The organism is Streptomyces sp. NPDC088116 (genome assembly GCF_044741745.1).
Classification (GTDB): domain Bacteria; phylum Actinomycetota; class Actinomycetes; order Streptomycetales; family Streptomycetaceae; genus Streptomyces.
Window position 1 is genome coordinate 1 of the sequence record NZ_JBIUTF010000005.1, and the last position, 207747, is coordinate 207747.

The 207747-nt window shown below is 69.8% G+C and carries 165 protein-coding genes, 2 tRNA genes, 1 other RNA gene and 6 pseudogenes; 81 read left to right on the forward strand and 93 right to left on the reverse strand.

Going from position 1 to position 207747, the window contains the following annotated elements:
- Nucleotides 1–426: 426 nt before the first annotated feature.
- Nucleotides 427–876, forward strand: a complete 450-nt coding sequence (locus tag ACIOJD_RS20600) for a PTS glucose transporter subunit IIA (protein WP_401915595.1) — start codon at nucleotides 427–429, stop codon at nucleotides 874–876.
- Nucleotides 877–966: 90 nt separating this feature from the next.
- Nucleotides 967–2637, forward strand: coding sequence for a phosphoenolpyruvate--protein phosphotransferase (gene ptsP, locus ACIOJD_RS20605; protein ID WP_401915597.1), 1671 nt, complete (start codon nucleotides 967–969; stop codon nucleotides 2635–2637).
- 106 nt (nucleotides 2638–2743) lie between these two features.
- Here the strand turns inward: ptsP and ACIOJD_RS20610 are convergent, their stop codons facing one another.
- Together ACIOJD_RS20610 and ACIOJD_RS20615 are read right to left on the reverse strand one after the other, a co-directional pair.
- On the reverse strand, nucleotides 2744–3640 hold the full coding sequence (locus tag ACIOJD_RS20610) for a hypothetical protein (protein WP_401915600.1): 897 nt from the start codon (nucleotides 3638–3640) through the stop codon (nucleotides 2744–2746).
- Nucleotides 3641–3737: 97 nt separating this feature from the next.
- The gene (locus ACIOJD_RS20615) at nucleotides 3738–5714 is read right to left on the reverse strand and encodes an acetoacetate--CoA ligase (protein ID WP_401915602.1); all 1977 of its coding nucleotides are present in this window, start codon (nucleotides 5712–5714) and stop codon (nucleotides 3738–3740) included.
- A gap of 295 nt (nucleotides 5715–6009) precedes the next feature.
- Here ACIOJD_RS20615 and ACIOJD_RS20620 point away from each other — a divergent pair, with 295 nt between their 5' ends.
- Nucleotides 6010–8382: a TIM-barrel domain-containing protein gene (locus ACIOJD_RS20620; protein WP_401915605.1), complete on the forward strand. Its 2373-nt coding sequence runs from the start codon at nucleotides 6010–6012 to the stop codon at nucleotides 8380–8382.
- A 166-nt stretch (nucleotides 8383–8548) separates the two neighbouring features.
- On the opposite strand, the gene ACIOJD_RS20625 is transcribed toward ACIOJD_RS20620, so the two are convergent.
- Complete coding sequence (locus ACIOJD_RS20625; RefSeq protein ID WP_401915607.1) at nucleotides 8549–9082, reverse strand: NUDIX domain-containing protein; 534 nt, start codon at nucleotides 9080–9082, stop codon at nucleotides 8549–8551.
- A 61-nt stretch (nucleotides 9083–9143) separates the two neighbouring features.
- Between ACIOJD_RS20625 and ACIOJD_RS20630 the strand changes: the two genes are divergently transcribed.
- On the forward strand, nucleotides 9144–9950 hold the full coding sequence (locus ACIOJD_RS20630) for a M15 family metallopeptidase (RefSeq protein WP_401915609.1): 807 nt from the start codon (nucleotides 9144–9146) through the stop codon (nucleotides 9948–9950).
- 104 nt (nucleotides 9951–10054) lie between these two features.
- Here ACIOJD_RS20630 and ACIOJD_RS20635 read toward each other — a convergent pair whose 3' ends face one another.
- Genes ACIOJD_RS20635 through ACIOJD_RS20650 form a run of 4 tightly spaced genes read right to left on the reverse strand, consistent with a single transcriptional unit; the run spans nucleotide 10055 to nucleotide 14450 of the window.
- Nucleotides 10055–10666 (reverse strand): GTP-binding protein, encoded by a 612-nt coding sequence (locus ACIOJD_RS20635; protein ID WP_401915611.1) that lies wholly within the window; start codon nucleotides 10664–10666, stop codon nucleotides 10055–10057.
- Nucleotides 10647–11039, reverse strand: a complete 393-nt coding sequence (locus tag ACIOJD_RS20640) for a DUF742 domain-containing protein (protein ID WP_401915613.1) — start codon at nucleotides 11037–11039, stop codon at nucleotides 10647–10649. Before ACIOJD_RS20640 ends, ACIOJD_RS20635 begins: the two co-directional genes overlap by 20 nt.
- Nucleotides 11040–11049: 10 nt before the next feature.
- Nucleotides 11050–11493, reverse strand: a complete 444-nt coding sequence (locus tag ACIOJD_RS20645; RefSeq protein WP_401915616.1) for a roadblock/LC7 domain-containing protein — start codon at nucleotides 11491–11493, stop codon at nucleotides 11050–11052.
- Nucleotides 11490–14450 carry a nitrate- and nitrite sensing domain-containing protein gene (locus ACIOJD_RS20650; RefSeq protein WP_401915618.1) on the reverse strand — a complete coding sequence of 987 codons (2961 nt, stop codon included), beginning with the start codon at nucleotides 14448–14450 and terminating at the stop codon, nucleotides 11490–11492. The genes ACIOJD_RS20645 and ACIOJD_RS20650 overlap by 4 nt, the downstream gene beginning before the upstream one ends.
- Nucleotides 14451–15045: 595 nt before the next feature.
- On the opposite strand from ACIOJD_RS20650, the gene ACIOJD_RS20655 reads away from it, so the two are divergent.
- Nucleotides 15046–15363, forward strand: a complete 318-nt coding sequence (locus tag ACIOJD_RS20655) for a hypothetical protein (RefSeq protein WP_401915620.1) — start codon at nucleotides 15046–15048, stop codon at nucleotides 15361–15363.
- 61 nt (nucleotides 15364–15424) lie between these two features.
- Here ACIOJD_RS20655 and ACIOJD_RS20660 read toward each other — a convergent pair whose 3' ends face one another.
- From ACIOJD_RS20660 to ACIOJD_RS20675, 4 genes are all read right to left on the reverse strand, one after another.
- On the reverse strand, nucleotides 15425–20158 hold the full coding sequence (locus tag ACIOJD_RS20660) for a hypothetical protein (protein ID WP_401915623.1): 4734 nt from the start codon (nucleotides 20156–20158) through the stop codon (nucleotides 15425–15427).
- 180 nt (nucleotides 20159–20338) lie between these two features.
- Nucleotides 20339–21250: a hypothetical protein gene (locus ACIOJD_RS20665; protein WP_401915625.1), complete on the reverse strand. Its 912-nt coding sequence runs from the start codon at nucleotides 21248–21250 to the stop codon at nucleotides 20339–20341.
- 515 nt (nucleotides 21251–21765) lie between these two features.
- Entirely contained in the window at nucleotides 21766–23310 is a 1545-nt protein-coding gene (locus ACIOJD_RS20670) for a hypothetical protein (protein WP_401915628.1), read from the reverse strand.
- 90 nt (nucleotides 23311–23400) lie between these two features.
- Entirely contained in the window at nucleotides 23401–24129 is a 729-nt protein-coding gene (locus ACIOJD_RS20675; RefSeq protein WP_401915630.1) for a GntR family transcriptional regulator, read from the reverse strand.
- Between the two features lie 93 nt (nucleotides 24130–24222).
- Between ACIOJD_RS20675 and ACIOJD_RS20680 the strand changes: the two are divergent.
- From ACIOJD_RS20680 to ACIOJD_RS20705, 6 genes and pseudogenes are all read left to right on the forward strand, one after another.
- Nucleotides 24223–24474 (forward strand): annotated as a pseudogene (locus ACIOJD_RS20680) (MFS transporter); the annotation flags it as partial.
- 22 nt (nucleotides 24475–24496) lie between these two features.
- Nucleotides 24497–25261 (forward strand): LamB/YcsF family protein, encoded by a 765-nt coding sequence (locus ACIOJD_RS20685; protein WP_401915633.1) that lies wholly within the window; start codon nucleotides 24497–24499, stop codon nucleotides 25259–25261.
- Nucleotides 25258–25902 (forward strand): allophanate hydrolase subunit 1, encoded by a 645-nt coding sequence (locus ACIOJD_RS20690; protein WP_401915635.1) that lies wholly within the window; start codon nucleotides 25258–25260, stop codon nucleotides 25900–25902. The genes ACIOJD_RS20685 and ACIOJD_RS20690 overlap by 4 nt, the downstream gene beginning before the upstream one ends.
- Nucleotides 25899–26777, forward strand: a complete 879-nt coding sequence (locus ACIOJD_RS20695; RefSeq protein WP_401915638.1) for a biotin-dependent carboxyltransferase family protein — start codon at nucleotides 25899–25901, stop codon at nucleotides 26775–26777. Before ACIOJD_RS20690 ends, ACIOJD_RS20695 begins: the two co-directional genes overlap by 4 nt.
- Nucleotides 26778–27022: 245 nt before the next feature.
- Nucleotides 27023–29005: a hypothetical protein gene (locus ACIOJD_RS20700; RefSeq protein WP_401915641.1), complete on the forward strand. Its 1983-nt coding sequence runs from the start codon at nucleotides 27023–27025 to the stop codon at nucleotides 29003–29005.
- 7 nt (nucleotides 29006–29012) lie between these two features.
- Nucleotides 29013–30491: a branched-chain amino acid ABC transporter substrate-binding protein gene (locus ACIOJD_RS20705; protein WP_401915643.1), complete on the forward strand. Its 1479-nt coding sequence runs from the start codon at nucleotides 29013–29015 to the stop codon at nucleotides 30489–30491.
- A gap of 40 nt (nucleotides 30492–30531) precedes the next feature.
- Here ACIOJD_RS20705 and ACIOJD_RS20710 read toward each other — a convergent pair whose 3' ends face one another.
- The 6 genes from ACIOJD_RS20710 to ACIOJD_RS20735 form a co-directional block, all read right to left on the reverse strand.
- Nucleotides 30532–34155: a hydantoinase B/oxoprolinase family protein gene (locus ACIOJD_RS20710; RefSeq protein ID WP_401915645.1), complete on the reverse strand. Its 3624-nt coding sequence runs from the start codon at nucleotides 34153–34155 to the stop codon at nucleotides 30532–30534.
- Nucleotides 34152–35201 carry an SGNH/GDSL hydrolase family protein gene (locus tag ACIOJD_RS20715; protein ID WP_401917070.1) on the reverse strand — a complete coding sequence of 350 codons (1050 nt, stop codon included), beginning with the start codon at nucleotides 35199–35201 and terminating at the stop codon, nucleotides 34152–34154. Before ACIOJD_RS20715 ends, ACIOJD_RS20710 begins: the two co-directional genes overlap by 4 nt.
- A gap of 269 nt (nucleotides 35202–35470) precedes the next feature.
- Nucleotides 35471–36715, reverse strand: a complete 1245-nt coding sequence (locus ACIOJD_RS20720) for a glycosyltransferase (protein ID WP_401915648.1) — start codon at nucleotides 36713–36715, stop codon at nucleotides 35471–35473.
- Nucleotides 36712–37830, reverse strand: a complete 1119-nt coding sequence (locus tag ACIOJD_RS20725; protein ID WP_401915650.1) for a glycosyltransferase family 4 protein — start codon at nucleotides 37828–37830, stop codon at nucleotides 36712–36714. The genes ACIOJD_RS20720 and ACIOJD_RS20725 overlap by 4 nt, the downstream gene beginning before the upstream one ends.
- 196 nt (nucleotides 37831–38026) lie before the next feature.
- The gene (locus tag ACIOJD_RS20730; protein WP_401915652.1) at nucleotides 38027–39445 is read right to left on the reverse strand and encodes a HEAT repeat domain-containing protein; all 1419 of its coding nucleotides are present in this window, start codon (nucleotides 39443–39445) and stop codon (nucleotides 38027–38029) included.
- A gap of 291 nt (nucleotides 39446–39736) precedes the next feature.
- On the reverse strand, nucleotides 39737–40129 hold the full coding sequence (locus ACIOJD_RS20735; protein ID WP_401915655.1) for an ankyrin repeat domain-containing protein: 393 nt from the start codon (nucleotides 40127–40129) through the stop codon (nucleotides 39737–39739).
- Nucleotides 40130–40378: 249 nt separating this feature from the next.
- On the opposite strand from ACIOJD_RS20735, the gene ACIOJD_RS20740 reads away from it, so the two are divergent.
- Together ACIOJD_RS20740 and ACIOJD_RS20745 are read left to right on the forward strand one after the other, a co-directional pair.
- Entirely contained in the window at nucleotides 40379–40573 is a 195-nt protein-coding gene (locus ACIOJD_RS20740; protein WP_401882998.1) for a hypothetical protein, read from the forward strand.
- A 37-nt stretch (nucleotides 40574–40610) separates the two neighbouring features.
- Entirely contained in the window at nucleotides 40611–42224 is a 1614-nt protein-coding gene (locus ACIOJD_RS20745; RefSeq protein WP_401915657.1) for a hypothetical protein, read from the forward strand.
- A gap of 55 nt (nucleotides 42225–42279) precedes the next feature.
- Here the strand turns inward: ACIOJD_RS20745 and ACIOJD_RS20750 are convergent, their stop codons facing one another.
- Nucleotides 42280–43779: a PLP-dependent aminotransferase family protein gene (locus tag ACIOJD_RS20750; protein ID WP_401915660.1), complete on the reverse strand. Its 1500-nt coding sequence runs from the start codon at nucleotides 43777–43779 to the stop codon at nucleotides 42280–42282.
- On the opposite strand from ACIOJD_RS20750, the gene ACIOJD_RS20755 reads away from it, so the two are divergent.
- The 4 genes from ACIOJD_RS20755 to ACIOJD_RS20770 all read left to right on the forward strand — a co-directional run bounded on the left by ACIOJD_RS20755 (nucleotide 43778) and on the right by ACIOJD_RS20770 (nucleotide 47340).
- On the forward strand, nucleotides 43778–44566 hold the full coding sequence (locus ACIOJD_RS20755) for a YitT family protein (protein ID WP_401915663.1): 789 nt from the start codon (nucleotides 43778–43780) through the stop codon (nucleotides 44564–44566). The two genes, ACIOJD_RS20750 and ACIOJD_RS20755, sit on opposite strands and share 2 nt — an antisense overlap.
- Entirely contained in the window at nucleotides 44563–45327 is a 765-nt protein-coding gene (locus ACIOJD_RS20760) for a glycerophosphodiester phosphodiesterase (RefSeq protein WP_401915665.1), read from the forward strand. The genes ACIOJD_RS20755 and ACIOJD_RS20760 overlap by 4 nt, the downstream gene beginning before the upstream one ends.
- A gap of 37 nt (nucleotides 45328–45364) precedes the next feature.
- Nucleotides 45365–46711 (forward strand): MFS transporter, encoded by a 1347-nt coding sequence (locus ACIOJD_RS20765; RefSeq protein ID WP_401915668.1) that lies wholly within the window; start codon nucleotides 45365–45367, stop codon nucleotides 46709–46711.
- A gap of 254 nt (nucleotides 46712–46965) precedes the next feature.
- Nucleotides 46966–47340 (forward strand): RNA polymerase-binding protein RbpA, encoded by a 375-nt coding sequence (locus ACIOJD_RS20770; protein WP_007262928.1) that lies wholly within the window; start codon nucleotides 46966–46968, stop codon nucleotides 47338–47340.
- Between the two features lie 413 nt (nucleotides 47341–47753).
- Here the strand turns inward: ACIOJD_RS20770 and ACIOJD_RS20775 are convergent, their stop codons facing one another.
- From ACIOJD_RS20775 to ffs, 4 genes are all read right to left on the reverse strand, one after another.
- Nucleotides 47754–49550, reverse strand: coding sequence for a hypothetical protein (locus tag ACIOJD_RS20775; RefSeq protein WP_401915670.1), 1797 nt, complete (start codon nucleotides 49548–49550; stop codon nucleotides 47754–47756).
- 572 nt (nucleotides 49551–50122) lie between these two features.
- Nucleotides 50123–51373, reverse strand: coding sequence for a phosphoribosylamine--glycine ligase (gene purD / locus ACIOJD_RS20780; RefSeq protein WP_401915672.1), 1251 nt, complete (start codon nucleotides 51371–51373; stop codon nucleotides 50123–50125).
- Nucleotides 51374–51445: 72 nt separating this feature from the next.
- Complete coding sequence (locus ACIOJD_RS20785; RefSeq protein ID WP_401915675.1) at nucleotides 51446–53878, reverse strand: DNA polymerase III subunit gamma and tau; 2433 nt, start codon at nucleotides 53876–53878, stop codon at nucleotides 51446–51448.
- Between the two features lie 52 nt (nucleotides 53879–53930).
- Nucleotides 53931–54029: signal recognition particle sRNA small type (gene ffs / locus ACIOJD_RS20790), an RNA gene on the reverse strand.
- Between the two features lie 97 nt (nucleotides 54030–54126).
- On the opposite strand from ffs, the gene ACIOJD_RS20795 reads away from it, so the two are divergent.
- From ACIOJD_RS20795 to ACIOJD_RS20815, 5 genes are all read left to right on the forward strand, one after another.
- Nucleotides 54127–54214, forward strand: a tRNA-Ser gene (locus ACIOJD_RS20795).
- Between the two features lie 383 nt (nucleotides 54215–54597).
- Nucleotides 54598–57774, forward strand: a complete 3177-nt coding sequence (locus ACIOJD_RS20800; RefSeq protein WP_401915678.1) for a helicase-related protein — start codon at nucleotides 54598–54600, stop codon at nucleotides 57772–57774.
- Nucleotides 57771–58541 carry a DUF4391 domain-containing protein gene (locus tag ACIOJD_RS20805; RefSeq protein WP_401915680.1) on the forward strand — a complete coding sequence of 257 codons (771 nt, stop codon included), beginning with the start codon at nucleotides 57771–57773 and terminating at the stop codon, nucleotides 58539–58541. The genes ACIOJD_RS20800 and ACIOJD_RS20805 overlap by 4 nt, the downstream gene beginning before the upstream one ends.
- Before the next feature lie 50 nt (nucleotides 58542–58591).
- On the forward strand, nucleotides 58592–60580 hold the full coding sequence (locus ACIOJD_RS20810) for a site-specific DNA-methyltransferase (protein WP_401915682.1): 1989 nt from the start codon (nucleotides 58592–58594) through the stop codon (nucleotides 60578–60580).
- Entirely contained in the window at nucleotides 60581–63673 is a 3093-nt protein-coding gene (locus ACIOJD_RS20815; RefSeq protein WP_401915684.1) for a DEAD/DEAH box helicase family protein, read from the forward strand.
- Nucleotides 63674–63756: 83 nt separating this feature from the next.
- Here ACIOJD_RS20815 and ACIOJD_RS20820 read toward each other — a convergent pair whose 3' ends face one another.
- From ACIOJD_RS20820 to ACIOJD_RS20830, 3 genes are all read right to left on the reverse strand, one after another.
- The gene (locus tag ACIOJD_RS20820; protein ID WP_401915687.1) at nucleotides 63757–65514 is read right to left on the reverse strand and encodes a tyrosine-type recombinase/integrase; all 1758 of its coding nucleotides are present in this window, start codon (nucleotides 65512–65514) and stop codon (nucleotides 63757–63759) included.
- A gap of 10 nt (nucleotides 65515–65524) precedes the next feature.
- On the reverse strand, nucleotides 65525–65824 hold the full coding sequence (locus tag ACIOJD_RS20825; RefSeq protein WP_401915689.1) for a helix-turn-helix domain-containing protein: 300 nt from the start codon (nucleotides 65822–65824) through the stop codon (nucleotides 65525–65527).
- 127 nt (nucleotides 65825–65951) lie between these two features.
- Nucleotides 65952–66464 (reverse strand): helix-turn-helix domain-containing protein, encoded by a 513-nt coding sequence (locus ACIOJD_RS20830; protein ID WP_401915692.1) that lies wholly within the window; start codon nucleotides 66462–66464, stop codon nucleotides 65952–65954.
- A 328-nt stretch (nucleotides 66465–66792) separates the two neighbouring features.
- Between ACIOJD_RS20830 and ACIOJD_RS20835 the strand changes: the two genes are divergently transcribed.
- The 6 genes from ACIOJD_RS20835 to ACIOJD_RS20860 all read left to right on the forward strand — a co-directional run bounded on the left by ACIOJD_RS20835 (nucleotide 66793) and on the right by ACIOJD_RS20860 (nucleotide 73148).
- Nucleotides 66793–68322 (forward strand): DnaB-like helicase N-terminal domain-containing protein, encoded by a 1530-nt coding sequence (locus ACIOJD_RS20835; RefSeq protein ID WP_401915695.1) that lies wholly within the window; start codon nucleotides 66793–66795, stop codon nucleotides 68320–68322.
- 473 nt (nucleotides 68323–68795) lie between these two features.
- Nucleotides 68796–69770 (forward strand): DUF2637 domain-containing protein, encoded by a 975-nt coding sequence (locus tag ACIOJD_RS20840; protein WP_401915697.1) that lies wholly within the window; start codon nucleotides 68796–68798, stop codon nucleotides 69768–69770.
- Nucleotides 69771–69867: 97 nt separating this feature from the next.
- Nucleotides 69868–70302, forward strand: coding sequence for a hypothetical protein (locus ACIOJD_RS20845; protein WP_401915699.1), 435 nt, complete (start codon nucleotides 69868–69870; stop codon nucleotides 70300–70302).
- Between the two features lie 47 nt (nucleotides 70303–70349).
- Nucleotides 70350–70958, forward strand: coding sequence for a plasmid mobilization relaxosome protein MobC (gene mobC / locus ACIOJD_RS20850; RefSeq protein WP_401915702.1), 609 nt, complete (start codon nucleotides 70350–70352; stop codon nucleotides 70956–70958).
- 4 nt (nucleotides 70959–70962) lie between these two features.
- On the forward strand, nucleotides 70963–72657 hold the full coding sequence (locus ACIOJD_RS20855) for a relaxase/mobilization nuclease domain-containing protein (protein ID WP_401915705.1): 1695 nt from the start codon (nucleotides 70963–70965) through the stop codon (nucleotides 72655–72657).
- A gap of 101 nt (nucleotides 72658–72758) precedes the next feature.
- Complete coding sequence (locus ACIOJD_RS20860; RefSeq protein WP_401915708.1) at nucleotides 72759–73148, forward strand: hypothetical protein; 390 nt, start codon at nucleotides 72759–72761, stop codon at nucleotides 73146–73148.
- 268 nt (nucleotides 73149–73416) lie between these two features.
- Here the strand turns inward: ACIOJD_RS20860 and ACIOJD_RS20865 are convergent, their stop codons facing one another.
- From ACIOJD_RS20865 to ACIOJD_RS20910, 10 genes are all read right to left on the reverse strand, one after another.
- Nucleotides 73417–74235 (reverse strand): DUF317 domain-containing protein, encoded by an 819-nt coding sequence (locus tag ACIOJD_RS20865; RefSeq protein WP_401915710.1) that lies wholly within the window; start codon nucleotides 74233–74235, stop codon nucleotides 73417–73419.
- Between the two features lie 444 nt (nucleotides 74236–74679).
- Entirely contained in the window at nucleotides 74680–76086 is a 1407-nt protein-coding gene (gene tyrS / locus ACIOJD_RS20870; RefSeq protein WP_401915713.1) for a tyrosine--tRNA ligase, read from the reverse strand.
- A 75-nt stretch (nucleotides 76087–76161) separates the two neighbouring features.
- Nucleotides 76162–77103, reverse strand: coding sequence for a glycosyltransferase family 2 protein (locus ACIOJD_RS20875; protein WP_215101902.1), 942 nt, complete (start codon nucleotides 77101–77103; stop codon nucleotides 76162–76164).
- Nucleotides 77100–78194 (reverse strand): hypothetical protein, encoded by a 1095-nt coding sequence (locus tag ACIOJD_RS20880; RefSeq protein WP_401915716.1) that lies wholly within the window; start codon nucleotides 78192–78194, stop codon nucleotides 77100–77102. The genes ACIOJD_RS20875 and ACIOJD_RS20880 overlap by 4 nt, the downstream gene beginning before the upstream one ends.
- Nucleotides 78191–78892 (reverse strand): class I SAM-dependent methyltransferase, encoded by a 702-nt coding sequence (locus ACIOJD_RS20885; protein WP_401915719.1) that lies wholly within the window; start codon nucleotides 78890–78892, stop codon nucleotides 78191–78193. Before ACIOJD_RS20885 ends, ACIOJD_RS20880 begins: the two co-directional genes overlap by 4 nt.
- A 16-nt stretch (nucleotides 78893–78908) precedes the next feature.
- The gene (locus ACIOJD_RS20890) at nucleotides 78909–79925 is read right to left on the reverse strand and encodes a hypothetical protein (RefSeq protein ID WP_401915721.1); all 1017 of its coding nucleotides are present in this window, start codon (nucleotides 79923–79925) and stop codon (nucleotides 78909–78911) included.
- Nucleotides 79922–80842: a radical SAM protein gene (locus tag ACIOJD_RS20895; RefSeq protein WP_401915724.1), complete on the reverse strand. Its 921-nt coding sequence runs from the start codon at nucleotides 80840–80842 to the stop codon at nucleotides 79922–79924. The genes ACIOJD_RS20890 and ACIOJD_RS20895 overlap by 4 nt, the downstream gene beginning before the upstream one ends.
- The gene (locus ACIOJD_RS20900; RefSeq protein WP_401915727.1) at nucleotides 80836–81987 is read right to left on the reverse strand and encodes a hypothetical protein; all 1152 of its coding nucleotides are present in this window, start codon (nucleotides 81985–81987) and stop codon (nucleotides 80836–80838) included. Before ACIOJD_RS20900 ends, ACIOJD_RS20895 begins: the two co-directional genes overlap by 7 nt.
- 28 nt (nucleotides 81988–82015) lie before the next feature.
- On the reverse strand, nucleotides 82016–83017 hold the full coding sequence (locus ACIOJD_RS20905) for a zinc-binding dehydrogenase (RefSeq protein ID WP_401915730.1): 1002 nt from the start codon (nucleotides 83015–83017) through the stop codon (nucleotides 82016–82018).
- The gene (locus ACIOJD_RS20910; protein ID WP_401915733.1) at nucleotides 83014–83730 is read right to left on the reverse strand and encodes an HAD family hydrolase; all 717 of its coding nucleotides are present in this window, start codon (nucleotides 83728–83730) and stop codon (nucleotides 83014–83016) included. The genes ACIOJD_RS20905 and ACIOJD_RS20910 overlap by 4 nt, the downstream gene beginning before the upstream one ends.
- Nucleotides 83731–83914: 184 nt before the next feature.
- Between ACIOJD_RS20910 and ACIOJD_RS20915 the strand changes: the two genes are divergently transcribed.
- Nucleotides 83915–85144 carry a helix-turn-helix domain-containing protein gene (locus tag ACIOJD_RS20915; protein WP_401915736.1) on the forward strand — a complete coding sequence of 410 codons (1230 nt, stop codon included), beginning with the start codon at nucleotides 83915–83917 and terminating at the stop codon, nucleotides 85142–85144.
- Between the two features lie 44 nt (nucleotides 85145–85188).
- Entirely contained in the window at nucleotides 85189–85677 is a 489-nt protein-coding gene (locus ACIOJD_RS20920; protein WP_215101922.1) for an NUDIX hydrolase, read from the forward strand.
- A 338-nt stretch (nucleotides 85678–86015) separates the two neighbouring features.
- Here ACIOJD_RS20920 and ACIOJD_RS20925 read toward each other — a convergent pair whose 3' ends face one another.
- The 5 genes from ACIOJD_RS20925 to ACIOJD_RS20945 all read right to left on the reverse strand — a co-directional run bounded on the left by ACIOJD_RS20925 (nucleotide 86016) and on the right by ACIOJD_RS20945 (nucleotide 96695).
- Complete coding sequence (locus tag ACIOJD_RS20925; RefSeq protein ID WP_401915738.1) at nucleotides 86016–88865, reverse strand: RNaseH domain-containing protein; 2850 nt, start codon at nucleotides 88863–88865, stop codon at nucleotides 86016–86018.
- 24 nt (nucleotides 88866–88889) lie between these two features.
- Complete coding sequence (locus ACIOJD_RS20930; protein WP_401915740.1) at nucleotides 88890–92219, reverse strand: hypothetical protein; 3330 nt, start codon at nucleotides 92217–92219, stop codon at nucleotides 88890–88892.
- A complete protein-coding gene (locus ACIOJD_RS20935) occupies nucleotides 92216–93466 on the reverse strand; it encodes a hypothetical protein (protein WP_401915742.1) in 1251 nt (416 codons plus the stop codon). Before ACIOJD_RS20935 ends, ACIOJD_RS20930 begins: the two co-directional genes overlap by 4 nt.
- 54 nt (nucleotides 93467–93520) lie before the next feature.
- Nucleotides 93521–94789, reverse strand: a complete 1269-nt coding sequence (locus ACIOJD_RS20940) for a helix-turn-helix domain-containing protein (RefSeq protein ID WP_401915744.1) — start codon at nucleotides 94787–94789, stop codon at nucleotides 93521–93523.
- A gap of 646 nt (nucleotides 94790–95435) precedes the next feature.
- Nucleotides 95436–96695 carry a hypothetical protein gene (locus tag ACIOJD_RS20945; protein WP_401915746.1) on the reverse strand — a complete coding sequence of 420 codons (1260 nt, stop codon included), beginning with the start codon at nucleotides 96693–96695 and terminating at the stop codon, nucleotides 95436–95438.
- Between the two features lie 405 nt (nucleotides 96696–97100).
- Here ACIOJD_RS20945 and ACIOJD_RS20950 point away from each other — a divergent pair, with 405 nt between their 5' ends.
- Nucleotides 97101–97475: a hypothetical protein gene (locus ACIOJD_RS20950; protein WP_401915749.1), complete on the forward strand. Its 375-nt coding sequence runs from the start codon at nucleotides 97101–97103 to the stop codon at nucleotides 97473–97475.
- Between the two features lie 149 nt (nucleotides 97476–97624).
- Nucleotides 97625–98089 carry a hypothetical protein gene (locus ACIOJD_RS20955; protein ID WP_401915752.1) on the forward strand — a complete coding sequence of 155 codons (465 nt, stop codon included), beginning with the start codon at nucleotides 97625–97627 and terminating at the stop codon, nucleotides 98087–98089.
- A 298-nt stretch (nucleotides 98090–98387) separates the two neighbouring features.
- On the opposite strand, the gene ACIOJD_RS20960 is transcribed toward ACIOJD_RS20955, so the two are convergent.
- Nucleotides 98388–98540, reverse strand: coding sequence for a hypothetical protein (locus tag ACIOJD_RS20960; protein WP_401915754.1), 153 nt, complete (start codon nucleotides 98538–98540; stop codon nucleotides 98388–98390).
- Between the two features lie 48 nt (nucleotides 98541–98588).
- Nucleotides 98589–100442, reverse strand: a complete 1854-nt coding sequence (locus tag ACIOJD_RS20965) for a TIR domain-containing protein (protein WP_401915758.1) — start codon at nucleotides 100440–100442, stop codon at nucleotides 98589–98591.
- 38 nt (nucleotides 100443–100480) lie between these two features.
- Here ACIOJD_RS20965 and ACIOJD_RS20970 point away from each other — a divergent pair, with 38 nt between their 5' ends.
- Nucleotides 100481–101134 (forward strand): hypothetical protein, encoded by a 654-nt coding sequence (locus ACIOJD_RS20970; RefSeq protein ID WP_401915760.1) that lies wholly within the window; start codon nucleotides 100481–100483, stop codon nucleotides 101132–101134.
- 776 nt (nucleotides 101135–101910) lie between these two features.
- Entirely contained in the window at nucleotides 101911–102597 is a 687-nt protein-coding gene (locus ACIOJD_RS20975; RefSeq protein ID WP_401915762.1) for a Crp/Fnr family transcriptional regulator, read from the forward strand.
- A gap of 165 nt (nucleotides 102598–102762) precedes the next feature.
- Here ACIOJD_RS20975 and ACIOJD_RS20980 read toward each other — a convergent pair whose 3' ends face one another.
- Nucleotides 102763–103314 carry a hypothetical protein gene (locus tag ACIOJD_RS20980; protein ID WP_401915764.1) on the reverse strand — a complete coding sequence of 184 codons (552 nt, stop codon included), beginning with the start codon at nucleotides 103312–103314 and terminating at the stop codon, nucleotides 102763–102765.
- A gap of 64 nt (nucleotides 103315–103378) precedes the next feature.
- On the opposite strand from ACIOJD_RS20980, the gene ACIOJD_RS20985 reads away from it, so the two are divergent.
- The 6 genes from ACIOJD_RS20985 to ACIOJD_RS21010 all read left to right on the forward strand — a co-directional run bounded on the left by ACIOJD_RS20985 (nucleotide 103379) and on the right by ACIOJD_RS21010 (nucleotide 106968).
- The gene (locus tag ACIOJD_RS20985) at nucleotides 103379–103654 is read left to right on the forward strand and encodes a hypothetical protein (RefSeq protein ID WP_401915767.1); all 276 of its coding nucleotides are present in this window, start codon (nucleotides 103379–103381) and stop codon (nucleotides 103652–103654) included.
- A complete protein-coding gene (locus tag ACIOJD_RS20990) occupies nucleotides 103651–104559 on the forward strand; it encodes a hypothetical protein (protein WP_401915768.1) in 909 nt (302 codons plus the stop codon). The genes ACIOJD_RS20985 and ACIOJD_RS20990 overlap by 4 nt, the downstream gene beginning before the upstream one ends.
- Before the next feature lie 544 nt (nucleotides 104560–105103).
- Nucleotides 105104–105478: a putative T7SS-secreted protein gene (locus tag ACIOJD_RS20995; RefSeq protein WP_401915771.1), complete on the forward strand. Its 375-nt coding sequence runs from the start codon at nucleotides 105104–105106 to the stop codon at nucleotides 105476–105478.
- A complete protein-coding gene (locus tag ACIOJD_RS21000; RefSeq protein WP_401917073.1) occupies nucleotides 105393–105962 on the forward strand; it encodes a putative T7SS-secreted protein in 570 nt (189 codons plus the stop codon). Before ACIOJD_RS20995 ends, ACIOJD_RS21000 begins: the two co-directional genes overlap by 86 nt.
- Before the next feature lie 35 nt (nucleotides 105963–105997).
- The gene (locus ACIOJD_RS21005; protein ID WP_401915773.1) at nucleotides 105998–106735 is read left to right on the forward strand and encodes a hypothetical protein; all 738 of its coding nucleotides are present in this window, start codon (nucleotides 105998–106000) and stop codon (nucleotides 106733–106735) included.
- Nucleotides 106735–106968, forward strand: a complete 234-nt coding sequence (locus ACIOJD_RS21010) for a hypothetical protein (protein WP_401915775.1) — start codon at nucleotides 106735–106737, stop codon at nucleotides 106966–106968. The genes ACIOJD_RS21005 and ACIOJD_RS21010 overlap by 1 nt, the downstream gene beginning before the upstream one ends.
- A 246-nt stretch (nucleotides 106969–107214) precedes the next feature.
- On the opposite strand, the gene ACIOJD_RS21015 is transcribed toward ACIOJD_RS21010, so the two are convergent.
- Entirely contained in the window at nucleotides 107215–107550 is a 336-nt protein-coding gene (locus ACIOJD_RS21015; RefSeq protein ID WP_401915777.1) for a hypothetical protein, read from the reverse strand.
- A 285-nt stretch (nucleotides 107551–107835) separates the two neighbouring features.
- On the opposite strand from ACIOJD_RS21015, the pseudogene ACIOJD_RS21020 reads away from it, so the two are divergent.
- A pseudogene (locus ACIOJD_RS21020) lies at nucleotides 107836–108849 on the forward strand (LLM class flavin-dependent oxidoreductase).
- A gap of 103 nt (nucleotides 108850–108952) precedes the next feature.
- Here the strand turns inward: ACIOJD_RS21020 and ACIOJD_RS21025 are convergent.
- On the reverse strand, nucleotides 108953–110128 hold the full coding sequence (locus ACIOJD_RS21025) for a LysR family transcriptional regulator (RefSeq protein WP_401915780.1): 1176 nt from the start codon (nucleotides 110126–110128) through the stop codon (nucleotides 108953–108955).
- Nucleotides 110129–110580: 452 nt separating this feature from the next.
- On the opposite strand from ACIOJD_RS21025, the gene ACIOJD_RS21030 reads away from it, so the two are divergent.
- The 6 genes from ACIOJD_RS21030 (at nucleotide 110581) to ACIOJD_RS21055 (ending at nucleotide 118403) form a co-directional block, all read left to right on the forward strand.
- On the forward strand, nucleotides 110581–111573 hold the full coding sequence (locus ACIOJD_RS21030; protein ID WP_401915783.1) for an aminotransferase class I/II-fold pyridoxal phosphate-dependent enzyme: 993 nt from the start codon (nucleotides 110581–110583) through the stop codon (nucleotides 111571–111573).
- A 314-nt stretch (nucleotides 111574–111887) separates the two neighbouring features.
- Complete coding sequence (locus ACIOJD_RS21035; protein ID WP_401915785.1) at nucleotides 111888–112910, forward strand: polyprenyl synthetase family protein; 1023 nt, start codon at nucleotides 111888–111890, stop codon at nucleotides 112908–112910.
- A 2-nt stretch (nucleotides 112911–112912) separates the two neighbouring features.
- Entirely contained in the window at nucleotides 112913–114394 is a 1482-nt protein-coding gene (locus ACIOJD_RS21040) for a UbiA family prenyltransferase (RefSeq protein WP_401915788.1), read from the forward strand.
- Nucleotides 114388–116157, forward strand: coding sequence for a prenyltransferase/squalene oxidase repeat-containing protein (locus ACIOJD_RS21045; protein WP_401915790.1), 1770 nt, complete (start codon nucleotides 114388–114390; stop codon nucleotides 116155–116157). The genes ACIOJD_RS21040 and ACIOJD_RS21045 overlap by 7 nt, the downstream gene beginning before the upstream one ends.
- Nucleotides 116154–117461: an FAD-dependent oxidoreductase gene (locus ACIOJD_RS21050; RefSeq protein ID WP_401915793.1), complete on the forward strand. Its 1308-nt coding sequence runs from the start codon at nucleotides 116154–116156 to the stop codon at nucleotides 117459–117461. The genes ACIOJD_RS21045 and ACIOJD_RS21050 overlap by 4 nt, the downstream gene beginning before the upstream one ends.
- Before the next feature lie 81 nt (nucleotides 117462–117542).
- Entirely contained in the window at nucleotides 117543–118403 is an 861-nt protein-coding gene (locus tag ACIOJD_RS21055; RefSeq protein ID WP_401915795.1) for a TauD/TfdA dioxygenase family protein, read from the forward strand.
- 301 nt (nucleotides 118404–118704) lie between these two features.
- Here the strand turns inward: ACIOJD_RS21055 and ACIOJD_RS21060 are convergent, their stop codons facing one another.
- Nucleotides 118705–119724, reverse strand: coding sequence for a sulfotransferase family protein (locus ACIOJD_RS21060; RefSeq protein WP_401915798.1), 1020 nt, complete (start codon nucleotides 119722–119724; stop codon nucleotides 118705–118707).
- A 516-nt stretch (nucleotides 119725–120240) separates the two neighbouring features.
- On the reverse strand, nucleotides 120241–121140 hold the full coding sequence (locus tag ACIOJD_RS21065) for a radical SAM protein (RefSeq protein ID WP_401915800.1): 900 nt from the start codon (nucleotides 121138–121140) through the stop codon (nucleotides 120241–120243).
- A 126-nt stretch (nucleotides 121141–121266) separates the two neighbouring features.
- Between ACIOJD_RS21065 and ACIOJD_RS21070 the strand changes: the two genes are divergently transcribed.
- Together ACIOJD_RS21070 and ACIOJD_RS21075 are read left to right on the forward strand one after the other, a co-directional pair.
- Nucleotides 121267–122487, forward strand: coding sequence for a helix-turn-helix transcriptional regulator (locus tag ACIOJD_RS21070; protein ID WP_401915803.1), 1221 nt, complete (start codon nucleotides 121267–121269; stop codon nucleotides 122485–122487).
- Between the two features lie 210 nt (nucleotides 122488–122697).
- Complete coding sequence (locus tag ACIOJD_RS21075; RefSeq protein WP_401915806.1) at nucleotides 122698–126027, forward strand: glycoside hydrolase family 2 TIM barrel-domain containing protein; 3330 nt, start codon at nucleotides 122698–122700, stop codon at nucleotides 126025–126027.
- Nucleotides 126028–126082: 55 nt separating this feature from the next.
- Here the strand turns inward: ACIOJD_RS21075 and ACIOJD_RS21080 are convergent, their stop codons facing one another.
- The 3 genes from ACIOJD_RS21080 to ACIOJD_RS21090 form a co-directional block, all read right to left on the reverse strand.
- Nucleotides 126083–126436: an SCO5918 family protein gene (locus tag ACIOJD_RS21080; RefSeq protein ID WP_401915808.1), complete on the reverse strand. Its 354-nt coding sequence runs from the start codon at nucleotides 126434–126436 to the stop codon at nucleotides 126083–126085.
- 256 nt (nucleotides 126437–126692) lie between these two features.
- Nucleotides 126693–126896: a cold-shock protein gene (locus tag ACIOJD_RS21085; RefSeq protein ID WP_006604711.1), complete on the reverse strand. Its 204-nt coding sequence runs from the start codon at nucleotides 126894–126896 to the stop codon at nucleotides 126693–126695.
- Between the two features lie 315 nt (nucleotides 126897–127211).
- Nucleotides 127212–127559, reverse strand: coding sequence for a MerR family transcriptional regulator (locus ACIOJD_RS21090; RefSeq protein WP_401915811.1), 348 nt, complete (start codon nucleotides 127557–127559; stop codon nucleotides 127212–127214).
- A 257-nt stretch (nucleotides 127560–127816) separates the two neighbouring features.
- Here ACIOJD_RS21090 and cutA point away from each other — a divergent pair.
- Nucleotides 127817–128185, forward strand: a pseudogene (gene cutA, locus ACIOJD_RS21095) (divalent-cation tolerance protein CutA).
- Here cutA and ACIOJD_RS21100 read toward each other — a convergent pair.
- Nucleotides 128170–129102, reverse strand: coding sequence for a cupin domain-containing protein (locus ACIOJD_RS21100; protein ID WP_401915814.1), 933 nt, complete (start codon nucleotides 129100–129102; stop codon nucleotides 128170–128172). The pseudogene cutA and the gene ACIOJD_RS21100 overlap by 16 nt on opposite strands.
- Before the next feature lie 193 nt (nucleotides 129103–129295).
- On the opposite strand from ACIOJD_RS21100, the gene ACIOJD_RS21105 reads away from it, so the two are divergent.
- Entirely contained in the window at nucleotides 129296–129682 is a 387-nt protein-coding gene (locus ACIOJD_RS21105; RefSeq protein ID WP_401915817.1) for a nuclear transport factor 2 family protein, read from the forward strand.
- Between the two features lie 87 nt (nucleotides 129683–129769).
- Here the strand turns inward: ACIOJD_RS21105 and ACIOJD_RS21110 are convergent, their stop codons facing one another.
- The 9 genes from ACIOJD_RS21110 to ACIOJD_RS21150 form a co-directional block, all read right to left on the reverse strand.
- On the reverse strand, nucleotides 129770–130093 hold the full coding sequence (locus tag ACIOJD_RS21110; protein WP_401915820.1) for a hypothetical protein: 324 nt from the start codon (nucleotides 130091–130093) through the stop codon (nucleotides 129770–129772).
- Between the two features lie 106 nt (nucleotides 130094–130199).
- Nucleotides 130200–131573, reverse strand: coding sequence for a metallophosphoesterase (locus tag ACIOJD_RS21115; RefSeq protein WP_401915822.1), 1374 nt, complete (start codon nucleotides 131571–131573; stop codon nucleotides 130200–130202).
- Between the two features lie 51 nt (nucleotides 131574–131624).
- On the reverse strand, nucleotides 131625–133853 hold the full coding sequence (locus ACIOJD_RS21120; RefSeq protein ID WP_401915825.1) for an MMPL family transporter: 2229 nt from the start codon (nucleotides 133851–133853) through the stop codon (nucleotides 131625–131627).
- 223 nt (nucleotides 133854–134076) lie between these two features.
- Nucleotides 134077–135381 (reverse strand): alpha/beta hydrolase, encoded by a 1305-nt coding sequence (locus tag ACIOJD_RS21125; protein ID WP_401915827.1) that lies wholly within the window; start codon nucleotides 135379–135381, stop codon nucleotides 134077–134079.
- Nucleotides 135378–136517 carry an NAD-dependent epimerase/dehydratase family protein gene (locus tag ACIOJD_RS21130; RefSeq protein WP_401915830.1) on the reverse strand — a complete coding sequence of 380 codons (1140 nt, stop codon included), beginning with the start codon at nucleotides 136515–136517 and terminating at the stop codon, nucleotides 135378–135380. The genes ACIOJD_RS21125 and ACIOJD_RS21130 overlap by 4 nt, the downstream gene beginning before the upstream one ends.
- Nucleotides 136492–138852: an MMPL family transporter gene (locus ACIOJD_RS21135; RefSeq protein ID WP_401915831.1), complete on the reverse strand. Its 2361-nt coding sequence runs from the start codon at nucleotides 138850–138852 to the stop codon at nucleotides 136492–136494. The genes ACIOJD_RS21130 and ACIOJD_RS21135 overlap by 26 nt, the downstream gene beginning before the upstream one ends.
- Nucleotides 138852–140624 carry an FAD-dependent monooxygenase gene (locus ACIOJD_RS21140; RefSeq protein ID WP_401915834.1) on the reverse strand — a complete coding sequence of 591 codons (1773 nt, stop codon included), beginning with the start codon at nucleotides 140622–140624 and terminating at the stop codon, nucleotides 138852–138854. Before ACIOJD_RS21140 ends, ACIOJD_RS21135 begins: the two co-directional genes overlap by 1 nt.
- The gene (locus tag ACIOJD_RS21145; RefSeq protein ID WP_401915835.1) at nucleotides 140621–141379 is read right to left on the reverse strand and encodes an HAD family hydrolase; all 759 of its coding nucleotides are present in this window, start codon (nucleotides 141377–141379) and stop codon (nucleotides 140621–140623) included. The genes ACIOJD_RS21140 and ACIOJD_RS21145 overlap by 4 nt, the downstream gene beginning before the upstream one ends.
- On the reverse strand, nucleotides 141376–142359 hold the full coding sequence (locus tag ACIOJD_RS21150; RefSeq protein WP_401915838.1) for a ScbA/BarX family gamma-butyrolactone biosynthesis protein: 984 nt from the start codon (nucleotides 142357–142359) through the stop codon (nucleotides 141376–141378). Before ACIOJD_RS21150 ends, ACIOJD_RS21145 begins: the two co-directional genes overlap by 4 nt.
- Nucleotides 142360–142601: 242 nt before the next feature.
- Between ACIOJD_RS21150 and ACIOJD_RS21155 the strand changes: the two genes are divergently transcribed.
- The 6 genes from ACIOJD_RS21155 (at nucleotide 142602) to ACIOJD_RS21180 (ending at nucleotide 148404) form a co-directional block, all read left to right on the forward strand.
- Nucleotides 142602–143486: a BTAD domain-containing putative transcriptional regulator gene (locus tag ACIOJD_RS21155; protein ID WP_401915839.1), complete on the forward strand. Its 885-nt coding sequence runs from the start codon at nucleotides 142602–142604 to the stop codon at nucleotides 143484–143486.
- A gap of 339 nt (nucleotides 143487–143825) precedes the next feature.
- On the forward strand, nucleotides 143826–144689 hold the full coding sequence (locus ACIOJD_RS21160) for an oxaloacetate decarboxylase (RefSeq protein WP_401915842.1): 864 nt from the start codon (nucleotides 143826–143828) through the stop codon (nucleotides 144687–144689).
- A 318-nt stretch (nucleotides 144690–145007) separates the two neighbouring features.
- Complete coding sequence (locus tag ACIOJD_RS21165; RefSeq protein WP_401915844.1) at nucleotides 145008–145403, forward strand: hypothetical protein; 396 nt, start codon at nucleotides 145008–145010, stop codon at nucleotides 145401–145403.
- Between the two features lie 12 nt (nucleotides 145404–145415).
- Complete coding sequence (locus ACIOJD_RS21170; protein ID WP_401915846.1) at nucleotides 145416–146477, forward strand: bile acid:sodium symporter family protein; 1062 nt, start codon at nucleotides 145416–145418, stop codon at nucleotides 146475–146477.
- A gap of 113 nt (nucleotides 146478–146590) precedes the next feature.
- A complete protein-coding gene (locus ACIOJD_RS21175) occupies nucleotides 146591–147382 on the forward strand; it encodes a hypothetical protein (protein WP_401915849.1) in 792 nt (263 codons plus the stop codon).
- Between the two features lie 83 nt (nucleotides 147383–147465).
- Nucleotides 147466–148404 (forward strand): triphosphoribosyl-dephospho-CoA synthase, encoded by a 939-nt coding sequence (locus ACIOJD_RS21180; RefSeq protein ID WP_401915852.1) that lies wholly within the window; start codon nucleotides 147466–147468, stop codon nucleotides 148402–148404.
- 21 nt (nucleotides 148405–148425) lie between these two features.
- On the opposite strand, the gene ACIOJD_RS21185 is transcribed toward ACIOJD_RS21180, so the two are convergent.
- From ACIOJD_RS21185 to ACIOJD_RS21220, 8 genes are all read right to left on the reverse strand, one after another.
- The gene (locus tag ACIOJD_RS21185) at nucleotides 148426–150015 is read right to left on the reverse strand and encodes an aldehyde dehydrogenase (NADP(+)) (protein WP_401915854.1); all 1590 of its coding nucleotides are present in this window, start codon (nucleotides 150013–150015) and stop codon (nucleotides 148426–148428) included.
- Between the two features lie 55 nt (nucleotides 150016–150070).
- Nucleotides 150071–151045, reverse strand: coding sequence for an MASE1 domain-containing protein (locus ACIOJD_RS21190; RefSeq protein WP_401917075.1), 975 nt, complete (start codon nucleotides 151043–151045; stop codon nucleotides 150071–150073).
- Nucleotides 151046–151199: 154 nt separating this feature from the next.
- The gene (locus ACIOJD_RS21195) at nucleotides 151200–152054 is read right to left on the reverse strand and encodes a PP2C family protein-serine/threonine phosphatase (protein WP_401915857.1); all 855 of its coding nucleotides are present in this window, start codon (nucleotides 152052–152054) and stop codon (nucleotides 151200–151202) included.
- Nucleotides 152055–152340: 286 nt separating this feature from the next.
- The gene (locus ACIOJD_RS21200; protein ID WP_401915859.1) at nucleotides 152341–153519 is read right to left on the reverse strand and encodes an LLM class flavin-dependent oxidoreductase; all 1179 of its coding nucleotides are present in this window, start codon (nucleotides 153517–153519) and stop codon (nucleotides 152341–152343) included.
- A 49-nt stretch (nucleotides 153520–153568) separates the two neighbouring features.
- Nucleotides 153569–154822, reverse strand: coding sequence for an SfnB family sulfur acquisition oxidoreductase (locus ACIOJD_RS21205; RefSeq protein WP_401915861.1), 1254 nt, complete (start codon nucleotides 154820–154822; stop codon nucleotides 153569–153571).
- A 1-nt stretch (nucleotide 154823) separates the two neighbouring features.
- Nucleotides 154824–155387 (reverse strand): NADPH-dependent FMN reductase, encoded by a 564-nt coding sequence (gene ssuE, locus ACIOJD_RS21210; protein ID WP_401915864.1) that lies wholly within the window; start codon nucleotides 155385–155387, stop codon nucleotides 154824–154826.
- A 98-nt stretch (nucleotides 155388–155485) separates the two neighbouring features.
- Nucleotides 155486–156688, reverse strand: coding sequence for a dimethylsulfone monooxygenase SfnG (sfnG, locus tag ACIOJD_RS21215; protein WP_401917078.1), 1203 nt, complete (start codon nucleotides 156686–156688; stop codon nucleotides 155486–155488).
- Between the two features lie 322 nt (nucleotides 156689–157010).
- Nucleotides 157011–157103: a putative leader peptide gene (locus ACIOJD_RS21220; RefSeq protein ID WP_401915866.1), complete on the reverse strand. Its 93-nt coding sequence runs from the start codon at nucleotides 157101–157103 to the stop codon at nucleotides 157011–157013.
- A gap of 179 nt (nucleotides 157104–157282) precedes the next feature.
- Here ACIOJD_RS21220 and ACIOJD_RS21225 point away from each other — a divergent pair, with 179 nt between their 5' ends.
- Both ACIOJD_RS21225 and ACIOJD_RS21230 read left to right on the forward strand, forming a co-directional pair.
- Nucleotides 157283–158281 (forward strand): LysR family transcriptional regulator, encoded by a 999-nt coding sequence (locus ACIOJD_RS21225; RefSeq protein ID WP_401915867.1) that lies wholly within the window; start codon nucleotides 157283–157285, stop codon nucleotides 158279–158281.
- A gap of 229 nt (nucleotides 158282–158510) precedes the next feature.
- Entirely contained in the window at nucleotides 158511–158864 is a 354-nt protein-coding gene (locus ACIOJD_RS21230; protein WP_401915869.1) for a hypothetical protein, read from the forward strand.
- Between the two features lie 16 nt (nucleotides 158865–158880).
- Here ACIOJD_RS21230 and ACIOJD_RS21235 read toward each other — a convergent pair whose 3' ends face one another.
- The 7 genes and pseudogenes from ACIOJD_RS21235 to ACIOJD_RS21265 all read right to left on the reverse strand — a co-directional run bounded on the left by ACIOJD_RS21235 (nucleotide 158881) and on the right by ACIOJD_RS21265 (nucleotide 169062).
- Nucleotides 158881–159789, reverse strand: a complete 909-nt coding sequence (locus ACIOJD_RS21235; protein ID WP_401915872.1) for an SDR family oxidoreductase — start codon at nucleotides 159787–159789, stop codon at nucleotides 158881–158883.
- Between the two features lie 179 nt (nucleotides 159790–159968).
- Nucleotides 159969–161198 carry a beta-ketoacyl-[acyl-carrier-protein] synthase family protein gene (locus tag ACIOJD_RS21240; RefSeq protein WP_401915874.1) on the reverse strand — a complete coding sequence of 410 codons (1230 nt, stop codon included), beginning with the start codon at nucleotides 161196–161198 and terminating at the stop codon, nucleotides 159969–159971.
- 152 nt (nucleotides 161199–161350) lie between these two features.
- Nucleotides 161351–161575: pseudogene (locus ACIOJD_RS21245) on the reverse strand (acyl carrier protein); the annotation flags it as partial.
- An 86-nt stretch (nucleotides 161576–161661) separates the two neighbouring features.
- Nucleotides 161662–163962 carry an acyl-CoA dehydrogenase gene (locus tag ACIOJD_RS21250; RefSeq protein ID WP_401917080.1) on the reverse strand — a complete coding sequence of 767 codons (2301 nt, stop codon included), beginning with the start codon at nucleotides 163960–163962 and terminating at the stop codon, nucleotides 161662–161664.
- Nucleotides 163963–164087: 125 nt separating this feature from the next.
- Nucleotides 164088–165443: a beta-ketoacyl-[acyl-carrier-protein] synthase family protein gene (locus ACIOJD_RS21255; RefSeq protein ID WP_401915877.1), complete on the reverse strand. Its 1356-nt coding sequence runs from the start codon at nucleotides 165441–165443 to the stop codon at nucleotides 164088–164090.
- The gene (locus ACIOJD_RS21260; RefSeq protein ID WP_401915880.1) at nucleotides 165440–166561 is read right to left on the reverse strand and encodes a beta-ketoacyl-ACP synthase 3; all 1122 of its coding nucleotides are present in this window, start codon (nucleotides 166559–166561) and stop codon (nucleotides 165440–165442) included. The genes ACIOJD_RS21255 and ACIOJD_RS21260 overlap by 4 nt, the downstream gene beginning before the upstream one ends.
- 206 nt (nucleotides 166562–166767) lie before the next feature.
- Nucleotides 166768–169062: a family 2 encapsulin nanocompartment cargo protein terpene cyclase gene (locus tag ACIOJD_RS21265; protein WP_401915883.1), complete on the reverse strand. Its 2295-nt coding sequence runs from the start codon at nucleotides 169060–169062 to the stop codon at nucleotides 166768–166770.
- A gap of 157 nt (nucleotides 169063–169219) precedes the next feature.
- On the opposite strand from ACIOJD_RS21265, the gene ACIOJD_RS21270 reads away from it, so the two are divergent.
- The 5 genes from ACIOJD_RS21270 to ACIOJD_RS21290 all read left to right on the forward strand — a co-directional run bounded on the left by ACIOJD_RS21270 (nucleotide 169220) and on the right by ACIOJD_RS21290 (nucleotide 173115).
- The gene (locus ACIOJD_RS21270; RefSeq protein WP_401915885.1) at nucleotides 169220–169843 is read left to right on the forward strand and encodes an HhH-GPD-type base excision DNA repair protein; all 624 of its coding nucleotides are present in this window, start codon (nucleotides 169220–169222) and stop codon (nucleotides 169841–169843) included.
- Nucleotides 169840–171369, forward strand: coding sequence for a M28 family metallopeptidase (locus ACIOJD_RS21275; protein WP_401915887.1), 1530 nt, complete (start codon nucleotides 169840–169842; stop codon nucleotides 171367–171369). The genes ACIOJD_RS21270 and ACIOJD_RS21275 overlap by 4 nt, the downstream gene beginning before the upstream one ends.
- Before the next feature lie 179 nt (nucleotides 171370–171548).
- Nucleotides 171549–171866 carry a hypothetical protein gene (locus ACIOJD_RS21280; RefSeq protein ID WP_401915888.1) on the forward strand — a complete coding sequence of 106 codons (318 nt, stop codon included), beginning with the start codon at nucleotides 171549–171551 and terminating at the stop codon, nucleotides 171864–171866.
- Nucleotides 171867–172080: 214 nt separating this feature from the next.
- On the forward strand, nucleotides 172081–172383 hold the full coding sequence (locus tag ACIOJD_RS21285; protein ID WP_401881870.1) for a type II toxin-antitoxin system VapB family antitoxin: 303 nt from the start codon (nucleotides 172081–172083) through the stop codon (nucleotides 172381–172383).
- A gap of 111 nt (nucleotides 172384–172494) precedes the next feature.
- Nucleotides 172495–173115, forward strand: coding sequence for a LytR C-terminal domain-containing protein (locus ACIOJD_RS21290; RefSeq protein WP_401915890.1), 621 nt, complete (start codon nucleotides 172495–172497; stop codon nucleotides 173113–173115).
- A 63-nt stretch (nucleotides 173116–173178) separates the two neighbouring features.
- Here the strand turns inward: ACIOJD_RS21290 and upp are convergent, their stop codons facing one another.
- The gene (upp, locus tag ACIOJD_RS21295; protein ID WP_401915892.1) at nucleotides 173179–173814 is read right to left on the reverse strand and encodes a uracil phosphoribosyltransferase; all 636 of its coding nucleotides are present in this window, start codon (nucleotides 173812–173814) and stop codon (nucleotides 173179–173181) included.
- 131 nt (nucleotides 173815–173945) lie between these two features.
- On the opposite strand from upp, the gene ACIOJD_RS21300 reads away from it, so the two are divergent.
- From ACIOJD_RS21300 to ACIOJD_RS21315, 4 genes are all read left to right on the forward strand, one after another.
- Entirely contained in the window at nucleotides 173946–174263 is a 318-nt protein-coding gene (locus ACIOJD_RS21300; protein ID WP_401915893.1) for a hypothetical protein, read from the forward strand.
- 256 nt (nucleotides 174264–174519) lie between these two features.
- Nucleotides 174520–175071, forward strand: coding sequence for a hypothetical protein (locus ACIOJD_RS21305; protein ID WP_401915896.1), 552 nt, complete (start codon nucleotides 174520–174522; stop codon nucleotides 175069–175071).
- Nucleotides 175072–175124: 53 nt separating this feature from the next.
- Nucleotides 175125–175553 (forward strand): tRNA adenosine(34) deaminase TadA, encoded by a 429-nt coding sequence (gene tadA / locus ACIOJD_RS21310; RefSeq protein WP_401917084.1) that lies wholly within the window; start codon nucleotides 175125–175127, stop codon nucleotides 175551–175553.
- A 90-nt stretch (nucleotides 175554–175643) separates the two neighbouring features.
- Nucleotides 175644–175728 (forward strand) — tRNA-Ser (locus tag ACIOJD_RS21315).
- Nucleotides 175729–175955: 227 nt separating this feature from the next.
- Here ACIOJD_RS21315 and ACIOJD_RS21320 read toward each other — a convergent pair.
- The 5 genes from ACIOJD_RS21320 to ACIOJD_RS21340 all read right to left on the reverse strand — a co-directional run bounded on the left by ACIOJD_RS21320 (nucleotide 175956) and on the right by ACIOJD_RS21340 (nucleotide 180393).
- A complete protein-coding gene (locus ACIOJD_RS21320) occupies nucleotides 175956–176483 on the reverse strand; it encodes a DinB family protein (RefSeq protein ID WP_401915897.1) in 528 nt (175 codons plus the stop codon).
- A 93-nt stretch (nucleotides 176484–176576) separates the two neighbouring features.
- The gene (locus ACIOJD_RS21325; RefSeq protein WP_401915900.1) at nucleotides 176577–177308 is read right to left on the reverse strand and encodes an SDR family oxidoreductase; all 732 of its coding nucleotides are present in this window, start codon (nucleotides 177306–177308) and stop codon (nucleotides 176577–176579) included.
- A gap of 266 nt (nucleotides 177309–177574) precedes the next feature.
- Nucleotides 177575–178333: an SDR family oxidoreductase gene (locus ACIOJD_RS21330; RefSeq protein WP_401915903.1), complete on the reverse strand. Its 759-nt coding sequence runs from the start codon at nucleotides 178331–178333 to the stop codon at nucleotides 177575–177577.
- Between the two features lie 136 nt (nucleotides 178334–178469).
- Complete coding sequence (locus tag ACIOJD_RS21335; protein WP_401915906.1) at nucleotides 178470–179423, reverse strand: SDR family NAD(P)-dependent oxidoreductase; 954 nt, start codon at nucleotides 179421–179423, stop codon at nucleotides 178470–178472.
- A gap of 151 nt (nucleotides 179424–179574) precedes the next feature.
- A complete protein-coding gene (locus ACIOJD_RS21340; RefSeq protein ID WP_401915909.1) occupies nucleotides 179575–180393 on the reverse strand; it encodes an SDR family oxidoreductase in 819 nt (272 codons plus the stop codon).
- Between the two features lie 157 nt (nucleotides 180394–180550).
- Here ACIOJD_RS21340 and ACIOJD_RS21345 point away from each other — a divergent pair, with 157 nt between their 5' ends.
- Nucleotides 180551–181123: a TetR/AcrR family transcriptional regulator gene (locus ACIOJD_RS21345; RefSeq protein WP_401915912.1), complete on the forward strand. Its 573-nt coding sequence runs from the start codon at nucleotides 180551–180553 to the stop codon at nucleotides 181121–181123.
- 258 nt (nucleotides 181124–181381) lie between these two features.
- Here the strand turns inward: ACIOJD_RS21345 and ACIOJD_RS21350 are convergent, their stop codons facing one another.
- Complete coding sequence (locus tag ACIOJD_RS21350; protein WP_401915914.1) at nucleotides 181382–182383, reverse strand: D-alanyl-D-alanine carboxypeptidase family protein; 1002 nt, start codon at nucleotides 182381–182383, stop codon at nucleotides 181382–181384.
- 631 nt (nucleotides 182384–183014) lie between these two features.
- Here ACIOJD_RS21350 and ACIOJD_RS21355 point away from each other — a divergent pair.
- The 4 genes from ACIOJD_RS21355 to ACIOJD_RS21370 all read left to right on the forward strand — a co-directional run bounded on the left by ACIOJD_RS21355 (nucleotide 183015) and on the right by ACIOJD_RS21370 (nucleotide 186032).
- Entirely contained in the window at nucleotides 183015–183179 is a 165-nt protein-coding gene (locus ACIOJD_RS21355) for a hypothetical protein (RefSeq protein WP_401915916.1), read from the forward strand.
- Between the two features lie 441 nt (nucleotides 183180–183620).
- The gene (locus ACIOJD_RS21360; RefSeq protein WP_401915919.1) at nucleotides 183621–183914 is read left to right on the forward strand and encodes a Dabb family protein; all 294 of its coding nucleotides are present in this window, start codon (nucleotides 183621–183623) and stop codon (nucleotides 183912–183914) included.
- Between the two features lie 174 nt (nucleotides 183915–184088).
- On the forward strand, nucleotides 184089–184922 hold the full coding sequence (locus tag ACIOJD_RS21365; RefSeq protein WP_401915921.1) for an RNA polymerase sigma factor SigF: 834 nt from the start codon (nucleotides 184089–184091) through the stop codon (nucleotides 184920–184922).
- A gap of 234 nt (nucleotides 184923–185156) precedes the next feature.
- Nucleotides 185157–186032, forward strand: a complete 876-nt coding sequence (locus ACIOJD_RS21370; RefSeq protein ID WP_401915924.1) for an RNA polymerase sigma factor SigF — start codon at nucleotides 185157–185159, stop codon at nucleotides 186030–186032.
- Nucleotides 186033–186184: 152 nt separating this feature from the next.
- Here the strand turns inward: ACIOJD_RS21370 and ACIOJD_RS21375 are convergent, their stop codons facing one another.
- Nucleotides 186185–186391 (reverse strand): hypothetical protein, encoded by a 207-nt coding sequence (locus ACIOJD_RS21375; RefSeq protein ID WP_401915927.1) that lies wholly within the window; start codon nucleotides 186389–186391, stop codon nucleotides 186185–186187.
- A 471-nt stretch (nucleotides 186392–186862) separates the two neighbouring features.
- Between ACIOJD_RS21375 and ACIOJD_RS21380 the strand changes: the two genes are divergently transcribed.
- The 4 genes from ACIOJD_RS21380 to ACIOJD_RS21395 all read left to right on the forward strand — a co-directional run bounded on the left by ACIOJD_RS21380 (nucleotide 186863) and on the right by ACIOJD_RS21395 (nucleotide 191485).
- Nucleotides 186863–187336: a MarR family winged helix-turn-helix transcriptional regulator gene (locus ACIOJD_RS21380; RefSeq protein WP_401915928.1), complete on the forward strand. Its 474-nt coding sequence runs from the start codon at nucleotides 186863–186865 to the stop codon at nucleotides 187334–187336.
- Between the two features lie 44 nt (nucleotides 187337–187380).
- A complete protein-coding gene (locus ACIOJD_RS21385; protein ID WP_401915930.1) occupies nucleotides 187381–189885 on the forward strand; it encodes an MFS transporter in 2505 nt (834 codons plus the stop codon).
- 223 nt (nucleotides 189886–190108) lie between these two features.
- Nucleotides 190109–190945 carry a YceI family protein gene (locus tag ACIOJD_RS21390; protein WP_401915932.1) on the forward strand — a complete coding sequence of 279 codons (837 nt, stop codon included), beginning with the start codon at nucleotides 190109–190111 and terminating at the stop codon, nucleotides 190943–190945.
- Nucleotides 190946–191014: 69 nt separating this feature from the next.
- The gene (locus ACIOJD_RS21395; protein WP_401881975.1) at nucleotides 191015–191485 is read left to right on the forward strand and encodes a PPOX class F420-dependent oxidoreductase; all 471 of its coding nucleotides are present in this window, start codon (nucleotides 191015–191017) and stop codon (nucleotides 191483–191485) included.
- 53 nt (nucleotides 191486–191538) lie between these two features.
- Here ACIOJD_RS21395 and ACIOJD_RS21400 read toward each other — a convergent pair whose 3' ends face one another.
- The 8 genes from ACIOJD_RS21400 to ACIOJD_RS21435 form a co-directional block, all read right to left on the reverse strand.
- Nucleotides 191539–192411: a TetR/AcrR family transcriptional regulator gene (locus ACIOJD_RS21400; RefSeq protein ID WP_401915935.1), complete on the reverse strand. Its 873-nt coding sequence runs from the start codon at nucleotides 192409–192411 to the stop codon at nucleotides 191539–191541.
- Nucleotides 192412–192619: 208 nt separating this feature from the next.
- A complete protein-coding gene (locus ACIOJD_RS21405) occupies nucleotides 192620–194302 on the reverse strand; it encodes an MFS transporter (protein ID WP_401915937.1) in 1683 nt (560 codons plus the stop codon).
- 153 nt (nucleotides 194303–194455) lie between these two features.
- Nucleotides 194456–196657, reverse strand: coding sequence for an ArnT family glycosyltransferase (locus ACIOJD_RS21410; RefSeq protein WP_401915940.1), 2202 nt, complete (start codon nucleotides 196655–196657; stop codon nucleotides 194456–194458).
- Nucleotides 196654–198057: a glycosyltransferase gene (locus tag ACIOJD_RS21415; RefSeq protein ID WP_401915942.1), complete on the reverse strand. Its 1404-nt coding sequence runs from the start codon at nucleotides 198055–198057 to the stop codon at nucleotides 196654–196656. The genes ACIOJD_RS21410 and ACIOJD_RS21415 overlap by 4 nt, the downstream gene beginning before the upstream one ends.
- 25 nt (nucleotides 198058–198082) lie before the next feature.
- Entirely contained in the window at nucleotides 198083–199948 is a 1866-nt protein-coding gene (locus ACIOJD_RS21420; RefSeq protein WP_401915945.1) for a sensor histidine kinase, read from the reverse strand.
- Entirely contained in the window at nucleotides 199945–200700 is a 756-nt protein-coding gene (locus ACIOJD_RS21425; RefSeq protein ID WP_401915948.1) for a response regulator transcription factor, read from the reverse strand. The genes ACIOJD_RS21420 and ACIOJD_RS21425 overlap by 4 nt, the downstream gene beginning before the upstream one ends.
- Nucleotides 200701–200705: 5 nt before the next feature.
- Nucleotides 200706–201773: an amidohydrolase family protein gene (locus tag ACIOJD_RS21430; RefSeq protein ID WP_401915949.1), complete on the reverse strand. Its 1068-nt coding sequence runs from the start codon at nucleotides 201771–201773 to the stop codon at nucleotides 200706–200708.
- 23 nt (nucleotides 201774–201796) lie between these two features.
- Entirely contained in the window at nucleotides 201797–202744 is a 948-nt protein-coding gene (locus ACIOJD_RS21435) for a DUF2797 domain-containing protein (RefSeq protein WP_401915951.1), read from the reverse strand.
- Nucleotides 202745–202937: 193 nt separating this feature from the next.
- Here ACIOJD_RS21435 and ACIOJD_RS21440 point away from each other — a divergent pair, with 193 nt between their 5' ends.
- From ACIOJD_RS21440 to ACIOJD_RS21450, 3 genes are all read left to right on the forward strand, one after another.
- Complete coding sequence (locus tag ACIOJD_RS21440) at nucleotides 202938–203357, forward strand: hypothetical protein (protein WP_401915953.1); 420 nt, start codon at nucleotides 202938–202940, stop codon at nucleotides 203355–203357.
- 149 nt (nucleotides 203358–203506) lie between these two features.
- A complete protein-coding gene (locus ACIOJD_RS21445) occupies nucleotides 203507–203908 on the forward strand; it encodes a hypothetical protein (protein WP_401915955.1) in 402 nt (133 codons plus the stop codon).
- Nucleotides 203909–204179: 271 nt separating this feature from the next.
- On the forward strand, nucleotides 204180–204542 hold the full coding sequence (locus tag ACIOJD_RS21450) for a DUF952 domain-containing protein (RefSeq protein WP_401915958.1): 363 nt from the start codon (nucleotides 204180–204182) through the stop codon (nucleotides 204540–204542).
- Between the two features lie 330 nt (nucleotides 204543–204872).
- On the opposite strand, the pseudogene ACIOJD_RS21455 reads toward ACIOJD_RS21450, so the two are convergent.
- Together ACIOJD_RS21455 and ACIOJD_RS21460 are read right to left on the reverse strand one after the other, a co-directional pair.
- Nucleotides 204873–205031, reverse strand: a pseudogene (locus tag ACIOJD_RS21455) (NUDIX domain-containing protein); the annotation flags it as partial.
- Between the two features lie 7 nt (nucleotides 205032–205038).
- Nucleotides 205039–205756: pseudogene (locus ACIOJD_RS21460) on the reverse strand (XRE family transcriptional regulator).
- A gap of 442 nt (nucleotides 205757–206198) precedes the next feature.
- Here ACIOJD_RS21460 and ACIOJD_RS21465 point away from each other — a divergent pair.
- A complete protein-coding gene (locus ACIOJD_RS21465) occupies nucleotides 206199–207602 on the forward strand; it encodes an ice-binding family protein (protein ID WP_401915960.1) in 1404 nt (467 codons plus the stop codon).
- The last annotated feature ends 145 nt before the right edge of the window (nucleotides 207603–207747 follow it).

The window sequence follows — 207747 nt, forward strand, 5'->3', positions numbered from 1 at the left end:
TGGCGTTGACTTTTGGCACGCTGTTGAGTTCTCAAGGAACGGACGCTTCCTTTGTACTCACCCTCTCGGGCTTTCCTCCGGGCGCTTCCCTTCGGCATTTCGTGTTTCAAACTCTATCAGGCTTTTTCGTTCCCCCTGACCACCGTTTCGCGGACATGCGAAAGGTAATCCGGGTTAAGGATCAAGGTTTTGATAGGTGCCGCCGACCCCCGACTCGAAGTCGCGTTGGGGTCAGGCAGGAGTACGACAGTACATGCCCCCGGCCGACACAGGCAAATCGCTTTGGCGCGGTCCTACGCCCGCCAACTGGCAGCTCTTATGCGGAACCGTCACTTCCTATGACTTACCCTTCTGAACAGCTCGTCGTCCCCTCACAGGCGGTGACGGCGGCCCTGATCTTCATTCCGCCCCCTTGGGAGGCTCCCCATGACCATCGTGACCGCCCCATTGCCCGGACGAGCCATCGGACTTGCCGCTGTTCCCGATCCGGTGTTCTCCGGCTCGATGGTGGGGCCCGGCACCGCCATCGATCCCGCACGGGAGCCTGGTGAGGTCGTCTCTCCGGTCGACGGTGTCGTGGTCTCACTGCATCCGCACGCCTTTGTCGTGGTGGACGCCGCTGGACATGGCGTACTGACGCACCTGGGCATCGACACCGTGCAGCTCAACGGCGAAGGCTTCGAGTTGCTCGTCAACAAGGGCGACACGGTCACGCGAGGACAGGCGGTCGTGCGTTGGAACCCCGCGGCCGTCGAAGAGGCCGGAAAGTCGCCGATCTGCCCGGTCGTCGCGTTGGAGGCCACGGCCGACGCTCTCTCCGGCCTTCGTGAGGACGGCGATGTGAAGAGCGGCGACCCTCTCTTCGACTGGCAGTGACACCAGCGTTGTATGTCAGGGACGGGCGCGGGGCGCTCGTCGTACATCCATCGCGGCGACCGGGTCGCCGTACAACCGGGGACGGGTGACATGGAGACAACTCTGCGAGGCGTCGGGGTCAGCCACGGAGTGGCGATCGGCGAGGTCCGGCACATGGGGACCGCGGTGCTGGAGCCGCCGGCCAAGCAGATTCAGCCGGAGGACGCCGAGCGCGAGCAGGGACGTGCGCGGCAGGCCGTCGAGGCGGTGTCGGCCGATCTGATCGCTCGCGGCAATCTGGCGGGCGGCGAAGCGCAGGCCGTGCTCGAGGCTCAGGCGATGATGGCGCAGGACCCCGAGCTGATGGCTGATGTGGACCGTCGCATCGCCGTGGGAAGCACGGCCGAGCGTGGGGTGTACGACGCGTTCGCCTCGTACCGCGCGCTGCTCGCCGGGGCCGGGGAGTATCTGGCCGGGCGGGTCGCGGACCTGGACGACGTGCGGAATCGTATCGTCGCCCGGCTGCTGGGCGTTCCGATGCCGGGAGTGCCCGACAGCGACGAGCCGTATGTACTGATCGCGCGTGATCTCGCCCCGGCGGACACGGCGTTGCTCGACCCGGCTCTGGTGCTCGGATTCGTGACCGAGGAGGGCGGGCCGACCAGCCACAGTGCGATTCTGGCGCGTGCGCTCGGAGTGCCGGCCGTGGTCGCGCTGCCGGGGGCCGGGGAGCTGGCCGAGGGCACCGTGATCGCGGTCGACGGCAGCACCGGTGAGATCTTTGTCGAGCCAACTGCCGAGAAGCGCGCGGGACTTGAGCAGGCTGCGGCCGCGCGGAAGGCCGCGCTCTCCGCCTCCAGCGGGCCCGGTGCGACCTCCGACGGTCACAAGGTGCCGCTGCTCGCCAATATCGGCGGACCCTCGGATGTGCCGGCCGCCGTGGACGCGGGCGCCGAGGGTGTCGGACTGTTCCGTACCGAATTCCTGTTCCTGGACGACAGCAAGCAGGCGCCGTCGGAGGAGAAGCAGGTCGAGGCGTACCGCGCTGTGCTCGAGGCGTTCCCCGAGGGGCGGGTGGTCGTACGGGTGCTGGACGCGGGCGCGGACAAGCCGCTGGACTTCCTGACCCCGGCCGACGAGCCGAACCCGGCGCTCGGTGTGCGTGGTCTGCGGAGTCTGCTGGACCACCCGGATGTGCTCCGCACCCAGCTGACCGCGCTGTCCAAGGCTGCCGAGGGGCTGCCCGTGTATCTCGAGGTCATGGCGCCGATGGTGGCCGACCGTACGGATGCCAGGGCGTTCGCGGACGCGTGCCGGGAGGCGGGGCTGAACGCGAAGTTCGGTGCGATGGTGGAGATTCCGTCCGCCGCGCTGCGGGCGCGCTCGATTCTCCAGGAGGTCGAGTTCCTTTCGCTGGGGACCAACGACCTGGCGCAGTACACGTTCGCGGCCGACCGGCAGGTGGGTGCGGTGTCGCGGCTCCAGGATCCGTGGCAGCCCGCGCTGCTGGATCTGGTGGCGCTGTCGGCCGAGGGTGCCAAGGCCGAGGGCAAGAGCTGTGGGGTGTGCGGTGAGGCGGCCTCCGATCCGCTGCTCGCGTGTGTGCTCACCGGGCTCGGTGTGACGTCGTTGTCGATGGGCGCTGCGTCCATTCCGTATGTGCGGTCGGCTCTGGCGAAGCACACACTGGCGCAGTGTGAGCGTGCCGCCTCCGCCGCTCGGGCGGCGGACAGCGCCGACGAGGCCAGGAAGGCCGCGCAGGCTGTGCTGTCCGGCGAGTGAGCGGGACGGCCGAGTGAACCGAAGGACCGGAATCCGTTTCTGACGCGGGTTCTTGAGGGGCTTCCCGCCGTACCGTGGCGGGAAGCCCCTCTGTCGTGGTGGCCGGTCAGTGGTGGGGGCCGGTGTCGTCCGGTCCGAGATCGAAGCCGGCGCAGTATTCGACGCCCGACTCCGGGGAGAGTGGCTCCCCGGTGTCCGCGTCGGTGCAATAGGCGCTGAAGACCTCGGCCACGGTGAGCGGGACGAGGCTGCCCCGGCGCAGCCGCCAGCCGTGCAGCCGGTCGGGGGCGTCGGGCCTGGTCGTACGGAGCACTACTCCCCCGGGGCTCTCCAGGGCGATGCCGACGGCCAGTACGCTGACGAATTCGGCGCCTTCGGAGGAGCCGAGCTGGGCGGGCTCCTCCCCGTCGGGGCGGTCGGTGTGGAGGACCGCGAGGAGTTGTTCGTCGGCCACGGGGATGCTGCAGACGAGGTGGTGGATGCCGGGGCCGGCCTCTTCGATCAGCCGCACCAGGATGCGGGAGGCCTGGTCGAAGGCAGCGCGTCCGATGTCCTGTCCGCAGTCCGCGCATTCGCCGAGATCCGCGAGCCGCGTCGTCGCGTACTCCCAGGTGGCCTTGCGGACCGCGGTGCTGATGAGCTGTGGGACAAGGTCGTCGATGGGCTGGCCGGTGTAGGCGACCGCGGCGCCGCTCCCGGGGATCCGGGCGGTGAAGCGGCCGCGGCTGGCCGCGGCGTCGGGGTCGAGCCCGGTGTCTTCGCAGTACTCCGCGAACTCCTCGGGGTCGAAGAGGGCGACGGTGGTGGGGATGCCCTGGGAGGCCAGGGTTTTCAGCAGGGCGTCGATCTGCCGGAGATAGGCGGTGTGGTCGTCGAAGGTGAAGGTGCGGTAGCGCCGCATCGCGGTGAAGTCCCGCTCGTCGGCCAACAGGCCGACGGTGCTGGGGACTTCGCGACGCAGTCTGCGCCGCGAAGTCTGCTTGGTCCGGTCGGTGTGTGCCATGACTCCCCCTGAGCACTGTCGATCATTGCTCACTCACAGTAATCGGAGGGTCTGACAACGCGGGTGCCGAAGCGGCGGCGGTCGGGTACTCGGACGGTCAGTGGCGCTCGCGGGCGAGGTTCTCGTAGAAGCGGAGCACGTCGAGGTTGTCGACGGAGCCCGCGTTGACGGCCTTGTCGAGTGCCGTGCCCTGGAGCAGGCGCTTGACCGGGACTTCGATGCGTTTGCCGGTCAAGGTGTGCGGGACGCCGGGTACTTCGATGATCTCGTCCGGGACGTGGCGCGGGGAGAGCTGCTCCCGGATCGTCCGCTTGACGCGCGAGCGCAGTGCGTCATCGAGGACTGCGCCCTCCGTGAGGTGGACGAAGAGGGGCATCCAGTAGCCGCCGTCCGGTTCCTCCAGGCCGATGACCAGCGATTCGCGGATCTCGGGGAGGCGTTCGACGGCTTCGTAGATGTCGGCGGATCCCATGCGGACGCCCTGGCGGTTCAGGGTGGAGTCGGAGCGTCCGTGGATGACGACGGAGCCGCGGCCGGTGATGGTGATCCAGTCGCCGTGGCGCCAGACTCCGGGGAACATCTCGAAGTAACTGTCGCGGTAGCGGCTGCCGTCGGGGTCGTTCCAGAAGCGGATCGGCATGGACGGCATGGGGTTGGTGACGACGAGTTCGCCGACCTCGTCGATGACGGGTCTGCCCTGGGGGTCCCAGGCCTGGAGGTCCGTGCCCAGGCAGGCCGCCTGGAGTTCTCCGACGTGGACGGGGAGTGTGGGTACGGCTCCGGCGAAGCAGCTGCACACGTCGGTGCCACCGCTGACGGAGGCGATCCAGAGGTCCTCGGCCACTTCGTCGTGGAGCCAGCGGAAGCCGCCCGGCGGGAGCGGTGAGCCGGTGGTGGCGACGCATTTCACGGCGGAGAGGTCGTGGTCGCGGCCGGGGTGCGCGCCGGCCTTGCGGCAGGCCATGACGTACGCGGCGGAGGTGCCGAAGAGTGTGGTGCGGGTCAGTTCTGCGACCGCCCACTGGGCGTCGACGGCGGGGAAGCCGGGGCTGCCGTCGTAGAGCACGATCGTGGTGCCGGTGAGCAGGCCGGAGACGAGGAAGTTCCACATCATCCAGCCGGTGGAGGTGTACCAGAAGAACCGGTCCTGGGGGCCGAGGTCGCAGTGCAGGCCGATCTGTTTGTAGTGCTCCAGGAGGATGCCGCCCTGGGACTGGACGATCGCCTTGGGCAGGCCGGTGGTGCCGGAGGAGTACAGGACCCACAGGGGGTGGTCGAACGGGACCTGTTCGAAGACGGGCACGGCGTCGCCGGCCGTGACGTCCGCCCAGTCGAGGGCGCCTTCGGGGGCCGGTGTGCCCAGGAGCGGGACATGGACGACGGCCCGGAGCGTGGGGAGTTCACGGCGGAGTTCGGCGACGGTCTCGGTGCGGTCGTGTTCCTTGCCGCCGTAGCGGTAGCCGTCGACGGTGAACAGTACGACGGGTTCGACCTGCTGGAAGCGGTCCAGGACACTGCGGGCGCCGAAGTCGGGGGCGCACGAGGTCCAGATGCCGCCGACGGCCGCGGTGGCGAGCAGCGCGGTGACGGCCTGCGGGATGTTGGGAAGATAGCCGCTGACCCGGTCTCCGGGGCGTACGCCGAGGGCGCGCAGTTGAGCGGCGAGCGCGGCGACCTGGCGGCGCAGCTCGGACCAGCTGACCGGGGTCGGTTCTTGTGTCTCGTCCACATGGAGGAGGGCCGGTTCCTGGGCGCGAGCCGGGTCCTCGGCGGTGCGCAGGGCGTGTTCCGCGTAGTTGAGGGTGGCGCCGGGGAACCACCGGGCACCGGGCATGGCGCGATCGCCCAGGACTCGTTCGTACGGGGTGGAGAACCGGACGTCGAACCAGTCGGCGACAGCGGTCCAGAAGGTCTCCAGTTCATCGACGGACCAGCGGTGCAGCGCGGCGTAGCCGCCCTCGGCCGGGGCTCCGTACCGCTCGGCCGCCCAGGCCTGGAAGCGGGTGATACGGGCGGCGGCGATCCGGTCGGCAGTCGGCTGCCAGAGGGGTGTGGGGCTTGCTGCTGCGGTCATGGGGCGGCTCCCGGGCTGACTCGGCGCTGGTGTGGGGAGCCGGCGCGTGGTGTGTGCGTCGACTCGTGTTGTGGGGTGTCGACGCGGGTGTGGAGCGTCGACACGTGGTGTGCGTCGGTCGCGTACACGCGCGTGGGTGGGCGCGGGACGCGGCTGCCACGGACGATGCCATGTGATCGTCCGTGGCACCAGGCTTCGTCCCCGCCGCCGACCTGGCCGAGATATGCCCTCGTCACGGGTGAACGGGAGTTGAACAGAGCCCCCGGAGGCCCGGCCGGATGGCAGGCTGAGCAGCATGAACGGTCGTGAACTGGTGCGCTCGGTGAAAGAGGTCGGCTCGGCACAGGGGCTCCGCGCGGTGCGGTCCGCCTGGCGCCAACGGCGTACGGATGCCAGAGCGCTGGCGGCGCGCGGCCCGGAGCGGGCCCGGGTGCCCGGCCAGGTCAGCGGCGCCGAACCGCTGCCGGGAGGCGGCACCGTACGGTTCGCGCGCGCGGAGCTGCATGTGTACGTGATGGTGGGCGGCGCCGTCTTCTGGGGCTGGGACGGCGCGGAGCCGCTCCCGTCGTACGCGATCGCCGACGGGCCTCCGGAGCCGGACCCCCGGGCCAGTCTCGAACCCGACAAGGACGGCGGCTGGCGGGTGGTGTCGGAGCGGGTGACGGTGGCGGTTTCACGCCACGGTGGTGTGGAGGTCCGGACGCCGGGCGGCGTCGTACTGCGCCGGGAGTTGCCGCCGCGCTGGTGGGAGCCGGTGGCGGGGGGTCCCGCGCGCTGGGTGCAGCGCTCGGAGGTGCCGGCGGACGCGCGGTTCTTCGGTCTGGGCGGGCGGGCTTCGGGGCCCCGGCTGCGGGACGGTACGTACCGGCTGTGGAACACCGATCCGGGCGGTCGCTTCGGGCCTGACGACGATCCGCTGTATGTGACGATGCCGGTGCAGTTGGTGGTGGCCGACGCGGGTACGCATCTGGCGTTCCACGACAGTTCCTGGGACGGCCGGGTCACGCTCCGGGAGGGCGAGGAGGGCGCGGGCTCGGGGCACGACCGGCCGGGCACCAGCGAGCTGCGGATGGACGGCGGGCCGCTGCGCTGCTGGGTGATGACCGGTACGCCGGCGCGGGTGCTGCACAGTTGGACCGCGCTGAGCGGGGCGCCGGTGCCGCCGCCATCGTGGGCGCTCGGACCGCAGCACGCGCGCTGGGGGTTCGGCAGTGAGCGGGAGGTGCGGCGGATCGTCGCCGGGTACCGGGAGCGGAATCTGCCGCTGTCCGCGATCCATCTCGACATCGACCATTACGACGCGCATCAGGTTTTCACGGTCGACCAGGAGCGTTTCCCTGATCTGCCGACGCTCGCCAAGGAGTTGCGCGCGGACGGTGTGCGGCTGGTTTCGATCGTCGATCCGGCGGTGAAGGCGGAGCGCGGGAACGCGGTGTACGAGAGCGGTCGCGTGGCGGGCACGGCCGGCGGCGGCGCGTTCGTGCGGGACTCGCGGGGACGGGAAGCGCGGGGTGTGGTCTGGCCGGGCGAGTGTGTATATCCGGACTTCACGGATCCGGCGGTGCGTGACTGGTGGGGCGGGCTGTACGAGGAGCGGCTCGCGCGGGGCTTCGCCGGGGTGTGGCACGACATGAACGAGCCGGTGTCCTTCGCGCCGTTCGGTGACGCGACGCTGCCGCGTTCGGCGCGGCACCAGCTGGAGGGGAGGGGCGGGGACCACCGTGAGGCCCACAACGTGTACGCGCTGACCATGGCGCGGGCCGGTTTCGAGGGGTTGCGGCGACTGCGGCCGGACGAACGACCTTTCCTTTTCTCCCGTTCCGGCTGGGCGGGGATGCAGCGGTACGGCGGCACCTGGTCCGGCGATGTGTCGACCGGCTGGCCGGGGCTGCGGGCGTCGCTCTCGCTGGTGCTGGGGCTGGGCCTGTGCGGTGTGCCGTATTCGGGCCCCGATGTGGGTGGCTTCGACGGGCATCCGTCGCCCGAGCTGTATCTGCGCTGGTTCCAGCTGGGGGCGTATCTGCCGCTGTTCCGTACGCACGCGGCGATCGACGCGGGCCGCAGGGAGCCGTGGGAGTTCGGACCCGATGTGCTGGAACACGCGCGGGCCGCGCTCGCGGGGCGGGAGCGGCTGCGGCCGTACTTCGTGACACTGGCTCAGCTGGCGCGGCTCACGGGGGCGCCGTATGTCCGGCCGACCTGGTGGGGAGCCACGGAGGACCGGGCGCTGCGTGACTGTGAGGACGCGTTCCTGCTCGGTGACGCGCTGCTGGTCGCGCCGGTGCTGGAGCCCGGCACGGACCGGCGGGCGGTGCGGCTGCCGCGCGGCCGGTGGTACGACACGGCCACGGAGGAGGCGTACGAGGGTCCCGGGCAGGTGCTGCTGGACGCGCCGTGGTCCCGTATCCCGGTGCTGGCGCGGGCGGGCGCGGCGTTGCCCGTACGGGGCGAGGACGGGCGGACGGAACTGGAGGTGTGGGCGCCCAGGGCCGGACAGACGGGCGGCGGTCTGGTGGTCCGCGACCCGGGCGACGGCTGGGGGGCGGCGGAGGTGGAGCGGTACATCACGCGGCTGGTGGACGGTGAGGTCCGGGTGGAGCGGGTGACGAACGGAGGGCCGGTCGAGCCGGAGTGGGCGGTACGGGTACGGGGTGCGGCGGAGGGATGAGCCCGGAGGCGGGGCTGGGGCGGCGCGCGGGGGTGTGGTCAGGCGCTGGGGCGTTTGTCGGGCGCCCTCCCGGGGCTGGGGAACTCGCTCGCCCGTCCCGGGGCTGGGGCACCCGTTCGGCCCTGCCCCCGGCCGAAGCCCGGACGGAGCGCGCGTGCCGTGCCCGTCAGACGCCGTCCCGGGTGTCGTAGCGGCCGGCGAACCAGGACCGTACCGCCTCCGTGTGCAGAGGGAACGTCAGTTCCGCCGGGGCGCGCAGCAGATGCCAGCCCTCCGTCTCGTCCGTGGGGACCGAGGGCGGCAGGTCGGCGACCGGGCGCCGCGGGAGCAGGCCGAAGAGCAGCAGGTGGCCGTCCGGCGAGCTGAGCACGTCGGCCGGCCATACGTCCTCGGCCGCCGCCCGGATGCCTGTCTCCTCCCGGAGTTCCCGTACGACCGCGTGGCGCCAGTCCTCGGTGTGGTCGACGAAACCGCCGGGCAGGGCGATGCCTCCGTACTGAGGTGCGATGGTGCGGGTGATGACGACCAGGGCGCTGCCCTCGTGGTCCGTCACCGGCAGCAGGGCGACGGCGACGGGCAGTGGGTTGCGGTAGGCGGTGGCGCCACAGGCCGTGCACGTACGGGGCCAGCCGGCCGTCTCGGGGTACGGCGTACCGCAGCTGCCGCAGTGTGAGTTGGGTACGGGCTTCTTCCTGGACACGCGCGGACTGTATCCGATCGCTATTCCCTTCGGCCCCCGGAGCTGATAAATCAAAGTGCCCATGACAAGACTCCGGACCGTGCTCCGTGTCCTGGCCGCCTCGGCCGCCGCGCTGCTCGCCCTCAGCACCACCGCGCCCGCCGCTCAGGCACGGCCCGAGCCGACGCCGCCCAGGGAATTCGTGGCCCTGCGCACGGTAGCGCCGACGATCATCCAGGAGATGCGCTACGTCACGCCGCACACTTTCATGGGCGTGGCGGTGACCGGCTACCGGCAGCCGGTCTGCATCGTCACCCGGCCCACCGCCGAGGCGCTGCGCACGGCGCAGGCGAAGCTGCTGCGGCAGGGCTACTCCCTCAAGGTGTACGACTGTTACCGCCCGCAGCGGGCCGTCGACCACTTCGTGCGGTGGGCGGAGGATCTCCAGGACGAGCGGATGAAGGCGGAGTTCTATCCGCGCGTCGACAAGTCACGGCTGTTCGCGGACGGTTACATCGCCGAGAAATCCGGACACAGCAGGGGCAGCACGGTGGATCTGACCGTGGTGAAGCTGCCGGCCTTGCCGACACGGCCGTACGTACCGGGCGAACGGCTCGCTCCCTGCTACGGCCCGAAGGCCGAACGGTTCCCCGACAACTCCGTGGACATGGGTACCGGATTCGACTGTTTCGACACGCTCGCGCACACGGACGATCCCCGTGTTCAGGGCGAGCAGCGCGCGAACCGGCAGCTCCTGAAGAGGACGCTGGCCTCGGTGGGGTTCACCAACCTGCCCGAGGAATGGTGGCACTTCACGTACAAGCCGGAGACTTTCCCGGACAGCTACTTCGACTTCCCGGTGGCCTGGCCCCGGGGCGCACGGAACTGACCTCGGTCCAGGGCATGTCCGCAAAGCAGCGCCGTCCGCCCAAAGGGCGGGGGCGACGGCGTGCCGGACCTCGCCGGCCGGGGCCGACGGGGTCCGGTGGTGCCCTACGTCCCGTTGACCGCGTGCTCGCGTGACCGCGCCGCGCGGGTCATGGCGTGTTCGACTACCGCCACCAGCACTTCCTTGACGGATTCACGCTCGCGCGCGTCGCACATCACCAGCGGGACCTCGGGGTCGAGGTCGAGCGCCGTGCGTACGGTCTCGGCCGGGAACCGGTCGGCTCCTTCGAAGCAGTTGACGGCGACGGTGAACGGGATACCTCGCCGCTCGAAGTAGTCGACGGCCGCGAAGGAGTCGGCGAGGCGCCGGGTGTCGGCCAGCACGACCGCGCCCAGGGCCCCCTGGGCCAGTTCGTCCCACAGGAACCAGAAGCGGTCCTGACCCGGGGTGCCGAAGACGTACAGGACCAGGTCCTCGCGGAGCGTGATCCGGCCGAAGTCCATGGCGACCGTGGTGGTCGTCTTTCCCTCGACGCCCTCGACATCGTCGAGGGGACGGCCGGCCTCGCTGAGCACCTCTTCGGTACGGAGCGGTTTGATCTCGCTGACCGCGCCCACCAGGGTGGTCTTGCCCACCCCGAAGCCACCGGCGACCAGAATCTTCAGCGTTACCGGATCGACCGGACGCGGCCTGCGGCTAGAGCGCCCGAAGACCATTGATCACCTCGCGGAGAATGTTCACGTCCGGCAGTTCGGCCGGCGGAACGGGACGGGTTACACGCACGATTTCGTCCTCGACGAGGTCACCGACGAGCACCCTGACCACCCCGACGGGGAGGTCGAGGCCCGAGGAGAGCTCGGCGATGGACTGGGGACTCGTATAGCAGCGATCGACGATCTCCACATGCTCGGGGGAGAGCGTCTGGTCCCGGTCCGGATCATCGGCCTCGGGTTCGCAGACGACGAGCGCGATCAGGTCGAGCCGGTGACGCGCCGCGCTGCTGGTACGGCCGCGCGTCATCGCGTACGGACGTACTACCGGTCCGGCTTCGCCGTCGAACCAGTGCTGACCCTGATCTGCGTCACTCATCTCCGCCTGCTCACCCTCTGGTGGACAGGCCGGTCCGTGGGGCGGTGCCGAGATGGACACCGACCCGCTTGACCATGAGCGTCATCTCGTAGGCGACCTGGCCGACGTCGGAGTCCGCGTCGGAGAGGACGGCCAGGCAGCTGCCGTCGCCGGCCGCCGTGACGAAGAGGAAGGCGTCGTCCAGTTCCACGACGGTCTGCCGGACCTTGCCCGCCTCGAAGTGCCGGCCCACGCCCTTGGCGAGGCTGTGGAATCCGGAGGCGACGGCCGCGAGGTGCTCGCCGTCCTCACGCGTGAGGTCCTTGGAGGTGCCGGTGGCGAGGCCGTCTCCGGAGAGGACCACCGCCTTGCGGATGCTGGCGACCCGCTCGACGAGTTCGTCGAGCAGCCAGTTGAGCTCTCCCGCGGCATTGGGATCGGTCGACGTGCGTGCTGCGGCATTCGGTGCGGTCATCGACCGTCCCCCTCCGATGTGGTTCCTTGATTCTCGCCGGGGCCGGCGGTGTCCTCGGCCTCGTTCTGCCGACGACCCCGCTGCCAGCCGCGTTGGAGCGAGGCCATGCGATCGCGTACTTTCTCCGCGTCCCGCTCGGTGTCGTGGTTCGCGGTGGGCGCCCGTTCACCGGCGGGATCCGGAACCGCGTCCTTCAACTGAGGGGCGAGGCTGGCCTGCCGGACCCGGCGGGGGAGCCCGTCGAGCAGCGGCGGAGCCTCGTCGGAAGGAGCGGACGGTGCCCGCCCCGGTATCTGACTCTGTGTTCGGCCCGATGTGCGGCCCGGTGCCGGATGCTGCGCGCGGCCTGGTTGACCCGGTATCCGGCCGGGTGTCTGGGGCGGCGCCTGATCCGATGGCTGGGCCTGCTCTGCGGACCGGCCGCGCCCCGGTCCGCCGGGCGACGGGTGGGCACCGCTCGGCTCGTCCACCCGGCGGCCGCGGTCCGCGACCAGGGTCGGGGGCTTGCGACGGGGCAACTTGGCCGGGTCGCCGGGGCGTTCGTGACCGGCGTCCGGTCCCTGGTGGTGCAGAGCGCGTACCTCCGGAACGGCACGGCCGTCGCGCCGGTCACGGAAGTCGTCCCGTACATCCCTCAGGTCACGCACATCTTGTGTGTCCCGCGCGTCTCTTGAGTCCCGTGCGTCTCGTGAGTCCCGTGGGGCCCGCGGTTCCCGTGCGTCACGGCCGTCACGACTGGTCTCACCACTGTCACGGCTGTCACGGCTGTCACGGGTGGAGTCGCGGAGGTGTTCACGGGCGCGGAACAGCCCCCCGCGTTCGCTCTCCGAGTCCTCGAGACCGGCGATACCGCCACCTGCGCCGAGCGCGGGCCCGCTCTCCCCTCCGAGGGAGCCGACCGGGGCTTCGAGCTCGACCGGCCCGTCGAGAACGGACGGGCCGCCGCTGCCGAGTCCGGTGGGGACCTGCGCCAGTGCCGTGCGCCGCCCGCCACCGCTCTCGGCTCGGCCGCGCTCGCGCTCCACCGTGCTCTTCCGGTCTAGGCGGAACCCGGTGCCCTCGGTGTCGGGGGCGTCGGTGAGCAGTGCGACGGGCAGGAAGACGATCGCGGTCGTGCCGCCGTACGGGGACGTCTGGAGCGAGACGCGGACGTTCTGCCGCTGGGCGAGCCGGCTGACGACGAACAGGCCGAGCCGGTCCGTGTCGGACAGTTCGAACTCGGGAGTCTCCGCGAGCCGCAGATTCGCGTCGAGCAGCACATCGGGAGCCATACCGAGGCCGCGGTCGTGGATCTCCAGGGTGAAGCCGTTGGCGACCCGCTCGCCGTGCACCTGCACCCCGGTGTGCGGGGGCGAGAACACCGTGGCGTTCTCCAGGAGTTCGGCGATGAGGTGGGTGAGGTCGGCTACGGCCGGGCCGCCCACTCCGATGCGCGGCAGCCTGCGGACCTCGATGCGTTCGTAGTCCTCGACCTCGGCGACGGCGGCACGCACCACGTCCATCAGCTGGACGGGCTTGCGCCACTGGCGGGAGGGCGCGGCTCCGGAGAGGATCACCAGGCCTTCGGCGTGCCGTCGCATACGGGTGGTGAGGTGGTCGAGACGGAAGAGGTCCGCGAGTTCCTCGGTGTCCTCCGTACGACGCTCCATGGTGTCGAGGAGGGTGAGCTGACGGTGGAGGAGGACCTGGTTGCGGCGGGCGAGGTTGACGAATACGTCGGAGACCCCGCGCCTCAGGTCCGCCTGTTGCACGGCCGCTTCGACGGCGGCCCGCTGAAGCGTGTTGAGCGCCTGGCCGACCTGGCCGACCTCGTCCCTCTCGTAGTCGAGCCGCGGCGCCTCGGTCTCCACGTCGACCTGCTCGCCGGCGGCCAGCCGTCGCATGACGCTGGGCAGGCGTACGCCGGAGACCTCGTGGGCCTCCTTGCGGAGCCGGGACAGGTCACGGATCAGCTCGCGGCCGACGCGTACGGAGATGATCACGGAGACGAGGAGGGCGGTGAAGCCGACCGCGGCCGCGATGGCGAGCCGGATGAACACGTCACGGCGGACCGGGTCCACATGGTCCCGGTAGAGGGCGTCGGCCTCCCTGCTCTCGCGGGTCAGGTCGGCCAGGACCGGAGCGGTCGCCTGCTGCCAGACCTTGGTGCCGAACTGCGGCTTCTCCGTGGCGCCGGCCGCGATGAGGCTGTCCTCGGTTTCGCGCAGCGCGAGCGTGGCCGGGGTGCGCCAGTACTGTTCGAGAGTGACGCGGTCCGTGAGCGGCAGGTCGGACAGGTTGGTCTCGTAGAGCATGGTGCGGTTGGCGACCAGGTCGGAGATGGCGCGGATGTCCTCCGCGGTGAACCTGCGGGCGGCCAGCGCGGAGGAGACCAGCGCGTCCTCGCGGGAGAGCATCTCCTTGGCGCGGTCCAGTCCGACCAGCGCACGGCCCCAGTTGTCCCCGTCCACGTCCTCGTGTCCGTACAGGGACGCCAGGAAGGTGTGGCTGGGGTTGACGACCTGGTTGTAGAAGTTCAGCGCCTTCTCACGGGTGACCGTGCTCTCCTCCACGGAGCGGCGCATCAAGTCCATGCCGTTCAGGACCTCGATGAGCGATTCGTAGCGCCCGGACGTAATGGAGTCCATGCGCTCACGTACGTCGGCGGTGGCGTTCTTCTTGACCTCCGCCACGGCGTCGTCGGTGTCGGCGCGCCGGCTGCGGAGTTCGGCCAGGGCGTCCGAGGCCCGGGGGTCGGACAGATATATGAGCGACTGTCGGCGCTCGCTCTGGAGGACACGGATCGTCTTCTCGACAGGGTGACCGACCTGGTTGATCACATGTCTGACATCGACGAGTTGGTCGGCCTCGCCACCGGTGATCATGGTGACGAACGCCCACAGACCGGTGAGTGCGACGAGCGGCACGAGCAGCAGCGCCACGATCTTCCGGCGGATGGATTTCCCGCGAAAGCGCATGGCCTCCCCCAGCTCGATCCCCAGCCTTGTGCGGGAGATACTTCGTCAGCAAACGGCGCGAGCCTACTACTGTCACACCGGCAACTCGAAGACACGTCCGGATGTTTTTCAGCCGTACCCTGACGCCTTGTTCACGAGTTGTCCTGGTATTCGGGGAGATGACCGCTGGCATCTCAACGTTCGAGACCAGGAAGGACGACGTGTAACCGTTCACGTCAGATGGCTGGAATCATTCGATTGTCGATCACGTCGGGAATCTTCCCGTGCGGTCATTCGTCCTTGTGTACGGGGATGAGAGAGACATGTAGGGACACGTTGGGGACACCTCGGGTGATGCGCCCCTCACGTTCGGTTCCATGGCCGGCGTGACGCGCGCGAAGCCGGGCAGTTGTCCTTATGTCGGACGGTGAGTGGGGAATGTCGGACGGTGGGTGGGGAGTGACAGTCCATGGAAACGGTTGAGCGCCGTGGCACGGCATCGACGGACGGGTTCACGGGGGTCTCGCGGAGTCTTTGGGTCGAGGAGCCGGCCACGCGCTTGCGTATGCCGGATCCGGTCCGGACGGCCGCTGTTCGAGCCGTGATCATCACGGCTGTGACGCTGATTCAGGCGATGGTCGCGTTTCTGAGCACGCTCGCGGGCTCCTGGCTCGCCTTTCCCATGGTGCTGAGCAGTGTGGCCTCCACGGTCGTGGCGACCTGGGGAGTGCTGGACGTATGGGTGACGCGCCAGGTGTGGAACCAACGCCACGGGGTGGTGTCCATGCCCAGCAGCACGGCTCGGCAGTTGCGCCGTGAGCGACGCAGGGCCCGGCGTGCGGCGAGGAGCGAGGAGCGCGACGGGGTGCGGATACGGGGCCGTGACCAGGCGATGAAGGAGACCCAGGGGTCGGGCAGGCTCAGCGAGGCCTGACGCCCCGGGGCACGCCTGGCCACGGGCTTCACCACCGATTCCCGCCCGGTACCGCCGCCTGCTACTCCGTACCGCTGCCCGCCGCTCCGTCTGCTCCGACGGGCTCCGGGGTCCTTTTGAACATCCGCGTCGCGGTGATCTCGCCGTGCACGGTCTCGCCGTCCGGGTCCTGCTGGGGCAGACCGGGGCGCAGATGCTCCTCGACGCTGATGTACTTCAGTCCGGCACGCAGGTCGGCGTCATTGCGCAGCCGGATGACCAGCGGGAATTCGGCGAGCGCGGTCGTGTCGAAGAGGCCGGTGGTGTAGAGGAGTTGCACCCCCAGGGCGTCGGAGACCGCGCGCTGGAGCTCCAGCAGGTAGGTGGCGTTGGCCCGGCCGATCGGGTTGTCGAGGAAGAGCGTGCCCGCGTGGCGGTGCTTGTCACGTCCTCGGTCGTTGCTGCGCAGGGCCGCCATGGTGCAGTAGAGCGCGATCGCGGCGGTGAGCAGCTGACCGCCGGAGAAGACGTCGCCCATCTGCCCGACCGGGACCCGCTCCGCGCGCAGTACGGCGTCGGGCTTGAGGATCTCCACGGCGATGCCCCTGGGCTGGAGCGCCGCCTCGACCCCGCGCAGCAGCAGGGACATGCCGTCCCGGCGGAGATCGGAGTTCTTCTTCAGGGCCGCGCGGGTCGCCTCGTCGACGACCTCGCCGAGCCGCTCGGTGAGCGTCGACCGGTCCGGATCCTCGAAGCGGATCCGCAGGAACTCCTGCCCGGACCACTCCCCCAGGCCCTCGGGCAGCCGGGAGAGCCGCTGCGCCGAACGGAGCGTCGTCAGCGCGGATTCCACCAGCCCGCGCAGCCGGTCGACGATGGAGTCGCGGTTGCGCTCCAACTGCGCCAACTCGTCCGTCAGCACCCGCAGCCGGGGCGCGAAGGCCTGCTCCCATGACGCCGCGTGCTCGGGCAGCGCGGACGCGGGCAGTTCACGGATCTGCTGGCGGGCGGGGGTGCGCACCTGCTCGTAGCGGGTGGAGTTGGCGTGCCGTACGAGAACGTCACCGGCTTCCCGTACGGCGGCTTCCGCCGCGGACAGTTCGGAGGAACAGGCGCGCAGCGAACGGCGGGCCTCGGCCGTGGACTGCCGTGCCTCTTCCAGGGAGCCGGGGTACGGCTCCGGGGCCTGCGGTGCCTCGTCGTCCCCGCTGTCCTCCGCGGCGGCGCCGCGCAACAGGTCGCGCAGGAGGGCGGCCGTCTCGTCGAAGCCGCCCGCCCCGTCCTCGGAGGCGCGGTGCGCGTGGAGCAGCTCGCCGTGCGCGCCCCGCGCGGTCTCCAACGCGTCGGTCCGGACGGCCAGTTCGGTGGTGGCGGTACGGAGCAGGGTCTGCGCCTGCTCCGCGTCGGCGGGGACCAGTTCCTCGGGGAGTTCGGTGTGCGCGCCGCCGTCCTCGGGGGCCAGCCGCTCGGCCTCGCCGCGGTACCTGCCGAGTTGCTCGCTGGCGGCCGAGGCGCGGGACTCCAGCATCTGGACGAGCGACTCGGCGCGGGCCGCCGCCGCCTGCCTCGACGGGCCGTCGGCGCCGTCCGTCGATTCGAGGAGCTGGGCGGCGCGCGTGCGGACCTTGTTGGTGAGCCGGTCCAGCTCGGCGAGGGCCGCGCTCTCGTCGCTCTCCGCGCGGGCCTGCTCGGCCCGCAGGTCGGCGCCGACGCCCACCTTCTCGTACAGCTGGGAGGCGGCGCGGTAGGCCTCGCGCAGTGCGGGCAGCGCGGCGCGCGGAGCGTCCGGGTCGAGCGTAGGGATGTTCTCCGGCGCACCGGCGATCTCAGCGCGCTCGGCCCGCAGCGCGCGGGCGGTGCGGCGGGCGTCGTCGGCGGCGCGCTGGGCTGCCCTTCGATCCTCGTCGGCGGCGCGGGCCCGCTCCAGGCAGGCGGTCGCCCGCGCCTCGGACTCGGCCGCGTCGTCGGCCAGTTCGCGGAGTGTGGCCTGCCAGCCGGAGCGCTCACGGAGCCGGAACGCGAGACCGGCCAGGGCGTCGGCGACCCGGCGGGCACGCTGGGCCGCTTCCTGCCGTTCGTCGCGGACACGGGCGGTGTCGGCTGCGGCCTCGTCCGCCTCGGCCCGTGCTGTACGGGCCTCGGTGAGCGTCGCCTCGGCCGCCTCGGCGCTCTCCCTGGCCGTCGTGGCCGCCACGGCCAGTTCCGTGAGCATGCCGGGCGGGCAGTCGGCGCGCCAGGAGCCGAGCCGGGCGGCGAGCGAACGGTCCCCGGCGAGCCGCGCCGCGAGTACCCGGATCTCCTCGTCGCGGGCGGCCGCGCGGGTGCGCAGCGCCTGCCGCTCCTCGTCGGCGGCGTGTTCGTCGTGCATGGCCGGGTTCGGCGGTACGAGGAACACCCCGCTGTCGTCCGCGCCGTTCGCGCCGGCGCTCGGGACGGGCGCCAGCAGAGCGGCGGACGTGCCCACGGCCACCGTGGAGCGCGGCAACAGGGCGGCGCCGGCGAGGACTTCGCGGGCACGGGCGTGCGATGCGGGGTCGGTGATCACGACGCCGTCGACCAGTTCGGGCCGGGCGGCCAGCACCGCGGCATGGTCGGCGGGGTCGACGGCCTGCGCCAGATAGCGCCAGCCGGGGAGGGCGGGGATACCGTGCTCGCCGAGATACTCGACGGTGGCCAGGACATCGGGGCCCGGCGGCAGCAGCCCGCCGTCGCCGAGCGCGCCGAGGATGCGGGAGTCGTCCGCCGCGGCGGTACGCAGGTCGAACAGCTGCCGTTCCGCGGAGGAGATGCCCTGGTCGAGCAGCTCGCGCAGTTCGTCGGCGCACCGGTCGAGCTCCTCGGGGCTCAGCGGCCCCGCCGGCGCCGACTGGTCCGGGCGCCGGTCCCCCGGCCCGTTCTCACGCACGGCGTCGCCCGCGTTCTCGCCCGAGCCGTCGCGGGGTGCGGGGACCACGGCCAGAGCGGCCACCGCGGTGGGCAGGCTCAGCAGTTCGGCGAGCCGCTCGTCCCCGGCGATCGATTCAGCGGCGCGGCGCTCCGCGTCGTACGCGTGCTCGGCCGCCTGCGCCGCGTCGGCGGCGCGCGCGGCGGCGAGTTCGGCGCGCGACTCCGCCGAGGCCGTCTCCCTGGCCCGCTCGGCCGCCGTGGTCGCCGCCTCGCGCGCCGTGTCCCAGCCCGCGACGGCGGACTTCTCCGCGTCGCTCGCGGCAAGCGCGGCACGGGCCGGGTCCGCGTCGGGCGCGGTGTCGTCGAGCCAGCCGGCCCGGACCGCCTCGGCCGTCTCCTGCTCGACCTCGGCCAGGCGCTGGCGCAGATGCCCGGCCTCACTGCGGGCGCGCTGGGTCTCGGTGGCGGCGGACGTCGCGTCGCGGTGTGCCGCCTCGCCGGTCTCCTGGAGGACCGCGGAGCGCTCCTCCTCCTCGTTCGCCACGCGCTCCCCGTCCTCCGCGGCGGCGTGCAGCGCCCGTACGAGGTCGGCGGCTGCGGTGGCCCGCGCGGCCAGGGCGGGCGCGGCGTCACGCTCGGCCTCCCGGATCGCGACGGCCACCCGCGCGGAGCGGTCGGCGGCGGCGCGGTGGCGCAGAACGGCTTCGGCGGCCTGCCAGGCGGAGTGGAGCGTACGGGCGTCGGTCAGCTCACGGCGCTGGGCGGCGGCGCGCTTCTCCGCCGCGGACAGGGCCAGAGAGGCGTGCCGGTAGGCCAGTTCGGAGGCGATCAGCGAGCTGTGGCCGCGTGCCTGCTCGGCCGAGGTCACGGTGTGCGCGGCCGCGGTGACCTGCTGGGCGAGGTCCGCGGCCCGCTCCCGCTCGTCGGCCGCGCGGGCCGTGAGCCGGCGTACGAGCGTACGGGCCCGGCGCTCGGCGCCCGCGTGGACATCGCGGGCACGGGCGCGGGTGTCGGCGGCTTCGACGATCCGGCCGAGCAGTTCGACGGAACCGGCCGTGAAGTCGCGCTCGGCGGTGAGTTCGGCACGACGGCCCAGCTTGTTGCCGAAACCTCCGACGAGGTCCGCGAGGCCGTCCGTGTCCCGCGTGTCGGTGACTGCGCGCAGCAGGAGATCGGTGAAGTCGGAGTCCTTCTTGACCGCGAAGAGGCCGGCCGCCTCACCCTCGTCGGCGTTCATCTCCCGCTGGTAGCGGAAGAGTTCGGGGTCCAGGCCCAGGTCGCCGAGGTGTTCGTTCCAGCGGTCGTGGATCTCCTCCCAGTGGATGTCGAGATGCGGATAGACCTTGCCCGCCTCGGTGATGGCGTCCCGGAAGCCCTTCATCGTGCGACGTCGGCCCCGCGCGCCCGACGCCCCCTCGACGGGTGCCCGTACCGCGGTCGACTCGGCGACCGGCAGGGAGTCGAGGCTGAGCCCGGGGCCCGGCCGGAAGGAGTACCAGGCCTCGGCGAACTTCCTCGGGTCGTTGGACACCTGGCGGCCGCGCCACTCGCTCGCCTTGCCGACCACGACGAGTTCACCGGTCTGCGTGTGCTGCCACTCCAGGGCCACATGGCCGCAGTCGTCGGCGAGCAGGAACTTGCGCAGCACTCCGGAGCTGGCGCCGCCGAGCGTATTGCGGTGTCCGGGCAGCATCACCGAGAAGATCAGCTTGAGCAGGACGGACTTGCCGCCGCCGTTCTCCAGGAAGAGCACGCCGGCGGGGGCCGGGCGGCGCGGCGGGCCCACCGGCTCCTCCTCGAAGAACTCCGCCTGGGTGGGCGCGGGGTGGGGCACGGGTGCGCCTACCCCGCGCAGGTCGAGCACGGTGTCGGCGTAGCGCGCACCGGCGGGGCCGATGGAGTAGAGGCGGACCCGGGACAGCTCGTACATGGCGGCGGACTCTCGTTGTGGTGCGGACCGGTGGGGCCGGTGGGGCCGGTGGAGCCGGTTGGATCAGTCGGGTTGGGGTTGAGGGGTGGGGTGGGGTGGGGGTGAGGGTTCGTTTCGGAACCGGTTTCGGTCGGGCCCGGTTTGAGTTCGGTTCGGGATCCGGATGCGGTACGTCCGCGATCAGGCGTGGAAAGGCAGGCCCGCGTCGGCCGCCAGCTCCAGGTCGTCACCGTCCGGTGGTGGCAGCAGGGTGGCCGAGCCGTCGCTCACCGGCACAACGCCCAGCTCCAGCAGCTCGGCCATGGCCGCGTGGCCCGCCATGTCGCGGACCTGGAGTTGGTAGCGGGCGGTGGTGCGATAGGCCCCTCCGGCATCGTCGCCGGTGCGCTGGAGGAAGCCGGAGTCGGTGAGGAACACGACGGCCTTGCCGACGATGCCGGTGGTGGAACCGGCCAGCCTGCGGGCGTCCTTGGTGGCTCCGGTGGCACTGCGCCGAGCGTAGATCCGCCAAGCTGCTTCGAGGCCGGGCGCTTCGGTCGACGGGTCGGTGTTGTCGCCCTGCTCCTCGGCGCGCTCCTCCAGCCTCCGGCAGGCCTGCCGTACGAACGCGTCGACGCCGTTGACCGTGATCCGGCCGATGTATCCGTCGTCCGCGAGGTCGGCCGGCCGGGGGAACGCCATCGCCGCGACGGCCAGGTGGGCCAGTCCGTGCAGGAAGCGGTCGGCCGACTCGGGGGCGGCGCGACGGGCGTAGTCGCCCATCCGGACCGCGAACAGCGAGTCCTCGTCCGCCGTCACGGCCATGCCGGCGCGGGGGGAGACCTCCAGGACGATCAGGCCGAAGCCGGTGGCGACGGCGTCGGCGATACGCGCGAAGGCGGGGTCTTCGCGGTAGCGCCGGAGCAGCTCGGTGTACTCGGAGTCCCGCGCGGGGAGCAGCTTCGGCTGGAGCCCGAAGGAGACGAGCCGGGCGGCGTCGGCGGCGTCGGCGGGGCTGACACCGCCGCCGCTCGCCGGGGCGGCGGTGTCGGCCGCGTCCGCGCTGCCGGTCTCGGCCCACGCGGCGGTGTGCTCGGCGTGGTGGTCACTCACGGGTGTGGCTCCTTGCTGCGGTGTCGCCGTGCGGCGGGCGGGGCGGTGCGGGTTGGGGTGCGGGGCGGTGCGGGTGCCGTAGGCGGTGCGGGTGTGGTGGGCGGTGCGGGTGTGGTGGGTGCCGCGGGGGGTGCGGGGGCCGGGGCCTCCGGAGGCGCATGTCCGGACTGCATGATCTACGCCGCGTGCGGGTTGGTTTTCGGGTGCGGGTTGTCGTGCGGCACACATCACGCTTCACGTCCGGACACGTCACCTCCCGCGACCCCGACCCCCTCCCGTCCGTTCTCGTCTGCGGGCCGCCTTCTGCTTCTGCCTGCGCCTCTGGGGTCGGGGTGCCCCGACGCTCTGGTCGGGTTGTTGTCCGGCGGGGCGCGCCGCTGTCGTGAGGGAGAGCGCGCGCAGGTTTGTGAGGTACGAGCGAACCGAGCACGGTCGGCCGTCGGCAGTGCCCGCGGCCGGAGGCCGCTGATTGACACAGCAAGCGCCCCGGAGGCGAACCGAGCCCGGAAACCTCTTCACGCCGCCTCCTTGCGATCCGCCGTCATGCCCGCCGCGTCCAGGAGCGCAGTGCCCACGATGAGGTCCGCGCCGCCGAACTCCGGGTCTTCCAGCGGGGTGCCGTCGTCGACGGCGAACAGCAGTCGTTCCTCGCCCTGGCGGTAGGCCGTGCCCACTGGGGGGCTGGCCGCGTGGATGGCCAGGAGGGCGACCAGATACGGGAGTTCCGGGTCGCGGTCGCGGGCCTCGGCCAGGAGGCCGGACAGACGTCGCGGGGCGTCGTGTTCCAGGTCGAGCAGTTCCTTCGCGCTCGCCAGCTGTTCTTCGCTGAAGCGGCTGTCGTCCGGGGTCGCGATCAGGTCCGGCTCGGGCATTTCCGCGCCCAGATGCTCACGCTCGACCGGTGGCGTCAGCAGCAGGTCGATCAGGTCGCCGACGCGGACGGAGGTGGGTGTGCGCAGGCCGGTGCCGCGGGTGAAGAACGCGTCGGTCACGCGCGTCGCCTGCTCGACGGGCAGCGGCAGCAGTGGGGCGACCAGTTGTCCGTACAGGTCGAGTCCCGTGTGGACGGTGGGCCGGGCGAAGGCCTGGCGGTCCTGTTCCGCGCGGAACAGCGGGCCCGCTTCGAGCAGCCGGGACTGGAGCTGGGTGTGCCGGCGGATGCAGTCCTTGACGATGTCGACCAACTCGGCGGCACGCCGCTTGTGCTCGGCCGCCCTGGGGTCGGTACCGGTCTCCATTTCGTCGCGCGCCTTGCGGATGTTGGTCAGGATCGCGTTCTCGTGGCGGTACCGGTCGGCGACGTGGTCGAGCGCCTCGTCGATCATGTCCGGCACGGAGTTGAGCCAGTCGACCGCGCGCACATTGCGGCGCGTCGCCTCCAGCGTCCTGCGGAGCGTCTCCGCGTACTGCACGGTCCGGTAGCGAGCCTGCTCGGCTGCGAGTTGGGCGTCGGCGAGCCTGCCTCGGCTGATCAGCACCTCCAGCTTGACCTCGGCGGCGATCTGCGCGCTGGTGACGTCGGTGTCGAGCGCTCCGACCAGCACGTTGACCGCTTCGTCGGTGGTGCGGAGATAGACGCTTCCGCCGTGCCCCGGCACCTCTTCGATGAGCTTGAAGTCGTAGTCCCTGCGGGTGTAGACGCCGTCGGTGCCGAAGGTGCCGTACACCGCGCGGAATCCGCGGTCCACGCTGCCGACGTTGATCAGGTTCTCCAGCACCCAGCGGGCGACGCGCTCGTGTTCCGTGACCGGACGGCCGGGGGCCTGGGCGGCGACGCGTGGCAGCAGCCGGGCCACGATCTGCTCGTGGTCGGCGCCGGTGTCGAAGTCCATGTTGAGTGTGACCAGGTCGATGGCGGAGAGCGCGACCTCGGCCATCGCGTAGACGGAGTACTCCCCCGCGAGATTGGCCTTGCGGGTGTCCAGGTCATGCAGTGGCGCCGTGCAGGCGAGCGCGCGCAGCCGCCGCGCGAGCCCTTCGTCGGCGGCCGGGCCCTGGGCAGGCCGCGGCCCCGCGCTGAGCTGGGGCGGAACGAAGTCCGTCGAGGCAGGCGAAGTCACGCTGCACAGATTATGTCCTCGCACTGACAACGGTCGAAACGGCGCAGAGCGACCGGGGAAACGCCGGTGCGTCCGACGCCGGAAGCGGCCTCAGTCCGGGCTGTCCGCGTGCTGCTCGCCGTCCTCCGCGACCAGGCTCGCGTACACCTCCACGAGTTGTCGGCGCGAGTCGTCCAGATACTTGGCGAGCATGCGTTCCGTCCCGTCCCGGTCCCCCGATCTGAGCGATTCGAGGAGCTGCCGGTTGCGTACGAGATACGGCTCGTGGAGTCGGCGCGGGTCGTCCACGATGTGGAAGGCGAGGCGCAGTTCGGCCAGTACCCCGCGCATCAGTTCGTCCGTGCGCGCGCTGCCCGCCAGCGCGACCAGTTCGCGGTGGAAGTGGATGTTCGCCGTCGAGACGCCCTTCCAGATCCGTTCCTTCGCCGCCCGCTCGCCCCTGGAAACCGCCTGCTCCAGGCCTTCGATCCGGAAAGGCGGTCCGTCGAGCCCGCGCACGACCGCGCATTCGATCAGCCGGCGCGTGCGGTAGATGTCCTCGACGTCCTCGACCGCGAGCACCCTCACGAAGACGCCGCGGTTGAGCTGGTGTACGAGCAGTCGCTCGTGCGTGAGCAGCCGGAACGCCTCGCGCAGCGTGTTGCGCGAGACGCCGAGCGCCTTGCCGATGATGTCCTCGGAAAGCCGTTCCCCCGGCTGGAAGTAGCCCTCCGCGATCCGGGTCCGCAGTATGTCGGCGACCCGTTCCGCCGTGCTCGTACGGCCCAGCAGCGGGCGGTCGTCCGCCAGTTCACCCGGTCCGGCCCCGCTCGTCGTCACAGCGCCCTCTCCCTTGTCCGCCCTGCCCTGGCGCCGACGCGCTCCCCCGGCCTGGGCGACCCATCGTAGAAGCAAGAACGAACCAACGTACCTCTTGTCGGATTGTTGAACGATCCTCTAGGTTGTGCTCAGCTCACGATCCCGCACGTCCTCGAATGTGCATTCGGCTTCTGTATGTCGGCCATTTTCGGCGGTTTCGGTTCGTTCTTGAGTGAGTCGCATGCGACCGCCGTACGTGGAACAGGGCGGGGCGTCGGCCGCGCCCCGGCCTTCGGGACTGTCGGCTACGGTCTCGCGGTACTCGCGCTGACCGGACTCCCCGAGACGCGTGACCGCGAACTGGTCCGATCCGATCGGAAGGTGACCCATGACCTGGGCGTCCATCGACCTCAACGCCGATCTCGGCGAGGGCTTCGGCCGCTGGCGGCTGACCGAGGACGAGCAACTGCTCTCCGTCGTCACCAGCGCCAATGTGGCCTGCGGCTTCCACGCCGGGGACGCGGCCACGATGCGGCGGGTCTGCGCGCGGGCCGCCGAGCGCGGGGTGCGCATCGGCGCCCAGGTCTCGTACCGCGATCTGGCGGGCTTCGGCCGGCGCGCGATGGATGTGCCGTCGGACGAACTGGCCGCCGAGGTCGCGTACCAGATCGGGGCGTTGGAGGTGTTCGCGAAGGCGGCGGGTTCCCGGGTCTCGTACGTCAAACCGCACGGCGCCCTCTACAACAGAGTTGTTCATGACGCGGAGCAGGCCGAGGCCGTGGTCGACGGTGTCATGCTCACCGGAGAGCGGCTCCCCCTGCTCGGGCTGCCGGGCTCACGGCTCCACGACATGGCGGAGAAGGCCGGACTGCCCGTCGTCACCGAGGCGTTCGCCGACCGGGCGTACACCCCGGAGGCCACCCTGGTGCCGCGCGGGCGGGAAGGGGCCGTGATCACGGACCCCGGGCTCGTCGTGGAACGGTCCGTCTCCATGGCCCGGTTCGGCGTGGTGACCTCCCTGTGCGGGCAGTCCGTCGGTGTCCGCGCCCGTTCGCTCTGCCTGCACGGGGACACCCCGGGCGCCGTCGGTCTGGCCCGCCGGGTCCGCGGTCAGCTCGAAGCGTCGGGAGTACGGGTGGAGGCCTTCGTATGAGAACGCTGCCTGTCGGGGACCGGGCGCTGCTCGTCGAACTGGCCGACGGGGAGCGGACCGCGGCGTTCCACGCGGAGCTGCTGCGCCGCCGGGCCGCCGGCACCCTGCCGCCGGTACGGGAGATCGTGCCCGCGGCCCGTACCGTACTGCTCGACGGGCTGGACGATCCGGACGGCTTCGCCGCGCGGCTCGACGGCTGGGAGACTCCCGGGCCGCACGCGCGCGTGCCGGACACCGTCGAGCTGCCGGTCCGTTACGACGGTCCCGATCTGGCGGAGGTCGCGGCGCTGTGGGGGGTGCCGGCCGAGGAGGTGGCACGGATCCACTCGGCGGCCGAATTCCGTGTCGCCTTCTGCGGTTTCGCGCCCGGCTTCGGCTATCTCACCGGGCTGCCCGAGGCCTACGACGTACCCCGCAGGCCCACGCCACGTACCGCGGTCCCGGCGGGCTCCGTCGCCCTCGCGGGCCCCTACACCGGGGTGTATCCGCGCTCCTCCCCCGGCGGCTGGCAGCTGATCGGGACGACGGACGCGCTCCTGTGGGACCCGGCGCGCGAGCCCGCCGCGCTGCTCGCGCCGGGGACGCGTGTGCGGTTCACGCCGCAACCGACAGGAGCAGCGGCGAAGGCGGCGAGCCGATGACGGACCGGGCCTTCGCGGTCATCAGGGCCGGGGCGCTGACGACGGTCCAGGATCTGGGCCGGTACGGGCACGCCCATCTCGGCGTGCCGCGCTCCGGGGCCCTCGATCCGCCCGCGCTGCGGCTGGCCAACCGGCTGGTCGGCAACGCGGAGGGCGCGGCGGCCCTGGAGACGACGCTCAACGGATGTGCGGTACGGCCGCGTTGCGCGGTCACCGTGGCGGTCACGGGTGCGCCGTGCCCGGTCGCCGTCGACGGCCGCCCGGTGGCCTGGGGCGCTGCGGTACGGGTCCCGGCGGGCGCGTTGCTCGATGTCGGGGCGGCGGTCGCGGGGGTCCGCGGTTATGTGGCGTTCGGTGGCGGGATCACGGTGGAGCCGGTGCTGGGCAGCCGGTCCACGGATCTGCTCTCCGGCCTCGGCCCGGGGCCGCTGCGCGACGGGACGGTGCTGCCCCTGGGCCCCGCGACGGGCCGGGCGGCGCCGCTCGACGGGGTGCCGTCGGGGGCTCCGCCGGCCGAACTGGTGCTGCGGATACGGCTCGGGCCCCGCGACGACTGGTTCACCGCCGCGGCGCTGCGCACGCTCGCCACCCGCTCCTACCGGGTGTCGTCCGCGAGCAATCGCATAGGGCTGCGCACGGAGGGGCCGCCGCTGGAGCGCGCCGTACCGGACGAACTGCCCAGCGAGGGCATGGTGACGGGGGCCGTACAGGTGCCGCCGGACGGCCGCCCCGTGGTCTTCCTCGCCGACCATCCGACGACCGGCGGCTATCCGGTGATCGCGGTCGTCCGGCAGCGCGACCTGCCCGCGGCGGCCCAGGCGACGCCCGGGACGCCGGTGCGTTTCCTACCGGTACGGCGCCGAATCCCGTCGTAGGCCTCGCGCCCGAGGGCCCGGCAAACCTCCCACGCCCGTACGACCTGGCCTTTGTCTCCCTCGAGCCGAGCGGGCCCACGCGGCCCGGAACCATGCGCTCGGAGCACCCGCCACCGGGCAGGTCGACCGTGTGCCTCAACAATCCCCGTAAAAACAGCAGTAGTTGTCAGGCCCACTCGCTAGACTTGACATCGCCGCCCCACCGCGCCCGGTCGGGTGGCTGAAGCTCGGGGGGGCTGAGGCGCATGACGGAGTCCGGAGTGCGCATGGGGCTCAGAGGCCGCAGCGGCATCCTTTCCCTCGTCGACGAGTGCCTCAGGCAGCCTCCCGACGCGGAACGTCCCGTGACCATCCTGCTCGGCCCGCCCGGCAGCGGCGCCAGTGAGGCGCACAGCGCGCTCATGGAGCAGTTCGGGCCGGAGAACCCGTTCGCCTACGTCAACCTGGCCGGCGAGCACGCCCTGCTGCCGCGCTACGGCCTGGCCCTGCTCGCCGGCCAGCTGGAACGCAAGCTGCCGAGATACCGGCGCTCACACTTCCCCCGGCTCACCCTCGGGCTGCTCGCCTCCGACCACGAGCTGCGGATGACGAGCCTGGCCGAGGGCCGGCGCAACATCCGGCGGGAGCTGGACGCGTTCCAGGAGCGGGCCGAGGCACGTTATGGCGACTACCTCGCGGCCTTCTTCGAGGTGGCCGGAGGCGCCGTGGGCGCTCCGGACGGCGCCTCGACCGCGGCGGCCGCGCTGCTGATGGACGCCCTGCGGCACGGCCGGCGCCGGCTGCCCGGCCGTAAGTTCACCGGCGGTGCCGCGTGGTACGGCGGTCACCCTCTGATCCGGAGCCAGGATCCGTGGGAGGCGCTGGTCGAGCTCAACCTCTGGCGGCACGACGGCGACGAGGACGGCCAGGAGCGACTGGACCGGGTGCTGTTCTCGGCCTTTCTGGAGGACCTCCGCCGCAATGTGGCCCACTCGTTCATGCCCCGCTCCTACCTGCTCCTGCTCGACAACTCCCATTCGGAGTACGGCCGTCGCTTCCTGGATCTGCTGATCCGCGCCCGGCACGACGACACGGTGGTGGCGGGCGCCCCCTGCGATCCGCTGACCATCGTCGCGAGTTCCAACCGCTGGCTGCCCCGCTGGGGCCCGGCCACCGGCGATCAGTGGCCCTGGCAGCTGCGCGGCCCCGATCGGGCGTCCCTCGGGGACTGGAGCGAACACCGGCCGACGCGTGACAGCGACGACACCTGGTGGTATCCGCTGCGGCTGCGCGATCTGAACCTCGACGAGGTGCGCATCCGTATCGAGCTGGAGCTGCGCCGCCACGCCGATCTCGCGCCCTTCACCCGCCTCGCCCCCTTCGTACACCGGCTGACCTGCGGGCTGCCGAGGGCGGTGCACCAAGTGCTCGACGCCCTGCGGCACTCCGACGTACCCCCGGAGGGCGGGCTGGAGCAGGACCGGTGGCTGCGCACCCTGCCCGAGAGGACGCTGCGGGACGGCGAGGACACGCCTACGCTCGCCGAGGCCGCCCTCGACCATCTGCTCCAGGGGTTCGACGACACCCGGCGCGACACCCTCGCCGAGTGCGCCGCCGCACGTGACTTGTCCATCGGCGCGCGCGTACTGAGCCCCGGGGACTCGCTGTTCGGCGAGATACGCGCGCGCTGGCTGCTGCTCAGTCCGGGGGCCGTGATGCCGACGCTCCACCCCTGGCTGCGGCGGATGCTGCTGTGGCGCCTCGCGCGGCGCCCGGACGACTGGGACACGGTGCACGAACTGCTCGCCGAGCACTTCAGATCCGGTCAGCGCACGGTCCAGGAGATGTACCACCGGCTGGCCTGGGGACAGATCGAAGAAGTGACCGATTATCTGGTCGGACGCTTCCCGACGGTGCCCGCGGCGCAGTGGATCAACGAGTTCAACGCGATCACGGCGGCGCCCAACCGGTTCCCGGCCATCGGTGGACCGCTCGAACTGCTCGCCGGGCTCGGCCCGGCCGAGCCCGGCGAGGCGGTCACCACCGGATCGGTGATACGGGAACTGATCACCACCCGATGGGTGTGGAGCGACCCGCTCGCCGATCCCGGAATGCGGCTGAACAACCTGCTCGCCGACGGGTTCAACCAGCTGTCGCGGCTGCGGAGGAACGACGTCGTGGCCCTGTTCAACGAGGCCGAGCGCTACCGCCACTGGCGCCATCCACTGATATCCACGAGCGAGGGGTGAGAGCCGGATGCGTCCGAGACTCGAATGGCCGCTGCACATCGTGCGCCGGGTCGTGATCGCGGTGGTCGTCGTCGCCGCCCTCGCCGTGGCCGTCCCGCTCACCATGAACTGGATCGGTGAGACACGGGCGCGCTGCGACGACGGCGTCGTCAAGAAGGGCGAGAACAACGAGTGTGTCGGTGTCACCGACGGCTCCTGGGCCTTCGCCGACCACCTCGAACGGGTCGAGGGAATGATCAAGGCGGAGAACGACCGGGTACTCAAGGACGCCAAGACCAAGAAGGAGCCGTACGTCAGCGTCGCGTACATGACGTCCTTCACGCTCGGCGACGACGACAGCAACTCCGAGGATTCGGTACGCCACGAGCTGGAGGGCGCCTATCTCGCGCAGCACCGGCACAACCGGGGCGACCTCTCCTCCTCCCCCAAGATCCGGCTGCTGGTCGCCAACACGGGCAGCCGTTCCGCGCAATGGGAACACACCGTCGGCGAGCTGATCGACCGCAAGACCTCCGCCGACAGGCTCGTCGCCGTCGCCGGACTCGGCCCCAGCACCAACCCCAACCTGGCCGCGCTGAAGCGACTCTCGAAGAACGGTATCGCCACGGTCGCCAGCACCATGAGCGCCACCAACATCCAGAACATCCCCGGCTTCGTACGGGTCGGTCCCGACAATGTGGCCGAGGCGCAGGCCGCGGCGAACTACCTGAAGAAGACGGACGCCCGTACGGCGGTCGTCGTCCAGGACATCTCCGACAGCAACTACGCGAAGACCCTGAACGACGCGTTCAGCGAGGCGTTTCCCGACAAGGACCACAGACTGGTCGGGGAGACCATGACCTTCGACTCCGCGGGAGCCCCCGGCGTCTGGAAGGCCGAGCTGCGCAATATCCCGGTGAACATCTGCGACAAGAAGCCGGAGATCATCTTCTTCGCGGGGCGCGGCCGCCAGCTCACCCATTTCCTCGACGCGCTCGCCAACCGCAGCTGCACCCGGCAGAAGTTCACCGTCTTCGCCGGCGACGACACCTCGAACCTCAACCGGCGGCAGATCGAACTCGCCGCGCAGCGGGCCGTGCGGGTGCTCTACACGGGGCTGGCCCACCGCGACACACTGAGCAACTCACCGGAGAGCGTGTCCGAACGCTCGGCTGAGTACTTCCAGGTGAACGGTCAGATGGACCGCTGGTTCCCCGGAGACGACCGCTACGACGGCCAGGACATCATGGCCCACGACGCCGTCCTCACCGCCGCCCACGGCATCGAACTGGCGCCCGGCGGTTCCGAGATGACCGGTGAGGCGGTGGGCCGGATGTTCCACCAGATGGACGGCCAGCCGGTGGCGGGGGCGAGCGGCTTCATCTCCTTCCAGAACAACGGCAATCCGCGCAACAAGGCGGTGCCGATCCTCAGCCTCAACTCGAAGGGCCGCGCGGACCTCGTCGAGGTGTCGGCGGCCCAGGGCAGGCCGCCCGTGGGCCGCTGAGGGGCGTGCCCGGTCCGGCCGGTCTCGCGGACTTCCCGCGTCAGCGCGCCGTTCCGTAACCGCCGCCGCCCGGCGTCCTGATGATCAGGACGTCGTCCGGCTCCATCTCCACCAGGTCGACGCCCCGCAGCGGCGTGAGCGTACCGTCCGCGCGCTCCACCGCGTTGCCGCCGAGCGCGCCGGCCGCGCCGCCCGCCATACCGTACGGCGGGATCCTGCGGTGTCCGCACAGGAGCGTCACCGTCATCGGCTCCAGGAAGCGCAGGCGCCGTACGACCCCGTCGCCGCCCCGCCACCGCCCCGCGCCGCCACTGCCCTCCCGTACGGCGAAGCTGTCGACCCGTACCGGGTAACGCCACTCCAGGACTTCGGGGTCGGTGAGCCGGGAGTTGGTCATATGGGTCTGTACGGCATCGGCGCCGTCGAAGCCGTCGCCCGCTCCTGAGCCGTTCGCGATCGTCTCGTAGTACTGCACCCGGTCATTGCCGAAGGCCACGTTGTTCATGGTGCCCGAGCCCTCGGCCTGGACGCCGAGCGCCGCGTACAGCGCGCCCGTGACGGCCTGGGAGGTCTCCACATTGCCCGCGACGGTCGCCGCCGGGAAGGCGGGTGCCAGCATCGAGCCGTCCGGTACGCGCACCTCCAGCGGTTCCAGACAGCCGCTGTTGAGCGGGATGTCGTCGGCGACCAGCGTCCGGAAGACGTACAGCACCGCGGCCATCACCACGGACGTGGGCGCGTTGAAGTTGCCCGGCAGCTGCGGCGAACTGCCGGTGAAGTCCAGGACCGCGCCGCGCGCCTCCCGGTCGACGCTCAGCGCGACCTCGATCACCGCGCCGCCGTCGGTCTCGTAGCGGTAGGAGCCGTCGTGCAGATCGGCGACGATCCGGCGGACGGACTCCTCGGCGTTGCTCCGTACGTGCCCCATATAGGCCTGGACGACGTCGGTCCCGAACTCAACGGTCATCCGGCGCAGTTCGCCGATGCCCTTCTCGTTCGCCGCGATCTGGGCCCGCAGGTCGGCGAGGTTGGAGTCCGGGTCGCGGGAGGGGTAGGGCGCGGTGGTGAGCAGTTCCCGGGTCTCGGCCTCACGGAGACGGCCGTCCCTGACCAGCAGCCAGTTGTCGAAGAGCACGCCTTCTTCGTGGACGGTCCTGCTGAAGGCGGGCATGGAGCCCGGGGAGATGCCGCCGATCTCGGCGTGGTGGCCGCGCGAGGCCACCAGGAACTCCAGCCGGTCACCTCCGTCGCCGGGTGTCTCACCGAACACGGGGGTCACGACGGTCACATCGGGCAGGTGGGTGCCACCGTGGTACGGGTCGTTGATGGCGTACACGTCCCCGGCCCGCAGCGTGCCCTCGTTGCGCCGCAGGACCTCCTTGATGGAGTCGCCCATCGACCCGAGGTGGACAGGCATGTGCGGCGCGTTGGCGATCAGATTGCCGTCGGCGTCGAACAGCGCGCAGGAGAAGTCGAGCCGCTCCTTGATATTGACGGAGTGGGCGGTGTTCTCCAGGCGTACGCCCATCTGCTCGGCGATCGCCATGAAGAGGTTGTTGAAGACCTCCAGCAGTACGGGGTCGACGTCCGTCCCGACCGCGGCCCGCGCGGGGCGCGGCCGTACGCGCGTGAGCAGCAGATGTCCGCGCTCGCTCACGGCCGCCCGCCAGCCCGGTTCGACCACGGTGGTGGCGTCGGCCTCGGCGATCACGGCGGGCCCCGTCACGGTGTCGGCCGGCCTCAGATCCTCGCGGCGGTACAGCGGGGTGTCCCGGAGGCGTCCGTCCGTGAACATCCTTACGGAGGCGTACGGTTCGCTCCCGCCCGGACGAGCGGCGCGGTCCACCCGGTGCGGGGTGTGCGGCGCCTCGTGCGGACCGGATGTCCCCACCGCCTCGACCGAGACGGCCTCCACGATCAGCGGCTTGTCCATGGTGAAGCCGTACCGCGCGCGGTGTTCACGCTCGAACGCCCCGGTCATGGCGGCGGCGTCGGCCAGCTCGACCGGCAGGCTCGCGTCCGTACCGGCGTACCGCAGCAGCACGCGCGCGTGCGTGGTGACGGCGCTGTCGGGGACGGCGTCGGCGCGCAGTTCCGCGCGGGTGCGCCCGGCGAGTGCGTCGCACAGCTCACGCACCCGGAGCAGTGTCCCGTCGTCCAGCTCGGCCTCGACGGACTGTTCCCGCATGGCGGTGGCATCGGCGAGCCCGATGCCGTACGCGGACAGGACCCCGGCCAGCGGCGGCACGATCACGGTGCCGATGCCCAGGGCGTCGGCGACCGCGCAGGCGTGCTGGCCGCCGGCCCCGCCGAAACTGGTGAGCGCGTAGCGGGTGATGTCGTGTCCGCGCTGTACGGAGATCTTCTTGACGGCGTTCGCCATGTTGAGGACGGCGATCTCCAGATAGCCGGCCGCGACCTCCTCCGGGGCGCGCCGCACGCCGGTGGCCTTCCGTACCTCTTCGGCGCGGGCCGCGAAGAGTTCCCGTACCGCCTCGGTGTCCAGGGGCTGGTCCCCGCGCGGGCCGAACACCGTGGGGAAGTGCGCCGGCTGGACGCGGCCGAGCATCACATTGGCGTCGGTCACGGTGAGCGGGCCGCCGCGCCGGTAGCAGGCGGGTCCCGGTACGGCGCCCGCCGAGTCGGGCCCGACGCGGTAGCGCTGTCCGTCGAAGTGCAGCACGGAGCCGCCGCCCGCCGCGACGGTGTGGATGCTCATCATGGGCGCGCGCATCCGCACCCCGGCGACCTGGGTGCCGAGTTCGCGTTCGAAAGCGCCCGCGTAGTGCGACACATCGGTGGAGGTGCCGCCCATGTCGAAGCCGATGACCCGGCCGAAGCCCGCCTGCCCGGACGTACGGGCCATGCCGACCACACCGCCGGCCGGACCCGACAGCACGGCGTCCTTGCCCCGGAAGTGGGCGGCTTCCCTGAGCCCTCCGTTGGACTGCATGAACATCAGCCGGATGCCGGGCAGTTGCGCGGCGATCTCGTCGACGTAGCGGCGCAGGATCGGTGAGAGATAGGCGTCCACGACGGTGGTGTCACCGCGTGGTACGAGCTTGATCAGCGGGCTGACCTCGTGTGAACAGCTGACCTGGGTGAAACCGGCCGCACGCGCGGCGTCGGCGACGGCGCTCTCGTGCGCGGGGTGGCGGTAGCCGTGCATCAGGACGACGGCGGCGCTGCGGAAGCCGTCTTCGTAGGCGGTACGCAGAGCGGCGGCGACGGTCTCCGTGTCGAGCGGCCGTACCGTGACGCCGTGCGCGTCGACGCGCTCCGGGACCTCGATGACGCGTTCGTACACCGCCTCGGGCAGCACGATATGGCGGTCGAACAGCCGGGGCCGGTTCTGGTAGGCGATACGGAGGGCGTCCCGGAAGCCCTCCGTGATCAGGAGGACGGTCGGCTCGCCGCGCCGCTCCAGGAGCGCGTTCGTGGCGACGGTCGTCCCCATCTTGACGACGTCGACGCGGTCGGCGGGAACCGGGTCGTGCGGTCCGAGCCCGAGCAGCAGCCGGATACCGGCGACCGCCGCGTCCTCGTAGCGCTCCGGATGGTGCGAGAGGAGCTTGCGTGTGACGAGCTCTCCGTCGGGACGCCTGCCCACCACATCGGTGAAGGTGCCACCCCGGTCGATCCAGAATTCCCAGCGCCCGGTCATTCCCCCATTCTGGCAACGGATGCGCGCGGGGAGAGCGTAGCGAGGGCGCGGGAGAGGGTCTCGTCCGCCTGTAGATCGAGGCGCGCCCCGGTGCCGCGCGCCCAGTGCTGTACCTCGTCGCCCGCCAGTCGCAGCAGCTCGGGCAGGAGGTCCTGGCACCGGCGCACCACCCATCCGGTGCCCGAGACGGCGAGCCAGCGCAGTGCCTCCGTACGGGTGGGTGACGGCTGGTCGGCCTCCAGCGAGGGAGGCGGGCCGAGCGCCAGTCCACGCGCGGCGAGCAGTTCGTGGAAGCGCGCGGCGATCATCCGGTGGCCACGTTCGCACGGATGCAGCCGGTCGGCGCTCCACAGTGACCGGTCGGCGACCCAGGACTCGTCCGCCATGTGCAGATGGACGGTGTCGTAGCGCGTCGACAGGGCGTGTACGACGGCGTTCACGGCGCGCTGTCGGCGCGCGAGCGGGCGGGCAAGGGGCGCGGGCAGGCCGAGCACGGCGCCCGGATCGGGCAGGCAGGCGGTCATCAGGACGGCGCCGCTCTCGGCGAGGGCCGCGCAGATCCGGTCGAGCCGCGGGGCGAGGTCCTGGATGTCGAAGGCGCGGCGGAGGGTGTCGTTGACGCCGACGAGGACGGAGGCGAGGTCGGGCGCGAAGTCGAGGGCGGCCGGGACCTGCCGCTCCTCGACGTCGCGGGTGAGCGCGCCGCTGACGGAGACGTTGCGAAACCGGACACCCTCGATGGTGCCGGGGCCGTCAGGATCGCCCGAACTGCCTTGGTCTTGAAGCCTGTTGGAGACGTTGTTCCTCCTCCGGGTGCCGCGGTCGCCGGGCAGCTGCGCCGGGTCCGGTCCGGTCTCGGGCCGGGGCAGCGGGTCGTGTCGCCGCTCGGTCCCGGGTCCGGCGAGGGGCGGCCGGGCAGGGCCCGGCGCCCCGCCGAGCAGCGCGGCCCACCCGCGCCACTCGCCGCCCTCCACGGGGTCGCCGATCCCGGCGGTCAGCGAGTCCCCGAGCGCGACATACCGCAAGGGGCGCGGTGGTACGGACACGACACGGCGTGGCGGTACGGCGACGTCCCGGCGCGAGGGCTCGCAGACGGCGCGGCCGCGCGACGCGGCCGGCTTGCGCCCAGCGGACTGTCCCCGGGGACGGAGCACCACGTCGGCCCCGGCCGTCCCGGCCTTACCGGCCCCGCCTGCCGTACCCGCCTCGGCCACGGCGGCGGCGAGGTCCGTCCCACTCGCCTCGACCGCCCCGGTCACCGCGTGGGCCCGGCCGACCGGACAATCACCGTCCGGGGCACCCCCGATCCGCGTCATCACGGCGCTCCGCCCGGAGCACGCGGCGACGGGATCTTCAGCAGCGGGGCCTCGTGGGCCGCCAGGAACGCGGCCACCGCGCTGTCCCAGCCGAAGAGTTCCGCGCGGGCACGGGCCGCGGCCCGGCGTGCCTCTTCCGGGCGCGCCAGCAGTTCCTGGACCGCGTCGGCGAAGGCCGGGGCGTTGTCCGCGGCGGCCACACCCGCGTCCCCGATCACCTCGGGCAGCGCCGACGACGCGCTCGCGACGACCGGGGTGCCGCAGGCGAGCGACTCCAGGGCCGAGAGCCCGAACGTCTCCGCCGGTCCCGGCGCCAGACAGATGTCGGCGGCGGCCTGGAGATCGGCCATGTCCTCGCGGTCGCCGACATGCCCGAGGAACTGCGTGGGCAGCCCCTCCGACAGGGCCCGGCGCACCAGGCTGTTCCTCATCGGTCCGTCGCCCGCCACGATCAGCCTGGCCCGTACGCCCCGGGCCCTCAGCTCGGCGAGCGCGTCCAGCGCGGTGCCGGGACGCTTCTCCACCGACAGCCGGGATCCCAGCATCAGCAGCACGTCCCCCTCGCGCGCGTACCGGTCCCGTACCGCGCTCGCGCCCCGCCCCGCCGTCGTACCGCGTCCGGGCCGGCAGCGGGCCAGATCGACCCCCAGCGGCGCACGCACCACATTGGCGGCGCCGATGCGGAGGAACTCCCGTTCCGCCCACTCGGTGGTGCACACGATCCGCGAATACGCCCACGCGCTGCGCAGGTTGAGCCGGTCGGCGGCCCGCTCCGCCGCCGTCCCGGGCACGCCCCAGGTGCGCAGCACCCCGTCCGCCGTCTCGTGGGAGACCATCACGGAGGGGATCCGGTGGCGCCGTGCCCACTCCCCCGTCCAGCGCAGGGTGGTCCGGTCGGAGACTTCGAGCCGGTCGGTCCCGATCTCTTCGAGCACCTCCCGCAGCCTCCGGCGCGCGGTCAGCACCCGGTAGCCGCCGGTACCGGGCAGGACCGGCCCCGGCAGGGTGATCACGCGTCCCTGCGCGGTGTCTTCGTCGGTCTCCCGCTCCCCGGGCACGATCAGCACGGGCCGGTGCCCGGCGGCCCGGTAGCCGATGCCCAGTTCGCGCAGCGCGGTGCGCAGTCCGCCGGAGGAGGGGGTGACGAAGTTGGCCAGCCGTACGATGTTCAGCCCGCCGCGGTCGGCGCTCCCGCCGCCGGCAGCGCCGCTCCTGACGCCCGTGCCGATACCGATGCCGCTCATGCGACCACCGCCGTGCGCGCGCCGAGCACCTCGTCGTAGTGGTCGATCAGCTGGTCCCCGACGACGGCCCAGGTCCGTCCCTCGACCGTGGCGCGTCCCGCGTGTCCGTAGGCCGCGCGGAGCGCGGGGGCGCAGGCGAGGTCCCGTACCGCCTCGGTGACGGCTTCGGTGTCGTGCGGCGCGACCAGCACCCCCGTACGCCCGTGGTCGACGAGGTCGAGCGGTCCGCCCGCGGCCGGCGCGATCACCGGCACCCCGCTCGCCATGGCCTCCTGCACGGTCTGGCAGAAGGTCTCGTACGGTCCGGTGTGCGCGAACACGTCGAACGAGGCGAAGGTCCGCGCCAGTTCGTCGCCGGTCGTACGGCCGAGGAAGACCGCGCCGGGCAGTGCGGCGCGCAGCGAGGCGTCGCTGGGGCCGTCGCCGACGATCACGACCCGGACGCCGGGCAGTTCGCAGGCTCCGGCGAGGAGTTCGACATGCTTCTCGGGCGCCAGCCGGCCGACGTACCCGACGATCAGCTCCCCGTTGGGCGCGAGGCGCCGACGCAGCGCCTCGTCGCGCAGGCTTGGCCGGAACCGCAGGGTGTCCACGCCGCGCGGCCAGAGCCGTACGCGCGGGATGTCGTGCTGGGCGAGGTCGCGGACGGCCGCGCTGGACGGCGCGAGGGTGCGGTCGGCCGCGGTGTGCACGGCGCGTATCCGGCGCCAGGCCGCTGCCTCGCCCGCGCCCACATACGTACGGGCATAGCCCGCGAGGTCGGTCTGGTAGACGGCGACGGCGGGGACCTGGAGGCGGGCGGCGGCCGTCATGCCGCGTACGCCGAGCACGAAGGGCCCGGCCAGATGGACGAGGTCGGCGCGGTGCGCGGCGATGGTCGCCGCGACCCGTCGGCTGGGCAGCGCCACCCGTACCTGCGGGTAGCCGGGGAGCGGGAGGGAGGGCACGCGCACGACGGGGCACGGTGCGTCGATCTCGGCATCGCCGGCGACCGCCGGGGCGATGACGAGCGGATCATGGCCGCGGGCGGCGAGATGCCGGGCGGTCTGGAGGGCGCAGTGGGCTACCCCGTTGACGTCGGGCGGAAAGGACTCGGTGACGATGACGACACGCATATTCGTGTTCTCGTCCCACGGAGCGTGTGGCCGCCAACGTGGATCTTTCCGCGATGGAAACGTCCCGTGAGCATTGGAAGCGGGACGGCTCCCCATGGGTGACGGGACCACCCAGATCGTGCGAGACCGTCACCAAGAGGTGATTTCCGCCCACGTACACCACGCACCGGCCGCATGTCCCATACCGGCACAAAACTCACAGAGCGGCGGCGTCCGGGCCGAACCGGCTCCGTACGGCGGTCTGCACCTCGGCCTCCTCGGCCGGGTCGGCGGCCAGCCGCCGCAGCCGCTCCGCCACCCGTACGTCGGCGGTCTCGGCGTGCCGCGCGGCGACCTCTCTGGTGGTCTCCTCGCAGTCCCACAGGCATTCGACGGCGAACCCGGTGGCGTAGGAGGGATCGGTGGCCGCGAGCGCCTTCGCCGTGCGGACGCGCAGCTGGGAGGAGGAGGTCTCGCGGTAGACGTGGCGCAGCACGGGGGCGGCGCAGACGATGCCGAGGCGGCCGGCGCCGTCGACCAGTGTCCACAGCCGCTGGGTGTCGGGCCCCTCGGCCCGTACGGTCTCGCGCAGCGCGCCGAGTACCAGCGGGGCGTCCTGCGCGCCGCCGCGACAGGCGAGGACACCCGCCGCGGACGCGCCGAGGGCGTCGGGCCGGTGCACCCAGCCACGGGCCCGGTCGACGGCCTCCTCGCCGCACATCCGCTCGAAGGCGGCGACCGCGGCTTCGGCGAGCGTACGGTCCGTACTGAGCGCGGCGGCCTCGATCAGGTCGAGCACGGCCGGGTCGCGGGCCTCGGCGAGATAGTGGAGCGCCGTACTGCGGGCCCCGTCGGGTCCGCAGCGAGCAGCCTCGACGATCGCGGGACGGTCGCCGGGACCGGCGACGGCGGTGAGACAGCGGGCCGCGGGAAGATGCAGCGGGTTTCCGCGCTCCAGACCCTGTTGGGCCCAGTCGAGGACGGCCTGCACGCTCCAGCCGGGGCGCGGGCCGCTCGGCCGCATCTGTCGCCGCCAGCGGTCGAAGGAACCCCGTTCGCCCGCCGCCCTGATCCGGGCGCCGATCTCGGCGCGCGGGTCCTCCGCCCAGAGCCGCCAGGGGTGGGGCTCGAAAGCGTCCCGTACGGCGGATGCCAGCTCGGCGTCGCCCTCGGGGGTGTGCGGGAATCTGGCGAGGACCGGTGCGGCCAGGGAGCGCAGACCCGTGTCGTCGTCGCGCAGCGCCAGTTCGTCCAGGGCCCAGGCCCAGTTGCTGCCGGTCGCGGCGTAGAGCCGGAGCAGTTCCAGGGCGTCGTGCCTGCCGTAGGAGGCGAGATGGCCGAGGACGGCGAGCGCGAGCCCGGTCCGGGACTCCTCGGTGTCGAATTGATCCTCGGCCCGGAAGAGATGGTGGTCGATGGCGTCGAGACCGCCGTGGATGTCCAGGTAGAGGCGTGCGTAGTAGAGCGAGCGATTCTCGACCTGCCAGTCGTGGCGGGGGTCGTTCAGCACGCAGTGGTTGAGGGCGGCGAGCGCTTCCGCCCGGGGCGCCGCGAGCGCGTGCAGCGTGCCGTCGCCGCGGCCCCTCTGCAACAGGCCGAGCAGCGTGCCGCTCGGCGCTATGACTGGATCGAACATCGGAAAAGCCTCACATCAAGCTGTCGAAGCAACCGGGGTGTGTACCGAGACCCCGGGAGGGGCCAGGGCCTCCAGGGCTTGTCTCCCGGATCACCACGGGAGACAAGACCTAGACCGTGCGGCAACATATTCGGCCGACCGTCGTCCCCCGCTTAATGCAGACCATCGTCCCTGCCTCTCGCCGGTGGCCCCTCGTGGGCCCCGACGTCATGATGACCCAGCCATTTCGCCACCGCGACCACATTTACGGCGTCTCTCCCCACCCGGCCCCAGGGGGCTCCGAACCTGGCCTCACCGGGCTCCGAACAGCTCCAACAGGTCCGTCTTCCCGAACATCCGCGCGGTATCCACGGCGGACGGGGTCCCGCCGGCCGGATCCGCCCCGCCCGCCAGAAGCGCCCGGATCACCGCGTCCTCGCCCTTGAAGACGGCGCCGGCGAGGGGGGTCTGCCCCCGGTCGTTGATCCGGCCCGCGTCGGCGCCGCGCGCGATCAGCGCCTCCACCGCGGACGCGTGGCCGTGATAGGCGGCGAGCATGAGGAGGGAGTCACCCTTGTCGTTGGTGAGGTTCGCGGGCACTCCCGCGTCGACATAGGCGGCGAGCGCCTCCGTCTCGCCCTGCCGGGCCAGGTCGAAGATCTTCGTGGCCAGCTCGACCACCTCGGGGTCCGGAGCCTCACTCATCGGTGGACCGCCTCTCTCACGTCGTTGACCTGGTGCGTACGAGCAGAACTCTGTACGAGCGAACCGACACATTACTGCCCCCGCACGCGGCGGGAATTCCAGGCTGCCCGGAACGCGGACAGCGCCCCGACATGGGCCAAGCCAGTGAAATAGCTAAATTTTCACTCATTTACACCTTTTGTCACATAGATACTTTCGGTGATCCTGGAACACCTCATGGTGACTGCCCCCTCTACCAGGAGATTCCTCATGATTCTGTCCATGTCAGGCGTCGTTCTGCTCGGAATCATCGTCTACCTCTTCTTCCGGAAAGACGGACTCAAGGCGTCGCACGCGATGGTGTGCGCGCTCTTCGGCTTCTATCTCGCGGGTACCGCCATCGCTCCGAGCATCACGGCAGGCGGCGCGAGCCTGGCCGGCCTCCTGGGCGGGATCAAGTTCTGACGCCCGCCCATCCCTTCCGCACCTTCAGGAGACAGACGTGGCCCGGCGACCTCTCCCCCGCATTCTGACCAGCGGCAGCGACCGGATCGCCCGCGGTCGCGAGATGGCCCGTACGGCCGCCGACAGCGCCACCGATGTGCTCCATCCGCTGATCACGATCACGCGTGGTCTGCGGATGCTGGCCTCGACGGGTCGGCAGAAATGGGCCGCCACCCCGAAGGACCGGCGCGGACCGGCGCTGTTCCTGGTGGCGGTCTGCGGCATGATCGTCGCGCTCACGCCGTACGGGCCGTTGCTGGCCCTGATCTCGGTGATGGCCGTCGCCGGCTGGAAGGGACGGGACCGTACGCCCGTGCCGACCGGTCCCGACGAGGCGGAGGCGAAGCGGCTCCAGTCCCTCTACGAGGCGCTGGTGCCGTACTTCTCCGTACCGGAAGACCCCAATCCGCTCTTCGCCCACGGCGGCGAGTGGAGTACGGCGTTCGACTCCTACGCGTTCGACCCGGACGGACGTCTCATCCGGCTGCGGATGACGTACCCGCCGTACTTCGCCGACAGCGATCCCAGGGCGCGCGACCGGGTCGAGAAGCTGCTGCACGCCAAATCCGGGCGCGGCCGTGAATACCTCTTCGACTGGGCCGAGGAGGCCAACGAACTGCTGATGAGCGTGCTGCCCGCCCTGTCCACCTCCATCGCCGCCCAGCGTTTCGTCACGATCCCGGGCGAGACGGTGCTGGGCTTCACCGACGACGGCTCGGTACGGCGCACGCTGCCGGTGGTGGCGGGCGACGGGAGCCATGACGCGCCGCCGGTGATCTGGCGGACCGGATCGCGCTCCACCGAGCCGCATCTGCTGGTCACGGGGCTGCCGGGCAGTGGCGCCACCAGCCTGCTGCGGTCCATCGCACTCCAGGCCCTCCAGCACGGCGAGGTACTGATCGTGGAGGGCAGCGGAGCCGGCGAATTCACCTGCCTGACCGGGCGCAACGGCGTACTCGCCGTGGAGTGCGGACTCGCCGGCGCGCTGGCCGGCCTCGAATGGGCGGCGAACGAGACGGAACGGCGCCTGATCGCCGCCGACCGGGCCCGGCAGTCGGGTCATCCGGCGCCGGACGACACCCGGCGCCCGCTGTGGATCCTGCTGGACCGGCCGAGCGCGTTCGGACACCTGGCGGCCGCCGACGGACGGCTCGACCCGCAGCAACTGCTCCAGGTGCCGCTGCGCCACGGCAGAGCCGCGCACGTCACGGTGGTGGTGGCCGATCAGCTCGACAGCCTGGACGCGCTCAGCGAGACCGTACTGACGTACACCCGCGCCCGGGTCGTCCTCGGGGCCGCCGCACCCGCGCAGGTGGAAGCGGTACTCGGGACGCTGCCGCGCACCACGCCCACGGCGGACGTCCCGCCCGGCAGGGGCTACGCGCGGCTCGGCGCGGGACCGGTGCTGAGGCTCCAGGTCCCGGCGACCCCCGACCCGTACGACGACGCGACGAGCGAGGCGCACCGCCGGGCCGTCCTGGAACTGCTGCCGGACCGGCACCCTTCCTTCGACTCCTTCGCCGAGCCTCCCGCCGGCCCGACGACCCGGGAGCGGGTCCCGGGTCAGGAGCAGGAACCGGACCGGACCGCCGGGTCCGCGCCGGTCGGTTAGGGCCTTTCCGGCGCTCAGGGGCCTGAGTCGGGGCCTGAGCGCCGGAAACGTCCCCTCAGGCGACGAACGTGCGGGGCGCGTCCGTCCCTGTGCTCGCTCCCGTCTCCACCAGACGCGCGGCCGCCGCCAGCCGCGCCGCCGCCTCGACGGCGACCGGCCCGCTGACGGTGAACGGCAGCCGTACGTACCCCTCGAACGCCCCGTCGACCCCGAAGCGGGGCCCCGAGGGCACCCGTACGCCGACCCGTTCGCCCACCTCGGCCAGGCGGGAGCCGGACAGTCCGCCGGTGCGCACCCACAGCGTGAGTCCGCCGCGTGGCACCTCGAACTCCCAGCCGGGCAGCCGCTCGCGCACCGCCGCCACCAGCGCGTCCCTGTTCTCCCGCGCCTGGGCCCGCCGCAGCCCGACCGCCTCCTCCCAACCACCGGTGCGCATCAGCCAGTTGACGGCGAGCTGTTCGAGCACGGGGGTGCCGAGATCGGCGTAGGCGCGCGCCGCGACCAGGGACCTGATCACGTCCGGCGCCGCCCGCACCCAGCCGATCCGCATCCCCGCCCAGAAGGCCTTGCTGGCCGAGCCGACCGTGATCACCGTGCTGCCCGCCGGGTCGAAGGCGCAGACCCGCCTCGGCATCTCGATGTCCGGGTCCAGATGCAGCTCGGACATGGTTTCGTCGACGACCAGCACCGTGCCCGCCGAGCGCGCCGCGTCGACCAGCTGCCGTCGCTGGTCCTCGTCGGCCAGCGCGCCCGTCGGGTTGTGGAAGTCGGCGACGACATAGGCGAGCCGGGGAGCGGCGTCCCGCAGCACCTGGCGCCAGCGCACCGGGTCCCAGCCGGTCAGCCCCTCCGCCATGGCCACCGGCACGAGCCGGGCGCCCGCTTCCCGCATCAGCTGGAGGATGTTCGCGTACGAGGGCGATTCCACCGCGATCCGCTCGCCCCGGCCCGCGAAGAGGTGGCAGATCGCGTCGATCGCGCCCATCGCGCCGGTGGTGACCATGATCTGTTCGGGCATGGTCGGGATGCCGCGCCGGGTGTAACGGTCGGCGAGCATCTGCCGCAGGGCGGGCACCCCGGCCGGGTAGTCGCCGTGGGTGTGCGCGTACGGCGGCAGCTCGTCCAGCGCTCCCTGGACGCCCCGGGTCAGCCAGGGCTCGGGGGCGGGCAGGGCCGCGGTGCCGAGATCGATCATCGAGCCGAGCGACTCCGGCGGCAGGGGTTCGAGCCCGCGCGCGGGCAGCGGATTGCCCGCCGGCACGGCCGTCCAGCTGCCCGCGCCCCTGCGGGACTCCAGGAACCCCTCGGCGCGCAGCGCTTCGTACGCGGCCGCCACCGTCGTGCGGCTCACGGACAGGGCGACGGCCAGTTCGCGCTCGGCGGGGAGCCGGGCGGCGACGGGGACCCGGCCTTCGAGTACGAGCAGCCGGATACCGTCGGCGAGGGCACGGTAGGCGGGCGGTTTGCGGCTGCCGGGTCCGGCGGGCCGGGGCTGCTGCGTGAGGAGTTGCCGGGCCAGCTGAGCCGCACCGACAGCCGAGGTCCACTGAGCCATGGAAGTCAGTCCACCTTCCCCGAATTGGCCATGGTTGGCGTCTGTCTGCCAGCCACAGAGTGATGTGTACCAGTCCACCATCCCACCAGGGAGCAGCATCGTGTCCACCACCTCCGGCGCCTCGGGCGCTTCCGGCCTCCGGGGAAAGCACCTCACGCGCCGCCTCTTCCAGCTGTACATCGGTCTCGTGCTGTTCGGGGCGAGCGCCGCGTTGCTGGTACGCGGGGACCTCGGCCTCGAACCGTGGGGCGTCCTGCACCAGGGGCTGGCGGAGCTCACCGGGCTGAGCATGGGGATCGTCTCGATCATCGTGGGCGCGGTCGTGCTGCTGCTCTGGATCCCGATCCGGCAGCGCCCGGGGCTCGGCACGGTCTCCAATGTCCTCGTGGTCGGGATCGCGATGGACGCCACCCTCGCCCTGGTCCCCGACGGCCACGGCCTGGCCGCCCGTGTCCCGCTGCTGATCGCCGGTATCGGGATCAACGGCGCGGCCACCGGGCTCTACATAGCGGCCCGCTTCGGACCGGGACCGCGCGACGGCCTGATGACCGGACTGCACCGGCTGACCGGCCGCTCGGTCCGGCTGGTCCGTACCGCGATCGAGGTCGCTGTCGTCGCCACCGGCTTCGCGCTCGGCGGCTCGGTGGGAATCGGCACGGTGGCCTACGCCCTCGCCATCGGGCCGCTCGCCCAGCTGTTCCTGCGCGTCTTCGCCATCCCCACGGCGGACGCCGGAAGCACGGTCGTCAACGGCGGGTCATCCGAGCAGGTCATACTGCGCCGGTGACTCGCGCATCCCACCCCTATCTGGACCGGGCGACCCCGATTCCGTTCGCCCATCGCGGCGGCACCGCGGACGGCCTGGAGAACACCGCCGCCGCGTTCCGCCGCGCGGCCGGACTCGGGTACCGCTACTTCGAGACCGACGTGCACGCCACCGCCGACGGCCGGCTGGTCGCCTTCCACGACCCGACCCTGGACCGGGTGACCGACACCCGCGGCCGGATCGCGGACCTGACCTGGGCCGAGGTGGGCCGGGCCCGGGTCGCGGGGAGCGAGCCGCTGCCGCTCTTCGAGGAGCTGCTGGAAGAGTTCCCCGAGGCGCGCTGGAACGTGGACATCAAGGCCGCGCCCGCCCTCGCCCCGCTGATCGACCTGATCCGCAGGACCGACAGCTGGGACCGGGTGTGCGTCGGCTCCTTCTCCGAGGCCCGGGTGGCCGCCGCGGAACGCCTCGCGGGCCCCCGCCTCGCCACCTCGTACGGGGTACGCGGCGTGCTGGGCCTGCGACTTCGCTCGTACGGGATCCCCGCCCCGGTCCGCCGGGGCGCCGTCTGCGCGCAGGTCCCCGAGACGCAGAACGGCATCCGGGTCGTGGACGAACGATTCGTACGAATGGCACACGCGCGCGGCCTTCAGGTACATGTCTGGACGGTCAATGATCCACAGCGCATGGAAGCGCTGCTGGATCTCGGAGTGGATGGCATCATGACCGATCAACTGGAAACGCTGCGCGCGGTGTTCACCGCGCGCGGAGCCTGGCGATGACCGGGCGGGCCAGGCACACGGGGAGAGGGAAACGCGGGTGAGTGTCGAGACCGAGGACCGGGCCGACGAGGCGGCGGACCGCAGACGCCAACAACGCGGGTGGTACTTCTACGACTTCGCGTGCTCCGTCTACTCGACGAGCGTGCTCACGGTCTTCCTCGGCCCGTACCTGACCTCGGTGGCGAAGGCGGCGGCCGACGCCGACGGCTTCGTCCATCCACTGGGCGTTCCCGTACGCGCGGGCTCGGTCTTCGCGTACGCGGTCTCCGTCTCGGTCGTGATCGCGGTGCTGGTGATGCCGCTGGTGGGCGCGGTCGCGGACCGTACGGGACGCAAGAAGCCACTGCTGGCCGCCGCCGCGTATCTGGGGGCGACCGCCACGACCTGCATGTTCTTCCTGGACGGCGACCGCTATCTGCTGGGCGCGCTGCTGCTGATCGTGGCGAACGCCTCGGTGTCGGTCTCGATGGTGCTCTACAACGCGTACCTGCCGCAGATCGCCGGGCCCGAGGAGCGCGACGACGTCTCCTCGCGCGGCTGGGCCTTCGGCTACACGTCGGGGGCGCTGGTCCTCGTCCTCAATCTGGTGCTCTACACCGGCCATGACTCGTTCGGTGTCTCCGAGTCCACGGCGGTACGGATCTGTCTGGCCTCGGCCGGAGTCTGGTGGGGCGCCTTCACGGTCGTCCCGCTGCGCCGGCTGCGCGACCGCCGGACACCGAAGGGCGGCGAGGGGTCGGTGGGCACCGGCTGGCGGCAACTGGTCAACACCCTGCGGGACATGCGCCGCCATCCGCTGACGCTGTCCTTCCTGCTCGCCTACCTCGTATACAACGACGGGGTGCAGACGGTCATCTCACAGGCCTCGATCTACGGCTCCGAGGAGCTGGGACTGGACCAGACGACGCTGATCGTCGCCGTGCTGCTGGTGCAGATACTGGCGGTGGCGGGCGCGCTGGGCATGGGCCGAATGGCCAGAACGTACGGCGCCAAGCACACCATTCAGGCCTCGCTGGCCGTCTGGACGCTGATCCTCGCGGCCGGATACTTCCTGCCCGCCGGGGCGCCGGTCGCGTTCTTCGTCCTGGCCGCGGCGATCGGCCTGGTGCTGGGCGGCAGCCAGGCACTGTCCCGTTCGCTCTTCTCCCACCTGGTGCCGCAGGGCAAGGAGGCCGAGTACTTCTCCGCGTACGAGATGAGCGACCGTGGGCTGAGCTGGCTGGGGCCACTGGTGTTCGGACTCGCGTATCAGCTCACGGGAAGCTACCGGGATGCCATCATCTCCCTGGTGGTCTTCTTCGTCCTGGGGTTCGGCCTGCTGGCAAGGGTGCCGATCAGACAGGCGATCGTGGCCGCCGGAAACCCTGTACCGGACCGAATTTAGACGTCGAAGTCAAAGGGCGGTAGTGTACGCGTTTGGCCTGCCAGGCGGACCGTTACTGCGAAGTGCAGAAATGAAAACACTGGGTGACATCTCCTGTTAGATGTGACAAACCGGGCGCTGGTGGGTACAACAAGGGCGGCACGACGGGCGACGCATGACCCGGAACGGGAATCTTTACCGCCGACCGGACGTTGACCGGATGACGACGACAGCGACACCTGTCCTGTGGGCGACAAGCCCGGGAGGCACGATTCATGAGTGAGCGAGCTCTCCGCGGCACGCGACTCGTGGTTACCAGCTACGAGACGGACCGCGGCATCGATCTGGCCCCGCGCCAGGCGGTGGAGTACGCATGCCAGAACGGACATCGATTTGAGATGCCGTTCTCGGTAGAGGCGGAAATTCCGCCGGAGTGGGAGTGCAAGGCGTGTGGCGCCATGGCACTCCTGGTGGACGGGGATGGCCCCGAAGAGAAGAAGGGCAAGCCTGCGCGTACGCACTGGGACATGCTCATGGAGCGACGCACCCGCGAGGAGTTGGAGGAGGTGCTGGCCGAGAGGCTGGCCGTCCTGCGCTCCGGCGCCATGAACATCGCCGTGCATCCGCGGGACAGCCGGAAGTCCGCCTGACCGCGTAACCACCGCACAAGACAAGCGACAACCGAACAAAGAGCCGTGGGGGGGGGGGGGCCCCGCGGGGGGGGGGGGGGGGGGGGGGGGGGGGGGGGGGGGGGGGGGGGGGGGGGGGGGGGGGGGGGGGGGGGGGGGGGGGGGGGGTGGTGCGAACGTACGCAGTGGTGGGGTTGTACGGGGCCCGAGGAAAGCTCGTCGGAGGCTTGACGGCTCGGCTCGGCTCGGCTCGGCTCGACAGGGCTTGGCGCTCGGCGTGCCCGGCAGGGCTCACGGGCGGGACTGCCGGCCCGGGGCGGGTCGTGGGCGGGGCCTCATGGGCCGGGGCGCACGAGCGGGGCCTCACTGGCGGGGACGCGCAACCACAGTGGGACTCACTGCGGGAGCTGACAGTCGTACGCGGGTCCTGCCGCTCAGACGAGCCGTACGGGCTTCTCGGGCCGCACGCCCAGCGCCGCCAGCCAGGAACGGAGCGGCCTCGCGTCGCCGCCCTCGACCAGGCTGAGGACGCGTCCGGCGAGGTCCGCGCGGCGCTCGCCGTCGACCAGGAGGGTCGGCCCGTCCAGCCAGTCCAGGCCGGGGGCGGCGCCCGCCGTGTCGACAGCGGAGCAGCAGACCATCGCGGTGACATGGTCGGCGAGCAGCTCACGGCCGGTGCGGGGCGGCTGGAGCGGGAAGAGGGGCAGCGGGTCGGTGCCCCAGAGCGCGAGGGCGTCGCCCGCGGCCTCGGCCGGGGTGGGCGGGGCCGAGGCTTCCTCCCGGGCCAGCTCCGCGCTGATCCCGGCGGCCAGCGCCTCGCCGACCGCGCTGCCTGCGATGATGCCGTCCTCGCCGCCGGCACCGCTCTCACAGCCGATGTCGTCCCCGTACGCCCCGCCGCTGCCGCCGTGCCCGTTCCCGGCGTCCGGTACGGAAAGGTGGTCCATCACCCGGGCCAGGGTGGGCCCCGGAGTCAGGGTGGAGCCCGCGGCGTCGGCGGAACGCCGTACCCCCAGACCGTCCAGGACGCGGTGCAGCCTGGCCGCTTCCGTACGCCACTTACGGTCGACGACCTCTTCCGGATACTGCTGCCAGTCCACCGGGGACCAGTCGGGGCCCGCGTCGGCCGGGCCACCGTGGAACAGGCGGGCGGCGAGCAGCGAGGTCGCCTCGTCGATCGCGCCCGGCTCTTCGAGCAGATCGCAGGCGGGGCGCTCGCCGAGCCGGGAGGTGAAGCCTTCGGCGAGGCGGTCGCGGCGGGACAGCTCCGTAAGCGCCGACACCACCCCGGCGTCCAGGCGGGAGGGCCAGCGGCCCATGCGCCAGGCGGGCAGCGCGACCCGGGTCAGCAGCCGGTCCCAGCCGGCGTAGGCGAGGCCCACCTGTTCCTGCGCGACGATCCGCAGGCCGTAATCCACAGCCTGTGCACGCTCGGACGCGGCCGCGGCGACGCCCCGCTCCATCAGGGCGGCATGCTCGCCGCAGCCGCGCAGCAGCAGGCGGGCGACGCCGCCGACGAAGACGAGCGGCACCCCACGCACCGGCCCCCGGCCATGGCGCGCCGCGACGGCCACCGCCGCGTCGAGCCCCCGGACGAAACGGCGGGCGGCGGCTATGTCCGGGTGCGCGGAGGGCCCCGTACCGGCGACGACCGGCGCGAGCACAGCGCGCAGCTCGGCCACCCGCATCCACCACAGGAAGGGCGAGCCGATCACGAGGACGGGCGCGGCGGGAACCCGGCGGCGGTTTCCGCCGCCGACGGCGAGCGCGTGCGCCGGATGCGTACGGTCCTCCAGCCAGCTGTCGCAGTCCGGGGTGAGGGCTATGGCGGAGGGCGCGGGCACATCGAGCCGCTCGGCGAGGTCGCGCACCAGCCGGTAGAGATCGGGGGCGGCCTGCTCGTCGATCCCGACGGTGGGGCTGAGGGCGGGCCTGGCGCGGGCGATCACGGTGGAGACGGCGGCGGCGAGGAGGAGCACGACCACCGCGAGGCCCGTCACGGCCCAGCGGACGGTGTCCCAATTCTCGCCACGGACACGGCCGGTGGCCCCACCGACGAGCAGCACGACGGCGAGGGCCGCGGGCAGCAGCGCGACGGCGAGCGCCCGGCTGCGAATACGAAGCACGGCGAGAGCCCGGACGCGGGCGCCCTGAGCACCCACCTCGTCACCAATACCGGAACCGGAATCGGAGCCGCTGCTGGATCTGGAACTGGAGCCTGAACTGGACATCGTCGGATCTCACCCCCTCTGCCGTGCCGCTGCCGGTGCTCACTCCCCCACTGTGGCACCAGCCACTGACATCGCAATGCCGGTGGGCCAAGTGCCGGAACGCTTGCGCCGCACCCTAGTTGGACCCCAGGAGCCCGTCATCCGGATGGCCTATTCGTCACCCGATGGAATGGCTCTGGTCAAAGCTGCTGACGCGACGGGATTCGCAGGTCGTCCTGGGGGAGGGCGGCTTCGGAGGCCGGGGTCGCGAGGCCGGATATCGGAGGCCAGATTTCACGCGGGGCCCTGGGCCGCGGGCCCTGGGGCGGTGCGCGGGAGGTGAGGGACGCGTGACGAGGGACGAAGGGCGTGGCGAGCGGCGTGGGCAGCGGGCTGCGGGCTGCGGGCTGCGGGCTGCGGGCTGCGGGCTGCGGGCTGCGGGCTGCGGGCTGCGGCGAGCCGTACCGGCCCGGACAGTTGTGAACCCCGGCCGTCCGACCGGGGTCCACCATCACGTACGCGTCCGCAATGGGTCTACGCGGTGCGCCTGTCCGTGAGCGCGCCTTCCGTGAGGCGCGTCACGTACGGCGCGATCAGGCCTCCGCGGCCTCGCGCGCGATGTCCGTACGGTGCTGGGAGCCTGCCAGGCTGATCCGGTTCAGCGCCGTGTACGCCCGCTCGCGGGCCTGCTTCAGGTCCTTGCCCGCGGCCGTGACCGACAGCACGCGGCCACCGGCGCTGACGACCGTATCGCCGTCCAGCCTGGTCCCGGCGTGCAGAACGTACGCGTCGGGGGCATCCTGTGCCGCGATCTCGTCCAGGCCCTCGATCGGGTCGCCGGTGCGCGGCGTGTCCGGGTAGTTGTGCGAGGCGACGACCACCGTGACCGCGGCGTCGGCGCGCCAGGTCAGCGGGGGGAGATCTCCGAGCGTCCCGTTGGCGGCGCCGAGCAGGACACCGGCCAGCGGGGTCTTGAGCCTGGCCAGGACCACCTGGGTCTCCGGGTCGCCGAAGCGGGCGTTGAACTCGATGACCCGTACGCCCCGGCGCGTGATCGCGAGACCCGCGTACAGCAGCCCGGAGAAGGGCGTACCGCGGCGGCGCAGTTCGTCGACCGTGGGCTGGAGGACCGTCTCCAGGACTTCGTCCACCAGCTTGGGGTCGGCCCACGGGAGCGGGGAGTACGCGCCCATGCCGCCCGTGTTGGGGCCTTCGTCGTTGTCGAGGGCGCGCTTGAAGTCCTGCGCGGGCTGGAGCGGGAGGACCGTCTCGCCGTCGGTGATGGCGAAGAGCGAGACCTCGGGACCGTCGAGGAACTCCTCGATGACGACCCGGCCGCAGGCGAGCGCGTGCGCGCGGGCCGCGGCGAGGTCGCCGGTCACGACGACACCCTTCCCCGCGGCGAGCCCGTCGTCCTTGACGACGTACGGGGGGCCGAACGCGTCGAGGGCGTCGTCGACCTGCTCCGGGGTGGTGCAGACGTAGCTGCGGGCCGTCGGAACGTTCGCCGCGGCCATCACGTCCTTGGCGAAGGCCTTGGAGCCCTCCAGCTCCGCCGCCTCACGGGACGGGCCGAAGCACGGGATGCCCGCGCCCCGTACGGCGTCGGCCACCCCCGCCACCAGCGGCGCCTCGGGCCCGACGACGACGAGCCCGGCCTCCAGCTCGGTGGCGAGGCGGGCCACGGCCGCGCCGTCCATCGCGTCCACCGGGTGCAGCTCGGCCACCTCGGCGATCCCGGCATTGCCGGGGGCGCAGTACAGAGCGCTGACGTCGGGGTCGAGGGAGAGAGAACGGCACAGGGCGTGTTCGCGGGCGCCGCCGCCAATGACAAGGACCTTCACGGAAAGCAGCCTAACCGGGACACCGTGCCGTTCCGTCTGCGGGCCTTGGAGGGGACACCGAACCCAGACCCGCTAGTCGTTCGTGTATTCCTCTACGACGGTCGCCCCGAGTTCGCGCATGATCAGGTCGTGGCCGGAGAGCGCGGAGTCGACCAGGTCCGGATCGTCCTCCTCCGGAATGTCGTCCTCCAGGGACACCGGGGGGCGCTGGGCGGGTCTGTTGTCGTCCCTGGGCGGCTCGGACCGCGCGGGGGCGGAGCCTCCGGAGCCCGTGGACCCCTGGGACGCGGACGCCGACGAGGAAGGAGCGGCGGATCCGTCGGGGCGCTGCCCCTGGGAGGGACCCGGGCGCGGCTCCGTCGGGCGAGGCGCGGAGCCGCCAAGGGAGCCGTATCCACCGCTCGCAGCTGAGGCGCTCGCGCCAGGGCCATTCCCGCCCGGACCGTTCCCGCCCGGACCGTTCGTGCCTGGACCGTTCGCGCCTGGACCGTTCGCGCCTGGACCGTTCGCGCCGGGGGCGCCACCGCCGTACCCGCCGGAGCCGACCGCTCCGCTACCGCCTCCGCCGAAGCCACCGCCACCGAAGCCACCGCCGGTGCCTCCGCCGCCCGTGGACGGCGGGGCCGTCCCGCCCGACGGGTCGATGATCGCTTCGATCTTCCACTGCACATGGAACTGCTCGGCGAGCGCCTGCTTGAGAACGTCCTCGCTCCCGCTGCTCGTGAAGTTGTCACGGGCGCCCGCGTTGATGAAGCCGACCTGGAGGGTCGTGCCGTCGAACCCCGCCACCTGCGCGTTCTGGCTGAGCAGGATCCAGGTGAAGCGGCGGCGGTTCTTCACGGCCTCCAGGATGTCCGGCCACATGTTCCGTACCTGCCCGGCGCCCTGCGTCATGCCCTGGCTGGGCGCGGCGGCAGCGGGGCCCGGCCCGGTGGGGGCGGCCTGAGCGGGCGGCACGGCCGGCCTCGACGCGGCACCCTGTCCTTGTCCTGGTGCCGACGCGGTGGGCCAGCCGCCGGGACGGCGACCGCCCTCGGGAGCGGAAGAGCCCGGCGCGGCGGCACCCGGCCATGCCCCGGGCCGGGGCGGCTCGGCGGCGGGTTCGGAGCCAGGAGCGGGTTCGCGAGCGGCGGGCGCGGCCGACTCGGGTACGGCTGGAGCCGGCGGGGCGGCAGGGGCTCCTGGGGCGGCCTGTGGCGCCCCTCCCTGGGCTGCCGCCGCATGCGGTACGGGGGCGTGGGCCTCGGGTCCGGGGACGTACCCCATCGGGGGGCCCGGCACGTATCCCGCCGCGGGGCCGGGACCTCCGGCCGAGAACGCCGCCCCCGCGGTCGACGCGGCGGCCGCCACGCCTCGCTCCAGCCGGTCGAGCCGCGCCTGCACCGAGCGCTCGTCGTCAAAGGCCGCGGGCAGCAGCACGCGCGCGCAGATCAGCTCCAACTGGAGCCGGGGCGAGGTCGCCCCACGCATTTCCGTCAGTCCCGTATTGACCAGATCGGCCGCCCGGCTCAGCTCGGCAGCGCCGAAGACCGACGCCTGAGCCTGCATCCGCTCGACCACATCGGCGGGCGAGTCGATCAGCCCCTTCTCCCCGGCATCCGGCACGGCGGCCAGGATGACCAGGTCCCGCAGCCGCTCCAGCAGGTCGGCGACGAAGCGCCGCGGATCGTTACCGCCCTCGATGACCTGGTCCACGACCTCGAACGCCGCGGCCCCGTCACCCGACGCGAAGGCGTCGACGACGGAATCCAGCAGCGACCCGTCCGTATAACCGAGCAGAGCCGTGGCCATGGCATACGTCACACCGTCGTCGGCCGCGCCGGCGAGAAGCTGGTCCATGACGGACATCGAGTCACGCACGGACCCGCCCCCGGCCCGTACGACCAGCGGCAGCACCCCGTCCGCGATGGGGGTCTGCTCCTTCCCGCAGACCTCGCCGAGATATTCGCGCAGGGTCCCCGGCGGCACGAGCCGGAACGGATAGTGGTGCGTACGCGACCGGATCGTCCCGATGACCTTCTCGGGCTCGGTCGTCGCGAAGATGAACTTGAGATGCTCCGGCGGCTCCTCGACCACCTTCAGGAGGGCGTTGAAGCCCGCCGAGGTGACCATGTGCGCCTCGTCGATGATGTAGATCTTGTAGCGGCTGCCCGCGGGCCCGAAGAACGCCTTCTCGCGAAGATCACGGGCATCGTCCACACCACCGTGCGAAGCGGCGTCGATCTCGATGACATCGATCGACCCCGGCCCGTTCCTGGCAAGGTCCCGGCAGGACTGGCACTCACCGCACGGCGTCGGCGTAGGCCCCTGCTCGCAGTTCAGACAGCGCGCGAGGATGCGCGCGCTGGTCGTCTTCCCGCAGCCACGCGGCCCACTGAACAGGTAGGCATGGTTGACCCGGTTGTTCCGCAGCGCCTGCTGCAGCGGATCAGTGACATGCTCCTGCCCGATGACCTCGGCGAATGACTCGGGGCGATAACGGCGGTACAGCGCAAGGGACGACACACCTACGACGATATCGGCCCCCTACGACAACGCGCCCGGACCACCACCCGTCAACGCAAGCGCCCCTCACGCACCCGCCAGAGCCAACCTACCCTTGCTGCCTTCCGGCCCTGGGGGAGTTCAGTCAGATAGCGCCACGTGAGGGGCTCCGCACACAGTACCCGATCCCAGCGGCCCAGATCGAGCCGGTGACCGGCCCCCCTGAACGTGTTCGCGAGCACTCCCCAACGTCTTGTATTGTTTGCGGCGGAGGATTCGCCTAGTGGCCTAGGGCGCACGCTTGGAAAGCGTGTTGGGGGCAACCCCTCACGAGTTCGAATCTCGTATCCTCCGCCATTGCTCTCACCGGGCAATACGTCGAAGGCCCCCACCGCTTGCGGTGGGGGCCTTCGACGTTCCGTGGTTGCAGTTTTGGTTGCAGTGCCTGGCAGGGCACTCTGCAACCCGGACGACGGGGCGGCGGGGCGGCGGAGCGAGTGCACGGGCAGCTTGCGCCCCGGGGTGCCGAACCCAGGTCTCGTTGCTCCGCTCGGTGCATCAGCCCGGATGACTAGGCTGCGTGCCTCCGCGGCCGACTTGGACGCAACCTCGCAAGGACGTAGGGGTACCTCAGTCAATGACCGCATGGGCCCCCATCCAGCCGTAACAGCGTCATAGCATCAGTACGGCTCACTCCCCGTGCAGCGATGGGTCGACATCCACCCCGGAGGTTCAGCTTCATGATCCCCAGCGACGCAGGCAATGCGATCGATCGGTTGCGTAAGCACCTGACCGGCGCCACGCGCCTGGACTCGCTGTCGGAGTCGTTTTCCCTCTTTGTCTACGAGACGCTCCAAGACGAGTTGGCCGAGGTCGAACTGCGTCTACTCCTGCACGGCCACAGTCTCGACGAGTTCCCTCTCAACGGGCTCGGGGAGGAGAACCTCAAGCGCGCACGGCTGGACCAGCACCGCATAGCCCATGCGTTCGTGGCCTGGGCCGAAGAACACCTCCGGGCAAGAACGCTCAAGCGGCGCACTCGGGGCACCTGGACGAGCATCGATGGTCCGTTCCCCTACGTAGTCGACGGCGTAGGTCTCGAGGCCGAGAGCCTTGGCCTGGTGGCATCCCAAGACCTGTACTTCCCCCTGGAGAGCACGGACGCAGACAAGGTGGCGCAGACCGTCGTCAACTTCGAGCGACTGTGGTGCGACGATGCGACCACCGGCTCCATCCAGGAAGAGTTTCTCGCCGCAGCCCGGGCCCTCTTCGAGGACAGGGCCCCTGAGTCCGTCTACTTGCGCGTCCTGACCTCCCTTTTCAAGGACTTCGTCGAGGAGGCCGGTGAGGAGACTGCCGAGCGCGGCAAGACCGGCTTCTACGACTCCGTCGTGTGGAACAAGCTCTACAAGTTCCAGCGCGACGGTGTGCTCGGCGCGATCGAGAAGCTTGAGCGCCACAACGGCTGCATCATCGCCGACAGTGTGGGCCTGGGAAAGACATTCGAGGCCCTTGCGGTGATCAAGTACTACGAGCTGCGCAACGACCGTGTCCTTGTCCTGGCACCCAAGCGGCTGCGGGAGAACTGGACCATCTACCGCGGCAATGACAACCGCAACCCACTGGCCGAGGATCGGTTCCATTACGACGTCCTCAACCACACTGACCTCAGCCGCACCAGCGGGTTGTCTGGGGACATCGATCTGGCCAACACTAACTGGGGCAACTACGACCTCGTCGTGATTGATGAGTCTCACAACTTCCGCAACAACCCGCAGGTCAAGGGCAGGATGACCCGCTACGAACGCCTCATGAACGAGGTCTTCAGGAGCGGCGTCAAGACCAAGGTCCTGATGCTCAGCGCCACGCCCGTGAACACCCGCCTGGCCGACCTCAAGAACCAGGTCCTGTTTGCCACGGAGGGTGACGATCAGGCCCTGGCCGCAGACGGGATCAAGAGCATCGCGGGGACCCTGGCTAAGGCCCAGAAGCACTTCAAAGAATGGCAGCACACGCCTAAGGCCACCCAGAGCACGAAGTCTCTAGTCAGCACGCTTGGTATGGACTACATCCGGCTGTTGGACCTGGTCACGATCGCTCGCTCGCGCAAGCACATCCAGAAGTACTACGGCACCAAGGACGTAGGAAAGTTCCCCGACCGACTGGTCCCGATCAACCTCACCCCGCCCATCGACATGGCCAACACCATGATCCCGTTGGAGCAGATCAACCAGTCGATCCTGCGCTTGAACCTGGCAGCCTACAAACCCACCTCCTACGTCAGCGCGAAGTATGAGAACAAGTACGCCGCCTTGTATGACCAGAAGGTCCGCACTGGCGGTCAGCGCGTGTGGAAGCAAACCGACCGCGAGAACAACGTGGTTCACCTGCTGCGGGTGGGGCTTCTCAAGCGCCTGGAGTCTTCAGTCAACTCCCTGGGCAAGACTCTCGGCAAGATTCTCGCCACCATGGACAGTGCGATCGCCAGCATCAACGCCTACGAGGCAACGGGGGATGAAGGGAACTCCATCGACGGCTTCGCCAACCTGGAGAACATCGACCTGGACGACCCCCAGTTCGAGGACACCGTAGGTGGCAGCGTCAAAGTGTTCCTCGCCGACATCGACCGAGTCAGGTGGAGGCAGGAACTCCAGCAGGACCGAGACACCGTGGCCGCTCTACTGTCCGAGGTGAAGGCGGTCGACGTCCCCCGCGACGCCAAGCTAGCCCGGCTCAAGCAGTTCCTGCGCGACAAGGTCGAGCACCCCACCAACGCCGGCAACCGCAAGGCCCTCGTTTTCACCGCGTTTAGCGACACAGCCGACTACCTATACGAGCATGTGGGCCGCTGGGCCATCGAGGAGCTGGGTGTGCATGTGGCCCTGATCACCGGGCAGACCACCCGAACCACCCTCCCGATGAAGCGCACCCACATGATCGATGTGCTCACCGCGTTCTCGCCTCGCTCCAAGGGCGGCGATCTGACTTCGCCGCAGATCGACATCGTGATCGCCACCGACACCATCTCCGAAGGCCAGAATCTTCAGGACTGCGACACAGTGATCAACTACGACATCCACTGGAACCCTGTGCGCATTGTCCAGCGATTTGGGCGCGTAGACCGCCTGGGCACCACCAACGCCAGCGTCCAGCTAGTCAACTTCTGGCCCAACTTGGATCTGGACGCCTACATCAATCTTGAGAAGCGCGTGTCCAGCCGCATGACCCTCCTGGATGTCTCCGCGACTGGCGAGGAGAACGTCCTGGACCTCACGTCCGGTGACATGAACGACCTCGACTACCGGCGCAGACAGCTGCAGCAAATGCAGGACACCGCCCCCACCATGGAAGACCTCGCCGGTGGCCTCAGCATCACCGACCTGACCCTCTCCGACTTCCGCATGGACGCCGCCGCACGCCCGCGCAAGGAGATCCAGGAAATCACCGGATGGCCCTTGGCCCTGTTCGGCGTCACCCGCTTCGACAAGACTCTGGCCGAGGATGGGCTCGCTTCCGGAGCGGTGTTCCTCCTGCGCGTGCGAGACGACGCGTTCACCTTCTCCAAGGCATACCCGCTGGCCCCGTACGTGCTCGCCTATGTGACCGATGACGGAAAGCTCGCCCATGCGATCGAGGAACCCAAACTGGCCCTCGACGTCCTGCGCCACCACTGCCTGGGCGATTCCGAACCTGACACCGCCGTCCTCAAGGAATTCGAGAGAACAACCAGGTCGGGCAAGTCCATGACGCACTACCGCGGCCTACTGGACGTAGCGGTCCGCGCGGCTTCCGGCAGGGCCGAGGAGAGCATGGTGGCCTCCCTGTTCTCCGCAGGCCCATCCCAGCTGGGCACGGACACCGTCGCGCCCGGCCTGGAAGCCGTGGACGTGGTCGCCTGGGTGGCGGTCATCCCGTGACTGACAAGCCCCACAAACATGAAGGCGTCAGCCTGCTCGGCTTGCCCGAGGCAGCGCGCCAGCAGCACCGCATCACCAAGAAGATGCTCGCTGCGCAGTTCGAGGACCAGGCACCTGCCGACGCACGCCTGATCACCAAAGCCGTGACCTTGGCTCAACTGGTTGGGATTCTGCGACCGGAGACCATCCAGGTGCCGAAACATCAGGGCAGCGAGCGCACCGTCGTCGACATCCCAGTCTTGGAAGTCGTCCTGGCAGACAAGATGACAGCGGCCGACCGCACCCGTGTGACCGAGCTCGTCCACCGCAGCATGGCCAAGCCTGTGGTGCTCTTCGCATACATGCCTGACGGCGCCACGTCTCTCTCCTTGGCGCTCAGCCATGTCAGCCGCACGGACCCCACCCGGTCGACGTCCGTGATCGACGCACACGTCATGGTGCCGACCGAGCAGATCGAACCAGGAGCCCTGCACCTGGACCGGCTCGACCGCACAGACATGTGGGCGCTGTACCGCGACCTCGTACGCACCGCCGCAGCCGACGGGCGCCCCGTCGGCACGGCCCTGCAGGCAACCGACGCCATTGCACTGCGCCGACGGCTGACCGACCTGGAGGTCGAACTGACCACCGTCGTACGCGACGCTAGACAGGCGAAGAATCAGCAACGACGTATCGAACTCAACACGCAAGCACGGACGCTGCGCGCACAGGTCGAACGTGTCAGAGGCACCCTCTACCGTCCCGACCAGGACCTCAGTGCCACCTGACGAAACGACGCCCCGCCCCTTCCAACTCTCCGCAGAAGAAAGACATCCCTGTGACCCTGGACTTCGAACCCGTCAGCGATCTGACCGGCTCCGGCGAGGCCAAGTCGAACATCGCTCTCCTGGCCCGTCTCTTTCCTGACGCCGTCGTCGACGGCACCGTTGACGTCGACGCGCTCCGTGACTTGTTGGGTGACGACGTCGCCACCGACACCGCCGACGCATTCGGCCTGCGTTGGCCCGGCATGGCCGAGGCCCGGCGACTGTCCACCCTCCCTCCGACGGACACGTTCCTGCCCAAGCCCGATGAATCCGTGGACTGGGACACCACCCGCAACATCGTGATCGAGGGCGACAACCTCGAAGTCCTACGCCTGCTGCGCCGCGGATACACCAACGCGGTCGACGTGATCTACATCGACCCGCCCTACAACACCGGCAACGACTTCGTCTACGACGACAAGCGCACGACCTCACAGGCAGAGCACGAGACAACTGCCGGCCAGCGCGACGATGAAGGGGTGCTCCAGGTCGGCGAGGGGTCCGACCGCGCCCAGGACCGCAAGGCCGGCGCCTCGTTGCATACGAAGTGGCTGTCCATGATGTACCCGCGTCTTCTCGTTGCTCACCACTTGCTCAAGGAGACGGGTGTCATTATCGCCTCCATTGACGACACTGAGCACGCGCGCCTCAAACTCCTGATGGACCGAGTATTCGGCGCGGAGAACTTTATCGCGAATATCATCTGGCAGGGCGGGCGGAAGAACGATTCCCGATACGTTTCGGTGGGCCACGATTACATGCTGATCTACGCGAAGAATGAAGGCTCACTTCGCGATAGCGGTGTACGTTGGAGGGAAGAGCGACCAGCGGATGAGGCGACACGGGAGGCAGCACGGATCGCTTGGGCCAAGTCTGACCATAACCCCGAAAAGGCGACTAAACTAATGAAATCCTGGATCTCTTCACTACCGGAGGGGAATCCAGCAAAAGAAAACAACAGGTTCTACGAATTCGATCCGGATGGCAGGGTATTCCGCAAACGCGATATCTCTTGGCCCGGAGGAGGCGGACCCAAGTACGACGTAATTCACCCCAGCACTGGCCTTCCGGTGCGAAGCCCTGAACGCGGGTGGCGATATTCAAACCCGGAGCGAATGCAACAGGATATCGATGCCGGCCTCATCGCATGGGGAAAAGATCACACCGAATACATCAACCGAAAGACGTATCTAGATTCCGGAGATGGGATGGTTCCCACCTCGGTTTTCGAAAAAAAGAGGACAAGCTCCTCGAATGCGCTCGATGCACTCCTTGGTGATGGAGTATTTGGCCACCCCAAGGACGTCAGCGTCCTATCCCGCTGGATCTCTCTCGCGTCCGATAACTCGAAGAGCGCACTGATCCTCGACTTCTTCGCAGGCTCTGGCTCCACTGGCCATGCTGTTATGGAGCTCAACGCAGCGGACGGCGGCGACCGCCGGTACATTCTGGTCCAGCTTGATGAGCCCGTCGGAAAGAACGACTACGACACCATTGCAGACATCACACGTGAGCGACTGCGTCGTGCCAGCAAGCAGTTGGCATCGAAGCTGACCATTGACGCTGCCAACATCGACACCGGCTTCAGGTCGTACCGCCTTGCCTCCAGCAACGTGAGGGCTTGGGACGGCAAGCCCGACCAGCTTGACCTGCTCGGGGCCGTCGACAACCTCGCTGCCGGGCGTACCACAGACGACCTGCTGGTTGAGACGATGCTGCGATTGGGCGTGGACCTGATCACGCCGTTGGAGACGCGTGAGATCGCTGGCAGCACGCTGTACAACCTGGCCGGTACTCTATTCGCCTACTTCGGCACCGACATTACGGTCGAGCGCGCGAACGAGGTCGCCAAGGCCCTGGTGGCCTGCCGTGACGAAAACCCGGGCGACGCTGACACCACGGTCGTCGTACGCGACACGGGCTTCGTCGACTCTGCCGCCAAGCTCAACTTCGCCGCTGCTCTCGAGCAGTCCGGCTTCACGACGCTGCGGAGTATCTGAATGAAGTTCTCCTTCGACGCGGACCTCGACTACCAGCGTGATGCCATCGACGCGGTCACGGGTCTATTCAGGGGCCAGGAGGTTATGGCCTCCCAGTTCACCGTGCACGCTCACCCGGCCGCCCACGCCGGCTTCGAAGGGTTCTCCGACCGGGGTTACGGCAACATGCTGCGCCTGGACCCGGAGACGATCCTGGCCAATCTGCACGAGGTGCAGAACCGAACCGGTCTGGCTCCGGAGCCGTCACTGGACTCGATGAACTTCACCATCGAGATGGAGACCGGCACCGGCAAGACGTACGTCTACCTGCGCACCATCTACGAGCTCCACCAGTTCTACGGGTTCACCAAGTTCATGGTCGTGGTGCCGTCCGTAGCCATCAAGGAGGGCGTCGAAACGTCCATCCGGATGCTGCGCGAGCACTTCGGAGCCTTGCACGGTAACCCGCCGATGAGCTTCTTCCAATTCGACGGCGGCAACCTGTCTCGCGTGCGTTCTTTCGCCACCTCGTCGAGCATCCAAATCATGATCGTCACCGTCGCGTCGATCAACAAGAAGACCAACAAGATCTACCAGCCGGCCGAAGACCTCGACTTCGAGGTACCCGCTGACCTTATCCGGGCCACCAACCCGATCATCATCGTCGACGAGCCGCAGAGCGTGTACGGCGATACCGGTATCGGCAGCAAGAAGGGTGCAGGTCGCAGCGCGCTGGAGGACCTCAACGCCCTGGCCACCCTGCGCTACTCGGCCACCCACTCCAAGGGCGACAAGGCCAACCTCATCTACCGCTTGGATGCCATCGCCGCCTACGAAAAGCAGCTGGTCAAGCAGATCGAGGTCGACTCCCTGGTCACCTCCGCCAGCGGGACGACTCCGTACGTCAAACTGCTCGGAGCGACACGAGGCAAGGGTGCAGCGTTCACGGCACGGGTCGAAGCGGACGTCGAACAGGGCAATGAGATCAAGCGCAAGGCTGTCACCGTGGACACCACGTCACGCAGCAACCTCGCGGACGTGACCGGCCGTGACCTGTACAAGGACCTCACCGTGGTTGCCATCAACGCTGCCCAGGGGCAACAGAGCATCTCCTTCGACACCGTCGCGCAGCCGCTGAAAGTCGGCGACAGCATCGGCGACGAGGTCAGCGTCCATGAGCGAGCCCGTCAGATGATCGCTCAGACCATCAGGCAACACCTTGCCAAGGAGCAGGAGTTCGCGATCCACGGACGCGACATAAAGGTGCTTAGCCTGTTCTTCGTTGATTCCGTGGCCAAGTACCGCGAGTACAGCCCTGAGGGTGAGTCGCTTCCCGGGGAGTATGTGCGGATCTTCGAGGAGGAGTACGCGCGTATCGCCTCCGAGCCACAGTTCAACACCCTGCTGGGCGGCTGCGCTGCCGACAAGGTCGCGAAGGAGGCTCACCAGGGGTACTTCTCCGTCGATCGTCGCAAGGGAGGTACCGAGGTGCTGGTGGAAACCAAAGAGACGACAGACAAGGGACGCCAGCAGGCGGGTCTGGCCTACGAGCAGATCATGCGGGACAAGGTCGGGCTGACCACTCCGGGCACCCCCCTCCGGTTCATCTTCAGTCACTCCGCGCTACAAGAAGGCTGGGACAACCCCAACGTCTTCCAGATCTGCGTCCTGAGGAACATGGGCACCGAGCGATGGCGGCGCCAGTCTATCGGTCGTGGCCTGCGCCTGTGCGTGGATGGTTCCGGCAACCGTGTGCACGGCTTCGACATCAACCGCCTGACCGTGATCGCGAACGAGTCCTACGAGGAATTCGCCGACCGCCTCCAGCGCGAAATGGCCGAAGACCTGGGCATCCAGTTCGGCGTCATCACCGTGGACGGCTTCGCGCGCCTGTCCTTCAAGACGGAGGAAGGGGAAGTCGTCCCTGTGGGCTCGGCCGCGGCGCAGTTGCTGTACCAAGCCCTGTTCTACGAGGGGTACATCGACGCCAAGGGAAAGGTGCAGGACGGGCTGCGCCAGGCCGTGCAGAGCGGCGACGCGAAACTCGTGAAGATCATCAGCGATTCCGTGGACTCCGAGTCCGCGGCCAAGGCAGTGCTCGGACTGATCAAGCGCCTGGCCAAACCAATGGACGTCAAGAAGGCCGGCGAACGCATCGCGGTTCCCCTCATCCAGGAACGCCTACAGAGCCCTGAGTTCCAGGAACTGTGGGATCGCATCCGGCACCGCACGGAGTACCGCGTCGAGATCGATGAAGCCAGCCTGCGTGCCGCGATGGTTAAGGCGTTGCGCAACATGCTTCCCGTACCCAAACGTCGGGGCGAGTGGCTCACGCACCTTGTGAAGCGCATCGACCAGAGTGGCCTGACCGCGGAAGCCGCCGCAGCGCGCCGTGCGGACGTCACCTACGCCGACAGCGAGGACCTGCCTGACATTCTGTCCGTCCTTGCGGACCGCACCCAGCTGACCCGTGCCACGCTCGCTCATGTCCTCACTGACTCCGGCACGCTCGGACAGTTCCGAGACAACCCGCAGGCATACATCGACCAGGCAAGCCGCCAACTCAATATCACTAAGGCTGGTTTCCTGGTCAAGGGACTGCGCTATGAGCTGGTGGACTCCTCGCGCCCCGAGGCAGACCGCCGGTACGCGCTCGACCTGTTCCGCGAAGCCGACCTCGCCGGGTACATCGGCCCCGGAGGAAACATCGTCACCGATGCAGACGGCAACGCGGTCTCGTTCGAGAAGAAGTCCGTCTACCGGCACCTGGTGGTCGACTCGAAGCCGGAGAAGAACTTCGCGCTCGCCCTACTGCAGCGCTCTGAGGTCAAGACCTTCGTGAAGCTACCATCCTCGTTCAAGATCCCGACCCCACTGGGAAGCTACAACCCCGACTGGGCCCTGACCATTGAACGTACCGATGGCAGCCGCTACATCGTCTTCGAAACCAAGGGCGTCAACGAGCTCGAACTGATCCGTCCCATGGAGCAAGACAAAATCGCCTCCGCCCGCATTCACTTCGACACGGTTAAGGACAGAGTCGGGATCAACGACCTCGAGTATGAGGTCGTTAATGGCATTGAGGCTGCGACTGCCGTAATGGAACGACCGTAGCCCCACCCAGCTCATACCTGCGCAGGGCTTCGGACAGATCGGGCGAGCCCTGCGCAGGTGCTGGAGTCAAAACACCCCGATCGTCAAACCTCCGTGTCGCCGTACTCGCTGGGGTTTTTAGCACGGTTCATGGCTTGTGCGCATGCCTCAGCGAAGGCGGTCGCGACGACGCCTTTGTCCGTGCCGCGGACCTGAGCCTCGACCTCCTGACCGGGCCGACGCGTGGTGTGCCAGCGCACCAGCAAGTCTGTGTAGAGGTCAGCGTCGAACTCCCAGGCCACTACCGACCAATGCTCATCGTGGCCGATGTGGAGCCGGTCGCCGCCGGGCAGGTACACGGCGTAGGCGTGGTGGACGATGCGACGGTCCGGCATCCGCTCGCGGATGGCCAGTGCGCCGCCAGGGCCCTCGTGCTCCCATTTCTCCCGGTCCCATTCCTCGACCTCCGCAGGATGGCCGGGATGGTCGGCTCCCCACTGTGAGGCCACCTTGTCCGCGTGCTCGCGGTACAGGAAAGGGACGCGGCGATCGCCGAGGAGAGCCACGTACAACGTCGACTCCACCGGAACGGGGGGCCGGCTCGGGCCGGGCGCGGCACCTCCCGTGGCTGATTCGAGCGCATGCGGCCTTGGGCCCCACAGCAAATCGCCGACCTTCGCAGCCGTCTGCTGGAGCACCTGGCCGGTGACGTGCTGGTAGCGGCGACGCATCCGGGCGGACTTGCCGGGCTCCCAGCCCATGATGCGATCGACGATGGCTTCGGGGACGCCGAGGATCAACAGAACCGTCGCTGCCGTGTGACGGGCGTCGTGGAGGCGGCCGTCGCGGACCTTCGCCGACTTCAGCAGGTCTTTCCACCTGTGAAAATCGGTGTTGGGGTTCAGCGCCTCGCCGGTGGGTGAGGTGAAGACGTACCCCTTCTCCACCCACAAGTCGCGGGCAAGCACTCGTTCGCGTTCCTGTTCCGCCTTGTGCTGGCGCATAAGAGCAACGAGCTGCTCGGGCACGCCGATGGAGCGCTTGCCCGCACGGGTCTTGGTGTCCTTCGTCTCGCGCCGGACGTTGATCTTCTGTGGGCAGTAGCCGGCCTTACGTCCGCACTTATTGCCGCAGCCGTGCTCGTACCGGGGCCGCAGGCGACCACGGCGGACGAGGATCACGCCGTTCTCGAAGTCCACGTCCTCCCACTTGAGGCCGAGTACCTCGCCCTGCCGCAGGCCGAGCGCAAGCGCGATGACCCAGCGGGCGGCGTTGCGCACCTTGATGGCCTCGGCGAGGAGGCGCTGGACTTCTTCGAGCGTGTACGGCTCGACTTCCTCCTCATCCACCTTGGGCGCCTTGGCAATCAAGGCAGGGTTGATGGTCAGGTGGCGTCGGCGTACGGCCTCGTTGAGCGCCGTCTTGACCGTCCGGTGCGCCTGATGGGCGGTGCCGGCAGAACTTCCGGTCGCCTGCATCTTCTGGTAGAGGCGCTCCAGGTGCTCGGGTTCCAGCTTCGCGAGGCGATGGGCACCCAGGCCGGGGATGAGGTGGTGGTAGACCGCTACGCGGTAACCGTCGATGGTGTTCTCACCGACGTTGGGCGCGGCAATGTTCTCCACCCAGTGGGTCAGCCAGGATTTGACCGTCCAGGTCTGGCCTGCCTTGCGAACGCCGGTGGAGTCGCGCTGCTTCTCCAGGTCGCGTACAGCCTTGGTGACCTCGGGGCGAGTCTTGCGACTGATGTGGCGGCGGTCGGGGGTGCCGTCGTCTTTGACGCCAACGGTGACGTAGCCGTGCCAACGGCCGTCCTTGCCGTGGAAGATCGAGGAAGCCCCGTTGGGCTGGCGAGAAGTTGCCATGGTCGCCTCCTCAGGCCGCGGTCGTGTAGTCCGCTGCCTTGGGGCGCCTGGCTAGGAAGTCGGTCACCGCCTCGGCGGGTATACGGCGGAGCCGGCCGATCTTGACGGAGGGCATCTCGCCGGAGGTGACGTACTCGTACAGCTTGGTGCGGCCGATGCCGATCCGGCGGGCGGCTTCGGCAACCGTGAGGCCGACGAGGGTGGAATCACCGTGGTTGGTGTCGCGCTGGCTGACCAGGGCACGCAAGGCGGTCTCGGAAACGCCGAGAAGCTGGGCGATCTGGGCGACGGGCAGGTCGTTTTCAGGCAAGGGGAAGTCCTTCTCCTGGCCAGGTACGGGGCGGCAACCCCGGCCTGGCCGGTTGATCTGGGGATGAGTGCGGTGCGTTTCCCGTGTCCTGGGGGCTTGCGGTCCCAGGCCGGGGCGGTGAGACGAGCTATTCGTCAGAGGGGGCGTCGGCGTGATCCGCATCGGGCAGGGGTCCGGAGATCTCCGCGTTCATCTTCATGACGCTCTCTGCAATGGCGTTGGAGACCATCAGCTCTGCCTCTTCGCGGATATCGGGGTGCTCTGCGATGTAGGCATCGAAGCTTTCGCGAGCCTGGGCGAAGGCGTGCTGGGCACGCTGAGTCGCTTGCTGGGCTGCTACGACGTTGTCGATGAGTTCCATGGCCCGGCCCTTCGCGGCGAGCTGCGGGGGGCCGGCGAAGTTCCGGAGGCCGACGCCGAAGACCTCGGCGAACCCGATGGCTTCGTCGAGGTTGATGCGGCGCTTGCGGTTCTCGATGCGCCACACTGCGGACGGGTTCATATCGAAGCCGGCCTCATTCAAGCGTTCCGACAGCGTGGTCGTGCTCCAGCCGCGCTTGTCGCGTTCCAGCTTGATGCGTACAGCGGCGTTTTCCTCGCCGCTGAGCAGGATTCCCTCCGGAGTCCCGTCGTCCGCCATCCGCCTCTCCTTCCTGTCGCAGGGCACGTCTGCGGGTTGCAGCCGAGCTACAACCATAACATGGAATCTGCATATCGCAGAGACCTACTGCGTCTTGCACAGTACGCAATCGCCGCCTCACTCTCTGCGCATCGCAGAGAAGTGTTGCCATTCGCAGATCATGTGGCATACTTGTAGTCCACCCCGACCGCCGACCAGAGCCCCCGGACACAAAAAACCCCTCGGTGTGCACCGAGGGGTTCAAAGCGCAAACCTCACAACCGCCATCCCTAGCGATCGACCTGCCTGGCCGGGATTGCCGTCCCAAATGGCCCGCAGGAGGAGCTTCGTGAATCAGGGTACGCCCCTGCCCTCGTACTCGCCATCCCCCATCGCAACCGGCGCCGAGCCACCTGATGCCCCGCACGCACCGTTCAACAACGACGCCGAATGCGCGGTGCTGGGTGCCTGCATGCACGACAGGACCGTCATCGACACGGTCCGGCCCGTACTGGGCGACGATGCCTTCTACCGACCCGCGCACGAGACGATTTGGCGCGCTCTGCTGGCCCAGCGCCGCGAGGACAAGCCGACCGACCCCATCGTCCTCACCGAACTGCTCCAGCGCCAGGGCGACCTGCAGCGCGTCGGCGGCCCCGTCTACCTGCACCAGCTCGCAAACGTGCTCTACGGCGCCAGCAGCGCGGAATACCACGCGGAGATCATCCGCCAGAAGGCCGACCTCCGCCGCCTGCATGCCTCCGCCGTCCGCACCCTCCAGCGAGCCGAGGAGCCGGGTGCCGATCCCGAGGCAATACGCAGCGAGATAGAAGCGGAGGTGCGCGCCGAGCGAGAGCGGACACTGGCCTCGGGGCAAGGCCGCCTGAACCGCTTCGCCACCGACGGGTCGACCTTCGTCCAGGAGACCGGCGCGGACACAGAACCCCTGTGGGGAACCCGTGAGAAGACGGTCTGGGCCTCCGGCGAGAGCCTGATGATCGTCGGCGCTCCAGGCGTCGGCAAGACCACCCTGGCCCACCAAGTAATCTTCGCCCGTCTCGGCCTGCAGGAGACGGTTCTGGAGATGCCTGTGGCCCCCAGCAGGCGGGTGCTCTACCTCGCCATGGACCGGCCCAAGCAGATCGCCAAAGCCATGAAGCGCCGCGTCTTCGACACCGACGAAAAGATCCTGCGCGAAGGGCTCGTCGTCTGGGAGGGGCCCTTGCCCGCCACCCTGGACAAGGAGCCCGACCTCCTCGCCGAACTCGCCGCCGCCCACCAGGCCGACACCATCGTGATCGACAGCCTCAAGGACGCGGTCAGCACCATGGTCGACGACAGTCTCGCCGTCGCCTTCCACAACGCCCGCAACCGTGCTCTGCGAGGCGGCGTGGAAATCCTGGAGCTGCACCACCAGCGCAAGGCCACCGCCGACGCCCCGCGAGGCCAGCGCCCCGCCCTCGACCAGGTCTACGGCTCCACCTGGTACGTCTCCGGCGCGGGCAGCGTCCTGTTCGTCACCGGCAAGGCCGGCGATCCCGCCGTCACCCTGCACCACCTCAAGACCCCCACCGGCGAGATCGGCCCGCTGGACGTCACCCACGACCACGTGCGCGGCACCACCACAGTCGACCCGACCAAGGACCCCGCCGTCCTCCTGCGCACTGCCCCGAACGGGCTCACCGCGCGTGACCTGGCGACCGTACTGATCGGCGGAGGCGAGCCCGAACGCGCCGACGTCGAAAAAGCCCGACGTCACCTGAGCCGCCTCGTCGACAGCGGCCTGGCGACCAGGGCTGACGGTATCGCCGGAGGAGCCGGAGGCGGTCAGCAGACCCGTTTCTACGCCTCCGCCCGCCACCTCGCCTCCGTCGGCTGAACGCCCACGACGCCTGCGCGGAGCGTTCACGCGACCGTTCACGCGGCCTTCGCCGGCGCACACCATCGCAGACCGCTCACAGCGTGCACGCTCACCGCGAAACCCCAGGTCAATCGATCACGGCAGCGTCCACGCCGTACACGCGCCCAAGCGATCACGCGCGGGCCCCCCTTTAGAAGGGGGCCCGCGTGAACGCCCCCTCCGTGAACGCCCTTCCGTCCCACCCTGCAAACTCCGCTTCCCCACCTTGGAGACCGCCCGTTGCACTCCCCTGCCCCGAGCCCCCTGGCAGCTCTACGCAGCAGCCCCAGCATCCGCGCTGGCATCGCCCAGCTCCCCACCCGCCTCGGCCGCCGAGGACGAGGTCCTCGCCAGCATGACGACCCTGGCGATGCTCGCCGAACGCCCGCCCCTGTGCCCGCTGGGGGCGTCGCGTTAACCGCACGGGACGCTTCACCCTCGTCGTCGGTCTGATGGCCGTCGTCCTCATGGCCTTCCGTGTTTCGTGGAACGCGCTGTCCGACGTGGCCCGCGCCATCGGTGCTGACTCCACCGCCGCCCTGCTCTACCCGATCGTGGTCGACGGACTGATGGCCCTCGCGCTGGTCGCTACGCTCGCGCTGACCGGTCCCGACCGGAAGTTCGCGCTGCGAGTCCTGGCGGCCTACACGGTCGCGAGCCTGCTGCTGAACTACGTGCACGGTCTCATTCCGGCCCTGCACACCACGTCGATCCAGTGGGGCCGACTGACCGACTGGGACCCCGCGAACCTGGCCCTCGTGCTGCTGGCGACGTCGCTCCCGGTCGGGTCGATCTACTTCGGGTCGGAGCTCGTGGCGAAGGTGCTGCACCACAGCCCCGAGTCTGCCGACTCCGCCGAAGCGGCCCCGGCCCAGTCGGTCAGCCCGCAAGCTGACGAGTCAGCCGGCGAGCAAGCCAGCAACCAGACCGCACGGTCGACGTCTGACCAGGCCGAACTGGCCCCAACACAGCTGACTGAGTCGACCCCCGAGAAGGTCGCCGAGGCTCCCGCGGCGGGGCCGACCGAAGCTGCCGCATCAGCCCCCTCACCCGCTGCCCGACCGACCCGGTCGCCCACCGTGAGGGAGTCGACCGGAGCCGCCCCTCGTCGGCCGACCGGTCGGGTCCCCGCCGCCGCCAAGTCGACCACCGACCGCGTCCGCACCGACACCGAAGTCCTCAACGAGGCACGACTCCTGACCGCCGACTGGAGCGACGACCGGCTGACCGCCGCGCGGTTGCGCAGCGAGCTACGGATCGGCCAGAGCCGCGCCCGCGCCCTACGCGACCAGCTTCAGACTGAACGCACCGGTCAGGTCGAGCCCGATTCGTACGACGACTACGAGATAGAGCCGCTTGCCGGACTCGACAGAGCCGTCTCCCAGCAGCATGGCGAATCCGGCGCAACCACCGTCGGCATGTCCTGATCCTCCCAAACGCACCGATCGCTCCCCCTCCCGGCTCCCCGCCCCCGTGCAGACAGCACGGGGCGGGTACCACTCACATCTGAAAGGCCCCTCTTCCATGCCCCGTTCGACCACACCCGTCTGGCACTGCGACGACAATGCCTGTCCGATCTGCACCGCGCCGGAACGCGACGAGAGGGCCCCACTGCGCTGCGCGATCCTCACGCTGCTGGAACACGGCCGGTGGATGGCCTGCGACGAGATCCCTCTGCCCGACATCCTCTCCGCCGGCGGCGACTACCTGCGCCGTCTGAGGGACACGGTCGGTGACGGCACCCCGGTGCCCGCCGTCGAGCAATGGGCCTGGCTCGACGCCGAACTGCGCTTGGCCGTAGCCCGCGCAGCCGGACTGGATGCCGTCAGCACCCTCGACCCTCGCATCGACAAGGTTCTGACCACCGCTGCCCGCCGCACATCCCGGCGCCAGGTGGATCTGCTCGATCTCGCGGCCGAGCAGCTCGCCGAGCTTTGCGCGCGATCACGAACCACCTGAATTCACCAGGAACCCGCACCGTACCCCCGACACAAGGACATCCCGTCATGCGCGACCAGTACCCCAAACCCTCCATCAGCTACGAGGAGATGAGGAAGGCATCCACCACCACGACGGGAGCAAGTTGTCGGGTAAGGAGTCCTTACCCGGCCTCCGCCCCAGGGGAGGCGGAGGCTTCCGGCGCTGAGGCGGCACCGGAGTCGGTCGGCCCGGGGGTGCCGACCGAGGGAGGGACCAACACTCCTTCGCCGCTCGACCCGCACAAGCCCGTGCCACGCCGCCGACTGCGTGACCGCCAGCTGCGCGAGCGCCGCGTCCACCCCCGCTACAACGACCACGAGTTCGACCTCGTCCAGCACGCTGCCGCCGTGAGCCAGATGGCACCCGGCGGCTACGTCGCTGAGAGCTCGCTGGCCGCCGCACGCGCCGACGACCCCACCGCCGCCGTGGCCGACTACCGCGCCACCGTAAAGGCGCTGCTCGCCGCGAACGGGCAGCTCGGCCGGGTCGGCAACAACCTCAACCAGCTCACCGGACACCTGAACAAGGACGGCGACATGCCCGCAGCCGACACCGTCCTGCGGATCCTCCACCGCGTCGAGGCATCTGTGGATGCGCTGGACGGTGCCGTCGCCCGGGTGATGGAGGGGCGGTGAGTCGGTGATACCCAAGATCATCCTTGGCCAGGGCGGCACCCGCGGACTGATCCGCTACCTCTTCGGCAAGGGGCAGGCGAACGAGCACGTGGATCCACACCTGGTGGCATCCTGGAACGACTTCGCACCCGACCCCGGCCGCAGCCCGCACCGCGACCCCAAAGCCGTGGAGAAGCAGCTCGCCGCACAGCTCGACCAGCCCGTGCGAATGCTGGGCAACCGCGCACCACAAACCACCTTCTGGCACTGCCCCGTCCGCGCCGCCCCCGAGGACCCGATCCTCACCGACGCCCAGTGGGCGGACATCGCGCGCAGGATCGTGGCCGCCGCCGGCATCGCCTCCGATGGCGACGAGAAGGCGTGTCGGTGGGTGGCCGTGCGCCACGCGGACGACCACATCCACATCGCCGCCACCCTGGTTCGCCAGGACGGACGCCGCCCCCAGCGCAACCACGACAAGCGGGCCGTGCAGAAGGAAGCCCGTCAGATCGAAATCGACCACGGGCTACGTCAGTTGAAAGCGGGCGATGGGACCGCTGCCAAGCACCCGACCAGCAAAGAACACTTCAAGGCCAAGCGCCTGGGCCAGGACACCACGGCCCGCGAAGTTCTCCGGACACGTGTGCGAAGGGCGGTCGCCGCCGCAGACAGCGAGACAGAGTTCTTCTCGCTGCTGGAGGCTACCGGCGTAACCGTGCGCCTCAAGTGTGGGCCGTCCGGCGACGCACTCGGATGCAACTTCGCGCTGCCCGGCAACACCAACGAGAACGGCGATCCCGTCTGGTTTGCAGGATCCACGCTGTCCCCCGATCTCTCCTTGCCGAAGATCCGCGAACGCCTCGCCACCAGCGTTCCCGAACCGGTTACCGCCCGGCCGAGCAATCCGTGGCACGAAGCCACCGCCGCCACCGAACGCATCCCCCACCACCTCTCCGCCGCCGACGACCCCGCCGCCCAAGGACAGCTGGTCGCTCTCGGCGCAACACTCGACCTGCTGCCCATCACCGCGCCGGCCGCAGCCAGGGCCGAACTGCAACAGGCCGCCATCGTGTTCGAGCGCGCTACCCGCTCCCGCATTACCGCCGACCTCGACAGCACCCGCGTACTGCGCCGCAGCGTCCAGGCAATCTGGCGTGACCGCCCCCAGGACAAGGACGGTGCCGGATTCGCCATGCTCCTGGACGCTGCATTCACAGCGGTTGCTTTCGCGGCCCACTGGCACCGCACCCGCCAGAACGCCCAGCAGGAGGAGGCCGCCGGGCGGGCTCTCCTCCACCTGCGGGCAGCCTACGGACAGGTCGCCGAGCCGGTCCTGGCCGGCCTCGCGCGTCGCGCCCCCGCCCAGCAGACGAAGCGCCGCCTCGCCCACCACATCCAGCAAGCAGTACCGGAGTACGCCGAGCGCATTCTCAATGGCCCCGCCTGGGACGCGCTCGCCACCGTCCTGGCCGAGGCAGAAGCAGCAGGGCACAACGCGGCCACCATCCTCAGCCAGGCACTGGGCCAGCGCACCCTGGAAGACGCCCACAACCCCGCCCGAGCGCTGACCTGGCGCATCCGCCGCCTCAGTCAGCGCCACGCACCCGGCCCGCGGGCCCAGGCCGCCAGGGCCCCAAGCACCACACAACGGACCGGTGTCCCAGCCCATTCGACGACCGCGGCTCCTCCCCCGCAGCGGTCATCGGCTCGGCGGCGCTGACCAACAAACGAGCGCAACATAGACGACGATCGCCGGTTAGCCAAACCGGCGATCGTCCGGAGAGTTGATGCCTCGACCCCCACTCCGGAAGGACTCCCTGTATGGCCATCACCGACACCCCGACCCCGTGCCATCGTTCTCCTCACCGACATAGACGCCTCCCGCAGCGACGAACCCGATCACCTTTCCACCACGACGGGCGCCCGTTCACCACTGCCGAATACGAGCTGCTCTCCACCTGCACGCCGACGGAGATAGACATCGCAGTCGCGCACATGCAGCCGGTTGGCGACTGGATGAGTGAACGCCAGACGGTGCAGAAGGCCCTCATCGGCCTGTACATGAAGTACGCATACCAAATGCCCGATGCCTTTCCGGATAGCGTCTACGACCTCATGACCGAAGAGGACTACTCGGAGTTCGAGCGCCTGGCCGACATCGTTAGCGCCGACGATGCCTTCGAAGAGCACACCGGACACGAACAGGACTGATCGGCTGAAACCAACGGGCCGCGCTTCAGGGCTCCGTCTGTCGCACAGCCTCCGCAGGGTCGCGTACCCATCCACGTGAGCCCCGGCCCCGCACATGCCGCAGGCCCGACCGGAATCACCGGCCGGGCCTGCGGCATACCCACGAGTTCAAGTGGTCACACGAGCTTTCGCCACCGCCTTCTCCACGAGGTCGACGACCAGCGCGACGGACCCGAGACTACGCAGGGGCGAGCCGTGCCCAACCGCCCAGGCAGTGAGGTGAGGGCGATCAGCTGGACGGGGCCCATAGAAGCTGATCCCGCGTGCTCTCCGGAAGCACTCGGCGCAGCACCGGTGTGGTGGAGCTGAGCGAGGTCGCGAACGCGGCGACCAGGCTGTGCGGCACGCTGGCGCTGAACGACGCAGCCCACAGATACGGGGCCCCCATGGCCGGCTCGGCCCACGCCTGCCAGCCCATCGGCCCGTGCTCCTCCGCATCGGCTGTCAGAGCGCGGGGATCGGAGTCCTGGATGAAGGGCGGCACCTCACCAAGGCTGACACGAGCAGTGAACGTGGGGTGCACAGCTGCCGCGTGGGGCTGTTCTGCGTCGCGGAACCAGCCGTGCGCGGTGACCCCATCGATGACCGCCTCGGGACCGGCGGACGCAGCAGCGGGCCGGCCACATCCGTCGAGTGCGAGGAGGAAATCGGCGATGACCTCACCCGGGACGTCACGAGTGAAGTAGGCAGACCAGTCCGCGAGCAGACTGCTCACGTCCGAGCGGGCAGAGACCTGCCACGCGACCGGCAGCCCACCGAGGTAGAACGGCTCGTCCGGCAGCACCCACTGCGCCCACCGAAGAGCATCAGGACTGATGTGCAGGACCGTGCTGCGCATCACCTGAAGGTCCTCCAGGGGCTCATCGAGCAGACGCTGCCCTCGAATGACTGTCAGGCTCGTCCAACCGCAGTTGGCGAGGTTGTCCGCGACGGCATCGTAGAGACGACCGTCGTCGCCGGCCAGGTGTCGGGGGCCGACCCAGTACGTGGGAGGGGGGCCGCTCGCGAGGGGATCGAATGGGAAATGCGGGTTCAGGAGCGCCTCCAAGGGCATGAGGTTGGATTTTCTGGCGCCGCGGCGAAGTGGGCGGAACGACGAGGGCCGACACAGTAGAGCGAGCCATCGGCGGTGGGATGCGGGGTTACAAGATCCCTATCCTTGCTCCGAACCACGTGACCTGACGGTCTCCGGGAAGGTCATTTACGTTGGCATGCCTTCCCCCTCGTTTCCAGTCTTTCTGCGGGCTTTGCTGTCTGCCCCCGGCGAACTGGCTCGAATTCGGGAAATAATCATCCCTTTCCACGACACTCGCCGAAGTCGAATCGATATCTGAGCGCATGACCTGCCCGGTTACGGCACCGAGGTGGGCTGAGATTGGCGGGCTCCATGGGCGTGGCCAAGGCAGCCCGCTCCCATGGGCTGCTGCCATATGGGAGGGAGGAAATGGCAACGGCGGCGCCCACTACGAGTGGGCGCCGCCGTTCTCTGACCTCAGCTGTCGACCCGGGCGACCTTCCGGCCCACCTTGAGGTACAGGTCAGCGCCCTCGCTGCTGTCGACCTCGGCGAGCACGGCAGCGAGGGTCTGTTGTACCGCGGCTTCAGTGAGCGTCGTGGTGCGCTGGTCGCCACTGCTGGTCTCGCTGATCAGGCGAAGGCCGTTCTGCTTGGCGATGCGGCGGACGGCAGAAGAGCTGGGTGCGAAGTCCAGCACCTGACTGATCAGCTGGCCCAGCGTGGTCTCGGCGTGCTCCTTGAGAGAGACACCCGGGAGGTTCTGCGTGTCACCGAACGAGCGCTTGGAGAAGCGGGCGGTGAACTCCGCACGGGCTGCCTCAGCGGCCTCCAGACCGTGGAGGGCCGCCACGACCTCGCTGGCGAGGATGCGCTTGACGGCCATGGGGTGCGCGGTGCCGTCCACCAGCCGCTTGGAGACCAGCTGGATCTCGTCGTCCGTCCACTCCGTGAGCAACTTGAGGTAGGACTCGGTGACGTGGTCCGGGATGGACATCAGACGACCGTAGACCTCGTCCGGGGCGGCGGAGAGGCCCACGTAGTTGCCCTTGGACTTGCTCATCTTGGAACCGGTGCCGTCGGTGCCCTCGATGAGGGGCGTGGTGATGACGACCTCAGGGGTTTGCTCCCTGATCTCCATGACCTTGCGGCACATCTGAAGGTTGAGGAGCTGGTCGACGCCGCCGAGTTCAACGTCGGCGGTGATGGCGACCGAATCCAGTGCCATGACCACGGAGTAGACGAACTCCGCGACCGAAAGGCCGTCGCCGGCGGCGAGCCGACTGCGGAAGTCCTCCCGCTGGAGGGACATGGAGACTGGCACGCGGGCGAGGATCTCGACCAGCTCGGGGAGGCTGACCTTGTTGAGCCACTCGCCGTTGAAGCGCAGGTCGGCTCGTTCGAAGTCGATGAACGGGGTGACCTGAGCCTGGTAGCCGGAGAGGTTTGCCGCGATGTCGGAGTCGGTGAGCGGCGGACGATCGGAGGAGCGTCCGGACGGGTCGCCGATCTTCGCGGTGACGTCGCCGATGATGAACACGACGTGATGCCCCATGCGCTGGAACCGGCTCGCGATGATGATGGGCACCGAGTGGCCGAGGTGCACATCCGGCGAGGTCGGGTCGATGCCGTACTTCACGATGAACGGCCGGCCTGCGGACTGCGCAGCCGTGATCTTGTCGGCGAGGGTGGAAGCCGACGGGATCACGTTGATGGCGCGGCCTTCGACGAGAGCGGCCTGCTCCTGGGGGGAGAGGTCCGACAGGTCCAGGGAGCGCCGCGTATATGTCTCTTCCAGGAGCCGGGCGACCGTATAGTCCGCGGCCAGGTCCGATCCAGAGAGGATCTGCATGGCGCGGGTAACGGACTCGCTGAGGCGGCTCATGATGCCTGTTCGCTCCTGGATTGGATCACTGGCGGGGCCAGTAAGAAGGGGAAGCGGCAATTTTATCACCGCTGGTCATGTCCTCGTATTTGAATGATCACTTTCGGTGTCTCCGGCTCCGCTGTTATCGAGTTCTCGGAGTGGCGCTTGCGGATGGCCGGTCACCGCGCTGGCGATCGCCCTCAGCCAGGGGCGTGGCGGTGCGCAAGATCGGATGGTGCCGGCCAGCATGGCGGCGAGCGGGCGCCAGCAGGCGTGACGCTGCCCGGTCTGTACGTACGCCTCGACGCGGTGTCCGGCAGCTTGGGCATGGAAGTGGTGGGCCATCCGGCGCAGGACGCTGGCGGTGGTCCAGGCCGGGGGCTCCGCGGCCATAGTGCGCAGTCGGATGGCGAGTGCGGTACAAACGTCGGCCCGATAGCGCTGGGAGACCCCGGGGGTATGGCGGTCGGTCATGTTGTGCGCGTGGACGCGGTAGTGGACCAGGGGCACGGGGAGGACGCAGCCGTGACCCGCGTGACGCAGGGCGTGGAAGAAGATCTCGTTGACGACGGGCAGCAGCGTAAGAGCAGCCTCCCGATGCACGAGCAGGGTGCTGGTGTTTCCGCCGGGATGGGGATCGGTGACGAGGGGGCGGCCGGCCGCGTCGACGACGTACTCCCAGTGCTCGATGAAGAGCCGTTCGCCGGTGATCGCTTCAGCGCAAGCACGGAGCTTGGCGGGGTGGAACCAGTCATCGGCGTCGAGCGGGGCTACCCAGTCGCCTTCGGCGAGGAGGAAGGCGTCAGTCAGGGTGGGGCCGAACCCTCGGGAGTCGCGGCGGACGACCCGGACGGAATCTCGGTAGCGACGGCACACTTCCGCTGTCTCGTCGGTGGAACCGTCGTCGATGACGATGATCTCCTGCAGGAGATAGTCGCCAGGTTCCTGGTCGAGGCAACTGGTGATGGCACGGGCGAGGTAGCGGCCGTAGTCGTGGCACAGGATGACGCACGAGATCCGGGGTGGGGTGGTCATCGGGCACCTCCGTAGACCCCGGCGTAGGCGGCAAGGATCGCCTTGTGTTCCTGATCGCGGTGCTCCAGGAAGGTGCGGTCGAGGCGCCGGGCATCAGAGCCCGTGCGGGAACGGGCGTTCTCGACCGCCGCGAGGAAGCGTTCGCCGAAGAGGTTCGGGTGGCCGGTCGTCCAGTCGACCCATTCCGGTTCGGTGACCAGTTGCCCGTGCTGCCGGTACTGCTCGGGCAGATGGCCGGTGCGCGAGCACACAGGGAGCAGGTTCAGGTCGAAGGCAAGCTCCAGCTGTCCGGAGTGGCTCCCCCAGAGGTAGGGGAGCAGGAGTACGTCCGAGGCGAGGCCCGCGTCGGTGACTTCGTCGTCCGTGGGGTAGGGGCGCATGGACAGCCGGATGCGTGGATCGTGGCGAGCCGTCTCCAGGAGGAGGGGCACGGGGCTGCCCGGGATGAAGTCGGCGGGGCTGAAGGCGCGCAGGAGCAACCGGAGGGTGCTGCCGGGGTCGGTGACTCCGAGACTCCAGTTGACGACGGGCGAGAGTTGGTCGCGGCTCGGGCGCGAGGCGCCGAACATGAGGAAGCGAGCAGACGTGACGACCTGCTCGCGCTCCCGGCCACGGAGCGCCTCCGGAGGTACGACGTAGCCGTGAGGAATGACGGTCGCCGGCGAGGTAGTGCCGAGGAGGCCGGCCATCTCTCTGCGGGAACTCTCCGTGAGGAAGACCCAGTCGACATCCGCGCTGAGGAGGAGCCGGAGCCGTTCGGTGAATGCGGATTCGTCGCCGTGCATGGACTGAGTGTCGTGGGCGGTGAAGACGACGCGGACTCCGGATTCCGCGCAGGCGTCGAGGAGACGTTCCAGAACAGCCGTCTCCTCGATGTCGATGTGGTGGAGGTGGAGCACGTCGAGCCAGGTGAGCGGAGCGTGGGCGAGGAGCCACGTAGCGGTCACAGCTGTGGGAACGACGGCGCCGGAGCTGATCGCGGTGCCGTTGAGAATGTGGAAATCGAGTCCGTGCAGCTTGCGCGCGTACGGGGTGCGGGCCGGGACATGGACGACGCGCAGCCCTCGGCTGGGCGAGACGGTCGTGGTCACAAGTCCCCCCTCCCGAGGCCGACGACGACCAGCTGCGTGGAAAGCCCGTTGGACACGTCGTCACTGCGGGTCAGCCCCACGTAGTGGATCTCGAACCCGGAGGCGCGGAGCAGCGCCTGGAACTCGTCGCCGGCCCACTCGCGGACATGGCTGGGGTTCCGGGGAGGGCCGGGCGTTTCGTATCCGCTGCGGAACTCGCGCGCCGGGGTGGAGAAGACCGCAGCGGAGCTTCCGGCGGCGAGCAGTCCGCGTACCAGGGCCAGGAGTGGGCGAGGGTCGAGTACGTGTTCCACCACATCGGAGCAGACCACGAGGGAACGCTTGATGACTGCGGGGGCGAGGGGGAGCGCTCGGGTAGTCTCCAAATCCGCCTCGATCCACTCGCCGAAGGGATGGTTGGCGCGGCACCAGCGGAGGTTGTCGCCGACGTCGACCCCGACGAAGGACCAGTCGGGGTGCGTGGAGGCAAGGGCCGCGAGCTTGCCGGCACGGCCGCATCCGATGTCGATCAGAGCGTCGCAGCCGAGCTGCGCGGCGCGGGCGGCAGCGTAGGGGTAGACGTCGGGCTGCCAGACCGTGGCCTCGTCGGTCTTGTCGGTGAAGTACTCCACGCTGTCGCGGCTGCGGTACCCGGCCCGTATGAAGTACGAGGCGGCGTCGCCGAGCGGGAGAGTGGAGAGCACAGGTGCGGTAGGCATGTCAGGGCTCCGTCCGTCACTTCGGCCAGTGGGCGAAGAGGGTGATCAGGCGTTCGACGAGTTCCTCGCGCAGTACCCGCCACTCGCGGGAGCCGGTCCTGCGGACCGCGGTGGCGCGGTCGTAAGAGGCGCCGTCCACCTCGGGCAGGCAGGCGTACATCTGGAGCAGAGCCGAGCCCTCGTCCTCTCCGGATGTGTCGCGGTCGCCAGAGACCAGGGCCCGGATGTCGTCGGCGGGCATCGATGCGTCGAGGCCGGATCCGGGGATGCTCTTGCTCATCTTCGGCAGTCCCCCGAGGCCGGGGATCATCTTGGTGTAGATGCCGGACAGCTGGTCTGCGGGCAGGCCCCAACGTGCGGCCCCGCGTCGTGCGAGCGCCACGTACTTGTGCTCGTCGACGCCGAGCGAGACCAGGACGTGCCGGCCCTCGGTCAACAGCTGGACGAAGTCGGCGGCCATGAGGAGCGTGGCCTGCTTCATGCCGTAGGTGAGGCCGTCGAAGACACCGTGATTGCGGTAGAGACCGGAGAGGTCCTCCTCGGCCCATTGGAAGTCCTCGTCGTCCAGGTGGCGGGAGAGGAGGAAGGCTGTGGCCAGGACATTAGTGTGGCCCTCCTGGCGACGCAGCACGCCGCGCTGTTCGTCGAAGCCGAGACGGCGGATGAACTCCTCGTACTGGTCGGCGGTGCGGCGCACCTTGTCCAGCGGTGTACGTCGGGCGTTGTACGAGTCCAGGTCGCCGAGCACGATCTGCACATCGAGGCCCTGCTGCTGGAGTTTGACGGCGCGCAGGAGCTGGAAGAGGGTGCCAGCGTGCGGCGGCCCGCCGAGGCCGACGCCCGTGGTGACGATGGCGGGCTTGCCAGCCGCCACGGCCTCGGCAAAGTCGAGGGCGCCGGTGTGACACATCCACTTGGTGCGGAGGTCGTCCGGGCTCATCCCCGCCAGAGCGAAGTCGATGGTTCCCAGGCCGAGGCGCTCGTACCGGTGCTGGTCGATGACGTTGTCGTAATAGGCCGTGTCGAACTTCATGCGGACGTCTCCTCGGGTGTGATTGGCGCCGTGCGGAAGGGATCGCCCTCGCGAAGGGCGAAGGCATGGCGGACGAGGGACTCGAAGCCGTCGTCCAGGAGGTTGCCGAGCTCGGTGTTGCGGGGCGCGGCCACGCTGCCGAGGTCGGCGGTGACCGTGCCGTCGCCCAGGACCCAGACGCGGAAGGGATAGGCGTCGTCCGGCTCGCGGGTGGGCTGCGCATAGACCGGCAGATCCGGAACGACATCGCGTACGCCGTTCACCGCCTGGACGAATTCCTCGCGACTGAATCCGTAGATCCCGGCCTTGCGGGAATTCGCCCGCCCGATCGGCCTGTATTGGGAGATCAACCAGTACTCGACCGGGGTGGCCTGGGCGCAGTCGACGATTTTCTCGGCGAGTCGCGGGAGTTCGGCGAGAGAGGCAGCTGTGGTGAAGGTGTTGAAGGCCAAACGCCGATGGTCGGCGATGAGCATGGCCGTGTTGGCCTGGAAGCGGTCGAAGTAGCCCTGACCGCGGAACCAGTCGGCGCTCTCCGCGTCAGGGCCGTCGATGGCCAGGGAGTACACCGTGACGTTCTCGCGCAGGCCGGGGTAGCGGTCCTTGAGGAGAAGGCCGTTGGTGTGCAGGTTCGTGTCGAAGCCGCTGCCGTGCGCGTGCTGGAGGGCGGGCTCAAGGTGGTTGTCGTACGGCATGACCGGGTCTCCGCCGGTGAAGACGATGCGGTGCGCAGAGGACTCGGCTCGGATGCGGTCGATCACCTGGGCGATGACCGCAGGGGTGGTGGTGACCCGGTTCCGCTCGCGGTAGCAGAAGCGGCACACGCCAGGGGACGCGGTGGCCGGGGCCAGGTCCCACGCATTGCAGTCGGTGTTGAGCACCAGGTGGACGATGCCCAGCTCGTCGCGGGTCAGCACGGGATCTCCTCCTTGCGTGACGTCCGGGCGGAGGCGGCTCCGTATGCGGCCGTCGGTAGAAGTCCCTCAAGCACGTCCGGGGAGCCGCCGGTGAGCCTGATGAAGCACCGCAGGGTGCCGAAGGCCGCGTCCGTGCGCAGGATGGCTTGCGCTGTGGCGAGTCCAGCTCGGAGGGTGGGGGCGGCTTGACCGGCCACCATGAGCAGAGCCGCGTTGAGGGCTACGGCGTTGCGGGCCGACGAGCTGCCATGGCCCGCCAGAACACTGACGGCGGCGGCCACGTTCGCCTGCGGATCGGGCCGCTGGGCGATGGAGCGCAGGTCCCTGGGCATGGCCGCTGCGGCGAGGCGCACCTCCCGGGGCAGGGACGAATCGCCGAGCCCGTCTCGGATGCGGCTGGTGCGCACCGTGGCGCCGGGCAGCAGCTCGTCCACCTGCAGGGCACCGTCGACGGACGAGTTGACGACGGTCACGTCCGCCAGCCCGATACGGGTGAGGAGCTGAGCGGAGACGTCGACTGCGGGGTGCGAGAGCCCGTAGACGTAGGAAGAGCAGACGGCTGGGCTGAGCAGAGCGGGAAAGGCCAGACTGAGCGCGTGCACGGCTTGGAACCGGCCGCCGTATCGACGGTCGAACTCGGGCACCCGGTGCTCGATGGAGAAGAAGCCGAACCCGCACTCGGTGGCGATGCCGACCATTTCATCGTGCGGCACCGCGTCACAGCTTGCGCCCACCAGGTCGATGAAGTCCCGCGAGCCTGTCTTCGACGAAGCACTGCGCGAGCCGAGCTTGGCGATGTGAGCGCCGCCGGTAGCGGCGACGAAAGCCGCGGCGGAGCTGAGATTGAGGGTCTTGAAGGTCTTCTTTCCACTACCGGTGTAGCCCACGAATCGCACACCTGCGGCCGGCCGGCAGTAGTCCCAGCCGTCCCGGTCCAGGCAGGTGGCGGCCTGGACGGCGGCTTCGACTTCGGCGATTCTCGGGCCCCGTAAGAGAAGACCGGTCAGGACGCTTCCCAGCATCACGTCCCGCGTGTGGCCGTCGGGAAGGCCGAGGATGCCGAGGATGCCGCCATGGACGTCGTGGGGGTCGATGTCGGCAGGGGAATTGATCTTGTGGACCAGTGGTGGGATCTGCAAAGCCACGGTGAGCGCTCCATTCAGGTCTGACCGGTCAGGAGTCGACGGTGAGCAGGGCCTTCAGCGGCCGGTGTCTGTCCGTGCCGCGGAGATCGGCGAGTGCCTGCGGCAGATCGAGAAGCGGGTAGCGATCCTTGGTGAGTAAGTCGGCCCAACTACCGCCGTAAGTAAGGAGGGTCAGGGCGTCGCGGAAGTCGTCGCGGCCCTTCGCACGGCAGTAGGAGTACGAGCCGCGGACAGTAATCGAGCGGCGGAAAACGTCACGAAGCGGCAGGGACAGCGTGACCTGCGGTGCGTAGGCGCTTTGGACGACGACGGTGCCGCCGTCCCGAACGCAGGACACGGCCTGACGCAGCGGGGCGTCATCCTGCCCGGATGCCGCGTCCACCACGGCCTCGCATGGCGGCAACATGCCCTGGTGCACGGCAACGGGTACGTCACCGAGAGCCTGGTGCAGTCGGTCGCGACGCTCGGCGGACCGAGCGGCAAGGTGGACCTCCCACCCGGCCTGAACGGCACAGACAGCGGTGCACACGGCTATGGCGCCGGTCCCGATGACGCCGAGGCGGCCCGGTCGCATGGGGAGGCCACAGCGCACCCCGTGCAGGGCCACCGCCATGGCATCGGCCAAAACCCCGTGCGCCGGGTCGGCCAAGGCGGGGAGCCGCACGATGCTGGAGGACGGCACGCGGACCGCTTCGGCGAACCCGCCCGGCAGATCCCAGCCGACACGCTGCAGACCGTGACAGAGATGCACGTGTCCGTCCGTGCATGCGGGACACGATCGGCATCCGATCAGCGGGTCCACACAGACCCAGTCGACTGTGCGGGCAACGGTGCCGACGATCTCGTGTCCCGGGAACCACGGCCTCGGCACCGGGCCGCGCCATGACGGGCACAGCTTGGCGATGTCGCTTCCGCAGATCCCTGAGTAACGGACGTGGATCAACGTGGTGTCTTCGGTGTCGGTGGGACTCGGAGCAGCCGTGAGACGCAACGAGCCGCCGCGCACGGCCCAGGCGTGTGCCGGGGTCATCGGCCCCGCCTCGCGGTCAACACGGCGGGCACGGCCTCCACTGAAGCCACAGATTCTCCGTGCCAGGGCCTCTCACCGAAGGCGAGCCCGGCCGGGCCGCCCCGCCGCTCAACGCGCAGCGCACGAATTCCGGCCTTCCGCGCGCCCGTCAGCTCGTCGCCGCCTCCGTCCCCGCAGTAGAGGCTGCGGTGAGCCGGGACGCCGAGCTGTTCCAGCGCTCGTGCGAAGAGTCCGGGATCCGGCTTGATCGCGCCTTCCTCGCAAGAGAACACCGCGGTGGGGAAGTAGGACGCCAGAGGCGTCCTACCCCAGCATTCGGCGATCTCGGGAGAGGCGTCGCTGAGGAGTGCCAACCGGACTCCGGCACGCCGCAACGTGTCCAGAACCAGAAATACGGAGCGGTCAGCCCGTAATCGGGCCAAGGCCAAGCGCCGCAGCGTCGTCTCCACGTCGTTCACGTGGCTCTCGGCCGCACCACACCGCGATACCAGGTACGCGGCGACTTTTTCGACCGATGAGAGTCGGCCGTCGTGGCGTACACGCCAACTGGCTCCCAGGGCCGAGGCGACGATGCTGGCGCCGACCTCCATCGCTGCGGCGAACTCGCGCACCGCCGAGCTGCGTTCGGCATCGCTGGGAGCCGGCACGAGCGTGCCGAACAGATCGAAGATCACAGCCTCGCACTCGTACTCCACGGCAAGGGTGCGTTCCACTCGGTCGTTCCTTGTGCGGGGTGCGGTGGGCACGTTGCCTCCCGGTCATCGCGTCGGCCGGTCCGTCGTTTCCGCCGAATCGACGACGGGTTGGCCTGGGTGGTGTGACCGTAGAAGCGTTCTGGGCGCGCACCCTGGAAAATTCTTCCGGGGTCGTCCGGGCAAGGACGGAGAGGATCTGGCCATGCGCGGAATCAGCGACACCTTGACCATCGGCGAGCGCGTCGCGTGGTACCGACGGCGCCGCGGGCTGTCCCAGGACGTACTGGCCGGGCTCGTGGGCAGGACCACGGACTGGCTGAGCAAGGCGGAGAACAACCGCATCGAACTCGACCGGCTCTCCGTGATCCAGACCCTGGCCGGCGCCCTCGGAGTGACGGTCGGCGACTTACTGGGCGAGCCGACGCTCGTGAACTGGGGTACCGACACCGGTCGGCACGCCCTGCCCGACCTGCGTGCGGTCCTCATGGACTACCGCACGCTCACCTCTCTGTTCACTGCTGGCCGACAGGAGGGCGAGCCGATCGGACTCGTGGAACTTCGCCGGGACATATCCGCCGCAATGGACGGCTACCAGGCGGCGCGGTACGCGTGGGTCGCCGACCGGCTCCCCGAGCTGCTCGCGTCCGCGCTTGCCGCCACCCGCGCCCACCATGGCGCAAAACGCGACGAGGCCCAGCGGCTCTTGGCGCTCGCGTACCAGGCCACCGCCCAAGTACTGGGGAAGGTGGGCGAAGCAGAACTCGCCTGGATGGCCGCGGACCGAGGACTCGCCGCCGCCCAGCAGAGCGGTGACCTCGCAGTGACCGGGTCGCTGCTGAGGTCCGTAATGCACTGCCTCACCTCGACCGGCCGGTTCGACGCCGCTCTGAACCTACTGGAGGACGCCGAGACACTGCTGCGGCCGACGGATTCGGAGTCTTCCGGAGAGCAGGTGGCCGTATACGGCGCGCTGCATCTGGCTGGCGCGATGGCAGCAGCCCGCGCCGGAGACCGGAACGCCGTACGTGACATCCTCGGCCGGGCCGATCAGGCCGCTCAGCGCCTCGGGGCGGACAGCAATGCGCTCTGGACCGCGTTCGGCCCCACCAATGTCGCTATTCACACGGTGGCCACTGCCGGCGAGCTCGGTGACCACCAGATCGCAGCCGACCTCGGACAGCGCGTGGACACCAGCGGCCTCCCCGTCGAGCGGCAGGTGCGCCACCATCTCGAAATCGCCCGAGCCCTCGCGGCCCGCAACCGGGGCGACGAAGCCCTGGAGGTTCTGCTCCAGGCGGAGTCTCTCGCACCCGAGCAGATCCGTCACCACACCATGAGCCGGGAACTGGTCCTCCGCTGGATACGCAACTCTCGAGGTCGGCCTCACGGCAATCTCACCGCGCTCGCCCGACGGCTCCACGTCGTGGCCTGAAGGCATCGGCTGCGGTCGACTGCGTCACGGATAGGGTGCCCCGCATGGACCGCAGCGAATTCCTGGCCGGCAAGGCCACACCCCTCTTGGCGGCCGGCGCCCTGTTCTTCGACGAGGCCGGACACGTGCTGCTGGTCGAGCCGACCTACAAGGACTACCGCGATATCCCTGGCGGATACGTCGAGCAGGGAGAGTCACCGCTCCAGACGTGCGTCCGCGAAGTGCGGGAAGAACTCGACATCGCCCCGCCGATCGGGCGGCTCCTCGCGATGGACTGGGCTCCCTCGGAAGCGGAGGGCGACAAGATCCTTTACCTGTTCGACGGTGGAGTCCTGGACCAGGCCACCTTGAACCGTGTCGTGTTCAAGGACGGCGAGATCCGGGCGGTCGCCTTCCACCCGGTCTCCGAGATCGCGAAGCTGACCATCCCGCGCCTGGCCCGCCGGATCGGGCAGGCCGTCCAGGCGCGGCAGCGCGGCGAGACGGTGTATCTGGAGCACGGGGCGTTCCCGGGAGTTGACAGCACCCAGTAGAGACGCGAACGCCCTCCAATACGACCGGCTTGTGGAGCACAGTGGACCGTGCCCGCTCCCCCTGCTCCATGGCTTGGGCGACTCGACGGAGTCCGAGCTGATCGGTACCCGCCATACGGCCCGGCGGAGGCCGGGTCGCCGATTTGAGCGGCCAGCATGGTCTGCAGCGTCTGGTGATGGACCACGCAATTGTGCAGATCATGCTGGTCCGAGGCTGCGGATCCAGATCACGGGCAGCACATAGGTGAAGGCCGGAGAAGTAGTACAGGTACGCCGGGACGGTTCCGCAGGAGGGCGGTATTGCGGAACTCGGTAAAGTCGCCCCCCTGCAAGCCCTATTACTTCTGCTCCTCGGTTCCCTCAGCAGTAACGTCCTCGATACCGAGTTCCAGGCTCAGCTTCTCCTCAGGCGCGGCCGTGCGTCGATACTGCGGGTGGTCAAGGTCCATCTGCTTCGCGGCGTGCAGAGGGACAGGGAAACGGGAGCGGCCGTCCCAGAACTGACTCTGGTGGCAGAGCTTCGCCGTGGTGATGGCGAGGGCTTCCTCGGACACCCCAGCAGCGCAGGCGAGCGGATAAATTTCGCTGGCCGTCATGGAGTACCAGTTCTGCGGCATCTCTCCCTTACGGCGCTCCTCCTTCTTGTCGGAGAAGACGGATGCCTTGGCATCCCAACGCGTGTACTTCGAGCCCAGCCGGCCCGCCCCGTCCCCGTCGAAGGCTCGCGGAACGTTGCAGAGGATCCATGCAGGTGCGCCGAAGTCCGTGGTGACCTGGTAGAGCGTGGTCGCCGTGTCCTGCTCCACCGGCTCGCTGTCCTTGGCCTTGACAAAACGGGTGGTGCTCACCGGCTGCGGTACTTCTTCGCTTTCGATGTTGATGCGGATGACGGCCTGCGGCCTGTCATCGCGGTCCAGCGTGGTGCCGGGGAGCCAGTAGCGGCTGTTGCCGTCACCTGGCGAGCCTCCCTGTCGCATGTTCTGCAGCCCGTCCCACATCCGTCGGGAGGCCAACTCGTCCACGGTGACCACGTACGGAGTGCCGTCGAGTTCGTCGGCAAGGTCAGCGAGGGCGCGTTCGACGGTCTCGGCCGCGTCGTCCCAGCGCTGCCGGTACGTCTTCTTGTCGCCCGTTCCCTCCGGGTAGGCGCTGGCGTGGAAGGCCGGCTGGGCGAAGTGGTAAGGCTGCCACTCGGGCCGGGTAGAGCTCCACCCGAGCATGGTCCAGGTGCCACCGGTGGCTTGCGGAGGCACGAGAGCGGACGCAGTGATGACGACCTTGGGCTGGCCGAACTCCCCCTTGCGCCGGTTCTGCTGCCGTATGTGGATGCCGACGTGTGCGATGCGGTCGACCGGGTAACCCGCCTTCTCCGGCCGTAGGGCATCCGCAATGCGGTCGTCGACGATGCCGAGTGACCGGTAGAGGTCGAGAAGGGCCATCTCTGCTGGGTGATCCTTGGCCTTGGGCTTGAAGACGACACCCTTCTCGTCTTGGCCGCGGAGGTACTGGCTGGGGACGCCGAGGTCTCCGAAGATGTTCCTGGTCTGCGGCTTGGCGTCGAGATCGTCCAAACTGATCCCCGCATACTCCTCAGCCACGGCCGACGTGGGAATCTCGGTCTCACACCATGCCGCGACAAGCACCCCGTTCTGGGAGCGGATCGGTGCACCGGTGGCTGCCAGTGCGTCCCTGCGTCCGCCGGAGGGGCCAGGCTTGAGGAAGTCGGGGGCGCGGTGGAACTCCGCGACGATCTGGTCGCCGTGCAGCCGGAGTTCCTGACCGTTCCCCCGATCGAGCCCTTCGGGGTTGAGGTCGAAGCTCTTGCAGAAGGTGTCAAGCATCCGGAGCCGGGTGTCGTCCTGGTACCAGAGGCAGACGATGCGCAGTTTCTTGAAGCCTGCGGCCTCGACTGAGGCGAAGATGGCTTCCGGCGTGGGGAAAAGGGTGCCGCGCTTGCGGATCGGACCCAGTGTCTTCGGCTCCGGATGTGCCTCGCGCTCAGCCTTGCGGCGGAGGTATTCCGTCTTCGAGATGTTCTCGGGGTCCGTCGGCCGGTGCGGCAGGCTCATCCGTACCTCACGTGCCTCCAGCGGCACGGCATCGGTGTCGAAGACCGTGGTGAAGTGCTGGTGCAGGAGCCGCAGGTGCTGCATGCCGGGACCGGTGCCGACGGGGAAGGAGAAATTCTTCGGCAGGATGGGCCACACCTGGCCGGGGTGCTCGCTGGGGAAGCGGGGCGGCTCCTTTCCCTCCGCTTTTGCCTTTGCCGCCTCGGCGAGCAGCTTCTGCTCCGCCTGCGACCGCTCATCGATAGCGCGCAGGACTGAATAGTCCATCTCCAGGCGGCCAAGGGCCTGCAGCGCAAGGCGGTTGATCGTGCGAGCACCGCCGCGGCCGTTGAGGGTGACCTCAAGGAGCGGGTGGTTCTCGCCGGGCTGCTCAGCGAGGGCGGTGTTGGAGAAGACCAGGGAGGAGGAGATCCGGGTTACCCGTGATGTCAGCAGCAGTACGGGGTTCGCGACGTTGGGCAGCGTCTTCAGGTTGAGGGCCGTTCGGGAGAGGGCGTAGCGACCGCCCTGCTCGTTCGTCCAGGGGTCGTCGAAGGCGACCAGGCCGCCGGTGGTGTCGGGCCGCAGCTTGACGGTCCGGCTGTCGGAGATGGCCCAGGGCTCGGTGGCGAGCTGTTGGGAGAGCTGCCAGGCAACTGTGCGGTAAAGCCAGTTGGGGGCCGTGGGCTGAGTGTTCTTCGTGGTCTGGAGGTACGCGGCTAGCGAGTACGTGTGTTCGGGGGTGCCAGCGAACCGCTTGGCGAGCTCGGGAGGAGCGGTGAGGTCGATGGTGCTGACGTCCTGGCCCAGGGCGAGGTGATAGGCGAGGGTGAACACACGGCGGAGCAGCTTGTCGTCGAGGGGTTGGAGGGAGGCGAGGAACGGGGCGCGGCGGTCGGGTTCGAAGTAGACGTAGCCGCCACTGGTCATGTTGAGGACGGTGGTGGCGATGGAGTAGGGGGCCTGGGCCGCGTCGTTCCTGAACTTCTTCTTGCAGAGCCTGTCGAAGTCGTCCCAGAGCTTCCAGGTCGCCTCGTCGAAGTGGCGCACGTGGACTGCGGCGTCGCCGACCAGTTCCGGGGTGCAGCGGAAGGCGAGGGTGTTCAGGTACTTGCCGGGTTCACGGTCCTGCTGGGTCACGTGTCCTCTTCCGTCTCTGCTCGCTCAGTTGCCCTGGAGGCCGGTGTCGTGGGGTTCGATGCCGGCGTAGGAGAGGAAGGCGTTGAGTGCCTCCCCGTACAGGTCGTTCATGCGCTGCCGTACCTGCGGTGTCCATTGGGAGTGGATGCGCTTGAGGACGGTTTCCAGGTCGGCACTCCAGGTGTCCTCGTGGAAGGCGTAGTCGACCATGTGCAGAACGGCTTCGGTGCCGCCGCGGCGGGCGCGGCCAGCAAGCTGGATGAGGTCGACAATCATGCCAGCGACGATTTCCTCCTGGAGGGATTTGTGCATTGCCGTGAACTGGGGAGCGGTACGTAGTAGAAGCGCGAGACGGTCCCAGGCGGCGTCCCTGGCCTCAGCCAGGGCCTGTGAGGGTAGCGGGCTGCCGCCCGTCGGCAGGGCTCGCAGTCCAGCGGCGTTGATGCTGCCGTACATCTCGGCGGGGTCGTTGAGCAGGGCGAGGGGGCGCACGCACAGGTAGACGGAGCGGACCGCTGAGCGGGTGCCCTTGACGATGTTGAGTCCTCGGGCGATCAGCGACAACGGCACGACCAGGATCTTCCCGTGCCGGGGGAAGTCCTCGAACTCCTCGGCGGTCAGCCGTACGGCCACGTTCTCCCGCGGTAGCTCGGGGTTGGGGCTGTGGAGGTCTTCGGCCCTGACCGCCAGGCAGAGCCCTCCGTCGTAGCGCCCGGCCCGGGCGATGCCGCGGGCGAGCCAGGCGCACTGCTCGTAGGAGTTGGCGACAACCAGGACGTGTGCCCGGTCCGGGTCCTTGACGGCGGTGCGTTCGAGCTCGCGGTGGATGTACTGGTCGTAGAGGTTGCTGCCCAGCTCGATGAGTGCGTCCTTCTTACGGCTGGGGTGGGTGCCCGAGACCTTGATGGGGTCACCGAAGAGAGGGTGGCCCTCGCCGTAGTCGATCCGGTGCTTACGGGCCCGGATGGACTTGGCCTGGGCGTCGGTCATCCACCAGCGCACCGGGGCGTGCAGGTGTTCACGTACCGCTTGGGGGAAGTATGCGGTCGCAGACAGCCCGATCACCGGCCGCTCGACGCCGGCCAGGATGAGCGAGACGATGCCGCCCAGTTCGGCGGTGAAGGTGTGCGGGTCGCCGGCGATGGTCTGGGCGACCAGGGCGGCGTTCTTCTCTTTATCGTCCAGACCGGTGACGCGGTAGCCAGTGATCGCTCGGCCCAGCATGCCGAGTGGCAGAACGGAGGCGACGGCGCCGGACTGCAGGTCATTCGAGATCCTCTGGGCCGAGCGCAGACCGGAGGAGCGGTAGTCGTGGGCCTTCTCCTGGAGAGCCGAGAGCGCCTCGTCCAGCTCGATCATTGCGGTTCTGGTGACCAGCAGGTTGATCGCCTGTGTCCGCTGGTGAGGGTCCTTGACGGCGTCCGCGAGGAGTCGGTGGAGTTCGAGCTTGACTGCATCCAGCAGGTGTTCGCCACGGGGCGCCACCAACGCGCTGAGCTCGCTCCTGACCTCGTGCCAGTCGGGTTCAAGCAGGCTCGGCTGCCCGCTGAGCGGGTCGAGGCGCTGGTAGCGGGCGGGCATGAGCGCGTTGAGCCGCTGGAAGTACTCGACGGGGATGTCTGCCCTGTCCTCCGCTGCGGTTTCCGGCCACAGCAGCCGCAGGAGAGTGCGGTCCCGTCCGCGGGCTAGGTGCCAGCGAGTGCTGGTCTGGTCGGGGATGCGTGCCTGGGCGCGGTCGTCCTCGGTGGCGTGCAGGCTGAGAGCGTTCTTGCAGATGCTCAGCAGCAGGAACTCGGCCATGAGCCGGACATGGCTGACGGCAGGTAGCAAGCTGTGCTCGTCGTCGATACGCAGCCGCTTGGCGTCGGTGTCCATCTCCTGGGGCGCTGCCGACCAGTGTCGGCGTGAGTGCAAGACGATCTCACTGGCACACTTGTCCACGGCTCGGGACTGGAACTGGTCGACCTCGTCGATCGCCACCGCGTGGCAGGTCCGCAAGGCGAACTCGGCTGCGGTCATGCTGCGAACGGGTCGGCCGTCCAGGTTGATGCCGATCTTCAGGTGGCCTTGCATGAAGACGTAGTGGTTCATGATGACGACGTTGGCGGTGGCCGCCTCGTAGACGGGGGTGAACTTCCCGCAGGTGGGGATCCAGGGGCAGGCTGCCGACCCGACGCCCTGTCGGTGCAGCGACAGGCACGGTTCGCGTCCGGGCGGGTAGTCGCCGGTGGATTCGAGGAACGTCCTCTGGGCACATCCGTATGCCAGGGGATCGACGTCACGTTCGGCTCGTTCGCCCCACTCGCCCGGCGCGTCCACAGACTCGTTGATCAGCGAGGCGAGCTTGAGAGCGCGGTCGTGCATCCCGGAGGACGACATCAGGTGCGCGCACGTACGCTTCTGCTCGATGATCCCGGAACGGTGCAGGTGATCCAGGTCTTCGCGCACATTCCAGGTCATGGCCAGACATGCCTTGATATCCGGCAGGACGATGGCGATGCGCAGGGCGTTGGCAGCGAACCACGCAGCCATCACGCGGACCAGGACACTCTTGCCGGTACCGGTGGGTGCGTTGAAGATCTCCATGCCGCCGGCAGTCAGCGACAGAGCCTCCTCGGGGGACACCGTGTCCGAGGTCTTCAGGACCTTGAACAGCTGCCTGAGAGTGCTGTGCAGGTAGCGTTTGCCCTCCGGGAAGCGTAGGTCGATCTCTTCTGCCAAGCGCAGCAGTTCCGGCGTGGGGATACGCAAGTCGGCCTGGTACGGCACGGTCGAGACGCTGGGCAGACTGTCGTGGCCGAGCGCCTCGGTGAACTGGGGGTAGGTGGGGATCTGCAGCCGCCCGTGGACCTGGCCCACATTCTTGACGAAGATCTCCCGGGTAAGCCACGTCCCCGGTCCAGCGAACTCCGGAGGCTTGGGGCGGGCACTGGGGCGTCGGAACCGGCTGGTCATGCGGTCGACGTAGCCCAAAGGATCACCGCCGAGCCTGGGGAACGCGGAATCCGCCGTGAAGGGGTCAGTGCCCACGAGCTCGAAGGGGCCCATCACCGGGACGCTGCTGGTTCCGTCCACGGTGAGCGGCGACAACAGGGTGCGCGCCGCTACCGAGAATGTGCGGACGTCGGCGAGTTCGCCGGGGGCGATGGAGCAGACCATGGCGATGCGCTGCCTCTCGTCGTGAGGCAGTTCCTTCCACCGGTCCCAAGCCCGGTATTTCCCCGAGACCAGGGATGCCGCCTCGGCGAACGGGGCCGCAGTGCGGGAGTCTCCGTCGACAGACTTGGGAAAGTAGTGGGCCGCGAGGGCCAGCGCCGTGTAGACAGCGGTCTCTGCGATCGGCACATCACTCATGTCCAGCTCACTCCAGCCTTCTCGCAGACCATCTCGCCGAATTCGGAGGCCGCCGCCACCCGCATGCTGTACTTTTCGCACACCCCCGACAGCAGCGGGACCTGGCGGGCCCGGTAGTCGGGCACCACCAGCCACTCGGCACCGCCGCGGTCGCCGTCCTGGGCATGGATCAGCTTGGCCAGCGTCGCCGCTGAGGTGTAGTCCTTCACGTCAACCTTGAACGGCACCTTCTTGGCCCGCTTGGGCCCGGCCTCGACCAGCAGATCGTAGGCATCAAGTCCTGGCCACAGCTTCACTTTGAGGCCGCGATCGACCAGCCGGTCGTACAGCCAAAGTTCAGGGAGTCCGGGAACGGTCGTGTACCGCCAAATCCCCCGGCTGACGGCCTTGTGCCCGGCGACGGGCACAGCCAGCGGGATGTCCCCAAGGTCCGGATACAGGACTGCCTCACGGCCACTCGGCCGCGCCGGCGACGGTTCAGGAAGCAACTCGGGGGCACTGGTATTCGTGGTCGGCCGAAACAGGTAGGAGGCCCCCATGTCCGCGTGCGGAGCGTGCCAGCAACGGACTGCTCCTACCAGGGCGCCGCTGTTCTTGCGTAGGACGATCCGCATCGGCCACCGGCATACCGGGCACGGGAACCACCAACCCTCGAACTGTGAGTTGTAGGGAATCTCCCGGTAGAAGTCCGCGACCAACGGGGGCAGCCGTAGTTCGCAGAGGTCGTCCACGGCACCGGAAGGAGAACGAATCAGGTCCGACCGCCCGGCTTCATAGACGGCCTGGTCACCCTGCTTGTACAGCAGCGTGAACGCGGTCTCCTGGTCGATCTCCGACTGAAGCTCCCTGTCGCTCACCACTCCCGCGGTCGTGTCGAGCTTCCGCAGCGTGTGCAGCAGCATCTGCTGCTCAAGATCGAGATCGAAGGCGTCCTCCGTCACCTGTCCATCCCGGTCGACGACCAGCATCCCTTCCAAGTCCAGCGGATCCACACCGTCGGGCAGCAGGGCAGCCAAATTCCCCGCGAGCGCGTGGCGGAACTCCCCGAACGACAGAGGAATCCCCGGGCCGCGCGCCGCATGCAGCGTTCCGTGGCACTCCATCAGGGTTGCTAGCCGCTGTTGCGGCTCAAGTCCGGGCTCAGTCACAGCCTTTGCCGCGCGCAGGGCGGCCCGGGTTACCAGGTAGCGAACCCGGACATCGCCAAGTTCGCGCGTGCTGTTCTCCGTTGAACTCGTCACAGTCATGGAGCGTAAGTGGCGCCTCTGACAATCGGGCCACCCAATGAGAAAAGACGCGAACTACGGCGCGTTACCCGTGATTGCTTCGAGTTCTGTGGTATTGACTCTGGGATAGAGGTCTCGGTAGACGTGCAGGTACTCCGCTACATGGCGTAGGCCGAGCTGGGTCAGCCGCCAGCGGTACTCCGAGACATGTGTCCCTCCCGGTGCCATGACCGGGACGGAGTCCACGAAGCCACGACTCGGCTGTGCTCCGGACCTGCCCCGGTAGCCCACTCCAATGAAGAACAGTGAGCGGCCAGCTAGTTGGTCGTCCGCCAGGCCAGCAGGCTCTGCGGAAGCAACACGGGCAACGACGCCCCATAGCCACTCCGAAAGCAGGTGGGGCGCAGGATCCGGCTCGCGCGGTTCACCAAGCCCAGCACGGGCGGCAGCCCGGCCGCGCCTGGTGATCTCCACCAGCACGCGTCCAACCTCCCCAACAGCCGGGTGGTCAACGGAATCCTCACTGACCACCAACAGCCCCCGCCGCTCTAGAGCGTGCACCGTCGAACCCACACCGGGATCGTGAACGCCACGCTGGCGAAGCCGCTCCTGCAACCGGGTGTATCCGGCAACGGACGGTGCGGCCCTCAGGGCCAGGGGCAATCGGCGCCACTCGGCGGCCTTGGGCACGGGCAGCCGCTGAAGCCGCCGCATCCACATCTCGGTCGCGGTCATCCGGTCGTCCCGCATGACCTCTCCTAGGTAGACCTGCTGACGCTCGTTCAACGCATCCCATGTTGCCAGCGCCGCCCTCGAAGGTGCCTGCTTGGCTTTGTCCGACAACACAGGAGCAGGATCTTCCGGCCTGGTTCGCAGCCATGCGTCAAGGACCATGCGCACCGGAACGCCGTACGCCCTAGCCAGGGGGCCGATTAGGCGCCCCGTCGCCTCGGGGTCCTGCCAGAGTCGCCCAGTGACCTGCCCCCCGCTCTCCAGCGCGGAGACCTTCGGCGCGGACACGCTCAGCTCCCTCCCCGCTGGCGTGGTCTTGAGCAGTTCGGCGACGCGCTCCAAGGTCAGCCCTGCGGCGTACCTGAGATCGACCAGCGTCTCCTGACCGCGCGGGGCACCGGTGAGCTCCTCTACTTTGCATCTGAGCGCGGTCGCCAACTGCTCCAGGCGCCGTGAGGTGGGGGTGTGACGACCCTCCTCGTAGAAGAAGATCATTCGAGTTGAAACGCCAGCTTGGGCGGCTAGGGCGGCGCGGGAGAGTCCCAGCTCGACGCGTCGAGCCACCAGACGTACCGGATCGACTGTGCGCAACGGCGATGGCATGCCTTCCATGGAAGTCGCATGAAGACTTCATTGCAATGGCACCGTTCCAACCAGAAGGATGACGTCCACCAGCGGCTTCGGAAATGTGTATCGCACTACCTACGCAACCGGCAGACAGACGACTGCCATATTCACGACTACTACCGACCTCGACCGCCGTTCCAAGCAGCCGTAGGCGTCGCCCGTTGTTCATCGCCCTGCACCCCGGCTCGCCCGTGACCGCAGCAGCCGTGGCCATGGCCTCGGTCGGCTTTGAGCGCGAGCCTCGTCCAGCAAGAGCGCTTGGCGTCCCTTAGTCCGCACGGCCCCACCGGCTACGTCCTCGGCCTGCAGTTCTCCGGCACAATGACGTTGCAGGGCGTGAGCGCGGTCATCCTGACCGTCGGATCCGCCTCGTCCACGGCCCGAACTCGATACGATCTGCCCGCCGGAGCATCATCGCCTGAACAGCACTTCCCGATCCGATCGGGCCGAGTGCGCTCGGCAAGTCCGGCAGGGCGGCCAGAGGGCCTCCTACCGTCGCCGGGTACCGCGCTGCTGGATCGGCCGGGAGGCCAACGCCGGGAGGGTTCAACCAGGGTGCGGGAGGGCTGCAGTTTGGTTTTGCTTGCGGCTCTGTTTGGGTTGCAGTTCCCGCGCTACGCCCCCTTGGGATCTACGGGCAGGCTTCGGTCCGGCAAGCATTACACGCCATCGCTGCGTTGCGACCGTAGCGGCGCATCAGCTGGGAGCACTGGAGACACGGACCAACCTCCCACGGCGGGCAACCGAGGGCCGCCGCTGCCGCGGTCCGCTCCACCGCAGTGATCCAGGTGCTGCGGCGCTGGCGCTGAGCGGGCATGCGGGCGAGGGTGAACCCGCCCGTGGGCTGTCCCAAATCCCTGACTGGTCGGACGTCGCTCTTGAACCAGCCTTCTTCTCCTGCACGGCAGGTCCAGTCGACCTCCTGCTCGGAGAAGGTAATCTCGCCATCTGCCTCAGGCTCCTGTGCCTTGGGTAAGGGATCCCACTGGCCGGTCAGCTCCCGCCAGGTCCCGCAGTCGGCGCGGGGAACCCACATGTGGCGACCCACCCGGCCGCCACCCCTGCTCGGCACGAAGACCGGCACGCTGTCCCCGGTCGCACTGGTGAGAATGAGGTCCTCGATCCGGACGGAAGGCTTGGGCGGATCGCAGAGCGCGGGAAGAAACCACTCGGCGTGAATCGCGCCGCAATGGCCTGCCCCCTCGGTGTCGGGGCAGTGCAACGCGCTACTCGACAGGCAGCGCCAGACCTGAAGGTGCCGGTAGCCACCACGGATGATCATCTCGCTACCGGCGGCGATCATTTTCCAGGACATGTCGTCGACCCTGGCCCAAGGCGCCCGGTCGATGAGGGCCGCCCGGTCGTCCTTCGCGACCCACAGCGGCGTGATGTCGTGCTCCATCGCGATGACCGATCGCCGGTGGACGCTGCTGGGACTGAGTGGGGAGTACTGGATCTCCCAACCGATCCGGACGCCGGCGGGCCCCGTGACCATCACGTCAGTGACGCCACGCCGACTGGGTAACCCCACCTCGGCGTCGGCGGACAGTCCGAACTGAACGGCAGCTTGGACGATCCGCTCCTTGGTGGCCTTGTGCTGGTCACTTTCCGCCGGTGTCGGCTTGTGTGTGATCGGCAGGTGGGCGGCGACCAAGGGGTAACGCCCCCCGACACGAGCGCGCCGGATGAACATCCACGGCGATTTGCCACCGGTCTCGGATGCACACGGCTTCCCTGCTCTGTGCGCGAGGCACTCCAGCAGTTGCGGGTTCCGCTCGGAGACGCTCGTCATGATCTCTTCGAGCAATCCGGGGTAGCCGTCGGCCCCTAGATCGGGCCGCGTCAGGTTGATCTCAATGTCGTACTGGGTGTGCCACACGCCATTGGCCATCAACACACGATAGGAGCGACCGCTCACACGCAACAGAGTGCGCCTGGGCCCGAACTACCTTTGCCGACGCTGGGTTGAGCGAGGCCAGCCAGCAGAATCCGGCCGGGCAGTTGCCAGCCGAGGGTGCCACAAATCGCACTGCCGTGTGGCGCCCTTGGGCCCATGTCTCTCGAACGAGTGGAGATACCTGGCCCCGTTTCTCGGCGGGCCGCTAGGAAGACAGGACAGCCAGCGTCGGCCTGGAGCCGGCGCTGGGATTGCCGCCGCTGACCGAGGAGAAGAACGATCAAGCCCTTCATAGCCCCGGAAGAATCCACAACGGTGCCACGAGGAACGCGCATATCTCGCGCCGATATCGACCTCGACGCGCTCCCTCCACATACCCTCGTCGTCAAGGACGGCCAGGTGACTCCGATAGGGAAAGTGGTCATCGCGAAGGTGGCCAGCGACCTGACAGCCGTCTGCCAGGGGGCTGACAACCCGCAGGCCGCGATCCAGCTGGTCCTACAGCTCATCCCCAAGCACATGGCAGAGATCGTCCGCGAACGCAGCCACGTCGAACCCAGCCCGCTGCGCGCCGCCCTCACCAGCGTCGTCGGGTCCGAATGCCTGGAACGACGCCCGAGCCGCGACGCCCTCACCGGTGATCGAACGGACGGCCAGCCGGATGCCGACGAGACCTGGCACGACCGTCTGCCGTGCACCCAACAGCATGGCCACAGCGACCACCACCGTGACGCTCTCGGGCGGAACTGGCAACGAGCGGACGTATCGGTATGACGCTTCTGACGCGTAGGCGCCTCTCTGGCGTTTCACTCCGCGTGCACCGAGGAGATTCGGCACAATCAACGGCTATCACGCTGCGCCGTGAGGGACAAAGCTGTATAGCCGCCTATGATCCCGAACGAATCTCCCTCGACGCAGCAACCATGCTCATCCGTGTGCTCTCCTCCAGCGAGGGCGAGATCATCTCCGAAGTGGTCCTCGAAGATCACGACCCGACTCTGGCGGCCTTGTACCACGCAGCCTCGAAGCTACTCCTGGACGTAGAGATCATCGATGGGCCGCGGATCACGTGTCCCACGGTGAGAGCACGCGGCCAGGACCCGGCGCGAGCGACCTACTTCATTCCTCAGGGCTGGGACCTGACCGACGCCCTCGACGAATTACCTGCTGCCTTCACCGACGCCAGGCCGGAGGCAGCCCGCAATCTGCGGTTGATCGATCGGGCCAAGAAGGACTCCGAAGGCAAAATCGACCATGCCCTCGACGTGGTAGCGATGCTGATCCTGGACACCGATGACCCGGAAGGCGTCTACGACGAAGTGCTGGGATTGTTCGGCGAGGACCGCGCCTACGGGGTGACTGTCGACGCCCCAGCCGCAGCCGCCTGACCCGGTCGGAGAGCGCGAGCCACAGCGGTCAGTAGACGCGCCGCAAGACTCCGTTCCGTGGTTGCAGTTTCGGTTGCGTTCACCGTCGTACGGCACCGTTCAGCGTTGCCACCTGACAGTGCTGCCCCGCAGGTCAGAACGTTCCCGCACACCACCGGACCCCCAGACGAACATTTGGAAAGCGTGTTGGGGGCAACCCCTCACGAGTTCGAATCTCGTATCCTCCGCCAGTGTCTCACCGGGCACTAACGTTGAAGGGCCCCACCGTTCGCGGTGGGGCCCTTCAACGTTAGTGGTCTCAGTCGTACCGCTTGGGCTGCTCCGGTTTACGGATGGAGTCCTCGCCCAAGTCACTTCCGTCGAAAAGCCCTTTGCTCGGAGCGGCCGAGAACAGCGGAGCGGGTGCGGCGGCGTCCTTGCCCTGCTGACGAGCGGAGTTGGAAGCAATCACCCAGGCAGGGATCCGGGCCGTCGTTGCGCAACCGGCCCTGGGGACCGCTCAGACCTCGGCCGAGATCCCGAACTCCGCCCCGGAGATCGCCGCCAGCGAAGCCGTCGCCACCCGGAGCGGCTCCTGCAAGGCGTTCAGGTCCATGCGGAACGTATCAACGTGATCCCAGGCGCCCTCGTGGTCCAGCGGGCTGGTGTGAGGCGGGCGGTGGGCCTCCCAAGCATTGAGGAGGGGGTGCCAGCGGGTCATGAAGGGGCGGAGGACCTCGTTCAGGAGGTGGTCCGCCACCGACTGGACGGAGGGGGCCGTGCTCGGTTCCAGGCCGATGCTGTAGCGGTGCAGCGTGTCGCGGGTGAACGGGAACAGGCTGTTCAGGGAGGTGAGCGCCTCACGCAGGCTGCCGCTGCCGTCCGGGAGCTGCTGTACGCCGATGCGGCTCACCAGCTCGACCTGCAGGTCGAAGGCGGCCATCCGCTCGGCCTCGCTGACCGTCATCGGCATGCTCTCCTTCCGTACGCCGGGAACCGGGAGTCCGGGAGCATCCAGCGTAGCGGCCGTGGCTCCGAGGCTGGAGAGAACCGCACGGCGCAGTTTCTCAGCGCGGGCCGAGTCGTCTTCGTGGTGGAGCCAGGAATGGGCCGTGACCGGGTGCAGGCAATGCGGGACAGGGGTGAGCAGTCCGCGGGCGGTCAGCTCGGCCAGACCGGCACTCGCGCGGCGCAGGGCTACGGCGCGCGGCAGCCGATCGGTCACGGCGAGAACGGTGGCCGCGGTCTCGGCAGTGACCGGCAGGGGGGACAGGGCGAGTGCGCAGCGCAGCACGTCCTGGGCCTCGGCGGGTGCGGTCAGGGCGTCGCGCACGTGGTCGACCGTGAGCTCCTCGCCGGCGAGGACGTCGAGCAGGGAACGGCCCGGTTCGTACAGCCGACTGGCCAGGGCCGCGGGATCCTGGCCGGCGCCCACCGCACGGCCGAGCAGTCCGAGTGCCCCAGGGTGCCCGGCGGCGGCATCGGCGATCTCGGGGGCGCCCGCGAGGACGGCGGCGGCCAATTCGGGGAGCGGTTCCAGGTCGAGGTGTTCGCCGTATCCCCCGTAGGCGCGACTGCGGGTGATCAGCAGGGTGCGGACCAGGGGGTGGGGGGCGGTGAGCGCCGTGACGGCGCGGGGTGGCAGGCCGTGGGGCACGTCGTCCACGACGTACAGACAGGGGCCGTCGAGTGTCTGCGGCGGCTGCGGCGCGTCGGCGCGTGCCCAGTGCACGCCGCCGGGGAACGCGGCGCCGAACCGCAGCGCGTACTCCCGTGCGAGCCGGGTTTTGCCGATGCCCGGCATGCCGCGCAGCTGCACAGGCCGGGCCGAGGTGCGGCCCGTGACGAGGGGTGCCTCCTGGACGTGCAGGGCGCTGTGCAGGCGCCATAGTTCGGGCAGCCTGCCGGTGAACTCTCCTACGGTGGCGGGCAGTTCGCCGTGCACACGCGGGGGCACGGAGCCCAGCCGCATGGGGCCGGGTACCTGCCGAAGATGGGCGAGGATGTCCGGGACGAGAGTCTCCGGTTCGCCGTGCCGGGTGTCGCGCAGCTCCACAGGGTGGATGTGCGCGGTGTCCGGCTCGGGGTTGACCACCAGGACTCGGCGGCGCGGATCGCCCTCGCCGAGTCCCGCGAGGAACGCGGCGGTCAGCTCCCATTGGCAGGCCGGGCGCTCGGGGTAGCCGGTGGAGTAGTACGCCAGCAGGACACGGGACCCGGCGAGCGCTCGGCGGATGGTCTCGCTGATGCCGGCGAACCCGGCGACCGCGGACTCGTCCGTGAACACCTTCAGCCCGGCCGCGACGAGCTCCTCGTGGAGCCGACGGACGTGCCCGGCGTCTTGACGGCTGTAGCTGAGGAAGACGTCCCACACGGTGTCATACCCTACTGTGGGGAACCGGGGAGGCGATCATGACGCAGTCCGGCGAGAGGCCAAGGCGGGGGCGTACGGGACCTTCACAGGTCTCGGCGAAACTGACGATCCCGTTCGTCGGCGAGGTGGCGGGCCTGTGGGAGCCGGCGGACGCCGAGCGCACGGCTGCCTGGGAGTTGTACTTCCAACTGGCCAGCCGGGTCGCGGTGGTTCCACTGGAGCGAGACGAGGGTGTGCTGCGCGAGGCGCTTACCTCGCTGTACTCCCTCTATGACGTCACCCGCGGCATCCTGCACGAACACGGCCCGGCCGTCGCACCACCGGTGCCGCCGGGCCGGCTCACCTTCGGGGTACTGGCGATGGTGACCCTCAACCGCGTGCTGCGGCCTCTGCTGACGGTGTGGCATCCACGGCTCGCGGCGTACGAGGCGCTGCGGCCGGAGGGCACGGATCCAGTGACTTACGAGCGGGCCTGGCCCGAGGCCGACGAGCTGCGGAGCGCGCTGGACGCCACCCGTCAGGCACTGCGTTCACTGGCACGGACGCTGCAGCAGGTGGCCGAGGTGGGTGACCTGATCGACCTGCCGGTTCCCAGGCCACCGCTGCCACCACCGGCTCGTGCACCGCAGCCGCCCGACCACCCGGGCCCGCGTCATGGCGATGGTCCCACTGGGGACACCCCCCCCCGCTGACCAGGGGTAGTACTGCGTTTTGCGGGGTTCCACGCGGTTCCGGCCTGCGGTTCCGCCCGGCAGCGACGACGAGAACGTCTCCGATCCGACGATCCTCATCCGGAACCCATGGGCCCGGGGTCGGACCCACGATCGAGTCCCTCGCAGCCGAAGGCTTCCCGGCTATCGGCCGTCGAGCCCGGGGCCGTTGAGCTCGGCGCGGCACACCGCGCGGAACATGGCGGCAAGGCGTCCGTGCCGGCGCATCAGCTGACCGCAGCCCCAGGCCAGGGGGGGCACCCCAGCACGGCCGAGGCAGCAGCCCGCTCCACGGACTTGAGCAGCGTCGGCTTCACGGACCGCTGTAACGGCATCCGCGGGGCGCGATGGAAGGGGCGCCTTCTCCCGACCAGCTCTCGCCACAACTCGCGGGCGTCCGCGGGTATCCACCTGTGCCGGCCCGGCCACTGCCGCGATTGGGCATGTAGACGGGGACACTCTCCCCTGGCGCGCTGGAAACGTGTACCCCAGGCTTGGCGCATGCCCATCAGCTCACTGCTCGTACACTCACCCCATACGGAATGTGACGCAGTACCAGTTGTGTCGGCCGAGATTCTCTGGGCTGATCTGTTCGACACTCGCCTGCGCATGTGCCCGCGTGGTGGCATACGAGCGGCGGCCGTTCTCAGGCCGGGACCCCCTGCTGAACGCGGTCGGGCGGTCCGAACATAAGGGTGGGGCAAGGCTGAAGAGGCCGCGACGGGGCGGGGCGAGGTCGCGTACGGGGAAGGCGACGAGTGCTGCCGGACGAGACATGGCGCGAGCTACGAGGCCAGGGGACGCCCCGCACCTTCGGCGAACGCAGCGTGATGCTGAGACAGGGGTCCGCGGGAACACACCTGCTCGCCCTCACCGACGGCCTCGCCAAGGTCGTGTGCCGGGAACCGGACGGAGTCCTGACCTGGCTGGCCTTCCGAGGGCCGGGCGACCTGCTGGGCGAGGTATCCGTATTCCAGGGCACCCCGCGCACGGCGGAAGTAATCGCGCTCACCCCCTGTACGGCTGTCGTGCTGGACGCGGAACGGTTCCGGCGGTTCATCGAACAGCGTGGGCTCGTCATGGACTTGATGCGCCAAGCCCTCTCCCGGCTGCGGGAGTCCGACGCACACCGCACCGAGCTTCTGACGCTTCCGTTGGTCGTCCGGCTGGCACGGGCACTCCTGCGACTGGCCGAACTCACCGCGCCCGGAACCGAATCGGATGTCGTACGGCTCACCGGCCTGAGCCAGGAGGAGATCGCCCAGGCAACTGGAGTGACTCGCAACGCGGTCATCACCGGACTGCGACGGCTACGAGAGTCCGGCGCGGTGGAAACGGCCCGCAGAGTGATCATCATCAAGGATATGAAGACGCTGCGCGGCTGGGCGATGCCCACCACGAACGCCACTCCGGCGCCGTCCCGCTCACCGTCCCCGGCGGAATAAGCGCACCCGCGCCGGGGACGGGAACCGTCACCTGAGCGCAGCCACGCTGTGACATGGGCCACCGGCGAAGTGCCCTGCACTGTGCAGTCGGACGGACGGAGCCGACGGAACCTCGAATCAGCCGACCACCGGCTTGGTCAACCGTCGCACCCGTTCACGAGGAGCTCACGCATGTCCACGCACGTTCCCTCCCCTTACGCCGAGAGCCGACCGCTGCCTCCCTACCGGGCCCTGTTCGCCGTCGACGCGAAGGACTTCACGGGCCTTCCCGCCGTACAGCACGGTCCGGTGAGCCAGTTGATCCCCGAACTCGTCGACCAGGCCCTGGAGCGAGCCGGGCTTCACGAGCTGCGTGACTCCAAGCGGTTTCCGGCCAACACCGGGGACGGCGTGGTGTTCGGCTTCGATCCGGCGTTGCTGCCCTTCGTCCTCTGGCCTTTCCTGGGCGTGCTGGACGACATCCTCGGCACGTACAACAAGCAGTGCGTGGGCCCCCGCATCCGGCTCAGGGCCAGCGTCCACGTAGGACCGCTGCCGGACGCGGACGGTCCGGGCGACGGCAACGGCACCGCCCGCAACGACACGCACCGGCTGCTGGACTCCCGTCCGGTCAAGGCCATCCTGGCGGCGGCGAGCGAGCAGGTCACCCCACTGGCGGCGGTCATCTCCCAGCGGGTCTACGAGGACGTCGTGCTCGGCGCCTACACCGGACTGCACCCCGACCGCTGCGTGGAGGTTCCGGCCACGGTGGAGGGGAAGAACTTCTCAAGGCGCCCCGGGCGTGCGACGCGTGCGTCTCGCCGACCTGCTCGTGGACCACCGCGAGCGAGCCTTCGATCTCGTGGTCACGGCTCTCGACGACCCCGCAACCCACGAAGCGACGGCGACGGGCCTGTCCCTGATCGAGAGCGACGCGGCCCAACTGGACCGGACCGCCTTCCCGCACTTTCTCGCCGCGCTCTCCCATACGGCCCGGAGACACCGGGGCGTCCTGCGCTTCGTCCTGCGCCGCCATCGAGTCCGTACGGTCTCCTCAGCAGAAGGGTTCGCCTCATGACCGGTCCGCTCATCACTCCTCTGAACTCCTCACCGGCCTGGGAGTTGTTCCGCCTGCGTCTCGCTTCCCCGGTCGACCGGGCCCTGGTGTTTCTCGCGGCCGACGGGGCCGACGGAATGGTGCCGCCCCGCGGTGGCGACCACTGGGGCTATCCGCGGCCGACCACGCACGCGGTACGTCAAGGGGACTTCTTCGACATCGTGTGGGTCTCGCTCGCGGAACGACGGATCTCTGTCGACATCCCGCGAAGGCCGCCGAAGCCCCCTGCCCGTTACGGGGTCGCCTGGAGGGTCAGCAATCCGGTCGTCGCGGCGAGAAACCAGATCACCGAGGAACGGGCCCGGCAGCTGGTGCGCGGCCACATCAGCGAGAACGCCACCCTGCCCAACGCTGCCGACCCACTACGGACGCCGCCGCCCCACTTCGGTACGGCCGAGGTCCAACCGCCGGGCCAACCACAGGTGATCGACGGATTCGGCCTCACGTACTGGTTCCTGGACCCACCTGCCGCGTTTCTGCCCACTCCGGGCGCCGGTGCGGAACCCGCCCTCCCCTCAGGCTTCGGCGAAGTCCACCGTGAGGCGTACCGCTTCTACCGGGAGGTTGTCGCCGGCGGGCCTGTCGGTCTGGCCGCCCTCTGGCTCCTGCACCGTCCGGAAGAGGCGAAAGACGTGCTCGACTGGACCGTGACCCACCGCAACCTCCTGTCCGACAAGGAGAATTGGGAACACACCCTGGCGGCGACACTGCAGTCGCTGACACCGGAGGACCGTGGCTTCGTCGGAGTCAACCTGGCGCGTGTCCTCAGCGACATCGGGGTTCCACAGGGCGACGAGGTTCTGCGCCGGATCGGCCACGCGGACGGGACGGGGGACTGGAACGGATCGTACGAGGATCCCCGCTGAACCCCGGCCCGCGTTTCGCCGGCCGTCTGCCGGACGGGGGGCGGTCCGGAGGACGGGATGGCACTGTCCCGGGAGTTGATCGCCCGGATTCAGAGCGAGATCGGCCGGGCAGACGGTAAGGCCGCTGTCCCTCGCGCCATCGCGTGGTCGCCGCTCCGAGCGGGTGGTTTTCACATCACGCGTGACGCATGGTACGCAAGCGGGGCCCTCACCGCTGCCTGCCGCCGGAACGGGGTCCGCCGGTCATTTTGGGGCGAGTTGAGTCGAGTCGAGCTACGACGTGCCTCGACCAAGGCGTTCCTCCAGGACCGGCCAGGCGGCAACCTCACGTCGATCCTCGTTGCCTGCGGGAAGACGCCCATGACACCATTCGACTGATGACTCCCGGCGGAAAATAAATTTCGAAGAGATACAGCCGCCGAGAATCGCCAAGATTGTCAACTCGCTGACACGCAAGAAACTCTTAATTCTTCCAGGGCGACGCTCGTACAGGCTGGCGACGATCGCGCAGGCTGAGGATCCTAGGTGAGGGGGAAAATCCCTGATGGTGGACTGGGGAGGCCTGGCCGACAAGGTCGTCGATGGTGTTGACAAAGGAATAGACAAGGGCAAGGAGGTTGTCGGCGAAGGAGTCGACTGGACCACTGACCGATTTGGTGAAGTCCTGGACAGGGCCGGCGCGCATGACTGGGCCGATGCTGTCACGGACTGGGGCGATGAAACGGCCTCCTCGCTCGGCGCCAAGGTCGGTGAGCAGCAGCTCGGTCAGAGCGAGGAGGCCAACGAGCTGATCCCATGGCAATCCCGAGGATATCGCCGCGACGGTAAAGAACCTGCGGGATTTCCAGAGGGCGTTCGACCTCGTCGGCGGCGGCATGAAGAGGCTCGACTCCGGCCACTGGAAAGGAGAGGCCGCTGAGGCCTTCCGGGAGGAGTTCGAAACGCTCCCCACGGACTGGCTGCACACGGCCGACGCCTTCGAGAACGCGGCCAAGGCACTGGAGACGTACTCCAAAGCGATCACCAGCGCACAGAGCAAAGCCCACGAGGCGATCGCCTTGTACAAGGAAGCCAGGCAGGATTACGAGACAACTGCTGCCACGTTCAAGAAGAACGCCGACGCGTATGAGGCCGCCCTCAACAGCAACGCCCCCCTGCCCCATCCTGGAAAATTCTCGGACCCAAGTAAGGCCAAGCGCCAGCACGCCCAGGAAATTCTGAACAACGCCCGGAGCGCGCGCAATGAGGCCGCCGAGACCGCGAAGAACGCGGTCACCGCCGCAATGGCCCACGCCCCCAAAGAACCCACCGGCCGGGAAAAAGTAAAGCTGGAGTTCATGGACAGGGGAACGGCCCAGGGCATCGGTTGGCCCACGTTGCCAGTGGAGGCGTCAAAGGCGTAGGCGGGCTGGTCAGCTTCGTCCGCGCAATCGACCCCATGGACCCGTACAACCTGGCTCACCCCGCCGAGTACTACAAGAGCGTCAACATGACGCTTGCCGGACTGGCATCAACCGCCGCGAACCCTGACCGAGCGCTCAAGAGCGCGTGGGAAGCAGCCAAGGGTGACCCGTTCGAGTTCTTGGGCCGACTTGCCCCCGAAGTCTTCGGCGCCAAAGGTGCCGGCGGGCTCAGAAGCGGCCTGAAGGCAGGACTCCGAGAAGGGGTGCCGGTCGGCAAATTGCCCGACGAATGGATGACGGGAGCACGACGACGTCCGAGAGACCTTCTGGATGATCCAGCTCAAACGAGATGGGCCGAGGAGGCATACGCCAGCTTCCTGGAAGATACTCGCGACGTGACCAGCATCGCAGAAAACTCTCACCACGTGCAGCGAGCAAATGGCTCCTCGGGATTCTCGGCCGAAGAAATCGCATCGGTCAAAAAGCACGTCTTCGACACTGAGCATCCGATTGTCGATCCCGAAACCGGTAAGGTCGTGGTGCGAAAGTTTGACGCAGATGCAGAAATCGCAGACGCATGGATTCGACTCAGATCCGGAAATTCACTTCCGGAGGATCACCTTCTATTGGAACATGAGATCGCCGAGTTGGGGTACCTTCGGGACCATCCTGGATCCACCTATCAGGAAGCCCATCGGTTTGCAAACAAAGACTACAACTGGGAAAAAGTGATTCCACTGTTCAAGCGGGAAGATCTGGAAGGTGAGTGGTGATGGCTTCGCTCGTATATTTTCGCAAGGTTGCAGAAACGGATGACTCTGTCGAATACATCTTTGGCTTCGACACCAATGACCCGCCTCGCCGACTTCTGATGGACAGGAAGAGCCGCAGGTCTCAGCCCGTTGATGGTGAAATCGACTATGCGTTCATCAAGGCATCGCGCAAGATCAATGCACTGTATGAAGAGGCGTCACAGTGGCCTGACCACGGGATGAGTGTCAGCTGAGGAGAACGGGAGAGCTGGCCATGTATCCCCTCTTTTCAAGATCCCCAGCCTGTGGCGCCCGTTGAACAGAGCTCGGAGCAGGACGTCAGGACGTGCAGGCAGGCTCACGCTCCCAGCGAGTTCGGGTCTTGAGGAGCAGGCCCGCTGCCCTGACATCCGGCATCGCACGCAGGGTGAACTCGACCGGCCGGCTCTGCGATTCAACCTTGTCGCCCCAGGGCGGGACAAAGGCCTCGTGGCAGGTCCTCAGTCCCCCAGGGCCCAGCGGACAGCCGCGACAGCCGTGAAGAGCAGTGGCGGGACGAGCCACCACGGGCCCATCGCGCGGCGGATGGAGACGGGGGCGACCGTGATCAGTAGTGCTGTGGCGCTGACAGCGATCGCGAGGAAGCACGACAGCGTGATCGCGCCGTACGCGTCCTGATCCCAGGGGCCCGACGGGCGGGTGATCAGTGCGCTGTAGCAGCAGCCGGCGGCGATCGTGTGGAGGATCACCAGCGGTACGGCCATGACCCGTCGAAGGCAGCCCTGGTCCTCGGCCGTGCTGTCGGCCGTGCGGGTGGTCTCGGAGTGGTCGGGCATCAGCGCAGCGCATTCCTCGCGTGTGGTGGGGGTGTCATGGACGTCGGGGAGCGAGGGAGGCGCATGCGGTCCGCCGCGGCCGCCGTGCCTCCAGCGCTCGGATCGGACGTCACCGTATATCCGACGTCACGATGCGGCCCGCCGGTTATACGAATGGTCGGCCGCCGACGGCGCGCAGTGGACGGGGAGTTGAGGGGCAAGGCCGGGACCGTGGGACGGTCGCCTGCGACAATGAGGGCAACGCTGGTGTACGGCAGAGCGTGCCGTGGACGATGAGGGAGTCCTGTGCCACCGACCTCGGAACCGTTGCGGAAACTGGGCTTCCTGACCATCGGGCTGTTCGACGAGGCCGATCCGCGCCGGGGCCATGAATCGACGCTCGCCATCATCGAGTTGGGCGAGCGGCTGGGGTTCGACAGCGCGTGGGTGCGGCACCGGCATCTGCAGTACGGGATCTCCTCTCCCGTCGTCGTGCTGGCGGCGGCCTCCCAGCGCACCAGCCGTATCCAGCTGGGCACCGCGGTCATCCCGCTGGGCTGGGAGAATCCGCTGCGGCTGGCCGAGGACCTGGCGACCGTCGACATCCTGTCCCAAGGCCGCCTCAATCCGGGTGTCAGCGTCGGGCCGCCGATGGGGTACGAACGGGTGCGGCACGCGCTCTACCCCGACACCGCCGACAGCGAGGACTTCAGCTACGAGCGGGTGCGGCGGCTCATGGCCTTCGTGCGCGGGGAGCCCGCCACCGACTTCAGTGGTACGGAGGGCTTCGAGGCGTTCTCCGATCGCGTCCAGCCCCACGCTCCCGGTCTGGCCCGCCGTATGTGGTACGGCGGCGGCAGCCTGCGGTCGGCCCGCTGGGCGGGTGAGCAGGGCATGAACTTCCTTACCAGCAGCGTCGTGAAGGCGGAGGAGTCCGAGGACTTCGCCGAGATCCAGCTATCGCAGATCCGTACCTTCCGTGCCCACCACCCCGACGGCGACCGCGCCCGCGTCTCGCACGGGCTCGTCGTCATCCCCACCGACACCGCCTCGCCGCAGTAGCGCGCGAAGTACGAGGAATACGCGCGGAAGCGGCTGCCGCGCACCGCCACGCCCCAGGGGCCGGCCCGCCTGATGTTCGCGCCCGACCTCGTCGGAAGCTCGGCCGAGATCGCCGAACGGCTCTACGCCCAGGCCGCTTTCCGGGAGGTCGACGAGGTCGCGTTCGCGTTGCCCTTCACCTTCGACCACGAGGACTACGTCCAGATCCTCACCGACATCGCCACCAGGCTTGGCCCGGCGCTCGGTTGGCGACCGTAGTCGGCCGGTCCCGCCGGCGGCTCCGCGAAGCGGGGCCGGCCGCGCCGGTGTTGCCCGCGCGTCCCGCGCGTCCCGCACGTCCGGGGCGTCCCGGGCGTCCCGCTCAGGCCGACGGTCTGAACTCCGACGGTCGGATCGGGGACAGTGGTGCCACGTCGTCGCGATCAGTATCGGCGCCGGTGCCGAGACCGACGGTGGCGTCGGCCGCCGTGCGGGCGTCCGCCGCCGTGCGGGCGTCCGCCGCCGCCCGTACCGCCGAGACCAGGGCCATCACCGCCGGGACCTTCATCGTCTCCGGGCGCAGTACCGCGTACACACGCCGTACGGGCCAGTCCCGCAGCGGGCGGATCGTCACCCGGGGGTCCTGGTACGGCGGGAGGGCCAGGCCGTGGGTCAGGGCCACCCCGACGCCGTGGGCGACGAGGCCGTGGGCGGTGGCGTGGTCCTCCGTGATGGCGGCCGTCCTCGGCGAGAAGCCGGTCTCGGCGCAGGCCGACAGGAACTCCGACCGGCCGCCGTCCAGGATCCACTCCTCGTCGAACAGGTCCGCGAGGCCCAGCGTCCGCCGTTCGGCGAGGTGGTGACCGGCCGGCAGCAGTACGCAGCGCGGATCGCTGAGCAGGGGAATGCTCACCGTCGTCCCGACATCGTTCTCCGCGGGCGCGGGCTGCCCGGCCATGGCGCCGGACCCGGCGGCGGCCGCGGTGCCGCAGGTGATGACGGCCCGGGTGTCGGTCCCCGTGCCGGACCCGGTCCCCGTGCCGGACCCGGTCCCCGTGCCGGACTCGGCCCCCGTATCGGCCTCCGTCCCCGTATCGCCCCCGGTTTCCGTATCGACCACGAGGGCGAGATCCGTCGTGCCCTCCCGCAGGGCCCGGTACGCGTCGCGCGATGTCGTCTTGTCGGCCACGACTCCCACGTCGGGGCGGGCGGCCCGCAGTCTCGCCACGGCTTCGGGCAGCAGGGCGACACAGACGCTGGGGATCGCCGAGACCCTGACCGTCCCCCGGGCCTGGGCGGCGTACGCGCCGAATTCGTTCTCCACGGCCCGCAGGGTGGCCAGGATCGTTTCGGCGCGTTCGGCCAGCCGATGACCCGCCGGGGTGAGCCGGACCCCCCGCCCGGCCCGGACGGTCAGAGGGACGCCAATAGCGCGTTCCAGCGAGCGCATACGGTAACTGACAGCAGGCTGGGTGTAACCGAGTAATTCGGCGGCTGCGGTATACGAACCGGCGCGGGCCACACCCGCTATTACCGTCAACTGCTGGATATCGAGCACGCCAACACTGTAAGAGAAGTTGATGAATGCGCGAAAAACTCTTATTGGACGTGCAGTCGTGTCGGCGGCAGACTCTCTGCAGGCAACAGCAGCGCGACGACCGTCAGCCGAACCAAAGCCCCCACCCCGGCACCACCCCGCACACGAGACGCTCGGCTCCGGACCAACCACCGTATGGCCTGCGGACCCATGACCTCCGGCAGCGGCCCTTCCATGCCCTCCATGCCCTCCATGCCGTTCGTATCTTCAGTCCTTTTCCCGGTCCCCGCACGAGCGGCCCCGCATGAGCGGTCCCGCCACGAGCGGCGGCGCCGGAATCCCTCCCGGCTGTCCTGTCGCTTTTGACTTCACGGGATTCTTTAACGGAATTCCGGATTGGATGGAATATGTCCGACGAAGACGGCTGGAATCGAATGCAACCTGTGCTGGCACAGGGTGTGAAATGCCATCAGATGTCACTGAACGAGACCTGCTACCCGCCGCTGGAATCCGTACGGCGAGCCGTCCTGGACACGACCGCCGAGGCGCACCGCACCCTGGACGCCCTGGGCACCGGCCTGGCCGGGACGATCGCCGAACATCTTGGGGTCCCGGCGGGGGATGTGCTCGTCGGCCCCGGTTCCGGCGCGCTGCTACAGCAGCTGTTCTCCGCCTGTACCGGCCCGGAGACCGTGACCGTGCACGCCTGGCCCTCCTGGGAGGCGTACCCGATGATGGCGGCGAACGCCGGCTCCGGCACCGTACGGGTACCGCTGCGCGACGACGTCCATGACCTGGACGCCATGGCCGACGCCGTCACGGACGCCACGGGCATGGTCCTGATCTGCAACCCGAACAACCCGACCGGCACCACCGTGGGCCACGGCGCGCTGCGGCGCTTCCTGGACCGGTTGTCCCCCGACGTCACGGTCCTGATCGACGAGGCGTACCTGGACTTCGCGGACAGGGACCCCGAAGCCGCCGCCCACGGCGTGGAGTTGTACCGCGACGACGAGCGGGTGTGTGTCGTGCGGACGTTCTCCAAGTCGTACGGACTGCTCAGTCTGCGCGTCGGTTACCTGGTCGGCCACGAGCGGGTCCTCGCACCGCTGCGCGGGGTCCAGCCCTTCTTCCGGGTCAGCGCCGCGGGGCAGGCGGCGGCGATCGCGGCGATCGCCGGTCACGACGAGATACGCGTACGGTGCGCCACGACCGCCGAGGAGCGCGAACGCCTGCGCGGCATCCTGCTCGAGCAGGGCCTGCGGGTGACGCCGAGTCAGGCCAACTTCCTGTGGCTGCCCATGGAATCGGGGGTGGAGGCCTTCACCCAGTTCTGCGCGGACCACGGGGTGCTCGTCTGCGGGAAGCCGGGCGAGGGCGTCCGGGTGACCGTCGCCGAGCGCGAGGCGAACGATGCCTTCGCGCTGCTCGCCGGGAAGTTCCACGCCGTCGACGGCGGGATCTGAGCGGTCGCTTCCCGGCTCCGGGGTGCCTCGCCCCCAGCGCCTCGCCGCGCCGCCGCCCCTCCGGCGCGCGCCCACACTACGCCCCCGTGCCGCGCCCCCGTGCCGCGAACAGCGCGGCATACGCCCCTCCGCCGCTCCGCTCAGGGCCGTACCGGGGCCGCACCCGTCACGTATCCGCACCCGCACCCGCCGCGTATCCGCACCCGCACGCGTATCCGCACCCCCGGGACCCGTACTCCCACATCCGAATCCCCGGCCCCGTACTCACGGACCCGTACCCCCGGACTGTCGGCACTCCCGAAAATGGTGGTCGTATGACTCCGCCGTACCCGGCGACAGAAGTACCCCCCAATCTCCTCTCCACCGCCCGCCCGACCATCACCCGACTCGTCCGCGCGCTGGACGAACGCCTGCCGCAGGGCGGCGAACGCCTCGACGAGATCGCCCGCTACGCGCTCCTTCCCGCCGGAAAGCTCCTGCGTCCGCTGCTGCTCGTGGAGTCCGCCCGTGCCGTGGGCGGTGACTACGACGCGATCATTCCCGCCGCGCTCGGCGTGGAGTACCTGCACGCCGGATCGCTCGTCCACGACGACGTGATCGACGGCGACGTGCTGCGCCGGGGCCGGCCGACCGTGGTGGCCCGTTACGGCGTCGAGGACGCGGTGGTGACGGGCGACGCCCTGATCATGGGGATGTTCGCGGCCGTCACCGACTGCGCCGACCACGGGCTGCCCGCCGACCGGCTGCTCGACGCCGTACGCGTCCTCGCCCGCGCCGGTGTGGATCTGTGCCGGGGCCAGGCCATGGAGGCGGAACTGCGCGGCGACCCGCGCTGCGGCCTCGACCCCTATCTGACGATGATCGCGCTGAAGACCGGGGCGCTGTTCCGGGGAGCCTGCCAGGCCGGCGCGGTCCTGGGCGGCGGGTCACCGGCCGAGCAGCGCGCGCTCACCGAGTTCGCCGAACACCTCGGGCTCGCCTTCCAGATGCACGACGACCTGCTGCCGCACACCAGCGACACCCGGACCAGCGGCAAGTCCGGCATGAGCGATGTCGCCAACGGCCGTCCCACCTTCCCCGTCCTGATGGGCTACGCGATGGCCGGACCGGCCGGGCGCGACGCGCTGGAAACCGCGCTCGGCGGAACGCTGCCCGCCCCGGAGGCGCTCGCCGTCGTCACTGAACTGCTGGAGTCCACCGGGGCCCTCGAAGCGGCCCGGGAACGGGCCCGCGTCGAGGTGGTTCGCGCCAAGGAGTGCCTGACGGTGCTGGACTCCTCACCGAGTACGGCGGTGCTCGCCGCCGTCGCCGACTTCTCGATCGACCGGGAGCTGTGACCGTGGCCGGCGCGATGGCCCGCGCCTGCGGTGCGCACCTGCGGACCTGGCGGCCCTACACCCTGGCCTACCCGGGCCTGGTCGGTCTGGCCGGGGCGGCGCTGGCCGACGGATCGTCGTCGGGCGGATCGCCGTCGGGCGGATCGCCGGTCGGCGGAGGGGCGTCCGGCGTCCAGCTGCTGGTCGCCTGGGCCGCGCCCACCCTGAGCTGGCTGGCCGCCCACTATCTCGGCGACTACTTCGACCGTCATCTGGACGCCATCAGCAAACCCCAACGCCCCATACCCTCCGGCCAGTTGAGCCCGCGTACCGCGGTGGTGTGCGGGGTGCTGTGCGCCCTCGCGGCGGCATTCGTGACCGTACTGGCCAACTGGCGGGCGCTGTTGCTCGTGGCGGGAGCCATGGCCGGCATCGTGGCCTACAGCCTGGTGCTGAAGGGGCGCGGGCTGTCCGGGAACGCGATACGCGGCGTACTGACGGCGCTCACGGTGGTCTACGGGGCGATGACGGCTTCGGCCGACCCGCCCTGGCAGGCCGTCGTGCCGTTCGCCCTGGTGTTCCTGGCGCACGACGCGGCCTCCAACCTGGTGGGCACCCTCCGGGACGTCGAGGGCGACCGCAGCGGCGGGTACCGCACGCTGCCGGTGCTCCGGGGCCTGCGGGTGGCGGCCCGTACGGCGGCGCTGCTCTACCTGGGGGCGATCGCCGTAGCCGCGCTGTCGGTCCCGCTGGTCCCGGCCGATCCGGTGGGTTTCGCCGCGTTGCTGGTCCTCGCGGCGGTGTGCGGAGGCTTCGCCTTCTCCCTGGTGCTGCGCCGCGAGCTGACGGTCACGCCCGCGCTGGCGCTGCGCGCCCACGAGGTGCTCGTGGTGGAACGGCTCGTCCTCGCGGGCGCGGTGATGGCCGGGGGCTGGGGAGCGGCTGTCGCGGGAGCGGTGACCGGACCCCTGCTCGTCGTCAGCCTGCTGACGCAGGCCCGGATGCGCCGCCGCCACGAGTTCCCGCCGGACTCCGGCTTCACTGCGGACGCCGAACTGCCGCCGGGCGTGAGGAACTTGGACGCCGAGGGCTCGTTCCCGGACGGCCCGTCGCACGGGAACCCGCCACCGACGCCGACGGACAGCCGGACGGCCGACCGCCACGGTCGCGCTCTCCGTACGGTCCCCGACCCGCCTGGTACGGAACAGGCCCGTACGGAGCGGTCCCGTACGGAGCGGTCCCGTACGGAGCGGTCAGGCGCGGCACCGTCCCGTACGACAGCGTCCTGTACGGAACAGGCCCGTTCGGAACAGGCCCCTACGGAACAGCCCGGCACGGCACCATCCCGCACGACACCGTCCCGCACGGAACAGGCCCCTACACAACAGTCCGGCACGGCACCATCCCGTACCGCACCGCCCCGTACCGCACCGTCCCGTGCCGCACCGTCCCGTACGGCACCCTCCGGTGCGGCACGACGGAAGGATGACGCCACCCCATGCTGAACCCCACCCTGGCCGAACAGGTCGACAAGGCCGTCGCGTCCGGCACCGAGGCGCTCTTCGCCCGGCAGCGCCCCGGCGGGGTCTTCGCGCCCGGCCCCGACCGCCGCTCCTCCCCCGCGAACACCGCCGTGGCCCTCATCGCCCTGCACCTGGCCGAACAGGCCGACGGCCAGGACCCCGACAGGCATGTCGACAATGGGCGTACGGACGACGGGCGTACGGACGACGGGCTGGTCGAGCGCGGCATCACCCGGCTGTGTGAGACGCAGCGGGAGGACGGCGGCTGGGCCATGCCCGGTGTCCCCACCGAAGTGCTGTCCACCGCCGTCGTCACGGACGCGCTCCAGCTCATCGCCCCGGAGCGGGCGGCGTCCGCCATACGGGCGGGCCGCGAGCGGCTCGCCGCGCTCGGCGGTCCGCTGGCCCTCGCCGAACCGGCGATGACCGGGCTCATCCGGCAGTTCGACGCCCTCGCCGGTCACGGTGACGAGGCGGAGCTGCCCCGGCTGCCGCTGGAACTGCTGCTCCTCCCCGTCCTGTCCCGCCGTCTGCTGAGCCTGCGCCTGCCGATCTTCGCGAGCATGGCGCTCGGCCAGGCCGCCCGGCGCCGCCAGGGACCGCTGCGCAGACGGCTGAACGCGCTGGCGCGGCCCGCCGCGCTCTCCGTGGTGCGCCAGGCGTACGAACGCGAGGGCTCCACCGGGGGGTTCAGTGCCGACCCCTGGCTCACCAGCCTCATCTGCATCGGCGTCACACGGTCCGGCCTCGCCCCCGACATCGCGCGGGCCGCCGCCCGGCGCCTGCGGTCCATGGCGCGCCCCGACGGCTCGTGGGACCTGATGGAGCTGGACATCACCTGGTCCGGCTTCGCGACCTCCGCCCTGCTGGAGGCGGGGCTGGCCGACGATCCACGGCTCACCGAAACCCGCGCGATGTTCCACGAGCGTCAGCAGAACACGCCTTTCACGGCTCTCGGCTGTCCGGGCGGTTTCTGGGGCTTCTCCAGCGCGCGCAGCTGGCCGATGGCGCTGGAGACCGCCGAGATCAGCTCCGCGCTGCTGCGCCTGCCCGGCGGCGAGGGCGATGACCACGTACGGCGTGGCATCGCGTGGCTGACCTCCGTACAGGACTCGGCCGGCTCCTGGAGTCTGGCCGTACGCGACAGCAGGCCGGGCGGATTCGGGCCCTGCCCCTACATGACGGCCAAGGCGGTGGACGCGCTGCTGGACTCCGGCGCGGGCCGTGACGACCCGCGCGTCACCAGGGCGGTGCGCTGGCTGCTCGCGCGGCAGGCGCCGGACGGCTCGTTCGAAGCCCTCTGGTACCGGGGCCGTACGCCCGGCACCGCGGTCGTGCTGGAGACGCTCTGCCGGACCGTCGGCGCCACGCACCCGGCGGCCGAACGGGCCCGGGAGCGGCTGGTCGACACCCAGCGGGACGACGGGTCGTGGGGCACCGGGGAGGACACGGAACCGGGCACCGGGGACAACGGCGGGCCGGGCACCACCGAGGAGACGGCCTGGGCGCTCCACGCGCTGCTCGCGGCCGGCCTCGGCCCCGGGGACCGGACGGTCGAGGCCGCCGCGCGCCGGCTGGCCGGCACCCAGCGGCCGGACGGTGGCTGGGCCGGAGCCCCGGTGAACGAGTACATCCGGTTCTGCTACCGCTACGCGGACGACCAGATCGCCTCCGGCCTGGCCGTACGCGCGCTGGCGCGGCTGCGGACGGCGGCCACCCGGGACCCCGAAGGAGCAGCGGCATGAGCGAGGGCATGACGGACGCCGACGGTTCGCACTACGACGTCGTGGTCTGCGGCGCCGGCGCGGGCGGACTGGCCTCGGCCCGCGCCCTGGGCGGCCTGGGACTGCGTGTCCTCGTCGTCGACAAACAGCGCGTCCAGCGCCCGGTCGCCAAGGGCGAGGTGCTCCAGCCCGGGGCGCTGCGCGTGCTGCGGGAGTGGGGGACCGAGAAACTCCTGGAGGAGCGGGCCGGGGAGCGGCTGGGGCGGCTGGTGGTCCGCGACCCGTCGGGCGGTCCGCTGATGTCGCTGGACTACGGCCAACTCCCGCCCGATGACCGCTCGTTGCTGGCCCACGACCATCTGGTGATCCTCGACGCGCTCGCCGACGGCCTCGGCCCCGGTGTGGAGGTGCGTCGCGGTGTTCTCGTCGAGGAACCGCTGCGTGACGCGTCGGGCCGGGTCACCGGCGTACGGCTCGCCGAGGGCGGGCGGCGGTACGACGTGCGCGCGTCGCTGACCGTCGCCGCGGACGGCATCTCCTCGCGGCTGCGCCGGGCCGTCGGCATCGACGCCAAGCGGGTGGACTACCCGCACCGGCTGCTCTCCTTCGAGCTGAGCGGGGTCACGCCCCGGCCCGACGACTTCTCGGCGTATCTCGGCGACCGCGGGCTGCGCCTGGTCTACCCACTGCCGGGCGACCGGGTCAGGCTGTACGTCCAGGCCGGGCCCGACGAACTGCGCGGCGTGGACCGGGCGGAGCTGGCGGGCTGGTGCGAGCGGATGCTCGCCGAGGTGCCCGCGCTCGGACCGCTGACCGGGCCGCTGCTCGCCGCGCTGGACAGCCGCCAGCTGCTCCCGGTCTCACGGTTCCTCTCCCCCACGCTGTCGGTGCCCGGTCTCGCGTTCGTCGGCGAAGCGGCGTACGCCGTGCACCCGATGGCCGCGCAGGGGATGAACACCGCGATCACCAGCGCCGCCTCCCTGGCCGGGCGGCTCGCGGACCGGCTGGACGGGGCGCGGGGCATGTCCGATGTGGACGCCTCCGTGGACGCCGCGTTGCGCGACTACCAGGAGGAGCGGCAGCCCATCCTGGCGCACGCCGCCCGTACCAGCGACAACGCGGCGCGCATGGTCACCGACCTGTCGTGGCGCGGCCGGGTGCTGGGCCGGCGGGCGGTCAGACACACCGGGGCCAATCCCCGGCTGCTCCACACCGTCACCTACAACATGTCCGGTCTCGGCCCCCGGCCGATGACCTTCCTGGACCGCCTCCACCAGATCGGCCTGCTGCCGGACCCCCGCGCCCGGCGGGTGCCGAACGCCTGAGTGTCTCCCGGGCCCTGAGGGCCCATCACCGACAACCACACACATCGCCCCTGTGCATCGACCACGTAAGGACAAAATCCCGTGCGGAATCAGGAAATGCTCGTAAGTCCGGTGTCCGGCGCCCTCGGGGCGGAGATCCGCGGGGTGGACCTGACGGACATCACCGACCATGACTTCGAGCGGATACACGAGCTGCTGCTGCGCCACCTGGTGATCTTCTTCCCGGAGCAGGCGCACCTCACCCCGGAGGCGCACATCGCGCTGGGCCGGCGGTTCGGCGAGGTGGAGGTGCACCCCTTCCTGCCGAAGGTCGAGGGCCACCCGGAGCTGGCGCTCATCGAGTCGGACAAGGGCGGCAAGGCCGACGAGTGGCACATCGACGTCACCTTCAGCCCCAAGCCGCCGGTCGCCTCGATCCTGCACCTGGTGACCTGCCCGGAGTCCGGCGGCGACACCATGTGGAGCAACCAGTACCTGGCGTACGAGACGCTGTCCGACCCGTACAAGGAACTGGTGGACGGGCTGACGGCGGTCCACGTGCTCAAGGCCCCGGAGGTCGGCGAGCTGAAGGCCGAGCATCCGGTCGTCCGGATCCACCCGGAGACCGGGCGGCGCTCGCTGTATGTGACCCGCATGTGGTCGTCGCACATTCCGCAGCTCAGCCGGCACGAGAGCGACGCGCTGCTTCAGTTCCTCTTCGAGCACTCCGAACAGCCGCGCTTCAACTGCCGTTACCGCTGGCAGCCCGGCGCGGTGGCCATGTGGGACAACCGGGCGACGCAGCACCTGGCCATCAACGACTACTCGGAGTACCGCAAGGGCCAGCGGGTGACCATCCTGGGCGACCACCCGACCGGGGACGCCCCGCGCTGGAAGGAGTACGAGCGGGCCGGGGACGAGCGTTACTGGCCCCGCCGCGTCAACGCCAAGGCCGGGTACTGACCGGCTCGGTCCGTGCGGTGCGGTGCGGCCGGCTCCGAGGAGAGGAGCCGGCCGGCCGCGTACCGCCCGGCCGCGTACGGCCCGATCACGCACGGTCCGGCCGGTCGCGTACGGTCCGGTCGCGTACGGCCCGATCACGCACGGCCCGATCACGCACGGCCCGATCACGCACGGTCCGGCCGGTCGCGTACCGCCCGGTCACGTGGTCCGGCCGCCGTACCGCGGCCCGCCCGAGTACCGCGGCCCGCCCAACTACCGCGGCCCGCCCACGCTCCAGGCCACTCCACACGCTCTACACGCTCTACACGCGCCCCAGGGCCTTCGCCCCCGGCTCGCAGCTCTCCCGTAGCTCGGCCAGTTCCTCCGGGGCCAGACTCGCGGTGGCGCCGCGCCGCCCGCCGTCGAGCAGCGCCCGCCCGGCCGCCAGCCACTCCGGCAGCGGCTCCACGCCGAGATGACGGGCGAGGCGGGTGAGTTCCCGGTCGGGAGCGTCCAGGAGGTCCTCGTACGACAGGGATACGCGGATCTCCGCCGGGAGCGCGTCCAGGTGTGCCACGCCCTCGATGACCGCCTCCGACCACAGCTTGCCGAACTCGGCCACGGGCACGGGCCGTTCCATCAGCGGTCGCAGGTCGGCCTCGTCGTCGCTGAGCAGCGCCTCCAGGTCGGCCGGCACATCCGCGCCCCCGCCCGCGTCCGCGTCCGGTACTGCGACGGCCTGGTCGCGCATGAGCTGGATCAGGCGGAAGCCCAGATGGCGGCTCATGGACAGCGCGCAGTCGGCTCCGTCCCGGTGGAGGTGGACGAAGCGGGCCTCGGGGAACAGCTCGCGCAGCCGGGGAACCGACCGCAGCGAGTACCCCGAGCGCTCCGCCACCGCCAGGCTGCCGAACCGCCCGGCCAGGACGTCGAACAGCGCCCGGTAGTGGTCGGCGACCGGGCCCCTGGGCCGCGCGGACAGCGTCGCGGCGAGCGCGTCGAACAACTCGTCCGGATCGTCGGTGAGGTGGGGCAGGGTCATCATGCTGATCGCGGGGATGCCGCCGTCCCGGGTCGTGAAACGCCCGGTCGAGTCGGAGTACACGTACTCCGGCAGCCTCATGCCGTCACGGAGAAGACGGTTGGCGAACGGCCGGGGAGTCGCGAGAAGCCGCCAGAACTCCTCGCCGGTCAACGGCTCTTCGGGGAACGCGCCCGGCTCGGCCGCGGCCACCAGTTCGCTGAGGCTGAGGACGTGCGGATGCAGGCGCATGATGCGCGACAGGGCAGTGGAGCCGCACCGTCCCGTGCCTACGACGAAGGTGAGGGGCCGCGACGTCATGGTGCTCCCGTAAAAGAACGCCGGGGCCTCGCGCCCCGGTCACACGGCCCACGACTACCCATCCCCACCTGGACACATGTTCGCCCCTGGCCTATTCGTCGAACGAGGGGACGCGAGAACGGCCGAACAGAGGCGTGGAGGTCAGTGAGAGGCGGTTACCGGGGTGTTCTGGGCACGAAGGTCAGCCAGCCGCCGCTGATACAGGGGTCCGGCAGCGAATGCCCCCCTTGCCTCGCTGGGGGTGGATCGCTCGATCAGGTGATGGGCCGCGGCCTTGAGGTGCGCGGACCACGCCAAGACGTGTTGCTGAGCGGTCCGCCCACAATCCTGGGGCTCACCGGGGAGACACAGCGGGAGTTCGGGACCGACCTTGTTCGCCGCGTGCCGAATGTAGCGGGCAATCGTGGCCCATTCCTCTTCGGTGCGCTGCGTGGCGCTGCTCTCGCTCTCCCATCCCCACGCCCCGAAGTCGTCCCCATGATCGTTCATGTGTGCGCTCCCGATGTTCGCAGCGAGTCAGGCCGGTGAGCCGATCGTAGCGGCGCTGTCCGACTCCGCGGGGTCACAGTGCCCGACCGAGGGAACACACGGACCACACGGGCCGCACATGGGCAGGAACTGAGGTGGAGTGCAGGACTGTGCGCCTTCCCCGTGCACGGCCGTGATGTCGGCAAGAACCTCCGCCATCCGGTCCCCGCCCCAAATCTCGGAGAGGGGAGAATTCAGCACGTTTCCGATGTTCAGGAATCGGCCGAGAACGCACGGCCACACATCGCCGGTCGGACCGATGGCGCATTTCTCGTGGGCGCAGTGCCCGCACAGGTCACCGATGGTCGGGGCAGCGCTCTTACTCGCTCGTCCGAATGCCCGGGTCCTGTCCCCGCCCACCATGCCGACCCCCAGCGCCGTAAGGTCCCTTGCCGCCTCCTGGACGCGCTGGCCTTCCCGGACCGCCACGACTCCGCCGCGAAGGGGGATATTGAGACTCAGTGCCTTTTCCACGTTCGCCCGGGTTCGCCTGTGAGAACCCCGGAGCATGGTCACTGCGTCATGTTCCTCCGATGCGTCGGAATAGTGCGACATCGCGAGTCTGACCCCACAGTCCGTGAATGTCTCCCACAACTCATCTCGGATATGAGTCATGTTGGAGAAGACTTCGACGGACAGGCCGGACCCGCGCGCGTGCCGGATCAGCGCCGGAAGGTTCGGGTACAGGGCCGGTTCCCCACCGATGAACTGAATGTCAAGCGTTCCCATGTCCGCGAGTTGATCAATGACGCGCAACCAGTCCTCTACGGTCATGGTGCCGTGCGTTCCCTTGGGTGACGAGTCCGCATAGCAGTGATCACAGAACTCATTGCATAACCCTGTCACCTCCAACCACACGAACTTGAGGGCGTTTCGGGAAGCGCTCATTACAAGACTCCTTGCAGGTGGGGAGTGGAGGTATCTCGTCGGCTCGGTCATGTGGAACAGCCTCCGTCCCGAATTGATCACCGGCTAGCGGCCCCCTGTAGGCCATCTGTCGGCCAGAATTGGGGCATGGGCAGCAGCATCGGGGCCAACATCCGGCGACTCCGCGAAGAGCGAGGGTGGAGTCAGGCACGACTGGCGCGGGAGGTCTGCCGGGCAGCGCGCGTAACGGGCGAACCAGTCGGGCGGCAAGAGGTCAGCCGGTGGGAGACAGGCAAGCGCACGCCCCGTGAATGGCTGTCGTTCCTCGCTGTCGTGTTGGGCGTGAACGTGGATGCCCTCAGCGTCCCCCAGAAGCCTGCTGAGCCTCCTTTGCCGACCCTGGCCGACTTCCTGCCCGAAGAGGACCCACTGAGTCCGCTGGAAGGCCGCACAGGAGGGCGACGCGTCGGAATGGCCACTGTGGATGACCTGCAGCAGCGAGTGCATGGGCTCAGGCTTGCTGATGACGTGCTTGCCGGGGGAGACCTGATCCGCCCCGCACTCCGGGACCTGCGACGCACTGTGAAGCTATATCGAGAGAGCACGCACACCAGCGAAGTAGGGCGGAAACTTCTCGTTCAGATCGGGGAGTTGGCACAGATTTCCGGATGGATTGCCGGTGATGCCGGACGGCACGAAGAGGCAGAGCGCATCTACCGATTGGGAATCAGCGCAGCGAGGCAGGCCGAGGATCATACCCTTTCCGGGAACCTCGCCGGATCACTCGCCTATCAGATGAGCAACACGGGGCGGGAATCCGAAGGGCTCATTCTGGCTCAGGCAGCGTTCCGTGACGCACGGGCCGAAGCGCCCCCGAAAGCCCGTGCGCTGTATCTGGACCGTGTGGCATGGGCTCACACGAAAGCCGGGGGAACAGAGGACGGGCAACAGGCCATGCGGGCTCTGGGGGAAGCCGGACAAGCTCTGAGCAAAGACAGCGAAGGTACGGAATCACCCGCCTACCTCTATTGGGTCGACGCCGACGAACTCCGGGTCATGGAATCCCGGGTCTACACAGAACTCCACCGGCCCTTACGCGCCGTGCCATTGCTCCGGGAAGTCCTCAAAGGCTACGACGCCACGCACACCCGGAAAATGGCTCTGTACTTGTCCTGGCTGGCCGTGGCGCTGGCTGATGCCAATGAACCTGAAGAGGCGGCAGCCGTAGCCGAGCGGATAATTTCTTTTGGATCTGACACATCGTCAGAGAGAGTGGCGGGACGAGTGCGGGTCATTCTCGGCCGGTTGCGGGACTATGCGGAAGTACCGGAAGTCGCCGGCCTACTCGCTGAGCACCCGGCAGCGTAGAAACACAGATGACCCCCGGCCGGCCACCAGGGAGGCAGCGTGTACGGATGCAGGCATCCGGGCATCCGGGCATCCGGGCATCCGGGCATCCGGCGAAACGTTGATCGACGCAAAGATCCAGCGGGCGGCCGGGTTGGTGCGTGGTCTTGTGTGGCGGGCGACCGCGTCTGATGCTGGTGTTTCTTGTTGCCTTCCGTTCGGAGTCGTCGCATGACTGCCGAGAGTCCGATCAATATGCACCAGCCGCACCGTCGTTCGCTCCTTGTCTCCGGGGCCGCCCTCGCGGGATGGGCCGCCTTCGCCGGGCAGAAGCGGGCCTTCGCAGCGGGCCGGGCCGAAACCCCCGAGTGGGATGCGCGGCCGGGGGTCTTCCAGGTCAACCGGGAGGAGGCACGGGTCAGGCTCGTGCCGTACGCGAACGCCTCGGACGCCCTGCGTGGACGGCCCGAGGAGTCGCCGTACTACCGTTCCCTCAACGGGAGTTGGCGCTTCAAGTGGTCCGAGAATCCGGATCTGCGGCCCGTCGGGTTCCATGAACCGGGGTACGACGACAGCGGCTGGGACCGTATCCCCGTGCCGTCCAACTGGGAGATCGAGGGCTATCCGGAGCCGATCTACCTCAACATCCGGTATCCGTGGATCGGGTACGAGTCCCCCGAACCACCGCGGATTCCCGGCAAGTTCAACCCCGTCGGCTCCTACCGCCGCACCTTCACGCTGCCCGGCGACTGGCGCGGCCGGCGCACGTTGATCTCGTTCCAGGGAGTGAAGTCCGCGTTCTTCGTGTGGGTGAACGGCGAGCGCGTCGGCTACAGCGAGGACAGTTACACACCCGCCGAGTTCGACATCACCGAGCATGTCCGGCCGGGCAGCAACAGCCTGGCCGTCGAGGTGTTCCGCTGGTCCGACGGGAGTTGGCTGGAGGACCAGGACATGATCGACCTGTCCGGGATCTTCCGCGACGTGTACCTGTACGCGATCGCGCCGGTGCACGTACAGGACCTGTTCGTCCGTACGGAGCTGGACTCCGCCTACCGCGACGCCGAGTTCACGCTCACCACGGTCGTACGCGACCGGACCGGCGACGGTGACGGCTCGCGCTCCGGCGAGGGATACCGGATCGAGGCCGCGTTGTACGACGCGAAGGGGCGGCCCGTACTGGGGCGTCCGCTCACCGGCCGGGTCACCTTCGAAGGCGAGGACGGCAGCCGAACCAGGGACGCCACCGTCACCCTCCGGGCGGATGTGAAGGCCCCCGCCCTCTGGTCCGCCGAGGCACCGGACCTCTACACGCTCGTGGTGACCCTCACCGACGCGTCCGGCCGGGCCGTCGACGTGCAGCGGACCCGTGTGGGCTTCCGCGAGATCGCGTACGGCCCCGGGGCGTACACGCTCAACGGCCGCCCGCTCATGCTCCGCGGCACCAACCGCCACGAGTCCGACCCCGACCACGGGCAGGCGGTCCCCGAGGAGCAGATGGTCCGGGACATCCTGCTGATGAAGCGGCACAACATCAACGCCGTACGGACCTCGCACTACCCGAACCATCCACGGTGGATGGAACTCTGCGACGAGTACGGGCTGTACGTCATCGACGAGGCGAACGTCGAGACGCACGGCGTGAGAGACCGGCTGCCGGCCTCGCTGCCCGAGTGGACGGACGCCTGCGTGGACCGGGCGCGCTCGCTCGTCGAGCGCGACAAGAACCACGCGTGCGTCGTCGCCTGGTCGCTCGGCAACGAGGCGGGCAGGGGCGACAACTTCAAGGCCATGGCCGACTGGATACACGCGCGCGACGCTTCACGGCCGGTGCACTACGAGGGCATGAACGACGTCGCCGACCTCCACAGCGAGATGTACACCAGCCCCTCGGGCGTCGAGGCGTACGGCCGGTCCGGCAACCCGAAGCCGTACCTGCTGTGCGAGTACACGCACTCCATGGGCAACAGCGGAGGCAATCTCCAGGAGTACTGGGACGTCTTCGAGCGCTATCCGAACCTGCACGGCGCCTTCGTGTGGGACTGGGTCGACCAGACGATCCGGCTTCCCGTGCCCGGCGACCCCCGGCGCACCTATCTGTCGTTCGGGGGCGACTGGCACCGGGACCACCCGGGCTATCCGACGGACGGCAACTTCTCCTGCAACGGTCTGGTCGACTCGGACCGGCAGCTCCACCCCGGCATCCTGGAGCTGAAGAAGCTGTACCAGCCGGTGGGGGTCACGGCCGCCGAACCGGCCGCCGCGGGCGCCGGCGCGGGCTCCGGCACCGTCACGGTCCGCAACAAGCATCTGTTCAGCGACCTGAGCGCGTACGAACTGCGCTGGACCGTGACCCGGGACGGTGAGCGCGTGCAGCACGGCACGGTGCCCGCGCCGAAGATCGAACCGGGCACCGAGGACACCGTACGCATCCCCGTGCGCAGGCCCGACACGCTCGCGCCCGGCGCCGAGTACTGGCTGAACATCTCCTTCGTACTGCGCGAGAAGACCCGCTGGGCGGATGCCGGGCACACGGTCGCCGCCGAACAGCTCGCCCTCGACTGGCGCGCCCCGGCGCCCGCCCGCCCCACGTCGCCGCCCGCCGCCCAGCCCCTCACGCTCACCGAGACCGGCACGAGCGTGCGGGTCGGCGGGCGGAGCGTCGAGGTCGTGCTCGACAAGCGGACCGGGACGCTCGACTCGTACCGGCACCGAGGGCGGCTGCTGCTGGCGGGCGGGCCCGTGCCCAACTTCTGGCGCGGGCCGACCGACAACGACATCGGCCGCTCGTTCCATACGAAGGCCCGCACCTGGCGGAACGCGGGCGCCGACCGGACGGTGACATCCGTCGAGGTCACGCGGCCGACGCCCGGCGAGGTCGTGATCGAGGTGGCCGCGACCCTGCCCACCGCACCAGCGGCCTCCGAGTGGCACACCGTCTTCCGGGTGCTCGGCAGCGGTGGGATACGGGTCCGGCACACCCTCAAGGCGGCGGCGGGCCTGCCCGATCTGCCCATGGTGGGCGCGCTGTTGACCGTGCCGGCCGGGTTCGAACGGCTCGACTGGTACGGGCGCGGGCCGCACGAGAACTACTGGGACCGCAGGAGCGGCGCTTTCGTGGGCCGGTACCGCTCCACGGTCGACGAGCAGGTCGCGCCGTACGCCAAGCCCCAGCAGATGGGCAACATGACGGACGTACGACGGCTGTCCCTCACGGACCGGTCCGGTGCCGGACTGACCGTGGCCGCCGAACCGGCGGGCGACGAACCGGCAGGGGGCGGATCGGCGGGTGGCGAATCGGTGGGTGGCGAATCGGTGGGTGGCGAATCGGTGGGCGACGAGTGGCTGCTGGAGACCAGCGCGCTGCACTACTCGCCCTTCGACCTCGACGGGCCACGGCATCCGTACGAGCTGAAGCGGCGGGACGAGACGGTGCTCGGCGTCAACCACCGGCAGATGGGGGTCGGCGGCATCAACTCGTGGGGCGCGGCTCCGCTGGAGAAGTACCTGCTGCACGCGGGCCGCACCTACACGTACGGATACCTGCTGCGGCCCGCGTGAGCCGCACCTCCGGAGACGGAGCGCAGGGCTGACGGGAGCGGGAGCCGGTCCACGGTCACATGGGGGCCGGCGTTCCCAGCAGCTCGGGGGCCGGCGTTCCCAGCAGCGTGGGGGCCGGCGTTCCCAGCAGCGCCGACGCGGCGGCGAGCGGCGTGGGGGCGGCGGGGGCGGGCTCGGGGGCCGTGCGGCAGGTGAAGCCGAGACGGGTGAGCGCCCGGGTCACCTCACCGGCGGAGAAGTCCCTGCGGTCCTGCCTGGTGATCACTTCCCCCACCTGCTTGACGGGGAAGGTGCGGCGGTCGATGATCACGGATTCCCCCGTGACGGGTTCGGGCTTGATGCCCTTCATCGATTCCCGCACCTCGTTCTTGGACAATTCGAAGGGATAGCGTGCGATGACACAGCGCATCGTGCCTCAACAGGGTCGAGAGGAACTGGGAGGGGAGCGGGCATACGGTCGTCACGGTCTCGGCGGCCGTTGTCCGGGGGCGCTGCCGCTGTGCGGTTCATCGAGAAGATTTCCCGACGCGGCACGCGCGCACGGAGGAATTCCCGGCGGCAATGAGCCGTGACAAGCGAACGGAGCGGAAAAAGCGACGGGCCGGGTCCCGCACCCCAAGGTGCGAGCCCCGGCCACGTCGTACGCCTCAGCGTGGGCGCCTGGGTCAGGCGGGAACGATGTTCTCCGCCTGCGGGCCCTTCTGGCCCTGCGTGACGTCGAAGTTCACCTTCTGGCCTTCCTGGAGCTCGCGGAAGCCCTGGGCGGCGATGTTCGAGTAGTGGGCGAAGACGTCAGCGCCGCCACCCTCCTGCTCGATGAAGCCGAAGCCCTTTTCCGCGTTGAACCACTTCACGGTGCCAGTAGCCATGTTTCTTTTCTCCTTCGGGGCAGTGCCGGGGCCCGCACTGTGCGAACCCCGCGTCGCCGATGATTGCCCCGCTCCGGAAAACACCGGAAATACAAAAAGCGAACCGCCGGAACATAGAGCCCGGCAAGAACACTGCAAGCTTTGGGAACCACAACTGCAACTGATTTCGACAGTAGCACGGCGCAATCAGCCGGGCGCGGCCTGCGATATCACTCCGCCCGCCAGGCCATAAACCCTCACCGCATATTGCTCGAATTTCTGCCCCTGCGGCCGCAGAAATTTCTGTCCCAGCGGCCACAGATAGTGACCCGGCGGTCAGAGGTCGGCGGTCCCGCCCGCGTCCGTCATGGGCTTGCGCAGCTCCTCGTTGAGGCGCAGCGCCTCTTCGAGCTGGTCCTCCAGGATGACGATGCGGCAGGCGGCGTCGATCGGTGTCCCGCCGTCCACCAGTTCGCGGGCGCGGGCGGCGATGCGCAGCTGGTAGCGGGAGTAACGACGGTGGCCGCCCTCGGAGCGCAGGGGGGCGATGAGCCGGGCCTCGCCGATGGCCCGGAGGAACCCCGGTGTGGCGCCGATCATCTCGGCGGCACGGCCCATGGTGTACGCGGGGTAGTCGTCATCGTCGAACCGATCGCTGGTGCGCGAGGGGGTTTTCGGGGGCACTTGCACCTCTCCTGGCACGCGTCGAGGGGCCCCGGCGTCGTACCGCACCGGGGCCCTGAGGGGATCCGTGCCGTCCACCGGCGCCTGGACGCCGGCTTCCGGGCCGTCACCGCCCTCGTACCGCGTATCGCTGAATTCTTCTGCTACGCCAGGAACCCTAGACACCGGGGAATCGCATGTCTACCGCAGCCACGACAGGTTTTCCTGAGCCATGGAGAGAATTTATGTGCCCGTCCCCGGCCCCGGGCCCGGCACGCGTGCCGGACGCTCGTGCCCGGCCCCAGTCCCGTTCACGGCGTCCGGATGTCTTCTCACGGCGTCCGGATGTCTTCGCCCTTCTCGCGGGTCAGGAGGGAGATCCTTCCGAGGGGCGCGGCGGAGAGGCACAGCACCTGGCCGTCGGCGCCGTCGACGCCAGGGTGGCGGCCCGCGCACAGATCGACGGGCCGGTCACCGGCGTCTACCGGTGGGAGGGCGCGGTACAGACCGACCCGTAATAGCGCGTGCTGTACAAGACCACGGCGGAGCGCTTCCCGGACCTCGAGGCGCGGATCCGGAGCGTGCACGACTACGGCACTTGGGAGATCATCGCCACCCCGGTCGCGGCCGTTCATCGACCGAGATGATCGCGATACTCACGTCGGTAGGCGCCCGGCGCGTCCCCGAAAGCCCTCTTGAAGGCTTTCCCGAACGCGAACGCCGAACCGTAGCCGACCTGCGCGGCGACGGCCTCGAGCGCCAGGTCGGTATCGCGGAGCAGGCGAGCGGCGATCATCATGCGCCAGCGGGTCACATAGGCCAGTGGCGGCTCACCGGTGAGCTCACGGAACTGCCGGGCGAATACCGTTCGCGACACGCCGCCGGCCACCGCGAGACTCCCGACGGTCCAGGGATCGGCGGGCGACTGTTCTATGCGTTCAAGTGCCTTGCGAATAGCGGGATCTCGCAGAGCCCGCGCCCAGCCTTGTGCCCCACGCTCCGCCTCGCGGGCGTACCACGTGCGCAGCGTGTAGATCATCAGCAGGTCGAGGAGAGCCGGAACCGCCGCGCCCAGCTCCGGCCCGTCACGGGCGACCTCAGCGCCCAGCAGGTCGACGACGGAGCGCAGGGGCTCGCCGATCGCCGCCCTCGCCGGCAGATGGATCACCGAAGGAAGGCCGGCGATCAGGGGATGCGGCCGAGCCCGGTCCAGTGCGTAGACGCCGCACAGCAGAACGGTTCCCGACGCCTGGCCATCGACCGGTTTCGGCAGTGGCCATTGGTCCACCGGGGCCATGGACGACACCTCGACGATCGGCGAGTCGGGGTGACTCGCCAGCGTGTATCCCTCGCCTGTCCGGGCGAAGACGACATCGCCGACCCCGAGCTGGACCGGGGCCGGGACGGCCGGAGGAAGGATCCAAGCCGCTCCCTCCAGCACGACATGAAGGCCGGCCCCCTGGTCACCCGTGAGTCTCATGCCCCAGGAGCCGTAGAGATCCTTGAGGCGCGCGACGGGCTTCGAAGTCCGCATCGACATGGCGATATTGCCGACAACGTCCATACGAACCCTCCCTTCCAGCGATGCGTCTGTCTCGATCCTACGAGTATCGGCGCGGATCGGGACGATCGGACATCAAATGAGGACTCAGAGCCATTACTCGTCGCGGCAATGGTCTCTAGCGTCGTACCTGCGGGACCGTGCGGGACCGTGCGGGACCGTGCGGGACCCGAGATGACCACAGAGAGGCTCGATCATGACCAATTCCCCGGCAGAGGTGCGCAACCGCGACATCGTCCGGCAGGTGTACGACGCGGCGTTCAGCGGTGACTTGGTCGCGTTCCGCGCGGCCATGCATGAGGACTTCGAGGAGAACGTTCCTTCGGTCCTGCCATGGGGCGGCGTGCACCATGGACCCGACGCCTTCTTCCGCGACGTGCTGCCCAGGTTCGCGGCGGCGGTCGACCTTCCCAGCATCCGTGTGGTCAGTCTGTCGGCCGACGGAGATCACGTCGCCGCGCTGCTCAGCGGACGATCGACGGCTGGAGACGAGCTCTGGATCGCCGAACACTGGATCCTGCGCGATGAGAAGTTGTGGCGGATGCGGAACTTCTACTTCGACACCGCCCCACTTCTGAAGTAGCGCATGGAGCAGCCCGGCCCCCTGCCGGCCGGGCTCGATCCGCGGTACGGGCGAGGAGCCGGGTTCGGGTTCGGGCCCGAACCCGGCTCACGACGCGTCGAGTTCCAGAAGCGAGCCATGAGGACGCGGTGTCCCGGTCCCGACGAAGATTCCGAGGACCTCGGAGAGCGGGTTCCCCGGAGCCGTCTGCTCCCACAGAAGCGCCTCGGGGATCAGCTCCGGGACGGTGTCCGGGACGGTGTCCGGGACGGTGTCCGGCACGGCGTCCGGGAGGGTCTCCGGCACGGCGTCGTGGACCGGGACCGCGTCCGAGGCTGCCGTGTCGGTCCCGTCACTCCCCATGGTCCGGGAGTCCTCCGAACCGTGCTGCCGGGCGTCTTCCGAGCTGTCGAGGCGTACTGACTTCCCCATGGCCTGCTCTCCCGTTCCTGTTGACCCGTCGACCTGTTGACCTGTTGACCGTCCTTGCCGAACTTCCTTGCTCAGCGCGCCTGCCTGCCTGGCCGCCCAGTGTCTTTCAGTGGTCCGCCGGGCGGAGTTCCAGCAGAGTGATGTCCGGCGGAACGCCGACCCTGACCGGCGGACCGAAGAAACCGGCCCCGCTCGTCACGTACAGCGTGGTGTCGTCCACCTTGCCGAGCCCGGCGCTGACCGGATTGGACAGCGCCGTCACACCGGTGAGCGGGAACATCTGCCCACCGTGGGTGTGGCCCGACAGCTGGAGGTCGACCCCGTGGCGGGCGGCCTCCTCGGCGAACACCGGCTGGTGGGCCAGGAGTACGACGGGACGCGAGGTGTCCCGCCCGGCCAGCGCCCGCTCCAGGTCCGGGCCCCGGCCGGTCTCCTCGCCGGCCAGGTCCTCGACCCCGGCCAGGTCGAGGAAGGTGCCGTTGTGCCGGATCTCCACCCGCTCGTTCACCAGCGGCCGGACGCCGACGGCGCGCATCTCGTCCAGCCAGTCCTCCACACCGTCGTAGAGGTACTCGTGGTTCCCGGTGACGAAGTAGCTGCCGTACCGCGACTCCAGGCCCTTGAACGGCCTTGCGGCCGGGCCCAGTTGTGACGCCGTACCGTCGGCGAGGTCGCCGACGATCGCCACCAGGTCGGCCTCCAGCTCATTGATCATCCGGACGATCCGCTCGGTGTGGGAACGCCCGAGCATCGGCCCCAGATGGACATCGCTGACGACGGCGATACGGAGTCCGGCCAGGCGCGCGTTCACCTTGGAAAGCGTGACCGGCACCCGCTTGATCAGCGGGTCCCCGAGCGCCACGGACATTCCGTGGCCGACCGTGCCCAGGGCGGTGGCGCCCGCGAGGACGCCCACCGCCCTGCCGAGGAACAGCCGTCGGCCGACGAGGAGTCGACTCGGCGGGGCGGGAGTCTCCTCGGAAGCCGGAGCCACGGGTTCCGCCGCGTCCGCCCCGCCGGCCAGGTCCGACGCATCCGCCGCACCGGACGCGCCCACCGCATCCGCCGTGCCCGAAGCGGCCGGCGCATCCGCCGCACCCACCGCGGACACGGTCACCGGCTCGGCATCCCGCCCGGCCCCCGGCCCGGCATCCCGCTCCGCGCGCCGCCACCGCCGTACCAGAAACGCCCTCGGCACCTCCAGTACGACGAGCCCCATCAGCAGGTAGATCAGCACCCCTATCAGGGTGTATCCCGGCCAGGCCACCCACCGTCCGGCGCCGTCCTGCGACGGGTCGAACAACGGGGTGACGATCCGGGTGCCGGGAGCGGCCAGCGCCGAGACGACCACCGCTCCCGTCCCCAGCCGCCGGCCCAGGGTCGCGGGTCTGCTCGTGTCGCGGACCAGGCGTATCCACAGGTAGTAGTGGATGGCGCCCGAGCCCGCGAGCATGAGCACCCACATTCCGATTCCCAGCATCGACTCTCTCCTCGGCGAACTTCTCGGCTGTCCCGGCCGTTCCTGACGGTGTCAGGAACGGCCGGAGGGCACGCCGACGCCCGCGGTGTCCGACCGTTTGCCGACCGGGCCGGCCGGTGCCGACTCGGAGATCCCGAACCGGTCGTGTACGGCGCGCAGCGGCGCCGGAGCCCACCAGTTGGCCTTTCCGGCGAGGCGCATGAAGACCGGCACCAGCACCGCCCTGATCAGGGTGGCGTCGACCAGGATCACCACCACCATGCCGATGCCCAGCATCTTCAGGAAGACGACCCCGGACGAAGCGTAAGTGGCGAACGAGGCCGCGAGGATCACGGCCGCCGAAGTGATCAGCGGGCCGCTGCGCTCCAGACCCACCGCCACCGCGCGGACGTTGTCGCCGGTGCGGTCGTACTCCTCCTTGATGCGCGACAGCATGAAGACCTCGTAGTCCATCGAGAGACCGAAGGCCGTGCAGAACATCAGGATGGGAATGCTGGGCTCGATCGAACCGCTCGGGGTGAAGCCCAGCAGGCCGGACAGATGGCCGTCCTGGAAGATCCACACGAGGGCGCCGAACATCACACCCATGCTGAGGGTGTTGAGCACCATCGCCTTCGCGGGGAGCAGCACGCTGCCGGTCATCAGGAACAGGATGACGAACGTGACCACCAGGATCAGCCCGAACACCAGCGGCAGCCGGTCGACCAACTCGGTCCGGAAGTCCTTCAGTTCGGCCGGATAGCCGCCGATCCGCACCTCGTTCGCGTCCGCGGACGCGCCCTGGGCCGCGGTGGTGCGGATGTCGGACAGGACGCGGTCGATGTCCCGGTCGAGGCCGTGGTGGCTCGCGACGACCGAGTACCAGGTGTCCTTGTCGCTCTCGAACCGGCTGGAGGACTCGTTCGGTTCGGAGATCTTCCGGCCCTCGGCGTACGAACCGGTCAGGGCGTCGACCTGCTGGATGTCGGCGATCCTGGACAGTGCGACGGCCGTCGCGTCGATCGAGGCACGGTTGGCGCCGGTGCCCGCCTGGCCGGGGCGCAGGACCTGGATCGCGTCCATCTCCTCACCCGCGAAGTTGTCGCGGATGTCCTGCTGGACCATCCTGCTGGACACGTCCTTGGGCAGCACCCGCTCGTCCGGAACTCCGAAGGTGAGGCTCAGCGTCGGCGTGGCGAGGCCCAGCAGTACGACCAGCGCCGGGATGCCCCAGAGCAGCGGCCTGCGCATCATGCGCAGCGCCGTGGTGTGCCACCAGCCCTCGTCGGAGCGGGCCTCGGCGTTCTTGCGGACGACCTTCGTGCCGAGCCGGGCCAGCGACGCGGGCAGGATCACCAGCGCGGCGAAGACCGAGGTCAGGACGGTGGCGACACCGGCGTACGCGAACGAGCGCAGGAACGGGAACGGGAAGAGCAGCAGGCACGCCAGCGACACCAGCACCGTGAGACCGCTGAACGCGACGGTACGGCCGGCGTTGGCCACCGCGTGCTCGACGGCCTCGGCGGTGGAGCGCCCGGCCCGCAGCTCCTCGCGGAACCGGTTGATGACGAACAGGCTGTAGTCGACACCCAGTCCGACGCCCATCACCAGGGCGAGGTTGGCGGCGAACGTCGAGACCTCGGTGAAGTACGTGACCCCGCGCAGCAGCGCCAGCGTGGTGATCACCGAGAACAGGCCCATACCGAGAGTGAGGAGGGCCGCCGAGAACCGCCGGTAGATGACGAACAGCAGGAGCAGCACCAGCGGGAACACGATCATCTCGGCGCGCAGGAAGTCCTGCCGGGACTGCTCGGCGCCCTGCCGGAACACCTCGTCGCCGCCGCCGACCCGCACCTTCACCAGCGCGGTGTCCCGGCTGAAGTCCGGGGAGAACTCCCCGAGTTTGGTACGTGCCTCGGTGACCGTGCCGGCCATCCGGGCGATGACCAGGGCCTGCTTGCCGTCCGTACCGCGCATGGCGGGGGAGTTGCCGCGCGACCAGTACGAGGCGACCTCGGCCACCCCGTCCTGGTCCGCCAGCTCCCGCTCCAGCTCGCGGCCCTGGGCGGCGACGGCCTTGTCGTCCACCGTGCCCTGCTTGGCCGTGACCATCAGCAGCACGCTGGGGGTGCCCTCGTCGAACTCCTTGCCCAGGTAGGCGCGGGTGTCCAGGGACTCCGAACCTGGGCTCTCGAAACGGCTGAGCACCAGCCGGTCCATGGCGCCGGCGGCGAGCGCGAGGCCCACCACGGTCAGCGCCACGCTGAGCCAGATCACCAGCCGGGACCGGGTCGCGGTCACGCGTCCCCATCGTCGCAGGGCCGGCGGACTCTCCGCGGGGCTGCCGCCGCTGGCAGCGGATTGACGTGTGTTCGGCATTCTCAACTCTCCGGATAGGTGGGGGGATCAGGGGTGATCTCGGGGGTGATCAGGGAGGGGACGGGGGAACTCAGGGAGGGGGAGGGGGAATTCAGGGAGCGGTCGGGGGGCGACGCAAGGATCGGCGGAGCCGACGGACGGAGGGTCACAGGCCCCGGGCGTCGAGCCAGGCGTCGATCCGGTCGAAGGTGCGGGGCGCGGAGCGGGCCATCGTCGCGTAGTGCCCGGCGCCGGGGATGTCGATCAGTTCGGTTTCGGCCCCCGTGAACAGCCGCCGGTGCGCTGCGCCACCGGTGACCCGGGCGTCTTCGTCCCCGTACACCAGCAGTACGGGCACCTTGACCGACTTCAGGTGTTCCAGGTCGGTGAAGACGGAGTCGAGCTGCGAGGTCATGTCACCGCAGGGGTGCCGGTTCTGGTGCGGGGTCGCGGCGTCCATGACGCGCTGCTCGGTGTCGTGGAAGTTGCCCCGGCGGAACTGGTCGGGACCCAGGTCGTAGTAGACGTAACCGCTCGGGTCCGACGCCTTCCGGCTCGGCTGACCACCGGCCATGCAGCTCTGGAGGGCACTGAAGAAGCGGGTGTTGGCCTCCGGAGTCAGGCCCCGGTCCGTCCAGTCCATGATCATCAGGCCGTCGATCCCGCCGAAGGAATACGCCTCGATCTGGACCACCTGGCCGCCGTTGGACTGCCCGGCGAGGGTTACGGTGTCGAACGTGACGGGTGCGTCCAGGCCCGGGGCGGCCGCGCTCCCCTTCTCGTCCGGAGCGTCCCTCTTCTCGTCCGATGCGCCCGATGTGCCCGAAGCGCCGGCCTTCTCGCCCGCCGTCGAGCCCAGCGCGTAACCGCCCTCGCGCAGCTGCCCCACGATCTGGTGCGCGATGTCCGCCTCGGCGCCGATGCAGGTGCCGAGTCCGTCCGGCCGGTCGCTGGCCCCGTAGCCGAGCCGGTCGATGGTCAGCGAGGCGTGGCCGCGCTTGGCCAGTTCCTCCGCGTAGTGGTAGCCGGGCACGTCGAGGCGCCAGTACCACTCGCCCGCCGCGATCCCGTGCTGGTAGAGCGTGATCGCCCGCTTCTTGCCGGACAACACCGAGGCGGGCGCGGTCAGATGGCCGCGCACGCGGTGCGTCGCGCCGTCGGTCCGGCAACCGGTCTTGCTGCGGTTGGTGTTCCGTACGGTGAAGGTGACCGGGACGTCCACGATGTTCCCGGCGGCCAGCCGCGCGGCGGTCGCCCTGGTGGCCCGTTCGCTTTCGGCCGGGGTCGGCACGGACGCGGTGGGCGATGCCCAGGCAGACGTGCCGGCGGACGTGCCGGCCGCCTCGGCCGCCGTCGGGGAGTCCGCCGACGCGGTCATGGCCGCAGCCACGGGGCTCGCCAGCAGCGCGGCGGCGGCGCCCAGTACGGCGATCCGCCTGATGATGCCGCCCATGCCGCTCATGCCGCTCATGCGCTCCTCGTTTCTCGTCGCGCCGCCTGCGAGGCGGGCAGCTGTCCGTGCGCGCGGTGCCAGGCGGCCTGGTCGGCGATGGTCTGTTCCAACGGGCGGAAGGTGACGTCGAGTTCACGGGCCGCGCGGGCGGAGGAGACCCTCCGGTGGTGTCCCTCCAGCAGCACCCGCATACCGGTACGGGTGGCGACCGGCTCCTTCCCGCGTACCTTCGCCTGCCACTCCAGGGCCGAGGCGAGCCCCATCGCGGCCGGTGAGGGCAGCTTGCGGGGCACCGTCCCGGTGCCGGTCGCGCGGACCACGGCCGCGCAGATGTCGTGCAGCGGATACCAGCTGCCGCCCGCGATGTAGCGGCGGCCCGCCGCACCGCGCGAGGCGGCGGCGACACACACGGCAGCCGCGTCGCGGGCGTCCACCACGTGGTTGCCCGCCGTGGGCAGCGCCTTGATCTCGCCCCGCGCGACCGCCAGGAAGAGCCGTCCCGCCGCGGTGGGACCCGCGTCGCCGGGGCCCCACATCCAGCCCGGCAGGACGAGCGGCACGCGCAGCCCGTACTCCGTGCCGTACTTCTCGCCGTACGTCGCGGCGAACTCCTGGCCGAAACGGTCGATCATCCGCTCGGCCCGGATCTTGCTGGAGCGGTAGTGGTTCTCCTGGTCGGGAGCGCCGTTGGGGGTGTCCTCGTCGCCGGGCGCGTGGATGTCGCCCCGGCTCAGTACGGCGATGGAGCTGGTCTGGACGACCGCCGGCACCTGCGCGTCCACGGCCGCCCTCAGCAGGTCCTCCACCGCGTCCACATTGGTGCGGTAGAGCAGTTCCACGTCATGGCCGGGCTGGTAGTACTCACGGAAATACGCGGCCGTGTGGATCACCGCGTCCATCCCGCGCAGGGCGCCCGCGTACGAACCGATGTCGGTGACATCACCGGCGACCAGCCGCAGCCCGGGGTGGTCCGGCAGCAGGTCGCGGGCTCGCTCGGCGTCCCGTACCACCGCGGTGACCTCCGTGCCGCCGGCCAGGAGCCGGTCCACGACGGCGTGGCCGAGCAGGCCGGTGGGCCCGGTGACGAGTGCGGTGCGCAGCCCGGTGGGTTCCCCCGGTCCCACGGACTCAGAGGGTGGCGGAGTGTCGCTCATGGGGCTTCCTTCCAGGGGATTCGGGGGAGTCGGAGGAATCGGAGGGATCGGGGGAATCAGGCGAATCAGGGGAATCGACGGGACCGGCCCAACCGGACCCGGACGCGTCGGCCGGGAGGTCCTCGGCCGGTCCCTCGCGCAGGCCGAGGCGGCGGTGCACCCGGCGCAGCGGCTCCGGCGCCCACCAGGCGCGCCGGCCGAGCAGCCGCATCACGGCCGGGACGAGCAGCGTCCGTACGACCAGGGCGTCCATCAGCACGGCGAGGGCGACGCCGAAGCCGAGCATCTTGGTGTTGGTGATCCGTGACAGTCCGATCGACACGAACACCACGCTGAGGACCACGGCGGCGGCCGTGATCAGCCCGCCGGTGGTGCGCATGCCGCGCAGCACCGCTCCCCGGTGGTCGGCGCTCCGGTCGAAGTCCTCCTTCATCCGGGCGATCAGGAAGACCCCGTAGTCCATGGACAGTCCGAAGGCGACGCAGAACATCAGTACCGGCAGCGTCACCTCCACGTCCCCGGTCGCGGTGAAGCCGAGCGGCCCGGACAGATGACCGTCCTGGAACACCCACACCACCGCGCCGAACATGGCTGTCAGGCTCAGCGCGTTGAGCGCCACCACCAGCAGCGGCATCAGCGCGCTGCCGGTCAGCAGGAACACCAGCAGCAGCGTCGCGATCAGTACGAAGCCGAGCGCGGGCGCCAGGCCGCGGCCGATGGCCGCCTTGCTGTCCACCAGGGCCGCCGCCGGGCCGCCCACCGACGCCCCGTCGGACGCGGAGGCGTCCCGGAGCGCTTCGGCCAGCCGCTGGTGCGCGGCCGACGTCGCGGACGTCTCGTCCTCGGCCACGACGGTGAGCAGGTTGTAGCCGGCCGCCCGGCGGGACGCGTCGGCGGGCGTGGGAATCTCCGAGCGCCGGCCGTCGCGGTAGGTGCCGTTGGACGAGTCGACCCGGGTGACGCCGTCGAGCCCGGACAGCTTGGCGGCGAGCCGCCCCGCGGTCGCCCGTGCCTCGGCGCGGGGAGCCCCGCCCGTACGCAGCAGTACGGGAACCGAGCCCTCGGGCGAGTCGTCGAAGTCGTCGTGCAGGCTCTCCTGGACGGCCCGCGCCTCGCTCGACGCGGGCAGCTGACGGTGGTCGGCGGTCCCGAACTCCGCGCCCAGGAAGGGCAGTCCGAGGACCAGGAGGAGACCCGTCACCAGGACGGTGACCAGCGGCGCGCGCTTCATGACGGCTTCGGTGAGGCGCCTCCGGGGGGCCGGTCCACTCGCGGCTCCGCCGCTCCCGGCGGAACCCTGCTTGCGGCGCCGTACACGCAGCGCGTCCACCCGGTGCCCCAGCAGCGCCAGCACGGCGGGCAGCACCGTCAGCGCGGTCAGCGCCGCCACCAGCACCACGCTGATCCCCGCGTAGGCGAGGGAGCGCAGGAAGTACAGCGGGAAGACCAGCATCGCCGCGAGGGAGACCGCCACGGTCAGCGCGGAGAACAGGACCGTACGGCCGGCCGTGCGCACGGTGCGCAGCACGGACGTCCGGGCGTCCGCGCCCGTGTCCAGCTCCTCCCGGAATCTCCGTACGATCAGCAGCGCGTAGTCGATCGCGAGGCCGAGGCCGAGGGCGGTGGTGAGGTTCTGCGCGAACACCGACACCTCGGTGAACCCGGTCACCACCCGCAGCAGCGCGCCCGTCCCGAGGACCGTCGCCAGTCCCACCAGGACCGGCAGCAGCGCGGCGACCACCCCGCCGAAGACCCAGACCAGCACCACCAGGGTGAGCGGCAGGGCGATCAGCTCGGAGCGCGTCAGGTCCTCGGCGACGGTGCTCTCGATCTCGTTCTGCACGGCGAGCGCGCCGGAGATCCGTACCGTCAGATCGCCCTGCTTGCCCCTCAACTCCGGTGCCAGACGCTCCAGTTCGGCTCGGGCGATGTCGTCGCCGCCCTCGATCCGGGCGGCGATCACCGCCTGCTCGCCGTCGCGGGAACGCAGCTCCGCGAGACCGGTCTGCCAGTACGAGACGACCCCGACGACCAACTTCTCGAAGGCGAGGCGCTCGGCCAGCCGTACGCCCTGCTGGGCCACGTTCCGGTCGTCGACCTGCGCGCCCTCGGGCACGGACACCAGCAGTACGAGGTTGGGCTGCTGCTCCGGGTAGTGGTCCTCCAGTACGCGCTGGACGCGGGCGGACTGCGAACCGGGGTCCGTGGTACCGCCGTTGCTGAGCCGGTCCGGCAGATCCGCGCCGAGCAGCACGGCGTCCAGGATCAGCACGACGGCCGCCACCAGGAACAGCCACGGCCTGCGGGTGACCGCCGAACCGAGCGACTTCAGCATCACGCCGCCCGTCCCAGAGCGGCGGCCAGCACCGACACCCCCGCCACGAGCACCGGCAGATCGAGGTGCGAGGACCAGGCGCCGACCGCGCCGTCGGGCCGTACGTAGATCACCAGCGGGCCCCGCTCGGCCAGCGAGGTCAGCTGCCGGCTCCGGTCGACGACGCGCGCGAACGGCGCCGTGTCGTCCCACTCCCCGGCGGGCGTACGGCAGGTCAGCAGCACCACGTCCGTCTGGCCGCCCACCGTGGAACCGGCCACCAGCTCGGCCGCCCGGTGCGCGGTGCGCACGACGTCCACCGACTCCGCGCCGTCCTCGACCACCAGCAGGGTGTGCCGGCCGGCCGAGAGAAGGTCGTGCAGCGAGGCCGAGGCGGTACCGCTCAACGGCTGCCACGGGGTGTCGGGCAGCCGTACCCCGGGCCGCAGCACGCTCTTCCCTCCGGAACCACTGGACCCACCGGAACCGCCGGAACCGCCGGACCCACCGGTCCTGCCGGAACCGCCGGTCCTGCCCGACCCGCCCGACCCGCCGGACCCGTTCTGTCTGCCGTCGGCCGACGCGATCCGGCCCGGGACCGCCGGACTGGATTCGAGTCCCGGGTCGAGCTGGGCGAGTTCGGGCACCATCTTGCGGTCCAGCGCGCCGGTGGACGACGCCACCTTCAGCACGGTGTCGCGCAGGACCCGCTTGGGTCCCGCCCGCAGCATCCACAGCCGGGTCTGCCGGTCGGAGTTGCGCAGCGCGCGCAGCGCGGCGGGCCGCCGCTCCGCCTCGTAGCTGTCGAGCAGCGCCGGGTCCGCGCCGCGCGAGACGGCGGCCAGCTTCCAGCCCAGGTTGAAGCCGTCCTGCACACCGGTGTTGAGACCCTGGCCGCCGGCCGGGCTGTGGCAGTGCGCGGCGTCCCCGGCCAGGAAGACCGGCCCGGAGCGGAACACCTCGGCGACCTTCGTATGGACCCGGAAGGTGGAGCGCCACCAGGTGGAACGTATCTTCCAGCCCTGCGGGCCACGGGCGGTCAGCAGCTCCTGGAGTTCCTCGTCGGACAGCGCGCGCGCCTCACCCGAGGCGTCCCGGTCGAAGAAGATCCGGTGCCCGCCGCCGGGCAGCGGTACGACGACCAGCACCCCCTCGGGGGTCAGGTGGTACTGGGCCTCGTCCTTGGGCAGGTCCCCGCTGATGTCGCCGTCGCCCAGCAGGAAGTCACGGGCGTACGTACTGCCCTCGAAGGCGATCCCGGCGGCCTCGCGCACCTTGCTGTTCGTGCCGTCCGCGGCGACGAGCCAGCGCGGCGACGTCACGGTGGCGGAGGCCGAGCCGGGGACGGCGATGGTGGCGGAGACGGGCCCCGCGCCGTCGCCGCCGATGATCCGGGCGTCGACGAGTTCGGTGTTCCACTCGACATTGCCGCCGAGCTTGAGCAGCCGCGCGTACAGCACGCCCTCGGTGATCGACTGCGGTACGCACAGCGGGCGCGGGAACGCCGTATCGGCGAGCGAGCCGAACCGCACCTGGCCCGCGCGCTTGCCGTTGGACCAGTAGGACGCCCCGGCGAGCGGCAGCGCGCGCTTCACCAGACTGTCCACGACGTCGATGCGCCGCAGCACCTCCAGCGCGCCGCTCCACAGGATCAGCGCCTTCGGCTCGCTGGCGGGGCCCTTTCTCCGGTCGATCACCCGGCACTCCACGCCGTGCTGGAGCAGCGTGCACGCGGCGGTGAGCCCGGTCGGACCGGCGCCCACGATCAGCACGGATTCCTGTTGTGTCGTCATACCCGGTTCCTGACTTGGTAGGTCCCGCGCGAGCGGAGCAGGGCGACGACCTGGTCGATCGCCTCGTCGGCGGTGGTGAAACGCACGGCGAGCATGCCGAGGCCGGAGGCGGCGGCGCAGTTCTCCTCAAGGTCGTCGAGGAAGAGACATTCGCGCGGGGACGCGGGCAGCCGGTCCAGCAGCCGCCGGTAGATCAGCGGGTCGGGCTTGCGTACGCCCTCCTGCGAGGAGTCCACGACGAGGTCGAACAGCTCGTCCACGGGGAGCTGGGCGCGCCAGCGCGGGCCCCATTCGGCCACATTGTTGGTGAGCAGGGCGGTGCGGTAGCCGAACCTGCGCAGCGAGCGGAGGAAGCAGACCATCTGCTCGTCGACGGTCCTGGCGCGGAACCAGAGCTCGCCGAACTCCCGTCCGCCGAGGAGGTCCAGGCCCCTGCGGACCGTTCCCGCCCCGGCCGGGCTCTTGAGCGCCACTCCGCCCGGACCCGCGCTGTCCGGGCCCCCGCCGCCCGGCAGTGCGCTGTCCGGCAGCTCGGCCAGGACTCGCTCCACCATCTCGCTCTCGGTGCAGTCCCCGGTCTCCAGGTCGGCCATCGGGCTGCGGCCGTGGCGCGCGGTGGCCTTGGCGAAGGCGTCCTGAAGCGCGGTCACCGGCACGCCCACGGCGTCGGCGAAGGCCGCGAACGTCTCGTCCAGCGGATTGGTCATGACGCCGCCGTAATCGACGACGACGGTGGTGATGGGCGCGGAGGTCACTGCGCCACCTCCATGCGGAACGACGCCACCACGCTGTCGCGCTGCATGACATCGACCACGACCGGCACGATCAGCGTGCCGAGCGACGCGTCGAGGCGGAACTGCTCGACCCGCGCCACCGCCTTGGCCGGCAGGTCCAGCTCCGCGAACTCCTGGAAACGCGCGTCCAGCGAGGTCACCTGGAGGCCGTTGGCCGAAATGGAGTGCAGCGACGAGACGGAGGCGGCGGCGAGCTGCCGGGCCGCTTCCATGAGCAGGTTGCCCGGAATATGGTCCAGCTGGTGGTCGAAGAGGTGGGGGTGGCTCGTGTCGCTCAGCACGGTGGCGGAGAGCGTGCTCGGCCCCGCCATGACCGGCTGGGTGATCACCACGTTGTACGCGTTGCGGCGCCCCACCGAGGCGGGATCGGCCGCGACATGAACGGGCAGCGCCCCGAGGACACCGGCGAGGGCGTCGCGGCGGCGCGCGCGCAGCGCCTTGTAGACATTGCGGCTGAAGAAGGCCAGTCCGCCGCTGAACCGCAGGACGGGCTTGCCCTCGATGGTGAACGAGCCGGAGAAGTCGATGGCCTGCACCCGGCCGTTGCGCTTGCGCTGCGGCTCGACCGCGAAGGTGACGACCGCGCGGGCCGGCGCGCTGCCGGTCCGTACGGCGGCCAGGTCCAGCATCTGTATCCGCAGGTCCCGGAAGATGAAGGACTCGTCCAGGTCGACCTTCTCGTAGGCGTGGGCGAGGAACACACCGCCCTGCCGCAGCACTTCGACCAGGAGGAGGAAGTCGTGGGTGGTGGCGTTCTCGCCCATGATGTGGGCGCGGGGCAGCTGGGCGGCCACCTCGTAGGTGTCCTGCTGGTCTTCCGTACGCCGGGAGTCGGTGAGGAAGACCTCGGCGATGGCGGCGCGGTGGACCATGGCGCGCGGAACGGTGCTGTCGTACCTGAGAGCGGAACGGAGCTGGTCCTGTTGTGCTGAGCCGGTCATCGATCCTCCTGGCAAGTAAGCGGGAACCGCATCACCTTGCAAGGAGGGGCTGGAGCAAACGCTGGTCGTGTCGCTGGACCAAGCGTGGAACGCGGACAGAGACCGCGTGGCACGTCTTCCCCACCTGGCGAATGCCAAAAGGTTGCACGCTGTGACCTATCTCTCGGCCACCTGATGACCGGCAATAACCGGCCAGTAGTGCCTATGGTGTTGCTGTTATTCGGACGATTAACGGGGGTTTTATGTCCGGCGTGTTACTGCGAGAACGCGGCTCCGAGCCCCAAGGAGATCCGTCGAAGTGGCGCTTCCGCCTCTTCGGTCCACTTCAGGTCACCCAGGGGGGCGTGGCGCTCGAACTGGGCCCGCCGAAACAGCGGGCCCTGCTGGCCATGCTGTTGCTCAGGCCAGGCATCGAGACAGGCGTCGACCAGCTGATCGACGCCCTCTGGGGCGAGGACTATCCGGCGTACGCGAAGAATCTGATCCAGAAGTCCATCTCGAGCCTCCGTGGTCTGCTGACGGCCGAGGAGCCGAACGACGGGGGCATCTCACTGGAGTGGTCGGGCGGCGGCTACCTGCTGAACACCGGGACCGCCGAGGTCGATCTGTACCTGTACGAACGGCTGGCGTCGGCCGGCATCGCCGCGGCCCACGAAGGGGAGATCCTGGAAGCGGCGGAGCTGCTGGAGAAGGCGCGCGTCATGTCGACGGGACCGCTCGTCGAAGGGCTCGACGGGCCGATGCTGGAGCGGGAACGGCTGTACCGGCAGGAGCGTTTCCTGGCGGACATGGAGGTGCGTGCCGAGCTGGAACTGGAGCTGGGCAGGCACCGTAACGCCGTGCCGTACCTGCACTACGCGGTCCACAAGTACCCGTTGCGGGAGCGGTTCGTATGGCTGCTGATGCTCGCGCTCTACCGGTCGGACCGCGGCAACGAGGCACTGAAGCTGTACGCCGACCACCGCGGCCGGGTCGTCGAGGAGATGGGCGTGGAGCCGGGCCCGAGCCTGCGCTCGCTCCAGGCCCGACTGCTGCTCCAGGACCCGCAGTTGATGGTCCTGTCCACCCTGCGGGAGGAGTGCGGCGAACGGGGCATCTGCCGGGAGCAGCCGGCTCGGCACTTCTGAGGTCCGGCCGTCGCTCACCCGCTCGTGAGAGCCGGTGGGCGACCGGCGGGTCGATCGGGCCGATCGACCGGCCCGATCGACCGGGTCCCGCGTCGATCGACCGCCGACGCGGGATCCGGGACGATTTCCCTTCCGGGGAATTCTTCATCCCATAGGTATTTCTCACCTATCAACAAGCGGCAGGGATTTTGCCCGTTCGGGGAACGACACGGTGTGTCGTTTTACGAAGTCTTGGTTTCCTGTAAAGGTTTGCCCCGTCAGCACGTCGCCTGAACTCGCGACCGGATGACCGGGTAACCGGATGACCGACCGGGCGGGTTCTTTATTGAAAGAGAAACCATGCGCTACGGCCCTGCCCTGCGTGAAGCGGTTGAATCTCCTCGTACGACCCCGCTCATCGGCATTTACGACATGTACTCGGCCTCCATCGCGGCCCAGCACTACAACGGATTCTTCGTCTCCGGCTTCGGATTCGCGGCTTCCCATTACGGACTCCCCGACATCGGGTTCATCGCCTGGCCGGACATGGTCGCCTTCGTCGAACGGCTGCGGCTGGCCTTCCCCCAGCACCACCTGCTCGTGGACATCGACGACGGCTATGTGGACCCCGAGGTCGCCTGCCACGTCGTACAGCGGCTGGAGCGCGCCGGGGCCTCGGGCGTGATCCTGGAGGACCAGAAGCGGCCCCGCCGGTGCGGGCACGCCGACGGCAAGCTGATCCTGCCGCTGGAGGAGTACCTGGACAAGCTCAATCTGGTGCTCAGCAGCAGGGAGGACATGCTCGTGGTGGCGCGTACGGACGCCACGGAGGAGTCGGAGATCGTACGGCGGGCCGAGGCGCTGGCGGAGACCGACGCGGATGTCATCCTCGTCGACGGGGTCCGGAGCGTGGAATGGATCCGTAAGATCCGTTCGGTCGTCGGCGACAAGCCTCTGCTGTTCAACCAGATCGCGGGCGGGAAGTCACCGAGGCTCTCCCTCTCCGAACTCTCGGAGTTGGGCGTCGATGTCGCCATCTACAGCACGCCGTGTCTTTTCGCCGCGCACGGCGCGATCGACGGCGCGCTGGTCGATCTGAAAATGGCCGACGGACGGCTGCCGGACACCCGCGAGACCGGATCCGTCGGGGTCAAGGGTTCCACGGAACTCCTGGAGAAGAACATCAGCAGACACCACGGAAGCCGGCTCCCGGTCTCGGTCTGACGGCGGGGTTCCTCTCTCGTGTCGACATCTCTTTTCCGGTCCGGCACAGGCCGGCACAGGAGTCCCGGAAAAGGGGCGCGTTCCATGCGGGCGTCCGCGACGGGAATTCTCGTCGCGGCGACCGCGAGCGTACTGTGCGGCACCGGCGCGGGTGCCGGTGCCGCACAGGCGACGGAGCCGGCCCCGGCCTCCCCTGCCTCCCCGGACACCGCGGAAACTCCGGCCGCTCCGGCCTCTCAGACCGCTCCGGCCGCCTCAACTGCCCCCACTGCCCCCACTTCTCAGGCCGCTCCGGCGGCTCCGGCCCCAACTGCCCCTGTGGCCACCCCCGTCAGCACGGCCACCCCACCCGTGGCCGAGGAGGACGACGACGAGGACGACGACGAGTCGGGCAACGTCACCGGCGGCAACCGTGGCCTCCTGGTGATCGACAACTCGTACGCGGACTCCTGGCTGGAGATCGACCGCACACTCAACACCCTGATCAACAGCAGGGGTACGGCGGGCAGCGACCACGACGGGGGCGGCGGCGCCATCGACGTACACATGGGGGGCTCCTCCCGGCCGGGCACCGGAACCCAGCCGGGCACCGGCCCCGATTCCGACGGCCGGCCCGGCACCGGCCCCCAGCCCTGCTCCTGCCAGAGTTCGTCCCCGCTCGGGTGGCTCCCGCAGCTCGGCCACCCGCCATGGCAGGGCGAGAACGGTGAATAAGGTGATTACAACGTGACGTCAACGCCCTGGCTGATCTCCTGGCCGGGCCGTGTGAGGAGGGCGGTCGACCCCTACGTCGCCGCCCTCCTCGGCACGGTCGTACTGGCGACGCTGCTGCCGGCCACCGGCCGGGCGGCCGCGGCCGTCGGGACCACCGCCGACATCGCCATCGGCCTGCTCTTCTTCCTCTATGGCGCCCGGCTCTCCACCCGGGAGGCGGTCGACGGCCTGCGGCAGTGGAAGCTCCACCTCGTGGTGGGCGCGAGCACGTTCGCGCTCTTCCCGGTGATCGGGCTGGCCATGGGCGGTCTCGTACCGTTCCTGATCACCGATCAGCTCTACACCGGCCTCCTCTTCCTCTGCGTCGTGCCCTCGACCATCCAGTCGTCGATCGCCCTCACCTCCACCGCCCGTGGCAATGTCCCGGCCGCCATCTGCGCCGGGACGTACTCCAGCCTGGCCGGCATGGTCGCGACCCCGCTGCTCGCGGCCTGGCTGATCGGCTCCACCGTCAGCTTCTCGGCCGACGGCCTGCTGTCCATCGCCACGCAGTTGCTGATCCCCTTCCTCTCGGGGCAGGTGCTGCGCCGCTGGATCGGGGGCTTCATCGGCCGCCACAAGAGAGCGCTCGGCCTCCTGGACCGGTCCTCGATCCTTCTTGTCGTCTATACGGCGTTCAGCAGGGGCATGGCCGAGGGCATCTGGCGGCAGGTCACGCCGGTCCGGCTGATCGGACTGCTGAGCCTGGCCGCGGCGCTGCTGGCGCTGGCTCTCGCCACGACCTCGCTCACCGCGCGGCGCCTGGGGTTCAGCCGGGAGGACCGCATCACCCTCGTCTTCTGCGGCTCGAACAAGAGCCTCGCGACGGGACTGCCCATGGCCGCGGTGCTGTTCGGGGCGGCGGCGGGGCCGGTGATCCTGCCGCTGATGGTGTACCACCAGCTGCAGTTGATGGTGTGCGCGGTCATCGCGGGCAGGTGGTCGCGCGAGCGACCGTGTGAGCACCGGCCGCCGGACGCCGCGGAGTCCGTCCCCTCGTCCGCGATGCCCGCGGCTCAGGAGAAGGTCGGTTGATGTTATCGACATGCGAAACTTAGGAAGCTTGTCCCTTTTAACGCTGTTGGTCTATTTGGGTGCAATAGGGCGGTCGACGCGTTCCCCTCGGTAAGTTGAACGTTGTTACGTTCGTGGATCCACGTGAATTCTGGGAACGGAACACTGTGCTCGCCGAGGCTTTCTGCGCCAGCGATGATCAGGTGCGCGAGGCGCAGGCGGTACTCGACGAGGCGCAGGCGGGGCGGAGCAGAACGCTCGCGGCTTTCGCCGTCACCGTCGGCGACGACGGTACGGTCGCGAATCTGCTGGGCCTGAACGAGCGCGAAGTGCGCGTGGCGCGGCGCACGGTGGGCAGGGACGACGCCCGTACCGTCGCCGAGGAACTGCTGCGCGTCCCGCAGGTACCGCTCGACTCGTTCGCCGACACCACGGTGATGGAAGTCCATCTGCCGCATCCAAGAAGCGAAACGGTTCCTCCGCCGCCGGAGACGCCACCGCAGGATCTGACCGCGTCCGCCGTGCTCCCCTCGCAGACGGCTTCGACGATGCCGATGACACCGGCCGCTCCGATGGCACCGGCCGCCCCCCTGTCCTCCATGGCACCCGCCGTGGAGGACACGGTGGCCTGGTCGTCCAGCATGGACTCGGTGCTGCTGTGGAGCTGGAAGTCGGGCCTCGACCTCCAGACCGTGGCCGCCGAACTGGGCCTGGAACTGCGGGCGCTGCTGCTGCGCGTACAGGCTCTCGCCGACGACGGACGGCTCACCTCCCACACTCCGTCCACCGACACCGGGCGCATCAGTCACATCAGCTCCTCCAACCACCCGGGCCACCCCGGGCGTCACCGCCGCCACCCGGAAGACCCCTATCAGGCGTACTTCAGCCCCACGACGACCGCGTTCCCGTCCCCCGTCCACCACTGAACCGTCCCCGCTCTCACCGCCTCACAGGTTTCTGACAGGTCAGGACCGGGTCCCACCCAGACTCGCTCCCTACAGTCCCGTTCATGACAGCGAATGACGCGGACGAGGCGCTGGCACGGGCGGCGACGGACGCCCTGCTGGCCGAGGCCGAACTCACCCCCAAGCCCGGCCTCCCGGACACCCGCGAGGCGGACTTCGGCGCCCTGCGCTGGTCCGCGCGTTCGCTGGCCCCCGGCCTCGCGGCCATGGCGGCCGCCGCCCGGCGCACGGACGGCGGCGCCGGCCGCGGGCTGCGCGAGGAACTCGGCTGGATCGGCCGCTCCACCGAGCGGTCCATGGCACGCGCGAACGCCGGAACCGCCCTGCACCACGGCGCCGTATGGCCACTGGGCCTGCTGGTGGCGTCCGCCGCCCTGGAGCCGGGCGCGGAACCGGACGAACTGCCCGCCGCCGCACGGCGGATCGCGGCCTTCCCGGACCGGTCGGCGCCCCGCGAACCGTCCCCCGGAGGCTCGATGGCGTCCCGGTACGGCGCGGCGGGGGCGCGGGGCGAGGCGCGCGCCGGATTCCCGCACGTACGGCGGGCGTTGGCGGCGCTCAAGACGGCGCGGCAGGCCGGAGCCCGCGAACCGCAAGCACGGCTCGACGCGCTGCTGACGGTGATGTGCACGTTGCAGGACACCGGCGTCCTTCACGCGGCGGGCCCGCGGGGGTTACGCCAGGTACAAGCCGGCGCACGCGCGGTCCTGGACGAGGGCGGCACGGACACCCCCCGGGGCGCGCGGGCGCTGCGCGCCCTGGACGTACAGCTGCGCACGCGGAACCTCCACCCGAGAGGCAGCGCCCACCTCCTGGCCGGCGCGCTGTTCCTGGACTCCCTGAAGTGCCGTACGCCGACGTTCCTGTACCGGGATGCCCACCACACGGGAGTCCCGGTACGGGAAAAGAAGGCCGGCCCTGGCCGCCCGAAGGCTGGCCCTGGCCGCCCGCCCTCGGTCCTTCAGCAGCGGACCGCCCCGTAGCGGACGGCCCGGCGGCGCCGCTCAGCGTGGCTCGCGTGCGCCGTCCAGGCGGCGGCGCAGACCGTACGGATTCTCGTCGTCCAGGACCGCGGGCAGCAGGTCGGCGGGGACGTCCTGGTAGCAGACCGGGCGCAGGAAGCGCCGCATGGCGAGGGTGCCGACAGCGGTGGAGCGGGGGTCCGAGGCGGCCGGGCAGGGGCCGCCGTGCACCATGGCGTGGCCGACCTCGACGCCCGTGGGCCAGCCGTCGTACAGGACGCGGCCGGCCCTGGTCTCCAGAACCGGGAGCAGGGCGCGGGCCGTGTCGGCGTCCCCCGGGCCGTGGTGCACCGTCGCGGTCAACTGGCCGCGCACCGCGTGCGCGACCTCTCCGAGCTGGTCCACGTTCCGGCAGGTCACCACCGTCGCCGCGGCACCGAACACCCCGTCCTGGAGCGCGGGTTCGGCCAGGAACACCTCGGCCGGGGCCGTGAACAGCCTGGCCACACACGTGTTGGCGCCCTCGCCGGGCTGCCCCGCGACGATCTCCCGTACGCCCTCGACCGCCGCGAGCGCCGCCGTGTCCCGGTCGTAGGCCTCGCGGACGGCGCGGCTCAGCATGGTCCGGCCGGTGTCCGACGCCAGCACGGCGGCGGCCGAGGTCAGGAACTCGGCCAGTTCCAGCCCGTCGACAGCCACCAGCAGGCCCGGTTTGGTACGGAGCTGGCCGGCGTCCCGCGTCAGCGCCTCGGTGAAACCGCGTACAAGTACGGCGGACCGGTCGCGCAGGGCGCCGGGCAGCAGGAACACCGGGTTGACGCCTCCCGTCACCGCGTACACCGGGATCGGTACGTGCCGGTCGGCGGCCGTCCGCGTCAGCGCCGTCGCGCCCGCCCGCGAGCCGGTGAAGCCGACCGCCTGGATCCGCGGATCGGCGACGAGCGCCCGGCCCGTCCGCGTACCGGGACCGAAGAGCAACGAGAAGACACCCTGAGGCAGTTCGCTCCGGCGGACGGCGGCGGCGACGGCGGAGCCGACGAGTTCCGCCGTACCGAGGTGGGCGCTGTGGCCCTTGACCACGACCGGGCAGCCGGCGGCGAGCGCGGAGGCGGTGTCGCTCCCCGCCACCGAGAAGGCGAGCGGGAGGTTGCCCGCGCCGAACACGGCCACCGGACCGATTCCCAGGTGACGCTGCCTGAGGTCCGGCCGGGGCAGCGGGGTACGGTCGCGCAGCGCGCGGTCGATACGCACCTGCGCCCATGCCCCGTCCCGTACCTCCGTCGCGAAGAGCCTCAACTGGCCCGTCGTACGCTCCCGTTCGGCCCGGATACGGCCGGCCGTCAGGCCGGTCTCGGTGACCGCCCTGGTGATCAGCTCCTCGCGGATGTCCTCGATGTGGTCCGCGACCCGCTCCAGAAAGGTCGCGCGCCGCTCGGGCGAGGTGGCCCGGTACGCCACGGCCGCCCGCTCGGCCAGTTCACAAGCGCGGGCGATGTCGTCGGGGGTGGCGGAGCCGTACGCGGGCTCCAGCACCGTGTCCGTACGGGGATCGACCGAGCTGAGCGCCGGACCCGCGCCGGTACGCCGTTCGGAGCCGAGGAACATCGCTCCGGTCAGGGACGTCAGGGGCATGGGGCGTTTCCTTTGCCTACGGGGTGGGGGCACGGGGGGCTGCTCCGGCGGCGGCTCACGGGCCTTGACTCGGCCACCGGTTCGCCGACTCCCCCGGCGCGAGGCGCTCCACCACTTCCGCCAGTTCCATGCACGCCTGCTCGATCTTCAGCCGGACGTTGTTCTGCTCGGTGACGATCGCCGACAGCAGCAGGGCGGTCAGCGCGGCCGACCCGTTGAGGGCCTGGAGGGAGATCATCACCGCGATGAGGTCGCGTTCCGCGTACGGGCCGACGTGTTCGACCGCCGCCCCGATCGTCAGTACGGACATGAACAGGGCGCACGGCACCGCCCCGGCGAGCTGGAACCGCAAGGCCGACCAGATCAGCAGCGGGAAGACGAGGAAGAGCAGGGGGACGGTGCTCCTGGTGGCCAGCGGGAGGATCACCACCGCCGTGACCAGCAGCGCCGCCGCCTCTGTCCACCGGCCGGTGACCCGGGACAGCCGGGCCCGGCGCAGCACGAGCAGCATCGGCGTGACCAGCAGCACGCCCATCGCGTCACCCGTCCACCACGCCAGCCAGGTCGACCAGAATCCGCTCGCCGGCAGCCTGCCGCTGAGCAGCAGCACACCGGACCCCACCGTGGCGCTGATCAGCATCCCGGCCAGGGCGCCGAGGAACACCAGCGCCGCCCCGTCCCGGAGCCGGTCCAGCTCCGTACGGAAGCCCACCCGCCGGAGCATCAGGTACGCGCAGACGGGAGCGAGGGTGTTCCCCGCGATGATCACGACATCGGTGGCGTGGAACGAGGTGATCGTCACGACGACCAGCAGGGTGCCCAGGGCGATCCCCGGCCAGATCCCGAGGCCCAGCAGGAGCAGCGCGCTCAGGGCGACACCGGTGGGTGGCCAGAGAGGCGTGACGACCGCGCCCTCGATGGCGACCCGCCTCAGCAGGCCGAGCCGTCCGGACGCGAAGTAGACGGCGGCGACACAGAGGATCCGGAGAGCCGCTACGGACAGATGTCGGACTTCCTCGGTGCGCACCACAGGAGCCATCAGACAACGCCCCGCCGCCCGGGTCGGCCGTGACACGCACGGCCGACGCACGGGCGTCACCCGGGACCGCCCGGCTTTCCGGCCCGTACGGTGGCGTCGCGTGCGGCCCCGTACACCCGAGCGGGGGCGGCTCGGCCGGTCCGTCTCAGTCCAGGTCCGCGCCGCGCGCCGCGCGCCGGTCCGGTGCCGCGTCATGGCGCAGGACGAGTACGGCGGCGTCGTCGGAGTGCCCGGTCAGCTCGGCCACCTCCAGCACGGCGGCGGCCAGCCGCCCGGCATCGGCGCCCGCACCCGCGCCGACCAGCCGGGCCACCCGCGCCAGCCCCTCCTCGATCGGGAAGGACGGGCCCTCCACGACACCGTCCGTGAGCAGGACGAAAGCCCCCGCCGGGGCCAGTCGGCGCCGTGTCACCGGGTACTTCTCCCCCGGCGCGATGCCCAGCGGCAGCCCGCCCTCGTCCTCGGCGATACCGGCCCGGCCGTCGGCCGTGGCCCACACGGCGGGCACATGACCGGCCCGAGCGCTCTCCAGCTCCCAGGTGACCGGGTCGAAGCGGAGGAACGTGCAGGTCGCGAAGAGACTGGAGTCCGCCGACAGCAGCAGATCGTTCGCCCGGCTCAGCGCCTCACCCGGGTCGAGCGCCACCGCCGCGGCGGCCCGCAGGCCGATGCGTACCTGGCCCATGAAGGCGGCCGCCTCGACATCGTGCCCCTGCACATCACCGACGGAGAACCCGAGCGCCCCGTCCGGCAGCACGAACCCGTCGTACCAGTCACCGCCGATGTCCAGACCGTCCCGCGCGGGCATGTACCGGGCCGCGGTCGACAGCCCCGGCAGGGCGGGCAGCACGGCAGGGAGCATCTCTCGCTGCAACGCCTCGGCCAGTTCCACCCGGGCATGCTGAAGCTCTGCCCCCTGCCGCGCCTGGGCGGTGAGCCGCCCGAGCGTGGTCAGCAGGTCGTCGGCGCTCACCGACCGGGTGGGACGACGCCGGGTCATGCACCGCTCCGAGGTACATCCGTTCACGGACCGCTGTGAGTTCTTCCCCGCAACGGACAAGGCCGGGGCCCCTTCGCCGGGCCCTGTCCGGTCGGACAGGCCCCAGGGCCCCGCACCCATCGTATTTCCGCCGCGCGACTTCCGCCGGGTGGGAGCAGCGCACGCGACGGCTCCGGCAGGGGAGCAGCCCAGGCGGGCTGCATCGGCAGGGGAGCAACGCACGCGGGCTGCTCCCCTGCCGGGAACGGGACCCGCGCCGATGCTTCAGCGTCGTACCGGCGAAGCCTCAGCGCCGTACCTCCGCCGCGAACGGTACGGAGGCCTCCGCGATCCCCGGCCGGTCGCCCGGCGCCCCCGCCGCCGGGTGTTTCCACAGGCCCGCCTCGGCCAGCCGGGGCAGCACCCCCTCGCCGAACCAGTAGGCCTCCTCCACATGGGGGTGACCGGACATGACGAACTCGTCGATCCCCAGCCGGTGGTACTCCGCGATACGTTCGGCCACTTCGGTGTGGCTGCCCACCAGGGCCGTGCCCGCGCCGCCACGCACCAGCCCGATACCGGCCCAGAGGTTCGGTGAGATCTCCAGGCCGTCCGCCGATCCCCCGTGCAGCGCCAGCATCCGCTGCTGGCCCACCGACTCGCTGCGCGCCAGGCCCGCCTGCACCGCCCGTACGGCTTCCTCGGAGAAACCGTCCAGCAGCCGCCGCGCCTCCGCCCACGCCTGGTCGGCGGTGTCCCTGCTGATCACATGCAGCCGGATGCCGAACCGTACAGTCCGGCCCTGGGCCGCCGCCAGGCCACGTATCCAGTCGATCTTCTCGGCGACCTGCGACGGCGGCTCGCCCCAGGTCAGATAGACATCGCTGTACCGGGCCGCGACCTCCCCGGCTTCCGGGGAGGAGCCGCCGAAGTACACCGGCGGCACCGGGTCGGGCACCCGGGCCAGCCGCGCCTCCTCGACCCGCAGGTGCTCGCCGCGCAACGTCACCGATTCGCCCCGCCACAGGTCGCGCACGATGGAGAGGAACTCACCGGTGCGCGCGTAGCGGGCCTTCTTGTCCAGGAAGTCGCCGTACGCGCGCTGCTCGTGGCTCTCACCGCCGGTCACCACATTGAGCAGCAGCCGCCCCGGCGCGTGGCGCTGGAACGTGGCGGCCATCTGGGCGGCCAGTGTCGGCGACACGAATCCGGGCCTGAAGGCGACCAGGAACTTCAGCCGCTCGGTCTCGCGCGCCAGCATGGCGGTGGTGAGCCAGGCGTCCTCGCACCAGGCCCCGGTGGGGGTGAGCGCGCCCTCGAACCCCAGTTGCTCGGCCGCCCGGCCGATCTGCGCGAGGTAGCCGAGATCGGCGGGGCGCTGCCCGCCGGCCGCCCCGGCGCCGCCGGCCGGCACACCGTGCCCGCCGCCGATGACATGGCGGCTGTCGCCGTAGGTGGGCAGGAACCAGTGGAAGGTGAGGCTCACGGAACTCTCCAGACAGGAAACGGGGGACCTGAGGGATGGACGGCGATGGTCAGAGCAGGCCGTGGCGCGGTGGCCGCGTACCGCTCAGCACGTAACGGCCGATGTGCTGCACCTTCCAGCGGACCGGATCGTGCAGGGTGTGCGTCCGGGCGTCGCGCCAGTACCGGTGCAGGTTGAGGCCGTCCAGGGCCGCGCGCGTCCCCGCCACCTCGAACAGCGCGCTGCCCGTCTCCACCGCCGCCGTCGCCGCGTGCACCTTCGCGGCGGCCACGGCGATCGACGCCTCGGCGGCGGTGTCGTCGGTGAGATCGGCGGAGGCCGCGTCCACGGCGTCCGCGGCCGCGGCGAGCAGCGCGTCCGACGCCCGTACCCGCAAGGACAGTTCGCCGAACCGCTGGACGAGCAGCGGGTCCTCGGCCGCGGTCTCGTATCCGTCCCCGACGCTCTCGAACCAGGGCCGGCTCTTCGTCGTCACGAAGTCCGCCGCCTCCGCCAGCGCGGCGGACGCGAGGCCCGCGTCGATGGCCGCGTGCAGCAATTGGGCCATCGCGCCGTGCAGTTGGGGCCCCTCGAAGGTGAGGTGGTGCGGCACCACACGGTCGGCGGGTACCACCACACCGGCCAGCCGCACGGTTCCGCTCGCGGTGGTGCGCTGCCCCATGCCGTCCCAGTCGTCCACGACCGTCACGCCCGGCGCGTGACTCGGTACGTACGCGACGTGCAGGGCGTCCGCGCGCAGGGCGCCCGCCCGGTCACCGGCCCGCGCCAGGACGGGGATCCAGTCGGCGAACAGCGCGCCGGTGGAGTAGTGCTTCTCACCGTTGAGCAGGTACGACGACGTGTCCGGCCCGGCGCTCAAAGCGGTCCGGATGTCCTGCACATGCTTGGTGCCCTTCTCCGACTGGGCGTTGCCGAAGCGCCGCCCCGCCAGGACCTCGCCGAAGAAGAACGTCCGCTGCCCGGCCGTGCCCTGCCTGCGCAGCACGTTCACGTACACGAAGTGGCTCTGCGGGATCTGCGCCAGGCTGGCGTCGCCGGTCGCCAGCAGCCGGACGACCTCGGCGAGCGTACGGGCACAGACGTCCGCGCCGCCGTGTTCGCGGGGCACGGTGATTCCGAGCAGGCCGCTGCGCGACAGCCGGTCGAGTTCGGCGCGCGGCAGCTCCCGCTCCGCGTCCCGCCGCGCGGCCCCCGCCCGGAAGGCCGCGGCCAGCTCGGCGGCGACCGCGAGCGCCTCGGACGCGTCGGCGATCACATGGGCCGGCGCGCCGGCGGGCGCCTGGGCGGGCAGCTGATCGGACACGTCAGGCCGCCACGGCCGTGGCCGGCCGGTGGACGGGTGCCAGCGCCAGCGAGAACTGGTCGACCACCTGGTCGAGCGCCTCCCGCACGGCCGGATCGACCGCGACTTCCCCGTCCTCCTCCCGCACGGTGATGTGCCGGTCCAGGACGAACCAGCCCTGCACGATATGGGCCGCGCCCATGGAGGAGAGCACCGGCCGCAGCGCGTAGTCGATGGCCAGGACATGCGCGGTGGACCCGCCGGTCGCCAGCGGCAGGACGGTCTTGCCCGCCAGCGCGTACTGCGGCAGCAGGTCCAGCAGGGACTTGAGGAGCCCCGAATAGGCGGCCTTGTAGACGGGCGTTCCGACGACCACACCGTCGGCCTCGTCGAACAGCCGCCGGGCCTCGACGATCGCGGGATGTCCGAAGTCGGCCCCGAGCAGGGCTTCGGCGGGCAGCGTACGGACGTCGAACGGCACCACCCGGTGGCCCTGGGCGACGAGCCGGCGGTCCAGGTGGCGGAGCAGCCGGCCCGTACGGGAAGTCGGGGACGGACTGCCGGAGACGGAAAGGATCGTGGCCATACGGAATCACCTCGGGGTGGCGGGCCGTCCTGCCCCGTACGGTTGGGCACCGGACGGGAAAGGGCGGACAAGAGCGACAAAAAGAAAGGGGGCGGAGTTCAGGACCGTAGGGACACCGGACCGGACACCGGACCGGGCCCCGGCTCGAACCCCGGCCCGGACACCGGACCGGACCCCGGACCGGACACCCGCTCCTCGTCCGGCAGTTGGGCCTCCAGCTCACGGACCAGCGGCAGCACCCGCTTGCCGAAGTACTCGACCTCCTCCAGGTAGTGCAGGAAGCCGAGGAGGAACAGGTCCACACCGAGCCGCTTGTACGCGACGATCCGCTCGGCGATCTGTTCCGGTGTACCGATCAGCCCGGTCCGGAAGCCGTCGTTGTACTGGACGAGATCCTCGAACGACGAGTCCTGCCACATGCCCTTCCCGTCGCCCGCCGAGCGCCCCGCCTGCTTCACCGCGTCGCCGAACCCGTGCACCGCTTCGGTGTCCGCCTTCGCGACGATCTCCCGCAGCACGTCACGGGCCTCGGCCTCGGTGTCCCGGGCGATGAGGAAGCCGTTGAGCCCGAAGCGGACCCGGCGGCCCGCGTCCGCCGCCGCTGCCCGTACGTCACCGATCTGCTCGGTCACCCCGTCGAAGTCCTTGCCGTTGCTGAAGTACCAGTCGGAGACCCGGCCGGCCATCGCGCGGGCGGCGGTGGAGTTGCCGCCCTGGAAGATCTCCGGGTGGGGACGCTCGGGGGTGTTGAGCGGCTTGGGCTTCAGCGAGAAGTCCCTGATCCGGTAGAAGTCCCCGGCCAGCTCGGCGTGGTCCTCGGTCCACACGGAGCGCAGCGCGCGGATGAACTCCTCCGAGCGCCGGTACCGCTCGTCGTGTTCCAGCCACGGTTCTCCCAGCGCGGTGAACTCGCCCTTGAACCAGCCGCTGACGACATTCACCGCGAACCGGCCCTTGGACAGCTGATCGGCGGTGGCGCCGAACTTGGCCAGCACACCGGGGTGCCAGAGCCCGGGGTGGACGGCGGCGATGACCTTGAGCCGCTCGGTCGCGAGCAGCAGGGCGAGGCTGAAGCCGGTGGACTCGTGCTGGAACTCGGCGCCGTAACTGGCCATGTAGCGGACCTGGCTCAGCGCGTAGTCGAAGCCGCTGTTCTCGGCGAGGACGGCCAGCTCGCGGTTGTAGTCGTACCCCCAGTCGGTGCGCTGTTCGATGGTGCTGGTGACCAGACCACCACTGACATTGGGCACCCAGTAGGCGAAGCGCAGGGGCTCGGGGGCGGCAGCGGGCAGGAGGGACATCGGGAACTCCCGGTGTACGAAAGCGGGCGGGGCGAAGCCGGTCCCGGCGATCTTGATTTCGCCACGTCGCTCCACGCGAAACGTGAACAATTCGTTAAATCAATGATCGCGGACATGGAACGGGGATCGAGGAAATCCGGGGAATCGGGGGGGGAATCAGGGGAGCGAAATCACCGTGCGGAAGACCCGGGGAAGTCCCTTGGATCTTTTCCGGCACACAGGCCGACGCCCCGGCGGGCGTGGGGGGTTACGGCGATCCGGACCGGCGCCCGGCGCGTGGGACGGCGCTCGGCGCATGGGACGACGCTCGGCCCGAGCGTACTCAGCTCGTTCGCCGGCAGAGGGCGTCGGTGCGACAGAGGGCGCTGGAGACGCGTACGAGATCGACATGACGCCGACGGGTCAGTTCCCGCATCAACACGTCACCGCCTCTCCACTCTCCGCATATTCGACAGCGCCTTGGATTCACAGGATTCACAGCGCCTTGGATTCGATGAAACCAGAGCCTACCGGCGATGTCCTTACTGGTCGATTCGGCATCCACGACCCGGTGATAGGGTTTCCCTTCCAGCAATGCCGAAAGGCGATGGCGCCATGCGAATAGAGCAGCTCGAATACATCGCGGCCGTCACCAGGCTCGGCTCCCTGCGCCGTGCGGCCGAGGCCCTGCATGTCTCCCAGCCCGCCCTGAGCGAGACCGTCCGCAATCTGGAACGCGAACTGGGCGTGGACCTCCTGGACCGGCGCCGCTCCGGGGCCAGGATCAGCGCCGCCGGCCGCGAACTGCTGCCCCACATCATCAGCGTCCTCGACGCGGTCGACACCCTGCGAGGCGCGGCCGACGACCAGCACCGCACCAGCCGCATGATCCGTCTCGGCACGGTCAACGCGGCCACGGTGCCGCTGCTCGTACCGACCATCCAGACGTTCCGCGCCGCGCACCCGGAGACCCAGGTCGAGGTCATCGGGTCCCAGCAGGCCGACATCCACCGGGAGTTGCTGGAGGGCGGCCTCGATCTGGGCCTGGTCAACTACCTCCAGGGCGACGACAAACCCCCGGGCTTCCACACCACCGAACTCCTGCGTGGCCGCCCGGTCGTCTGCGTACGCTCCGACAGCCCCCTGGCGGCCCGGCGCACGGTCTCGGTCACCGACCTCCTCGCCCAGCCGCTCATCGTGATGCGCGCCGGCTATGTCATGCACCGCTTCGTGCACCGCCTCCTGGAGGGCCGGAGCCCGTCCTTCTCGTACTCCACGGACGGCGCGGAAATGGGCAAACTGATGGTCGCCGAGGGCCTCGGCGCCACGGTCCTGCCGGACTTCAGCGTCAGCGGCGACCCCCTGGAACGCGCGGGCCTGATCACCTACCGCCCCCTGGAGGCCGACGACACGGCCGTCCACATGGTGGTCCAGCGCCCCCAGTCCGCCACGATCCCGGCGGCGGCGCGCGACCTGCACGCGATGTTCCTGAAGAGCGCTGAGACATACGCCCACGAGGCCACCGAACGCGAAGCCGCCCAGGACACGGCTACGGGGGACGAGGCCTCGGGAGGCACCGCCGGGCGGGACGGGTCCGGACCCGCTCGCCCCTGACCAGCGCCGGCTTCGCCACCCTGCCGGTGACGCGCCTGGCGTGCGCCCCGGGGCGTGCGGGGTTCGGGTGACATGGGCGTCGCGCTCCCGATGCCCAATGTCATGTTTATGCGGAAACGATCCTCTTGTCCCTCGGCTGCCAGACTGATGTCGTCGGCCACAGCTCTTGCCCGTACACCAGGATCTTGCCCGTACACCCGGGGATCGAATGGACAGTAATGGACAGTAAATGAAGCGAATCACGCGGAAGTTCGCGCTGCTCTGCGTCGTTGCCACGGCGGCACTCGGGAGCCTCGCCCTGCCGGCAGACCAGGTGCGGGCACGGTCGGCACCGGTCTGCGCCATCGGGGTCTGTACGTGGACGGAACCGGGAATCAAGGGAACGCTGCGGATTCTGGAGGACGAGCAGTCCGGGCTCGTGCTGAAGCCACCGGTTCGCAGCGCGGTGAATTCGGCGACCCGTCGATGGTGCTTCCACGAGATGCCGGGCTTCGCCGGAGGGAAGAAGCGCGAGATCGCTCCCGGCGAGGCGGTGAAGGATCTCGGCTTCCAGGCCCGTTCCGTCAGGCCGGAACGCTGTTAGGAATCCCGGGACGCTGTTAGGAATCAAGGACGGAGCGAACGCCGTCGTCACACCCGTGCCCCGCGCTGTTCGCCGCGCCGCCCGGACCCAGCAGGGCGCTCGGTACCGACGCCGCACGCGGTTCCAGAGCGGGCATGTAGCGCAGGGCTCGGCGGGACGCGGCCGCGGGCAGGGCCGCTCGTACGAACTGGGCCGCGCGCAGCCACGGTTGGGCATAGACGTGACGCGCCCGGCGCTCGACGCCGGAGACGAGGCGGTCGGCCGCCGGGGCCAGCGGGTACGTCCGTTCCGCGGGGCGGGGCAGCCGCGAGCGCAGTTCGCGCAGGGTGTCGTCCCGCGCGGCGCTCCTGGCCAGGTCGGTGTCGGTCCAGCTGAGGTAACCGACGCCGACCCGCACCCCGTGGTGCCCGACCTCGGCCTGGAGGGTGTGCGCGAAGGCCTCCACGCCCGCCTTCGAGGCGCAGTAGGCCGTCATCATCGGTGTGGGGGCGAGGGCGGCGAGCGAGGCGATCTGGAGGTAGTAGCCGCGCGAGCCGATCAGTGCGGGGAGGAAGGCGCGGGCGGTGACGGCGCTGCCGATGAGGTTGACCTCGATGACCCGTCGCCACGCGTCGGGATCGGAGTGCCGGAAGAGGCCGCCCGCCGCGACTCCGGCGTTGGCGACGACGACATCGACCGTACCGAAGCGTTCTTCGACCCGCCGTGCCGTGACCGACATGGCGGCCACGTCCGTCACATCCGCGTGCCAGTGGTCGGCCTCGCCCGGCAACGAGGCGGCCACGCGGGCCAGTTCCTCCTCCTCGAGCCCGACGAGCGCGAGCCGCGCGCCCCGGGCGCAGAGGGTACGGGCGAGCTGCTCGCCGAGTCCGCGAGCCGCGCCGGTGACGACCGCGGTGCGTCCCCGGAGCGGCAGATGACCGCGCATGAGTGGGCCTCCAGGGGTTCCAGGGTTTCCAGGGTTTCCAAGGTGCGAGGGCGCGAGGGTGCAGGGGGGAGGAGAGGCCGTCCCCCCAACTGCTGCATGGGGGACGGCGGTACGGATACGACGGCACGTCGACGTCATGGCCATCGCCGTCGAGCGCGTCGGCATCAAGCGGGTCGGCATCAAGCGCGTTGCAACGCCAGCACCGCGTTGTGGCCACCGAACCCGAACGAGTGGCTGACCGCCCGGTCGATCCACTCGTGCCGAGGCTGCTTGGTCACACAGTCGATGTCGAACCTGACGTCCGGCGCGTCCAGGTTGGCGATCGGCGGTACGACACCGTGCTGGAGGGTGAGCACGGTCAGCCCCGCCTCGATCGCACCGGACGCCCCCATGCAGTGCCCCAGCACTCCCTTGGGCGCCGTGACCGACGGCCTGCCCGGATACACCCGGTTGATCAACTCGGCCTCGGTCGCGTCGTTGAGCTGCGTCGATGTGCCGTGCGCGTTGACATGCCCGACATCGCCGGCCGCCCAGCCCGCGTCGCGCAGCGCCACCTCGACCGCGCGCTGGGCGACGGCTCCCGAGGGGTGCGGACTGGTGGGATGGTAGGCGTCGGTGGTGGCACCGGCGCCCGCCAGGAGCGCTCGCGGCCGCGCACCGCGCGCCCGCGCGTCCTTCTCCCGTTCCAGCACCATGATCGCCGCGCCTTCCCCCATGACCAGCCCCGCGCGGTCCGCCGCGAAAGGCCGGCACAGGACGGACGGATCGTCACCCGGACCGGCCACGGCGGCGGCGCCGGACCGGGCGAACCCGGTCATCGCGACCGGGAAGACGATCGACTCCGTCGCCCCGGCCACCGCGATGTCGCACTGCCCCGTGGCCAGCAGGTCGCGCGCCACGGACAGTGCCGTGACGCCCGACGAACAGGCCGTGCAGGGCGCCATGCTGGGCCCGGTGGCCCCCATCTTGATGGCGATCTCGGCCGCCGGCATGTTGGGGATCGTCAGCAGGATGCCCGACGGGGAGGTGGCTTCGGGCCCGCGCCGGTCGAGCGCCACGGCCTGCTCGGTCAGGCCCGCCGATCCCCCACTGCTGGTCCCGACCACGACGGCGACCCGGGTGCCCTCCCAGGTCGCCGGGTCGAGCCCGGCGTCGGCGACCGCCTCACGCGCGGCGAGGAGCGCGAACTTCACATACCGGCCCATCCGGAAGGCCGTACGTCCGCCGATCGCGGCATCGAGATCGATGCCGTCGACCGTACAGGCGAAGTCGACCGCGCAGCCGCGCAGTTCGGGGACCGTACGAGCCGATGAGACGCCGGCGCACACTCCGTGCCAGGTGGACTCGGTGTCGTTCCCGGCCGGGGTGATCATTCCCAGGCCGGTGACGGCGATGGCGGGTCCGGTCATCGGCCGACGCCCACGACTGCCTCGTACGCCTCGTTCGCCATGTCCGCGCCACACGCCGCGCCCGCCATCGTGGCGTCGCTCCTCGTGCCCGCCGTGACGGCGTCGGCGGCCATGATCGTTGGTTGCGCTTCGTTCGTCGTACCGGCCGTACCCGCCCGGTGGAGGAACGCGGTGATCTCGTCCAGCGTGGCGCCCTTGAGGAGAGAGTCGGCGTCGGCGGTGACTCCCAGCGTCTCCTTGATGATGACGGCGAATTCGGCGACAGCCAGGGAGTCCATCTCCAGGCTGTCCATCGTGGCCTCGGGGATGATCTCCCCGACGGGCACCTTGAAGGTCTCGGTGAGCACCTCGGTGATCTTCGGGTGGATCTTGCTCATGACATGTCCTTTCGAGGGGGTAGCGGGTTCGAGGGAGGGCAATCGGCTGCGTCGCGCGCCCGCCGGGCCGGACGGAGCACCCCCGCTTACGGCATCTGCGGTACGGGCACGGGCGTCCGGTCCGAAGCCGATACGGGTGCGGGTGCAGGTGCGGGTGCTGGGGCCAGTGCCGCCGGCGATGCCGGTACCGCGTGCCACGCGGCGTCCTCGTCGTCGTAGGCATCGGCGTAATCGGCTCCGGCGATGGGCCAGTCGGCGAGCATCTCCTCGGGCAGTGCGAAGGCCTCGACAAGGGTGGGGGCGTGGCCGGCCAGCTCCGCGATCAGCCGTTCGACGGTCTCCGGCAGCTCGTCGAGATGCCAGGGGGACAGCAGACCGCTTGCCAGCAGATCGCCGCTGTTCCGGTCGATCCACTGGAGCGCGAAGAGCTGTTGGAGCCGGCGCAGCAGGTCATGAGCGCGGGCAGCGGCCGCGGCCGGTTCCTGGATCCGGCCCGGGAAGGGACGCGGGGACGGACCCGGGATCCGGTCCGGCGACGGTTCCGGACTGTCGGACATCACGGCGTCCACCGCCGCCGCGAAGGCCTCGGCGGCACGGCGGTAGGCATGGGCCTCGACAGCCCGCAGCGCGGCGCCGGACGCGGCGTTCCACCGCGCCAGCGGGTCGCCGTGGGGCGCCCGGCCCATCCGGCCGCGTGCGCGGGAGAGCCACAACTCCTCGATGGCGGAGAGGAGATCGCCCAGGAACCGGGGATCGGAGAGCTCCCGCCCCTCGGAGCCGTACGAGCCCCCCGCGGCGGCCGATACGGATGATGCCGGTACGGATGACGCCGCTACCGACGGCTCCAATACCGACGGCTCCGATACGGACGGCTCCGACAGGGACGGCGATGCGGACTCGGACACGGATACGGCTGTCGGTCCGGCTGTCGGTCCGGCCGCCGTCGTGGCCGAGAACAGCATCTCGGCCGCCGCCTTCGCGTAGATGGCGACGTTGTCGCCCTCCGCCGTGATGACGCCCTCGATGCCCGCCAGCAGTTCGGTCATGCCGTTGTTCTCCAACAGCCCCTGCGCTCCGCAGCGTTCCCGGGACTCCACGATGACGGTGCGTGCCTGCCAGGTGATCCAGCCCTTCACGACGGCCACCAGCCGCTCGGCCTCGTCCTGGTTCCGCTCCGTGCGCGACTCCCATACGTCCAGCGCCATCCGGTGCAGCGAACTCATCGCGAAAACCGTGGCCAGTGCCCCGACCAGCGGCCCGTGATGACTGCGGTGCGCGAACACCGGCACCCGCCGCGTGCCCCTGGACCCCGAGATCAGCCGATGCCCGCCGTACCGCACGGCGAGCGCCAGGGTGACCCGCGCCGAACCGACGGCGCACGCGCTCATCGACAGCTTGCCGGGAGTGACCCGGCCGATCGACGCCAGCAGCCGGCGCCTGCGATTGCTCAGCTCGCTCGTGAACACACCGTCCTCGCCGAGCCGCCCCTGCGCCCCGCCCAACAGCGCGTCCCGGCCCACGAATACCCGGTCGAACGAGGTCAGGCAGTGGTCCACCGGGCTGCCGAGACGGGCGGGCAGCCGGCGCACCCGTACGCCGGGCAGCGGGCGGACGGCGTCGGTCAGCGGCGTCAGGAACAGGAAGACACCGTGGTCGGCGCCGTCCACGAGGAGCCGCGCCGCGACCAGCCCGGTCTTGGGGCCACCGGCCGGGCTGGTGTTCGGCATGAACTTCTGCGCCCCGGCGTGCGGCGTGTGCAGGACGAACCCGTCCCGGTCACGGTCGTACGTCGCCGTTGTCTCCACGCCGACCGCGTCATTGCCGTGCGCCACCTCCGTACAGAGGAAGGTGCCCACCCGGCGCAGCGTCAGGAAGTCGGACAGATCCCGCCCGTCACACGCGCCATGCCCACCACACGCGCCGAACCCGGCACACTCGCCGAACCCGGCACGCCCGTCGCGCCGCCCCGGGCAACCGTGGTCCAGCAGGCTGCCCAGGAACAGGTTGTAGTGAATGCCCGCGACCGTCGTGAACGCCGGATCGACCGGGCCCAGCCACTCGTGCAGCGCCGCCAGTGCGCGCGGGTCAACCGCCGGCCCCGCCGCGCCCGCCGCCCGGCCGTCGCGAGCGCCGTCGCCATCGCCGTCCAATGGCTCGTCGAGCGGTCCGTCGTAGCTGCCCAGCGGTACGTCCAGCGCGTCGTTGACAGCACGCAACCGCTCGTACGCAAGCGCCAACCGCTCCCCGGACGACGCCTCCGGCCTGCGACGAAACACTTTCGTGGCAGCGAGCCGACGCCAAAGCCCGTGCTCCCGGTGGAAGTCCGCACCGAAAAGCACCCGCGCCAGACGGTCCACCGTGGAGTCCACGGTGTCGCTGTTGAGCATTATGGTCACGAGATAACAACGATCAAGGGTTGACGAAGAAACGACTTTTCCACGCGCGGGGACAGAAGACATTCGTTCGGTGAGCACCGTGGTGCTCCGCTGAGCGACCCAACTGCCCCACGCCTTCAGGCCCGCAGGAACGCCAACGCCACGTTGTGTCCGCCGAACCCGAACGAGTGACTCACCGCCGTCTCCACCTCCTGCTTACGGGCCGTCTTGGTCACACAGTCGATGTCGAACTCCACCGCGGGCGCGTCCAGGTTGGCGATCGGCGGGATCACGCCGTGTTCGAGCGTCAGCACCGTCGCCACCGCCTCGATCGCCCCGGCGGCCGCCAGCGTGTGCCCCACCACCCCCTTCGGCGCGGTGACCGGCGGACGGCGCGGGAAGACACGCTCGATCAGCTTGGCCTCCATGGAGTCGTTGAGCGGGGTGGACGTGCCGTGCGCGTTGACGTGCTCGACGTCGTACGGACTCCAGTCCGCGTCCCGCAGCGCCGTCTCCACCGCCGCCTGCGCGCCCCTGCCCTGCGGCTCGGGGGCCGTGGGGTGGTGCGCGTCGGTGCTGGAACCCGCGCCGGCCAGCAGCGCGCGCGGCGACCGGCCCCGCGCTCGGGCGTCCGCCTCCCGCTCCAGCACGAGCATGCCCGCGCCCTCGCCGATGACGAATCCGTCCCGGTCCGCCGCGAACGGCCGCGACGCCCCGCCCGGGTGGCCGGTACGCGTCGACAGCGCGCCCATCCGCGCGAAGGCCGTCACCACCAGCGGGGTCAGTACGGACTCGGCGCCTCCGGCCACCACCACATCGCACTGCTCGCCGACCAGCAGGTCCCGGGCCACCGCGATCGCCGTGGCTCCCGAGGCGCAGGCGGTGGCCGGGGCCAGGCTGGGCCCCCGGGCCTTGAGCGCGATGGCGACCTCGCCCGCCGCCGCGTTCGGGATCATCATCGGCACCAGCAGCGGCGAGACCGCGTCCGGTCCGTCCGCGTGCATCTTCAGCGCGTTGTCGGCGAGTACGGCGACACCGCCGACCCCCACGCCGAGCACCACGCCCACCCGTCCGCCGTCCCAGGTCAGCGGGTCGAGTCCGGCGTCCGTCACCGCCTGCCGGGCGGCGATCAGCGCCAGCTTCACAAACCGCGCCATGCGCCACACCGAACGCCCGCCCACCTCGGCGTCCACGTCCAGTTCCTCGATCGCGCAGGTGAAGTCGACCGGCATTCCGGCCAGTTCGGGCCGCCGCCGGGCGACGGACCGGCCGGCGCACAGGCCTTCCCAGAACGCCCGCTCGTCACTGCCCGCCGGAGTCACCACCCCGAGCCCTGTCACCGCGACCCCGACCACGCCCCGCCCTCCACGCCGCTCGACCACGCCCCGCCCCTCACGTTCGCCACGCTCCCCGACCACGCCCCGACCCCCCTGCTCGTCGCTCACCCCGGCCACGCCCCGCCGCTCCTCGCGCTCGCCGCGCGCCCGCGTCATGCTCCGTTCCTTCCGCGGGGCGCTGTGCCGACAGTCATGGCCCCGGCCCCGACCGGCGCCCCGGGCCAACGGAGCGCCGCCGACCCCCAGGTGAGACCGCCGCCGAAAGCGGTGAGCAGCACGCGGTCACCCGCGCGGAACCGCCCGTGGGCGGCCGCGTCCGCCAGCGCCAGGGGAATGGACGCCGCGCCCGTGTTGCCGACCCGGTCGAGGTGCGTGACGCAGCGCCCCGCGCCGATGCCCAGCCGCTCGGCGACGGCCCGCAGGATCCGGGCGTTCGCCTGGTGCGGTACGAAGTGGTCCACGTCGGCCGCGTCCCAGCCCACCGCGCGCAGCAGGGAGCGGCACGAACCGGTCATCCGCTCGACCGCGTGCTGATAGACCGCCCGGCCCTTCATCCGGAAGAACTCGTCGCCCTCGGCGGGTGGTTGGTCCACGCTGCGGGCCCGCGCACCGCCCCCGTCCACGGTGATCAGGTCGTATCCGTCGCCGTCACTGCCCAGGTCGAAGGCGAGCAACTCGCCCGCGGCCCCGGCCCGGCCCGCGCCGATCAGCGCCGCCCCGGCCCCGTCGCCGAACACCACGCCCGACGAACGGTCCCTCGGGTCCAGCCAGGTCGAGTACACGTCCGCGCCCACCAGCAGCACCCGGTCGTACAGCCCCGACGCCACCAGCCCGTGGCAGACCGCGAGGCCGTACACGAAGCCGCTGCACACCGCGCTGATGTCGAACGCGGGTACCGTGCCCAGCCCCAGCCGCGCCGCCAGTGCGGGCGCCGTGCCCGGACACAGATGGTCCGGCGTGGCCGTGGCCAGCACCACCGCGTCCACCGCGCCCCCGGCGTCCACAGCCCCGGGGGACATCCCGCCCGACGCCCCGGCCGTCATCCTGGCCGACACCCCGGCGGGCGCCTCCGTACGGGCCGCCCCCGCGCCGCCGACCAGCAGCCGGGCCGCTTCGTACGCGAGGTCGCCCGTCGACATCCCCACACCGGCCCGGTGGCGGCCGGCGATGCCCGTGCGCGTACGCACCCAGGCGTCATCCACCTGCCAGGCGTCAGGCAGGTCCTCGTTGAGAACCGGCTCCCCCGGCACCCAGCCGGCGACGGCCTCCAGCACCGCCGTCCGTACACCTCCGTCCCGGCCCGCCCCCGGCGCACCGGACCTCGCCGTATCCCCCACCCCCGGCGCGTCCGGTCCCGGCCGGGCGCGCGGCGCTCGCGCCTCCGCGCGCCCGTACAGTGCGTAACCTCTCGCCACCCACGGCCCCCATCCGGTAAACGATCACCTCGACCGGATGACAAACGGCGCCGCCGGCAGGCCGGTTACTGCGCCATTTGGGGGACAGTCGAGGAGGGCTTCCACCCCGGCAGGTGAATGCGCGCCGCCGAGGTGCCACGTCCGGTGGGTACGGGCGGCAGCCAGCGGGTGACGCCCGCACGGTCCTCCAGCAGCTCGGACTCCTTGTAACGCTTGCAGCCGTGGTGCCAGTTCAGGATTCCGGAGAGCCAGTTCTCCAGCTCCTTCACATAGCCGTCCAGCACCTTCCTGACCTCACTGTCCAGGCCGAAGTCGTCGTACAGCATGGGCAGTTCGTTGGCGGCGACATGCTGGAACTGGCTCATCCGCGAGTTCATCAGGTCGTCGACGACGGCGAGCGCGGTGGGGTAGTCGCAGTTGAAGAAGTTCTGCACGACGAGCACACCGTTGTGCACCTCGCCCTCGTACTCGATCTCCTTCTGGTACGAGAAGACATCGTTCAGCAGACAGGCGTAGTCCTGGGCCGCGTTCTCCAACGACCGCATGGGGCCGCTGCGGTAGACCTCCGGCGGCACCTGCCGGCCGTGACCGATCCGGCACAGGCTCATCGTCATGGCCGAGCCGAAGGTGTGACGACGCATCTCCATGTAGTCGACGGGGTCGGGAATGCGGTTCTGCGCCTGGTTGGCCAGCTCCCAGAGCCAGCTGGCGGTCATGTCCTCGACGGACTGACGGAACATACGGCGGCCGTCCGTCTCCATCGGTCCCGCCGTCCTGGTCCACAGGTCCGCCAGGCCCCGCTCCAGCGCGTTGGCCGGCACCGGCGTCCCGGTGCTCTCGACCGGCATGAACAGCGAGAGCCGTTCGTTGCACGCCTTCGCGCCCGCCAGGTCACGGGTGTTGCCGTAGACGACCGGGAAGTAGTCGTCGCCGTACGTCCCCCAGGCAAGCCAGTCCGAGGTCAGGTCGAGCTGCTCCGCGGTGGCGTCCGGATGGATACCGGCCGAGCAGAGCGGCAGGTCGATGCGCCTGATCCGCTTCTCGTCCCATACGTCGGAGCCGGGCACGCCGGGCTGCGCTTGAAGGATCCCCATCCGGTGGGCCCACTCGACGGTGTGCTCCCGCGAGTGGTCCAGATGCGGGCTCAGCGACAGCTGGAACGGCATCCGGAAGTCGGGCAGCACGGAGGGCCCGACCTTCTGGAACGGCACATGGCTGTGGCTGCGCGTCCGCGCCGCGTGTCCCACGCCGATCGTCTTCGCGATGTCCGCCGCCGCCGTGCCGAGACCGACCGGCGTCATCGAGAACGACGTACCGGAACCGGAACCAGAAACGGAATCGGAGCCGGAGCCGTCGCCGGACTCCGAACCGCTGCCGTTCATGTAGCGGCTGGAGCGCATGTGCCACTCATGGCCGCCCGACTGCCAGTCCTGGAGCCCCTTCACATAGGCGAGGGTGTCGGAGCACTGCTTCGGGTCGAGGCCCTGCTCCACGAAGAGCGGGCCCAGCTCGGTCAGCGCGGTGTTCTCGAACTGCTGGATGCGCGAGGTGATCAGATCGTTGACGGCGTCCGCCGCCTCCTGTGTCGTACAGCCCAGGAACGTCTCCAGGACGAGCACACCATTGCTCAGCTCGCCCTCCTCCTCGATCTCCCGCTGGTACGAGAACAGGTCGTTGCGCAGATGGACCGCGTCCGAGAACGAGTCCTTGAGGACCCGCAGCGGGCGGGAACCGGCGATCGGCGCGGGTATCTCGGCGCCCGCCGCGTATTCGACGAGCCCGGCCGACCACGGCGCTCCGCCGACCTTGCGGCGCATCTCGATGTACTCGACCGGATTCGCCACCCGGTGCGCGTTGATGTTCGAGAGCTCCCAGTCGGACTCGTTGAGCAGATTCTCGGTGCTCTCCGCGAACCGCTCACGCCACCCCACGGACATGCTCGGGACCGTACGCGCCCAGAGATCCGCCAGGCCCGCCTCGACCGGATTGGTCGGCTCGGGGAAACCGGCTGCCAGATCCATCGGCATGAAATCGGCCAGCCGTTCGAGATAGGCCTTGCCGCCCTCCCGGTCCTGAGGCTTTTTGTAGACCTCCAGGAAGTGGTCGTCGAAGAAGAACACCCACACATACCAGTCGGTGACGAGCGACAGGGCCGGGCCGTCACAATCCGGATGAGTGTACGAACAGAGCAGGGCGTAATCATGGGAATCGAGGTCGCGCTCCTCCCAGACTCCCGACCCCTCCAGCATCCCCATACCCCTGGCCCATATCTTGGAGTGCTCTCTGGCCTCCTCCAGATGGGGATTGAGTCGAGCCGGGTAGGCCAGGTAGAAATCCGGCAGGTCAAAGGGCTGAGTCACGGAGGTGCGGCCTTTCCGAAGGTTCCGGAGGATTTTCTCTCCGCCCCGGTCTACCCGTCCCCCACCTCCCCCATCCGGCCCATTCATTAATCATATGAACTGACCCATTGCGTCTGGTGGACATGCACGACCGACGACCCCGGGTGATCATCACGGAATGAGCACCACAATCCGGCTCGCACAACAGCCCGAGGCCGACGAACTGCTCGGCCGCAGTCCGCTGGCCGCCCTGGTCGGCATGCTGCTGGACCAACAGGTCCCGATGGAATGGGCCTTCTCCGGGCCGTACACCATCGCCGTACGCCTGGGTGGTGACGATCTCGACGCCCGCGAGATCGCCGCCTACGAACCCGAGGCCTTCGTCGCACTGCTCTCGGACAAGCCCGCCGTGCACCGCTATCCGGGCTCGATGGCCAGGCGCGTACAGCAGCTCTGCCAGTACCTGGTCGAGCACTACGACGCCGATCCCAGCGCGATCTGGCGTGATGCCCCCACCGGAAGGGAAGTACTGGAGCGGCTGAACGCGCTGCCCGGTTTCGGGAAGCAGAAGTCCCAGATCTTCCTCGCGCTGCTGGGCAAACAGTTCGGTGTACAGCCGGAGGGCTGGCGGACGGCCGCCGGCGCGTACGGCGACGTGGGGTCGTACCGCTCGGCGGCGGACATCACGGGCCCCGAATCGCTGGCCAAGGTCCGGGCGTTCAAGCAGGAAGCCAAACGCGCGGCGAAGGCCGCGCAGACGTCAAAGGCAGCGCAGCCCGAGAAAGGATCACCGTCCCTGTGAACGCGTCCCCTCCCCGGTTCCTGGCCGTCGCGGCCGCCACCGCGCTCACCGTCCCCCTTCTGCTGTCCGCCGCCCCGGCCACCGCGCGAGCGCGGACCCCGGCCGAGGACGCGGCGGACTTCGCCCAGAAGCTGGTGCACGCGGCATCCGCCCGGGGCGCCCACCGGCATCTGGAGAAGTTCCAGGCCATCGCGGACTCCTCCGACGGCAACCGGGCCGCCGGATCCCCCGGCCACGACGCCTCCGCCGCGTATGTGTACACCCAGCTCAAGGACGCCGGCTACCAGGTCTCGTACGACACCTTCGACTTCACCTATATCGAGACGCTCGCCGAGAAGCTCTCGGTCACCGCGCCGACCCCGCGCGAAGTCAAGATCGCGGCCATGTCGTACACCAAGTCCACCCCGGAGGGCGGCCTCAAGGCCACACTCGCCCCCGTACCGGCGGACGCGACCACGGGCTGCGAGCCCGCCGACTACGCCGCCAAGGGCTTCACCGGCAAGATCGCGCTGATCCAGCGCGGCGGCTGCGACTTCGCCCAGAAGCAGAAGGCGGCGGCAGCGGCGGGCGCGGTCGGCGCGATCATCTACAACAACGCCTCGGGCGCGCTCAACGGGACACTCGGCGGCCCCGACGCCGCCGTGATCCCCACCGGCGGCATCACCCAGGCCGAGGGCAAGGCCCTCACCGCCGAGGCCGCCAAGGGCGCCGTGTCGGTCTCCATGGACGTCCGCCAGCTCCAGGAGAAGCGCACCACCCGCAACGTGATCGCCGAGACCAGGGCCGGCGCCCCCGGCCACACCGTGATGCTCGGCTCCCACCTCGACTCGGTCACCGACGGACCGGGCATGAACGACAACGCCTCGGGATCGGCAGGGGTGCTGGAGGTGGCGCTCCAGCTCGCCAAGAGCCACGAGAAGCCGGCGAACAAGGTCCGCTTCGCCTGGTGGTCGGCCGAGGAACTGGGCCTGCTCGGCTCCAAGGCGTACGTCAAGGACCTCACCCCGCAGCAGCGCGCGGACATCGCGCTCTACCTCAACTTCGACATGATCGCCTCACCCAACCACGCCGAGTTCGTGTACGACGGTGACAACTCGGACGCCACCGGATCGGGACCGGGCCCCGAGGGCTCCGCCCAACTGGAGAAGGACATCAACGACTTCCTCGACAGCAACAAGGTCCCGCACGAGGGCACGGACTTCGACGGCCGCTCCGACTACGGCCCGTTCATCGACGCGGGCATCCCGTCCGGCGGCACGTTCACCGGCGCCGAGGGCATCAAGTCCGAGGCCCAGGCGAAGCGCTACGGCGGGACGGCGGGCACCGCGTACGACGCCTGCTACCACGCGGCCTGCGACGACCTCTCCAACATCAGCGGCACGGCCTTCGACATCAACATCGACGTGATCGCCGACGCCGTGGGCACCTACGCCCACCACCTCGGCGCCCTGAAGAAGCAGACGATGACGGCACGGCCCACCCGCGACACCGCCGTGCACTCCGCCGGCCACGAGCCCACCTCGTAACCACCCGGCCGCGCCCGCGCGCCCCACCGCCTCCGGGCAGTGGGGCGCGCGCCGTTCGTGACATCCCCTCGCCCGGTACGCCGTGACCTTCCGGCCGTACCTCTGGTTGACCCGGACCAGGCGCGCGATTCCTGCTACTACAAAGGAGCGAGCGCGCTGCGCCGAGGAAGGGTGACGTGATGACCATGGCGACCTTGCTGCTGTCGGACACGGACTGCCGCTACTGCGAGGCGTGTTGGACCAACAGGGTCGAGACGGCACGCACGGGCGGCGACGGCGAGAGGGACCTGCTCTGCTTCGGCTGCGCCCGGGAGAACTTCCCCCGACGCGTCGACCTGTTTCCCCCGTTCGGGATCTACGGACTCGCGAGCCGGAAGGTCCGCCTGGGCGACGGCAGACACGGGAAACCGGGCGGCCCCCAACTGCCGCCCGACCCCGGCCCGCATCCCCCGCCGCACCCTCGCCCCCAGTCCCCGCCCGGAACCCCGCCGGTGTGACAAGCGGCCCGCTCCCCCTTCCGCGAGCAGCCCCGCTCACCCTTTCGGGGGAATCATTTGCACGTCCCGGTGATCAACTTCGCCGGGTCCCGGCGGCGAGGACACCGGAACCGGGGCTTCCGTTCTCACTCGCTCCCCCTTTGATACCGAATGGCACCTTTGCGCTCCACCGTCATGGCTGCGCCCGGAGCCGCTCGCCCGGTAGGCTTTCCGTGTGATCTTCAAGCGCATCGGTAACGGGAAGCCGTATCCCGACCACGGCAGGGAAAGCACCCGGCAGTGGGCGGATGTCGCGCCGCGCCCGGTCCGCCTCGATCAGCTCGTGACGACGAAGGGTCAGCTGGACCTGGAGACGCTGCTCGCCGAGGACTCCACCTTCTACGGAGACCTCTTCGCGCATGTCGTGAAGTGGCGGGGCGACCTCTATCTGGAAGACGGACTGCACCGCGCGGTCCGCGCCGCGCTCCAGCAACGCCAGGTGCTGCACGCCCGCGTGCTGGAGCTTGACCTGGGCTGATGGGCCCCGTACGGGTGAACACTGAGCCTTTCGGGGCCTTTCCCTCCCCTGACAGCGCAACCTGCTGATCGTTTAGTAGGAATCATCACCAGGGCGCACTACGCTGCGCTTATGAGCATGCTGACTCCCCCCGGCATGGGCGGAAAGTACCGCGTCACGGGTAACAAGTACGCGCGCATGCGCCGCCCTCGTCACCGCCGCAGGATCGCGCTCGCGGCCGTCGCCGCCGTCGCTTCCCTCGGCCTGGTCGGCTGGGGAACCACGCAGCTCATCGACGTCTTCTCGGGCGACGGCAAGAAGGGCACCTCCGCCGGCCGGAAGTCCGACTGCGCCCCCTCCCAGAAGCCCGCCAAGGCGCTGCCCAAGCCCGGCCAGATCACGGTCAACGTCTACAACGCGACCCCGCGCGGCGGTCTCGCCAAGAGCACCGCCGACGAGCTGAAGAAACGCGGCTTCGTCATCGGCAAGGTGGGCAACGCGCCCGCCCCGTACGACAAGAAGGTCCCGGGCGCCGGGATGCTGCTGGGCGCGCCGACGGCCTCGGACAGCTCCCTCACGGTCCTCGGCGCCCAACTGAAGGGCGCCACACCGAAGACGGACGCACGGAAGACGGCGGACGTCGACCTGATCATCGGAACGGCCTTCAAGTCGCTGAACGTGCCGAAAGTCGCGAACCAGGCGCTGGCGACACTGGCGAAGCCCGTGACGCCGTCCTGCGCGGCGCGACACTAGACCGGCCGATCCTGCGGGGACGCACGGGGTGCACCCCCGCAGGATCGTCAGGGCGGCGAACCCTCAGTCCACCGTGCCGTACATACGGTCACCCGCGTCGCCCAGACCCGGGACGATGTAGCCGTTCTCGTTCAGCCGCTCGTCGACCGCCGCCGTCACGACCGTCACCGGGGCGCCCGCCAGCTCGCGTTCCATCACCTCGACGCCCTCGGGCGCCGCGAGCAGCACGACCGCGGTCACATCGTCCGCGCCGCGCTTGATGAGTTCCCTGATCGCAGCGACGAGCGTGCCGCCGGTCGCCAGCATCGGGTCCAGGACGTACACCTGGCGGCCCGAGAGATCCTCGGGCATGCGGGTCGCGTACGTGGACGCCTGGAGCGTCTCCTCGTTGCGTATCATCCCGAGGAATCCCACCTCGGCCGTCGGCAGCAGCCGCACCATGCCGTCCAGCATGCCGAGGCCGGCCCGCAGGATCGGGACCACCAGCGGGCGCGGATAGGAGAGCTTCACCCCCGTCGTGGCCGTCACCGGGGTGTTGATGTCGACCTGTTCGGTCCGCACATCCCGGGTGGCCTCGTACGCCAGCAGGGTGACCAGTTCGTCGGCGAGGCGCCGGAAGGTCGGGGAGTCGGTGCGCCGATCGCGCAGCGTGGTGAGTTTGTGCGCCACCAGCGGGTGGTCGACGACATGAATCCGCATGGCGTCCACAGTAACCGGGGGCCAAGGCTGTACGCGCTGGCATCAACCCCCCTCGCGGAGGGAAGGTGAGAGAAGGTCTCCCCGGTACTGCCGCGGAGCCGGGAACCCAGCCTTGGGGTGGTGACACATCAATGCGCGACGGGGATCAGCAGGGCCTCGGTCAGGGCCTTGAGCAGGCCGGATCCGATGGCCGGGTGCGGTCGGGTCAAGCCGTGGCGCGCGAAGAGCTGACACGGGAGGCCGAAGCGCGGGCACGGGAAGCCCAGTCTCATGAAGCCGGCGCCGAGGAGGCCCGGATCCAGGAGGGCGAGGCGCAGCGGCGTCGGCGGCGTGCCCAGTTCCTGCGGGAGCTGCACGAGGCCAAGGCCCTGCGCGAGCGGGTGAAGCCCCGCCAGGCCCGCGCCGCCCGGATGCGTCAGCAGATGCGGATGCGTACGTTCCGCTGGTAGCCACGCCGGTCCGTGTAGGCCATGTGCGGGCACTGTGCCCGCCGCGTGTACGGCCCGGACGCGGCTCTTCGCCCGGTTCCCGGGCCGGTGAGGGGGCCGCCCGGCACCAGGGCCGAACAGGGGCCTAATAAAATGGCCGCACGACGCAACGGTCGAAGACCTCTCGCGAAGCGTTCGTTTCTGCCACGATTCCGTTGGGCGGGGCAGACCAGCGCACCGCCGGATCGTCACACCTCTGATCAGTGGGAGAGTCACGGTGTACTTCGCCGCACTGCTCGCGCGCACCGAAGACGGGTGGGAAGCGAGCGATACAGAGCTCGACGATGTGGAGACCTTGTCGGATCTGACCGACCTGGCCCGCGAAGCCTCGGTGGACGAGGACACGGTGCTCGTCTTCATCGAGCAGGAGGATGCCTGGTTCGGCATTCTCCGCGTGGAGGGCGAGGAGGACCCTCGCATCTACGTCTCGGACGCGGCCGCGGCCGCACGCTCCTCGTACGGGGAGATCCTCATTGATGAACTGCTCGGCAGGGACAACGACGACCCGGCCGACGATCTGGACACGCTGGACCTCGACGGTACGGAGGACGGCGAGCCGGACGGGAAGGACGAGGAGTACAAAGACGACGACAACGACGACAGTTCCGTGACGGACGGCGAGACCGTGCCCGCGGGAGCCGTGGGCGACCGCGAGATCCTCGCCGACCTCGGCCTGTCCGAGACCGATCTGCTGGCGCTGGAGACGGATGCGATGGCCGAGATCGCGGACGCGCTGGGCGCGGCCGAGGTGCTGGAGACCGTCCGCTAGTGCCCCGGCATGACACGGTGCCCGACCCGGTACGCGAACCGTGGCGGGCGCCCATGCTCCTTGCCCTGGACGAGGCGGCACGGGCGGCCCGGTCCGGTGACGTGCCGGTCGGCGCCGTCGTGCTGTCCCCGGAAGGGGCCGTACTGGCCGGTGGCCACAACGAACGCGAGGCGACCGGCGACCCGACCGCCCACGCGGAGATCCTGGCGCTCCGCAGAGCGGCCGAAGAACTCGGCGAGTGGCGCCTGACGGGCTGCACGCTGGTGGTGACCCTGGAGCCGTGCACGATGTGCGCGGGCGCGATCGTGCAGTCCCGGGTGGACCGGGTGGTCTTCGGCGCGCTCGACGAGAAGGCCGGCGCGGCCGGATCACTCTGGGACGTCATCCGGGACCGACGGCTCAACCACCGGCCCGAGGTGATCCACGGGGTGCTCGCCGAGAAGTGCGCCGGCCTGCTGACGACGTTCTTCCGGAACCGCTGACCGGCTGCCGCAGCGCCTCGGAAGCCCTCTGATCGCCGTACCGAGGTATCGATTTCGGAGCACGGCCCACCTTGGGCTAAGCTCTCTCTCGGTAGCGTGTCCGAGCGGCCGAAGGAGCTCGCCTCGAAAGCGAGTGTGGGGAAACTCACCGAGGGTTCAAATCCCTCCGCTACCGCTCTCACACCCTCCTGATCTGCGGAAACGCGGTCAGGGGGGTGTTTTGCGTGCCGACCCCACAGGGTCACAACTGACCTGCTGACACGGCCGTTGAGGGCGGAACCACCGAGGGATCCGCCACCCGCGGTCCCTCCGAGGCGATGCCCAGCCCGGCCACGTCGTCAGCGGCCCGGTGCCACGTGGTGGGGTGACGACGGGCGTGATCGCGCCCGGGTCGACCGAGTCCTACGCGCCCGTGACGCCGTCGATGGCTTCCCTGAGCAGATCCGCGTGGCCGTTGTGGCGGGCGTACTCCTCGATCATGTGGACCAGGATCCAGCGCAGCGAAATCCCCTGGCCCCCGACGTGGGCCGCCTCGCGCTCCGAGAGCTTGCCGGAGTCGTCCAGCGAAGAGGCGGCGATCGCCTCGCGGCCCCGTGCGACCTCCGCGCGCCACGTGGTCAGTGCCTCGTCGATGCCGTGATGCGGCGTGAGCGCGAAGCCGTCCGCGTTGGCCTCCCCGTAGGCGAGCGGCACGTCCTGCCCGGCGAACACCCTCTGGAACCAGTTGCGTTCCACCTCCGCCAGGTGCTGGACCAGACCCAGCAACGTCATCTGTGACGTCGGCACCGAGGCCTGGCGTAGCTGACGGTCGTCGAGCCCCTCGCACTTCAGCGCGAGCGTGGCCCGGTGAAAGTCCAACCAGCTTTCCAGCATGGCGCGTTCATCGGCGTGCGAGGGCGGAATGGGGCGCCCGTCCGGTGTCGTACTCATGGGAGACACCCTCGCACGATCCGGTCAGGGCGCGGCGGTTCGAGGCGTGTGGGCGAAGCCGCCTCGCCCGGCGGGTGAGGACCGCCGGGCACATCACCACGGCACTTCGCCGGCGTCCTCGAAGAACTTGCCGGTCGGGCCGTCGTCGGGCAGGGTCGCGAGTTCGATGGCGATCGCCGCGCCCTGTTCGGGGGTGCGCACGCCCTGGAAGTCGTTGAGGTCAGTCGCGACGTAGCCGGGGCAGCAGGCGTTGATCAGGATGTTCGTGCCGCTCAGCTCCCGGACGTACTGGAGGGTGATGGCGTTCAGGAACGTCTTCGACGTCGAGTACGCCGCGGACACCGGACCCACCGTCTGCTCAGGGGCGGGTCCGGACTGCCGGGTGAGGGAGCCGACGCTGCTGGACATGTTCACGATGCGTGGTGAGGCGGAGCGGCGCAGCAGCGGCAGCATCGCGTTGGTGACACGGATGACGCCGATCACGTTGGTTTCCACGACCGTCCGGATGGTGGCGGGGTCGACCCGGGTAGGCTCCTGCGGCATGCCGCCGGTGATGCCGGCGTTGTTGACGAGTACGTCGAGGCGCCCGGCCTGTTCCTCGATCAGCCGTGCGGCGGCGGTCACGCTCGCGTCGTCGGTCAGGTCCAGCGGTACGCCGAACGCGTCGACGCCGGCCGCGCGCAGTCGCTCCACCGCCGCCGTACGGCGCTGATCGTCGCGGGCGCCGACGCCGACGCTCCAGCCGAGGGCGCCCAGGCCCGCGGCGATCTCGTAGCCGATTCCCTTGTTCGCGCCGGTGACCAGCGCAATCGTCTGTTCACTCATACGAACCATGCTGCATGCTGCCCCGGCCCCCGGCGAGGGGGCCAACACCGAACGGGCGGCGGGCGACGATACCGCCAGGTATGGATCCGGAGTGCCGGGGCCGTACGGAGACCCGGGAACCGCGTTGTTTCGTCGCTGTCGCTGAAGAGCCGCGCTCCGGACGCGCCGCGCAGCGGCGACAGGGGGTCACCTTCCGGTGTTCGCCGCCGAGACCGGTACGAGCGGGTCGGCGAACGCCGGCTGTGTCGCACGATGGCGCGACGTGGTCACTGCAACGCGCCGCCGGCCACTACCAGGCCCTGCCCGCTGACCCAGCCGGCCAGGTCCGAGGCCAGGTACTCGGCTGCGTCGGCGACGTCGTCCACGGTCCCCATCCGTCGGCCGATGCGTCCGGGCCCGCTGGTGACGAACTGCCGGATCGGGTGATTCGGGTCGGACGCGGTGAAGACGCCCGCACCCTCGACCGCCGTCGGCATGATGGTGTTGACGGTGACGCCCCGGTCCGCGAGTTCCTGCGCCAGCACCCGCACGACGTAATGCGGCGCCACCTTGCTCGAGCCGTACAGCGCCTCACCGGCGAACGGAAGGGCCGCCGTGCTCGAACTGATGTAGATGATCCTGCCGTTGTCGACGACGTGACGGGCCGCTGCCTGAAGGGTGAAGAAGGTGCCCTTGGTGTTGATGGCGAACTGCCGGTCGAACTGATCCTCGGTGATCTCGACGAAGGGGACGCTGATCAGTTCGATGCCCGCGTTCGCGACTGCGATGTCGATCTGCCCGAATTGTTCAAGGGCCTGGGTGAAGAGCCGCTCGATGTCGGACACCTTGGACATGTCGGCCTGTATGGAGAGCGCTTTGACGCCCAGCCGCTCGATCTCCACGACCGTGGCGTCCGCCGCCTCCCGGTTGGCGGCGTAGTTCACGACGATGTTGGCACCGCGGGTCGCGTAACGCAGCGCGATCGCTTTGCCGAGACCTCGCGCAGAGCCTGTGATCAGGGCTGTCTTGCCGGTCAGATCGGTCATTCCTCAGTCATTTCAGGTCGGTTCGGATGTGTCGTTGCTCGTGCCGGGAGTCCTGTAGCCGGGCTGCCTGGGCTTTTGGTCGGCGGCGAGCGCGCGTGCCGGACGCCGCGACGGGGCAGACATTGCCGGGAGGGCGCTAGATCAAGGACGCGGATACCGCCCAGAGACGCGCGGCGTTGTCGCGGTCGAGGGCGTAGGGGGCGACACCGGCGATGGCTCCGGCGCGCCCGGTGACGTGTTCGGCCTCGGCGCAGTCCTCGTAGTAGCGGCCGGTGACGCCGGCCACGGCCGGGGAAGCGGCCATCAGCACGGAGGTCGCGGCGCCCTGCTGGACGGTCTTGCCCGGCGGCAGGGCGAGTTCGCCGGCGGCCATCATCCCGGCCACCGCCTCCATGTCGGTGTCGCGGGCCAGGTTGGTGTCAGCGATGTTGCCCGGCATCACGGCGTTGACGGTGATCCCGTCGTCGGCCCAGCGTTCGGCGGCGGCTACGGCGAAGTGGACGACAGCCGTCTTGGACTGCCCGTAGGAGGTCCACGGGTCGTAGGGGCGATAGCGGTAGTCGAGGTCGTCGAAGACGACGGGGGAGAAGAGGTGCCCGATGGAGCTGACCGCGACGACCCTGGCGTTGTCCGCCGCCGCGAGCGCCGGGTGGAGGCCGGTGGTGAGGGCGAAGTGGCCCAGGTGGTTGACACCGAACTGCCATTCCCGGCCGTCGGTCGTGCGGGCGATCCGGGGTGGCGCCATCACTCCGGCGTTGTTGACGAGGATGTCCAGGGGGCCGTTCCAGGCCGCCACGAACGCGGCCACCGTCGACCGGTCGGACAGATCGAGGCGGCCGACCGACAACTTTCCCGAGCCGGACGGAAGTTCCGCCTCCAGACGGGCCGCCACCTGCGCGCCCGCGTCGGTGTTCCGGACGGCCAGGGTGACGTCGGCGCCTGCCGCGGCGAGTGCCCGGGTCGTCTCCACGCCGATTCCGGAACTGGCTCCGGTGACCACGGCGCGGCGGCCGTGCAGGTCGACGCCGTCGATCACTTCGGCGGCGGTTGTGGTCGCACTGAACGTGTGGGGAGTCTGAGGTACGGACATGAGCTGTGTCTCCTGATGCGTGAGGTGCCGAGGGCCACGTCATGTGTGGTCACGGTCGAACGAGTCCGACACTCGGCAGGGGCGGGCCCGCCAGGCCCAGGGGTGGAACGCCGGCCCAGGGGGCCTGCGTCGTCGGGCTGTGACGGGTTGGTCAGCCCTGCGCGATCCGGGAGACGTGCTGCCAGTCGGCCCAGGTCTTGAGTCGCTCGGTGTAGAGCGGCTCGATGATCTCGATGGGCTCGGTGCCGAACAGCACGCGCAGCGGCGGGTTCTCCGCGTCGACGATCTCCAGCAGGGCGGCGCCGGCGTTGCCCGATTCGCTGTGGCGGGCCTCGCCCATGCGGGCCGCCATGGCCTCGCGGACCGCGTCGTAGGCGGGGTTCAGCTCGGCGCGCGTGGCCGAGGAACCGGCCCAGTCGGTGCTGAAGCCGCCCGGCTCGACGATGGTGACCTTGATACCCGCGCCGGCGACCTCCTGGGAGAGCGAGTCGCTGAAGCCCTCCAGCGCCCACTTGGATGCCTGGTACGCGCCCAGCGACGGGAAGGCGGCGACGCCGCCGACGGACGAGATCTGCACGATGTGGCCACTGCCCTGCGCGCGCAGGATCGGCAGCACGGCCTGGGTCACCCAGAACGCGCCGAAGAAGTTCGTCTCCATCTGGTCGCGCACCTGCTGCTCGGTGACCTCTTCGACCATGCCGAACAGTCCGTAGCCGGCGTTGTTGACCACGACATCGAGGCGGCCGAACTTCTCGTGCGCCGCGGCCACCGTCGCGGCGACAGCCGCCTTGTCGGTGACGTCGAGCGCCAGTGGCAGGACCGCTTCGTCGCCGTACTTGGTGACCAGATCCTCCAGCGTCGCCGCGTTCCTCGCGGTCGCGGCGACCTTGTCCCCGCGCTCCAGCGCGGACTCGGCGAAGGCGCGGCCGATGCCGCGGGACGTACCGGTGATGAACCAGACCTTGCTCATGGCTTCTCCTTGGGGGATGGGCGGGATGGCCTACCGGGGCTGCCCCCGGTGACAGCTTCACCGTACCCCACAAAGTTAGACCCGTACAAAATTAGCCTCATCCATAAATACATCCGTCTAGAAATCGCACGTAGTATGGACTCATGGGAGGAACCACATGAACCTGCGCGAACGCAAGAAACTGGCGACCTGGCGTGCCATCCGGACCGCCGCGCTGCGGCTCTTCGACGAGCAGGGCTACGAGGCCACGACGGTCGAGCAGATCGCGGAGGCGGCGAATGTCTCGCGCGCCACCTTCTTCAACTACTTCGCCGGCAAGGACGCCGCGGTCCTGGACCAGGATCCTGAGGAGCGGCTCAACTGGCAGGCCCTGATGGATGAGCGTCCCGCGGACGAACCGCTCTGGGACTCGCTCACCGCGATCCTGACGGGGTTCTGCGAGAGTCTGCACGAACGTATGCCGCTACAGCGCCGCATCAAGGCGCAATCACCCGCCTTCGCGCAGTCGGCCCAGCGCTTCGGCGAGCAGTTCTTCAGCGACCTGAGGCGCTGGGTGGAGTCCCGCATCACCGGCGACGACGAATTGACTCCCATCCTCCGGCTGAACCTCGCGGTGGCCGCCACGATCACCGCCTACGAGACCTGGCCCGCGGAAGAGTCCTTCAACGGGTTTCTGCGACGCCTGGAACGCTGCCTGCGGCAGGCCGGTCCCGGCACGCCCGTCGAGTGACCGGTGAGGGAAAAGCCTCTGGCCGTAGCGGAGGGGGGCCGGTGGCCAAGGGGAGTTCCCTGCCCTGCGCGAGCACCACGTGGCCCGCGTCCGCTGCTCAGCACGGCGGTGAGGCGTGCCGGTGTCGGCCCCGCGCCCGCAGGAACAGGCTTACGGCCCGTCGCAACGCGAAAGCCCCCCTCGTCCACCGTGGCGGCGGACAGACGGGGGCTGTGGCGCGGCACGCGGTGCACGCTCAGTGCCGGGGGTGTCGGCCGCTCAGCGGGCGAAGCCCCAGTCGAGCATCTTCGTGGCGTCTTCGAAGCGGGTCTGGTCGGTCCCGAGGATCGCGCCGACCAGGGTGCGGTTGTCCCGCTCGGCGGCGAAGACGACGGCGTAGCCGGCCTCCGGGCCGCTGCCGGTCTTGATGCCCAGGGCACCGTCGTACGTGCCCAGCAGCTGGTTGGTGTTGGTCCAGGTGTAGTACCGGATGCGGCCGTTGGCCGCCGTGGCCTCGGTCTCGAACTGCTCGTTCTTCACGACGTCGGCGAACACCGGCTTCAACATCGCGCGCTGGCCGAGCTTGGCCAGGTCGCGGGCGGTGCTGCGGTTGTCGCCGTTCGAGATGCCGTCGTAGCCGTCGAAGTGCGTGCCGGTCAGGCCCAGTTGCTGCGCCTCGGCGTTCATCTGGCTCACGAAGTCGGCGATCCGCGCGTCCTCGGTGTCCCCGGAGCCGAAGTTGTCGGCCAGGGCCCGTGCGGCGTCCGCCCCGGACGGGATCAGCATGGCGTGCAGCAGCTGCTTGACGGTCAGTTTGTCGCCGGTCTGGAGGTCGGCCGTACTGGCACCGACCTGCTGGACGTAGTCGCGGTACTCCTGCTTCACCGTGATCTGCTGGTCCAGCCGCTCCGGCTGCTTGAGCACCACCAAGGCAGTCATGATCTTGGTGGTGCTGGCCATCGACACGCTCTCGTCAGCCTTGGCCCCGGCCCACATCTCCCGCTCCTGGCTGCCGTCGCGGGCATCCAGCAGGAAGGCGTGGTCGGCCTTCACATTGGGGGCGGCCTGGACCTTCGTGACCGGCGCGCCCTGGTTCTGATCGGCCGTGGTGGCGGCCTCGCCGGTCTGCCGGCCGTTCACGTCGACGGAGTGCGCGGTACTGGGGGTGGCCGCCTGGGCGAGGCCGGCGGCGGAGATCGGCAGGGCGGCACCGAAAAGTGCGACCGTCGCGATCCTTGCCCCGGTCCGGTGTATTCGGTTGGGGCGGGCGTGGGAACCCATGGGGCGTCCCTTTCTCCCGGCGCAGGGACGCCGGCTGATAGTGGAAACTCGGTGCATACCGAACTTACTTGCGCGTCGACAGTGACTGTCAAGATCGCTGTGTCATAGCCGGGTAACAGGTTCGGTGCCCGTGGAGATGTCGTGCAGACGACCGGTGGGGCCTATGGAGCGGCTCGCGTACCGTGCCCGGCCGACTCCACTGGGCAGCGGCGCCCGGTCGACGCCCGTCGTCTGACCTTCGCCTGCTCCGGGTCCTCCATGTGGAGGGCCGGGCGGCCGTGGTCGTGCGAGGGGAGCGGGTCGTGCGAGGGGAGCGGCGTCGGGGGGAAGACAGACCGCTCCCCCCGATGAGAACCGGTCCCGCAAGCCCGCGCCGCGGCCAGGGGGATAGCGGGCGGCGCGAGCCCCGCAGTGGAGGCCGGTTCCTCGCCCGCGGACTCCTGCCGGATCCGTCGGGCTCCCTTCCATCGTGCGGTCCCGCCGGGCCCGGACCATCCGGCAAAGGGCCTCGACCGTCGGGTCCTTGGTCCTTAAAAAGCTACGTGAGTGCAACCAACCGGCCTCTGGCCATTGGCGTTCATACGGTTAGACTCTCGCGACCGCACAGGGGAATCACGGGAGGAAGCGGCGGATGGGCCAAGCGAAGAAGATCGTCATCTACGCGGTGGCCGTTTTCGTGCTGTACACGATCATCACGTCCCCGGCTCGGGCCGCCGATCTCGTACAGGTCGGGTTCGAGGGCATTTCGAGCGGCGCCAAGGGTGTCGGCGAGTTCATGTCCGAGCTCGTCAACTAGGGTCTTTCGTTTGGATCAGGCCGGATCAGGGAGCGGGGTCTGGTGCCGTGGATCGCAAGGCGGAGGAGTGAGGCGACGCGGAGCGTCGTGGAGCGTCGTGGAGTGACGTGGAGTGACGTGGAGTGACGACAACGCGGCGAGGCGCGGTGCCAGGGCACGCGAGCCCGGCAAGACCCAAACGAGAGGCCCTAGGTCCCGCCCGGCGATCAGGCCCTGTCCGTCGGTCTGGCTCTGTCTGTCGGTCTAGCTCTGTCTGTCGGTCTGGCTCTGCCGGTCTGGTTCCGACCGTCAGTCCGGTTCTGTCCGGCCGGGAAGGCCCGGGGCCCAGGCCAGGCGCCTCACGGTCCTCGTGTCACCGCCGCCGCACCCTCGCCGACGTGCCATGGTCTACCAGGCCACCGAAGCCGAATCCCCGACGCCCGACGCCCCAAGGAGTGCCCCTTGATCCGCCACCTGGTCCTCTTCAAGCTCAACGAGGGCGTCACGCGCGACGAGCCGCGTGTGCTCGCCGGTGCGAAGGCCTTCGAGGAAATCGGCCGGAAGGTCCCCGAGGTGGAGTTCTGGGAGTGCGCCTGGAACATCAGCGACCGGCCGATCGCCTACGACTTCGCCATCAACCTGGCCGTTGCCGACCCGGACGCGCTCCAGCGCTACGCGAACCACCCGGATCATCAGGCAGCCGTCGTGCAGTGGCGTGAATTCGCCACCTGGGTGATCGCCGACTACGAGTTCTGAGTTCCCACCCCCTCTGCCCCACACTCTCAGGTGTGGGGCTTTTGGGTTTATTACCCCATTTCGCCGTCAACACGGTTTTAACGGGTGCTTGCACACAGTGGACATGTCTTGTGATGCTATGACCGCTTTTGACGGATGAGTTGACGTAGTCGACCGCAGAGGGGTGGCGTCACCGTGCCGGCCAGTACTACGCCTCAAGTGCCGCCCCAGATCGAGACCGAACCACGCCCCACGACGGCACAGAGCCGTGGCGCTGACACCAGGGCACTGACCCAGGTGCTCTTCGCCGAACTCAAGGGACTCGAACCGGGCAGCGAGGAACACACCCGGGTGCGCGGGGCGCTCATCGAGGCGAATCTGCCGCTGGTGCGCTACGCCGCCGCCCGGTTCCGGAGCCGTAACGAGCCCATGGAGGACGTCGTCCAGGTCGGCACGATCGGCCTGATCAACGCCATCGACCGGTTCGACCCGGACCGCGGGGTGCAGTTCCCGACGTTCGCGATGCCGACCGTCGTCGGCGAGATCAAACGTTACTTTCGGGACAACGTACGGACCGTGCACGTACCGCGCCGGCTGCATGAGCTGTGGGTCCAGGTCACCGGCGCCACGGAGGACCTGACGACCGCCCACGGCCGCTCCCCGACGACCGGGGAGATCGCCGAGCGGCTGAAGATCTCCGAGGACGAGGTGCTGGCCTGCATCGAGGCGGGGCGTTCGTACCACGCGACCTCACTGGAGGCCGCCCAGGAGGGTGACGGGCTGCCCGGCCTGCTCGACCGGCTCGGGTACGAGGACCCCGCGCTGGCCGGAGTCGAACATCGCGATCTGGTCCGGCATCTGCTGGTGCAACTGCCCGAGCGGGAGCAGCGAATCCTGATGCTGCGCTACTACAACAACCTGACACAGTCACAGATCAGCCAGGAATTGGGCGTCTCCCAGATGCACGTGTCAAGGCTCCTGGCCCGAAGCTTCGCTCGATTGCGTTCCGCAAATCGGATCGAGGCGTAACCCTCACGGGTATTTCCCTCTTCATTTTCCCTCGGCGGACCAAAAGCCGTATACCCCCTCTTTCCAGGGCGGATCCAGCACCTCCTTGTCGACAAGTCACTACAGCGTGTTGCCGACATGTGACATTCTGCTGGAACCGCGTTTGCCGCAGCCCCACCTCCGGTATTCAGGTGGAGGCTGCGTTCCTCCGACGGGAGCGGCCGACGCGACCGTCCGCGACCTCAAGGGGGTGGCATGTCCGTAGAACAGGGCAGCTCGAAGGTGCTCACGCTCACGAAGAGCGCTCCCGCGCCAGATGCTCTCGACAACCAGGTGGTGCAGCAGCCACGGGTGTCCCAGCCTGAGGCCATCGACACCCGCACTCTGTCCCGCTCCCTGTTCCTGCGGCTCGCCGTACTCGATCAGGACAGCCCGGAGCGCACCTACGTACGCGACACCCTCATCGAGTTGAATCTGCCTCTGGTGCGCTACGCGGCGGCTCGGTTCCGGAGCCGTAACGAGCCGATGGAGGACATCGTCCAGGTCGGCACGATCGGCCTGATCAAGGCGATCGACCGGTTCGACTGCGAACGGGGCGTGGAATTCCCGACGTTCGCGATGCCGACGGTCGTCGGCGAGATCAAGCGCTTCTTCCGGGACACGTCGTGGTCGGTTCGAGTGCCGCGCCGGCTCCAGGAGTTGCGGCTCGCGCTCACGAAGGCAAGTGACGAGCTGGCACAGAAGCTCGACCGTTCGCCGACCGTTCCCGAACTCGCCGCCGTACTGGGCGTGTCGGAGGAGGACGTGGTCGACGGCCTCGCGGTCGGCAACGCGTACACCGCGTCCTCGCTGGACTCGCCCTCTCCCGAGGACGACGGCGGGGAGGGTTCGCTCGCGGACCGGCTCGGCTACGAGGACATGGCGCTGGAGGGCGTCGAGTACCGCGAGTCGCTCAAGCCGCTCCTCGCCAAACTCCCGCCCCGTGAGCGGCAGATCATCATGCTCCGGTTCTTCGCGAACATGACGCAGTCGCAGATCGGCGAAGAGGTGGGCATCTCCCAGATGCATGTCTCGCGGCTGCTGACCCGGACGCTCGCGCAGCTGCGCGACGGGCTGATCTCCGAGGACTGAGGAGCGCGGACCCCGCCCGTCGCCCGTTCCTCCGGGCGACATGACGGGCGGGGTTTCGAATTGACCGACCGTTTCGAATGGACGGGCCGTCAGTTGTAGGTCGCTGGGCGCTGTACGAGCCGGGCGCGCGGTGCCCGTGAGGCGCCGTACGATCAGAAGGCCAGCCAGCCGACGACGGCCAGCACCGCGATGACCGCGACGACGCCGACGATCAGTCCGACCTTCGACCCGCTCTGCTGGGGCGGCGCCTGCCGGCGCTGCGGCTCGCCGTCGTCGACGAACGCACGGAACATCTGAGTGCTGCCCGCAGGGTCGGAATTGCCCTCGGGGCCCTGTGGGGCATGGGGGTTGTGTGCCATACGGCAGGACCCTAGCGAACCCGCGGTTCCCGCCCAACCCCGGGCCCGCCACCGGCCGGCGTATATACGGAACGCGATATACGGAACGCCTGTCCCCTTGTACGGACAGGGCGCCCCTTGTGCAGACTGGAGTCCCCTTGTATGGGCTGGAGTCCTCTTGTGCAGGCCGGGGTTCCCTTGTGCGGGCCGGGGTTCCCTTGTGCGGACCAGGTGCGCCTTATGGGGATCGGGTGGCCCGCGCGACGTACGCAGGATGCGGCACCCGGCGTACGGAGGATGCCGCAGCCCTCTCTCCCCAGGTCGCACGCCCCCTGAGTACGCCGAACGGCCTCCACGCCGGGCATTGACCGCGACCATGCGAAGCCTTTTGGGTTCCTTTACTGCCATGAGCCCGATTTAGTTTGCCTGCGGCAACCAACAGCTTCTATGGTTTGGTGGTTGCCCTAAGCAACAAGATTCAGGGGAGGGGCCATGGCCGCACAGAGTCAGTACGCGGAACTGGCCCGGCAGCTCAGTGCCATCGGTGTCATCAAGCGAGGCCTGGCTCGTGTCCTGCCCGCCGACTGCCCCGCGGGATCGGCCGCCGTGCTGACCCTGCTCGACCGGCACGGCGAGATGCGGATGAGCCGCCTCGCCGAGTTGCTGGCCGTCGACATGTCGGTGACCAGCAGGCATGTCGCTCACGTCGTGGACCGCGGCTGGGTCGAACGGTGCCCGGACCCCGCCGACAAGCGCTCCCGCATCCTGCGGCTCACGCCCGCAGGGCGGGAACTGCTCGACGAGCTAGCCCGGCGGACGACCGACATGTTCGCCCACAAGCTCGCGGACTGGACCGATGACGAGGTCGGACAGCTCAGCACCATGCTGGACCGGCTGCGCAGCAGCTTCGGCGACTGCCGGGACTGGCGTTACGAGGACTCGTACACCCGTACACCCATGCAGTAGGACCCGTACACCCATGCAGTAAGAGACGTAAGACAAGGAATTCAATGGCTACGACCACACCAGTGGGTGTGCGGGGCGGCCACGCCAAGCACGGAGGCGGCGCCCCCGCCTCCGCGAGCGGTGCGCCGATGACACACCGACAGATCATGGAAGCGCTCTCCGGGCTGCTTCTGGGCATGTTCGTCGCGATCCTCTCGTCGACGATCGTCACCAACGCCCTGCCCGAGATCATCTCCGACCTCGGCGGCGGGCAGAGCGCCTACACCTGGGTGGTGACCGCGTCACTGCTGGCGATGACGGCGTCCACCCCGCTGTGGGGCAAGCTCTCCGACCTCTTCAGCAAGAAGGCCCTGGTCCAGATAGCCCTGGTCATCTATGTCCTGGGCTCCGTGGTGGCCGGCCTCTCGCAGAACGCCGAGACGCTGATCGCCTGCCGGGTGCTCCAGGGCATAGGCATGGGCGGTCTCTCCGCCCTCGCCCAGATCGTGATGGCCGCGATGATCGCCCCGCGCGAGCGCGGCCGGTACAGCGGCTACCTCGGCGCGACCTTCGCCGTCGCCACCGTCGGCGGCCCGCTGCTCGGCGGTGTCATCACCGACACCTCGTGGCTGGGCTGGCGCTGGTGCTTCTACGTCGGCGTCCCGTTCGCCATCGTCGCCCTGATCGTCCTCCAGAAGACCCTGAAGCTGCCGGTCGTCCGGCGTGAGGTCAAGGTCGACTGGCTCGGCGCGTTCTTCATCAGCGCGGCCGTCTGCCTGCTGCTGGTCTGGGTCACCTTCGCGGGTGACAAGTACGACTGGGTCTCCGGGCAGTCGTACGCGATGGTCGGCGGATCGATCGTGCTCGGTCTGCTCTTCATCCTCGTGGAGTCGAAGGCCAGCGAGCCGATCATCCCGCTGCGCCTCTTCCGCAACCCGACGATCACGCTGGCCTCGCTGGCGTCGCTCTTCGTCGGTATCGCGATGTTCGCGGGCACGGTCTTCTTCAGCCAGTACTTCCAGCTGGCCCGCGGCCAGTCGCCGACGATGTCCGGGGTCATGACCATCCCGATGATCGGTGGTCTGTTCGTCTCCTCCACCGTCTCGGGCCTGGTCATCACCAAGACGGGCCGCTGGAAGATCTGGCTCGTCAGTGGTGGCGTGCTGGTGACGGCGGGCCTCGGGCTGCTGGGCACCCTGCGGTACGACACCCCGTACTGGCACATGGCGATCTACATGACCCTCATGGGTCTCGGCGTCGGCATGATGATGCAGAACCTGGTCCTGTGCACGCAGAACCAGGTCTCTCCGCAGGACCTCGGATCGGCCAGTTCCACCGTCACCTTCTTCCGCTCCCTCGGCGGTGCGGTCGGTGTCTCGGCGCTGGGCGCGGTGCTCGCCAACCGGGTCGCCCACTACCGCGACGAGGGCCTGGCCGAGCTGGGCCCGAAGGCCGCAGCCCTGGCCCACGCGAACAGCGGCGGCAACGCCATCCCGAACCTGGACACGCTGCCCGCCCCGATGCGGAAGATCGTGGAGGTGTCGTACGGCCACGGTGTCGGCGATGTCTTCCTCTACTCGGCTCCGGCCGCGCTGCTCGCGCTGCTGCTGACGCTGTTCATCAAGGAGGTCGCGTTGAAGACGCGAGCAGGCGGTGAGGGCTCCGAGACCGCGCCGGTCGTGGAGACGACCGCCGAGGTGCCCGTGGCCGCGACCGCCGCTGCCGGTTCCCCGTCGGCCGTCGCCGAGGCGCCCGCCCCGGTGGACGCCGTACCGTCCCAGCAGGCCGGTGCGCCCGCGCCCCAGGGCACCGCCGTACGCGGTGTGGTGCGCGGTTCCGAGGGCACCTCGGTGCCCCGCGCGGCCGTCACCCTGATCTCCCTGGGCGGACGCCAGCTGGCCCGCTCGGTCGCCCAGCACGACGGCGGCTATGTCCTGGACGCGCCGGGCCCCGGCTCGTACGTCCTGATCGCCTCCGCCGACGGCTTCCAGCCGCAGGCGTCCACGGTGGTCGTCGGGGGCGAGCCGCTCTCGTACGACATCCTGCTCTCCGGTACGAGCGGCCTCACCGGGGTCGTGCGCAGCGCGGAGGGCGGCCGGCCGATCGACGGCGCGATGGTGATCGTGACCGATGTGCGCGGTGACGTTCTGGCCACGGGGAAGTCCGCCGAGCAGGGTGAGTTCGCCTTCGGCGAGCTGGTCCCCGGCCCGGTGACCGTCGCGGTGAACGCCGCCGGATTCCGTCCGATGGCCCTGCCGGTGGAGATCGGCGGCCAGGGCGTCACCCGGGTCGAGGCCGTGCTCCAGTCCGGCGCCCTGGTCCAGGGCACGGTCAGGGCGGGCGCCGCCCGGCGCCCCGCGCCCGACGCGCGGGTGACGCTGGTCGACGCGGCCGGGAACGTGGTCGCCACGGCGACGACCGGGGACGACGGAGCGTACGCCTTCGCCGACCTCGACGCGGGCGAGTACACGGTCATCGCGACCGGATACCCGCCGGTGGCCGGAGCCCTGACGGTGAACGGCCGCGGAGTCGACGGCCACGACATCGAACTGGCCCACCCCGGCGAGTAGTCGGCCCCCGGGTGCCGTCGAGCAGTCGGACGGCCGGGTGGCCGGATGGCCGGCTTGGGACCGGGCCGGTTGTGGACCCCTGGACGGCGCGGCGTCCTGTAGCGGAGACGGCGTGCGCGTCCAGTGCGGAAATGGGCCCCGGCGGCGGGGACGGTGGGCAGGGACGGCCCGCCGCCCCGCCGTCCGGGGCCCGGTTCTTGACGAGAACGAGGAGAGACACGGGATGGGACTTCGCGGACAGGTACGGACACGGGACGGCTGGGCCGTTCAGCACGCGGTCGTGACCATGACCGATATGACCGGCGCGCAGGTGCTGCGGACCGGGGCGGATCCGGACGGATTGGTACGGGCCGATGTGGCGCTGGCGCCGGGACCGTACACCGTGATCGTGACGGCCGTCGGCTACGCGCCCGTCGCTTCCACGGCGCTGGTCACCGCGAGTGGCCGGGCCGAGGTCGGCACGGTGGTCCTGGCCCGGCAGGGCGGCGTCGAACTGCCGCCGCCGGGTGCCTGGAGCGTGGACCCGGCGCACTCGGCGGTGGGCGCGGTGGCGCAGCATCTGGGGATCTCCAGCGTGCACGGCCGGTTCACGGAGTTCGGCGGCCGGATCGAGATCACCGAGTCCGCCGGGGGTGCGGGCGGTCATGAGGCGTCGCGGGTGGACGCGGTCATCAGCGCGGCGAGCATCGACACGGGCAACGCGCTGCGCGACAAGCACCTCAAGTCCCCGGACTTCCTGGACGTCGAGCGCTTCCCCGAGATCACGTACAGCAGTACCGGACTGACCCCGGCGGGCCCGGACCGCTGGACGGTCCACGGGCAGCTGTCGCTGCACGGTGTCGTACGGGAGGTGGACCTGGACCTGAGCTATCTCGGCACCGGGCCCGACCCCTGGGGCGGTGTCCGGGCGGCCTTCCGCGCGACGACCGAACTGCACCGCGAGGACTTCGCCATGAACTACAACCAGGTGGTGCAGGCGGGCATCTCGGCGATCGGGGCGACGCTGCGGGTGGAGCTGGACATCCAGGCGGTGCAGGGTGAGAGCCTGCCGACGGGGTGATGACGCCCTGCGCCGCGGCTCCGGGGCGTGGAGCCGCTCGTGGCGTTCGTGCGTCGTAGGCTGCGGACCATGGCACCGAACATCGCAACGAATACGGCCGTGGAACTCGACGGACTGCTGGAGTTCGTACGCCCCCGGCACCGAGCCATCCTCCTGACCACCCGCTCCGACGGCCGCCCGCAGGGCTCCCCGCTCTCCTGCGGGGTGGACGACTCGGGCCGGATCGTCCTCTCCACGTACCCGGAGCGCGCCAAGACACGGAACGCCAAGCGGGACGAGCGGGTGAGCGTGATCGTCCTCTCGGACGACTGGAACGGCCCGTGGGTGCAGATCGACGGGACGGCCGAGGTGATCGACAGCCCGGATTCGGTCGAGCCGCTGGTGGAGTACTACCGGAACATCGCGGGCGAGCATCCGGACTGGGACGAGTACCGGGCGGCGATGGTGAAGCAGGGGAAGTCCATCATCCGTATCACTCCCACCCGTTGGAGCCCGATCGCCACCGGCGGTTTCCCGGCACGGCTGGCTCCGCAGGACTGATGCCGTAACCGTCACCGGTTCTGTCCGGCCGGACAGAACCCGGTGAGCCGCCGTCAGGTGCGGGCGCGCATCGCTTCGATGCCCGCGATGAGGAGTTCGAGCGCGAACGTGAAATCGCGGTCGCGCATGTCCGCGACCGTGTCGCCGCCACGGGCCGCCATCAGTTCGCCCGCGTTCTCGAACGACTTCTGGAACTCCGGCTGTTCGGTCAACGTGCCCATCGCGTGCTGGAAGTACTCGTCCTGGCTCAGCCCCGCGTCCGTGCAGCGCTGTACGTAGTGGCCCTCGATCGTGCCGAACCCGTACGCGAACTGGAAGACCGCCGCGAGCCCGCCCATCTGGTCCTGCCGCTGTAGACCGGTCCTGGCCATGACGGCCTGGACGGCCGCTGAGAAGGCCATCGAATGCGGGCCGATGTTGAGGTACTTGCCGACGAGCGGGGAGACCCAGGAGTGGCGGACGAGCACCGTCCGGTAGCTGACGGCCAGGTCGCGCAACTGGTCGCGCCAGTCGGCGTGTTCGTCCGTCAGGTCGGGGATACGGACCTCGCCGAAGACAGCGTCCAGGGCGAGTTCCAGCAGGTCGTCCTTGGTGTCGACGTACCAGTAGAGGGACATCGCGGTCACACCCAGCTCGGCGGCCAGCCGGCGCATGGAGAACTTCGCCGGGCCCTCGGTGTCGAGCATCCGTACGGAGACGGCGGTGATGCGGTCGCGATCGAGCCCGCCGGTCGAGTGGGGCTGGGGCTGGGACGGGGACTGGGGCTGGGACGGTGGCTGCGAGTCCGGCTGCGTCCGCGAGTCCGGCCGCGACTGGTCGGAGACCGGGTCGGCGCGTTCGCTCCTGCGGCCGCGGGCCGCCGGCTTCCCCTCCAGCCATACGCTGGTACGGATCGGACGCTTGGTGCTATCGGCTTCCGACGCCATGGGTGAGCCTCCTCGGTTCCTTCCGGCCGGGCGGACCGGTCTCCAGCGACGTGCCCGGGGCCGGCCACGGCCGTCCCCGGCTACTGGGTGACAGCGCGGCCCGCCACCCGGATCCGTTCCTCCCGGAAGCCCGGATGGGGAAACCGGGATGCGGAAGGCCGGATTCGGAAGTCGGGCCGGTCCCGATGCTATGCCTCACCTGGGGAAGCTATGCCTCCCCGGTGGGGGAGGCCGGGGGAGAGACCGGGCGCGAGGCCGGAGGAGAGGCCAGAGGAGAGATGGGAGGAGCGACCGGAGGAGCGACCGTGGCGGGGCCCGGAACCGAGGCCGTTTCCGTTGCCGCGTCCGTACGCTCCGACGGACCCGGCAGGTCCGTACGCTCCGACGGACCCGGCAGGTCCGTACGCTCCGACCGTTCCGCGCGGCGCAGCAGCAGCGCGGCGATCAGTCCGCCCGCCAGGACCGCCGCCGCGCCGACCAACTGGCTCGTCTCCAGGCTCGACGCGAACGCGTCGGAGATCCGCGTCCGTTCCGCGTCCCCCTCCGCCGCCGCGAGCGCCGCGGGCAGCGAGGCCGCTCCCACGGCCGCCGGTACGAGCGTGGCGAAGCGGGAGTTGAGCACGGCGCCCAGGACGGCGACCCCGAGGCCGTTGCCGAACTCGGCCAGCGTGCCGTTGATGCCCGCGCCCACCCCCGCCTTCTCCGGCGGGATCGCGCTCATGATGGCGTTGGCCATGGCCGGCATGGAGAACGCGACACCCGCGCCCATCACGATCAGGCCGAGCATCATCCCGCCGTACCCATGGGCGCCCAGCACCGCGATCGTGGCGAGCCCGGCGGACACCAGGGACATTCCGAGGGCGATGGTCCCCGGGGTGCCGAGCCCGCGCACCACTCGCGCGCCGAGGCCGGTGAGGTTGAGGACGATGACGGTGACCGCGAGCGGAGCCGTACGCAGACCCGCGTCCAACGGGCCGTACCCCAGGACGAACTGGAGGTGCTGGGTCAGCAGGAAGAGCGAGCCGCTCATGCCGAAGGCGACCAGGATGGCGCCACCGACCGCGCCGATGAAGCGCTGGTTGCGGAAGAAGTTCATGTCCAGCATCGGGTACGGGATACGCAGCTCCCAGAACACGAAGAGCGCGAGGACGATCACCCCGACGGCGGTCGAGAGCAGGACCGGTCCCGAGGTCCAGCCGTGGTCGGGGCCGGCGATGATCGCGTACACGACGGCGGTCATACCGATGGTGGAGAGCAGCGCGCCGAGCAGATCGGGGCGGTCGCCCTCCTTGGTCTTCGACTCCGGTACGAGTGCGACGACGGCGAACACCCCGATGACCGCGACCGGGATGTTGATCAGGAAGATCGCGCCCCACCAGTAGTGGTTGAGCAGCGCGCCGCCGATCAGCGGACCGGCGGCGAATCCGAGGGAGTTGACCGTCGACCAGATGCCGATCGCCTTGACGCGCTCGGTGTCGTCGAAGATCTGGACGACGACGGCGAGGGTGGTGGTGATCAGCAGTGCGCCGCCTACGCCCATCCCGGCGCGGGCGGCGATCAACTGGCTGCTGGACTGGGCGAACGCGGCGGCGAGCGAGCCGATCCCGAACAGAGTGAGCCCCGCGATCAGCAGCTTCTTGCGACCGTAACGGTCGGCGGCGTTGCCCGCGGAGAGCAGCAGGCCCGACTGGACCAGGGAGTAGGCGTTGATCATCCACTGGATGTCGGCGGTGGAGGCGTCCAGTTCCCGGGTGAGGGAGGGGATGGCGACGCTGAGGACGGTGTTGTCGAGCAGCACGGTGAGCTGGGCGAGACATATGACACCGAGGATCAGCCAGCGCTGCGGGTGATGTGCGGGGGCGGTGTGGTTCTCGGCGGCCGTCGCCGTCATGAAGAGACTCCTTGCACGGGGTACGGGGTCGTTGCCGTACACCGTACAAGGAGTTCTCATACGCTGTATATCCAGTTGTCCGGCTGGGGCAGGTCGCTTGGCCGGGACAGGTGGCCCTTCCGCGTCAGTCCGGCTTCGGGCTCAGCTGCTGGATCAGCTCGCCTTCTGGGTCAGGTCGTAGAGGGTCGTGCCGTCCACGGTGACCTTCTTGAAGTTGGCCTTCACCCAGGTGGTGAGAGAGGTGTTGCCCCTGTCGCGGCCATCGCCGTCATCGCTGGAGAGGAAGTAGTGGATCTTGCCGTCCGCGACGTACTGCTTGAACTGCGCGAGAGTCGGTGACGGGTCACTTCCGTTGAAGCCGCCGATCGCCATGACCGGCTTCTCGGTGGCGAGTTGATAGCTGGCGGCGTTCTGGGAGCCGATGGCCGCGGCTGCCCAGGTGTAGTCGGAGGCGTTCTTCTTGAGAGTGGCCTCGACCTTGGAGTTGACGGTCTGGCCGTCGAGGAGGCCGCTCATCCCGCCTCCGCCGCCCATGCCACCCTCGCGCATTCCGTTCTGCTGCTGGCTGTTCTGGCCGTTCTGGCTGTTCTGGCCGTTCTGCTGAGGGGGCTGGCCCATCTGACCGCCGCCTGTCGGAGGCCGGCCCATCCCCTGCCCCGCGCCCTGAGCCTGCCCCGTCCCCTGAGCCTGCCCCGTCCCCTGAGCCTGGCCCTGGCCCGTGCCCTGGCCCGTGCCCTGCTGGCCGGGCGGCCGCATCATGCCGCCGTTACCGCCACCGCCGGGACGACCGCCGCCGAATCCGCCGCCGGGGCCGCCCCGCGCCGAGGCCGGGCCGGCCGTGATGATCGAGCCCGTGTGCCCCGTGTTGACCGTGGTGAGGGTGTACGCCAGTGGTGCGGCCAGCGAGGCCGCGACCCCGAGACCCGCCGCCGCCAGCGCGAGGCGCCGGCCGAACCGTCCTACGAGGAGCAGCCCGGCCGCGGCCACCAGGCCGCCGACCAGTACCGCCCAGCGCAGCCACGGCAGATAGTCCGGGGTCCGGCCGAGCAGGACGTACGCCCAGACCGCCGTACCCGCGGCCGTCGCTCCCAGCGCCAGCGACGCCAGGAACGACGCACGCTCCTCCCACAGCATCGTGACTCCCATGCCGACGACGGCCGCGATGTACGGGGCCAGCGCGACCGTGTAGTACTCGTGGAAGATGCCGGCCATGAAGCTGAAGACCCCCAGGGTCATCAGCAGCGCCCCGCCCCACACCAGGAACGCCGAGCGGGCCGTGTCCGTACGCGGTGTACGCCGGGTCACCACGAAACCCGCGACGAGGAGCAGCAGCGCGGCGGGCAGCAGCCAGGAGATCTGGCCGCCGACGCTCTCGTTGAACATCCGGCCGATACCGGTCTCGCCCCAGCCGCGACCGCCACCGGGCCCGCCACCGGCGTCGCCGCCTCCGCCACCGCCGCCGACGCTTCCGGTCTCGTTGCCGTTGATCCGGCCGAGGCCGTTGTAGCCGAAGGTGAGTTCCAGGAAGGAGTTGTTCTGCGAACCGCCGATGTACGGACGCGAGGACGCGGGCCACAGCTCCACGATCGCGACCCACCAGCCACCGGAGACGATCATGGCGAGACCGGCCAGAGCCAGCTGACCGAACCTGCGCTTCACGGACGTGGGCGCGCACACCGCGTACACCAGCGCCAGGGGCGGCAGGATCAGGAACGCCTGGAGCGTCTTCGTGAGGAACGCGAAGCCGACCACGGCTCCCGCCCACACGAGCCACTTGGTCCGGGCACCTTCCAGCGCGCGCAGCACGCAGTAGATGGTGACGGTCATCAGCAGCGCGAGCAGCGCGTCCGGGTTGTTGAAGCGGAACATCAGCGAGGCGACCGGCGTCAGCACCAGCACCACGCTCGCGATCAGCCCGGCGACGGCGCTGAAGCGGCGGCGTACGGCGGCGTACAGCACCGCGACCGTACCGACGCCCATCAGCACCTCGGGCACCAGGATCTGCCAGGACCCGAGACCGAAGAGCCGTACGGACAGCGCCATCGGCCAGAGCGCGGCCGGAGGCTTGTCGACGGTGATGGAGTTCGCGGCGTCGGAGGAGCCGAAGAAGAAGGCCTTCCAGCTCTCGCTGCCCGCCTGGACGGCGGCGGAGTAGAAGGAGTTGGCGTAACCGGAAGCGCTCAGGTTCCAGAGCTGGAGGACCGTGGCCGCGAGGAGGAGGCCGAGGAAGGCCGGGCGTACCCAGGGGGCGTCCTCGGGCCTGCCCCGCCAGAAGCGGGCGGCGCGGCCGGTGCCGAGGCGGTCCGGGCCGTCCGCCGCCGCCGGGGGCCCGTCGGGCTGAAGGGTCATGGTCATCGTGCGTTCCTCGGGTCGAGAGCTGCGGAGTCGAAAACGACGGTTTCGGAGGTGGAGGCCGATATGGGGGCGGGAACGGAGGTCAAGGTCGAGGTGGATGTCGATGTGGATGTGGACGCGGGGGCGGGGGCGGAGGCGGGGGCGGAGGCGAAGTCGTCCGTACGACGGTCCGGGAAGACCCAGGCACGCAGCAGGAGGAACCGCAGGACCGTCGCCGCGAGATTGGCGGCGATGAGCACGGCCAGCTCGGTGGAGTGGGAGGGCGTCCCGGAGGCCACGTCCAGCGCCGCCAGCGAACCGCTGGTCAGCGCGAGGCCGATCGCGAAGACGACCAGGCCCTGGGCCTGGTGGCGTACGGCGTTCTCCCGGCCCCGTACCCCGAAGGTGAGCCTCCGGTTGGCGGCGGTGTTGGCGATCGCGGAGACCAGCAGGGCGGCGGCATTGGCGAGTTGTGGACTCGCGGTGGTTCGGAAGAGGGAATAGAGGAGAAGATAGAAGAGCGTGGACAGGGCGCCCACGACACAGAAGCCGACCAGTTGCCGGGCGAGACCGCCAGGCACCCCACCGATCCGGCGGTCCCTCGGGTCATCCCCGAAGGGCCTCGACAGCCGGTCCAAAGGCAGCGCGCCCACAGCAAGTGCCCGCCCGACCCGCCAGACGCCCTTGAGATCCTCGGTTGCCGTCTTCACGATGTGCACCGTGCTGTTGGGGTCATCGACCCAGTCCACCGGCACCTCATGGATCCGCAGTCCGGCACGCTCGGCGAGCACCAGCATCTCGGTGTCGAAGAACCACCCGGTGTCCTCGACCATCGGCAGCAGCCGCTGGGCGACATCGCCCCGTATGGCCTTGAAACCGCACTGCGCGTCACTGAAGCGCGCGGAGAGGGAGGACTTGAGGATCAAGTTGTACGCCCGCGAGATGAACTCGCGCTTGGGACCGCGCACCACCCGCGACGAGCGGGCCAGCCGGGAGCCGATCGCCAGATCGGAGTGCCCGGAGATCAGCGGGGCGACCAGCGGCAGCAGCGCGTTGAGGTCGGTGGACAGGTCCACGTCCATATAGGCGAGGACCGGCGAATCGGAATGCGACCAGACGGTTCGGAGCGCCCTGCCCCGGCCCTTCTGCTCCAGGCGGTACGCCCGCACCTCGGGGATCGTCGCGTCGAGCGACGCCGCCACCTCAGGGGTGCGGTCGGTGCTCGCGTTGTCCGCGACCGTGATGCGGAAGCTGTACGGGAAGGTGCGGGCGAGGTGGTCGTGCAGGCGCCGCACACAGGGTTCGAGGTCCTGCTCCTCGTTGTAGACGGGAATGATCACGTCGAGCACGGGGGCGTCGGTCACCTCGACCGGGAGGTGCTCCCGGGCCGGGAGAGTGCCCCAAGGGGTGTCGGTTCGCATGGTCCAACACTCGCCAGGGGCGCTGTCACGGCCGTGTGGTGACGCTGTGCCCTGTCTGTGAGTCGTCGCCGAATGCCTCGCCGAATGCCTCAGGCTCCGGCGCCGGGCCCGGCTGCCGTGCGTGGAGCTGGTGTTGCGCGTGCAGGTCGTGTTGCGCGTGCATCTGGTGCTGGTGCTGGTGCTGGTGCTGCTCGGGCAGCTGGTGCTGCTCGGGCGGGATCGGCAGACGTACGGAGAACACGGTCCGGCCGGGCACGCTCTGTACGTCCACGGTCCCGCCGTGCGCGGTGACGACCGCCTGGACGATCGCGAGGCCGAGGCCCGTGGAACCGGCGGCGCGGGAGCGTGACGCGTCGCCGCGCGCGAACCGTTCGAAGACATGAGGGAGGAGCGTGGGAGGAATTCCGGGACCGTCGTCCTGCACTTCGAGTACGACGGAGGGCGAATCGACCGGGAGCGAACCCACGGAGAGCGAACCGACGTATGGCGAACCGGCGGAGAGCGAACCGACAGTGGGCGAACCAGCGGAGAGCGAACCGGCGGAGAGTGAACCGGCGGAGGAAAAGCCGTTCGACGACCAGCCGTTCCTCGCCCCGCCGTCGCTTCGGCGGACACGTGCGGTGACGGTCGTGCCGGGCGGGGTGTGCGTCCGCGCGTTGCCGAGCAGGTTGACGAGCACCTGGTGGAGGCGGGACCCGTCGCCGTGCACGACGGCAGCGGGCTGGTCGGGCTCGGGGAGTTCCAGGCGCCAGTGGTGGCTCTGGCCCGCGGCATGGGCGTCGCTCACCGCGTCCACGACCAGAGGGGAGAGATCGGTGCTCTCGTACGAGAGCGGGCGTCCGGCGTCCAGACGTGCCAGCAGCAGCAAGTCCTCGACCAGGCCGGTCATCCGTTCCGCCTCGGCCTCGATGCGTCCGAGGGCGTGCCGGGTGTCGGGTCCGGTCTCCTCACGGCCGCGCCGGGTCAGTTCGGCGTATCCCCGGATCGAGGCGAGTGGCGTACGGAGTTCATGGCCGGCGTCGGCGACGAACTGCCGTACCCGCGTCTCGCTCTCCTGCCGGGACGCGAGGGCGGAGCCGACATGCCCGAGCATCCGGTTGAGGGCGGCGCCGACCTGTCCGATCTCGGTGCGGGAGTCGGCCTCGGCGGCCGGGACCCGTTCGAGAGGGGCCACCTCGCCGGTGTGCAAAGGAAGTTCGGAGACCCGGGTGGCCGTGTGCGCGACGCGGCTGAGCGGCCGCAGCGCGACCCCGACGAGGGCGCCGCCGGCGATCCCGGCAGCGATCACCCCGGCGAGGGTGACGCAGATTTCCACGATCACCAGGGTGTTGAGGTTGTTCTGCACCTCCGTGAGGGGCACGCCGACGAGGAAGTCGCCATTGATGCCGGAGATGTAGGTGACCCGGTAGTCGGTGTTGTCGTCGCCGGGGAGCCTGACGGTGTGCGGGCTGGTGTCCCGTGGGACGGTGGCGAGCGCGGCCGTCTGCGCCTTGGTGAGCGGTGTTTCCTCGACATCCGTCACGGAGTCCTCGGTCTTCCTGGTGCTGATGAGGCCTCGGCCGACGCTGCCGTCGTCCGACACGGCCGCACCGAGCGTGCCGAGAGGCGTGCCACCGCTCGTGACGATCCTCAGCGGGTCCTTGCCCTGCGGCAGGCTGCCACCAGGCCCCACCCCGTCCCGGATGCTGCCCTGCGGCGGCCCGCCGGCCCGCTTGGCTATGTCGCTGACCTGCGTGTCCAGCTGGTCGTACAGATAGGAGCGGAACGCGATCGTCGTGACCGCCCCGATCACCGTCCCCACCACGGCGATCAGCATGACCGCCGACACCACCAGCCGGGTCCGCAGCGACCAGCGCCGCCCCGCCACATGTTTCAACGTGGTGCGCCTCATCGCGGGGCGTCGGCCGGATCGGCCGGTTTGATCAGGTAGCCCGCACCACGCCGGGTGTGGATCATCGGCGCGCGCCCCGCGTCGATCTTCCGTCGCAGATAGGAGATGTAGAGCTCGACCACGTTGGCCTGACCGCCGAAGTCGTACGACCACACCCGGTCGAGGATCTGTGCCTTGCTCAGCACCCGGCGCGGGTTGCGCATCAAATAGCGCAGCAGTTCGAACTCGGTCGCCGTCAGATGGATCGAGTGCCCGTCACGGGTGACGTCGTGGCTGTCCTCGTCGAGTGTCAGGTCCCCGACGACCAGCAGCGACTCGCTGCGGACGGCCGCCGCGCCCGACCGCCGTATCAGCCCGCGCAGCCGGGCCACGACCTCCTCCAGGCTGAACGGCTTGGTGACATAGTCGTCGCCGCCCGCCGTCAGCCCGGCGATCCGGTCCTCGACGGCGTCCTTCGCGGTGAGGAAGAGCACCGGAACCTGCGGCAGATCGCGCCGCAGCCGGCCCAGCACCGCCAGCCCGTCCATGTCGGGCAGCATCACGTCCAGTACGACCGCGTCGGGCCGGAACTCCCGCGCCGAACGCATCGCGCCCGCGCCGTCACCGGCGCTGCGCACCTCCCAGCCCTCGTAGCGCAGGGCCATGGACAGCAACTCGGTCAGCGAAGCCTCGTCATCGACGACGAGCACCCGGACAGGGCTCCCGTCCGGCCTGAGCATTTCGGTGCGCCCGCGGGGCGAGGTGAGGGTCATGCTGCTCACCCTGGCGAGCACCCCTGAGAGCGTCCTTTCCAGTTCCTGTGAATTACCTGAGAAAGCCTTGGGAGCCCGAAGAGCCGTGCCCCGTTCCCGTAACAGACCGCTCGTAGCCAGTCGTCCCCCAGCCCGAGCCGTTCCAGGGCCTCCAACTGGTGGACGTACGGATACGGAAGGTTGGGGAAGTCCGACCCGAGCAGGATCCGGTCCCCCAGGTCCGCGAGCCGCCCCTTCTCCGCCGCCGGGAACGGCGCGAAGCCCTCGCTGAAGTCGGTGAACGCCATGGTCGTGTCCAGTGCGACCTCCCCGTACCGCTCCGCGAGGTCCAGGAAGTCCGCGTACTCCGGCATCCCGAGGTGCGCGACGACCAGCCGTAGCCGAGGATGGCGCGCCAGCAGCCGCCCGACCGGCTCGGGCCCGGTGTGCCTGCCCGGCACGGGCCCCGAACCGCAGTGCGTCACCACCGGGACACCCGCCTCGGCGAGCAGCCCCCAGACCGGATCGAGCCGCTCGTCGTTCGGGTCGTACGCCCCGACCTGGAGATGCGACTTGAAGATCCGCGCGCCGCTCTCGACGGCCTCGCGTACGTAGGACTCGACGCCTTCCTCGGGGAAGAACGTGGCCGTCCGCAGGCAGTCGGGGGTACGGGCGGCGAACGCGGCGGCCCAGCCGTTCAGCCAGTCGGCCATCCCGGGCTTGTGGGGATAGAGCATCGAGGTGAACGCCCGCACGCCGAACGCCCGCAGCAGCGCGACGCGTTCGTCCTCCGCGTGCCGGTAGGAGATGGGCCATTCCCGGCCGATGAGCGGTCCCGCCGCATCGAAGTAGGCCCACACCTTCTCCAGGACGCGTCCGGGCATGAAGTGCGTGTGTACGTCCACGAGGCCGGGCAGCCCGATCCGCTCCAGGAACCGCCGTACGGCTTCGGCTTCCTCCGCGCCCCCGGCCTCGGCCGCGCCCGCGCCCTGGCCCCCGGCCCCGGACTGGCCCCCGGCCTGCGCTCCAGCTCCGGCTCCGGCTCCGGCTCCGGCTCCGGCTCCGGCTCCGGCTCCGGCCGGATGATCATCCATAACACCCACCAACGACCCTCCCCTCAGAAGAGCCCGTCCTGTACGCCGCCGCCGGACACGTCCCGTACCGGCACCGTGACCGTGCCGCCGCCCCCGGCCGGGTCCACAGCGTTCATGTCCACTCCCACCAGCTCCCACCCGCTCATGAGCCGGGTGTCCAGGACGAGCAGTCCGCCGTCGGCCGTCGCGAGATGCAGATCGGGTCCGGCGGCGGCGACCAGCCGCCCGGAGACGACTCCGCCATCGGTCAGTTCGGTCACGACACCGGTGACGGGCGCCGCCCCGGCGCCTTCCAGCCCGAACAACTCCACATGATCGAACCCCACGAACCCCACCCGCTCCAGCGACTGCGGCCACCCGTCCAGCGCGACGGCCCGTGCGTGCAACCGCTCGATCTCGGCGGCCCGTTCCGCGCGTACCGGCAGCGTGGACCGTACGGCCCGTTTCGCCGCGTACGGGATACGGTCCGGCACCCCCAGCGCCGTACGCAACAGCTCCTCCGTCCGCCGCGCGGCCATCAGCGGCCCGCGCCCGAGCCAGCTGAACGACACGGCGCCCTGTTCCAGCAGCCGCGCCGGGCCGCGCTCCTCGGCGGTGATCCCGACCTTCACCATCCCGGGGCCGAACCACGCGAGATAGACGCGGTAGGCCCGGGGATCGTCGGCGACGGTGTCGGCGGCCACGGAGTGCGTCCGGTCGAGCCGCGCGCACTCGGGACACTGCCCGCCGGTACTCCGCCCGGCGACCGGCGCGGCGACGGGACACGCGTTCCCCCGCGCCCCGGCACACCGACGGGCCCCGACGGCCCGGAAGCCCAGGTCACGCCCGTACACCAGGGGACTCTCCCGCCGGTCTCGGCCGGGAGGCCCGCTGTGCCCGCCCAGCGGCCCGCCGTCCCGGCCCGGGGATCTGCCCCACACCAGCACGGGAGCCCCGTCCGGCCACCGAAGCCCGGAGCACTGCCAGCCCATACGCGTACCGCCACTCCGCCGCTCTCGGTCCCGTACCCCGACACCAGAATCCCTCATCCCCGACGATCACCCCGCCCAGTGGCTCCCTGCACTTCCCCAACCCGCGAACACTCGCCAACTCTGTTCGATCGACTGGCAGGATGACAGCGGGAGCAGGGACGGAGACGGCGGACCGACACGGAGGCCTGAGGCAGTGGAGACGACATTCGTACGGTTCCAGGGCACGGAACGCAGCCCGCGCGGCCACTTCCCCGGCGTCTTCGCCCTGGCCAACGGTCTGGCCCGGAAGGGCGTCCTGAGCGACGAGGAGTGGCACTTCTGGCGGTCCAGCAACGACTGGTACGACGCGAACTACCCCGACCCGTCGACCGCCGACCCCGCCGTCTACGACCCCGAGCTGCACCCTGGAGCGGTTGCCTGGTTCAGGTCCTCGGCCGAGGACCTGATCAAGCGGGTGGACGGCTACCTGGACATCCTCACCGCCCACGGCGTCGAATGCCGCATGGTGCAGTCGACGGACCCGGGGAGGATCGTCTACGAGGACGACTACCAGATCGTCGTCGTGCCGCACATACCCCCGCCGCAGCACTTCAAGGGCAACCTGTCGGCCTGAGAAACCGCCGCCGCTCCCCCGGGTCCGAGCGGACCGTCGCCGAACTGATCGGCGCAGGCCGGAAGGCTGTTCCACCCGGTGGCCCGACGCCACCGGCCGGAGAAGTGCGGCGCGTGGCGGCCCTCCCCGTCGGCGCTACGCTGCGGGCCATGACTGAGGCTTTTGTCGGCGGTGGCCAGCACCCGTCGTGCGGAATCTGCCCGTCGCGTCGCTTACCTCTCGGTGAGTTCGACGTGATCGACCGCCCCTCACGCGACTGCCCGTTCGACCCCGCTGACGGTTACCGGTACACAGCGGCCGGCGTGCCCGTATGCGTACACCCGGAGAAGGTCGGGCTTCCGCCGGGCCGGTACAAGAGCGAGGGCACGCCGTTCACGGTGGAGCTGGAACTGCCGGACAGCGCCGCCGAGTTGGACGCGTACTTGTACGGCGTGATGCACGGCGCGGCGCCCGGAGTGCTCCAACTGCTCATCGAACGAGCCGCCCAGGAAATCCCCCGCGCCTTCCCGGAGGTCGACGTACTCCGAACGCTGCGCCGCGCGCTCAACTAGGGCCTGTCCGGCCGGTCTTGTCGGATCGGCCCGGGGCGTCCGGCGCCGTGGATCGCAAGCGCCAGGGCGCGCGCAGGGTGGTTTCCAGTGGGCGTTTCGGCAATGCGGCGAGGCGCGGTGCCAGACGTTCCGGGCCCGGCGAAGACCGGTCGGACAGGGCCGGGGGCCTCTCGTCTGGATCGTGCCGGACTCGGCCCCCTAGAACCCCTACGACCCCCAGTGTGCCGACGGACGAGCGTTCGCGGGGCGGGCGTCGGGTACGACTGGGCGCATGATCTTCCATCTGCTTCCCCTCGACGACTGGCGACGCGCCCCGGACCAGCCGTACGCACCCGCGTCGCTCGCCACCGACGATTTCATCCACTGTTCCCCGGACGAACCGGTCACCCTGGCCATAGCCAACGCGTTCTACCGCGACACGGCGCGCCCGCTGCTGGCGCTGCTCATCGACGAGGACGCGCTGGAACCGCGGCTGGTCTGGCAGCAGGCCGAGAAGGCACCGCCCGGGGTCGCGGACGACACACGGTTCCCGCATGTGTACGGCCCCCTCAACCGGAGCGCGGTGAAGGAGATCCGGGGAGTCGAGTGGGACGCGACCGGTGCCGCGACAGCACTCGTGCCCGCGACGTTCTGACCCACGGTGCCGACGGTCGGGGCCACGTGACCCGCGGTGCGGATGCGGCCCGCGCCGCGGGTGCGGGGCCCGCGATATGCCGGTCAGCCGCCGTGACCGACGGCACGAACGGGTCAGCTCGAACACCCGGCAGTCAGCGACATCACCGCGACCACGCTCAATACGGGCACGGCGGCCCCCGGCCCGCTCCGGCCACCCGACCGTGCGGCGCGCACTGGCGCCCCGCGCCTTGTACACAGACCGCCTCGCGGGACTCTTCAGCCTCGTACTGCCGTCACCGCAGCCCAAAAGAGGTCAGCCGAGACAGGGCCGCTCTGCGGTTCGTCCAGCCATCTCCATGCCGCCACCAGGCAGCGCCCAGAGGTCGTTGTCCCGGCGGCGCTGAAGGAGAATGCGCCCTTCGTCGTCGGTCACCACGGCGGACGCGGCAACCACCAAGCTGTTCGGCTCCGGTGCCGCCGGGTCGTCGTAATACTCGGTCCGCGCCATGATCACGTCACCCTTCCCTCACCGGCGTCGCGGTCTCCCACACCGCGTCGAAGCTGCCGGCGTAGATGTCGAACATGCCGCCCGCTCCACTGCGCCGAAGATGCCACACGGGGGCACCGTAGGCGTTCACGCCCCGGACGTGGGCATTGACCATCGCCTGATCGTCCGCGCGATAGATCGAGTTGTAGAGCGTGGTGGCATGGGTCCGCACCTCGATGCCGGATACCGGAGCAAGGGGGCGACAGTGCATGAGGGCGAGTCGGCAACGGGACTCGCTCCCGTGGCCGAACTTCTCTTCCCGACCGCACTGTTGGACGTTCACGCTGTCCGGGTCGCCGAGCGCGATGCGGAACCGTACACCCGTCGGCAGCTCGCTCTCATAACAGGTCGTTGAGCCGCGGGTACGCCTCGTGGAGGAAGACGGCGGCATACACCAACACGTCGATGTGCTCGCGGGCCTTCGTCAGCATGTCCACGAAGGTGGACACGGGGATGTCCGCCCGCTGGTCGTGGAGAGCCACGAGTTCCGGACTGACAGCGCGGGCAGGGCGGGCCTGCCGGAGCGCGGGCCATAGGGCGTGCACGTCATCTCCTAGCGTTTGCGCTGTCAGCATGGCTGTGGCGCGGCGCGGCGTACGCCCCGAATTGACCCATCGTTCGACGGACTTGGGATCGGCTTCGGCCTTGTCCGCGAGGGCGGTGTACGTCCAGCCGCCGGCCGCCATGGCGGCGCGTAGGCGGTCCGGAATGGGATGCCGTACCGGACAACGTGGTGGCGCCGAGTCCGCGGGAGGAACTGAACGCCCGCCTGGCCATCAAGAACGGCAACAGTCGGTTAGGGCTGTGATGCACGCTATCGGCCAGTACGCAGGTGTCCTGCTCATCAAGGTTCACGTGGCGGGGATCCCGATCCGTCCGCTCTCGCATTCCATACGCCCATCTGCCTCACGCCACGCCCACCTACGATTTCCTCGAGCCGAGGCTGAATAGCGAATTCACGAAGATCACCCGTTTGCGCCCCATCACCGCGCACTTCTTAGTGTTATATCCCAACGACAGAAAAAGACGGTCTGCGCAATCCGGGAAGTTCCCGCTATGCCACCGTCCCACTCAGGAGTTGGTCTCTCGATGACGCTTGAATTTCCTGTCGTGACGCTAAGACGCACGATGTCGACTTGGGCCTCGTCGGTGCTCACTTTGGTGCTCACCGCCACTGTGATCGCCGCTACGTCAACGCAGGCGGTTGCCCTCGCCACCCCTGTGCCTCTGGGTACGGCGACAAGTTTCGCGGTTCTGGCCGGTCAGTCCGTCACCAACACCGGTCCTTCGGTGATCACCGGAGACCTCGGCGTGAGTCCGGGAACGGCGATCAGCGGGTTCCCTCCGGGTCTGGTGAACGGGGTCCAGCACTCCGCGGACGCGGTTGCCCTTCAGGCCGAGACGGACCTGGTCGCGGCGTACAACAACGCCGCCGGACAGGCCACGAACGGCGCCCTTCCCCCGGACGCCGGTGGTCTGGAGCTCGTTCCGGGCGTCTACACCTCCTCGTCGACGCTCGGGCTCACCGGCACCCTCACCCTGGATGCCCAGGGCGACCCCAACGCCGTCTGGGTGTTCCAGGTCGGTTCGGGTCTTACCACGGCGTCCGCCAGCCGAGTGCTCCTGATCAACGGCGCTTCGCCGTGCAATGTGTACTGGCAGATCGGCAGTTCGGCCACGCTGGGCACCGGCACCACGTTCGTGGGCACCATCATGGTCCTGACCTCCATCTCGGTGACCACGAACGCGAGCATCGACGGCCGGGCGCTGGCCCGTAATGGTTCGGTGACGCTGGACACCAACAGGATCACCCGCCCGCAGTGCGGCACCACCACCGGGGGGACCACGACCACCGGAACCACCACCGGTACGACAACCGGAACCACAACGGGCACCACAACGGGCACCACCACCGGTACGACAGCCGGTACGACGACCGGTACGACGACCGGCACCACCACCGCAGGTACATCGGGCAGCGCCACCAGCGGCTTGCTCGGCGGGGTTCTCGGTGGCCTGACGACGGGTGGAGTCACCAACGGCGGTGTTCTGGGAGGCGTCCTGACGGGAGGCGTCGTCGCGGGGAACACGGCCGGCAACATCACGGGCGGGAATGTGACCGGTGGCAACGCTGGTGGCCCCGTCACACCTCCGCACCACGGCAAGCCCGGCCACGGACACCACGGCAAGCCCGAACACGGCGGGCCCGGTCACGGACACCATGGCAAGCCCGAACACGGCAAGCCTGGTCACGGGGACCACGGCAAGCCCGAACACGGCAAGCCTGGTCACGGGGACCACGGCAAGCCGGGCGGCTGGGAGGACCACGGCAAGCCGGAGCACGGCAAGCCCGAGCACGCGGACCACGGAAAGCCCGGCGGCTGGGAAGACCACGGCAAGCCGGAGCACGGCAAGCCGGGTGACTGGGAAGGCCACCAGGGCTACGGTGACAAGCCGGACATGTCCGGTTACCAGGGCGACGACAAGGGCCATGGCGACCAGCCCGGCGAGCACGAGGGCTTCAACGGTTAAGAGTGCGAGCAGGACCGGTGGCGGGGGGGGGGGGGGGGGGGGTTGGGGGGCCCCCCGGCCCGGGCTATAAAAAAAAAAAACCGTATGAAAAGCGCCGGTCTGCGCGCCGGGGTGGGGGTGGGGGGGGGTGGTGTATTAGAAGGGT

Bases quoted from the DNA above. Each gene is read 5' to 3' on its own strand.
- ACIOJD_RS20620 (WP_401915605.1), top strand. From the start codon at position 6,010: ATGAACGGTCGTGAACTGGTGCGCTCGGTGAAAGAGGTCGGCTCGGCA.
- ACIOJD_RS21335 (WP_401915906.1), bottom strand. From the start codon at position 179,423: ATGTCCGTACCTCAGACTCCCCACACGTTCAGTGCGACCACAACCGCC.
- ACIOJD_RS21105 (WP_401915817.1), top strand. From the start codon at position 129,296: ATGACCAATTCCCCGGCAGAGGTGCGCAACCGCGACATCGTCCGGCAG.
- ACIOJD_RS21065 (WP_401915800.1), bottom strand. From the start codon at position 121,140: ATGAGCGCTTCCCGAAACGCCCTCAAGTTCGTGTGGTTGGAGGTGACA.
- mobC (WP_401915702.1), top strand. From the start codon at position 70,350: ATGCGCGACCAGTACCCCAAACCCTCCATCAGCTACGAGGAGATGAGG.
- ACIOJD_RS20945 (WP_401915746.1), bottom strand. From the start codon at position 96,695: ATGGCCAATGGCGTGTGGCACACCCAGTACGACATTGAGATCAACCTG.
- ACIOJD_RS21060 (WP_401915798.1), bottom strand. From the start codon at position 119,724: ATGACGTCGCGGCCCCTCACCTTCGTCGTAGGCACGGGACGGTGCGGC.
- ACIOJD_RS21250 (WP_401917080.1), bottom strand. From the start codon at position 163,962: ATGCTCAACAGCGACACCGTGGACTCCACGGTGGACCGTCTGGCGCGG.
- ACIOJD_RS21395 (WP_401881975.1), top strand. From the start codon at position 191,015: ATGGCACCGAACATCGCAACGAATACGGCCGTGGAACTCGACGGACTG.
- tadA (WP_401917084.1), top strand. From the start codon at position 175,125: ATGCTCCTTGCCCTGGACGAGGCGGCACGGGCGGCCCGGTCCGGTGAC.
- ACIOJD_RS21415 (WP_401915942.1), bottom strand. From the start codon at position 198,057: ATGCGAACCGACACCCCTTGGGGCACTCTCCCGGCCCGGGAGCACCTC.
- ACIOJD_RS21445 (WP_401915955.1), top strand. From the start codon at position 203,507: ATGACTGAGGCTTTTGTCGGCGGTGGCCAGCACCCGTCGTGCGGAATC.
- ACIOJD_RS21280 (WP_401915888.1), top strand. From the start codon at position 171,549: ATGACCATGGCGACCTTGCTGCTGTCGGACACGGACTGCCGCTACTGC.
- ACIOJD_RS21225 (WP_401915867.1), top strand. From the start codon at position 157,283: ATGCGAATAGAGCAGCTCGAATACATCGCGGCCGTCACCAGGCTCGGC.
- ACIOJD_RS20800 (WP_401915678.1), top strand. From the start codon at position 54,598: ATGATCCCCAGCGACGCAGGCAATGCGATCGATCGGTTGCGTAAGCAC.
- ACIOJD_RS20695 (WP_401915638.1), top strand. From the start codon at position 25,899: ATGACGGACCGGGCCTTCGCGGTCATCAGGGCCGGGGCGCTGACGACG.
- ACIOJD_RS20995 (WP_401915771.1), top strand. From the start codon at position 105,104: ATGGTGGACTGGGGAGGCCTGGCCGACAAGGTCGTCGATGGTGTTGAC.
- ACIOJD_RS20610 (WP_401915600.1), bottom strand. From the start codon at position 3,640: ATGGCACACACCGACCGGACCAAGCAGACTTCGCGGCGCAGACTGCGT.
- ACIOJD_RS21405 (WP_401915937.1), bottom strand. From the start codon at position 194,302: ATGACGGCGACGGCCGCCGAGAACCACACCGCCCCCGCACATCACCCG.
- ACIOJD_RS20935 (WP_401915742.1), bottom strand. From the start codon at position 93,466: ATGACTGTGACGAGTTCAACGGAGAACAGCACGCGCGAACTTGGCGAT.
- ACIOJD_RS21410 (WP_401915940.1), bottom strand. From the start codon at position 196,657: ATGACCATGACCCTTCAGCCCGACGGGCCCCCGGCGGCGGCGGACGGC.
- ACIOJD_RS20735 (WP_401915655.1), bottom strand. From the start codon at position 40,129: ATGAGTGAGGCTCCGGACCCCGAGGTGGTCGAGCTGGCCACGAAGATC.
- ACIOJD_RS21240 (WP_401915874.1), bottom strand. From the start codon at position 161,198: ATGACCGGACCCGCCATCGCCGTCACCGGCCTGGGAATGATCACCCCG.
- ACIOJD_RS21080 (WP_401915808.1), bottom strand. From the start codon at position 126,436: ATGCGCTGTGTCATCGCACGCTATCCCTTCGAATTGTCCAAGAACGAG.
- ACIOJD_RS20830 (WP_401915692.1), bottom strand. From the start codon at position 66,464: ATGGCGGACGACGGGACTCCGGAGGGAATCCTGCTCAGCGGCGAGGAA.
- ACIOJD_RS20955 (WP_401915752.1), top strand. From the start codon at position 97,625: ATGCTCATCCGTGTGCTCTCCTCCAGCGAGGGCGAGATCATCTCCGAA.
- ACIOJD_RS21385 (WP_401915930.1), top strand. From the start codon at position 187,381: ATGGCTACGACCACACCAGTGGGTGTGCGGGGCGGCCACGCCAAGCAC.
- ACIOJD_RS21380 (WP_401915928.1), top strand. From the start codon at position 186,863: ATGGCCGCACAGAGTCAGTACGCGGAACTGGCCCGGCAGCTCAGTGCC.
- ACIOJD_RS21185 (WP_401915854.1), bottom strand. From the start codon at position 150,015: ATGCCCCTGACGTCCCTGACCGGAGCGATGTTCCTCGGCTCCGAACGG.
- ACIOJD_RS21370 (WP_401915924.1), top strand. From the start codon at position 185,157: ATGTCCGTAGAACAGGGCAGCTCGAAGGTGCTCACGCTCACGAAGAGC.
- ACIOJD_RS21070 (WP_401915803.1), top strand. From the start codon at position 121,267: ATGGGCAGCAGCATCGGGGCCAACATCCGGCGACTCCGCGAAGAGCGA.
- ACIOJD_RS21140 (WP_401915834.1), bottom strand. From the start codon at position 140,624: ATGACGACACAACAGGAATCCGTGCTGATCGTGGGCGCCGGTCCGACC.
- ACIOJD_RS20890 (WP_401915721.1), bottom strand. From the start codon at position 79,925: ATGAAGTTCGACACGGCCTATTACGACAACGTCATCGACCAGCACCGG.
- ACIOJD_RS20970 (WP_401915760.1), top strand. From the start codon at position 100,481: ATGACGCAGTCCGGCGAGAGGCCAAGGCGGGGGCGTACGGGACCTTCA.
- ACIOJD_RS21010 (WP_401915775.1), top strand. From the start codon at position 106,735: ATGGCTTCGCTCGTATATTTTCGCAAGGTTGCAGAAACGGATGACTCT.
- ACIOJD_RS21195 (WP_401915857.1), bottom strand. From the start codon at position 152,054: ATGACCCGGCGTCGTCCCACCCGGTCGGTGAGCGCCGACGACCTGCTG.
- ptsP (WP_401915597.1), top strand. From the start codon at position 967: ATGGAGACAACTCTGCGAGGCGTCGGGGTCAGCCACGGAGTGGCGATC.
- ACIOJD_RS21110 (WP_401915820.1), bottom strand. From the start codon at position 130,093: ATGGGGAAGTCAGTACGCCTCGACAGCTCGGAAGACGCCCGGCAGCAC.
- ACIOJD_RS20630 (WP_401915609.1), top strand. From the start codon at position 9,144: ATGACAAGACTCCGGACCGTGCTCCGTGTCCTGGCCGCCTCGGCCGCC.
- ACIOJD_RS21465 (WP_401915960.1), top strand. From the start codon at position 206,199: ATGTCGACTTGGGCCTCGTCGGTGCTCACTTTGGTGCTCACCGCCACT.
- ACIOJD_RS21435 (WP_401915951.1), bottom strand. From the start codon at position 202,744: ATGGGCTGGCAGTGCTCCGGGCTTCGGTGGCCGGACGGGGCTCCCGTG.
- ACIOJD_RS21420 (WP_401915945.1), bottom strand. From the start codon at position 199,948: ATGAGGCGCACCACGTTGAAACATGTGGCGGGGCGGCGCTGGTCGCTG.
- ACIOJD_RS21100 (WP_401915814.1), bottom strand. From the start codon at position 129,102: ATGGACGTTGTCGGCAATATCGCCATGTCGATGCGGACTTCGAAGCCC.
- ACIOJD_RS20770 (WP_007262928.1), top strand. From the start codon at position 46,966: ATGAGTGAGCGAGCTCTCCGCGGCACGCGACTCGTGGTTACCAGCTAC.
- ACIOJD_RS20640 (WP_401915613.1), bottom strand. From the start codon at position 11,039: ATGAGTGACGCAGATCAGGGTCAGCACTGGTTCGACGGCGAAGCCGGA.
- ACIOJD_RS20650 (WP_401915618.1), bottom strand. From the start codon at position 14,450: ATGCGCTTTCGCGGGAAATCCATCCGCCGGAAGATCGTGGCGCTGCTG.
- ACIOJD_RS21290 (WP_401915890.1), top strand. From the start codon at position 172,495: ATGAGCATGCTGACTCCCCCCGGCATGGGCGGAAAGTACCGCGTCACG.
- ACIOJD_RS21085 (WP_006604711.1), bottom strand. From the start codon at position 126,896: ATGGCTACTGGCACCGTGAAGTGGTTCAACGCGGAAAAGGGCTTCGGC.
- ACIOJD_RS21050 (WP_401915793.1), top strand. From the start codon at position 116,154: ATGAGCGAGGGCATGACGGACGCCGACGGTTCGCACTACGACGTCGTG.
- ACIOJD_RS21005 (WP_401915773.1), top strand. From the start codon at position 105,998: ATGGACCCGTACAACCTGGCTCACCCCGCCGAGTACTACAAGAGCGTC.
- ACIOJD_RS21255 (WP_401915877.1), bottom strand. From the start codon at position 165,443: ATGACGCGGGCGCGCGGCGAGCGCGAGGAGCGGCGGGGCGTGGCCGGG.
- ACIOJD_RS21150 (WP_401915838.1), bottom strand. From the start codon at position 142,359: ATGACCGGCTCAGCACAACAGGACCAGCTCCGTTCCGCTCTCAGGTAC.
- sfnG (WP_401917078.1), bottom strand. From the start codon at position 156,688: ATGTCCCTCCTGCCCGCTGCCGCCCCCGAGCCCCTGCGCTTCGCCTAC.
- ACIOJD_RS21180 (WP_401915852.1), top strand. From the start codon at position 147,466: ATGACAGCGAATGACGCGGACGAGGCGCTGGCACGGGCGGCGACGGAC.
- ACIOJD_RS21340 (WP_401915909.1), bottom strand. From the start codon at position 180,393: ATGAGCAAGGTCTGGTTCATCACCGGTACGTCCCGCGGCATCGGCCGC.
- ACIOJD_RS20730 (WP_401915652.1), bottom strand. From the start codon at position 39,445: ATGTTCGATCCAGTCATAGCGCCGAGCGGCACGCTGCTCGGCCTGTTG.
- ACIOJD_RS20645 (WP_401915616.1), bottom strand. From the start codon at position 11,493: ATGACCGCACCGAATGCCGCAGCACGCACGTCGACCGATCCCAATGCC.
- ACIOJD_RS20845 (WP_401915699.1), top strand. From the start codon at position 69,868: ATGCCCCGTTCGACCACACCCGTCTGGCACTGCGACGACAATGCCTGT.
- ACIOJD_RS21035 (WP_401915785.1), top strand. From the start codon at position 111,888: ATGACTCCGCCGTACCCGGCGACAGAAGTACCCCCCAATCTCCTCTCC.
- ACIOJD_RS21155 (WP_401915839.1), top strand. From the start codon at position 142,602: ATGTCCGGCGTGTTACTGCGAGAACGCGGCTCCGAGCCCCAAGGAGAT.
- ACIOJD_RS20990 (WP_401915768.1), top strand. From the start codon at position 103,651: ATGACCGGTCCGCTCATCACTCCTCTGAACTCCTCACCGGCCTGGGAG.
- ACIOJD_RS21030 (WP_401915783.1), top strand. From the start codon at position 110,581: ATGTCACTGAACGAGACCTGCTACCCGCCGCTGGAATCCGTACGGCGA.
- ACIOJD_RS20920 (WP_215101922.1), top strand. From the start codon at position 85,189: ATGGACCGCAGCGAATTCCTGGCCGGCAAGGCCACACCCCTCTTGGCG.
- upp (WP_401915892.1), bottom strand. From the start codon at position 173,814: ATGCGGATTCATGTCGTCGACCACCCGCTGGTGGCGCACAAACTCACC.
- ACIOJD_RS21350 (WP_401915914.1), bottom strand. From the start codon at position 182,383: ATGGGTTCCCACGCCCGCCCCAACCGAATACACCGGACCGGGGCAAGG.
- ACIOJD_RS21300 (WP_401915893.1), top strand. From the start codon at position 173,946: ATGCGCGACGGGGATCAGCAGGGCCTCGGTCAGGGCCTTGAGCAGGCC.
- ACIOJD_RS20700 (WP_401915641.1), top strand. From the start codon at position 27,023: ATGACGGAGTCCGGAGTGCGCATGGGGCTCAGAGGCCGCAGCGGCATC.
- ACIOJD_RS20685 (WP_401915633.1), top strand. From the start codon at position 24,497: ATGACCTGGGCGTCCATCGACCTCAACGCCGATCTCGGCGAGGGCTTC.
- ACIOJD_RS20705 (WP_401915643.1), top strand. From the start codon at position 29,013: ATGCGTCCGAGACTCGAATGGCCGCTGCACATCGTGCGCCGGGTCGTG.
- ACIOJD_RS20690 (WP_401915635.1), top strand. From the start codon at position 25,258: ATGAGAACGCTGCCTGTCGGGGACCGGGCGCTGCTCGTCGAACTGGCC.
- ACIOJD_RS21375 (WP_401915927.1), bottom strand. From the start codon at position 186,391: ATGGCACACAACCCCCATGCCCCACAGGGCCCCGAGGGCAATTCCGAC.
- ACIOJD_RS21425 (WP_401915948.1), bottom strand. From the start codon at position 200,700: ATGACCCTCACCTCGCCCCGCGGGCGCACCGAAATGCTCAGGCCGGAC.
- ACIOJD_RS20720 (WP_401915648.1), bottom strand. From the start codon at position 36,715: ATGAGCGGCATCGGTATCGGCACGGGCGTCAGGAGCGGCGCTGCCGGC.
- ACIOJD_RS21230 (WP_401915869.1), top strand. From the start codon at position 158,511: ATGAAGCGAATCACGCGGAAGTTCGCGCTGCTCTGCGTCGTTGCCACG.
- ACIOJD_RS21015 (WP_401915777.1), bottom strand. From the start codon at position 107,550: ATGCCCGACCACTCCGAGACCACCCGCACGGCCGACAGCACGGCCGAG.
- ACIOJD_RS21330 (WP_401915903.1), bottom strand. From the start codon at position 178,333: ATGACCGATCTGACCGGCAAGACAGCCCTGATCACAGGCTCTGCGCGA.
- ACIOJD_RS21075 (WP_401915806.1), top strand. From the start codon at position 122,698: ATGACTGCCGAGAGTCCGATCAATATGCACCAGCCGCACCGTCGTTCG.
- ACIOJD_RS21390 (WP_401915932.1), top strand. From the start codon at position 190,109: ATGGGACTTCGCGGACAGGTACGGACACGGGACGGCTGGGCCGTTCAG.
- ACIOJD_RS20885 (WP_401915719.1), bottom strand. From the start codon at position 78,892: ATGCCTACCGCACCTGTGCTCTCCACTCTCCCGCTCGGCGACGCCGCC.
- ACIOJD_RS20755 (WP_401915663.1), top strand. From the start codon at position 43,778: ATGGAAGTCAGTCCACCTTCCCCGAATTGGCCATGGTTGGCGTCTGTC.
- ACIOJD_RS20840 (WP_401915697.1), top strand. From the start codon at position 68,796: ATGGCCGTCGTCCTCATGGCCTTCCGTGTTTCGTGGAACGCGCTGTCC.
- ACIOJD_RS20710 (WP_401915645.1), bottom strand. From the start codon at position 34,155: ATGACCGGGCGCTGGGAATTCTGGATCGACCGGGGTGGCACCTTCACC.
- ACIOJD_RS21345 (WP_401915912.1), top strand. From the start codon at position 180,551: ATGAACCTGCGCGAACGCAAGAAACTGGCGACCTGGCGTGCCATCCGG.
- ACIOJD_RS20820 (WP_401915687.1), bottom strand. From the start codon at position 65,514: ATGGCAACTTCTCGCCAGCCCAACGGGGCTTCCTCGATCTTCCACGGC.
- ACIOJD_RS21430 (WP_401915949.1), bottom strand. From the start codon at position 201,773: ATGGATGATCATCCGGCCGGAGCCGGAGCCGGAGCCGGAGCCGGAGCC.
- ACIOJD_RS20775 (WP_401915670.1), bottom strand. From the start codon at position 49,550: ATGTCCAGTTCAGGCTCCAGTTCCAGATCCAGCAGCGGCTCCGATTCC.
- ACIOJD_RS21235 (WP_401915872.1), bottom strand. From the start codon at position 159,789: ATGCGCGGTCATCTGCCGCTCCGGGGACGCACCGCGGTCGTCACCGGC.
- ACIOJD_RS20930 (WP_401915740.1), bottom strand. From the start codon at position 92,219: ATGAGTGATGTGCCGATCGCAGAGACCGCTGTCTACACGGCGCTGGCC.
- ACIOJD_RS20815 (WP_401915684.1), top strand. From the start codon at position 60,581: ATGAAGTTCTCCTTCGACGCGGACCTCGACTACCAGCGTGATGCCATC.
- ACIOJD_RS21160 (WP_401915842.1), top strand. From the start codon at position 143,826: ATGCGCTACGGCCCTGCCCTGCGTGAAGCGGTTGAATCTCCTCGTACG.
- ACIOJD_RS20940 (WP_401915744.1), bottom strand. From the start codon at position 94,789: ATGGAAGGCATGCCATCGCCGTTGCGCACAGTCGATCCGGTACGTCTG.
- ACIOJD_RS21325 (WP_401915900.1), bottom strand. From the start codon at position 177,308: ATGAGTGAACAGACGATTGCGCTGGTCACCGGCGCGAACAAGGGAATC.
- ACIOJD_RS20725 (WP_401915650.1), bottom strand. From the start codon at position 37,830: ATGCGTGTCGTCATCGTCACCGAGTCCTTTCCGCCCGACGTCAACGGG.
- ACIOJD_RS21400 (WP_401915935.1), bottom strand. From the start codon at position 192,411: ATGGCGTCGGAAGCCGATAGCACCAAGCGTCCGATCCGTACCAGCGTA.
- ACIOJD_RS21450 (WP_401915958.1), top strand. From the start codon at position 204,180: ATGATCTTCCATCTGCTTCCCCTCGACGACTGGCGACGCGCCCCGGAC.
- ACIOJD_RS21130 (WP_401915830.1), bottom strand. From the start codon at position 136,517: ATGAGCGACACTCCGCCACCCTCTGAGTCCGTGGGACCGGGGGAACCC.
- ACIOJD_RS20875 (WP_215101902.1), bottom strand. From the start codon at position 77,103: ATGACCACCCCACCCCGGATCTCGTGCGTCATCCTGTGCCACGACTAC.
- ACIOJD_RS21270 (WP_401915885.1), top strand. From the start codon at position 169,220: ATGAGCACCACAATCCGGCTCGCACAACAGCCCGAGGCCGACGAACTG.
- ACIOJD_RS21045 (WP_401915790.1), top strand. From the start codon at position 114,388: ATGCTGAACCCCACCCTGGCCGAACAGGTCGACAAGGCCGTCGCGTCC.
- ACIOJD_RS20860 (WP_401915708.1), top strand. From the start codon at position 72,759: ATGGCCATCACCGACACCCCGACCCCGTGCCATCGTTCTCCTCACCGA.
- ACIOJD_RS20615 (WP_401915602.1), bottom strand. From the start codon at position 5,714: ATGACCGCAGCAGCAAGCCCCACACCCCTCTGGCAGCCGACTGCCGAC.
- ACIOJD_RS20635 (WP_401915611.1), bottom strand. From the start codon at position 10,666: ATGGTCTTCGGGCGCTCTAGCCGCAGGCCGCGTCCGGTCGATCCGGTA.
- ACIOJD_RS21320 (WP_401915897.1), bottom strand. From the start codon at position 176,483: ATGAGTACGACACCGGACGGGCGCCCCATTCCGCCCTCGCACGCCGAT.
- ACIOJD_RS20750 (WP_401915660.1), bottom strand. From the start codon at position 43,779: ATGGCTCAGTGGACCTCGGCTGTCGGTGCGGCTCAGCTGGCCCGGCAA.
- tyrS (WP_401915713.1), bottom strand. From the start codon at position 76,086: ATGAGCCGCCTCAGCGAGTCCGTTACCCGCGCCATGCAGATCCTCTCT.
- ACIOJD_RS21115 (WP_401915822.1), bottom strand. From the start codon at position 131,573: ATGCTGGGAATCGGAATGTGGGTGCTCATGCTCGCGGGCTCGGGCGCC.
- ACIOJD_RS20905 (WP_401915730.1), bottom strand. From the start codon at position 83,017: ATGACCCCGGCACACGCCTGGGCCGTGCGCGGCGGCTCGTTGCGTCTC.
- ACIOJD_RS21135 (WP_401915831.1), bottom strand. From the start codon at position 138,852: ATGCTGAAGTCGCTCGGTTCGGCGGTCACCCGCAGGCCGTGGCTGTTC.
- ACIOJD_RS21125 (WP_401915827.1), bottom strand. From the start codon at position 135,381: ATGAGCGGCATGAGCGGCATGGGCGGCATCATCAGGCGGATCGCCGTA.
- ACIOJD_RS21220 (WP_401915866.1), bottom strand. From the start codon at position 157,103: ATGCGGGAACTGACCCGTCGGCGTCATGTCGATCTCGTACGCGTCTCC.
- ACIOJD_RS20600 (WP_401915595.1), top strand. From the start codon at position 427: ATGACCATCGTGACCGCCCCATTGCCCGGACGAGCCATCGGACTTGCC.
- ACIOJD_RS20915 (WP_401915736.1), top strand. From the start codon at position 83,915: ATGCGCGGAATCAGCGACACCTTGACCATCGGCGAGCGCGTCGCGTGG.
- ACIOJD_RS20660 (WP_401915623.1), bottom strand. From the start codon at position 20,158: ATGTACGAGCTGTCCCGGGTCCGCCTCTACTCCATCGGCCCCGCCGGT.
- ACIOJD_RS21355 (WP_401915916.1), top strand. From the start codon at position 183,015: ATGGGCCAAGCGAAGAAGATCGTCATCTACGCGGTGGCCGTTTTCGTG.
- ACIOJD_RS20740 (WP_401882998.1), top strand. From the start codon at position 40,379: ATGATTCTGTCCATGTCAGGCGTCGTTCTGCTCGGAATCATCGTCTAC.
- ssuE (WP_401915864.1), bottom strand. From the start codon at position 155,387: ATGGCCACGATCCTTTCCGTCTCCGGCAGTCCGTCCCCGACTTCCCGT.